Here is a 230686-nt window from a genome sequence, read left to right on the forward strand (position 1 = left end):
GTCGCCATGCTCGGCGGCTTCCTCGCGCGCAAAGGCGACGGCGAGCCTGGCGTCAAAACCATCTGGCAAGGCATGCAGCGAGTGGTGGACTTCGCTGCTGGCATCAGATACGTACGCGAGCTTGAGCATCAGACTTGTGTGTAATGGAATGCGTATAACCTGCGGTCAGGTAACACGCGCTGGCGAAATGGTTTGTTGCGGTACGCGCGGATCTCGAGGCTTGGCCCTTTGGGCCGCATTTAGTTGGATTGAAGATCTATTCCTATTCCTGAGCCGGCTTATCGTAATCACGGGGCGTCTGTCGTACCGGGAAAATGTGCACCCCCGAGATCTAAGTCGTGATGTCTTTTCCGTCCATGCGAAAAAGCACGGACGTTATCGACTTAAGTTCCGACTGATGTACCAGGGTTGCGCTTTCGCCTTCGCGAAGAGCCGATCAGCAGTGAAGCGACCATATTTCATGTCCGTTTCCGGAAACGCACCGATCTACGGTGCAGTCACTATGTTCCCGGCGGCCGGGCAGAGGCACTTCGACGGCAACATCCGTATATCTCTCCTCCGTAAAGACGGGTTTTGTACGAAACCGCATACCTTCACTCCGACGCCGTCTTTCGATGTCGTAACCGTATATCTTTGCTACTTTTTCATCATTCCGGTGCATTCGCGAACGACAGAGCTCTAATCACTACCTGTACGGTTTTGAAAATTGGGGACCTGGAAAGCCCGTCTCATCATTCTCGAGACACCCCATGCCTTCGCTCCGGCGCACTGCAGTTGCCGAGGCGCGACTGAAGCCCGGTCGTGCCGCGGAACGGCTTGGCTTGAGCGTGCGCCAGGTCGAGCGGCTCGTGATGCGCTACCGCGACGAAGGCGCCGCTGGCCTCGTTTCGCGGCGGCGTGGTACGCGCAGCAATCATCAGTTGCCGCAGGCGGTACTTGATCGGGCGCTCGGACTGATCCACGAGCGCTACGCGGACTTCGGTCCAACGCTCGCGTGCGAGAAGCTGCATGAATGCCGTGGGCTGGTGCTGTCAAAGGAAACCGTGCGTCACCTGATGACGGACGCGGGTGTGTGGGTGCCGCGCAAACAGCGACCGCCGAAGGTCTATCAGCCGCGTGCACGACGGGCCTGTGTTGGCGAACTGGTGCAGATCGACGGCAGCGACCATCGCTGGTTTGACGACCGGGCGCCGGCCTGTACGTTGCTGGGGTATGTGGATGATGCTACGCGCCGGCTGATGACCCTGCACTTCACCGGGAGCGAATCGACCTTCAGCTACTTTGAGGCGACGCGCGCGTACCTGGAGCACTTCGGCAAGCCAGTCGCTCTTTACAGCGACCGCGCGAGTGTGTTCCGCGGCACGCGTGCGGCAACCACTGGGAACGGCGTCACGCAGTTTGGCCGCGCGATGTACGAGCTCAACGTTGACACGTGGTGCGCGAACAGCAGTCCGGCGAAGGGCCGCGTCGAGCGCGCCAACCTGACCTTGCAGGACCGGTTCGTGAAGGAGCTGCGACTGCGCAAGATCGACACGAAAGAGGCCGCCAACGCTTACGCGCCCCACTTCATCGCTGACTTCTATGGCCGCTTTGGTAAGGAGCCGAGGAGCATATAACGCGCATCGGCCGCTCAGGGACGATGAGGATCTGGATTTGATTCCGACGTGCCGGGTCTCGCGCTGCGTGCCGAACACCTTGACGGTGCAATACGACCGGGTGATTTATCCGCTGGACGACACGGCGGTGAACCGCTCCCTCGCCCATCATTATCTGGACGTGGTCGAATATCCCGATGGGCGTCGTCGCCGGCCTGATGGCCGTAGGTGTTGTTGTAGGCCTTGAATCGATCGATATCGACAAACAACGGTAACAGGACACTAAGCTATCCTATAAAAATCAACTTCCTCGATTATTTCCGCTAATTCACCAGAGCCATGCGCAGCGTCCCCGAGCGCAGCTGCAATGATCTGCGAGCCGCAATTTAGCGAGTCGGGATACGAAACTCAAGGTTACATTCGTCACAACGCCGTCTGCGACCTCACCGGACCTGGATCGCTAGTGCTGGGACGCCCCGTCTCCAAATGACCCGCGTAACGCCATAAAGCATCGAAAGGATCCGTTGCCGTCACGTTGAAGTCGTACCATCCTGAGTGCGCAGACACGCGCCGGCGTTCCTCGAAAGTTGCGGCCGCCTTTAACCGGCGCACGACCGCATTCTCCCTATCGTAGGCATCCTTGATGCGCAGGCTGCATGCACATGCCCCGGCGTTGGTCAACAGCAGCGAGACAGTTTCCGTTGCCGCATCGGCACTGAAGATAACCCGTGGTCGCACCCTCTTGCCGTCAGCAATGCCGCGAAATTCGCCCATCCAGCCGTTCGGTCCATAGACAGCCAGTTCGTAGCGCCCTTGCTTGTCGAGTGTCTCCCACAAATCGAACAGCGCGTCTCCGGCGACGACCGTATAGCGCCGTGGCGAACGCTCAGGGCTCAGGCGGTCATAGACGTAGAACGCCGCGCCCGCACGGCCATTGTTCATGAAGTCCATCCTGAGCTTGGCGCCCTCCGGGCGAACATTCACGGCGAACCCATACGGAACCGCGCGAGCCGGCCGTGTGCCGGGCTCGCCTTCAGGCAGCCTTTGATATGCGGGCACGATAAGCGGCGCGCCCAGCGAAGCAACGCGCGGCGAGGTGCCAAAGCGCAAGCCTGCGGGGTTCGGGTCGCGATCTGGAGGCACGGAGAAATCGAACGCCGATGTCAGGTCGCCGCACACGGCCCTGCGCCACTTGCTGATATTGGGCTCCGCCACACCGAAGCGTGCTTCGAGAAACTGCAGCACAGAGGTGTGATCGAACACCTGCGAACACACCCAGCCGCCCTTGGTCCACGGCGACACGACGATCATTGGCACGCGCGGTCCGAGGCCCATGGGCTGCCGGCCGCCCCGATCAGCGCCGGGAATGAGCGGAGTCCTGTGACGGGGGTAGTGATCGAGGTCGACGATCTCGTCGTCCAGACTGTCGGCGAGCGACGCCGATACCATGCCCGCACCTTCGCGGCCGCTCGCGAGCGAAGGCACCGGCGGCACGACATGATCGAAGAAACCGTCGTTTTCATCGTAGTTCACGAACAGCGCAGTCTTGCCCCAGACCTCGGGATTCGACGTCAGCGCGCCCAGGATGAGATCGATATAGTACGCGCCGTCCGTCGGAGATGCGCTGGGATGCTCGCAATACTTCTGAGGTGCAACGATCCACGACACCTGAGGCAAGCAGCCAGCCGCCACGTCGCGGCCGAACTGCGCGAGCGTATGCTGCGCCACCCCGCGGTTCAAGAGCGCCGCTGGTGCGCCAGACCCGCGCTGGAATCGGCTGAAGAATTCAAGCGAATTGTTGCTGTAATTATCGGTTTGATCGCCCGGCAGCCCCGTGCCGCCCTGATAGACCCGCCAGTCGATCCCGGCTGTTTCGAGCCGCTCCGGGTAGGTCGTCCAGGTGTAGGCATCCGTTGCGTCGCGCTCGCTCAGGCCAGGCCCGTTCGGCGTCGTGCCACGAGTATTGCACGCATCGAGGGTGCCGCTGAACAGCATGATGCGGTTGGGCGCCGTGTCTGCGTGCACCGAGCAGAAATACGCGTCGCACACGGTGAACGCATCCGCCAGCGCGTAGTGATAACGCAGGTCTGCGCGCTTCAGATAGCCCATCGTCAGCGTGTCCTGTTTCTGATTGACCCACTCATCGTAGTGGCCGTCGTTCCACGCAAGGTGACCCGTGCTCCAGCTATGGTCCGTGCCAGGCATGAACTCGGTCGTCGCCTGTAAATCGAGGTGAAACGGCATCACGAAGCGGACATCGTCGGCCAAGCCACGGCCGTTGTACGCATCGGTACGCACCGACGCGGCCGGCTGATGCCATACCGGCTCCCCGCTTCGTAACCGCAGCGGACGTGGATCGTTGAACCCGCGGACACCTCGCAGGCTGCCGAAATAATGGTCGAATGAACGATTCTCCTGCATGAAGATCACGACGTGGCCTACGTCCATGATCGAGCCGGTTCGCGCGGCGGCGGGCAGCGCGAGCGCATCGCGGATCGCCCATGGGATCGCCCCCGTAAGCCAGCCGGACCCGGCAGCCGCGCTCGCGCATGCCGACATCATTCGCAGGAAGTCCCTTCGGGTTCTTGTGCGCATGGCCGTCATCCGCCGTGAGGGACGTTGTTGACATTGTTGACGTTAGTCGCACTGGCCGCGCAGGCCCGTTTGCCGACACCGCATGCATCCGGCAGTCCGAGCAGGCGCGCGAGCGCTGGGCAACGCACCAGCGCCGCCTCGTAGGCACGCTGGCGCTGTTCGTCGTAGTACGCGTCGGGGTCCAGTCCAGGGAGCCGCTGTGCGAGTCCGTGGAGATCGTTGACGGGCCAGTTGTCGTGCTCGCTCATTGCTCGTCCACCCATAGTCCGTCGGGGGTCTTCACGGCAAATCCGGTTGCGGTCAGCATGGTCACGGTGTCGCCGTTTTCGCCGACCATCGACGTGCGAGGAAGATTCGCTGCGTAGTTGGCCAGCCTCACGCCAGGCTGAAACGGGCTGTTTGCGACCATGTTGGCCAGCAATTGCGCCACAGCCAGAAAACTCGACGGCGTATCGATCACGGTGGTCGAATGGGACTGCTGTGGGAAATTGACCAGGCGCACCCCAACGGGTCCATGCACGATATGCGGCGTTGGCAGCTCACGTATTCCGTCAAGCTGACTGGCCTCGGCGCGCAGCGCTGCTCCATGCTCCGGCACGAATACGATCACCGCGCGCCGGCCGGAACTCGCGATGAGGTCCGCAAAACGGTCGAAGTCACTCATCAGTTTGTTCACGCGCTGCCCATACGAATCCCTGCTTTTCAAGCTGCTGCCGACAATCCGGTTGCCGTCGTGCAAGCTAATCGTGTTGTAGTACAGCGCCACCGGCCCTGGCACCTGCTCTCGGCGCGTGTACCAGTTCGCGAGAACGCCATAGTCTTCGCGGATCGGAGAGTCGTCGAATGCGTGCATCGCGATCGGCGCATCCGTATTCGGGATCAGCGGCACGCCGGGCACGCCGGTGTTGTGGTTTACCAGATTCAGGAAGTCGTCGAAATGGCCGTCATGGTTAAGGAGCGTCTGCGGCACGAAACCTGCCTTCGCGAGCGCGGCCAGCAGATAGCAGCCGGAGGGAGCCGGAGCGTAGAGGTCCTTGTGCGCCGGCTGTCCGCACGTCGCGCGCAGCACGCGGATCGCGGCCGGTCCGCTATAGCTCGCCGCCGTGCTGAACTGGGTGAACAGAAAGTCGAAATGGCTGAGCATCGGATGATTGCGGGCCTTCACGGCGTCGAGGTCATCCCATGAAAGCGAACAGATGTGCAGCACGATGATGTCGAACTGCGCGGACGGATCGTCAGTCAGGTGCGTGAAGCTCACCTTGCGATTCGCCTCCTTCGTTCTGAACGCGGCCAGCGCGGCGTCATGGCCCGGGGTGCCCGCTGGGCCACCCGCAGACGCTAGCGCCACCTGCGCGCCACTGGACGCCGCGGGTGTTGCGGGTATTGCGTGCAGCAGGACGGTATGCCCTGCCTGCCAGAGCGGCGCGACGATGAGCGCAACGATCACGAGCGTCGACACGCGCGCCCACCGGTTGACTACGAGGTAAAGCAGTACGACTATGCCAGCCGCTCCGAGCATGAAAGGCGGCACAAAGCGCGGCGCCAGCTCGAGCCAGTACTGAATGCTGAAATGTGCCATGGCGCCCAGCTCTTCTACCAAGCGGGCAAACGGCGGCACGACTGCCTCGCGATACATGAGCGGCAGTCCGACGGCCAGCCCAATCAACGTGCGCAACAGCCGCCATTGGCGGCCGCGTACGAACGCTGTCACGGCCAGCGCCAGCGCGAAGGCGATGTTGGTGACCCATAGCGGCTCCAGGCGGCCGCTAAGCCACAGGTAAAGCTTCAGCATGAAGTACAGGTTCCACAGCATCATTGCGGTGCTCCTTGAATCCCTGAATCCTTGGACTACCCGTCAATATCGCGTGCGATCCGCCGCGAGCCTGCCGCGTACCGCGCGCAGCGCACTGCCGCATAACCGCGCATATCCCTGAACGCCCACCTGCAGGACTTCTCTCAGCCCGCGCAGCGGCATGTCCGCCACTTCGGTGTCGTGCCAGGTGACCCATGCGTCGGCTCGCCCGAAGGTGCATTGCACGAGCCGCCGCTCGGCGTCCAGATCGAGTCTCTCGAACTGCACGCCGAGCCGGTCTCCGGCCACGCGCACGGCGCGGACCGGGAAGCTGAACTCCCGCTCTCCGCGGCTCACGCATACGTGCATCGGCTGATTGACGTCGATCGCAAGGCCGGCGGGCAGCGCGAGCCCGAACCCGCCCATCGAGAAGTCAGTTGTCCTGCAGGCGATCGTGCGGCCGTCGCCGAGCAAAAGCATCGCGGGAACACGCATGTCGATACGGTGCGTGACGCGCAGCTGTTTCGCCTCTCGCGCCACGCAAACCGCGGCGCCCAGCATCACCAGGTTGTAAGTCGTCCAGAACATGTTAATCAGCACGGTCGGCGCTTCGTTCGGATCCGCGAGCAGGAGCCTGTACACGCCGGCCGCGAATGCGAGCGCGTTCAGCGCCACCAGCACGATGTAGGGACGCGACACCGCCCAGTCGAGATAACCTTCGTCGATGCGGCCTCCCTTGTCGGTCACGTTGAATTTGCCATGCCTGGGGCTGAGCACCGCAATCGTCGTCGGCCATGCTACGTACCAGGCGAGCACCGATTCGTACACTTCAGCCCAGAACGAGTGGCGAAAACCGCCCTGCATCTGCGAGTTAGCTATGTTCGCGACCGCGATATAGGGCAGCACATAGCAGGCGATAGTCGACGCCGGCGCGTGGATGAAGTGCATCTGAAAGAACAGGTACGCCATCGGCATCGTCAGGAAGACGAGACGCGGAACGCCATAGAAGAAATGCAGCATCGCGTTGGCGTAGCACAGGCGCTGGACGAGGCTCAGGCCGCGCCCGAAAAACGGGTTGTCGATGCGAAAGATCTGCGCCATGCCGCGCGCCCAGCGGGTCCGCTGCTTGATGTGCCCCGCGAGGCTTTCGGTCGCGAGACCGGCCGCCTGGACGGTCGATAGATACGCGGTGGTATAGCCCCGGCGATGCAGTTTCAGGGCGGTGTGCGCGTCCTCCGTGACGGTCTCGACCGCCACGCCGCCCACCTCCTCTAGCGCGCTTCGCTTGATGACGGCGCAAGAGCCGCAAAAGAACGACGCATTCCAGAGGTCATTGCCAGCCTGTACAAGCCCATAGAAAAGGTAGCCTTCATTGGGCACGCGATGAAAGGTCGACAGGTTCCGCTCGAACGGATCAGGCGAGAAGAAGTGGTGAGGCGTCTGCACCATTGCACATTTCGGATCCTTGATGAACGTGCCCATCGTGGTCTGCAAAAACGAGCGCGCGGGAATATGGTCGCAATCGAAGATCGCGACGTACTCGCCACCGGTGCGCTCCAGCGCGCGATTGATATTGCCCGCCTTCGCGTGCCGGTTGTCATCGCGCGTGAGGTATTCAACGCCGGCTTCACGGGCGAAGTTGCAAAATTCCGGGCGCTGGCCGTCATCGAGAAGGTAGATGCGCAGCTTGTCACCGGGCCAGTCGATGCCCTGCGCCGCGAACACGGTCGGGCGCACGACCGAGAGCGGTTCGTTGTAGGTCGGAATGAACACGTCGACCGTTGGCCAGGTGCGTGAATCCGGCGGCAGAGGCACGATCTTGCGCTTGAGCGGCCAAGCGGTCTGCACCAGGCCGAGCAGTTGCACCAGCCAGGTGTATGCCTCGGCAGCAAATAGCGCATAGCCGACAGCCATGTCGCCGCCCGTGCGGAAATCGAGTGTGGCGGTGGCGCGCCACCATGCGTAACGCGTCATTGTCAGCAGGGCAAGGAAGGCGATCAACAGCACCGGCAGCCGTCCAGGCAGGCGCCGGATCAGCAGCGAAGCGCCGATGGTGACAGCGCCGAACTGGAGTTGGGACATTGTGGAAAGCGGCGCGGTGCCGGCCACCAGAAAGAGCATGGCGCCCCCGAGCAACGCGAGCGGTAGCGGCCAACGCAGCGTGCCCAGGGCAGTCGCGCCAGATTCGAGCCGCGTACTCCAGCGTGTCCATGGCAGACGCGCGATCGCGGCGTCCATGCGCCTCTGGCCACAGCCCACGAGCAAGCCAAGCGATCGCAGTGCCCGCGCTGCGGCGGCGGCAAAGGCGCGCGCCGTCGCGAGCACACCGGTGCGGCTTCCTGGCGAGGCCTTTTTCACAAACGCGCGCCACAGCCAGACGCGCAACGGCGCACCTTCGGCCATGCCCCACTCTGCAGCCAGGCGCTCTGCGAGCTTGTCGAGCAGTTGCGCCGCGACGTCGCGACGTCCGGGCGGCGGTGCACGAAATACGAGGCGCAAGAGCCAGTCCGTGCGCCTGCGGGCCGGCGCCACTTCAAAGCCGCGCGCAAGCGTGTCGATGATCCAGGCGATCAGGCACTGCACGCTCGGGCGTTCGAGCGGCGCCATGTCAGTTCCCTCCCGCGCGCGCGACGAGCCACTCGTCGAGCCATTTTGCAAGACCGTGCAGATCGTGTGACATCTGGGACGACGGGGCATCGTCGAACACCCATGCGCCTCTGGCGAACGCATCGGGCACCGCCGCATCGAGATGAAGCCGCTGAGGCAACAGCGTCGCTTCTCCCACCTTGACACGCAAGAGGGCAAGCACATCGGCCTGCATGGGGTGAGCCGGGTTGACACGGTTCACAACAACGTGCAGCGCGGCGGCGCAACGCCTGAGCGGCGCCAGCACGGCCCCGAGCGATACCGCCGCAGCCGGGTCGGGCGTGCTCACGTACAGCACCAGATCCGCACAGCGCACCGCCTGCATGGTCAGCGCCGACGGATAGCGCGCAGTGTCCAGCATCACCACGCCGTCACCCTGTACGTCGATATCGGCAAGTACGCTGCGAAGCCAGCATGGCATCGTGGCCAGCCGGGCATCGCAGGCGCTAGCCTGTTCGCCGTCGAGCGCCCCATGCGGCACGAACAGCACGCCCTCTGCGCTGCGAAACGTCTGCGCATGCCAGGCGCTGCGCCCATCGAGGAGCGCCTGGACGAGTCCGCGCCCAGGCAACGCGTCGAGTCCCAGGTAGACGCTCAGGACATTCTGATTGTCCAGTTCGAGTGCGACCACTTCGTGCCGCCGCCGTGCAAGCAGGACAGCGAGCGAGCCGCACACCGTGGTGCGCCCGGCGCCGCCTGTCGCCGACACGACGGCGATCACGTTCATGAGGAGACCTCGTCGGACGCATGGCGCACGAGGCGGGCATCGAGCGCGACCGGATCGAACCTGAATGCGGGTGACCGGTTGCGTGCGCTGCCGCCGCGGCGCCGCCCGATGAGTCGCCATGCCAGGCATACGGGAAGCGCGGCGATAAGACCGGCTCCGAAGCACAAGAGAAAAATTGTCATCACGCGCTCTCCCGATGGTTCAAAGGCATCGTGCACGGCTCGGCGCGATGCGTTGGGCCGTGTGCGTTAGGTGGCGCTGGCCTGGCCGCCTGAGCGGGAACGGCAGCCGGCCCGATGGCGGCGGCAACACCCGCATCCACGATCGACAGCGTCGAGGCTGGCGGCAGCTCCCACGAAGGCAGCAGGTCACTGTAATCCGGCGCGCACGCGTGCAACTGGCGATCGCGCAGCATCTCGACGTGACAGGAGATCGCGTGCCCGGAATGGAGGGTCACGGTGTCGAACAGCTCGTGTATCCGCGCGCAGAAAATGTCTGCGAGCGCGGCGTCGGCGTCCGGCGGCCGGCAAGCAAACAGGAACACATAGACCTGAGTGGAGAACACCGTCACGAACTGGCCGGGCTGTCGAAGACGGCATGCGCGCAACGCGTCGAGGTGCCCCACGTCCGGGCGCAGGCTCAACTCCGCGAGCACATGCGGCAGCAGCAAGGGCCTGCTGCGCTGCAAAGCGGCCTCGATGTGCTCGCAGAAACGCGGCACCGGCAGGTAACCGGCACCTGCATCGGGTTGCGCGGCGGCAAGCGCGCCGCGCCAGTCTTCTACGGTTGGGCGGGTATGGAACTGCCCCTGCAATGACTGCAGCGCCGACGGCACACGTGTGAACGGCAGGTCGCGCTCAAGTACGAGGTCAGCACCGACGGCTAGCAGAAGCAGTTCGTGCTGGAGCCCCATCGTTTCGCTGCACGCAGCCGTCACGATCTTCAGCGAGCCGCCACCGCTGCGCCTCAACGTGTGGATCATCGCGCACAAGTCATCGAGTCTCGCGTTCGCACCGAACGTGAATACGATGGTCGCCGCCTGCGCGCTGGCGCTGGCGGCATACACCGCGTCGTTGTCCGGCTGGATCTCCCAGTCCGGCGGGACCCAGCCCTCTCCCGAGATCAACGCGCTGCTCGCGATCAGGCGGCGTTCGTCTTGCAGGAGCAGGGTTGCCTGCGCGGTCGCGCAGCCCGCGCTGTCGGCGGGGTTGCGCAAGGCGACGAGGTGACCGGCTGTATCGAAGCGCAACGGACAATCTTCGTTCGCCACGAGCGCCTCGCCGGCGCGCCAGACATCGGCATGCCAGCGCAGTTCGCCCGCGCTCCGCTCCAGTCGGGCGACTCCGGAAAAGCGCTGGTGAAACGCATGCAGCGCCTCGTGACTGCGCGCTGTCGCCTGCTCTTTCCGGGTGAGACGCGACGCCAGGATCAGCACCATCGCGACATGGCGCCGGCTGCACCAGCGCGCGAGGAGTTCCACTTCCCGGTGCAGCGCCAAAGGGTCGTCCCAGCTGAACCAGCGCTGCGCATCGTCGATGATGCACAGCGAATCGCGCCGCAAGCCGCTGCGCAGCAAGGACCGCAGCAAGGTGCCAAGGCGCAGCAGAGGACAGGTGCCACCAGGTTCGGGGTCGACTGCGGCAGGCGGCAGCGATAAGACATTGAGATGGCGCGGCCAGCCTCGGGCAGGCTGTGCGTTGACAAAACCGAGCGCACGCAGTTGCGCGGCGACCTGCGCGTGCGGCAGGCCCCGTACGACCGTCACATTGGCTATACCCGCGGCGCGCGCCGTATTCCAGATAAGTGCGTCGCACGCCGGCGTACCAGGCGCCGCGTAGACCGCATGCATGCCGCCGCGGGCAAGCACCGACCAGGTGTCGGGCAACTGGTCGATCGCAAGGCGCAACGAGGCACGCTCGCGGGCGTGCCGCATGGCGTGGCGCAGGCCCGTCAGCCATCCTGACGTGGTTGGACGTGGCGCGGGAATCGCGGCATCGGACGTATCGCTCATCGAACGACTCCTCCTCATCAATAGCTCGAATAAAGACGCACGGGCTTGGGCGCAAAATTGTCGTCCGAGCGGTGTGCATCGAAGGCGTAGCGCACGTACACCATCGCTGCGCTCGGCGCGTAGTCATGCGAATGTTCGACATCGATCCGTATCCCGGCGACCAGTTTCGGATTCAGGCGATATTGAACCGAGGCGCGCACTGCGTAGGAGAACCCGCCCCCAGCCCCCCCTCGTCAATCTTTCCTACGGTGTCCTGCACGTTTGGCGACGCGGGCAGGCCTTTAGGAAAATAGGGGGAATCCCGCTCGTAGGTCCAGGACATGCCGACGACCGTCTCAAGGTCCCAACTGAGCGCATTGCGACGCCCGGCCCACTCCAGCGGCACGCCCAGCGACAGATAGCGTTGCGGGCTGTAATAGCCGCCCTGCCCGTAGGTGTAGAAGCGCAGATTGTCCGTGTAGTGCCACGCGTTGCCGATCAGGCCGCTGCTCACGCGCGTGTCCTGGTGTTCGTAGATCGGCACGTCGACGCCGGCGCGCAGCGTGACGTCTTCGTTGGTCGGCACATTGCGCCCAGTGAACACGCCGGCGCCAAGCGTGGCGAACAGGTTGATCTTGCCGACGTCCACCGAGCCGCGCACGTCGACGCCGTCGCGCCGCACGCCACCCCAGACAGCGCCCGTCACCGGATCGCGTGCACCCGCGTACGAGAGCAGGCTGCCGGTTTCGGGCCGGCGCGACGCAGCAATAGTCAGGCTCGCGTTGTCGGTTTCGAAGCGATAACGCGCCCCCCCGACCACATATTGGATCGGAAAGCCGAGCGGTGTGGTGCCGACGTCGAAACGCCAGGCGTCGGACTCGTAGCCGACGCCCACCGCGACACCCAGCGCGCGCTGATGCAACGATGCCGCCAGCGGCGTACCGTCGACCCGCGCCGCGAACGTGCCGAAGGTGTCGCGCGTATAGGAATCGACATCCGGATTGCTCAGCGTGCCGGCATCCAGGTCGACCGTATCGAGATGCGCGAAAAAGTGTCCGTCGTAGTGATACGGTACCTGCACGTAAATCGGGACCTGTTGCGCGTGATACTCGGAAATGCCGGCATCGCCCGATTTGTAGGCGGGCATCCATGCCGCCTCGATCTCCGGCTCGCGCCGTTCGTTGAGGCTGTCGAGCGCGCGCTGCGCCGGTGTAGTCCCATCGGCTTGCGCGCCGAGGCCGGAAGCGGCTTCCTCAGTCAGCGCCGTGCGATAAAGCGACGCCGCGTCCTCGAAGCGTTCCTCGCGGACGGCGAGCCTGCCAGCCTGCACGGTCACGTCCGAGCGCTCGGGATACGAGGCGCGCAATTGCGCTGTCACGGCGCCTGCTTCGTCGAACTGGCGCAACGCCGCCAGTCTGCGCACCACCGAGAGCCGCGTATCGACATCGTCCTCGGGTGTTTGCCGCAACACTCGCTCGGCCAGTGCAAGTGCACGCGCCCTTTTACCGCTCGCCTCGTACACCCGAGCAAGCGAGAGCTGCGCGTCGGCGTCGTCCGGCGTGCTCGCGAGCACCGGCGCGAGCACCGCATGTGCAGCCTCATAGTTGCCCTGCATGCGCTCAAGGTCTGCGACTTCAAGGGCGTAGCGCTTGTCTGCCTTGCCCGCTTCGCTCGCCGTCGCCAAGATCGCCCTCGCCAGGTCGTAGTCGTGCTTGTCAAGCGCGTCGTCCGTTTCGCGCAGGACCAGCCGCAGCGACTGGTCCTCCAGACGCACCTGTTGAGGCGCGGTGAGACCGGGCCGCTCGCGCAGCGCGACCAGCCACGCTTGCAGTTCGCGATCACGCCGCGCGCCGCCGAGCAGGTCGCCATAGCGCAGGCGGATGTCCGCATCGGCTTGATCCGGATGCGTGTCGATCCAGTCGCGCAACAGCAGCACCCCCTGGTCCGCCATGCCCCGGTCGATGTACGCAGCGCCTACCGTGGCGAGCAAGTACGGCTCGTCGGCGGCCATCGTGCGGGCACGCGCGAGTTGCGCGTCCGCCTCGCCATGCTCGCCTTGTGACGCGGCGGCCCGCGCGTTCGCGAGCGAGCGGTAGACGTCGAGCTTGCGCGCGAGGTTGCGCATGCCGTTGGAGCGCGCGTCGTCCGGCACGGCCGCGAGCTGCTCCTCGGCACCGGACAGGTCGTCAATCGAATTTGCATATAACGCGGCCGCGTAGTGCATGTCGGGCGTCGGACTGGCGGCGACGCCGTCGTCCATCACCTGGCGTCCTTGTTTCGGCGCACCCATGTCCCGATACAGCCCGGCCAGTGAAAAGCGCGTCCAGGCGGCGTCAGGGACGAGCCGCAGTGACGCTTCGTAGTGCTCGGCCGCCTGCGCGTCGCGGCCATCGGCATGCAGTTGCCCGGCCTCTTCTGCCAGCGCATCGGCACGCAGCGATGTCAGGGCCTGACGGTCTTCGTCGGCCGTGAGATGCGGCTGCAGCGACTCGAGCAACGGCTCGAATTGCGCCATGCGCCCCGTGTGCGCGTACACCGCCTGCAAGCCCGGCACCGCGCCCAGATTCGGCCGCCGCGCATCGAGCAGCGGACGCAGCAACGGTTCGGCATCCGCCCATCTTTGTCGCGCTACCAGCACCTTCGCAAGCAGCAGGCGGGCGTCCTCGCTGGCGGGTTCGAGGCGCAGCGCCTCGCGTGCAGCGTGTTCGGCACGCTCTGGATCGCCCGCGGCGAGCGCACCCCGGGCCGTCGCGAGCAAGTCCCAGAATTGGGCGGTACGCGCGAGCGCGAGCCATTTGCTTCGGTTATCCGGGGCCAGCGCGGCCGCACGCAAAAATAGCGTGTGCGCCTCTTGCCGCTTGCCGGTTAGCATCCGCAGCCGGCCGAGGCCACCCACGGCGTCAGGGTCATCGGGCCGCGCGCGCGCCGCGCGTTCGAGCAGCGCCTCGGCGCCGCTCAGATCGCCACGCTCGAGCGCGGCCAGCCCACGCTGCCGGGCAAGGAAGGATGGATCGCTCTCGAGATTTTGCTGCTCCTGGATTTGCGCCTCGAGTCCAGTAAGACGGTCGCGCATCTGGGTGTCGTCCGGCACCATCGCGACATAGGTCTGCAGCGACGTCAAAAAGGCCGGATCGTCGGAGCCCGCCTTGAGCACGCTGCGCCATGCTTCCATCGCGGGGAGATGGTCTGCGTCAGGGCGGGTCGCGAGATCGTGCGCGAGGCGCTCCGCCTCGGCGCGCGTCGCCCGCTCGTTCAGCAGGCGGGCAAGCACGAGCGCAGAGCTCAAGTCCGCGGGATCGGCCGCGAGCGTGCTGCGCAGCGCCGCGATGGCCTGCGTGCGCCCCGCCGCCGTATTGCCAAGTATCTGCTCGTACTCGGCCCCGAGCGAACCAGCCGGCGCGCCGTGCGGAAACAGCGCCTGGATGCGCCGGCTTGCCTCATCGGCGCGGCCGCTGCGCGCCATCAAGCGGATGTTTGCCAGCTCTCCCCGGCCGGTCGTCGCCACGCGATATTCGTCATCGATGCGCTGCGTCTCGGGCGCATCCGGCGCTTGCGCCTGCAAGCGCGCGAGTCCCTCCCTGGCCGCCTCCGCCTGTCCGAGGCGCAACTGAATGCGCACTTGTTCCGCCAGCAGCGCGGGGGCGTTCGGAGCAAGCAGCAGCGCCTTCTGGATTTGCTCGAGGGCGAGATCGTCGCGATGTTTGGCACCCCACATCCGCGAGGCGTCGTAGTACTGCTTCGCGTCGTCGGACAACACGGCCGCGTATGGCGGCATACCATACGCTAGCAGCAGCGCCGCGACCGCGCCGCGGCATGAACGCTGTCTCATGGCGCGGCGCATGTCTTTTCGGTCCAGTGCAGGAGTTTGTCAAATCTCGTGCGTTGATTCGCCCCGAGTGTCGCTACGCGGAGCAACGCCACCGCACAAACCACGAGCGCCTGCGGCTGTGCCAGGTGACGGCGCAAGGAGAGCCTGGAACTTGCCTGAGTCGGCATCGCTCACACCTCTTGGCGGCGCTCGGCCAGCCGATGCAGGAAGTTGAATACTCCGGCTGCGAGCAGCAGGCCTGCCAGCACGCTGATCAGGCCGAGCAGAACGGGATGCCGCGTGGCTAGACCCAGGATCCGCGCATGCCAGGGAATTCTGCCGACGAAATACGGTTCGCCGATCTGCGCGCTTTGGACGCTGCCGCTTCGCACCACTACCACGTCACCATGTATCTGAGCGGAGAGCCGCGGGGTATCGAACGCATCCAGCAGGATCCTCATACTTTTCGCATCGCTCGATACCAGGGCGATCGCGGTGCGGCCCGTCTTGACCGGAGACTGAAAACCATAGATCGCTGCTAGCGGGCTCGCCTGACTCAATGTGAGCGGCGTCCCTGCTGCGGGGGGTCTCATACCTTCGTTGCGCGCGAGCGCCGCGCGCCGCATGCCGCCGGTCGCCGCGCCGGCAATGAGCGGAACAGAGGTGCCCCAGTCGGCGACGAGGGGCGCTGACAGCGACCCGCCGATCAACAGCACGTCCTTATCCGCGTACCGGGCGGGTGATTGCACGAGCTCATTGGGACGCGCGATCGTCACGCGCAGTGCCGGGTAGCCGGTCCACTTGCCCATGTGCCCAAGCATGATGAGCAAAGCCTCGAGTTCCTGAGGCGCCGGCTTCGCGCGCACTACGACGACGGTCTGCGAGAGGTCGGCGAGCCTCGTATAGGGGAAACCACTGCCTGAAAAGAAAGCCAGGTTCGGCATGGCCGCGTAATGCACGAAGCGGCTGAAGTCGACGCTCGAATCCGAATCGACCGCAGCGCGTGCAGGATTGCTTGATGCGCCAGAGCACAGCGTGCTTTTTTGGGAATCGAGATTGAAACGAATACCAAGTCGATTTGTACTACCAATTAAAAATGACGGAATTTCGAATTCGGTGGTCGAGCGCTGTGCCGCATCCGCCGAGTCGCCAGTAGCCAGCATCCCACCCCTGGTGTCTGCCGGGGTCAAGCGGTAAGACTTGATCATCTGCTGGTTCATCTCGATCGACAGTGCCGAGTTGTTTTGCACACTCGGCGCGGTGTAGCGATACCGGAGGTCCACCGGCACGCCCACGTCATTCCACGACACCAGGTCGGCGGGCACACGCAGGTCCAGCTCAATTGTCTCCGGCGTTCCGCCGACCGTCTGCAACTGATTTGGATGGTCGGTGAGTTCGGTGAAGCGCACCGGGCGATCGACGGGGATCCAGCGTGGCGCATCGTAGGGCTTGCGCACCGCGTCGGGCTCGACGTGCGAAAGCCGCGCAAGGGATCCCGACACGCCAGGCTTTTTCAGTACCAGCGCATAGACTGCGCTATCCACGTCCTCGGCACTTTTTCCCGTGACGATCAGAAGCTTGCGCATGGGCGCGGCAGGATTATCCATGACGAGCAGAGCCGGCCCGTCGATCTTGACCGCCAACAAGCCGCGCGGCAGTTCGTCGGCTCGGCCGACTATGACCGCGCTTGCGTCGGAGGGGAGCGCGGACGATACCGGGAAACTTGCCCGCCGGTAGTCGGCCAGCACGCCGAACCAGGACGCGACAATACCGGCCGCACGCAGTGTCTCGTTACTCGCTGTCTGAGCCAGCACGAACGGCAGACGCAACGGATCCACATCGTGGCTGTCGAAGAAAGGCGCCGGCAGCAGCGAGAGCTCGTTGGGCAACGGAATCGGCTCCTCGTCGAGCACGATCTCGCTGCTCGGACTGACATCGGCCCACAGTGCCGAGTTCGACGGATCCTCGCAGTGGTCCAGCGAATAATGCGCGATCAGACGCAGTTGCAATTGACTGTAGTCGGTCAGGAGGCGCGGATCGATGTCGATCTCTTGCGTGACCGGGCGCCCCGCATGTTCGGCGTTGAACGCCAGTGTCGTGATGACCTCGTCGTTGATCGACACTTTGAGATGCGACATCGAAAATAGCAACGCGGGCGAATAGGAGTACGTAAGGCGCAGGTGCGCGGACTTGACTTTTCTATCGAGGCGCACGCCAACATTTACCGAGCGAATATCTTCAAGGCCTCGCAAGTTGAGGGTACGGTACGCACCCAGCGACGAAAACGGGATGTGCACGATGCCGGACCCGTCGGCGCGTTTTACCGCCTCGGCTTTGGCGTCTGCATTGGCGGGCAAGCCAGCGACTTCGACGGGGGTTGAGTCAGCACTACCGGCCTGATCGGCGGACGCCGTGGAAAACAGTACCGGTTCCTTGACCGCTGTCGCGCGAACCGTTGAGCCGCAGGAGAGCGCGGCGAACATGATTGTGCGTATGAAGCACGCCACTGGCAGGCGGAGGTTCGAACGAAGGCTAAGGAGACATCGTTGCCACACAGCGCGCGGACATACCAGGTCACATCGCTGTTCCGGCGGAGCAATTCCTCCGCGCTCGCCTAGACGGGCATGCACCGAGCGCACTTTTGTCATCTCCGGTTCTTGTCTTGTTTTGTGCCGCAACAAGCTTTTTGTACTGGATCGCCGAGGTTTTTTTAATTTTTCGATGGCCAATTTTCTCGACGACCATGTCACTTTAGTGACACAAAGTACCGTCCTATGTGCGCTAGGCAACACAGGGACCCCGATCGATACGAAACTATCGTGGTGCGGACCAGGGCGTTCCCGGCCGCTCTTTTTCCTTGAGTGAAGCGCTCCGGCAGCACACTTCACTGACCAGATCCCAAGCATGGCGTCGGTCGCGCCGGCACCGTGCGAAGGTGTGAACCGGGCATGAATTGTCATGACAATCAAGACCGCGTCGGAGCACAGGATGCACAAGCGCGCGGGACTCATGCGCGCTTTTTTTGCGCTGCGGAACTCTTCCGATGGTTTTCGCACCGCATGGCGCGAGGAAAGCTCCTTCAGGCAAGAATTGATCGTCTTCGCCGTACTTGCGCCGTGTGCGTTCATGCTGCGGGTATCCCCGATCGAGCGCGTCATACTCCTGATCACGGTGCTCCTTGTGTTGCTGGTCGAACTGATTAATTCGAGCATCGAAGCTGCGATCGATCGGATCTCGCTTGAACAACACGAACTGTCCAAGCGAGCGAAGGATTGCGGCAGCGCAGCTGTTACCCTCGCACTGCTGATCTGCATGGTGGCGTGGGGAGGCATATGTATTCCACTGATCATGCATTGGGTTGGTACCCGGTAGAAAGCCGGGTAGTTCGAGCGTGCGGTCCCGGCACTGCTGCGCACCACCGCCGACGAGCTTCATCTTCAGGTTCTGGGAGAATCTCTCCATCACCGAGTATCCCAGCATGGGTCGCGTGCGCCGCTTGATCGCTCGATAGTCCTGCTCGACCAAGTTGTTAATATATTTGGACTTGCGGATCTCGATTGGCGTCTCACGATCATCGTTGATGGCTTCGGATACGGCGAGATCGGCGCCGTGCAGGACACTTGGTCGTCGTTTGCCCAGCGGTAGCCAGCCGGCGGCCCTGGCTGCGAGCCGCGAAGGATTAACCCTGAGCTGGATCAGTACGTCGGCAGATCGACGCATGCCGATACTGATGCCGGATATTCATCGTGTGCCAGCCACGGAACCGGTCATGAAAACGCCGGGCGTTCTCACTGATCAAGAGTTTTTCGATAAAGCCGCGCGTCGCATCTTCCGCCCTGGCCATGCCGGACTGCTACCGCGTGGAGGCCGCACATGCGTGGATGCTGTGGCAAATGCGCGTTAGATATCTCAAGAGTGCGAACTGCACTCGGTCACCAGCAAGCTTAAGCCCGCCGGGTTTGCAATCATCCAGCGTTCGAACTCTTCCGGCGCGAGCGGGTGACTGAAGCGGTAGCCCTGCCCGGTGACACATCCATGCGAGACCAGCCAGCGGGCTTGAGCCCACGTCTCGACGCCTTCCGCAACAATGTCGAGTGTCATCGCATTCGCCATGGCAATCACCGCGCTGACAATAGACTGGCCGGTCGTGGTGGTGAATAGCTCCCTGATGAAGGACTGGTCAATTTTGATCCGGTCAATCCTCAGCGCGTGCAAGTAAGACAGATTTGAATAGCCCGTTCCAAAATCGTCAACGGCAACACGCACGCCGAGTTGCGCCAATCGTTCGAATGTGGATCGAGCCTCGCCAACGTTGTCCAGTAACGCACTCTCGGTCACTTCCAGCTCCAACTGCGAAGGTTCAATCTTGAATTGCGCAATCAATTCGCATACGTCATCTAAAAATTCGGGGCGACGCAGTTGAAGTACAGAGACGTTAATCGACATTTTCACGCTGGTGTCATAGATAGCACGCCAGCGCGCCACGTCTGCGCAGGCGATGCGCATCACGGCCATGCCGAGCTCGCCAATCAATCCCATTTCTTCTGCAATCGGAATAAACAGACCAGGCGGGACGTGGCCAAGCTCGGTGTCATACCATCGTGCGAGAGCCTCGACTCCAATGAGCCGCCCGCTCACCATATCTACCTGCGGTTGATAGTGCACCTTCAGGTCCTTCTGAATCGCTGCGCGCAGACGGCGGGCGATTCGATACTTTATCGCCGACGCATGCTCCATGTGCTCGTCATAAAAAGTGGTGGTGCCCTTTCCTCGGTGTTTCGCCCGATACATTGCCGCGTCGGCACGACTAATCAGTGATGCCGCATCTGACGAGTGCTCCGGAAACACGCTAATGCCAACGCTCGCGCCGAGCTTAAGCCGCGTTCCGTCGATCGACACGTCGCGCGACATATCGCGAATGATCCTGGCCGCAATAATCGAGAGGTCGTTGATTGATGCCACTTGCACAGCCGCGACGAATTCGTCACCGCCATACCGGCAAATTAATCCTCCCTGCTCCGAAATCTGCATCAACCGACCCGACAGACGGGTGAGAACCCGGTCGCCGGCTTTATGACCCAGCGAATCATTGATTGTTTTGAAATTATCCAGGTCAACAAAAATGACGCCGACGTTGGTCGTCTCGCCATCACAGGCGCGCAGCAAACGATCGAGGCGTGCAATAAACGTAGTTCGATTCAATAATCCGGTTAGCGCATCAAGCTCGGACAGGACCTTCAATTGGCGGGTCTTTTCCGCAAGCCGTTCGGACGCCATGTGGGCAAACCTCGCGATGAGCAGTGGGTAGAGCACCATCAGCGGGAGCATCACCAAGGTCGAATAGGGCTCGTTTGCGTTTGTGATGTGACTGCCAAATAAACCGATTCCAACCAGCACGCCCAAAGCGTTCGCGATACAACAGAAGAGCATCGGTCGCATGCCGCCAACGGCGATGCTATTCATTGCTACGGAGAGCAGAACGATCGTAGAAGGAACCAGGCGAAAATTTAACAACGCGACGATGACGCCTGCGAACATCGAGTCAATGAAAAGATGACGGCGCTCGGCGTTGACGGGATGCATGGAGCGCCGTGCAATCACGTAAGCGAGATGCGGCCAAGCCAACAAGGCCGCCGCAAACGTCATTAACAGGAAAGTAACCGCGCGGTCGGACAACATGATCGGCGTGGTACAGACCAGCCCAGCGGTTGCCCCAAACACCCGAACGCGATATATTCCCGCAGCGAAGCGCAGCCCTGACCGATGCACGACCGCCGTCGACATAGCTATTCCAAACGGCCCGACCCTCAATTTCGCCACTATCCCGCTCCTTGGCCTAGCCGAACACTCGTTCGCTAAGGCGTGAATGTGCGATTCCTGCACTTCACCAGTAAACGGTAGTTTTTAGAAAAACTTTAATTTCTCCCCTTCGCGTCGCGTTTCAGCGCCCGCCATCAAGCGGCTATCGCTTACCCTTCTTGCCCATAGAGAGCTGCAATGTCTGGGGATCGCTGTGTCGTCTGCGTGTCGTCTATTCCGCTCAACCCGATATCCGCGTCAACGCATTGTGATATTGGCGCCCACTTTTGCGAGCAGACAGAAAGGTGCGATCTGCCGACTGACGCCGTAGCGCCTGAAGTAGCGTTGACGCTAAGCCGTCATCGACCTCAGCACCAATTCGGCGATGTGCAATGACTCGCAGCTTGTGCCTTGTTCAATCCGTTCTCGACAACCGAAGCCATTCGTCACGCGCCGTCCGCCCTCGGCTCCATCAAAGTGACAGAGGTCTTCATCCGGTCGAACGGACGGCTAAGCTAGTTGCGGGTAGCTAGCTATCACCACACACTCACGAATCCCGATCGGCAACGAAGCCACGGCAAGGTGTGTCAGATGCCGGTTTATGATGGAATTTACGCTTCACCAGCGTGCTCTCCGTATGGAACGCATCGGGACATTCAGTCTTCAATTTTACGATCGTCATTTCAACATGCTCGATGCCAAACTTTGATGCGTTCATCAATTCTACTTGATTAGGATAGCTTATCTTCATGGTATATCGTCCTAAAGGAAAAGGCCCAACAAAATATCGGATTTAAAACTGGCGTGGGGACGCTCAGCTGTGCCTGAACAGCGCGATTCGACCGCTCTTGTACAGATCTCGGACTTTACTCGCGAACGGTGCCTGCGGTGTCTGCGTGCACTCGCCGACGATCGTGGCTACCGGAGTTGCGACATCGACGACTGTCGTCACGGTTTCGCTTACGCCCAACTTGTCGACGCCTGAGACCCAATACACAAGCGCTGGCTTGTAAGCGTCTTCCACGGCAAGGAAATCTGAGCAGCTCATCTGTGCGGGCGTGACTGGCTTTGCGGCTTGCGCTAGAGCGAACGGGGATACACATAGACCCGCCAACACGGCGGTCCCAACTGCAAAGTGTTTCATGGCATTCTCCAGATGGTGTTGCGGATCTTTCCACCTTCGCGGCGGTAGAGTTCCGCTCGTTGATAAATCAATACTCCCGGCTTCGAGGATGAATCCCGGGGCACTGATAATGCGTAGCCTCTCGAATCAAGCACGCGTACTACGCAATAGAACTTCCAGGCGTTGTTCACCGCAAGCGCCGGTGCGCATCGCACTGAATACATCGTATAAGCGGAAAGTTAGGGGAAAATTATCTTGCCGCCGTCGACCGGGTGGGTCGTCAGTACTACCAGTAGCCGAAAGTCTGCGGGTAGCCATAGACGACCGGCGCAGGGGCCAAGACAGGCGGCGGTGCATACACTGGCACGGTCGAATAGACGGCCGGGTGTGTGATTTGATTTCCCTTGGATGCCATGCACTGCGAATAGGCGGCGTCGTAGCGAGCTTGCAGACTGGCCGAAGTCGCCTGAGCGCCGTTGGCACCCACAGCGCTGCCGAGCAGCAAACCGGCGCCGGCGCCGATCGCCGCGCCGATACCGGCATCGCCTTCTGCCGCGCCAAAAAGCGCGCCTGCTGCCGCACCGCCTGCGGTGCCGATCGCCCCGGTGCGTAGACCGTCGTCAGCTGCCGACACAGTTGGTTGCGAGGCATTGTCCGAGCGGAACGCATAGTCCCTGCAGGCGTAATCTTCCTGCTGGAATTTGCTCAGCGGCTCTCCTTCGGGTGGCAACGCGACCACGGTCGGGCCGGTAGGAGGAATGACGGCGCACCCGGTCAAGGAAAGGGCGATCAAGCATAAAGGTGTTGCCACGCACACGAGTTTTAAACGTTTCATGATGTTGTATATCCGGTGAGTACACAGATGTCATGGTGACGTCGAAGAATTAGCGCTGAATTACTTCGCGCTGAGTGAGGGCTCTGTGATCCCGGAACCTAGCGAATCAATTGTCGGTCAATTTTTCACACTATAAAAATAAGGATAACTAGGCGTATTGATATTGTCGATCCTGATTCCTTACTGTTACACCCAGCAATCCTATTGGGGACTATCGCTCGTCGCGCTCGACGACGCAAATCATAGAAAAGCGCCGACCACGCTTCTCTGTCGACGCGATTCCGTATCGAATTCGATACGACTCGTTCTATTGCGCCGCTCATCCTACATGCAGCGTTCAGTTGAAGGCTGGGCAAGGCGGCATATCATGGCGAGATGTATTGCACTAGTGGAATAAATCGGCGTAACCGCCGTGCCATCCCCCGCAACGCAGAAATGAGACGAAAAGGCGTACGAGAAAACGACCTCACCCCTTGCCGGAATCGCCCAGCAAGACGGTCCAGCCGAGGCCGCGCACGTTGCGGATAACCGACTGCCCGAACTTCTTGCGCACTGAATGAATCAGCACGTCGACCGCATTGCTCTCTACTTCCTTACCCCAGCCGTACAGCTTGTCCTCGATCTGCGCACGCGAGAGGATCGTTCCCGGATGTTCAAGCAGCGCGTGCATCAGCGCGAACTCACGTGCGGACAACACACCTGCCTTGTCGCCGAACGTCAACGTGCGCTGGTCGAGATTCAGGCTGAGGGTGTCATCGCCGAGCCGGGACACGGCGTAACCCGCCTTGCGCCGCAGCACCGCCCGCATCCGGGCCAGCAGTTCGCCGACTTCGAAGGGCTTGAGCAGATAATCGTCCGCGCCAATATCGAGTCCCTCTATGCGCGAATCGAGATCGTCACGCGCAGTCAGGATCAACACCGGCACCGGATTGCCCCCCGCGCGCGCGGCGCGCAACAGTTCGATGCCTGACATTCCCGGCAAGCCGATGTCGAGCAGCACGACTGTGTAGTCGGCCGCGCTCATTGCCTCGCGTCCAGTGACGCCGTCACGCACCCAGTCCACGGCGTAATCCGCGTCCTTCAGTGCACGCATCAGGCTTTGCCCGATCTGGAGATCGTCTTCAACCAGCAGGACTCTCATGCCCCTCTCCCTATACCGACGGGAGCATGCGCTTCAGCGCTTACTCCGGTCCCATGCGCGGCTGCGTTCGGCCAGCACACGATTTCAACGACGCTTTTGCCAACGCTCTTGCCAACGCTTTTCACACGCTTTTCACACGCTTGCCAGCGGAAAACTGACCGCCGCGACAATGCCCGATCGGCCGTCGTGACGGTTTCGGATGACCGCCTGGCCGCCATATTTCGCCGTGATCGCCTTCACGATCGACAGGCCGAGACCGGTCCCTTCCACGTCCACCTGTGTGCTCGAGTTCGCTCGAAAGAACCGGTCGAAGACACGCGGCAAAGACTCCTCTGCAATGCCCGGACCCGTATCCGTAACCTCGATCCAAAGTGCGTTCGCCTCGCGGCGCATTTGCAGGTCGATCGTGCCGCCATCCGGCGTGTAGCGCACCGCGTTGCTCACCAGATTCTTGACGGCAATCGCGACATCCGCGCGCGAAGCGACGACCTTGTCGGCGAGCATGGCGTCTGCGCCAATGTCGATGCCCCGCGCCGCCGCGATCGGCAGCACGCCGGAGACGGCATCGACCACGATTGAGGAAACGTCCGCAGGCTCGATCGCGGCATCGAGCGGCGCGTCCGCGCGCGCGAGTCGCAGCAACTGCCCAATCAGCATGCCGCTGCGCGCAATGCCGTTGCGCAGTTCCTGAAAACGCTCCTGGTTGCCGGCCACAATATGCGGCTGCAGATTGTCCGCCTGCAATTGGAGCGCAGTGAGTGGCGTGCGCAGTTCGTGGGCGGCGTCGGCAATGAACTCGCGCTCGGATTCGATCACCTGTGCGAGCCGCTCGATCATGCGATTAATCGATTCGACGAACGGCAGCACTTCGCCCGGCACGCCCGTGACGGGCAGCGGGTTCAGATGCGCGGCGTCGATGGATTGCGCTGCCTGCCCGAGTGGCGTCAGCCGCCGAAGCGTGCGATGCACAATCACGACGACAGCAAGAAGCACGAGTGGTAACAGGATCAGCGTGGGCCAGAGCGTGGTCAGCGCGGTTTCGCGAACGAGCTCGTTGCGCACCGACGAGCGCTGCGCTACCTGGATCACGCTCGCGTCCCGGCGCAACGTATAGATGCGCCAGCGTTCGCCATTCACCATCTCCGATGAAAATCCCGCCGGCGCGCTTGCGGGCAGCGACAGTGACGGTTCGGTAGAGCGCAGCGGGACATTGGCGCCGGGCTTGCGGATGGTGATCACAATATCGCGCGAGGGTTGCGAGCCGCGCGCGGGCGCGCTCGGAATCGCATCGGCAAGATCGCCGCGCATTCGCATGGCGACCTGCTCCAGGCGCAGGTCGAGCAGCGCGCTCATGCCGGTGCGGCAGAGCTGATAAGTGCTGACACTCTGCGCGATGGCGACGACACTGACCAGCACGGCCAGCGCAATGATGAGATTGTTGCGAAGCGAGGGTCTCATGGAATAGCGGGCAAAAGCGGATGAAAACGACGGGTTCATCAGGCGCGGCGTGAGACTCTCCGCGCGCTCATTTTCTGCTCATTCTTGGCTGCGAACATGTAGTCATTCGAAGCAGCGGTTCGCTTCATGACCCAACGGGAGACGACCCATGTTCCAGCTTTTCAGTCACCATTCGAGCGCCAGCAACCGCGATCAGACCGCCTTGCGCATGAACGAGAACGTACTGCACAAGGAAGTCGCGCTGTCAGGTGAACGCCCTGCTACGTATGACGAAATACTGCCCTGGCTGCTGGCGCCGTGCTCGGCGTCTGATCCACCCGATCCACCTCGCTCATTTCCCGCTCATTCTGCATCATTAGAATCCTGTTTATCGCAGCGCGCCCCGACGCGTCTGCAGCACAGGATGAAGGAAACCCTCATGATCACCTCGTTTGAAGCCCTGTTCGACATTTCGCTTGCCGTTGCCAGCGCCGCCCTCACCGTCGCGGTCTTCGCGATCCTGGTTGAACTCGTCGCCATGGTTCGCCAGCGCGCGATGGTCCTGTTGCAGCGGCCGCAGGATTCAGTGCGGATGCAATGAATTGAGCAGTTCTGACAGTCCGAGCCAAAGGATCTGCATGCCGATGCAGAAGATCGCGAATGCGAAGAGCCGCATGGCGATCTGCGTGCCGGACGGCCCGAGCAACCGCTGGACCTTCGCCACGAAACGCACGCACAAGTAAATGGTGATGCACAGCAGCGCGAGCGCCACGCCCACGCCAATGAAATGAACCGGCTGCAGGCCGCTGCGCGGCGTACCGGTGCCAAGCGCGATGGCCACCGAGATCGCCCCGGGACCAACCGTCACCGGCAGCGTCAGTGGATAGAACGCCTTCGATCTCAGCGAACCATGCCGATGAGACGCCGGCTCGGGTAGCGTTTCTTCCTCGGAGTCATCGTCGGAGGACTGGAGCAGGTTCCAGCCCGCCATGGCGATGATGAGCCCGCCCGCCACGCGCAGCACCGGAATCGAGATCCCGAGAAACGACAGCAGGTACGCCCCCACCGAAAGCGACGCCAGCAGGATCACGAAGCTGTTCACCGCGATGCGCCGCGCCAGGTCCGCGCGCTCGGTCTCCGTCGCGTGCGGCGTGAGACTCAGGATGATGAACGCTGCCGCCGGCGGGTTGATGATCGGGAACAACGCCGCGACAATCAACAGGATCGTCTTGGTCATTTCGTGGATCACGGTGTCCATCCATTTCCAGGTGGGCAGAACGGCAGGGCCAGCCCGCGCGGGGAAGCGTGCCTGCGTGTTGCATGCAAGATTACCTAATAATGTGGCGGGTCGACTACGATTGTTGGCAGGATTTTCGCGCTTTGTTGCTCGGATGGGTTTTTTCATCGCGCTTTGCTGGAGTCACACACCATCGGAGTGTGACTTGAAGCGTTTGCAGGCTGTCGTCGTTGTAATTGCGTGCGCGTTGGAGCTGCTCTCAGTATCTGCCCTTGCCCGAGATGTCCATCTCCCCGCTGAAAATGCCTGCCCCGACATGGCGCACCGGCCGGAGCGCGACCCCGCCTTGCGCCGGCAGATCGTGCACACGGCGAGCGGCGATATCGCGTATCACCGCTTCGGGCTGCCGAGCGCCGGTTGACCTCGATGGCGGCATTTTCGGCTGGTGATGTCACGCCCAACGGCGGCAACCCACGGGAGAACAAAAATCGCCGTCTTCACAAGTTCCTGCTCGATTGACGACCACGAGGTCCGAGGCGCCTTAAATCCCCTGGCGTGGGTCGTTGAGTTCGTCCATCGCGCAAGGCCTGCGCAGCCTCTTGTATGAGAAATCAAGCAACACGTCGTCGGGCAATTCATCTCCGGACGCAAACACTACGTGGAGATCGGGATCAGCCGCGCCGGCCTGTTGTGCCAGCTCGATTCCAGACGCCCACGGCGGGTTTAGATCCCTCAGCGTTTCCGCACTCAGGCAGGTTCGTTCGCCTCCAGCCCTCGCAGAATCTCGCGTACCTGTGGCCGCTCATGACTCGCGTGCCGCCCTGTCTCGAACAGTTCCGAGAGCCAGTTCACGAAGGCAACCACACGCGACGGAGCACGGCGATGACGCAGGTACGCGATCGATATCGCCAGGGGCGCGGGCCTGCAATGCGGCAGAACCTCACGCAGCCGCCCGGAGTCAAGGTAGGGCTGTGCGAGCGCCAGTGGCGGCTGTATCAGTCCGAGCCCGCGTAGTCCGCAGTCGAGATAGGCATGCTCGTCGCTGACCTGCAGGAAACCTTCAAGCGGCAGGTTGAGCATGTCGCCCTCAACCTGAAATTCAAAATCCGCCGGACGACCGGTCTGCGGGCACGTGCAATTGACGGCGACGTGGTCAGTGAGCTCGTCGAACCTCTGCGGCGCGCCATACCGCGCGAGATAAAGCGGGCTCGCACAGGTGACACGCTCGAGCGTGCCGAGCCTGCGCGCGGCGAGGCCCGAATCCGGCAATTGTCCAATCACGACGCAGCAGTCGATCGCTTCACCGACCAGGTCGACCTGCCGATTGCTCACGCCGAAGGCGAGCTGAATATGCTCGTAGCGCGCGTGGAAATCATCTAGCGCAGGCAACAAGATCGCGTTCGCGACCACCGCGGGCATTTCGACGCGCAGCCGGCCCCGTGGCCGGTCATCGGGATGCCGCAGATTTGCCTCGATGTCATCGATGTCGGCGAGGATCTGCACGCAACGTTCGTAGTACGCGGTCCCTTCGATAGTCAGATTGAGGCGGCGAGTGGTGCGCGCGAGCAGTTGCACACCAAGCATTGCCTCGAGACTCTGCACGAGCGTCGTCGCGGTCGCGCGCGGAATCCCGAGCGACTGCGCGGCGCGGGTAAAGCTGTTGGCGTCGACAATGCGAACAAAGGTCTGCATCGCCATGATGCGATCTATCACGGTTGCTTCTCCTATAGATTTTCATTTCGCCCTTTGGAATAGCTTAATGCCGGGACCCGGACGGTGTGAGTGACAAGTGCGTCGGGATTTACTAAGACCATGGGCTTGCTGCCGGGTGCTGGCCGCGTGTACGCTCGAATGTTGCGGGGCCAGCGACAGCGCCAGGTCTCGCAACCGGCTGCGCACCACGGCTGTCATTCGACATGCCGATGCTCATCGCCTCAACCGACAATGAACTGCATCGTAGCCCAGGCCTTCGCGTGTTCCCACGCAGTGGATGCCCTCGGGCGCCCAGAGCGCAAGATCGTTTCTCTACATCTTTGTGGGTCGGTCTCGTTCCAGACCGCGACATAACGCTCAACCAACTCTTCAGCTTCGTTCATGACAAGCTCTTATTGATAGTGGCTCTGCGCCGGGACCGGCAGCACCATGAACTCGACTGTGCACTCAAGACGTACCGCGGTCGATGACCTCCGAGGTAATGAAGTGTTAGCGCCGTCATCACTGTTCGGGCTGCGCCTAGGGGGCTACGTTCTGTAATCCGTAACGCCCGCCCTGAAACACGCCGGATCTCATGATCCCGTGCCCTGTTCTGTGTGACTATCCGGCAATCGCGTCATGAAGTCTCCGTAAGTCCAACCGCGCGCGGAGCGTGCACCACGAGGCCCCTTCGTGGGATGGCGATGCTGGAACCGAAATTGCTGCATTGGGAGGGTGTCGTCTAGCTGCGTCATCGTCCGGGTCGCGACGCACAAATCCTTCCGTATCCGACGGACCAAGCCAACCTCGGATGCGGTTGCTGTTCGCTTCGGTGGCAAAACCGAAGACCGTTTTGTAATCGGGGACGACGTCGCCGCCACATTTTTTCAGGAGCTCGCCATGCCTAAGGTATCCAAAGGTGACAAGGTGCAATGGGAAACGTCGCAGGGCCGCACGGAAGGTGAGGTCACGCGTAAGGTGACCGGCCCAACAAAGGCCGGCGGCTACGTTGCGAAGGCGTCTCCTCGCAATCCCCAATACGAAGTCAAAAGCTCAAAGAGCGGCAAAACGGCCATTCACAAAGCCAGTGCGCTGAAAAAAGTCCGCTGACAAACGACAGCATGCCTCGTGGCGCTGTTGAAGCAGCGTTGAGACAACTGAGCTCCGGCTCGCCGGCGCGGTCTTCTCGCACTAGGTGGAGTACTCATGAGTTCAGGTTGTCCACCTGGGCGGGAGACGCATTCCCCGACGAACTGACACGCATCGCCACTCGTAGACCACAATAAGGTTGTCGCCGATTTCGAAACGGAAGCCTAGAGACAATGCTAGCCGCTGAACCTCGCACGCTCCCTCCAGGTAGTACATGTCATCCCAAGCGCTCGCAATGCTGTTGCCCAAAATCATGACGCCATGATCTTTGTCCCGCCGCCATCTCACCCACATTTTTCGTGAGTCGACGGGCGAAAGTATCGGCGACTACCAAACGCGGCAGCGTGTGGCGCGTGCAGCAAAACTTCTAAGCGGCTCAGGCACCACGGTGCTGGCTGCATCGATGGCGGTAGGTGTCAAAATCCCCTCCTATCTGGCCCGGCTTTTTATCAAGCATGGCCAGCCGCTTCCGAAAAGGTTCAAGCCTTAGCGCCCAGCCCGTATTACGCCAGGTGCACCAGCGCTGCAAATCCCTTTAATGCGTGGTCCCACGGGAGCATTGGCCAAACGACCATTCATGCTTTTCTCCGGGTCACCTAGCTTAGGCATTCGCTTCGTCTCCACCCTACGCATTGTCCAGGTGCAATTCACAACGGCAGGATGCTTACGCATTAACGGGTGAAACATATAAAAACGCAGATCTTGAACGTCGCGTTTGTGTGACCGCCACGCGCTCGGTGAGCGATGCAGACAATCAGCACTTGCCGACTGCTTGCGCTCCATGTCGGTTTTCAGCGTAACGCGGGCACGCGATGCGGATTGACGGGATCGTAAATGATCTTAGCGCGTTATGAAACAAATCATCATATTTATCGAAAATTATAATGCTGCCTGTCCCGCAATCTTAGCGTCAGGACGCGGCTGTCGAAGGCAGGCTCTTGCCCATTCATATAGTGGTCCGTCGCGGGGTTGCGACGTCGCTAAGCTTGGAAAGAATAGTTCGCTGGCAGTGGCCCGCGATGCTATAGCGCATCTGCTTAATGCGGTTTCCTCATTACACGCATTTTATTGAGTTGCCGACTACGCCGGTGAGCGGCTCGCTAAGACGAAATCGCTCTACCCGTACGCTCTATTCGGAAATACTTTCGAAGTGCATGCGCTCTAATATGAACTCGATAGAAGGGCCAAGCGTACCTCGCAACATCTGTCGAGTCAGCGCAGAAAAAAGTCGCCGGGAAATGACTAGACGGAGGCACCGCTCGTGCCTCCGTAATGGTCCATATGGCTCCTTAGACCGGGCACTATCGGTTAACCACCTTCGCCGAGATCAGGATGACAACGGCCATGCCGGCCACTGCAATCATTGCGGCGACCAGGAACAATCCTGAGCTAAGCGAGTGGGTCTGGTTCTTGAGCCATCCAATGACCGAAGGACTGACGAACCCCGCCAGGTTGCCGGTGCAATTGATCAAGGCGATGCCGGCTGCCGCACCTGCGCCGCCAAGAAAGCCGGTTGGCAAGGCCCAGAACATGGGCAACGCGGTGATGACACCGACGGCCGCGAGCGTCATGCCGGTCATGGCCGGATAAAGGTGCGAGCCGCTTAGCGCGCAAACGCTGAAACCAACAGAGGCAATGAGCGCTGGAACGGCGAGATGCCACCGGCGCTCGCGGGTACGGTCCGCGTGACGTGCTGTCAGCAGCATGGAGAGCAACGCTGCAGTATAGGGAATCATCGACAACATCCCGATCGTCAGCGGATCTTCAATGCCCGCCAGTCGAATCAATGTGGGTTGCCAGAAGCCGATTGCATAGGAACCCATGACAATGCCAAACAGGATAAAGCACAGCAGCCAGACCCTTGCCGACACAAGCACGCTGCGTATTGATCCGTGAGTGTGTGCGCGGTTCTCTCGTTCTATCTCGGCGCTAATCAGGGCTTTTTGATCCGCGCGCAACCAGCGCGCGTCGCCGACCTTATCGTCCAGGACCATGTAGACGACGATACCCATGACGATCGCCGGAAACGCTTCGATAATAAACAGCCACTGCCACCCCGACAGCCCGAGCGAGCCGGCAAGTAACTTCATGACCAGCCCTGAGAGTGGGCCGCCGATGATGCCCGAGATCGGATTCCCCGCCATGAACCAGGCCGTCACCCGGCCTCGGCGATGCGATGGAAACCAGTAGGTCAGGTAAAGAATCACTCCGGGAAAAAAACCGGCCTCCGCAATGCCGAGCAGAAAACGGATCACGTAAAAAGCCGCGGGTGTGGTGACCCAAGCTGTGGCCATGGATAGAACCGCCCAGGTGATCATGATGCGGGCAATCCAGCGGCGTGCGCCGAACCGATGAAGCAGCAGGTTGCTGGGCACTTCGAACAAGAAATAGCCGAGGAAGAAGAACCCGGCGCCGAGACCATAGATGGTGTCGCTAAAGCCAAGATCGGCAAGCATCTGCAGTTTGGCGAAGCCGACGTTCACGCGATCCATGTACGCCACGATGTAGCAGACGAATAACAAAGGAACGATTCGCCACGCCACGCGCTTATAGGTTGCTTCCACGCTATCGTCGGCAAATGCGCCAGTTACGCTCGGACTTTCACTCAACATTGCATGTCTCCCTCTGAAATTCGGCAAAGGTATCGGCCTGCGCTACACGCAGGCGGCCTTCACTCGTTATATGGTTTCACGAACGCTGTTCGTGAGGACTGGCGCAACCCGCGGCTGTTAATTCGGATAGCAGAGCATCTTGCTGGCCGGCGTCTAATTCGATAAGCGGAGCGCGCACCTGTGCCCAGGTCGCGTCGCCCAGTCGATCGGCGATCGCGGTCTTCATGGCGGCGATCATCGGGAATTTTGAGAACGCCGCGCGCAGGTGATTGGCGGCTGCCTGTTCGGCGGGCGCAGCGGGAGTATTCCATTCGTTGCAAAGACGCGCGATGGCCGCTCCGTTAACATTCGCGGTCGCGGAAATAACGCCGGCAGCGCCCGCTGCCATGACATCGACTAGATGCGTTTCGTTGCCAGCAAAGACATCGAAATTATGGCCACGAAACTCGCTGATCAGGTCAAGCGTATGGATGGGGTCGCCGGAACTGTCCTTGATTCCCGCAATTGCGCCCGGATAAGCGTTTAGCAGGCGGGCGATCAATGACACGCTGAACGGTACCTGGCTCACGGCGGGAATGTGATAGAGGTAGATCCGCAGACGTGTGTCGCCAATTGACTCGATCACTTGCGCGACCGAGCGGAACAATCCTTCGTCGCTGACGCCCTTAAAGAAATACGGCGGTAACGTCAACACGTTGTAGCAGCCACTGTCCAGCGCCGCTCGCGTCAGCTCCACCGTCTCCGCCAGGGCGCAGGAGCCAACGCCTACCATCATTCTGCGAGGCGGCCCTGATGCTTCCCGCAGTGCATCAAGCAGCATTCGCTTCTCGTGCACGGTCATGGAAGCCGCTTCGGAATTGGTGCCGAACAGGACAATACCGACGTCCTGCTCAAGCAGGCGCTCACAATGTTCAATGAATCGGCGGGTACACGGGGACCCGTCGGGCTTGAACGGTGTCAACGCTGGCGCAAGCGTGCCGGCCAGTCGATCCTCGATGGTCGTCATAACAGGGGAGTCTCCTTTAGGCCCTTTCGATCAAGGGCGTAGTCGTGTAACGCGGCACTAGTATTACGCCGCTCTCCCCGCGGAACTACTTGGCTTTCCTTGCTTGAGTCGATAAAAATTCTTTACGGTTTGCCATCCCAGTCCTGAGCGAGTTGAAGGAAACTTTCGACCAGGCGAATACGCGCCGACGCGCGCGACCACACCATGCCTACCACCCGCTTCGCGCGCGAGCCGCGCAGCGGCCAACGGGCCAGCGGGACGTTGTATCCGGGTGCGCTCAGCCAATGCGGGACCAGTGACACACCGAGCCCCCGGCTGACCAGCGCCGCGAGCGCGTCAAGGCCGTCAAGTTCGCACCGCTGGTGCGTCTTGATGCCCTGCTGCCGCAAGTAATCGTCGGCAATCCGGCCGCCCACGGTCGTGCGGTCATAGCGGAGAAATGGCTCGGTTTCGAGCGTGACACGTACGTCGGAGACCTGCATGGACTCGGGAGTAAGCAGCACGAGTGGCTCCTCGCGCATCGTATGCCAGCCGCAGCTCTTGGGCAGGTCGAATAGCGGCCGGATGATCAGCGCAGCGTCGAGTTCGCCATCAAGCACTTTGCTGTACAGCGCGACTGAATTGCCTGGCTCCAGATAGATGTCGACCTGCGGGTGCTCGCCAAGCAGCGTTGAAACGAGTCGCGGGATCAGCGCGGTCATCAACGTGGGCGTGGCGCCAAGCCGAAGCTCACCAGAGAGGCTGGCGTCGTCCACCACATCTGCCCGGAGGTCGCGGATGTCCCTCAGCACCTTGCGGCCACGCTCGAGAATGCGTGCGCCCGCGGGCGTTGCAGAAACCGTCCTGCCCGAGCGCTGGATCAACCGCATACCGAGTTCCTCTTCGAGCAGCTTGACACGCTGTCCAACCGCCGCCGGCGTCAGATCGAGACGACGAGCCGCTTCAGCTATCGAACCGAGTTCAGCGACATAAACGAAGCTTTGCAAATAACGGGAGTCCATCGATAGAAATTTTATCGTTTGAATAAACCGCAAATTACTGGCTCTGTCGAATGGAGTCAATGAGAATGCGACTGAACCGGGCGTCACCGGTCTGATTAACTGAAAACAGGAGACAGAATCTTGCCTACGATCGAATCCATATCCGTGTGCGCAGCTGTGGTCCCGCTCGACCGTGTCACTTCATTCGCGACTCGCACCGTATCCGCGCGGCACTATGGCCTGGTTAAAGTACGTTCAAGCGACGGCGTCGAGGGAATCGGCTTTTGTTACGTCGGAAGCGCGGGCGGTGCATTGTTGACGGCGGCGGTCGAGCAGTTGCTCGCGCCAGTTCTGATCGGTAAGGATTCCTATTCGACAGAAGGACTGTGGCAAGCGATGTATCAGGAATCTTTACTGCAGGGACGCGCGGGTACCGTCATGCGTGCGATCAGTATCCTGGACACCGCGCTGTGGGATCTCAATGCCCGCACGCACGGAGTCCCTCTGCATAAGTATCTGGGGGCGAGCCAGCTCGATCAGGTCCCGGCGTACGCGAGCGGCGGATATTACCTCGACGGCAAAACGCCGCCAATGCTGGGCGAGGAGATGGCCAGCTACGTAGACATGGGATTCAAGGCGGTAAAGATGAAATCGGGCCGCTTGTCGCCGCGCGAGGAAGAGGCACGCGTGCGTGCCGCGCGGGAGGCCATTGGTCCGGACATTGAATTGATGCTCGATATCAACAACGGCTGGAGCGACGCAACCGAAGCCATGCGCTACGTCCGGCTGATGGAACAATACGATCCCTATTTCATAGAAGAGCCGTTTTCCCCTGACGATGTCGCCAATCATGCGCGACTGGCGAAGCTGACGCGGGTGCCTATTGCTACTGGAGAGATCGGCTACGGACGCTGGTACCACAAGGAGGTCCTGGATCAAGGCGCTGCCGCCATCCTCCAAACCGACGCGCTTGTCTGCGGCGGCATCACCGAGTGGCGGCGCATTGCCGCGACCGCCTCGAGTTACGGCGTGACAATGTGCCCGCACTGGTTCCACGACGTCCACGCACCGCTGGTCGCCGCCACGCCGAACGCGCGCTATGTCGAATTTTTCCGGGACGATCAGGTACTCAATTTCAGGCGTCTTATCGACCGGCAACTGGAGCACCGCAATGGTCACGTGCTATTGCATCAGACGCCCGGACTGGGATTCAACTTCGACGAGAAAATGATCAAGCGTTATGGAAACTGGCTGGAGGTGCGCTAGAGAAGCGTCCCTCGCTCCATCCGCTGATTCAGTCGGAATCAATCGCGCGTTTTGCCGACCTGAGCCGGCCACACGATCTCGAGTTCCAACGCAATCGAACGCGCCAGTCCTTCGAGGTCCGGGAAAAGGGATGCGTTCGTGATGTTCATCCTGTACAACGAACGCATGGCTTCGTCCCGTAAATTCGACGGTAACACGATCTTGCGCAGCAATTCGTCGCTGCACGTGTATTGATCGAGGATCATGTCGAGCGGCTGATGCAGCAAGCCCGGCAACACGAACGTGCCGGCTTGCGCGATCAGCCGCTGATCCATTTCGGCGGGTTCCCCAAACCACATCACCGGGTTTTCGTCGCTCAGATAAAACTTTTCGAAATTTCCGGGCAAGCGTGGGTCGATCATCTCGCGTATAAGATGCGGCGCCGAAACAGGGACTGCGCGATCCGTCCACAGCGCCGGGGTGTTCACCGCGAAAACGGCTGCGTCAGTCACAGCACGCTCAAGCGCAAAGAACGCGGCAACAAATGGCGACTTGGTGAAATCCAGCAGTCTGGTCGGCGCACCGTGATGCTGCATCAGACCGAGGCAACGCAGGTCGTCGGACAGCGCGCGGACATCGGAAAGATAGTTATGGGCCTTTCGCCTGAAGATGCGAATGGCGCGCTGCTCCTGAATCCGCCACGCCGAGCGCTCAGGTACGAACGCGGACAGGTAGCGCGATAACGAACTTTGCAACGGCCATCGCGCGTCTTGCTGCCCGCGAAATGCCCAGCCGTCGAGTTCTATGATGAGACGCATGAACTCCTGCCAGTTCGACACAATAATGGTTTGCATTGTCACTTATCCAGAGTAGCACTCGCTGGTTCCCGCCCGATCGCAAGTCCGGCGCGGCAGAAGCAGCCGACGCGGCATCCTATACGAAGAGATGCGCCGCAGGACTGATGATCCAACTTTTGAGCCCGGCGCGCTGTCCAGACCGCCAAACGCTCAGATCAGACCCCTGCTCGAAAAGCTTTACCGCGATGTCATATCATGATCACTTCGTGACCATCAATACCCCACAGGCGGATCGACATGACCGACAACGGTAACCCGCTGCTACAGGACTGGCAAACGCCCTATCAATTGCCGCCCTTCCAGCAGATCCAGTGCGAACACTTCGCGCCTGCATTCGCGGTGCTTTTCGAGCAGCATCTGGCAGAAATTGATGCCCTTGCTGAAAATCAGGCCACGCCCACATTCGCCAACACCGTGGCCGCGTTCGATGCGGCCGGCGCCACGATTGATCGCGTACGGCTGACTTTCGAAAACCTGTGCGCCTCAGAGTCGCCGGCCGCGCTGCAGGCCGTGGAGCGCGAGATGGCACCGCTGCTGGCCGCACACGACAGCAAGGTGGCCATGCACGCCGGCTTCTTCGCGAGGCTCGACGCGGTCCACCAGCAAGCTGCCGTGCTAGATCTTAGCGAAGAGCAGCAGCGTTTGCTGCAACGCATGCACACCGATTTTGTCCGTACGGGCGCCAAGCTGCAAGGATTCGACCGCGAGCGGTTCGCGGCTATTGCCTCGCGGCTCGCGGATCTGCAGACGCAGTTCGCGCAAAACATACTCGCGGACGAATCCAGCTACCAGTTGCCGCTGACATCGGAAGTGGACTTAGCTGGGTTGCCCGATTTTCTGCGCCAATCGGCACGCAGCGCCGCAAAAGAACGCGGTCTGGAGGGTTACGTGATCACGCTCTCGCGTTCGCTGGTGCAGCCGTTTCTTACATGGTCCACCCGCCGTGATTTGCGGGAGACGGCATGGTGCGCCTGGACCAGTCGCGGAGAAAACCCGGCACGCGATAACCGGCCGATCGCTCGCGAGATACTGATGCTGCGGCAAGAACAAGCACATTTGCTCGGTTACGAAAACTTTGCCGATTACGCCCTTGCCGATCGCATGGCGGGCAGCGCGTCCGCGGTCCACGCGCTGCTTAGCCAGGTATGGGAGCCGGCTAAGGCCAGCGTTGAACAGGAGAGGCAGGCACTGGCCGCGCAGGCTGCTGCGCTGGGTGAACCTGCCGACATTGAACCGTGGGACTGGTATTACCTCGCCGAGAAGGTGCGGGTTGCCCGTTATGAACTCGACGATGCACAAGTGAAACCGTACTTCAGCCTGGACGCGATGCTCGCAGCCATGTTCGATTGCGCGGAACGCCTGTTCAAACTGCAGTTCGTTGAACAAACCAGCGTGTCGCTGTACCACCCGGACGTGCGCCTGTGGGAAGTGCGCCGCGGAGCTGAACAAGTGGGTATCTTCCTTGGCGACAACTATGCCCGGCCCAATAAACAAGGCGGCGCGTGGATGCACGTTTATCGCAAGCAAAGGCGTCATGGCGGCAAGGTGACGCCGATCGTGGTGAACAACAACAACTTCGCCCGCACTGACGATGGTCCGACACTACTGAGTTTCGACGACGTACGCACGCTGTTTCATGAGTTCGGCCACGGCCTGCATGGCTTGCTGTCCGATGTGAACTATGGTCGTCTGTCGGGGACCAATGTCCCGCAAGACTATGTGGAACTTCCTTCTCAGTTGATGGAAAACTGGGCCACGGTGCCGGAAGTGCTCGCGAAGCACGCGCGTCATGTGAGCACTGGCGAGCCAATCCCGGCCGAGCTGATCGAGCGCATCAGGGCCTCCCAGACTTTCAACCAGGGGTTTCAGACGGTCGCCTACACATCGTCAGCTCTGATCGATATGGCGCTGCATCTGCGCAACGATCTGGATGGAATCGACATCGCCCGGTTCGAGGTAGCTGAGCGGGAGCGGCTTGGCGTACCGCGCGAGGTGGGCATGCGCCATCGGCTGCCCCACTTTGGCCATATCTTCAGCGGCGGATATTACGCGGCCGGGTATTACGTCTACATGTGGGCGGAGGTGCTGGAAGCCGACGCATTCGACGCATTCGAAGAAGCCGGCAACGCATTCGATCCCGCGCTAGCGGACAAGCTGCATCGGTATGTGTACAGCGCAGGCGATAGCCGCGAACAGGGCTCGGCGTTCCGCGCTTTTCGTGGCCGCGACCCGCGTGCCGAGCCCATGTTGCGAAAACGCGGATTGCTGCGAACTGAGTGAAGCGGCTTTATCGACAGGCCGTGCCTTTCGCTTCGACTGCCTCAGGCACGGGTCGGTTCGTGAGGAGCGGTTAAAGTAAATGCTGCCGGCATTAAAGGGCGTCATGTTTGCGGTAGTCCAATGCAAGATTCGAAGATGGCCAAGCCTTCCAGAACATCACTTTTTGCCGCGGCCACCCTGTGGGATGCCGCCTCGGTCGCAGCGAACCTGGCCTCGGCGCCTGAGCTTGTCAAGGCAGGCGATCCCCAGGGCCGTACGGCCCTGCATCGAGCTTGTGCAGTCAAGCCCTCCTCTACTCCTCAACTCGCCGAGCCGAACGGGATCAGGACCGTTACAACGCTTCTGGAAGCCGGTGCGGAGCTTGAACGTGAAGTGCCTATGAACGAGGACGAAGGCGATTTCCGGGCAACGCCGCTTTGGTATGCCGTCGCCCGTGGCGAAAACCTGCCGCTGGTCAGGTTCCTTTTGCAGCGTGGCGCGAACGCAAGCTATTCGCTTTGGGCGGCAGTATGGCGCGACGACGATCTTCTATGTCGCGCCCTCTTGAAATCCAAACCGGAGCTTGATCTCAGGGCACATGGTGAGACGCCCATCTTCTATGCCGCCCGGCTTAAGCGGCTCAAGACGCTGGATCTCCTGATCGAAGCGGGTGCGGATCCGTCAATAGCGGATTGCGCAGGCCGCGACGCGGTGGACATTGCGCGCGCAAGACGCTTGCCCAAGGAAATGATTGATCGGCTGGAACATCTGAAGAACGGTATGCAATCCAGCCGCGCGTGATGACATGGAAACAGCTGCACTGGCCGGTTCATCCTCACCTATCTGTATAGGGCGCCTTGACGGTCCGTGAAGCAATAATGGCGGCTCGTCATTGGTCAGCACTATCAAACCAGGGAGGCACTCATGAACCGTCGCTATGTCACAGCAGATGTATTCACCGACGAAAAATTCAAAGGTAATCCGGTCGCTGTCGTGTTGGACGCTGAAGGTTTGTCGACAAACCAGATGCAAGCGATCGCAGTCGAATTCGGGTATAGCGAAACTACATTTGTATTGCCACCCCGTGATCCTGCCAACTCGGCCTGGGTAAGGATCTTTACACCGAGCCGCGAAATTCCTTTCGCCGGACATCCGAACATCGGTACCGCGTTTGTACTGGCTGCGAGAGCGGCATCGGGTCCGGCGCCTCTGCGGGATCAACTTGTGTTCGAGGAGGCCGCGGGCCTGGTTCCGGTCACCCAACTGAAAGAAAACGGGAAGCTGGTCGGAGCGGAACTGATTGCACCAGAGCCGCTAGCCCGGCTGTCGCAAGTGCCGCAAGACCGCGTAGCCGAGTGTCTTTCCCTGGATTGCTCCGATATCCTGGTCGACGCTCACCCACCGCAGGTCGCCTCGGTCGGCCTCCCGTTCGTCGTTGTTGAGCTTGCGTCCCGAGACGCACTGCGCCGATGTACACCTAACCTCGTCGCTTACAAAGGCTTGCTGCCCGTTGACGGCGCTACGTCTATCTACGCCTATACACGGGACAGGGTTGACTCTGACTGCGATCTGCAAGCCCGCATGTTCACGCCTCGCATGACAGAAGACCCGGCGACGGGCAGCGCAACCGGCGCTATGGCCGCGCTCGTCGCCCAGGTCCGGGGGGCGTCGGATCTGGTGCTGCGCGTGGGTCAAGGCGTAGACATGGGGCGGCCGAGCGTCTTGATCGCCAGCGTGGATGCTGACAACGGCAAGACAAGGATCCGCATAGGCGGTAAATGTGTCAGCGTGATGGAAGGATCGTTTTGGCTCGCTTCTTCTGACCAGACCTGAGCGTGAGCAGCAGCGCGGCGACCTGCCAGGCGGATACATAGAGCTTCGTAGCCGGCTTCTGCAATGCTCTATGCGCCGCGCAAGCCTACGCTGCCTCAGCGCAGCATGAATGACATCGCCGACAAGCAGTTCAACATACGCACCACATGTTCGACGGACGTTGCGTCAAAGCGCAGCGTCACGCCATCTACTCGCGTAAGCAACGGCCACTGACAAAACAGATCGGCAAGCGCAGTAGTCTGCACACGTAGTTCGCATTCAACCGGTGCGGCTGATACGCGCACGGAATCCCGGATCGTGCCGGCCGTCAAGTGACGTTCAACAATCGCACGTGCCGCACGCTCGACCGCCGTGCACGCGCTTTCTGGCGTCTGTGTCACGCCGCTCGCGTGACCGGACGCGGTCTTGGTAACGACGAACCTGGCATCGGGAAATTGCGCTCGCGTTTCCTCGGCGAAAACATCGTCGCCTGAAAGCAGCACGACATGCGCGCCGTATTGCGCAGCCAGTGCGCCGTACAACCCCGCTTTACCGAGCTCCACGCCGTTCAGCAACACCCGCGCAAACGCGAAGCTGTTGATGGTGTGGGCGAGAATGCCGCGGCTCTGCGACATCGCGTGGTAGCCGATCATAAATACAAGCACGGCTCCGTATTCCAGTCCTGCCATCATGCCGAGCGTGCGCGGTTTGCCGAGTACGACTTGCGCGCGGGCATCGAGAAGATCCGGCAGCAAGTTGCGGAACCCTCCGTGCGAATCGTTGACCCAGACGTGGGTTGCGCCGCCCGCGAATGCCCCTTGTATCGCTGCGTTTGCCTCAAGCGTCATCCAGCGGCGAGCGCGTTCATATTCGACGTTGCCCGCACGCGTTTGCTCGGTCGCGGCGCAATGCCTGCAGGGCGGGTCCGCTCAGCGAACTGATCTCGTTGCCGTCGAACTCGATCGAACCGCTCTGGCTTTCAACGAGTCGCAGCAGCGAGCGGCCCGTGGTGGATTTGCCGCAGCCCGATTCACCCACTAGCGCAAGCGTTTCGCCGGGACGCAAGTCGAAGCTCACGCGTTCAACGGCATGCACGCGGCCCGTCACGCGGCCGAAGAGACCGGTCCTGACCGGGAAGCGCGTGACCAGATCACGCACGCGAAGGATCGGCGGCGTGGTGTCGGCGATACTCGGCTGCGCTTCGTGCGCGACCGCTGGCGCTGGAACCAGCGTCTCATCGGCGCCGGCCTGTTCGACGGTGAGAATCGGAAACTTGGCCGGCAAGTCGGTGCCTGACATCGCGCCAAGACGCGGAACAGCGGCCAGCAACGCCTTCGTATAAGGATGCACGGGCGCCGCGAACAGGGGTCCGGCCGCGCCCTCCTCCACCTTCTCGCCGTGATACATCACCAGGACACGGTCAGCCACTTCCGCGACCACGCCCATGTCATGCGTGATAAAGATCACGCCCATGTTCATCTCGTCCTGCAAGCCGCGGATCAGTTGCAGGATCTGCGCCTGGATGGTGACGTCGAGCGCGGTGGTCGGTTCATCGGCGATCAGCAGCGCGGGCTTGCATGACAGCGCCATTGCGATCATCACGCGCTGGCGCATACCGCCGGACAACTGATGCGGAAATCGGGCCGCCACCCGGCGTGCTTCGGGAATACGCACGAGTTCAAGCAGACGCAAAGTTTCCGCGCGGGCTGCACTGCGGCTTTTATGCTGATGCAGCGCGATCGCTTCGCCGATCTGATCGCCCACGGTGAACACCGGGTTCAGCGATGTCATGGGCTCCTGGAAGATCATCGCAATGTCGGCGCCGCGGATTGCACGCATCGTGCTGGATGACGCGCGCGCGAGATCGAGCACCTGGCCGTCACGCCGCCGGAACGCAATGGCGCCGCTGGCAATGCGGCCACCGCCATGCTCGATCAGGCGCATCAGCGCGAGCGAGGTCACCGACTTGCCCGACCCGGACTCACCGACGATCGCCAGTGTTTCGCCACGATCGACCGTCAGCGACAGGTTGCGCACTGCGTTGAATGCCTTGTCGCCCTGGCGAAACGCGATCGAGAGATCGTCAACGGCGAGCACGCATTGGGGTGGCAAGGTGTCGAGACGCGAACGTGCAATGTGCAGTGAAATCGGCACGATGTTTTCCTCAAGGAATGAACGCGGCTCGGGCGATGATTCGCGCAGTGCCAGGCGTGGGGCCAGACAGATGAACTACCCTCAGCGATAGATCGCCGTTACGGGTGCAACGCCTACCCGCGCAAAGCCGCGGTACATGCCCTCGGTGTTGAACGGCAACGTGACGTTGCCGAGTGCGTCGACGGCGATCAATCCACCGCGGCCATTTATGCGCGGCAGGCGGTTCATCACGACATCGCCCGCAGCTTCTTCCAGCGATACCCCGCGATACGCCATTTGCGCAGCAACGTCGTAAGCGGCGACCATCCGCATGAACATCTCGCCGGAACCCGTGGTGGACACGGCACAGGTTGCGTCGTCCGCGTAGCAGCCCGCGCCGATCAACGGGGCATCGCCCACCCGCCCGGCCTGCTTGTTGGTCACACCGCCTGTCGACGTGGCGGCAGCAACGTGTCCGTGTTGATCGAGCGCAACCGCGCCAACCGTACCGAACTTGCGATTCGGGTCGATGGGTTCGTGTGGCGTGGGCTCTTCTGCATCGCCACCCGGCGATGGGGCTGAAAACGTCGCGCCGTCGTGATCGAGCATCACACGTTGCTGGCCGCGTACAAGCAGCCATTGCTTGTGACGGGCATCAGTATGGAAGTACGAAGAGTCGACCGGTTCAAACCCCTGTGCCACGGCAAATGCTTCCGCGCCAGCGCCCGTGAACATCACATGTTCGCTTGCCTCAAGCACGCGGCGCGCGACCAGGATTGGATTGCGCACGCGGGTCACGCAGCAGATCGCACCGGCTTCGAGCGTGCTGCCGTCCATGATTGAAGCGTCGAGTTCATGCGTGCCGTCGGCAGTGAACACCGCGCCGCGTCCCGCGTTGAACAGCGGGTTGTCTTCGAGAAGACGCACGGCTTCGCTCACGGCGTCGAGTGCACTGCCGCCTGTAGCAAGCACTTTCTGGCCTGCCGTCAGAACGTCGGTCAGGCTCGCGTGGTAGCGCTGCTCTGCGTTTGGGTCCATCAGCGTGCGCAGGATCGTGCCTGCGCCGCCGTGAATGGCAATGACTGCGGTCGGATTCATCGTTTCGGCTTTTTGTGGTTGCGTGTAGTACTGGACGCCCGCGCCTTGCTCGCGGGACGATTCGGCGAACCCGGGGTTGACGGGTTGCTTTCACCGGACGGGGTCTTGGTCAGCCACGGCAACACGAATTCGGTCATGTCCGCGGCGGCTTTGGCCGAGCGTTTGGTGCGATACGCAACGGCGTCGCAGACTGCTTCGATCACGGCCAGCACCGCCGCGTCCGAGTTTGCCGCGAGCCGCCTTTCTGAGCGCACGCACAGCGTCAGGTCGGCGAACTGCCCGAGCGGTGAGTTCACGCTGTCGGTCAAGGCGAGGACGCGGGCCCCCAGGCTCGCGGCACGGCGCGCGAGCTGGATCGTGTCGTCGACATAACGAGGAAACGCAATGCCGATCACGAGATCGCCCTCGCCTGCGCTGAAGAGGCGGCGCGCTGCGTGCGTCGGTCCGCCAACGAACGCTAGCGACTGCACGTTGTTGTGATAGGGCATCAGGCCGTGCTCCATCAGTCCGGCCAGAAACGCGCTCGAGCCGGCACCAAGCACGAACACGCGGCGCGCGGCAAGAATGGCTTCGACCGCTGCATCCGCTGCGGCGCCATCGATGTCACTGCGTGTCAAACGTAAATTGACTTCTGCCTGTTCAAGCGACGCGCCGAGCAACGCGTCACCGCCCGCGGGCGATTCCTGCGCTGAACGCAAACGCTCAACCGGCGCAAGCGTTGCTTCGAAACCGCGTACCAGCGCGCCGCGAAATGCCGGGTAACCGTCGAAGCCGAGTGCACGTGCGAAGCGGTTTGCGGTCGCCACGGAGGCGCCCACGGCATCTGCAAGTTCATCTATGCGCATGGTCGCCGCACGGAACAAATTGGCCTGCACATAGGCCCCCATGCGGCGATGAATGGGCGTCAGGCCCGGCATTGCAGCCACGATAAGTGCAGCGATACTCAGTCCCGATTGACCGGAGGCAGCGGGCGGATGCTCAGCCATGAAGAAGAATCAGCGCAAAGGCTGAGAAGTGACGATGAAAGTATATTTACACAAAATATTTGTGGAAAAAAATTCATTTTCATTCGGAGGGTTTCCCCTGAGCGAGTCCGGGAGCGTGATAACACGGCCTATGCAGGCCCCTATATACGGCTCTGCTAGCCGTGAACTAGGCAATTCGGAGCATGCTGAGTCGCCGCTACTTCGTTGGTTGAAAACCTTCATGCCTAGGAAACAGACATTTAGTGCGATAGAAATTATCGATGCAAACAATAGGTATCCTTACTATTGTTCCGAACGCCCTCAGCTGCCGGAAACGGCAACTGCGGCCTACTCAGTGCCGATGATGCATCCACCAATGGCGGGGGTGATCATCCGCGCGTTCGCGCTTTTGACCGGGCCATTTCGACTCGTTAATTAACAGGATAATGGCGACCAGGGCTAAGCCGCCGAGGCCAACCAGTACGTTGATTAAATCGATGGCAGAACTGTGCAAGGTTAATCGTGACGCGGTGCCAAGAAGGTCCATTACAGTGTTTACAAATTCGTCCATGATGCCCTCCCACGTCCTCTGCACTTACCTATACATGATAGGTAAACAGAGGCTTAAGAGTAAGCGGTCCGCCTTCAAATTTCTAAGGATTTTCCCGGGTGGATTCTAGTGTTTCCGCTGAACATCTACACGCAGGTTGGGCTTCTCACGTTGATGTGGCTCGTCAGCAAGCGCAGTATCCTGATCGTGCAGTTCGCGAATGAATTGCAGCGCGCCGGCAGGTCATCACGCGAGGCGCTGGAGAAAGCGGCCGGCGTGCGGCTGCGTCCCATCCTGGTGACCACGGCGACAATGGTGCTCGGCGTCTTGCCGCTCGTGATCGCGTCGGGGAGCCGGCGCTGCGGGCCGCAATGCGATGAAACTCCTGATCTTCACGGAGCTGTCAATTGGCACGCTGTTCATGCTGTACGTCGTGCCCGCGATGTACATGTTCCTGGCGGCGGATCACGAAATGAGGCGATCGCAGTTTATTCAGGCAATCGCTCTATCCGGCACCCCTCAGCAAAGAACCACGAACCTCCCGTCAAACCACTGGACTGGTTTGCTGCACTCGTTCCCTCGGACCGAACATCACGAAGCTGGCCACGGCCAGCACCCAGGCGCCAATACAGCCGTACAGCATCACGAGGCCAAATCCCTGCACGAGCGCTGCATGAACGGCGGTTCCTGAAGAATCCAGGGAACCTAATCCCGGAAACCCCTGTTTTAGAGCAACAACATCGCCTGCGGCTATTCGCTCCGCCAGGGATCGCAGTTGTCCGGCATCGAGAGACCCGGAAAACGTGCTTCTCAAAGACGACAAGATCCCTTCCATCAAGATGTACCCCATCAAGGCGATATTGATGGCCAGCGAGATCAGCCTGGCACTCATGTCAATGCCCGAAGCCATGCCTGCGCGCGAGCTCGGAACCGAACTGGTCGTCGTGTTGGTAACCGGCGTATTGGTCAGTCCCAATCCGATGCCGGCCAACAGGCACCCCGGCAGCATGGTCAACCAACTGGCATGCTCCGCGCCACTGCCGGCGCGCATCAGGATAAAACCCGCACCAATCGTGAACAGTCCGAGCGGAATGACGACACCCGGGTGATATCGAAGCGAAAGACGTTCGGCCAGCGGCGGGATCACCAGCGTGGGAAGCGTATAAGCCAGAAGTGCTGATCCGGCAGTCACGCTGTTGTAGCCCAGACTGCTTTGAAAATAAATCGGCAGATAAATCATGAACGGCCAAAAGCTGAAATTCATGCCCATTGATCCAAAAAGCGCACCCGAAAAATTACGTATTTTGAACACGGAAAAATCGAACATCGGATGAGCATTGATCTTTTCCGCGAATATAAACAGGATTAAGCTGATCGCCGCTGCGGTAATGATGCCGATGCCTGTGATACTGGTAAAACCAAGGTCGGACCCTTGCGTAATGAAATATGCCAGGCCGAAAACCGACAGCGAAAGCGTGACCATTCCCAGCAGGTCCAGCTTTTTTGCCTGTGGATCGCTGGACTCCTGAACCCCGTTAAAAACAAGAAGCAACGTTACTATCGCGATCAGAACGTGGATTAGAAACACCCACTGCCAATCCGATACCGCGACGATTACCCCTCCGACAATCGGCCCAAAACCCAAGCCAATCCCAAAGATGATCCCCCAGGCGCCAAAGGCTCTGGTACGGGCCTGCCCCTCCTGGAACTGATGCGAAAGGACTGCCACCTGGCAGATCAGCATCGCCCCGCCGGCTATGCCTTGAAGAAAGCGGCTCGCGATTAATACGGACACGCTGTGTGCCATCCCGCAAATCAGTGATGTGATTCCGAACAGGACAATAGCGATCGTAAAGATACGCTTCCTGCCAAACCGGTCCGCGAGCGTTCCGGTTGCCATCAAAACCGTCGTGCACGCAATGGTGTACGCGTTCATGATCCATTGCATTTCCTTGAAATCACCCTGCAGTACTTTTTCGAGGGTTGGCAATATCACTGGGACGCTGGAGATTTCCAGGCCGAACATGAGCGATGCCAGGCAAATGCCAGCTAATGCGACTGAGTTCTTTGCGGGATTGAAAAGTGTCATGAATATCACGGGGTTGCCAGATGCTCCGGCTACCCGCGCCTCCCGAATATCGGCGTGAAACATTGACGCGCTGACGCGCAATACACACTGGATAGAACACTGAATTCGATTCGATATCTCTTCATGTTGGATTTACACCGGAAGATTGAAGGGACCCGCTCGCTACAGGCAATACAGGTGACGCAGACAACACAAGTAATGCGCGTGGCGTACAACGCTAGGCGGCGCCTGCGGGTGAAAAGGTAATATAGAGGGAATCGAAGTCGTCATTGATTCATTGATTTCCTATCAATGAATCTTTACTGGAACCAATAGGATGCAGGCATGAGCGACAAGCTCCACGGCGTGACAACCTTCGTCCAGGTGGTCGAATCCGGCAGTTTCGCGCTGGCCGCCGAGCGCATGAACCTGACGCGCTCGGCCGTCGGCAAGGTGATCGCCCGGCTCGAATCACGTCTCGGTGTGCGCCTGCTTCATCGCACCACACGGAGCCAGAGCCTGACCGAAGACGGGCAGACTTACTACGATCGCTGCGTGCGGGCGCTGGCGGAACTGGACGCGGCTGAAGCCGATCTGGAAAGCGGCCGGCGCGAACCGCGCGGCCGCTTGCGCGTCAGCGTGCCAATCGCCTTCGGCCATCTCTGCGTCGCGCCGGTCCTGTTGCGCCTTGCATCCAGGCATCCGCAATTGCAGATTGATATTTCGTTCAGCGATCGCGCGGTGGATCTGGTGGAAGAAGGTTTCGACCTCGCCATTCGCATCGGCGAGTTACGCGATAGCGTGAGCCTCGCGGCGCGTCGTCTAGGCATGCAGTACTCGAGCATCGGCGCTGCACCGTCGTATGTTGCACGGCACGGGCTGCCTGCAAGACCCGAAGAGCTGGACGGACACGCGGGTATTGCTTACTCGCGCGCCGGCGCATCGTCGCCCTGGCAGGTGCGGGATATCGACGGCCAAGTGAGGCAGGTGCACATCCAACGGCAGGTGAGCCTGGACGATGTGCAGGCGATAGCCGCGGCGGCCATCGAAGGCTTCGGGTTGGCGTGGCTGCCTAGCTGGCTATTGTCGCGATACGAGAAGACCGGAGAACTGGTGGTTGTCATGAATAGCTGTGGAATGCTGCCGCAGGATATTCACGCCGTGTGGCCGCAAACCCGCTACCTGCCCTTGAAGACACGGCGTGCTATTGACGCCCTGGTCGCCGAGATTCCCGGGATGATCGCGGGTTGAATCAGCCAAGGTTGGCGCCTTTTACCAGTGGGCGACTTTCGGCAACTGCCAGCCATACGTGACAGACGCCACGCGCAAGGTGAAACACGCGGCTGCGCCGAGGAGCGCGGCGGCCATCGGCGAAAGACCCAACCGGCGGCTGACGACCGGAACGACCCCGCCCACGAACGCGGCGCTCGCATAGATATCGGCGACCAGGACCATGGGCACGCGGGCAAGCAGGATGTCGCGTATCACACCACCGCCCACGCCGGTGATCGTACCCATCAGCGTCGATATAAAAGGTCCGATTCCGTAGCTCAGCGCCTTTTGCGTGCCCGCCACGGCGAATAGCGCAAGCCCAGCCGCGTCCAGTGCCATGAGCACGGGTGCCGACAGATTGCGGGCCTCGGTGTGAAAGATGAAGGTAAGCAAGCCCGTGATGAACGCAAGCGCCGGGTAGCGCCAATCGCGCACGGCATTGGGAGGCGTCGCGCCGATCAGCAGGTCGCGAATCACGCCGCCGCCAAGCGCCACGACAAACGACAGGACCATGACTCCGAGCAGATCAAGTCCACTCTGCATGGCAGAGATCGCGCCCTCGGCGGCAAACACGGCCGTGCCCGCAAGATCGGCCACCAGGACTATCGTTTCTATTTTCTTCATCGTTCAGGTCTGCGATGGCTATTTTTGGTATTGCGCGAGTATCGGGGAGCACGCGGCATTCCATCAAGCAGCACGGTCAAGATAACGCTTCACCTCGGCGCCGATCCATTCCATGAAATGCGTCTGCTTCACGCTCAGCACTTCACGCTGCTGCCAGACGAGCCAATACGGATACGGGTATGGCACGTGTATATCGGTAATCTGAACGAGCTCGCCGCGAGCGATGGCATCTGCAACGAGCGTGCGTCGTTCAAGCGCGATGCCCTGCCCCAATAACACGGCTCCCAGCACGATATTCGAATCGTTCGCGAACAGGCCACTCACATTCTCGGGTTCGCGCACGTTGGCGGCACGGCACCAGTCGGTCCAAGGGGCATCGGTGCTTCTGATCAATGGACACGCCATGACCTCCTCAGCGGAGCGAGGAAACTGACCTTCGTTGAAATGCGGAGCGGCCACGATCAACAGTTCGTCGCTGAACAACTCTTTCTGAGCGAGACCGGGCCAGTGCCCTTGTCCCATTCGAATGCTGATGTCGGCAAGACCGTGCCGCATGTCCTGTATCTCGAGACTCGTTTGCAGCCGAACCCGGTAATACGGATGGCGCTCCCGGAAACTCGATAAGCGAGGCAGCAGCCAATGCAAGGCAAACGACGGCAGCGTGGCGATGACCAGTTCGCTTTCTTGAGGGCGGGTCTGGGCCAGAAGCGTCGCGTTTGCAATGTCGCGAAGCGCCGAGCGTATTTCGAGCGCATAGAGACGTCCCTCTTCCGTCAGGCGCAATCCTCTCGCTTCACGCACGAAGAGTGCAACGCCCATGGTGTCTTCGAGAATCCTGATCTGCTGACTGACCGCCGAGTGCGTGACGTGTAGTTCGCGCGCAGCGAGCGTGACGCCGCCGAGCCTGGCAGCCGCTTCGAAACACCGGAGCGCGGTTAAGGGCGGGATGTTGTTCATGTAAGTTTTTCTTACGGAAGACGTCTGTTTATGTCGCTTTTCACGCGTCGACTAACTGTTTAACCTGATGAGGCTGGCTGTCTCACATCACTCGTGCAAGCGAGTTCGGCGATATGCATAAAGACGGCGACATGATAGATATTCTAACGGGAAGCGTATGAAACTGATCGGAATGCTGGACTCGCCTTATGTCCGCCGGGTGGCAATTTGCCTCAAGCTGCTTAAGCTTGATTTCGGGCATCGGCCGGTTTCTGTATTCAGGGACTTCGAGGAATTCCGCAAGCTCAACCCGGTCGTGAAGGCACCGACCTTGATCCTCGACGACGGTCAAAGCCTGATGGATTCAACACTCATCCTGGACTATGTGACGGCCATCGCTGGGTCAGCGGTCACTTCGATACCAGATCGCGCGGACGATCGTTTGCGCGCAACGAGGCTCACTGGACTCGCGTTGGCAGCGTGTGACAAGACGGTCCAGATTGTCTATGAACGCAACTTGCGTCCCGTCGAAAAACAGCACGAGCCGTGGATCGATCGCGTCAGTGTTCAGTTGCTCGCGGCGTACGCGGAACTCGAAGCTGAAGTGGGGTTGGCTACTTTGCCCCTGGACGCGGGACGGCTTGGACAGGCAGGCGTGACCGTCGCGGTCGCCTGGAGATTCACCCAGATGATGGTGCCGAAAATTGTTGTCGCCGCGGAGTATCCCAACCTGCAATCGTTCTCGGCTTTCGCCGAGCAACAGCCTGCTTTCGAAAGCACGCCGCCTGAATGAGCGACGTCGAAGGATAGCCGCCGTCTAGTCCACGATAACCAGCTTGGCGCCGGTTGCAGATGACGACCTATGCACCTCGGCGTCATCGGCGACCGGGTAGCTCATGCACGCAACGCTTGCCTAGTCAGCGTCGGAGCCAGACTCAGCGTCCAGCGCCAGCACGGTCACCCCCACATCGATCCGATGCGACCCGCCCCCGAGAATCATCCCGCGCAGCAGCGACACATCGCTATAGTCCCGCCCCGTGGCAAGCGTCACGTGCTCCAGGTCGGCGAGCACATCGTTCGTCGGATCAAGATCGATCCATCCGCTGCCGGGACAAAACACCGACACCCACGCATGCGACGCATCCGCGCCGATCAACTTCTCCTGCCCCGGCGCGGGGTCATTGCGCAAATATCCGCTGACGTACCGGGCCGGCAACCCGAGCGAGCGCATGCAGCCGATCATCACCTGCGCAAAATCCTGGCAGACGCCCCGGCGCATTTCAAACGCGCGATGGGCAGGCGTGTCATACGACGTCGCCAAAGGCTTGTACTTGAAGTCGCCATGAATCCGGTGCATCAGGTCGATCGCCCCCTCTGCCAATGGCGTGCCCGCAGGAAAACTTTCCAGCGCGTAGTCGCGCAGGTCCTGACCGAGACTGATATTGGGCGACGCGAAGCAAAACTCCGTCTCAGAGCGAAACGGCGCACTGGCGCTAAAACGCATACCCTTCGCGACTTCGTCCCACGCCGGCGTGGTCGCTGGATCGAGCGAAGCCCAGCGCGGCGTGAGTTCAACGGTCGTTTCGCTGACCATCTGCAATGACCGGTGTGGTGACTCGAGCGAAAAATACAGCACGTCGTTACCGAACGTATCAACGCGACTATTGATGTACGGCGGCTTCGGCTCAATGCTTTCGGTGTGTGAGATCACCCGCTGCCACGCGCAGTTTTGCGGCCGGATGGTCGCGAGATGCTGAGCCGTTTCCACGTACGTTGAATAGCGGTAGGTCGTCCGGTGCGACACCCACAACACGGTTTTCGGAATCTTCACGACGACACCTGCAATGCCTGCGTATTCGCGTGGCTGAAGTAACGTGCGCTGATTTCATGCGCAGCGGCGCTCACGTGATCGCCAAGTGTCTCGCAGGCCTGGATGAGTTCGCCATAGTTGCCTTCCTCGTCGGTCGTGCACAGTTGCTCGAGTCCCCGCAGCGACTTCAGCAACAGCGTTGCGTCGCTGAACGCGCCGTGGTTCGTATTGCCTGCCGCAATCGAAATCTCATTGAGCTTCGTGCATAAGCGCGAGTACACGCCGTACAGGCCGCGCGGGTTGGTCGGCTCGACCACCAGCAGGTCGATCAGCGCGGGCACTTCGAAACGCCCCGGATAAAGCGATCGATACGTGAGCGTACTGTCGAACAATTGCAGCAGCAGGTCGAATCCGGCCGGCGTCGTCATCTGGCCATGCTCCGCGGCTACGCGCAGGAAGGTGGTCATCGTCCATACCCGTTCGATGTGCCGTCCCGCGAACACCAGCTTCCACGCTTCGTCGCGCGTCATGCGGTCGCCCTGCGCGCCGCTGATCGCGAGCAGTTGCGTTGACAGTGTTTCAAGCGTTCGCGTAAGTTTCACGCGGTCATAACGTTCCACGCCCGGTCCCGGCTTGAACTGCTGGATGGCGTCGCGGAAATCGTTTCGCGCGGCCAGGATCGTGCGCCAGTGATCGGTCGAAAGACGTCCGCGAATCTCGCTGCTCGCGCGCACCTGGCTCGCCAGGTTCTGGCCAATACTTGCCGCCGTGCCGTTCTCGCCAATATTGGCGATCAGCAAACGTTCGAGCCCGCGCGCCGTGTGCCCCTGGATCGGCGTGCCCGGCGGCAGAAGGCCGCTCTGCCACGCGAGGTCCACCAGGGTCTCCAGCATGCCCTCGGAGTCGTTGCTGTCGATAGACGAGAGGATCACACGCAGCAGCCGCACGTTGTTCTCGGCGCGTTCTCCGTATCGTCCGGCCCAGAAGAGGTTTTCTGCAGCGCGACTCGATACCGTCCGATGCTTGCGCGCAAGGTCAGCCGGTTTGATCGGCGTGGGGAGCAGCGAGAAGCTCGAACCCGGCTTGCTCGACAGCACCCAGGTGTCGACGCTGCTGCTGCCGTATTGCATCGATACCGACGGTTGGCGCTCCGCCCCAAGCCGCGTGAATCCGCCCGGCATCACGGACCAGCCGCCATCAATATTCGCGATCGCATAAACACGCAACACCGACGGCCGTCCCGTCAGCGTGTTGTCTTCATAACGCGGCGCGTGTGAACTCGGGAACAGGTTCTGGATGGTGAACGCGTCCGGCATCGCGTCGATCCGCGCGCGCCAGCCGGCGAGGGGTTGCAGGCCGTCGCCGAAACCGCGCGGGCCGCCGCCGTTGAGCGGCAAACCCGGCCAGGTAGGAATCACAAAAGCCTTGTCCAGACGGGCCAGCACCGCTTCACGCGCCGCTTCTTCACCGCACCACCAGGTCGGCACGCTGGCGAGTTCCAGAGGCTCGTTCAGCAGCGCCCGCGAGATGGCCGGCAGGAAACCATGCAGGGCCGGCGATTCGACAAAACCCGAGCCCGGCACGTTGGACACCATCACGTTGCCGGCCCGCATCACCTGCAACAGGCCCGGCACGCCGATGGTGGAGTCGGCGCGCAATTCGACCGGATCGCAGAACGCGTCGTCCAGGCGGCGCATCAGTACGTGAACCCGTTCCAGACCGGCGAATGTCTTCAGGAACAGCATGTCGTCGCGCACTGTCAGGTCCTTGCCTTCGACCAGCGTGACGCCGAGGTAGCGAGCCAGGAACGCATGCTCGAAGAAGGTTTCGCTGAAAGGCCCGGGCGTCAGCAGCGCGATGTGCGGCGAACCTTCGCCCGACATCATCGCCCGGCCGCCCTGGACCAGCGCGGCGATCAGTTGCGAGTAGAACGGGGCGAGCCTCTGGACCTTCATCGAACGGAACGGCTCGGTGAATACGTCGGAGACGATGAGGCGGTTTTCGAGCGCATAGCCGAGTCCGGACGGCGCTTCAGTCCGATGCGCCATCACGGTCCATGTGCCGTTGGGAGCACGCGTCAGGTCCACGGCAACAAGCTGCAGATACTGCGCGCCGGGAGGCATGAAGCCCTTCACCGAGCGCAGGTACCCTGGGTGTCCGAACACCAGCGCGGGAGGCAGCAGGCCGTCATGCAGCAGCGTCTGCGGCCCGTAGATATCGGCGACGATGGCATTGAGCAACTTCGCGCGCTGCGTCACCGCGCGCTCGATCACCGACCACTCGCCTTCATCGATCAGAAACGGCAGCAGGTCCAGCGACCACGGACGAGGCTCGCCCTTGTCCGCGTAGACGTTGTAACTGATGTCGTTATCGCGGACCTGCTGCGCGATGGAGGCGGTCGCCCGGTCGAGGTTGGCGATGCCGTCATCACCAAGCAAGTCGAAGAACTGCTGCCAGGAAGCGCGCAACTGGCCCGACGCGTCGCGCAGTTCGTCCCAATGACCCTCCCGGGCCGGTACCGCGCGAAGGTGTGACGACACACTCGCGCGGTTCGTGATTGCTTCAAACGGAAGCGTGGATTGGAAGGCCAAATTGAGCAGTTATCGTTGATGAGGCTACCGTCGGCGCAAATCGAGCGTGAACGGAAACTCCAGGCTGCGCTTCGGTTCCTCCACGTCCATCCGTCCGGGCGTATGGCCGATTCTGAAAAAGCGCGCGCGCCGCCGGCTTTCCGCCTCGTATGCGTTGACCGGATAGGTCACATAGTTGCGGCCACCCGGATGGGCTACATGATACCGGCATCCGCCTATGGACCGGTTGCTCCAGGTGTCAACGATGTCAAAGGTCAGCGGTGCATCCACGCCAATCGACGGATGCAGCGCCGTCGGCTGGGACCATGCCCTGAAGCGCACGCCGGCCACATGCTCGCTCACCCGCCCGGTGGGTTGCAACGGCAGCGGCACGCCGTTGACCGTCACCACGTGGCGGTTGTCGTTGAGCCCGAGCACGCGCACTTCGAGCCGTTCCACCGACGAATCCACATAGCGCACCGTACCGCCCGGCGACCCCTGCTCGCCCATTACGTGCCACGGCTCCAGCGCGCTGCGTACCGTCAGTTCAATACCGTTTGTCTGGACCGCTCCCACCAGCGGGAAACGGAACTCGAAATGCGGCGCGAACCACGCGGCATCGAACGCATAGCCGGCTTCGTTGAGGTCCGCGATGACATCGTGGAAATCCATTTCGATGAACGTGCCGAGCAGGAAACGATCATGCAGTTCCGTGCCCCAGCGCGTGAGGCGCGTGGTGTAAGGCTTGTCCCAGAACCGCGCGACCAGCGCGCGCAGCAGCAACTGCTGGACGAGGCTCATGCGGGCGTGCGGCGGCATTTCGAAGCCCCGCAGTTCGAGCAGGCCGAGGCGGCCGGTCGGACCATCGGGGGAATACAGCTTGTCGATGCAGAATTCCGCGCGGTGCGTATTGCCGGTCACATCGATCAGCAGGTTGCGCAACGTCCGGTCGATCAGCCACGGCGGCAGCAATGCGCTGTCGCGACCGCCCAGGCGTTCGAGCTGATGTTCGATCTCCTTGAAGGCTATCTCCAGCTCATACAATTGGTCGTTGCGTGCTTCGTCAACGCGCGGCGCCTGGCTGGTCGGTCCGAGAAACAATCCCGAGAACAGGTACGACATCGACGGATGGTTGATGAAGTACGCAATCAGGCTTGCAAGCAGGTCGGGACGCCGCAGGAACGGGCTGTCGGCAGGCGTTGCACCGCCGAGCACGAAATGATTGCCGCCGCCCGTGCCGGTGTGACGCCCATCGGTCATGAACTTCTCGGTGCTGAGATAACTTTCGTGCGCCGATTGATACAGGAACTCGGTGTGATCGACGAGTTGATCCCAGCTCGACGCCGGATGGATGTTCACCTCGATCACGCCCGGATCCGGCGTGACTTGCAGCATCTTGAGGCGGGCATCGCGTGGCGGCGGATACCCTTCTATCACCACTTTCATGTGCAGATCGGCGGCTGTTGCCTCAATGGCCGCGAGCAGGTCGAGGTAGTCATCGAGTTCGGTCAGCGGCGGCATGAACACATGCAGCAGGCTCTTGCCGCTTCCAAACGATTTCTCTTCGACGTCAGGTCCCGCCGCACGCGCCGGATCTCGCGCTTCAACACATAGCGCAGTACGCCGGATCCACGATGCAGACTCTCCGCGCGACGGCTCGCGGGTTGAGGTTGCGGGTCGTGATAATCCAGTGCCCGGTGTTGCGCCAGTGCCAGTTCCCGCACCAGTTCCCGCACCACTTCCCGCACCTTCGCCCGCTTTTCCTTCCATACTTTCGCCAACCAGGGCTTCGCCGCGATATTGCATGCGCAATTCCATCGCCTGGCGCAACGGTGCAGGCGGCCCGAACGGATCGTGCGGGTGTTGATACGGAAAGTCCCCCGCACTCACCCACGGTAGCGATTCGAGCGGCAACCGATATCCCATCGGCGAGTCGCCGGGAATCAGGTACATGCGGCCATCGCGGAAAAACCAGGGACCGCTGACCCATGTCGGCGCTTGCATCGGAACATCGCGCTCGCGCGCTATAGGCAGCACATAACCCGTCACCTGCGACAAGCCTGCATCGAATACACGACGCAGGCGCATGCGCTCCATCTCGTCTTCGAGTTCGGATTCGAACGGGTCCACGTTCACCGGCAGGCGACGCTCACGCCACAGGTAGTAGAACGTGTCTTCGTAACCGGGCTGGATATACGACGGATCCAGCGAAACCTTGTCCGCCAGATGTTCGATAAAGCGCCTTGCATCCTCGGCCGTGTAGTTGCCGGGATCGCGTTCATCGGCAAATAGCTTGGGGTCTTCCCAGATCGGCTCGCCATCTGCGCGCCAGAACAGCGACATGGCCCAGCGGGGCAACTGTTCACCCGGATACCACTTGCCTTGTCCGAGATGCAGAAAACCACCTACGCCATAACGTGCACGCAGTTTGTCCATCAGCGAGACGGCATAACCGCGCTTCGTCGGCCCGAGTGCATCCGTGTTCCATTCAGCTGCATCGCGGTCGCTCACGGCGACGAACGTAGGCTCGCCGCCCATCGTCAGGCGCACGTCCATGTCGGTCAGTTCCTGGTCGACTTGCGCGCCCATCTTCTGCACCGCGGTCCACACTTCTTCTGTATATGGCTTCGTCACGCGTGGCGTTTCGAGTACGCGCTGCACCTGCATGATGTGCTCGAACTCGACTTCGCTTTCATCGACAGCGCCCGAGATAGGCGCGGCGCTGCCCGGTTCAGGCGTGCAGGCGACGGGGATATGCCCCTCGCCAGCCAGCAGTCCCGAAGTCGGATCGAGGCCGATCCAGCCCGCGCCGGGCAGGAAGACTTCGCACCACGCGTGCAGGTCGGTGAAGTCGACTTCGGTGCCGCTCGGGCCATCGAGGGACTTTTGGTCGGGGGTGAGCTGGATCAGATAACCGGAAACGAAACGCGCCGCCAGCCCGAGCTGGCGTAAAGCCTCGACGAGCAGCCAACCAGTGTCGCGGCACGATCCCAGCGCTTTTTCGAGCGTTTCCTCCGGCGTCTGGACGCCGGGTTCCATGCGAATCACGTAGCCAATGTCGTGCTGCAGCCGCTGGTTCAGTTCGACCAGGAAATCGGCCGTTACCTTGGGCGTCTTGTCGATACTTTCAACAAACTTGGCCAGCAACGGCGTGGGCTCGCGTTTGATCAGGTACGGAGCCAACTCGGCCGCGAGTTCCGGTTCATACGCGAACGGGAATTTTTCGGCGTAGGGCTCAAGGAAGAAGTCGAAGGGGTTGTACACCGCCATCTCGGCGACCAGATCGACCGTGATCTTGAATTCCCGCGTTTTCTCGGGAAAGACGAGCCGCGCCTGATAGTTGGCGAACGCGTCCTGCTGCCAGTTGATGAAGTGTTCGGATGGCTCGACCCGCATCGAATACGAAACGATCGGGGTACGGCAATGCGGCGCAGGCCGCAGGCGCACGACCTGCGGTGAAAGGCCGACGAGGCGGTCATAACGGTAGTGCGTGACATGGTTCAACGCGACACGGATTGACACACCTGACTCCTGGACGAATTTTGGCAATCTTCAAAAGCAAACTCCATGCCGTTTGGCCAAACGCACCATCGGGCAAGGCTTCTGGGCACTTCCATGCACTCAATACTGCTTTGAACCCATTTCCAGCGCCCCTTGATGCACCAAACTGGCGCGTAAAACGCCCTTTGCGTCTGGACCGGAGCGTTCCTGCGGCGGCACGTGGCTTGCTTGATAGCCACCATTAAGCCACCACGCCCTGTATTCCAGCCTATCTCTTCAATATGAAAACATTCCACTGCGGCCGTTGCCAGCATCACGTTTTTTTCGAGAATGTGAAATGCGAATCCTGTGCGGCGTTGCTGGGCTTCGTGCCTGAATTATCAGAAGTTTGCGCGTTCGAGCCAGCCGGCGACACGTTGTGGCGCGCGTTGAACCCATCGGCGAACGGTGCGCTGTTCCGGCAGTGCAACAACTACGCGCTCGAGAACGTCTGCAACTGGATGATCCCGGCCGATTCGCCGGACGTGTTGTGCCCGGCGTGCAGCCTGACGCGGACTATCCCCAACCTCTCCCGCCCGGAAAATCGCGTCTACTGGTACAAGCTGGAGACGGCCAAGCGGCGCCTGTTGTTCGCGCTCTCGGCACTCGGCCTGAACACCGATTCGCGACGGATCAACCCGGAAACCGGTTTGCAGTTCGAGTTTCTCGAGGACGGAGCCATGGGGCCGAAGGTCCTGACCGGTCACGACAACGGCCTCATTACGATGAACATAGCCGAAGCCGATGACGCCTTGCGTGAACGCATGCGCGCGGACATGCACGAGCCGTACCGGACTTTGCTGGGACATTTTCGGCATGAGATAGGCCACTACTACTTCGACCGTCTCGTGGCGAATACAAGCTGGGAAGAACCGTTTCGCGAGATCTTCGGCGATGAGCGCGCGGACTATGCCCAATCACTCCAGGCCCATTACGACAATGGACCACCAGCCGACTGGGACCAGTCTTATGTGAGCGCCTACGCCACCACGCATCCGTGGGAAGACTGGGCCGAGACGTGGGCACATTACCTGCATATCGTCGATACAGTCGACACCGCCGCCGCATGCGGATTCAAGCTCGATCCAAAGTCCGACAATGAACCGTCGCTTACCGAGATAGAGCCGGTCGAGAACACCAGTTTCGATAAGCTCATGAAGCAATGGTTTCCGCTCATGTACGCGTTGAACAGCTTGAATCGAAGCCTGGGACTAGCCGATGCGTATCCGTTCACGCTCTCGCCGAAGGTCGTCGCCAAGCTACGTTTCGTGCACAAGGTGATTGCGGGCGCGAGTGCGCAGAAACACGCAAACGATGCGAGTGCTGACGCTCAACAAGCAAATAAACAGGAAAATCAGCAAGACATGAAGCAAGACCTGCAAGACCAGCAAGACCAGCCGGCGGCAGCGTCCGGTTGATCATAAATTAATCACGAGTTCAACCTGTTGAACTCCGGTTTGATCATCGTCCCTGGTGAAACGGGCGATGTCGATGCCAGCAACTCCCTGGCCGCGGCCATTTACGCACCTCAACCTACGCACCTCAACCGAAAAAGGTCAGTCCGATGAAGCTCCGCGTTGGTTACGAACTGGTCTATGAATGCGTGCAGCCGACACCGATGCTGCTGATGCTGAACATGCACGCTTCGCGGGCGCAGAACATCCTTGTCCCGGACATCCTGAGGGTCAGCCCGACGGTGCCCTACACGCAGTATCACGACTCATTCGGCAATCTGTGCAGCCGGCTGGTTGCGCCGCAAGGCTGGCTCACGCTGTCCACGGAAGGATTGATCGACGTGCCGCCTTACATGGAGTTGCAGGAGCCGAACGGTTATCAGCATGCCGTTGAAGAACTGCCCGACGAGTGCATGCAGTTCCTGCTCGGCAGCCGCTACTGCGAGACCGATCTGCTGTCCGATGCCGCCTGGCAGATGTTCGGGCATACGCCGCTCGGACGCGCCCGGGTCCAGGCTATTTGCGATTTTGTTCATCGGCACATACGGTTCGACTACAACTGCGCGCGTCCGACCAAGACGGCGTTCGAAGCGTATCGGGAAGGCGTGGGCGTATGCCGGGACTTTGCGCATCTGGCCGTCGCGTTATGCCGCGCGATGAACATTCCGGCGCGTTACTGCACGGGGTATATCAGCGACATCGGTTTGCCGCCGCCCTATGCGCCCATGGATTTCTGCGCCTGGATGGAGGTGTATCTGGGCAATACGTGGCAGACATTCGATCCGCGCAACAATGCGCCGCGTACCGGCCGTGTATTGATGGCAAGAGGCCGCGACGCCGCCGACGTCGCGTTGAGCAACACCTTCGGCACCACCACGCTGGTCAGGTTCAGCGTGGTTTGCGAGCCTCAATAAGTCCTCACTAACTCCTCAGTGACTCGCGCGGCCGGCTCGACGATAGCCGATCGAGAACGGCCACGCAGCGTCAGCCGGATGACCTGGCTGACGCTGCCGTTCAGTGCATGAGTTCCCTACGTGCGCAAATGGCTGCCGGCGTTACTTCGCAAACAGCGAAGCGATGTTCGCAAACGCCTTGATCTCGAGCGCATTGCCCGACGGGTCCAGGAAGAACATAGTGGCCTGCTCGCCGACTTCACCCTTGAAGCGCACATGCGGCTCGATGATGAATTCCACCCCGGCCGCCGTGAGTTTGTCCGATGCCGCTTGCCACTGGTCCATCGGCAACACCACGCCGAAGTGCCGGACCGGGACTGCATCACCGTCCACCTCGCTCGTCTTCCGATGACCGATTTCGTCCGGTGCGAGATGGGCCACGATCTGGTGCCCATAGAAATTGAAGTCCACCCAGTCGGCAGAGCTGCGGCCTTCCGGGCAGCCGAGCAGGTCGCCATAAAACTCGCGGGCGGCTGCAAGGTCATGGACTGGAAAGGCGAGATGGAAAGGGGAGATGGCAGCAGTGGCGTCGCTCATGGCAGGGCTCGGATATCGGTTGAGTGATACGTATTCGACGACGCGGACAAGGTCTGTCCGCACCGCCGTCATGGTGCGCGAAAAATGGATCTCACGCCATGGGAAGACAGTTTAGGGGCAACGAGAATAGTTGAATAACCATAGTTTTTTTAGCTCAGTATCAATAAAATCGATCAATCAAAGCCTTTAATACCGGTCGATAAAACCATGATGCGAGAGCTGAAAACCTTTCTGGCGGTCGTGCGTTTCGGGACATTCGCGAGTGCCGGGGCGCATATTGGACTGACCCAGTCGGCTGTCAGCGCGCAGATCCAGCGGCTGGAGGAAGACCTGGGTTTTCCGCTATTCGACCGGACAGGGCGTTCGGCCACGCTCAACGCCGCGGGCAAGCAGACTGTCGAGTCTGCCGAAGAATTATTGTCGGTCTACGCCCGCCTGGCCGCGCGAGGCGGCACGGCGCAACAGTCGGGCCTGCTGCGGGTGGGGGCTATCGCGTCGGCGCAGGCTTCGTTTCTCGTCAACGCCATTGAACTGTTCCGGCAGACGTCGCCAGGGTGGCGAATTCGCGTGGTTCCCGGCGTGTCGCTCAACTTGCTCGCTCAGGTGGACTCCGGTGAAGTCGACGTCGCGGTGATCATCAAACCCCCTTTCGCATTGCCGGCCGAACTGCACTGGCGCACGCTGCTCACCGAAACCTTCGTGCTGCTGGTCCCGCGCGAGCTTGCGGACCGGCCGTGGCGCGCGCTGCTCAAGTCAGAGCCTTTTATTCGATACGACCGGAGTTCTTTTGGAGGGCGCCTCGTCGACCGCTTTCTCAGAAGGATTCGCGTGACGGTTCAGGATGTCGTCGAACTGGACGAATTGCAAGGAATCGTCGGGCTCGTGGCACATGGGGTAGGCATTGCGCTCATCCCCCAATCGTCGGCGCTGCATGTGCCCGACACCGTAAGCGCGTTGTCTCTTGGAGACGAGACCTTCACGCGCGAAATCGGCCTCGTCCAGCGGCATACGAGAAATGAGCAAACCGTCACCGTGCAATTCGCCGGGTCCGTCTGTGCAGTTCTGCCGCGATGAGGAACCGGCGTCATTGAAGTCCAAACCGCAGTAGAACGGAGAACCGGGTCAAGCGGCGCTCTTGCAAGAGCGCCGGGATCTACCTGGTCTCGGCCGCTCTCCTGAATGTGTCGCGCTAGGCCCAGTGGCGGGTCAGGAACGCAGCCACCTCGTCGAGCGCGCGGCGCGCGGTCGGCAAGTCTCTCGTCGCGCTCTGGAAGACGTGGTGCAGCCCTTCGAAGATATCGAGCCGCACCTCGCCGCCTTTGTCCGCGGCCGCCTGCGCATAGCGCCGTGCGTCGTCGAGCAGGATCTCGTCTGCGCCCACCTGGATGAGCAATGGCGGCAGGACCTCGGGCACGGCGTAGAGCGGGGACGCCCGGCCGTCCTTCGGATCGGCGCCGGCAAGATAGGCTCCTGCAGGCCCGCGAAGCATTTCCGGCTGGAAGATGGGGTCGTGGATGTCGGGACTGACGAACGAGGCGCCGGTCATCGCCAGATCGAGCCATGGCGAAAAAACCGAGATGGACGCTATTGCCGGCGCGGTCGTCGCCGTATCGCCCAGCACGCTGAGCGCCAGTCCGCCACCCGCGGAGTCGCCGACCAGCGCGACTTGCGAGACGCCTTGGCGGCCCAACCAGCGGCGAAGCGCGGCGGCGGCCCCGGGCGCGGCCGGGAACACATGCTCCGGCGCCAGTGGATAGTCGGCGACGAACGCCGCGACCCCGGCGCGAACCGCCACCTGGCTGGCCAGTCCGCGATAGGCCTTGGCCGAGCCCAGCATGTAGGCGCCGCCGTGCAGGAAAAGGATCGCCCGGCCAGCCGGCGCGCCGGTCGGCCGCACCCACCAGCCGCTGACTCCGTCGCGGTCGACGGCTTCCAGGGTCACGCCATCGGCGATCGGCGTCCTGGCGATCAGCGTGTCATAGGTCTCGCGCTGATTGCCGGTCGGGTTCGAGAATAGACCGTGGATCTCGGCGAGCACAGCTTGCTCAATCTGGCGCTCGTCGGCGGACAGAACGTGCCGGGTCTCAACGGAGGTCGTCTTGGTGGCGGTAGTCATGTAATTCACCTTTGATTTATGGGGCTGGAACTGTCCAGCCCCCTCTGACGTCAGGATCATCCATTTCCATCTGGCGCGGAAGCCGGGTTCCTGGAATACAATCCATTCCTGACAGGAAGTATTGGGAACCCTCAATGGACCGGCTTGACGCGATTCGCCTCTTCGTTCGTGTGATCGAACGCGGCAGCTTCTCGGCGGTCGCCCGGGAGACCGGGGTCGGCCAGTCGGCGGTCAGCAAACAGATCGCCGCCCTCGAAGCACACCTGGGTGCGCAACTGATGCGCCGCACCTCGCGGAGCATGACCCTCACCGACGCCGGCCAGGTTTTCTACGAATCCGCCTTGCGGCTGGTCGACGAATTCGACGCGGCGAAATCCCTGGTCGGACGCGGCCAGTCCGCGCCTTCTGGCCTGATCCGAGTAACCGTCGCCCCGGTGTTCGGGCGGCTCTACATCGTGCCGCGCCTTCCCGAGTTCTTCGCTCGCTATCCGGACATCTCCATCGAGGTCACCGGCTCCGGGCGCAACATCAACCTGATCGAGGAAGGCGTCGACCTGGCGATTCGCAACGGAGAGCTCGCCGATTCGAGCATGATCGTGCGCCGCATCGCCACGACGCCTTTCGCAACCGTCGCCACGCCGGCCTATCTCGCAGTCCGCGGCACGCCGCGGACTCCCACCGACCTCGACACCCACGCCTGCCTGATTTTTGCCCCGCTCCACGAACCGCTGCCGTGGGAGTTCCGGGACGGATCGAGGCCCGTTCTGCATCACCCACGGTCGAACTTCCGCACGGCCGACGCGGAACAGATCCGCGCCGCGGTGCTCGCCGACCTCGGCCTCGCCCACGGCCCGCTCTGGGCGTTCTCGCCCGAGATCGCCTCGGGCGCGCTGCGCGTCGTACTGGCGGATTACGCCCCCGGTCCGCTCGCGATCAGCGCCGTCCACCCCGCCGGCCGCCGCCTGCCCACCAAGGTCAGGGTGTTCATCGACTTCCTGGTGGAGACTCTGGCGGCCAATCCGGCGCTGACGGGACACTTGAGCCGAGTCGACATTTAACGGCGTCGGCATTTCCGGTTCACGGTTCACCAAGGAACGCGCGGTGCCATGGCTTATCCCGTGATCTCGTCCCGTGCGCACAAGCCGTTTTCAACGCTACCTTGATTTATTGAACGATGGGTCATAATATCCACTCATGATAAAAACCTCCTCCCTGCCACAGCCTGCCGACCGCTCTCAGGAGCGTGGACGACCCCGTGAGTTCGATCTCGACGAAGTCATCGATTCCGCCGGGCGGGTGTTCTGGGAGGGCGGTTATCACGCGACCTCGGTCGGAACCTTATGCGATGCAACCGGGCTGCTGCGCGGCAGCCTGTACGGCGCATTCGGCGACAAGCACGGGCTTCTGATCGTTGCGTTCGAGCGTTATGCCGACGGTGCGGTTGCCCGGCTCAAAGAGCGTCTGGAAGCCGATCTGCCGCCGCGTGAATGCCTGCGCCAAGCGTTGCTTCATTACACCCGGCTCAGTGCCGACCTGTCCGGCCGCCATGGATGTTTCATCACGAACGCGGCGCTCGAACTGCTTCCGGCGGACGAAGTATTGCGGCCATACATCGAAACCACACTCCAGCGCATTGGTGCCCAGTTGACCGCGGCGGTGATCCGCGGCCAGCAAGCGGGAGACTTCAACGCCGATCTCGACGAAAACGCCGTTGGCATTTTCTTGCTATGTATCGTGCAAGGACTGCGGGTACTGGGCAAAGTCGAGATAAGCGAAAAGAAGCTGACTGGCATCGTCGATATGACCCTGCGTGCGCTGCTCTAAAAAATTTTCCCTAATTATTGAACGATAGGTCATGAATAAACTAGTCGAGGATCGAGCGACGGTCGCGGGGTACCCGGCCGCTGCGCACAACACATCCCTTGTTACTGTGCGCCGCGGATACATGACAGGTGTAGCGCTCTGCGTGTGCGCAACAGTTTTGATGGGCATCATGTTTCCCGTCATGACAAGCGCACTCCGGCATGTCGATCCATTCACCTTTACGTCACTGCGTTACGTGATCGCCGGCAGCGCGTTTCTGGTCCTGATGCGGGTGAAGGAAGGCCCAAGCGCGTTCCGGTTCAAAGGCGAACCTATCGCGCTTGCCTGGCTGCTGGGGTCAATCGGCTTTTGTGGATTCGGTTCTTTTGTTTTTCTGGGCCAACAATTGGCCGGACGCGACGGCGCGCTCACTGCATCGATCATGATGGCAACCCAGCCGATGATGGGTCTGATCGTGAATTCGATCGTGCGCAAGATGCTGCCGCCGTTGTATTCGTTTCTTTTTATCCTGATGTCGTTTGCCGGGGTCGCGCTGGTCGTGACAAAAGGCAATATCGCGGCGCTCCTGAGCGAGCCTCAGCACTACTCGGCGAACGCGTTGATTGTGGTGGGCGCGCTCTGCTGGGTGATCTACACGTTCAGTGCGTCATACTTCAAAAGCTGGTCCGCGCTCAAATACACAACGATGACAACCCTGCTGGGCCTGACCACGATCATTGGGCTGAACGTGCTGTTATTCGCGCTTCATGTCGTGCCGGTACCGACCACGGCAATGCTGATCGCCATCGTCCCTCACCTGCTTTATATGGGACCCGTTGCGGGTTTTACGGCCATTCTGTTCTGGAACATGGGGAACAGGATCCTTACTCCACTCAATGGCGTGCTGTTCATGGATGTGCTGCCCGTGACAACATTCGTGGTGTCGGCGATGAGCGGATTAATCCCGACCCATATGCAGATTGCAGGCGCGTGCATGACAGGCGCGGCGCTGATTCTCAATAACCTTTATTTACGCCGTCGCACGCGGCGCGTTGCTGCCGGTTCATAAAACCGGGCCGGTACCCGAATGACACCGGCCCGCGTCGTCAAACAACCTGGAACGGCGCTCGCGGCACTGTATCTCCGTCCAGACTGGCTATCGCCCAGACGACCGCGAAATTCGTCGCGGCATTATGCGAAGCGAAACGGCCAAGGGTGCCGTGCGAGCGTTGATTCCCATGCTCGTCCCGGATGATCACGAATGAATCGAAGGCGCCTTGGGCGGGGGCAACCATGGGTCGTATAGTCGATCCTCGGTATTGCATTTCCATATTCAGCCCTCTCTCTTTAGGTTGATGCAATGAACGCCGGAGTAAAAAACCAGAAACGATTTCGTTGTCGATGCATCTATGCGCAGCGCCTAATATTCAATATGCCAAAGCGTGAAACCAAAACCCGGATAATTGAATGTTGCATGCGACGGCCCTTTCAATTCAACTTACCGCGCCACGCTGCGCGCCGTGATCAAACAACCGTGTTCACGCATTCGAGCATTCTTTGCACAGTGGCATGCTGGGTTGGCGTCAGTTCCGGATAACGCGCCAGATCGATTACACGCTTGCGCCAATAAGCCTGACCGAGTAACGAACCCCTTCGCTCGTCGCTCCAGCGCGGAACGATCCGTTCCAGATGCGCGATCTCTTGCTCAACCAATAATGGATGTCGAGGGGCTGTTTGAAAGGTCTGGTCAAAGCTCACGGCTCATGCTCCAGTAACAAAGCAGCCGACATTACCGTGACTTCGCCGACAGCGAATCCTCAATTCTGAGGATTCACGCTAGGCGGTAACGTCTAGTAATCACCTTCGGGCAAAAGTCATGAATATGAAGGCATAGGCGCACCGGGCCAGTGCGGCAAATGACCGTTATTGGGCAGAGGGGAATAGTGCCAAGAGTTCGCGATAACCAGACCGAATTCAATTCAGCTGGCATGCCAAGCTTACATTTTCGCCGCACGTCTGTTGCAGCGGATACTCAACCGTGTTCGACCGTCTTCGCTCCGATTCGAACAGCACATTGGCCGGCCGCAGCGTTCACCAAACGATTATTTCCGCCTGGCGGGTATTCATATAAATACTTTTCGCCCGCGCACCGCTTTACTACTGCCCATTTGTCTGTACCGCGCGAATCAGTTTGGAGCGGCTTCCAACACCGAGTTTATGGAAAGAACGGTCAATGTGCGTTCGGACCGTCGTATAAGAAATGCCCAGCCGGAATGCAATTTCCTTGTCGAGCAGCCCCTCCACCACCAGCCCGACCACATCCCGCTCACGGGCCGTCAGGTTCTTCAGGACGTCCTCTGAAATCAGCTTGGCGTGCGGTCCAGACGGCTTCGCCATACCCGCTGCAGCCCGCGCTCGCGCGAGTGCTGCGGTAAAAGCCGGGCGAACGAACTCGGCCATGGCGAGGTCGTGATCGGAGAAATCTTCCCGATGTTTGCCGCGCCAGATGCGCAGGTCGCCTATGTTCGAATCGCCCGCCCACGCATACATGTTCATGCCCCAGTGCAAACCGTCACGACGCAGAAAGTCGTTGAACAGTTCAGTGCGCACCAGTTCGCCCTGCGGAATCTTGTCGGTCACACGAACCGCCTCGCGGCAATTTTGCAACCGCGGCGTCACGGTATCGCGGTACTGGTAGTACTTCTCGTACTCGGACAGGTTGTCTTCCGACATGTTGAACGAGACCCGATTGACGAATTCCTTCTTCGTCTCGTCCCATACATACGACCCGAGATGGTCCGCGCGCAGCAAGCTGAGCATGCGCACGCCCACTTCCTGCCGCATCAACTGCTCAGGAAGTGAATCGGCAAGCACGGCGAAGATGTCGGAAACCAGGCCGGTTTCTCGGCTCGTCAAATACATAGGCTGGTTGATGCCCGGGTCAATGGCTCACGCACGTTTTCTCCACACGCAAGCCTTCACATTTTGAGATGCCGCCCCGCAGACTACACGGACGATATTGGCGATTCAAGTCTGTTTCGTCCGTGCCGTTAAATAGTTCGCCGTCATTTCAACTGACCGGCCAGTCGTTTGAACGCATCGCGAGGCGGCGGCGGCGCAACAGAATCAGGCCGCCGGCGCCCAATCCCGACTTCTATAAATCCGGAAGTATTTCTACCAGACAGGGAAATGCATGGCCTTCATTCCAAATCTACGTCGCCGCAAACCCATTACTGCAGCCGGTGAAACCGCTCCGGCTTCGCAACCCAGCTTTGGTTATATCGATACCCTGTTCGACTACGGCGCATTGCTCGCTTCATCGCCGGATTCGCTTGGCAAACTGCCGGCAGCCGGAAACCCGACGATTGCGATTATCGGCGCGGGCATGAGCGGCCTCGTGTCGGCCTATGAACTTCTGCGTGCCGGCGCGTCGAACGTCGTGCTGTACGAAGCGTCCGGGCGCATTGGGGGGCGCGCCTACAGTATTCCCTTTACGAATCAGGCGCCGGCATTCCTTGCCGAACTCGGCGCCATGCGTTTCCCTCCCAGCGAATACAGTCTGTTCCATTACCTCGAGCGCTTCGGCATCCAGGCAAACTCGAGTTTCCCCGATCCCGGCGAAGTGCTGACCAATCTCGGTTATCAAGGACAGACCTACACGTGGCCGGCGCAAGGCAACCCGCCCGATATGTTCGCGACTGTCCATGCAGGCTGGAGCGCGTTCATCAGCGATGGTTTCACGCCCTCCTCCGGACCGGCCTTGCTCGCACCGGTTGCCATTACCGAGTTGCTGCGCAACGGAAATCTAGGGGCGGCGCGCAATGCGTGGCAGGCGTATATCGACATGTTCGGTAACCAGAGCTTTTATAGCGCGCTGCAGACGCTGTTCAGCGGCGCGAACCCTCCCGGAGGCAAGCAATGGCGCAACCCGGACGACTACGAGCTGTTTGGCGCGCTCGGCGTTGGATCGGGCGGACTCGGGCCTATGTACCCGGTCGCTTTCCTCGAGATCGTGCGCCTGATGGTCGATGAACTCGAAACTGACCAGTTGTTCATTCCGGCGGGCATTGAATCGCTGGCAGACGCATTTAGCGCACAAGTATTTGGCGGTCTCTCGATTGCGCAGCGTGTCGTCAACAAGCCGGTGTCGCGCGTCACCCGTAATGGCGAAGGTGTGATGCTCACGCTGGCGGACGGATCGGTCCAGTTCGCCGATCGTGTCATCGTGACGGCCAGCACGCGGGCGATGCAGATCGACATGGCGTTGACCGCCCCCGCGTCGGCGCTCTCCGCGCAGCAGTGCTCGGCGGTCAATGACGTGCACCTGACCAGTTCGTCGAAAGTGTTCGTGATGACGCAGCGCAAATTCTGGCTCGACCAGAACCTGCCCGCGAATATCCAGACCGATACGCTGGTACGAGGCGTGTATTGCCTCGATTACGCACCCACGGACCCCAATGCGCCGGGCGTCGTATTGCTCAGTTATGCGTGGGAAGACGACGCCATCAAGCAACTTGCGCTCGGCAGCAATCAGCAGCGCGTGCAGCGACTGGTCGCCGACCTGGCACAGACCAATGCCGCGTTTGCGCAGTATGTCGTGCCGATCAATAACGACTACCAGACCTATGTGAAGACCGTCGACTGGGACTTGCAGCAGGGTTATTACGGCGCATTCAAGCTGAATTTTGCCGGCGGCGATGCCCAGAGCCAGCAGTTGTTCTTCCAGTTCCAGGACAGCCTGCAACCCGCGACGGATCCCTTCATCTATCTGGCCGGAGACAGTTGCTCATTTACCGGCGGATGGGTGGAAGGTGCGCTGCAAACGGGGATCAATGCGGTGTGCGCAGTGATTCGGAGCCTGGGCGGCAGCGTTGTGCCGAATAACCCGCTGGATAATATGTCGCCTCCGTACGATTACAGCGGTGTATCGACCAGTGAGGAACGGGAGGCAAGCGGCTGGCGTTAGGACGCTCGATCGCGGAGCACGGACCGCGCAACCGCCAAAAAAAGACCCGCACAAGGCGGGTCTTAGTCTCTCAGTTTCGTATGGCTGAACGCGCAGGCTTTCTTTGGCACGTTCGCTTTGCCATCGGAGTTCGGTGTAGACGTCAATCCCCCCGGCTCGGTTACAACTTAACTGATTAGAGTGGGCTGCGCATCCTCATTTCTGAGGATGCGCAACGGCCGACACACGCGGATTGAAAGGCTAGGGTTCCAGGTCTCGCGCCAAGTCCAGCCGGGTTTCGACCGAGTTTCGATCATACTCAGGCGGCTTCCTTCAACGACGCCATGTCGATCACGAAGCGATATTTCACATCGCTTTTGACCATGCGCTCGTATGCCTTGTCGATCTCGTCCATGCGGATCATCTCGATGTCCGACGTGATGCCATGCTTGCCGCAGAAATCGAGCATCTCCTGCGTTTCTGCAATGCCACCGATCAACGAACCAGCCAACGTACGGCGCTTGAAAATCAGGTTGCCGACAGACGGTGACGGATGTGCATGCTCCGGCACGCCGACGAGCGTCATCGTCCCGTCGCGCTTGAGCAGCGCGGTGAACTGATCGAGGTCGTGCGAGGCGGCAACGGTGTTGAGGATGAAGTCGAACGAGTTGACGTGTTTCGCCATCTGTTCCGGATCTTTCGAAATCACGACCTCATGCGCGCCAAGCCGCTTCGCGTCCTCGATCTTGCTGGCCGACGTGGTGAACAGCACCACATGCGCGCCGAACGCCGCCGCAAGCTTGACGCCCATATGACCAAGGCCGCCCAGCCCGACAATCCCGACCTTCTGTCCGGCCTGAACATTCCAGTGACGCAGTGGCGAGTACGTAGTGATCCCTGCGCACAACAACGGCGCCACGGCGGCGAGTTCAAGGTTCTCGGGAACAAGCAGCGTGAAGGCTTCGTCCACCACGATCGACTTGGAATAACCGCCGTACGTCACGCCGCCAATGTGTTTGTCGGGCGCATTGTAGGTGCCGACAAAACCGCTGCCTTCGCAATACTGCTCGAGGCCTTCCTGACAAGACGGGCAAGTGCGGCACGAATCCACCATGCAACCGACACCCGCCAGCGAGCCCACCTTGAACTTCGTGACTTCAGAGCCGACCTCGGTCACCCGGCCGACAATTTCGTGTCCCGGGACGTTCGGGTACACGGTACCCGCCCATTCGCTGCGCGCGGTGTGCAAGTCCGAATGGCACACCCCGCAATACAGGATTTCGATGCGGACATCGTGCGGACCCGTATCCCGGCGATCGAAGGCGAAAGGAGCAAACGGCGTATCGGCGGAGTGCGCGGCATAGCCATAGGTCTTGTACATGGTGTGGTCCTTGAAATGATTTGTTGATTCGTTGTGTGCGTTGCTTGTTTGTCGATACCGGGGTGCGCTGTCCGTTCAAAAACCGTGAACATCCGCATCGGCAGTCGACCCCGGCACCCTGTGTCACAACGGCCGGATCGATAGGCAATCAGCTTGATGAGAAGGCTTCTTGGGCTTGACGGCGTCTGGAACCGCGCCAAACCTGATTCAATGTCACTTGCATCGACATCGCCCGATTGTGCGGTCGCACAATCGCAGATGCGCTTGATTGAGCGCCGCCGGGCTTCGTTTCCAGATCTGAATCTGAATCCGAACGCCCGGAAGTTGCGAGCCTCCCTTCACAGAACAGTATGCGAATTCTGGACCAACCGCTCAATGGAAATATTGCGATTTCACAATTCCAATTAATGGAATGTCGTGTTGCAGCAATTCGGAGATTGATATCAGGACGTTATTTGCAGAAGCGGAGTGCCCAGCGTGCGCGTCGCCTGATCGCGACCAAACCGGATCATGCATCATCCTGCCTGGATCAATGCGACGCAACGTAGACGGAGTCGGGGCCGGCTTGAGGAACAGCGAAAGTCTTTTTCATCCGGTCTGCTTCTTCTATCGGACTACGCCCGAATAGCCGCTTGAATTCGCGGCTGAACTGGGACGAACTTTCATACCCCACCTGAGCACACGCCACGGCCGCGGTTACGTCGTTTCTCACCATTAAAAGGCGCGCCTGATGAAGCCGCGTCGACTTCAGATATTGCATTGGCGAGGTATTGGTCACCGCTTTGAAGTGCGAATGAAATGACGGCACGCTCATGCTCGCCTCCAAAGCAAGCCGCTCGACGTCCAGTGGCTCGCGGAACGACATATGGATCTTTCGGAGCGCCTTCGCGATCTTGCCGAAATGCCCTTGTCGCGTGAGTGCTGCGCGCATCGACCCGCCCTGCTCGCCTGTCAGCACGCGATAGTAGATTTCACGCACAAGCCCGGGGCCGAGAATCTCAGCCTCCGAAGGCAAACTCATCGTCTCCAGAAAGCGCAGTACCGATACACCCAGCCTGGCGTCAAGCGGTGTCGACATCATCCCTTTGGGCTTCGCTGGAGCACCGCCCGCCCGTTCGTCGAGTTGCAGCATCAAGTCTGCCGCCACGTTGAAGTCGAGCCGAAAATAGATGGCCAGCATGGGCTCGGCTTCGCTTGCCTCGGTTTCCATGGAAAACGGCACCGGCACCGATACCGCAAGATAGTGCTGCGCGTCATAAACATAAACGTCGTCGCCCAGAAATCCGCGCTTTCGCCCCTGGCAGACAATCACGATACCCGGGTCATACAGCACGGGGGTCCGGCTCAGCGGACGGTTCGAGCGCAGGAACCGTACGTCGGGCAGCGCTGTCAGGTTGTACCCCTCCACAGGCGCCAACACCTTCAGCAACGCAACCATGCGTTGCTGCGCGGTTGTCCGGTCATCGTGTTCATCGCGTTCAGGGGTCACGTCGGTCTCGTCAGTTTTTGCAGCCAGCTTGCAATGTGCCACTTGCCTGAACCGAAATCCACCGGCTCATAGGATTAGGCAAACACAACAGATGAACCGGCATTCGCGTTCTGACGCAGCGCTCCTATCATGCAAACGTTGCTGAGGTCTCATGTGTCATCGGAGATGCATCCCGACGCTCAGCCTGTCCACCGCTACCGGCAAGGAGTGCAGCACCATGAACCCCATCCAGGGCAAGAAGACTTTCCTGATTACCGGCGTGAGCTCGGGTTTCGGCCGCGCGTTCGCGCAAGCCGCGTTGAATGCCGGCCACGTGGTGGCGGGAACAGTGCGCCGCGAAGCCGACGTGCAAACATTCGAGGCGCTCGCAGCCGGTCGTGCGCACGCGATTGCGCTGGACGTCACCGATTTCGCGGCTATCGGTCCGGCTGTTGCGACAATAACGGAAAAAATCGGACCTATCGACGTGCTGGTCAACAATGCAGGATACGGCCATGAGGGCGTGCTGGAGGAGTCGCCGATGGAAGATCTGCGCCGGCAGTTCGATGTCAACGTGTTCGGCGCCGTCGCGATGATCAAAGCTGTGCTTCCCGCCATGCGCGAACGCCGGTCGGGCCACATCATCAACATCACGTCGATGGGCGGCTTCGTCACCATGCCGGGGATTTCTTACTACTGCGGCAGCAAGTTCGCTCTCGAAGGCATCTCTGAATCGCTGGCGAAAGAAGTCGCGGGTTTCGGCATCAAGGTAACCGCGGTTGCACCCGGCTCTTTCCGCACGGATTGGGCTGGCCGCTCGATGGTGCGCGCGGGTCGCAGCATCGCGGACTACGACGCACTGTTCACCCCGATCCGACTGGCGCGAGAGGCGAAAAGCGGCAAGCAGGCGGGCGACCCGGTCAAGGCGGCCCGCGTGCTGCTGGAGATGATTGCGGAAGAAAATCCGCCGGTACATCTGCTGCTTGGCACCGATGCGCTCAGCCTGGTCAGGGACAAACTGGCGGCTCTCAGTAACGAGATTGAAACGTGGGAAAAGGTATCGCGCTCGACGGACTTCTCGTGACGCCTTCAGGATTCGCCTTCATGACCCGATAGCCACGAAAACCCCTACAGCAGCCCGTCGCGATTCTGAAAACCGGGCTGCCGCTCTCGTGTACGATGGCTTCACATCGAGCCCGCGGCCAAGCCGAGCGTGACAGACAACGCCATGCTGCGAGCGCGCTGCAATAGCCCGCGCGCTTGAGCCGGATTTGCGCGCCGATCCGCTGTTAGCCGTCACCGGGTGGGGATTTCCATGCCACGTTCAGACTGGACCCGTGAAGCGATTCGCAAGATTGAAGCGGACTTCAACCGCTCCGCCGACACCCACCTGATTCCCCTGGACCTGCCCGGTTATCCGGCTATCCGTTTCTATTTCAAGGACGAATCGAGTCACCCGACCGGCAGCCTGAAACATCGTCTGGCGCGATCCTTGTTCCTCTATGCGCTTTGCAATGGCTGGCTGCGCGAGCAAAGCACGATTGTTGAAGCGTCCAGCGGATCAACTGCCATTTCCGAAGCGTATTTCGCGAGACTGCTTGGCCTGCCCTTTGTCGCGGTGATTCCGGCGGGCACATCGCGGATGAAAATCGAGGCGATCGAGTTCTACGGCGGACGCTGCCATCTTGTCGCCAAGCCTGCGGACATCTATACGGAATCGCATAGGCTCGCGGCGGAAACCGGCGGGCATTTCATGGACCAGTTCACCTACGCCGAACGTGCGACCGATTGGCGGGCCAACAACAATATCGCCGAGTCGATCTTCAAGCAGATGGACGACGAGGAGTACCCTGTACCGGCGTGGCTCGTTTCCAGCGGCGGCACCGGCGGCACGATCGCCACGTTGGGCCGCTACGTGGCGTACCGGCGGCACACCACGCGCATTCTTTGCACAGATCCCGAGAATTCGGTATTTTTCGATTACTTCAAAAGCACGCTCGCGGGCACGCCGGACAGCAGCTTGACGCTCGATGTCGGATCGAAGATTGAAGGCATCGGCCGTCCGCGTGTTGAACGCTCCTTTGTTCCGACATGTATCGATGCCATGCTCAAGGTGCCCGACGCGTTGTCCTTTGCTGCCATGCGCTATCTGGCCGGGCGCTTCGGGCGCCGCGTAGGCGGCTCGACGGGGACCAATTTTGTCGGTGTCCTGTATCTGGCCGAGCGCATGAAGCAGGCGAGCGAACACGGTTCCATCGTCAGCCTGCTGTGCGATAGCGGCGAACGCTATAGCAACACCTACTATGACGATGCCTGGTACCAGGCGCAGGGAATTCCGGTCGCGCAGCCCGATGCGCTGATTACTCGCGCGGTAGCGGGCGAAGCGGTGCTGACCCAGCAGAACATAGCGGGGTTGGAGGCTGCGGGAGTGGGAATTTAGAGTGTAGAGTGCGGTGCGTTTGGGATCACGTGCGAGCATGGCAAGTGCAGCGAGCGTCGTGCTGGATCTGACCCGCCCTTATGAGATTGCTTATCAACCTTTTTGCTTCCGTAACCATGTCCGCAACGACGCGGTCCCCGGTAGATGAATCAGGACTCTACCCGCACCCAAAGCTGCTTGAGCGGACTCGCATCTGCAACCCGATCTGATCGCCCACTATTTCGCCCAAACACGATGAGGTTCCGATGACCCGTACTGTCGCCGAAAAACGCGCTGCCTTTCGCGCGCTTCACCAGCAAGGTTGTTTCGTGCTGCCCAACCCATGGGATGCAGGCAGCGCACGGATGCTGCAGCATCTTGGCTTTGCCGCGCTCGCATCGACCAGTTCAGGCTTCGCATGGTCCACAGGTCGCCCCGACTATGCGGTGACCTGCTCGGATGTCCTGCAACATCTGGGCACCCTCTGCGAGGCTGTGGACCTGCCGGTGAACGCCGATTTCGAGTCCGGTTTCGCTTCCGACCCGGCCACGCTCGCGGCGAACGTCAGCCTTGCGATCCAGACGGGCGTGGCGGGTTTATCGATTGAAGATCGCGATGTGCAAGCACCGTTCGGTCTCTACGAAACCGCTCTTGCGCTCGAGCGCGTACGCGCGGCCCGTGCAGCAATCGACCGGTCGGGCGACGGCGTCGTCCTGGTCGCGCGCACCGAAATCCTGCTGAGTGATCCGAGTGCGCTCAGCCAGTCCATCGACAAACTTGTGGCCTTTGCCGCCGAGGGTGCGGACTGTTTGTACGCGCCGGGCGTCGTCGACAAAGCCGATATAGCGGTCATGGTTCGCGCCGTGGCGCCCAAGCCGCTCAACGTATTGATGATGCGGCCCGGCCTGAGCGTCGCCGAACTGGCCGACCTTGGCGTGCGGCGAATCAGTATTGGCGGAGGGTTGGCGCGGGTTGCGTGGCAGGCCATGCTGACGGCCGCCGAACAAATGAAAGCGGGGTCGTTCGATGGCCTCGCCAGCGCCGCACCAAGCAAGCAATTGAACGATGTCTTCGGTGGATTCGCCTGAGCCTGAGCGCTCGGCGCGAGCCCGGTCTTTTCACCAATGTCCCTGTAGCGCGGGGACATTCATGCATCGCGGGCCGATCGTGCAGCGGTATCAAGCGTTATGTAGCAGTCGCTCGCGCTGTATCGCCCGGACAACATGTGCGTGGCCGAAAGGGGTTGGCAAGCGCTATAAGTGCCTGATAATATTGAGACGTGGATAGCCGCCCGGCCCCACGTCACTCAGGTTCCATTTCTCAAAGGGAGGCGAAAAGATGCTCACATCCAATAGCGCCGTCCCTTGCCCGATGCGCCGGCCAACTTAGGTCGCCGCCAGCGCGGGCACAGCAGCTCGCGCAATTTCCAGACAGTCCGTTGTTAGTTCGCCCGCTCATGCAGGCGCGCTCCGTCTGTCGCTCTCATTATCTCTCGACAGGAAAAGCCTCGTCGCGCTTGGCGCTACGGGCTGTGGCAAATGGCTTACACAAAAAAACTCGACTTCGGCGGACGGGCGTTCAAAGACGTTCTCGGTTTCACCGTGGTTCACTGGGGCAAACAACCGTGGCGCATCGTAGCCATTGTTGTGCTCGCGCTGCTGTCGGCACTGGCAGATGTCCTCACGCCGCTCTTCGCAGGCCGGCTCGTGGATGCGCTCGCCGCCGGCGCGGCCGGCAAGGAGCTGGCGTGGCGTGCAGCCACAACCGCGTTCAGCATCCTGGCGTGCCTTGGGCTGGCAGGCACGCTGCTGCGTCAACTCGTGTTCATGAACATCATCGTATTGACACTCAAGATGATGAGCGAAATTGCCGCCAACGCATTTCATCGCGTGCAACGGTTTTCGGCTGACTGGCACGGCAACAGCTTCGCCGGTTCGACCGTGCGCAAGATCACGCGCGGCATGTGGGCGCTCGACCTGCTCAACGACACGTTGCTTATCGCCCTGCTCCCGTCACTGGTGATGCTGGTCGGCGCAACCGTGCTGCTCGGCATGCACTGGAGCGTCATGGGCGTGGTCGTGGGCCTCGGGTCGCTGCTCTATATCGGGGTGACGGTCGCCCTGTCACTCGGCTTCGTGGCGCCGGCTGCGCGCCTGGGCAACGCCTGGGATACCCGCATGGGCGGTGCGCTGGCGGATGCGGTGAGCTGCAACACCGTGGTCAAGGCATTCGGTGCGGAAACGCGCGAGGAAGCTCGGCTTGCCCGCGTGATCGGCAAGTGGCGTCACCGGACGCGGCGCACGTGGGCACGCGGCACGATCAACGGCGGTGTGCAGGGCGGCATGCTGGTGGTCATGCAGGCGGCAATCCTGGGTGCGGCGCTGTTGCTGTGGGAAGCCGACAAGGCCAGTGTTGGCGACATCACGTTCACGCTGACCATGTTCTTCATGTTGCAGGGTTATCTGCGCGAAGTCGGTATGCACGTGCGCAATCTGCAGCGCTCGGTCAACGACATGGAAGAACTGGTATCGCTTGAAGCACAGCCTCTCGGCGTGGAAGATAAACCCGACGCCGGGCCGATCACGATCCGTGAAGGCGAGATCCGCTTCGAGCATGTGACCTTCAGCTACGACGGCCACACGAAGCCGCTCTATGACGACTTCTCGGTGCGGATTGCGCCGGGAGAGCGCGTAGGGTTGATCGGGCACTCGGGGTCCGGCAAGACGACGTTGATCAAGCTTATCCAGCGGCTGTATGACATCTCGGGCGGCAGGATCACGATCGACGGGCAGAATATTGCCGATGTCCGCCAGGCGTCGCTGCGCGGCCAGATCGCGATCGTCCAGCAAGAGCCGGTACTGTTTCACCGCTCGCTCGCGGAGAACATTGCGTACGCCCGGCCAGGCGCAACCCGTGCGGAAATCGAACGGGCCGCAAGGCAGGCCAGCGCCCACGATTTCATCGCGGCGTTGCCCCAGGGTTATGAAACGCTCGTGGGTGAGCGCGGCATCAAGTTGTCAGGCGGCGAACGCCAGCGTGTGGCGATTGCCCGGGCGTTCCTCGCGGACGCGCCCATCCTGATCCTGGACGAAGCAACGTCGAGCCTCGACAGCGAGAGCGAAGTGCTGATCCAGCAGGCAATGGAACGGCTGATGGTCGGCCGCACGACGCTGGTGGTTGCTCACCGGCTTTCGACGGTGCGGGCGCTGGACCGGCTGCTGGTGCTCGACAAAGGCAGGATTGCGGAGGAAGGCAGCCACGAGAACCTGATCCAGCTCCACAACGGCTTGTACCGGCGGTTGTTCGAACGGCAGGCGCTCGGTTTGACGACCGATCGTGCAGAGCCGGCGAGCGCGGCAAAAACCGGCCACGCGGCAAGCGGTTATGCCAGCGATCCTACGATGACGACCGGGAGATGATGCGGCGGTCCGGGTAGACCCGGGACCGCCGCGTTGTATCGAAGTCCGGGGGGGAGGGCAAACTTGTGATCCCGTACTTTCAAACAACGCGAGGCCTTCGCAGAATCCAGCGCGATGCGCCTCACGTTCCTCAAGCACCAAAACCCTTTTGCGCGAACCTGAAGCGGTGCCGGCGAGTGAATCGACGCGTGCAGTCCGGTGTCTGGTCCGGTGTCTGGCCCGGGAAGATAATTGGTGTGCGGTTGCTTCGACTCATCAGCTTGCCTGAGTAGATTGGCAGCGCACGCATCGATAGCATCGGTCAGTGGTTTCGGATAACTACTCACCCATTCGGTGTCCGGCTAGCGGCCAGCAGCGAAGGCCGGAGAGCCCGCGATCCGGTCAAATCTAAAAAAAACTTCATTCTCCGATAGCGTTGTTTCAGATTTCGCAAGTCACGAAATTCCATAATGAATGGACCGATTACACATTGGGAGTTTCGCGATGTACCAAACACTATTGGTCGAGGCGGTCCACGATTCCGGGCGTCAGGCAGTACGCTTCGATATTGGATCGAACGCGGCAATCCTCGATGTCAAAGACATCGACCTGTTGATTGAACGTCTCGGGCAGATCCGTTCGGGGCTGTCGCCAGCGTTGCCGCACGAACCGTCGCGCACGCATAACTATGTGATCGAGATTGATCCGTGCTGGTATCTGGACAAGAATCCGCTGTTCAACGGGGTCGTCCTGCTGTTGCGTCATACCGGGCTGGGTTGGGCCGGGTTTGCGATTCCGCAATCAAGCCTCGAGCGCCTGCAGGACGCTATTGTCAAGCCTGTGCCACAGTCGTTTGAAGTGAGCCAGATACCGAGTTGAACATGCGTGCCGCCGGCACGTTTGTCGTGCGTGTGCTGAGCCGCCCCACTGCCGACACGTTGACGGTGATGTGGCGCGAACCAGCCCGCTGCTGCTATCAAGAACAGAAATGGATCCGGGCGCGCGCCGAAGCTCCAGGGCAATGCGCCCTTTCGTTCGCATCCTTCAAGGCAGGTGCCTGAGTCTTCAGGCCCCCAGGCTCATCACTCCCGCTGAACCGGGAATGCCGCATTGGCGAGACATCGCTAGCTGCATGGCCGAACGATCGCGAATCTTTAAGCTGCGTCTTTAAACCGCGAGACGACAAACCGCCAGGAACCTTAAGGCCAGCCGATTTCCTTGTCGGCTGGCCTTAAGGTTTTTTATCCGCCTCGCACACTCATTCGCAAGCAAAAAATCGACGCCGCGTGAAAACCCGCGGCATCGATCATTTACCAACTCAAACTCCGCAACTTAGAACCGGTGACGCATGCCAACCGTCACAGCCACTTGCTTGTCCGTCGTTGACGGGCTCAGGCCGTTGATGGCTGCGTCGCCGAACACCGTACCGTCGCCGCCCGACGCGTGTTGAAACACCCCTTCCGCATATACGTCCGTGCGTTTGCTCAGGCTATAGTCAGCGAGCAGCGAGAACTGGTGATACTTCGGCTTGGCATCGCCGGCGGCCGTATTGAACGAACCGTTCGTGAACGTGTAAGCGCCTTCGAGACTCATCGCCGGTGTCAACGCGTAACGCGTATTCACTTCGTAGTTATCCAGACGCAGGCTGTTACCCGACAAGGCCGTATAACCGTCGTTCATGTTGATCGCATCGAGACCGTCGAGTTTCGTGTGGGTGTACACGAATCCAACCGTGGCCGGGCCGAAAGCGTAGTTGACACCACCACCGAACGTGCGTTGACGCGCAGCGACGAACGTTGCCGTGTTATTCGCTCCCGACACTGCGCCATTGGCGTTGTCGCCCTGGCCGGGATTGTTGATCTGCAAATACGACGCAGCGAAGCTCAACGGGCCATTGGAGTAAGACGCGCCTGCGCTATACGCACGATTGTCCGAGAACGCGCCCGCCTTGTTCGAAAAGCCGTACAAGCCGCCGAACTTGAAACCGGCGTAATCAATGCTCGCGAACTTCACCGAGTTGCTTATGCTGAAGCTGTTGTCCAGATTGTCGTTGTCGAACGGGTGGGCGGCAAGGTTGTTGCCCAGGCCCTGGCCGGCTTCCGACAGCGGCGCCAGATAATCAACCGTGGAATCGTATTGCTTGCCGAGCGTCACCGTACCGTACTGGTTCGATTGCAAACCCACATACGCCTGACGGCCGAAGATCTCGTTCGACTGCGAGAACGCGCCGTTGTTCACATTGAAGCCGTCTTCCAACTTGAAGATGGCGTGCATGCCGCCACCCAGGTCCTCGCTGCCCTTCAGGCCCCACAGCGTGTCGCTGACGTTGCCGCTACCCACACCCCACGACTGACCCGACGAGGCCGTTCCCGGCGTGTGCGAGTTGTTCGCGTACACCACGCCGGCATCGATCACGCCATACAGCGTGACGCTGCTTTGTGCGTGGGCGGCTACTGCGAACAGGCTGGAAATGGTTGCAGCCAACAGAACTTTCTTCATCATGAACTCCACTTAGATAACGGGTTCCGGGTCAGGAGGCAGCTTGCAACGCTGCGTGACTTGGGCGTGCGCCCAAGCGAAGCGGACAATGCTTCAAGCGGGAGGACATGCAGCGTTAAGTGCGGCCTTGACCTCAGAGCATCGAAGTCTACGGAGCGAGTGGCTCCAAAGGGCGTGGCCGAACTGAATGACAGATTTTCAATTTCTGCAAGTGAGACCAGTAGGATCAGCGCGAGCCCAGACGTACGCTAGGTTTAAGCGATATTCTTGTTCTGCGGCATTTTCATTATCAAGGGTTTGCGTGTATCGAATGCGCCACGCCGTTGATTTATGGTTGCCTTAAGAACGGCCGACAAAGTTAAAAAAGACTTAATAAAGCAGGCGCGTCCTTGTTACGTCACGTAGCAGATCATGCTGGCAGTCAAATCGATACGGGCTGCCCATCATGAATCAGCTACAAGCAATGCGCGTGTTCACCCGCGTGGTCGATCTCACCAGCTTCAGCCTGGCCGCCAAGCAACTTGGCATGTCGGCCGCCGCAGTCACCCGTAGCATCAGCATGCTGGAGGCGCACCTGAACATGCGCCTTCTGAATCGCTCCACGCGTCGGCTCTCCTTGACCGAAGCAGGACAAGCCTACGTGGATGGCTGCCGCACGATCATCCAGCAACTCGATACGATTGAAGAGAGTCTCGTCCGCTCGACCCGCGATCTCAGCGGAACACTGCGCGTAGCGGCGTCGACCACGTACGCCGCATGCGGCCTGAGTAATCTGCTCGCGGCGTATCGTGCATCGTATCCGCGCATCGGCTTTGACGTGACGACTTATGACTCGCCGATAGAGTTAATAGAAGGCGGTTTCGATGTTGGTTTTTCTGCGGATCGCAACCTGCCCAACTCGTCACTGGTGTGCCGTCACCTGACCGCGTTCAAGGAGGTCGCCGTCGCCTCGCCCGGCTATCTCTCTCAGAACGGCACGCCCGTGAATCCCGCGGCGCTCGCGCATCATCATCTGCTCTCGATCTCCGACGGCTGCGCGCGCAATTGGGAATTCTCGGATCAGAACGGCGTGTATCGCGTGGCGACCGGCAACGCGCTGCATGCAACCAGCAGCGCCACGGTTCGTTCCGCGGCGCTGGCGGACATGGGGATCGCGTTGCTGCCGGCACCGCTGGTCAAGGACGATCTGGCGAAAGGCTTCTTGCTTCCCATCCTCGGCCAGTTCCAGATAGCGGGTGGCGTACGTCAGGTTTCCATTCTCTACACGGGCCGCAACTATCTCTCCGCGAAGGTCCGGCATTTCATCGACTTCTCGGTGAGCCAGTACCGAGCCCCTGACAACGCGGTAAAACTTCGTGCCGCGGCGTAACGTGCATTCCGAGCATCCCCCACTCTGGAGTGCGTTGTAATGCCGAAAGTACTTGCCATAGAAGACGACGAACTGATGGCGCAGGAAGTGTCGCGCGCATTGTCCGCGCCGGGCTATACGGTCCAGGTTGCCCGCACTGGCCGCGACGGTATTGCGAAAGCGATTGGCGGCGGTTATGACATCGTCACGCTTGATCGCATGTTGCCGGACCTGGATGGCCTCACCATTGTGACGACCATGCGAGGCGTCGGCATAGACACGCCCGTGCTGATTGTCAGTTCAATGAGCCATGTGGATGACCGCGTGCGCGGACTGCGGGCCGGCGGTGACGACTATCTCACCAAGCCCTTCTCTCACGATGAAATGCGCGCCCGCGTGGAAGCCTTGCTTCGACGCAAGGCCGGACCAGCATCCGACGAAACGGTCTTGCGCGTGCATGGCCTCGAACTCAATCTCGTGCGCCGCCGCGCCACGCTTCACGGCCGCGTGCTCGACCTGCAGCCCACCGAGTTTCGCGTGCTCGAATTCATGATGCGTCATGTGGGCCAGGTGCTTACGCGCACGATGATTTTCGAAGGCGTGTGGGGCTGCCGTTTCGATCCAGGCACCAACCTGATCGACGTCCATGTTGGCCGCCTGAGAAAGAAAGTGGATGACTCCAGTGGCCGGCCGTCGATCCGCACCATTCGCGGCTCCGGCTATTTGCTGGACTAATACCTTCATCATCGAGCGCAGTCACAAGGTGCGGAACGCCTTATGGCTACGCTCGATTTTCGTCATGCCCCTGCCCTCCGAAAACTAAAACTAGTTTCATTTTTCCTGCGCGTGGGTGATAACCCAATCCTTCCAGAATGACTGACACCGGCGCTGTCATTGCGCAATAAGTCCGATGCTTGGTCCGGTGCCTCGATGTCCCTATGTCTTCACATCATTAAGTCAGCGCGAGCCATGCGCACCCTGAACGGAGCCGTTCTCAATGTTGAAAATTGTCCGATTAGCTTTGACTCGGCCCTATACGTTCATCGTGCTGGCGATGCTGATCGTGTTGATCGGTCCGCTCGCGGCACTGCGTACGCCGACGGACATCTTCCCCGATATCCGCATTCCCGTCATCAGTGTCATCTGGAACTATGCAGGGCTTCAGCCGGACGACATGTCGGGCCGGATTGTCACGTACTACGAACGTACGCTCGGTACGACCGTCAATGATGTCCAGCATATTGAATCGCAGTCGTTTCGCGGTTACGGCATCGTCAAGATATTCTTCCAGCCGAACGTCGACATAAGGACGGCAACCGCGCAGGTCACCTCGGCTTCGCAAACGGTGCTCAAGCAGATGCCTCCTGGCATTACGCCCCCGCAGATCCTGAACTACAACGCATCGACGGTTCCGATCCTGCAGATCGCGCTCACCAGCGATACGATCGACGAACAGAAGCTCGACGATTACGCGACCAACTTCATTCGTCCCGCACTGGTAAGCGTACCGGGCGTGGCCATCCCGACGCCTTCCGGCGGCAAGATACGCGAAGTGCAAATCGACCTGGACCCGCACGCGTTGCAGGCCGACCGGCTGTCCGCCACAGACGTTGCGAACGCGCTGGCGCAGCAAAATCAGATCGTGCCGGCGGGGACCGAGAAGATCGGCAACTTCGAATACAACATCAAACTGAACAACAGCCCGCTTGCGCTCGACGAACTCAACAACCTGCCTATCAAGACGGTCAACGGCGCGACGATCTATATCCGCGACGTAGCGCATGTTCGCGACGGCAATCCGCCGCAAGGGAACATCGTGCGCCTGGACGGGCATCGCGCCGTGCTGATGAGTATCATGAAGAACGGGTCGGCCTCCACGCTCGACATCATCGCGGGCGTCAAGGCGAAGTTGCCGCTGATCCGGCAGACCCTACCGTCCAGTCTCAAGATCGTAACGCTGGGCGATCAGTCCGTGTTCGTGAAGGGCGCCGTCAGCGGCGTAGCGAGCGAAGGCATCATTGCCGCCGCGCTGACCTCGCTCATGATCCTGTTGTTCCTGGGAAGCTGGCGCTCCACACTGATCATCGCTTCTTCCATCCCGCTCGCGGTGCTGGCCGCCATCGCCGCGCTCTCGGCCCTGGGCGAGACGCTCAACGTGATGACGCTTGGCGGACTCGCGCTTGCGGTCGGGATTCTCGTCGACGATGCAACCGTCACCATTGAAAATATCAACTGGCATCTGGAACAGGGCAAGCCCGTCAAGGACGCGATTCTCGACGGCGCCGCGCAGATCGTGGGGCCCGCTCTGATCTCACTGCTGTGTATCTGCATTGTGTTCGTGCCGATGCTTCTGCTCAACGGCATCGCGCGTTTCCTGTTCGTGCCGATGGCTGAGGCCGTGATCTTCGCAATGATCGCCTCATTCGTGCTCTCTCGCACCTTCGTGCCGATGATGGCGCAATACCTGCTGCGCCCGCATGCATCGGGCGGTCACGCGTCGGGCGAGCTTGCCGCCAGCATGGACCCGCACGGCACGACCCACCACGCTCCTTCGCAGAATCCGCTGGTGCGATTCCAGCGCAGCTTCGAGCACTCGTTCGGGCGCTTGCGAGGGGTGTACCGCATCCTGCTCGGGATGGCGCTCAGCAACCGCAAGCGGTTCATCATCGGGTTTCTCGCCGTGGTCGCGGGCTCCTTCTTGCTGTCGCCGTATCTTGGCCGCAACTTCTTTCCGAGCATAGACTCGGGTGAGATCGCCCTGCACGTGCGCGCACCGATCGGCCAACGGATCGAACAGACCGCCAACCTATTCGATCACGTCGAGAACACCGTTCGCCGGACCATTCCGCCGAACCAGTTACGTGCCATCATCGACAACATCGGCTTGCCAAAAAGCGGCATCAATCTGACCTACAACAACAGCGGCACAATGGGTCCATCCGACGGCGACATCCTGATCTCACTGGGTAAAGATCACGCGCCAACGGCCAAGTACGTCAAGAAACTGCGCCAACTGCTGCCGCGCGACTATCCGGGCGTGACGTTCTCATTCCTGCCGGCTGACATGATCTCTCAGATTCTCAACTTCGGCTCACCGGCGCCGATCGACATCCAGGTCAACGGTCCGAACCAGGACGGCAACTATGCGTATGCGCAGCAGTTGCTGCGCAAGGTGAAAATGATTCCAGGGATTGCCGACACGCGTATTCAACAGGCCACCACCTATCCGCAATTCACCGTCTCGGTGGACCGGACCCGCGCCAATGAACTAGGCATCACCGAGAGCGACGTGACGAACTCCGTGGTGGCCAATCTCTCCGGCACGAGCCAGGTCGCCCCGACTTACTGGCTCAATCCGAAGAATGGGGTGTCCTATGCGGTCGTCGCGGAAACGCCCCAGTACCGCATGACGTCGCTCAACGACCTCGGCAACCTGATGGTCACCGGCAAGACGGGCGAAGCGCAGATTCTCGGCGGCATCGCGACCATCAAGCGCGGTGTGGGCAACGCGATCGTCTCGCACTACAACATCGAACCGCTGTACGACATTTTCGCCACCACGCAAGACCGCGACCTTGGCGCCGTTGCCGCACAGATCAACACGATCGTGCACCAGAGCGCCAAGGACGTACCGAAGGGCTCGGTAGTGACGGTGCGAGGTCAGGTTCAAACAATGAATAGCGCGTTCATGGGACTGGGCCTCGGCCTGATCGCGGCGATCGTGCTGATCTACTTGCTGATCGTCGTGAACTTTCATTCGTGGAGCGATGCGTTCGTGATCGTGACGGCGTTGCCGGCAGCACTCGCAGGCATCGTCTGGATGCTGTTCATCACGCACACACCGCTGTCCGTGCCGGCGTTGACTGGCGCCATCCTCTGCATGGGCGTGGCCACGGCCAACTCCATCCTGGTCGTGAGTTTCGCTCGCGAACGGCTCGCCATTACCGGCAATGCACTGGTCGCCGCCATGGAAGCGGGATTCACACGTTTTCGCCCGGTGCTGATGACCGCACTCGCCATGATCATTGGCATGTTGCCGATGGCACTGGGTCTTGGCGACGGCGGCGAACAAAACGCGCCGCTCGGGCGTGCTGTGATCGGCGGCCTGATGTGCGCCACCATCGCCACGCTGTTGTTCGTACCTATCGTGTTCAGCCTCGTGCATCGCAACGACAAGGCTCAAGAGGATCACAACCTTTCCGGATCGGGAGAATCACATGTCCACTGAAATTGAAATCAATTCCCCTAAGCGCTTGCGTCATCTGAAGCTGGTCAGCGTGATCATCGCGTTGATTGCCGCGGGGGTGGTGACCAACGGCATCATCAGCCGCTCGCGTGCCGAACGTGAGCTGACGACCTGGACGGACGCGCAAGCGGTGCCGACGGTGGCCACCGTCACCCCCAAGTTGCCAGCGGCAGAGCAGTCGCTGGAACTGCCGGGGCAGCTCGCGGCCTTCGTCAATGCACCGATCTATGCCCGAGTGTCCGGCTATCTGCAAACGTGGTACGCCGACATCGGCACGCACGTGAAGGCAGGTCAGTTGCTAGGCCTGATCGATACGCCTGATCTCGATCAGCAACTGCAACAGGCACGGGCCGACCTCGCCAATACGGTTGCGAACGAAAAGCTTGCGGCCACCACGGCGCAACGCTGGACCCAGATGCTGAAGCAGGACTCGGTCTCGCAACAGGACGCCGACGAAAAGACCAGCGACCTGGTCGCGAAGCAGGCCACGGTCGACGCCAGCCGCGCCAACGTCGCGCGCCTCGAGGCGCTTGAATCGTTCAAGCGCATCACGGCGCCGTTCGACGGTATTGTCACTGCGCGCAAAACCGATATCGGCGCGTTGATCGATGCGGGCGGCGGCACCGGCCCCGAGTTGTTCGCCGTCTCCGACGCGCGCCGCCTCCGCCTCTATGTGAACGTGCCGCAAAGCGACGCCGCAGCGATCAAGCCTGGACTCACCGCCAAACTGACTGTCCCGGAGCGTCCGGGCATGACCTTCGACGCGAAACTTGTCGACACGGACGACGCCATCACGCCCGCATCCGGCACGTTGCTGGTGCAGTTGTCGGTGGACAATGCATCGGGCTTGTTGCTGCCCGGTGAATACACGCAGGTTCACTTCGCGCTGCCGAACACCGGCAGCGCGTTGCTCGTGCCGGCGAGCACGCTGATCTTCCGTACTAGCAACATGCAGGTTGCGGTCATCGATCCAAACAACCATGTGCATCTGAAAGACGTGAAGATCGCGACTGACCTCGGCACCCATGTCCTGATTGCATCGGGATTGTCGGCGAGCGACCGGATCATCGACAACCCGCCGGATTCGCTCGCCGAAGGCGAACTCGTACGCCACGCTGCCACCGCCGTGGCCACGGCGGCGACCGGACAGCCGGAGCGTGAGCATGGTTAAGCGTCGTGTCCTGGTAGCGGCAGCCTGCGCTGTCGCGCTGAACGCGTGTTCGTTCGCGCCCACCTACAAGGTGCCGGCCACGGCGATTCCCGCCACCTTCAAGGAAGCCGGTCCGTGGCAACCGGCCAAACCCGCCGACCGCATCCCGCGTGATGGCTGGTGGACCATGTATCGCGATCCGGTATTGACCGGGCTCGAAGCGAAGATCGCCACGGCCAATCCCAATGTGGCAGCAGCGGTTGCGCGGCATGACGAAGCCGGTGCTTACCTTCAGGAAGCACGTTCAGGGCTTTTCCCCACCATAGGCGCCGAATCAGACGTTTCGCGGCAACGGCAGTCGGATAACCGGCCGTTGCGCGGCACGGGTCAGCCGTCGACTTACAATTCGGCGACGGCCGATGTCGGTATAGGTTATGACCTTGATTTGTGGGGCAAGGTGCACAATCAGGTCAGCGCGGGTCACTCGCAAGAAGAAGCCAGCGCCGACGATCTCGAGTCGCTGCGCCTCAGCCTGCAGTCGAGTCTCGCGTCAACCTATTTCGAACTGCGCGGCCTCGATCAGCGTGCAAAACTGCTCAACGACACCATCGACACGTATAAACGGGCGTTGAAGCTGACCGTGAGCCGTCACGACGGCGGCCTGGCCTCCGGCATGGATGTGTCGCGAGCGCAAACGCAACTCGCTTCCGCGCGTGCCGCCGCCGACGATACCCAGGCGAGCCGCGCGTTGCTCGAACATGCAATTGCAACGCTCACCGGAACGCCGGCATCGTCGTTTTCCTTGCCGCCGGACGTTGCATTCAACTATCTGCCCCACGTGCCCCTCGGGTTGCCCTCGACACTCTTGCAACGCAGGCCCGATGTTGCTGCGGCAGAGCGGCGTGTGGCTGCAGCCAACGCAAATATCGGCGTGGCGAAGGCCGCGTTCTACCCCGATATCTCACTCGGCCTGGATGGCGGATATCAAAGCGATACATTCTCGCCCTGGCTCGCGGCACCCAACGAAATCTGGTCGGTAGGACCGCAGTTGCTGTTCACGATCTTCGATGGCGGCAAGCGCAGCGCAGCCGTGGCGAACTCGCGGGCGGAACTCGCCGAGAACGGCGCGAAGTACCGGCAGACCGTGCTCGTGGCATTCCAGCAGGTCGAGGACGGCCTTGCGCTGTTGCATCATCTCGGCGACGAATCGGTCAACGAAGATCAGGCGTTGAGCGCAGCGCAACAGACGCTCGCGCTGGCGACGTCGCAGTATCGGGACGGCGTGGTGAGCTATCTGGACGTGGTGACGGCGCAGACCACGGAGCTGACTGCACAAATTTCGTCGCTGGACCTGCGTACGCGACAGCTGACGGCTTCGGTGTCCCTGATCCGGGCGCTGGGCGGCGGATGGACCGGGAAGCCTGCCTGAGGCTTATTACAGTCGCAGAAGTAGAAACGCCGCCGGGTGCTTCATGGCCTCGGCGGCGTATTTACGTCAAACCCTCGTCGGGCAGGATCAGAAGTGCAGACGGATACCCGCTGCGACCACTTCCTGCTTGCCGTTCGACGACGCAGCGAGGTTATAGATCGAAGCGTTGCCCAACGCATTTCCCCCCGTTGCGCCAGTCGCGTGCTGGTAGACGCCTTCGAGGTAGACATCAGTACGGCGGCTCAGCGCGTAGTCCGCTTGCAGCATGAACGCGTTCCACTTCGGCGAGAGGCTCGACGTGGCGGTGTCGAACTTGCCATAGGTGAACGTGTACGAGCCGCCCAGGGTCAATGCCGGCGTCAGTGCATAGCGGGCGTTCAGTTCATAGTTGTTGAACGTGAGCTTGTTGCCCGAAAGCGCCGTGTATGAGCTACCCTGCGAGATCTCGCTCGGGTCGTCGAGTGTCGTGCGCGTGAACACCGCGCCGATGGTCGCCGCACCAATGACGTAACGCGCGCCAGCGCCCATGATGCGCTGGCGGCCGCCGACCAAGGTTGCGTCGCCGTCGCCGCTCGAAAGCGCGCCACCTGTGTTGGCCGGCGCCGTGACACCGCCTGGATTGTTCGCCTGGAAGTACGCTGCAGCAAGACTCAAAGGACCGTTGTTATACGACGCGCCCGCCGTATACGCGTTGTTGTTGCTAAAGCCATTCGATGAATTGCTGAACGCGTACGCACCGCCGAACACGAGCCCGCCGTAGTTCGCGCTACGAAACTTCACCGCATTGTTCATGCGGAAGTCGTTGTTCAGGTTGTCGTTGTCGAACGGGTGATCGGCTATGTTGCCGCCGAAGCCCGAACCGGTTGCCGACAACGGCGCCACGAAGTCCACCATGGAGTCGTACTGGCGTCCCAGCGTAACGGTTCCATAAGCGGAGCTTGAAATACCGACCCACGCCTGACGGCCGAACTCGTCGCCGCCGTTCGAGAACTTGCCGCTGTCGATGTTAAAACCATTCTCGAGATCGAACACGGCCGCGAGACCGCCGCCAAGATCCTCCGTGCCTTTCAGGCCCCATCGATCCGTGCTCACGTTACCGCTCTGCATGCCCCACGCGGCATTGCCACCGGTTGAGGATTTCTGGTTGGAAATATAGTCGATACCCGTATCAAGTGTGCCGTACAGGGTAACGCTGCTTTGTGCGTTCGCGGCTTGAGAGACCGCGGCTGCGATCAGGCTCAAGGAGGCGATCAACGCTTTGTTCATGTGTGCAATTCCAGGATGATGCGGCTGCTGTTGCGCTCCCCGGCACGGCGGAGACAAGATGGCGAAGTGCAGCCGCCCGACTCGCCATGCGGACCGGGGAAAATTTAGGCGCTTGGCATGACGCGGACGTGTCGGAATCGCACTGCTTCATGAAGAATAATTTATAAATCCGACATCAAATATTTAACTTAGTTATCCGATGTTATTTGGCCGGATTTTTTGCATTTTATGAACTGCCCTACATGAACAACTCTTCACGTTTGAGTGTCTTTCCCGACAGGGCTGACTCGTTAATCTGCTTTCACCGGACACCGATCAAACCACTGCATCGAAGCCCGGTCATTCGTTAAACGGACTCTTAGGAAAGCACCATGAAGACCATGATGATCGCCCTCGCTTTTGCCGGCCTCGCCACCACGGGCTCGGCCTTTGCCCAGAGCACGACGCCGACTCAGTCACCCGCTCAGTCACCTGCTCAGTCACCCGCCCAAGCACCCGCCCCCGTGACCGTCGCACAAGCAGGGCAATGGGTTCCACCGGATGGACAGACTATTGCGCCTAAAACACGCGCGCAGGTGTATCAGGATCTGGTGAAGTCCGAGCAGGATGGCCAACTCGATTACCTGAACCGCACCTTGTACTGGCATCACTAGGCATGAAGCGTCGATTGCCGCTTGCCGTAACGGATGGGACGCGATTGTGTGTGACGAACAGGCTCGGTCCCGCCGCCGCGGCTGCACGCCTTGCGTCGCGCACTCCCGGCGCACTGCCTGATTCGCCGCAATGCGAACGTTCAAACCATAGATTCAATTTACAGGCGTGTTCGCCAAGGTGATGCCATGAGCCGGTTAAGACGCATGCTCTCAGCCTTACGATTGACGCTGTGCGCGCTAGCGTTGGGTGTTTCGCTGGCCGGTTGCGCGTCGATGCAAGGCGCGTCGACTGATCCGAATGCTTGTGTGGGCCCGGTGGATTACTGTCAGCCCTTTTTCGGATCCTGATCTCGCCTGATACCTGCGTAGCGAGAGCGCGAACTCCCTGCACGGAGGCGTCGTGCTTTACGCATTTCCACCAATCGATCGAGAAACGGAAAAGGCGAGCGCGGGTGGCAATTGTGTCGTGATGATCTGATAACCGAAGCGGCTGACAGTTTCAAGACGGGCACCGAAGGTATGCAACTCAAGCTTACGGCGCAGCCGCGAGACAACCAGATTCACGCTCGATGGATCCACGACGTCCTTGTCAGGCCACGCATACCGAATCAACTGGTCGCGCGCGACGGGAGCATCAGGCTGGCGCAGCAGCGACTCAACCAACAGGAACTCGCGCTTGGTCAGGGGGAAACGCTTGTCGCCTTCCACCAGTTCCCGCGTAAGCGGATTTAGCTTCAGCGAAAGATCAAGCGTAGGGTCGCCGAGGCCTTGCACCGACGACCGATACAACGCCAGCATGCGTTCCTGCATTTCGATAAACGAATAGGGCTGCACGAAGCACGCGTCCGCGCCCGCACGCAGCATGCGCGCTCTCTCGACAGGCGTCGCGCGTCCGAGCACGACGAGGATGGCGGGTGAACCCGGCAAATGCGCGAACTCGGACAACAGCGTAGCCAGGTTACAGATGGATTCAGTATCGACAGCCACGGTCAGCACCGCGTCGAAAGTGTCTTGCGACGCGAGATGGAGCCCGTCGCGCAGGTCGTCGGTCATTTGCAAGCTGTGCGCGCTTTCACGTAAAGCCTTTTGCAGATAAGCGCCTTCAGTGCAGACGGTCGAAATGAGCAGAACGCGCATAGGGGTGGCTCTTACTCGGTTAATTGGTTGATCGGTTGATCGGTTGAACGGTTGATCAGGGGCAAGCAGAAGGAAGCCCGGCAATCAGCAGGCGCATCATTCGAGCGCGTGAGGCCAGCATTCGACCGTCATCGTCGTGCCGGGGCTGGTACCGGTACCATCGGCGCCGACACGAAGGGAGAAGTCGTGCAGCCGCATCACGGCTGACACAATGCTGAGGCCGAGTCCCGAGCCTGCCAGATGACGCGTCTGATCGGCTCTGTAGAAGCGCTGCAACACTGCCTCCCGCTCGCGCTCCGGAATACCCGGGCCGTTATCCGAAATAACCAGTAGCGCCCCCTGGGGATGATCCGTCAGTTCGATACGGACGGCCCCGTTATCCGGCGCGAACTTGATCGCGTTGTCGAGCAAGTTACTGAATGCCTCGAATAGCAACGCCCGATCGCCATGCACCGCGGGGACCTGTTCGACTGTCACCGCCCAGCTAATGTCCCGGTCCTCGGCGAGCGGTTCATACAGTTCGCTTAATTCATGAACCAGCGTAGTGAGATCCACCGACGAGAACCCGCCACGCCGCTTCAAGGCGCCAATCTCCGAGATGCGGAGCATCGCACCAAAACGGTCGAGCAGCATATCGGCTTCGACTCGCGCACGGTCGAGCATTTGCGCGACGCCGTCGTCCTGGATCACGTGCATGCGTTCGGCCACGTTGGCAAGCAAGGTGCGAATATGCGCAGCCGGAGTACGCAAGTCATGCGCTATTCCGTCGCATGCGCTCTTGACCTCCGTCATCAGCCGTTCGATCTCCTCAAGCATGTGATTCACCAGATGCGCGAGCATATCCAGCTCGTCTCGCCCACCGATAGGCAAACGCCGGTTCAGGTCACCCTCGGCGATCCGCAAGGTCACATTGCGAATATCGCGCACACGCCGCATCTGCCGCAGGTTCAGCAACAAACCACTGGCTATGCTCACCAACAAGCAGAACAAGCCCCCGCCAACCAACGCGTTAATCATTGTCTCGCGAACAGCCAGCACGTGCGTGAGGTCGCGGGCCACCACGATCTGTTCGCCGCTGCGTCGACGCACGCCCATGGCCCGGACGACTGGCGATCTCGCCTGGTTGGCGACGATCAGGCTATCGTTGAGCGTATGACCTTGACGGTCGAGCGGCAGATCCGGAGGCAACACGCGGATATCGCCGGCGAGATGGGTGCCGTCGGCGGCAAACAGGCCGAAGTAATTGGTATTCAGGTGTTCGCCTTCCGTGCGCCGGAAAATGGTCGCCGGAAGTGCCTGATCCTCGATGGACCCGAAGTAGAAGATCTGCCAGTGCAACACCGAGTCCGCATCGAACTCCATGCGGGTGGTTGCGGACCAGCCGATAAATCCGATCAGCACCATGACTGACAGCGCGAAGATGACGGCGTAGACGGAAAGCCATCTGAAGGTCGTGTTATGCCAGCGGCGCCCCATTTCTACGGGATGCGTTCGATTCGTTGAGTCAGCCAAGGTGTACTTATAGGAGATGGATCACGTCAGGATGTAGCCCGAACCGCGCACGGTCTGAATCGTTGCTTTGGCACCGGGAGGATCGATCTTCTTGCGCAAGCGTCCCATGTGAACGTCGATCAGATTGGTGCCGGGGTCGAAGTGATAGCCCCACACCGCTTCGAACAGCATGGTACGAGTGATGGTTTGACCGGCGTGCCGCATCATGAACTCCAGGATCCGATACTCGGTTGGCAGCAGCGACACTTCAATGCCCTCGCGCGTCACCTTGCGCGAAATCAGATCGATGAGGAGCGGTCCTGCGTTCAGCGTTGTTTCATTGCGTGCGGGAGTTTCGCGCCGGCGTCGCAGCAGTACTTCGAGACGTGCTGTGAGTTCGTCTGAATTAAATGGCTTGGTCAGGTAATCGTCACCGCCTGCACGCAGGCCGCGAATACGTTCATCTACGTCGCCAAGCGCGCTTAGCATCAATACCGGCGCCTGTATGCCAACCGTTCGCAAGGTGGTGAGGATAGTCAGGCCGTCGAGTCCCGGCAGCATGCGGTCGAGCATGATCACGTCATACTCTCCGCTCATCGCACGGGCGAGACCGTCGGGTCCGTTATTTACCCAGTCCACCTCGAACCCGCATTTTTCAAGCTCTGCCACGATCTCATTCGCTGCTAGCGGATCGTCCTCTACCGTGAGCACTCGTGTCGTCATTGTTCCCAATCCCAAGTCGGCACCGGCGAAAAACCGGGTACCGTCTGCACTACCAGAGGGTAAATGATGCCACAACCGACTCGATGAGATCGGCGAATGGAATTGACGGACAGGCATCAGAAAGCTGCCCGACCTTAGTGGCCGCCGCGATAAACCACCGAATCGAGGTAATTGAGCTGACCGTCTTTTTCAGCGTGAACAAGCGAGCGCTCAACCTGCGCGCGGGTGAGCGTCGAGACCGGCGGCTTCCAAGATTGGTCTTGAGCGGGTTTTGCCGGTGACTGGGCGAATGCCGAAGAACACACGGCGCATGAGAGAAGGCTTGCTGCGAAAAAAAGTTTTTTCATGTCGCGACTCCTGGGGAACCTGGTGAATTAAGCGTCGCTGTCCGCGAATGGCGTTGCGACGGTGCTGAGGATGTTGAGACTACGCGGTGACCCTTAACGGTCCGTCATCTGCTTCATGAAAAGATATTTACTGAAACGTGCTTAGGACAAAGCCTCTGAGACAACATCGAAATTTTTGTGAACCATTGGTTGACACAGCATGTCGAATTGCCGGTTTGCTTCGTCCACGGGCAAGGCTGCGGACTTAGTTCGCGGAAGGACTGGCCGGATCGCCTGCAACCTGCGCCGGCATGCAATCGTGACGGAACTCCTGATGCAGCTTGGCTTCGGCGATTTGCAGATCGTCCGGATATTCGTTGTCGTCGGAGGTCGGCTGATATCCCACCGATTCCAGCTCGCTTAACTCCTGCATCAGTTGCTTATGCGTAACGGTGTGCTTGAGTTGTGTGAACGGATAGTCATGACACTCGGCCTGCGTCAGGCTCGGGGCGGCAAAGGCCGATGCGCTGGTAAGAGCGAGTGAAAAGGTAATCAATGCAGCGGAAAGGCGTTTCATGGGTGTTCTCCGTAAAGATATCGGTCTTGAGTCGTCGCCTGCGCCCGACTGGTTCTGTTTAGTGACGGGTGACGAGATTCAGGATAGCGAACTGATTGCAACGGAAAGTCCGCTGTAACATGAAGAGTAATTTAAGGTTCGTTAAGATAAGCGCCGAGGCTCCGATGCAGGATCGGGCCTGACGTCATGATCGTCTGCTGCCGGGTGCGCATTGAACGAACCGGCAAGCGCGCACGCTATAGAGCGCTTGTTTCAGAAGCACAGGGCGTTCGAATGATGGCGTGAAGTTGACACGCCGCTTGCGTAAAGCTCGTTTCGATTACAAATCACATTCACACACACGCTGCCCTGCCCGTCTGAGGAGGCTGTCCTTTCACGCCGCCCCTTTTTGCGGTGCGTGTGCGCACTCCGCGAAGCGTTGGGCAAGGTCCCAATACATCAATTCGAATTGTTTGGTAGTTGGCTGTATCGGATTCACGACACGCATCGTTCTTGTCCCTCTTTTCCCAGTGCTTCGCGCGATATGCCGCTGCCTCCCCAGCAAGCCGCAACGCCGTTTAGCGCGACTTCTTCCGGCGCCTGAAAGTCTGAATTTCAGTTAGTCGTCGCAGCTATGAATAACGGCTCATTAACCTTCGTGGGCGCTTTCATGAAGTCTTAAATTCGTCATTACGTTCGCGCTGCAGGAAACGACATCAAGCGACAAACACACGCGTCTGAATCTATATACATTGGGATTGGAAAATCATGAAGAAAACCTTGCTAGCCGCTGCGATTCCGGCAATTTTCCTGAGCACCGTCGCGCATGCGCAAAGCAGCGTCACGCTCTATGGCCTGATCGACGAAGGGTTTGACTTTACGAGTAATGGTCAAGGCCATCGCGGCTACGAAATGGTCAGCGGCGACACCGTGGGTAGCCGCTGGGGCTTGAAAGGCAGTGAGGACCTCGGCAATGGACTGAAGGGAATCTTCTTGTTGGAGAATGGCTTCAACACGAACAATGGGCAACTGGGTCAAGGGGGTCTTGAGTTTGGCCGTCAGGCTTACGTTGGCTTGTCGTCCGTTCAATACGGTACGTTCACCATGGGTCGTCAGTACGATCCCACCATCGACATGTGGAGCGGGTTCACGGCTGCGGGCAACACCATTGGCGATCTGGCGGCGCATCCGTTCGACAACGATAACTCGGACTGGGATTATCGTATCCAGAACTCGGTCAAGTATGTGTCACCGACCTTTAGCGGCTTTACTGGCGAAGCCATGTATGGCTTCAGCAACCAGGCGGGCGGGTTCGCGACGAACCGCATGTACAGTGCCGCTGGTACCTACAAGATGGGAGGCTTTGCCGCGGCGCTCGCGTACATGAAGACCAACAGTGGCGGAGCCAATGCTTCAGGCGCCGTCTCGAACGATACAACGGTCTTTACGGCCGACTCGCAGCAGAACATTGACGCTGGCGTGTCGTACACGTTCTCGAACAAGGCGATGTTGGCGTTCGCGTATTCGCATGTGGATGTCTACAACCCGACTGGCAATGCGTACTTTACGAATCAGCCGGTGGCGGGCACGCAGAACTCGTGGAAGTTCGACAACTTCGAAGTTAATGGACAGTATTTCTTCAAGCCTGATTTCTGGATGGCGGCTGCTTACACTTATACGTTCGCTCACATTTCCGCTACGACCGGACGCTCAATGCCTAAGTACAATCAATTCTCCTTGATGCTTGACTATGACCTCAGCACGCGTACATCGGTCTATATTCAAGGGGCATATCAACACGTGAACGGCAGCACGGGAACGCAGTTCGACAATGCGGATATTCCGGGTTCGTCGGGGATTTCTTCAACCGGCAATCAGATGATGGCCCGGTTGGCGATGACGCACAGGTTCTGATCGTTCGCACTGAAGGGCGCGGCGCTTGCGTGCCGCTGCCCGCTTCGGCGGTCTGATTGAGCCGGATTCTCTCTTGATCACCTAATCGACAAGAGCGGCGCCAATCTCACTGCGCTCAAGGTCATTGATGCCGAGCGCGAAACGCCCCTCAATATCCGTCAACCGGAATATCTCAACACCCCCGTCGACCAGGACCAGGCGATCAAGTCGCCGGCCACGTCACGCGTCGTTCGGCCAATCCAGCGAAAAATTTCACCAAATCGTCATTATTTCCTTGAAAACAATAATTTTTTGGCAGAAACTTCATCACAGTGTAATTTTCCATGCATTGCCCCTATAAAACGAAACCGTGTCCGAAGACTCCTTGCCATTGATGGACGCACCTGCCCACGAGCAGGACGTGGTCATAGGCGGCCGCTTGCGCGCCATGCGCAAGGCGCAGGACCTGCGCCTCAAGCACGTGGCTGAGCAGGCCGGCCTGTCCGTCAGCATGCTCAGCCAGATCGAGCGCGGCATCAGTTCGCCATCCATCCGTGTGCTTCGCAACATCTGCCATGCGCTGGGCGTAGATGGCGCTGCGTTGTTCGACGAGCGCAACGCGCCTGCTCCGCAAGACGTCGCAGGCGCAGACTTTGTCGTGCGGCTCGCGGACCGCAAGCCGGTGAGCGTCGGCGGCGTCACTAAATATCGGGTGACACCTGCGGGCTGCTCGGTCATGGAAGGGTTCCTCATGGAGATCGGCGCAGGCGCTGTGTCCGACGTGAACTTTGTCCTGCAGACCGGCGACAAGATTGGTTACGTGGTGCGCGGCAAGCTGCGCTTGTTCGTCGACGACCAGGAAATGCTGCTGGAAGCCGGGGACATATATGGGTTTCCGTCAGGCCACCGCTATAGATGGGAGAACGGCTGGGAGTCGCCCACCACCATTCTTGTCATCAACAGCAATCATTTCTACGTTTAGGTTTTCGCCCGGGCGCGGCCAGTCTTGTGCGCCTACTTAGCTGTACTGGACACACCGAGCCCTGAGACCGGCCGGTGCTCACTACACAGGACGCAAGATGAAACAGGCGATCGGCAGTATCGACTCGGGCGGCATTCCATCGTCCAGGCAAGCATCCACACACAAGATTCGTGACGTGGTGGCAGCGAACGTGGGCACGTTCTTCGAGTGGTTCGACCTGCTCGTCTACGCCATGTTCGCGATCACCATTTCTCGCCTGTTCTTCCCCACCGGCAATCCGCAGTCGGCCTTGTTATACAGTCTGCTGACCTTCGCAAGTGCCTACGTCATACGGCCCGTTGGCGCGGTCGTGCTGGGCATCTACGCCGATAAGCGCGGCCGCCGCGCCGCGTTGACCATCGCGGCGTTCCTGATGCTGTGCGGCACCTTCCTGATGGCGGTGATTCCGACGTATCGGATGATTGGTGCGTGGGCGCCGGCCCTGCTCGTGTTCGGGCGCCTGCTGCAGGGGTTCTCGGTCGGCGGTGAATTCGGCTGCGCAAACTCTTACCTGACCGAGCAAAACGCTCGCACAAAAGCGTTCTTCGCCAGTCTGCAGTTCTCGACCTCGGGCCTCGCCGTGCTGACCGCCTCGCTGTTTGCTTACCTGATCAATCATTATCTTTCGCAGGAGCAGGTCGATTCGTGGGGATGGCGCACCCCGTTCATCTTCGGCTGCCTGATCGGTCCGGTAGGGCTTTATATCCGCACCAAGATCAACGAGACGCACGAGTTCGAGGAAGTCGCTGACAAACCGCATCGGCCGCTTGCGGAGGTCTTTACCTTTCACAAGCGCTTCCTGCTAATCGGCGCGGCAGTCGTGGCTGCGGGCAACGTGGCAAGTTTTCTTAACATCTACATGCCGACGTTCGCCATCAACAACCTTGGGATAGCTAAGGACTCTGCGTTCATCGCATCAATCTTCAGCGGTCTCGTGAGCACGATCTTCCCGATCTTCGGCGGGCTGGCTGCGGACCGCTTCGGCACCATCAAGGTCATGCGGATTGCGTTGATCGCCGGTTTGATCATGATCTTCCCCATGTTCTTCATGCTGACGCATACGCCCTCGTTCCAATCACTGATCTTGTTTCAATGCGCGATGTCGCTGGTGTTCTACAGCTTCTATTACGCGCCGGTCGGTTCGCTGCTGGCACAGCTATTTCCAACGTCATGCCGCACAACCGGCGTGTCGATCGCGTACGTTGCATCGCAGACATTTTTCGGTGGCGTCACGCCGCTCGTGATCGGCTTCCTTGTTGCACAGACCGGCAGCGTCATGTCGCCGGCTTATTACGTGATCGTGATCGGCGTGGTTGCGCTGGTCGGCTTGTCGGCAAGCCGAAGCCGTGCTCACTGACATCAACGACCGCTTTTCTTCAAGGACATAGCATGCGTTCGACATTGCCTGCGGAGGTCGACGTTGCGATCGTCGGGGGCGGCATCATTGGCATCAGCACTGCACTCGCGCTGGCGCGCAAGGGCATACGTGTAGCCGTATTCGAAAAAGGCACGGTTGCGGGTGAACAGTCGTCGCGCAACTGGGGATGGATTCGCACGGTCGGGCGCGATCCAAGGGAGTTGCCGCTATCTGCCATAGCGAACGACATGTGGACGGACATCCAGGCGCGCGTCAACGTGGGTTACCGGCGCACCGGCCTCGCCTATCTGGCGGAAACGGACAAGGAGATGGCCCGTCATCAGGCGTGGCTAAACTCGGCCAAAGACACGGGCACAGAAGGAAGCCTGCTGGGACGCGACGAACTGGCGCGCCTTATTCCGACCTCGAACCGGCCGTGGATCGGCGCTTTGTACAGTGCGGGCGATGGCGTTGCCGAACCCTCGCTAGCCACGGCCGCAATCGCCAGACTGGCGGCCGAAGCCGGTGCGATGGTGTTTGAACGGTGCGCGGTTCGCGGGCTGGAATCCAGCGCGGGGAGAACGTCGGCGGTCGTCACCGAGCTTGGTGTTGTGAAGTGTGCGTCAGTGGTACTGGCAGGCGGCGCCTGGTCGCGCCTTTTTTGCGGTAACAACGCCGTTGATTTTCCGCAGTTGAAGGTACATGCGTCAGTGCTGCGGACGGGACCTTTGGAGACCGGTCTGGAGATGGCGATCAACGGGTCGGACTTTACATGCCGCAAGCGCGCTGACGGCGGTTATACGGTGTCGCAACTCGGCGCGTCAATAGCAGACGTTACGCCGGACAGCATCCGCTTGTGCCGTCAATTCCTGCCGGCGTGGATGGCGGAGCGCAAGTATCTAAAGCTTCGTGTAGGCAGGCGTTTTGTAGAGGAAATGAAAATCCCGCGCCACTTTCCCCTCGATGCCCCCACGCCGTTCGAAGCATGCCGGACGCTCGATCCACCGCCGACCATGAAGATGGTCGACGGCGCACTTGGCAAGCTGAAGCATGCGTTCCCGGCATTCAAGAATGCGACGGTTGCACAAGCGTGGGCCGGGTTTATCGATGTAACGCCAGATGCGGTCCCGGTCATCTCGGAGGTCGGCAAGATTCCAGGGTTCTTCCTGGCAGCGGGATTTTCAGGGCATGGTTTTGGCATTGGCCCGGCAGCCGGCGCATTGATGGCGGACCTGGTGACCGGAGACACCCCAGGAGTGGACCCGAAGGCGTTCCGGCTGGACAGGTTTAATGCTTGAAACTTGAGCGGATACCCGGCCTGCCGGTACGAGCTGGCATCGCCGAAATGCATCGATCAGAATTCCTGCAGGGTCGGACGAAGCACGATCTCGTTGATATCGACGTCGGCCGGTTGCTCGATCGCGTAGGCAATCGCGCGCGCCACCGAATCCGCGGAAATCGCTTGCTGATAAAACTGTCCCACCACCTTCGCGCTCTCTTCATGCGAGCTGCCGAGTTTCAGTTCGGAGTCGACCGCGCCCGGCAAGATGATCGTCGTGCGGATCGACGCGCCGACTTCATGGCGCAGCCCTTCGGAGATCGCGCATACGGCAAATTTGGTGCCGCTATAGACGGTGCCGCCGGGGCTGAAAACCTTGATTCCCGCCACCGACGAAATGTTGATGAAGTGGCCGCTGTCCTGCTTCTGGAACACCGGTAACGCGGCGGCGATTCCATACAGCACGCCCTTGATGTTGATGTCGATCATGCGTTCCCACTCGTCGACTTTCATTTCCGACATTGGCGCGATCGCCATGAAGCCTGCGTTATTGATCACTACATCCACGCGTCCGTAGGTGCTCACTGCCTGATCGACCAGCGCCTGGACATCTGCCCGGCGCGTGACATCCGCAGCCAATACTTCGACCTTGCCGCCCGCTTCGCGCAACTCTGCAGCGATGCGCTCAAGCCGGTCCAGACGACGCGCGCCCAATAAAAGCGCTGCCCCTTTCGCCGACAAATGACGCGCAGTGGCTTCACCAAGCCCGCTGCTCGCGCCGGTGATGACAACGACCTTGCCTTCGATTCCATTGCTGACGTTATTAACCATTGTTGACAGGCTCCTGTGTTCCTGAGGGGGCGAAGGCCCCGCGACAGAAGACAGTATGAGAATCGCAACCCAACCATTCAATGGAAATGATACGATTTCATAATTCCGTTTTATGGAAGCAAAATCGAGAATCCCGAGAACCCCATTATGCAGAATCGCCTTGAGATGTTGCGCATCTATTGCGCGGCCGTTGAAGCGCAGAGCTTTAAAGAAGCGGCTACCCGCCTGGGCACCTCGCCTCAGGCCATTACGCGCGCCGTTCAGGAAGCGGAGGCGCTGGTAGGCGAAATCCTCTTCCACCGCAACACCCGGCGCGTGCGCGCCACGGAAGCAGGAGAAGCATTCGCGCAGCGCGCACGCAAACTCGTGCAGCAGATGGATGATCTCTTAAGGCCGAAGGACAGCGAGATCGATGCCGAGATTGCCGGCCTGGTCCGCCTGACCACACCCAAGTCCATCGGCGAGCGTTTTCTCATGCCCGCGCTTGTGCGTCTCGCCGAGAAGCATCCCCGCGTCACGCTCGACCTGCGTTTATCCGATGCAATCAGCGACCCCATCGCGGAGCAGATCGACATTGGCGTGCGGATCGGTTTCATGCGAGATAGTCGTTTCGTGGTGCGCCCTGCATCGCACGTCGGCTTCTCCGTCGTTGCCAGTCCGAAGCTGATAGCACGCGTGGGCCGTCCCGCGGACCTGGCTGAGCTTGCGCTGCTGCCGTCGACCGGATTCATCGACAGGAACACCGGGCGGGTGTGGCCCTGGCAGTTTTCCAACGGGCAGCAAATGACGCCGGCCAACCTTGCGTTCCAGACCGACGACGGCGAGTGTGAGTGCCGCGCCGTCGTTGCGGGACTTGGGTTCGGGCAGATCGTGAGTTATCTCGCACTGCCCCTGCTGCGCGCGGGCAAGGTGATAAGCGTACTGGACGAAGTTGCGCCGGAGCCATGGCCGGTCTACGTCTATAGGCCGCAGAGAGGACCGGTCCCTGCACGCATCCGGCTCGTGTTCGACGCCGTGTTGGCAGCGCTGGAAAAATCAGAACTGCAGCATGGGCCCTATGTGTCGGGTTGACTTCGCACTCCGGGCGATCCTCCCAACAGCATGCAAGCGGACGGTCAATCCGGCACGACGAAAGACCGGCCGCACCTGCTACGACCCAGGTTATTGACCGGCCGCGTTAAAACGCCTCCCACTCCGCATTCGACGTGCTACCGCTGGTTGCAGGCTTTGCCGAGGCTCGCACCGCGCGCGGCCCGTTCACGACCTTCTCCTCAGGCACCGGACGCGGTTTGACTTGCGTCCTCGGCGGGGCTTTCGCGCTTGTAACCGGCGTTGCATATCCCATTGAATGTTCGGTGCCCAGCCGGAACGAAGACACCGCCTGAGTGAGTTTGCGCCCCTGATCCTCGAGCGATTGCGAAGCCGCTGTCGCTTGCTCGACCAGCGCGGCATTTTGCTGCGTCACTTCATCCATTTGCGTGATCGCGGTGTTGACTTGCTCAATGCCGCGACTTTGCTCGCCCGATGCCGCAGCGATCTCTCCCATGATGTCGTTCACGCGAGCGACCGCGTTCGTGACTTCCGACATGGTACGGCCCGCTTCGCTTGCGAGCCCCGAACCGGTCTGGATCTTCTGCACCGACGACGAGATCAGGTCCTTGATTTCCTTCGCTGCACTAGAGGAACGTTGCGCGAGGCTGCGCACTTCGCTCGCCACAACGGCAAATCCCCTGCCCTGTTCGCCGGCGGGAGCGGCTTCGACCGCTGCATTCAACGCGAGGATATTAGTCTGGAACGCGATCCCTTCGATGATCCCGGTGATATCCGCGATCTTCGTAGAGCTCTCGCTGATGTCGGCCATGGTCTCTACAACCTGTCCTACGACGCTGCTGCCCTTCGCCGCCACTTCCGATGCATTCGATGCCAGCGAACTGGCCTGAGCCGCACTTTCTGCGTTTTGTTTGACCGTCGAGGTCAGCTCTTCCATGCTTGCCGCGGTTTCCTGCAATGACGACGCCTGCTGCTCGGTGCGCGACGACAAGTCGATATTGCCCGATGCAATCTCGCTGGAGCCGGTGGCAATACTGTCGGCGGCAGTCCTGACGTCGCCGATCAACTTGACCAGGCTTCCTTGCATTGCACCCATCAGCGCAAGCACGCTTCCGGCCGGTGCCAGATCGGCCCCACGAACCAGGCTCAGGTCGCCGTTTGCCACCCGTTGCGTCACTTCGCCAAGCGCGACAGGTTCGGCCCCCAAGGCTTGGGTCAGCCCGCGAATAATCAGCGTGGCTGCGCCGATCGCCATGGCGAGAGCGATCAGACACGTCGCGATAAGCAGCGTGCGCTTGTTTGAATAATCAAGCGCCGACTGCTCCTCCATTGCCTTGGCGCGCCCGGCGGTGTAATCGGAATAGTCATTGGTCGCCTTGATCAACTGAGCGAGAAGCGGGCGACACTGGTCATCGATCATGGTGATGGCTTCGTCGCGCCTGTTAGTGAGTGCCGCGTTGACAATGTTCAAGGCGACCGGACCATAGAGACTCTCTACGCGGCTGATTTCGGCCACGAGACTGCGTGCCTTGTCGGAGACGCTGGGGTCTTTGACCTGTTCGCTCAGCTGGCGCAACGCGTTTTGTACGTCCTCGTGGGCCTTGGTCACCTCGGTTTTTTCCGCGTCGAGGTCAGCGGGTTTAGTCACCAGGACAAGATCGCGGGCCGCGATCGCACGCCGATCTACTGACGTGCGCACTGTCTCTGCAAGACGCGCGCGTACTTCTATGCCGGAAACGTAGTTGGAGAATTGACTATTCGCGTCGCTAAGCGCCTTGAGTGAGAAGATCGAGATGGCGACAAGCATGAAGATCAACACACCAAAGCTCCATGAGAGCTTGGCTTTGACGGAAAGCGATTTGAAGTTCATTTTGATAATTCCCCTTGTTGACAATAATGTGAAACGCTCAAGCGAGCTCGACTCAGGCTTTGCCGCGAGCAATCGGCCAAACATTGATCCTTGGAAAATGCAGGACGCGGCACAGCTTTTCTCTGTCTGTACTACGGCGGGGCGGGCGCAATCTGGAGAGAGCTTTTGACGGACAAACGTTTGCTGAGAAAATAAATAATCGCTAAGCAGATTTGTCTTATGCTTGTCCACCTCGATTAACTTGGAATTCTAAGTTTCTATAAAAACAAGGCATATTTACCTGCAATGGATTCGCTCTAGCAAATGACAAAACATAACGTTTGTCCTGCCGTTGTCCACTATCGACGGTTCGGCCGAACATGGAATAGCGGGTGTATTCATACCGCGTGTTAGACGAACGCGTTCGAAAATAGTCTATCCGGCAACCGTTGGTACGATCATCGCTGAAGACGAAAAAAAAGGCGTCGTGCGAACACGACGCCTGAAATTCTAGCTCCGAGGGGAGGGCTAGAACTGAGAGCCAGCTTACATCTCAACCTCCCGGCATATGGGCCGCTGAAGGTTTTACAAACTCGCCGCATACACCGTTCGTGGCGGCGTGAGCGTCAGTGCATCACACCGAAAAAAGCGTGGACGGCATCGCCTGGCGTCAGGCCCACATCGAAATAACCTTGAAGACGGTCCGCGGTCGTATCGTCAAGAACGAACGGTGGATTGATGAACCGCGCAGCGACCGCCTGGTCGTACCAGACGCTGATCCAGCCCCTAAGCTCACACACATCTTCCTGTAGTTGCAGCCCGGATTTGCTATCCATGGGATCTCCGTAAAACTCACCAGGGTCGTCAAGCTTCCACCCGGACACGCTCCATCAAAGCCTTCCCGCCGTGGGAATCCTTGCCAAAAACCATCGTGATGAAAGAACACTGAGAGCCGGGCTGCGCACGGATGCGTGTGACCAAGCACATTCGCAACCGCTGCACCCCGCCATGAAATATGAAAATACCAAACAAACAGACTAGTACTTGAATCACGACGATCTTTGGCGACCACCATGAGCCCTTGCTAAAGACCTAAGGTTTGGCCGATGTTTGGCCGATACCGGCGTCCTCCTCGTACCGTTTCGCATGACACCATGCTATCCGCTTCAAATCTATTTTCCAGTCGGCAGAAGCGGAATTTGATCTAGGAATATCCTGCAATGACTATAAGGATTTCCTGACAGAGCAATCATGTCGATTGGGATGGTTAGCGAGCCTGGTGAACCGTCCATCCGCGTCAGTGAAAACAGATCATCGCAATGGCGTCCAAATTCATCACTCCGTCACTAGGCCGTGCCGTACAGCATAGCGAATCACTTCCGAATTGTTATTGAGCCCAAGCTTTTGCATGAGCCGCATCTTATGCGTGCTGATCGTCTTTGCGCTCAGCGACAACGCATCGGCAATATCATTGATGCTATTACCGGCGGCCAGCATTTGCAGCACCTGGAACTCGCGGTCAGAGAGAATCTCATGCGGTGGTCCATCGCTGGAAGGTGAGTCGAAAACGATTGCGTCGACCAGCTTCGGATCAATGAAGCGCCCACCCGCGGCTAGCTTGCGGATCGCAGCGAGGAGCACCTCAAGGTCGCTGTCCTTGGTGACATAGCCCGTCGCGCCCGCGCGTAACGCCCGCGATACCACCTGCCCCTCGTTGTGAATGCTCAGCACCAGGATCGGCAACGTGGGCTGCTCAGCCCGCACGCGCCGGATCAGATCCACGCCGCTAATGCCCGGCATGGTCATATCGAGCAACAGCAGGTCCACGCGGCAAGCACGCAGCTTGTCCACGACTTCAGACCCGTGCGCGGCTTCACCGACCACGGCAATATCGGTCGTCGTGGCCACGATCTGCTTGAGCCCGCTTCTTACGATTGCGTGGTCATCCGCTATAAAAATACTAATCATCGTTCCCGTCCGCTATCCAGCGGCAAATTGATTGAAACCATGGTTCCTGCACCCGGCGCGCTGTCGACCTGCAGCGTCCCGCCGATGAGGCGCGCACGCTCGCTCATGCCCAGCAAACCATATGAATAGCCGCTTTGCGCCGACTCCAGGTCGAAACCCTGACCGTCGTCGCTCACCCGAAGATCGAGCGCCAGGTCAGTGCTGACGAGCGTCACCGCCACGCGCGACGCGCCGGCATGCCGCGATACGTTCGTGAGCGACTCCTGGACAATACGGAACACGGCCGTTGCATGGGCGTCCGCAAGGGTCGGTTCGCCGCCCCGCACTACCAGTTGACAAGGCATGCCGTTACGCCTGCTGAAGTCTTCCGCAAGCCACTCCAAGGCCGACACAATACCGAAGTTGAGCGCGGCCGGTCTCAAATGGCTCGCCACGTTACGTACCATCCAGATGGTTTTCTCTACCAGCTCGCGGATGTCATCTATCTTCCGGGTAGCTTCCGCGTCGGCGACTACTCGCATCTTGAGCAGCGCAACATCCATTTTCAGCGCGGTGAGCAACTGACCCAGTTCGTCGTGAATTTCCAATGCTATACGACGCCGCTCCTCTTCCCGGATTGCCTCCAGGTATGCCGACAACTCGCGCAATTGCTCGCGCGACGCCAGCAGTTCCTCCTCGGTACGCTTCCTCTCGGTGATGTCCTGGACGGTGCCGACAATACCCCACGACTGCCCCTCTCGCGCATCCACGAGCTCTGCCTGAAGCCGGACGATGCGTGTCGTCCCGTCCGGACTCGTGATGCTATGGTCAATGCCGAAGGGTTGCCCCTTGGAGAGCAGTACACGTACTGCGCGCCTGACAGTGGCATGGTCGTCGGGATGAACCAGCGCAAGGTAGGCGCTATAACAAGGCTTCACGGCCAAGGGCTCCAGCCCGAGAATGCGGTAGAGCTCAGTCGACCAGTGCGTGAGCCCGCTATCGCGATCCCATGCCCAGTCGCCGAGCCGCGCCAGGCGCTGCGCGTTGGCGAGGCTAGCTTCGCTCGCACGCAGTTTCTCGTCGGCCTTCCTGCGCGCCGTGATGTCGTAGAGTCCTACATAAATAGCCGGAACGTCGCCGTAGGTCGCCACCCGTGCGTTCGCCACGGCCCAGAACGAGGTGCCGTCGGGCCGCCTGAAACTCAGCTCGACGTTGCGCAGCCCCCCCTCGTCGCGCAGATGGCACACCAGTTCGTCGCGCTCCCTGGGCGAAGCATACAAGTCGATAATGTTGCCGAATGCCGGTTGCGTCGTATCGAGCGCAAAGAGTTCGCGCAGCGGCTGATTCATGTAGAGAATGTCGCCTTCGGGCATGGACGTGATGCACAGCGGAACCGGGCTCGTCTCCACGATCGCGCGAAACCGCGCCTCGCTCTCCTTCAGCCGCGCCTCCACGCCACGGCGTTCGACAATCTCCAGGTTGAGGCTGACGTTGGCCCGTGCCAACTCCTCGGTGCGTTGCGCCACTCGCGCTTCGAGTTCGTCGCGCGCATCGCATAGCGCTTTTTGCGTCTTTTCGCGTGCGGCAATTTCATGCTGCAACTGCATGTTCCGCGTCACGAGTTGCTGCTGCAGCGTGCGCAATGCCAGATGCGTGCCAATACGCGCCACTACCTCGTCAACCCGGATCGGCTTGGTCACGTAGTCAACGCCGCCCGCTGCCAGCCCTTCGATCACGTCGGCAGTCGCGGACATCGACGTCATGAAGATCACCGGGATATCGCGGGTTTCGCTATTCGATTTAAGCCGCCTGCAGGTCTCGTAGCCGTCTATGCCGGGCATCTTGACGTCGAGCAGGATGAGATCCGGTTGTGAGAACGCCGCGCGTTCCAGCGCTTCCAGACCATCCAGTGCCACGAGCACGCGAAAGCCCTGCCCCTCGAGACTTTCCACCACGACGCTCAGGTTGGCGGGCATGTCGTCCACGATCAGGACCGCAGGCGGTTCCAGCGTCGCAAGTGCAAGGTCGATAGTCGTGTCATTCATGACGCGTGCCCCCCTTCAAGATGTCGCTCGACGAATTGCACGATCGCCTTGGTCCGGTAGTTCTTCGCAAGCGAGCGCAATTCAGTCGCGAACGCGCTGTAACGCTCGTCGAGGGTTGCAATGCGTTCGGCCCACAAGACGATCTCGCGCATGTTGCCCTGGCGTGCAAGCCGGTGCAGGTCCTGCATTTCCTGCGAAGGCACCGCCGGGCACGGCATCATCGCAATGGATTGGACCAGCGGCTCGCCGAGCGACGCATAAGTCCAGGTGAGCGAGAGCAGCGCGGCAATTTTCGTCAGTAGCGTGTCGAGATGGATGGGTTTCGCCACGAACGCGTCGGCGCCGGCGCCCAGGCTGCGCTTTTCGTCGCCACCCGTCGGGCTGGCGGAGATCGCGATGATCGGCACACCGGCAAAGTCCGGCAGAAGCCGCAAGCGGCGCATGGTTTCAAGTCCGTCCATCTCACGCATCACGATGTCGGTCAGGACAAGCGACGGGCGCTTCACCTGAGCTTTTTCCAGCGCTTCCTGACCGCTGGCCGCTTCAATCATGTCGAAGCCGATCTGCCCCAGCATGTCGGCGACCACCGCACGGTTGGTGGCAACGTCGTCGATGACCAGCACGCTCCTGCGCACTCCTGTGTAACCGGTGACCACCCACGCGGCATGCGACTCTGCCGACACGGACGGTGCCGGTTGCGCTTCGAGGTCGAACCAGAAGGTACTGCCCTCGCCTTTGCGGCTTTCGACCAGGATATCGCTTCCCATCGAGCGCATGAGTTGCCGGCTGATGCCGAGACCGAGCCCGGCCCCTCCACGATGCCGTTGCTCGTCGCCAGTTTGCTCGAAGGGTTCGAAGATCAGCTCACGTTGCATGTCGCCAATGCCGATCCCGGTATCTTCCACCGTGAAGCGGACCCGGCCATCCAGCAAAAGCGCCACGCGCAAGCTCACGTAGCCTCTGTCGGTGAACTTCACTGCGTTTGCCAGCAGGTTGAGCAGTACCTGGCGCAGCCGCCGTTCATCGGCACGCACGGCGTTAGGCACGTCGCGCGCTGCCTCGCACACGAAGACGAGCTGCTTTTGCTCAGCCTTCACGCGAATGATTTCCTCGACGTCACCTAGCAGTCCGGCGAGTGGCACCGCAACAATATCGAACGGCATTTTGCCGGCCTCGATCTTGGCGATATCAAGAATGTCGTTGATCAACGCAAGCAGGTGTTCGCCGCTGCGTTGAATCACGCCGAGTCCGTCCCGCTGCCGCTCACTGAGCGTGCGGTCCCGGCCCAGGACTTGTGCGTACCCCAGGATGCCGTTCAGCGGCGTGCGTAATTCGTGGCTCATGTTGGCGAGGAATTCGGATTTAGCCCGATTGGCCGCCTCGGCGGTGCGCCGGGCTTCGCGCCCCTCGGCAGCCTCCCGCTCGTCGATATAAGCGCGGTGCAGGCGTGCGCACATGGAGTCGAACGCGGCCACTACCCGTTCGAGTTCGTCCGGACGGCGCGGCCGGCGGCGCTGCAGCGTGAAGGTTTGCGGCGCCTGCCGGAAGTCGTAACTTTCGACGCGTCGCGCCACCGCGGCGAGATGGCGCGTGACGAGCCGCGAGAAAATGTAGATGGTGAACAGCGACACGAGAAACGTATTGGCGCCCTGGCTCAGCAAGATCACCAATGCTGTCCTGAACAGTTCGTTGTACAGGTTGGCGAGGGTTGCCTCGACGCGCAGCGTGCCGATCGATTCCTCGTGACCCTGGATGCGATACACGATCGGAAAACTGCGCACCATGACCGGACCGCGTGAATGGGTTCCGGCGGCGACCACCATGGAGCTGTCGCTGGCGATCACCTCGGTGACTTCGGCCAGCCGTATGTCCGGCAGATGGAGAATGCCTTCGAGCTGGAGTTCGAGTTGCGGCCGGTCGAGCCGCCAGAGCGCTTCGCCCAGGCTACCGCGATAACTGCCATCAATCTCCGCAAGCCGGCTTTCGATCAGCATCACCCCGCGGTGATAGTCGCGATACAGTTGAAGCGCCGTGAGCGTGAGTGTGACCGTGCAACTGAACAGGAACACTGTAGCGAGTAGCCGCATCACGACACTGCTGCGGTGGCGACCGACCAGGTCGCACAGTCCACCGAACGTATTGAGCGCCATAGTTCTTCCTCAAACCCGCCTTTCGTTCTTGATCCACCTATTCTGCACGCTCTGGCGGCGGTGGTCTAACGATGGCATAACACCAAGGGTTTGCTTGGCTATCGTGTCGCGCTGATTTCGAAGGGCGGCCACGCAAAAATTGCCCAAGTCCAGATGCTGGATCAAATCCGCACGCTCTCGGTCGGCCAGGGCGCGTCATGGGGCGATGTACGCGTATACGAGTACAACAACGTCCCGGTGGAGACCGCCGAGACCTATGAGTCGTTGTTTCTCATGCTGACACATGGACGCTTCGACATGTTTCCTCGCGGCGTCACTGAGGCGACTGAAGAGCTTGCCGCCTGTCGCATGCGTTATCCCGATCTCGCGATCGAGCAGCATCGGCTGATCAAGTACGCATTCGCGCAATGCTTCTACATCGGCAAATCCGATCCACGTCTGGCAGCCCGCATCAACGACGGGCTGGAACAAATGGAACGCGACGATCGTTTTGACGCTTTTTTCGACCGCGATTTCGCCAAGCAGTTAGCAGAACTCAAGCTGGAGACGCGAACTGTCATCGAGCTCAAGAATCCGTTTCTGCCCTCGTGGATACCCTATGGATGCAAGGGGCTATGGTTCGATCCTGCAAAGCCGCAATAACTTCGACGTGGCCCATGCGCGATCGCGGCTCTGGCGAATAATCGCGCGATCTTCCGGCGCATGCACCTGCAGGTCATCAATACATTGGTTTAGTTCGGCCAGCAGTTCCGCCTGCTTCTCATCCAGTACGTTGCCATTTGATTCCCGAAGCTCGCCCAGGGTATTGCAAAGTCGTCTGAGCGAAGCCGCGTCCATGCTGATCAACGGCCAGCAACGCAGCAGGAAGGTTAAAGAGATAACGTTTCTGCTATCGCACCACGAATCGAACAGGCGCAGGCAGATAGCGTCTATTTGCTCGGCGGCAGGCTTGGGGTCGAAAGAATCGGCGCTCATCGCAGAATGTGGAGAGCAAGGAGTCCGGGATTGCTCGATCGTAAAACAGGACCCAGAGTTTCGAAATCGGGAAACCCCCGAAAATCGCTAAGAAAGCGCTGCTCGCGGCTTAAGGGAATTCTGACTTGAGCGCCGCACCCCACGCCGACCATTACTCCATGTTATGGATACTCAAACAAGTGCGGCATTTCGTCCTCAAAAATGGCCCCCTGAATTTTCCCCATGCCAGCCGTGCGCATCTTGCCTTGCATTGCAACAGCGGTCGCTTGAGCAGACGAGTCCGGATGGACAGCATGGCAAGAAGAAGACATTACATTGATCGCGCGAGAAGTTTTGTATCAACGGGCAAGCCGCATGCGACTCCGTGACCGCCAACCGAATCGCTCGACCATCAGGACCGCCTTCGATGAGAACCCTGTCGCTTCGCCCCGTCGCACTGTCGCTGCTAAATGGTCTTGCTTCGGGCGGACGCGTTTTCGCCGCGAGACAGATCAGATCGAAGCGCGCGCAACCGGGGTGGAGTCGGTGACGTTATCGGTATTGACCGCATTCACCACGCACTGGCAGATGCCGCGCATGAACCGGCTCAACCAGGCATTTCCCTCCGTCGACCTGCGCTTTCAGCTGATTTCCGGGCGCATTGGCGAGCCGCTTGTCGACGTCGATCCTGGCATGCGCTTCATGACACAAGACGAGATAGGTGCGAACAGTGTGCTGGTGATGCCTGGAGTGCTGCTGCCGGTGTGCAACCGCCGGTACCACGAACAGGCGCTGCTGGACGAGGCCGGCACGCATGGAGACACCGTGATCGTCATGGACGATGGCGAGCGTGGCTGGCATGACCGCTTCAGTGCGGTTGGCCCGCATAAGCGGCGTGCGGCCAGCATGCTGAACTTCGACGACTACACCACCGTCGTGCAAGCCGCGTTGCCTGTGCAAGGGATCGCGCTTGGCTGGCTCAACGTGGTTTCGCACTGGCTGGCGGAAGGTGCGTTGCTGCCGGCCGAGCAGGAGTTGCTTGTGACGAGCAGGCGGTGTTGTCCGGTATCGCCGGAAAGCCGGCCGATGCGTCCGGTTGTAGAAGCGATCCACGACTGGATTGTCGAGGAGACGCATGCGGATATGCGCACCGTCGACCAAGCCTATCCCGCACTTGGAATTCGCGACATGCTCAAGGGTGCGGGAAAGATGTTGGGATGATGCTGGCTAGGGGTAACCCGATAGGCGGCAACCTGAGCCCAGGCCGCGCCGCGACTGGGATCTTATATGTTCATACAAATAATTGAGCCAAAGCGCTGTTTTCAGCCTAAATTAGTATTTGCCTCCAATGCCGAGCGCGAGGCCGCGACCACGAAGCCCCTTGTCCGGCACCGGATTTGAACTCGCCGCACGTGTGTTCTCATAACAATCGAGCCTGGTCGCTACCTGTAAATGGGCGAACGTCAAATAACGTGAAATAATTAGTTTTGGCGGCAAAAAGCAAGCCGACTGGCCACATGCGAAGAAAACATGTGCTATTAAGAGCTATAAAAACTTATTGCCGAAAAAAATCCTTGCCGGTGAGGACAAGAGACGTGTGACCTGTTTTTTGCTTGATGCTCACCCGAAAACGGAACGCGAACTTCAAACGGGGCTTTACGGCATGACCAAGAGACAGCCGATCTACCTCGATTCCTTCAAGTTTCCGCGTACTGAGTCGTTATAAACAAAGCGCGTGCAGTTTTCGTGAGGCCGGCAACTGCAACTTATCGCCACGTGCCCAAAATGTGCTGACCCCGCAGCGTCTTGATAGCGGTGTTCGCTATAACTAACCGGTATGACTTTCATGGCTGCTTCGTCACCGCTTCCCAGGCATCTGTTTTACGTTGGCGATCCTTTGACGCTCGAACTTCGCTCGCTCCTGGATACGCGCGGCTGGACAGTCAAATCCCTGGAACTGGACCGTGAGCCGGGAAATTTTTCATCAAAGCCCAGCGGGGGGTTACTCGATTTCTCGGCGCGAAACGTTCTGGCCAATCTGCGGCTGGCCGAAAACTGGCTATCGGTAAAAACAGTGGGCTGGTTAGCGCTCTTGTCACCGGCGCAACTTGAAGATTCAACCATCCGGCGTCTCGTCCGGGATTTTTGCTTTGATTATGTAACGCTCCCCGCGTCTGGCGAGCGCATTCTGAATGCGCTGGGCCATGCTTACGGAATCGCTGCCTTGCATGACGGAGGGACACGCGACCCCGTGAGCGCGAAGAGCGATAGCAACGCCGAAGGCGACATGATCGGCTCTTGCGACGCCATGCTTGCGCTCTTCCGCGCGATCCGCAAAGTGGCCATGACCGACGCGCCCGTGTTTATCTCCGGCGAATCGGGAACGGGTAAGGAACTGACGGCGGTGGCCATTCACGCGCGGTCGGTGCGCCGCAACGAGCCGTTTGTCCCGATCAACTGCGGGGCCATTCCCGCGCATCTTTTGCAATCCGAGTTGTTCGGTTATGAACGCGGCGCGTTCACCGGCGCGAATCAGCGCAAGATCGGGCGCGTTGAAGCCGCGAACGGCGGCACGCTGTTCCTCGATGAGATAGGTGACCTGCCGCTGGAGAGCCAGGCGAGCCTGTTGCGTTTCCTTCAGGAACGCAAGATCGAGCGCCTGGGCGGTCACGAGTCCACCTCCGTTGACGTGCGCATTGTCTCGGCCACGCACGTGGACATGCAGACTGCCATGATTGAAGGCCGGTTTCGCTCTGACCTTTACCACCGCTTGTGCGTGCTGCAGATCGAGGAGCCGCCGTTACGGGCGCGTGGCAAGGACATTGAATTGCTCGCCCGGCACATGCTGGATCGATTCGAGAAAGACGCTAGCCGGCGTATTCGCGGTTTCGCCCCTGACGCCATCGCCGCGATCCATAACTATGGCTGGCCCGGTAATGTGCGGGAACTGATCAACCGTGTGCGGCGCGCGATCGTGATGGCCGAAGGCCGGTTGATCGGCGCGCATGATCTCGAACTCGGCGAGTTTGCGGAATGCGTGCCCATGTCGCTTGCGCAGGCGCGCGAAGTGGGAGAACGACAGGCTATCGAAATGGCCTTGCTGAGGAATCGCGGGCGCGTAGGCGACGCGGCGCGCGAACTCGGTGTGTCCCGTGTAACCCTGTACCGGATCCTGTCCGCCTACAACATGCGAGATGCAGAGACGCCGTCGAGTCTTGGCCTGGACTAGCTGCTGCCTTCGGCTACGGCTGCCGGAACGGCCGCGGCGCCAGCGCTTCGGCCCAACCCGGCCCAACCCGGCCCGAGTGCCAGACACGGGCCGTCGCGCGAGCTGTTTAGCCCGCCGACAGGCTCTATTTCTCGCCCGCCTTGTTATCCTGCTGAAGACTTTCGCTCTGCAGGAAATCGAAATCCACTCCTTCATCCGCCTGCGTCACCGTCTGCAAGAACAACTTCCGGTAACCCCGTCCTGCGGTCGGACGAACCACGGGGTTGTCGAGCGCACGCTGATGCAATTCAGCTTGCGGAACAAGCAGCGCAATCTCCCGGTTGATCACGCTCAAACGAATCCGGTCTCCATTGCGGACATGGGCAAGCGGGCCGCCAATGGCTGCTTCCGGCGTGACGTGCAGAACGATTGTGCCGAACGCGGTGCCGCTCATCCGGCCATCGGAGATCCGCACCATGTCCTTGACACCCGTTCGCGCGAGCTTTCGCGGAATGGGGATATACCCCGCCTCGGGCATCCCCGGTGCACCGACCGGGCCAATGTTCTTCAGCACAAGAACGTCTTGGGCGGTCACGTCCAGCGCTTCGTCGTCGATCCGGCTAGTCATGTCCTCGAGATCGTCGAATACAACCGCCCGCCCCTCATGCTCCATCAACGCCGGATCGGCAGCGGATTGCTTGATGATCGCGCCGCCCGGTGCGAGATTGCCGCGCAATACCGCGAGCCCGCCTTGCGGATAGATCGGATGACTAAATGATCGTACAACGTCCTGCTGATATCCGGGTCCGCTAAGCTCGATCTCTTCCCCAAGCGTGCGCCCGGTGACGCTCAGCGCGTCCAGATGGAGCAACGGCTTGAGTTCGCGCAGCAGTGTCGCCATGCCGCCCGCCTTGTGGAAATCTTCCATGTAGTGCTGGCCGGTGGGTTTCAGGTCCAGCAGCACCGGCGTTTCCTTGCCCATCCGGTCGAGCGTGTCCAGATCGACCCGATGTCCCAGTCGTCCGGCAATAGCAGTCAGATGAACAATCGCATTGGTCGAGCCGCCAATGGCCAGCAGCACGCGCATCGCGTTTTCGAAGGCTTTCACGGTAAGAATCTTGTCGATGGTGAGACCGTCGAGCGCCATCTGAACCGCGCGTGCGCCCGTTTCTTCCGCCACGCGGATCCGGTCGGCAGTAACCGCTGGCGGCGACGCGCCGCCCGGGACCGTCATGCCCAACGCTTCCGCGACACAGGCCATGGTGCTCGCAGTGCCCATCACCGAACACGTTCCCACGCTCGCGACCAACTGGTTGTTGACGTCGGCGACCTCTTCCTCATCGATCTCGGTCGCGCGAAACCTGGCCCAATAGCGCCGGCAATCGGTGCATGCACCCACTCGTTCACCACGGTGCGAGCCGGTCAGCATGGACCCGGTGATGAGCTGGATGGCAGGCGTTCCCGCGGACGCCGCACCCATCAGTTGCGCGGGCACGGTCTTGTCGCAACCGCCTATGAGAACGACCGCATCCATGGGCTGCGCGCGAATCATTTCCTCGGTATCCATCGACATCAGATTGCGCAGGTACATTGAAGTAGGCGACGCAAAGCTTTCGTGAATGGAGATGGTCGGGAAGTCCATCGGCAAGCCGCCCCCGAGCATCACGCCGCGCTTCACCGCTTCAATCAGTTGCGGCATGTTGCCGTGGCAAGGGTTATACGCACTCCCCGTATTGACGATACCGATGACCGGCCGGTTCAAGGCCTTGTCGGTATAGCCGGCGCCCTTGATGAACGCCTTGCGCAAGAACAGTGAAAAGTCCTGGTCGCCGTACGACGTGAGTCCTCGCTTCATGCCGGTCGCGCGGGCGGGTGCTTGCTTGTCATTCTGCTTGTCATCCGGCGTGTCATCCCGCTTGTCATCCCGCTTGTCATCCCGCTTGTCAGATCGATCGGCCATTGGGGAATTCCCTATTCAGTAAATGATGTATCGCGCCTTGGCGTCGGTTGGACTCGAGTTTGCGCAGGTGGAGCGTGTGTCCACGCAGTTGATTGCGACGCTCCCGACAGAGTGAAGCCGACTGCCGTCAACTGTTAGAGCAAGTTTGCCACCATCACCGGCTCCTGGCGCTCGAGCGGTGGACGTACTGTGCGCCATCGATCGTCGCTTAGCCAATGAGCAATCGCAGGTTTCATGGCGGCGATCATCGGCAAGGCCTGGAATATCTTGCGGATCGCCGTGGCACTTTCTTACAATGCGCAAGCGTCGGCCTCTATTCATCCGGCAGTGAACGACAGCGCGGTCCTCAAACGAAGTATGGCAAGCGCGGAACCACCGGGAAAGCATGCATTCCGTTCTTCACTCAATAAAAATTTTTTGTTCTGGTTCTGGAATAGGCCTCTGACTGGCCGCGGGTGGCGCTGCGAGGAGAGATGCGTTGTAAGCTTTCCATCAGCCTCTTAGCGCGGAGCGAAGTGGCCCACGAGCATCGCGCGTTTCCAGCCAAAGCCTGCCACTTTCCGGTATTCAAAACCCGCTTGCAGCAGCGCGCGTTTCACATCGCCGGCGCTGGTATAGGTGGAAAACGTCGCGTCGTCGACTGCTTGGGCGGCGAGTGAGTTGAAGATCGCAGGCGTCCAGAGTTCAGGATTTTTCGCCGGCGCAAAGCCATCGAGATAAAACGCATCCGCGCGCAACCGCAGCGTAGGCAAGATATCCACCGCGTCGCCGAATATGAGCGTCAGCGTGACGCTGGCATCGTCGAAATCGAACTGGTGCGTGCCGGGTTCCAGCGCCGGCCACGCCGCGGCGAGCGTATCGGCCAGTGCGAGGACCGAGGCATCGTCCACGGTCACCGCGTAGGCGCGACGCAGATCATCGGCCGAAAACGGGTGCTTTTCGATAGACACAAAATGCAGCCGTTCGCTGCGCGCGGGATCGGCTCGCCACGCAGCCCATGTCGTCAGGAAATTGATACCCATGCCGAAACCGGTTTCAAGCACGGTGAACGCTTGACGCCCCTGCCATCGTCCGGGCAAGCCGTTGCCTTGCAAGAATACATAGTGCGACTGGGCAAGACTGCCCACGATGCTGTGATAGATATCGCCATATTCAGGCGAATACGGCGACCCGTTGGGGCGGAACGCAAGCGTGGCGGGAATCAGCGGATCGGTCATGCAAGTCGGTTATCAGGGAAGGACTGCGGGGAGTCATGGTTGACGGGCCACGGCCGCGTCATTGTCGCGTGGTCCGGTAAAGGATCAGCACGTTAGCAAAAACGGCTGGCGTTGGGCGAAAAATACGCTGATCCAAACCGTCCCCACGTTCGATGCTCAATCGCGATTTATCCGGCAAGCGGCAAAGTATCTCCGTTCTGCCATGAAGACAAGCTAAGATAAATCGAGTGGTTCCGGTTGGACCGGGCCGCGTTCGCACGTGATTTTCTTTGACAGGAGAACAAGATGGCAGCCAAGAAGATCCTATTTCTGACCGGCGATTTTGCGGAAGATTATGAAACGATGGTGCCTTTCCAGGCGCTGCAAATGGTCGGTCATACGGTGCACGCCGTATGCCCTGGAAAGAAAAGCGGAGACAAGATCAAGACTGCGATTCACGACTTCGAGGGCGACCAGACCTACACCGAAAAACCGGGTCATCTGTTCGCGCTGAATGCAAATTTCGACGACGTCGATGTCACCCACTACGACGCGCTGATGATCGCCGGTGGCCGTGCGCCGGAATACCTGCGGCTCAACAAGCGGGTAATCGAAATCGTACGGCAGTTCGCTGCTGCCGAAAAACCGATCGCGGCAGTCTGTCACGGCGCGCAGTTGCTGGCTGCCGCCGACGTCATTCGCGGCAAGCGGATTTCCGCTTACCCTGCTTGCGCGCCGGAAGTCCGGCTGGCCGGCGCCGACTATGCGGACATTGAAGTGGACAGCGCGGTCACTGACGGCAATTTCGTCACGGCCCCCGCGTGGCCTGCTCATCCGCAATGGCTGGGTCAGTTCCTCGCACGGCTTGGAACCGAAATCTCGCTGTGAGCGATTGAGGAGGTTGCGGCAGTCGACGCTCCCAGGGCTCGATTAGAGGGCTTTGAGTGCGTCCGTGGAGGGCAGATGCCGTCTTGGCTCCTCCATACTGTTGATCGGCCTCCGACTGCTGTTTTATTGCGGTTGTCGGCGTCGACCGATGCCGCGATTGGCTGAAGATTGTCCCGCCCGCCCGAGCCTGCAGAACGCCGGGACCGGCGGGCTGCTAGAATCGATGTTTTACTTGCCTGGTCATGTGCTATGGGCTTTGAACAGCTCGCTGTATTGAAACAACAATTCGAGAAAGAGAAACAGGCGAAACGCGCGCAGTCAAAGCCCGTGGCGAAGCCTGAGCATAAGCCTGCCTCCGCGCAGGCCGCTAAGCCAGCTTCTGAGCCAGCTTCTAAGCCAGCTTCTAAGCGCACCTCCACTCCGGTCTCGAAGCCCGTCGCCAAGCCGCCACGCCCCCCTCGGCCAGCGCGGCCTGCTGCGGCGCCTGTTGCGGTCAGGTCGAAACCCGTGGACCCTGTGGTGTTGACCATCGGGAAGCTGCAAAAGCGGTTTCCTAAAGCGTTCCCGAAAAATCCGTCGCCCAAGCTGCCGCTGAAGATCGGAATTTTCGAAGATCTCCTCGCGCACGCTACCGAGTTGGCGCTGACCGAGACCGAGTTGCGCGCGGCGATCAAGATCTGGTGCCGCGGCAGCCGTTACTGGACATCGATGGTTGAAGGCGCAATTCGGGTCGACCTCTCCGGCGAGGAAGGCGGACGGGTATCGCCTGAAGACGGCGTCCGCGCGACGAAGCTCGAAGAAGGCCGTCTGGCCAGAGTCGCGTCGAAGGCCGCAGCTCCTGAAAAAGCGGCGGTTGCTGAGAACGCAGCGGTTCCAGAGGCCGCAGAAGTTGCTGAAAGGGCAGCCGTTCCGGATTCCGAGAACGTTGCCGATTAACAGCATGTGAGAGCAGGAGGCTTGCGGCGCTCCCGCAGCCTTCCCCGCACCGTCTACGCTCTAGATAGCTGGGTTGGCACAGCACGAACATCTCGGCCGAGCCAGCACGGAAATAGAGGCGTTGCGACAACGGCACAGGCAATGCGGTTGGTCCGTGCGTACCTCCATATTGTCCAGGTAACCTGGTTACGGCGAGTCCGAGCGCCCATTGCTTGGCTAGCCCTATCGCCGCTCGGACGGCCTCCTTGAGGCTGAAGATTGCCCCTTCGTGCGCCGACGTATCCACGCCCGCGCCTTCTCCGCCATGGGCAATACCGCGGACCCAATCCCTACGATCACCGGTCCCGTTTCGGCTGGAACAACAGTCCGCTTGCACCATCGCGCAAATATCCTGACCAATCCCTCCGCGCGCGGCCAAATCCGTCCGCTGTCAGATACCGGCACGTACCACAACCATTCCCGTCAAAATTTGTCGCGACCATCACGGATCCGCAGTGGGCGTCAAACGCACGATGCTCTACTTTCGCAAGCACTTCGCAGGAAACCTCCGACACCCTCCATTCGACGATTCCCAAAGTCTTGACATCCTTATTTTGTTGAACAATATTAAATACATTGTTCAACAATCTGGATCGCCGAGAGCGGTCCTTTCTACAGAAAGGGAACGTCCATGCACGCGTATCGTCTGTCCTTCTCGCCGCGCCGCGCTCTGGTTGCCGGGGTTACCGGTCTGATGCTGCTGGTCCTGCAGGGTGCGGCCAATGCCGCTACGCAGGCACCGCCCACCATCGCCTCGGGCACGCTGACCATCGGTTCAGACCTGACCTATCCGCCGTACGCGTTCATGGACGGCGACACGCCCGCCGGACTCGATCCTGAGTTCATGAAGACTCTCTCGTCGCACTTGCAACTCAAGCCGCAGTTCGTCGACACGCGTTTCGCCAACCTGATCCTGGGGATCAACGCGAAGCGCATCGACATCATTGCGTCCGCGCTCTATGTCACGCCCGAGCGCGCGAAACAGATCGATTTCGTGCCCTACTTCAAGACCGGCGGCTCGCTCCTCGCCCTGACCGGCAGCGGTTTCAAGCCCGCGACGCCCGAAGCCCTGTGCGGCAAACGCGTCAGTTCGATCAAGGGCGCCTCGTGGATCCCCAAGCTGGCCAAGGTCAGTCAGGACACCTGTGCAATGAAGGGCCTCCCAGCGATCGATGTACGCGAGTTCGAGACCTCGCCGCAAGCTTCCCAGGCGCTGCTGGCTCATGCTGTCGATGCGCAGTTCGAGGACTCGGCCGTGGCGAAAATGACCGTCGACAAGATGGGCGGGCGCCTTGCCATCACATCGACTACACCGCTTTTCCCGGTGGTTGTCGGCCTGGGGGTCGCCAAGAGCGACCCGGCGCTGCTCGCGGCGGTAAAGGGCGCGCTCGACACGATGAAGCATGACGGCGAGTACGCAACGCTGCTCAAGCGCTACAACGTTGCCGAACCGACCGGCGAGGAAATCGCGCAAGCACTCGGCGCGGCTAACTGAGCGTCATAGTCCAGTCTCACACCGGTCCCATACCCATCACCGACCACGCGGCGCGTTCGAGTCACCGCGTCGCCTTGCGGAGAAAGATGAATGATTTTTGACTGGCACTACGCCCTGTCGTTGCTCGCCGACAAGGCGTTCTGGGGCGCGTCCTGGCGCGTGGTCGAACTCAGCATAGCGACGTGGGTGATGGGTATTGTGGCCGGGTTCCTGCTGGCGCTCGGCAAGCAGTCTCGCATCGCACCATTGCGCGTGGCGTGCTCGGCGTACATCTGGCTGTTTCGCAGCTTGCCTTTGCTCGTGCTGCTGATCTTCGTGTACAACCTGCCACAGGTGTTCCCGGCATCGAGCGTGGTGCTCGCCGATCCGTTCTGGGCGGGCCTGATTGCATTGTCGATCAGTGAAGCCGCTTATATAGCGGAGATCCACCGGGGCGGGCTGCTATCCATCGGCCGGGGACAGTTCGAGGCGGGTCGCGCGCTTGGGCTGAGGTATCTCGGCCTGCAGCGGCTGGTGGTGGTGCCGCAGGCGTTTCGCGTAGCCTTGCCGTCGCTCGTCAACGAGTACATCACGATCGTCAAACTCACCTCGCTCGTGTCCGTGATCTCGCTCGCCGAAATATTGCTGGTGGGCGAGCGCCTCTACACACAGAACTTCAAGGTCCTGGAGACGATGCTCGCCGTATCGTTCTACTACGTGTTGATCGTCACCGTGGTCGGATACGCGCTGAAACTGCTCGAACAGCGACTGGACGTTGCGCGCAGAGAGCCCGCGGCGTTCAATCCCGCAGAGCCGGTCGCGCCCGCCTCCGCACCAGCGCCGCAGGTCGAAAAGACGGGCCGCGTGGCGCTTGAAGCGGTTGGCTTGCGCAAGCGTTACGGTGCGCACGAAGTGCTGAAAGGCGTCGATCTCAAGGTGCAGGCGGGTGAAGTCATCTCGGTGATCGGGCCGTCGGGGTCGGGCAAGACTTCACTGATTCGTACACTCAATGGCCTGGAGGCACTCGACGACGGCGAGATCGTGCTCCACGGCAAGCCATTCCAATGGGGCGCAACCAAGGCGCGGCGAGTTGTGTCGCATCGCGAGCACATGCGTGGCATTGTCGATATCGGCATGGTGTTCCAGAGCTTCAATCTCTTCCCGCATCGCAGCGTGCTCGACAACGTGACGCTGGCCCCGCGCTATCACGATCGTGGCTCGAAGGCAGCGCTGCGCGCGCTCGGCATGGAGATGCTTGCAAAGGTCGGAATGGCGTCTCATGCGCACAAGTATCCGCACCAGCTCTCGGGGGGCCAGCAACAGCGGGTGGCGATTGCGCGGGCGCTGGCCATGAAACCATCGATTGTCCTCTTCGACGAACCGACCTCCGCGCTCGACCCTGAGCTGGTGGCCGAGGTCCTTAAGGTCATCGAGCAGCTTGCGCGTGAGGGGATGACCCTGGTGATCGTCACGCACGAGATCAATTTTGCATTCCGCATCTCGGATCGGATAATCTTCCTGGAGAATGGCTCGATCGTGGCGGACGCCGCGCCTCGCGTCATGACCGCGTTCGACAAGGATTCCCGCGTCGCGCACTTTCTTAAAGACCTCCAGATCGCATGACCCGATCCGCTTCAGTGTCTGTTATCAACCCAGCCGTGACCAAGAACAAGATCGTGACCGAGCACATTGAAGAAGAGTCCGTGACCGAACGCATCGTCACGCAGATTCGCGACAAGATCATCTGCGGCGACCTGCCTCCCGGCACCCCCCTCACCGAAGCCGATCTCACGAAGGCGTACGACGTCTCGCGCAATACGCTTCGCGAGGCGCTGCGGCAAATTTGCCGCGAGGGATTGGCCATGCACTACCGGCATCGCGGCGTGGTGGTGCGAACACTGACACGCACCGACGTGCGCGACATTTTCCGGGTCCGCCGCACGCTGGAACTGCAGGCGATTGCGCTGCCGGGAAAGACCGACCCGCCCGGCCCGGCGGTGCTGCACGCGATGGCTGCTGCCTGCGATGCCGCTGCGCAAGCCGCGTCACAAGAAGACTGGCGAAGCGTGGGCACGCATAGCCTGCGCTTTCATCAGCACATTGTGGAGATGATCGGCAGCGCGCTGCTCGATCAGTTCTTCCGAACGATTCTCGCGCAGTTGCGCTTGCTGTTCTCCGCCGCTCCCGATGAACGGCGTTTCCAGTTGCCGTGGATCGAGCGTGACCGGGAACTCTACGACCTGATCGTGGCCGGGGAACACAAACGGGCAAGCAAGAAACTTTCCGACTACCTGGACCGTTCCGAAGAAGCGCTGATCGACCTTCTCTGAACCGCTTCTTTCCAGGGTCCTTTTCTCGAACGAGGCCTGGCGCCTCGCATCGATTCATTGAGGAGATCCAAAACCATGTTGAACTACCCTGCCGCTTATCAGGTAACACAGGGTTCCGCACTCGAAGTCGACCGGGACTTTTATTCGCACGTTGCCTCCGCGCATGAAACGCGCACGCTGGTCGATTCGGCGGTAGTGCCGATCCGATCCGGCTATGCGTGGAAGGTACCGGCTGGACATGTGTTCCGGATCGTGACCATTGAAGGCCCGCAGGTCGCGGACCTCAACATCTGGAACCTGCATAATCCGCGTGAGCGTTTCTGGGCATCCCGCACGCGCCAGTTGCAGCAGGCGCATGTCAGCACATTCGACCGGCTGTGGTCGACCCTGCCCTATCTCCGGCCGCTCGTAACAATCACCGACGACAGCCTTGCCGACTACGGAGTCGATGAACACGGCGGTCGCGTTCACGACCTGCTGGGCACGCGATGCGATCCGTATGTGAACCGGATGCTCACCGGCGAGGATTTCAACTTCCATTGCCATTCGAACCTGACACGCGCGATCGCGCCGCACGGTCTCACCGAATTCGATGTGCATGACGTACTGAACGTGTTCCAGTGCACCGGCCTCAATCTGAACGATCAGTATTTCATGAAGGCCTGTCCGGCGAAGAAAGGCGACTACCTGGAGTTCTTCGCGGAGATCGATCTGTTGTGCGCGCTGTCCACCTGCCCGGGCGGAGATTTGTCCTTGCCGATGTGGGGCCCGGACGCGCGCGATCCGCTCGAAGTTTGCCGGCCGCTGGGTGTGGAGGTATATCGGCTTGCCCCCCAGATGCTCGATGGATGGAGTTCGCCGGAGGCGCCGCCTTATCGCGGCCTGCACGGCATGAGGCTGGATACGTCGGGTCGCGGCGGCTGTTGCTGACAGCGGTATCGCGGATGTCGCCTGCATAGATGACGCCATCGGGCAAGCCGCTCGATGGCGCCCGTCGTCGCTGTAATCGCGATCCGCAAATGCCACAACCGACACCATTCACGATGACGCGACGTGCGGCGCAACTTGTCGCAGCAGCGCGGCCGGATTGCCGCACGACTCGCTCATTCGCTGTCAACGTCCGTCTTGGTACTGCTCGGCACGCCACCCGGTCCGGCAGGATCGGGGTTGCCAAAACGTGGCAGTGACCCGTCCATACGGGCGCGATCCAGTTCGGCGCGCACCTGCGCACGTGTCTTCGGACCTTGAGCGGATTGCACTAGAGGCGGCTTTGGCGCTACACGCTGGGCTGGCGGTAGCGCTTGTTCGGTCGGCGGCGTCGCGGGAGATAGCGCGGGACGTGCCTGTGTGCTGGCAACGGTTGGCGCCATGGTTGGGGCGACGGTTTGCGCTACAGTCGGCGCTGCCGTCGGCGAACCCGAGTCCGTCCTTCCGGTTCCCAACACCGGGCTTGTCGCTTCGGTGTTTATAGCGCTGTTCGATGCGGTTCTGATCTGACGAGCATCCGTGATCCGTGACCGATGCGACGTGCTTGTCGCATGTTCGCGAACTGGGAATGCGCTCTCATGCGAACGTCCTGCTCTCACGGGCGAACGCATTGTAGTCCGGGTCGACTGCGCTGTACTGCGCGGGTTGTCAGGTGGCGAAACCGGAGGTACGGGGTCAGCCTTTTCCTCACGCGCCTGTAATTCTTTCTGGAGTGACACCGCGCGACTGTCGTCCTTGTTAAGCGTTTGCACCGCCCCCAACAGCACCTTGGCGGAAGCAAGGTCGTTACGTTTCAGGCTGTCCCGAATCGCCTGAAGAATGTGGGAGATGTCGTCAGAATGGCCGCTCGCAGAAGCCAGGTTTGATCTCCGGGTTTCGACCGGGCCATTGTCCAGTTCGCCGGCGGTGGAAGCGCCATTGCGCCCCGAGCCTGATTGCGCTCCCGACAGTTTGTCCTCGCCTGACCGCATTACAGATGCACCGATCACCAGGGCACCGAAAAGGAGGCCCGCGAGGAGTGTCCTTTTGGGGTTGCTCATCATATGGTCTATCCCATAGCTTGAAATGCGCATGCGACACGCGGGTGAGGCCTGCCTGACCGACTTTCACTCGGCAAGGGGGGTGGCATGCATAGACTCAGCATAAAAAGTACCGCGCATGAAATGCGGCTTTACCATCAGTAAGCTACGCGCTCGGAGGGAAGATTGGATGCGCCAATCCCTAGCCGATATCCGCCAAAATCGAGGTTTTTGTAGGCTCTCCAACGGTGCCGTTTGTCACACGGTTGGGTCCATCCAAGCACGCCTGCGGGCGCTGCTACACTTGCCGCCGTGTCAATTGCCGCATAACCCTTGACGCCCGCACGATGCCAATCGGTATCCGCCACCGTCGCGCGGCCATTCCTCTTCTGACAAAGTCTGCAACCCATGCTTCGATTCGAGAACCTCTGCAAGCGTTACGATGAGCGCGTTATTTTCCAAGGGCTGCGCTATAGCGCCGGCACCGGATGCGTGGCGCTGAACGATGAAACCGGCAGCGGCAAATCCACCTTGCTCGGTATCCTTGCCGGTGAGATCAAACCCGACCAGGGCGACGTTTGGATAAACGGGCACGCGCTGCGAAGCACCCCGCTCGAGTCCAAGTCCATACTCGCCTACATCCCGGACGACTGCATCCCGTACTCGCTGCAGACCGGCCGCGAGTATCTGGAGTTGGTGGCATCGAACAGGAAAACAGTCGTCGGCAGCATGACGCTCGACTTGGCGAACCGCTTTGGCTTGACACCACATCTCGAGAAGCGTTTCGAGCAAATGTCGTTTGGTACCCGCAAGAAAATTTTTCTGACGGCGGCGGCGCTGGGCAATGTGAAGGTCGTTATAGCGGATGAACCAGGCGCTGGCCTCGATGCCCCCGCGCGCGCTGTTCTGATTGATTTGTTCAAGACGTTGAGTAAAGACCGCGCGGTTTTCTTTTCGAGTTATGACGCGGATTTTACGCAGGCTTGTAGCGCGAAAATGATCAGTTTTGCTGAGCTTGGCATGGGGGTATAAGCGGATGCTGGGGGCGTCGGCGTGTGTCGAGATCCATCGCCCTCGAACGTACATGTCCCCACGATGCCCGAGAATGCGCGATGCTTCATCCAGTTCTCATCGCTCGCACGATCAGGACCAACCCCACCACGACGACGACGGCTCCAATAACTCTCGCCACGCGCTCGCCGACCGGCGCAAGACGTTCGACGGTGATGGCTGCCGTGACGGCAACCATCACGCGCAGATCCATGACACCCATCGCGAGAAGGATCGCCGTCAGGCCGGCACAGCAGGTGCTGCAGTGAAGACCCAGGCGCAGGCCATGTCGCCAGGCTGTGCGGGCGTCCGCCGGCAAAGCCTGCAACATGCAACCGCGCCCCGGCGTAGCCCGGCAGCAGGCAAGGTGATGCGCTTTCCAAGCGGTGAACTGAAGCGCGCCGGCGATCAGGACGACCACCGCGGACGCGATCGGAACGGCGCGCGCGAGTGCTGGCAACTGCATCTCGAGCGCCGCCAGCGTGACGCCTAGCGCAAAGGCGGCCACTCCAAGCAGGGCCCACACGAAGAAGTACCCGGCGCCCACCAGCGCGGTCAGCCGATCCAGTCCTGTCTCGACTGTCTCGCCTGTCCTGCCAACGGCCTGACGGTAGCGCCACAGCATGGGCGTGAAGGATGGCAGCATCATCGCCACCATCATCGCAACCCACATGCCGATGAACGACGCCGCAGCGCCGGTCCACGTTTGTCCGCACATCCGCATCCACGCCATCGACATCGTCCAGCCGCCGGGCATCGGCATCTCGCCCATCGCCGACATGGACGCGCACCAGACGATCGTCACCGCCGCGCTGGCGGCGAAGAGCAGCGCCGAGACGCCGAAGAAGGCCCGCTGGGAAGCTCGATCCGACACCATGCTTTGCGACATATTCTGCCTCCCGTTCGCGCGAACGACGCCCGCAATCTGGCTCAGCGCTTGCTGTATTCGTCGTGACGCTTCCACCAGACACCTGTCTCGTTGCGCCCCTTGGACGCGCGGTCAAGCCACTGGTACATGCCCCAGACGCCGTCCACGCCACGGGAATAGGCGGAATAGGTGTGATAGACAACGCCGTCCTCAAGAACGAACGCACTGATGCCCGGCCTCTCGCGTGCGTACGTCGCCGTGTCGGTTCCGGACATGGCCGCGAACGTGGTGGCCCCGTCGGGTGTCGTGCGCGAGGGTATGTCGACCACAGGCGCCTCGCGTACATAGTTGTATTCAACCGTACCCTCGCGCTGTTGCTGCTCGGTGAGCGAGATGTTGAAGTCGAAGTTGAAGTCGCTGCCGAACGAGGACGCCCAGGGAAAAGTCCATCCCATCCGGCGCTGGTAAGTCTGCAACTTCGCGAGCGGCGCCCTCGACACCGCCGAAAGCGTGACGTCGTGGTTCGCAAGGTGCACCACGACGCCGTCGAAGCCATCCGCGATCGACGAGCAGGATGGGCATCCCGCCGTGTAGTCGGGTCCGAACATGAAGTGATAGACGAGCAGTTGGGAGCGCCCTCGGAAGAGATCTGCCAGCGAGGCACTCCCTTCATTGGTTTCGAATCGGTAGTCCTTGCCAACGCGGACCCACGGCAGCGCCTGACGCTGCCGCGCCAGTTCGTCGCCGCGCCGGGTGAATTCCTTTTCCGCATCGAGCAACTCCAGCCGCGCTGCCAACCATTCTTGACGTGTCCCGGTTACATGTGTCGTCATCGTCCTTCCCTCCGTCAGGTGTTCGTCGTCGTTCGTTCAACTTCCGATCCGACATGCGTGTTGGTGATAGATTAGTACGAGGCATCGAACGGAGGGAGTGACAAGTGTGGCGGGATTCGGATAGACCATGGACTCACTAATCGCGCTCGCGGCGCGTGCGCTCGCCGCGGGCGACCCGCTCGGCGCACTGAAGCGGATCGCCTTGCGCGACGACGCGCCTGCGCTCGCGCTTCGAGGCATCGCGATGGCGCAACTCGGCGATCTCGTTCGAGCGAAGGCGCTCATGCGAAGTGCGGCGCGCGCGTTCGGTCCGAAAGAAGCCGTGGCGCGCGCGCGGTGTGTCGTCGCCGAGGCGGAGATCGCGCTCGCCTCAAGAGACCTGGGCTGGACCGCGAAGACGCTCGACGCAGCGCGCGCGACACTGGAAGCACACGGCGACCGCGCAAACGCCGCGCATGCACGGTATCTCGTAGTCCGGCGCCTCCTCCTCATCGGACGTCTCGATGAGGCCGAGCGGGCGCTCGCCGGGCTTGATCCCACGCCCTTCCCGCCCGCGTTGAGGGTCGCCCACGAGCTTGTCGTGGCAGGAATCGCCATGCGGCGCCTACAGGCGAAGACAGCGCGCGCTGCGCTTGCCCGGGCCGAACGCGCCGCGCGTCATGCGGGTATTCCTGCGCTTACGGCAGAGGTTGCAAACGCATCCCTCATACTGGATACGCCCTCCGCGCGCTTGATTGCGAGTGGTGAGGACAGACTCCTCCTGCTCGATGAGGTCGAAACGTTACTGGCGTCGAAGGCGCTTGTCGTGGACGCGTGCCGCCAGCTCGTGCGCGACCCGGGCACGGTGGTTTCGCTCGCCAGGCGTCCGGTCTTGTTCGCGCTCGCACGCGCGCTGGGCGAAGCGTGGCCCGAAGACGTGCCCAGGGACACGCTCGTCGCCCGGGCATTCCGGGCGAAACACGCCGATGAATCGCATCGCGCGCGCTTGCGTGTTGAAATGGGACGGCTTCGCACGGTGCTCGGGACGCTGGGCAGCGTGAGCGCGACGAAGCGCGGGTTTGTGCTGGTGCCGCGTGCCGCGCGCGAGGTCTTCGTGCTGGCGCGGCCCGTTGAAGACAAACATGCGGCGGTGCTTGTCTTCCTTGCCGACGGTGAGTCGTGGACGAGCTCAGCTCTCGCGCTTGTGCTTGGAGCCAGCCAGCGCACCGTGCAGCGCTCACTGGACTCGCTTGCGGCCGCCGGTAAGGTGCAGTCGTTTGGCCGCGGGCGGGCACGTCGCTGGTTGACCCCGCCAGTGCCGGGATTCGCGACAAGCTTGTTACTCCCCGCTCCACTTACCCAATGATTAGGATGCCACTATGAAACGATCAGAGGCGCAAATCATCCGTGAATATGGGCCCTTCCCGGGTGTCGATAACGTGGCTGGCGTCACGTATGACGGTGAGCACGTCTGGTTTGGATCCGGAGACAAGCTGAACGCCTTCGATCCGGCGAGTGGCAACCCTCCTCTGCGCTCACTCGATGTCGCTGCCGATGCAGGAACAGCCTTCGACGGCCAGCACCTGTTTCAGATAGCCGGAGATCGTATCCAGAAGATCGATCCGGCCACCGGCCGGGTGCTCGCCACGATCCCGGCGCCCGCTGGCGGCGCTAACTCGGGGCTCGCGTGGGCGGAAGGAACGCTCTGGGTGGGGCAGTATCAGAGCCGGAAGATCCATCAAGTCGATCCTCAAACAGGGGCGGTTCTTCGCGCCATAGAATCCAACCGCTTCGTCACCGGTGTCACCTGGGTTGACGGAGAGCTCTGGCACGGCACCTGGGAAGATGACGCGAGCGAGCTGAGACATATCGATCCGCAAACGGGAGAGGTCCTGGAGAGCCTCCAGATGCCGTCCGGTGCAGGGGTGTCGGGGCTCGAGTCGGATGGCGGCGAGCAATTCTTCTGCGGTGGCGGAAACAGTGGAAAGGTAAGAGCTGTTCGCCGGCCCCGGCGAGACTCCGCGTCCGGCAGCGACGCCGGGATTCCCGTCGACTCTGAAAGCGAGTAGTTCGCGCAACCCAGCGCGCTTAATGCGCAAGCTCAGTATCGCGAAGCACCATTCCGTGGCGCTGCCGGGCGATGTCGCGGGACGATCCAATCTCCCGCTGCATGCGGGTCGAGTCCCATCCCAACACACGCGCCGCGATTGCCGCAATTTCATCCAGCACGGCACCGGTCAATTGCCCGGAGATCGCGATCGTTGTCCGGCGGAAAAGCAGATCCGCAAGATGCGTCACGGCTTCGTGCTCACACAGGTACTGAATCTCTCGCGCTGTGTAACTCGGCCCGCTTGCGAGCGGTTTGTCATGGAACCTGTCGTGCACCGGCGAGCAGAATGCCGCGATGGCGGATGCACTCGTACCGTAACGCGTGAGCAAGGTTTCAGCTCGTTCGACCGGAACACCGCAACGCGCGGAAAACTCGTTGATCCATGCAGCCCTATCCGCAGAGGTGCGTGGAAAATCATGCCCGCCACCAATGGCTTCGTCTCGAGTGCTGACCCGACGCGTGCGCCCGAGGCGCTTGAGCGTATCGTCGGCGACGGATTCGGCAAATCCCCGGAAGGTTGTCCATTTGCCGCCGACCAGCGAGAGCACGGGGATCTCGGTATCGGGCAGATGATCGACGTGCACCACATGATCGCGACTTACGTCGCCAGGATTCGCGGCATCGGAATAGGGTAACGGGCGCACGCCGCTGTAGCGAAACGTGATGTTCGATGCATCCAGTTCCAGGCGGGGGAAGATTTCCCGCAATACGCCGAGCATATAGTCGACCTCACTGTCCTCGCAGCGAACCTGGTCGGGATCGCTCACGCGGATATCCGTCGAACCGACCAGAAGCCGGTCCATGAAAGGATAGACAAGACAAATGCGACCGTCCTTCGAGCCGAAGTACACCATGCGGCCTTGCAGTTGCGCATGGAGCTCACGATGGGTCACGATCAGGTGCGACCCCTTCGCTCCGCCAATGTACTTTCGCTTGATACCGAGCGACTGGTTCACGGTGTCGATCCACGCGCCACCAGCGTTGACGATGACGGTCGGCGTGACAGGCAACAGCCGCTCCGACACGAGATCACGCAGCCAGACCGTGTTGCCTTCCACGTGGTCAACCGTCACGTAGTTTGCAGCCGCGGCTTCCTCGCAGGCGGCCAGTCCGTCTGCTACCAGTTCGTAGTTCAGTCGTTCGGCCTGAGTGACTTGTGCATCGAAATACGTGGCGGTTGCCTTGATGGCGGGATCGAGCAACGGCAGATTTTGAAGAGAACGTCTTCTGAGCGCGACGTGATGGCGCGGCATCGTCCGGTGATGGCGGCCAAGAAAATCGTAGATCGTGAGACCGATTTTTGAAATGATCGCACCGCGATCGGCGAGCTTCGACTTGACACCGAAAAATCGCAGCGTAGACGCGACGATGCCGCCAAAATACGAATGAATCGGCAATACGGTCTCTAGCGGCAGCACGAAGTGCGGCGCGTTTTTCAGCAAAAGATTGCGCTCGAGCGTGGATTCGGCGACGAGGCCAAATTCCCCGGTTTCAAGATACTTCAGGCCGCCGTGAATGAGCCTCGACGGCGCCGAGCTTGCGCCTGAGGCGAAGTCCGCCTTATCGATCAGCAAGCAGTCGACGTGTTGCAACGACAGGTCGCGGAACAGCCCTGCACCATTAATCCCGCCACCAATAATGAGCACGCTGACTCGGCGCTGTTGTGCCAGCCGGTCGAGAAAAAATTCGCGGGATCGTTCGGTCATCGCTTGTCTCGTCATCAATGCGCCGTGGCGGCGCGATCGAGCGCCGGCCACAACGGGGTCATGCCTGAAATAAGTTCCATGTAGCGCTTGTACACCTCGGTGAGCTGGGCGTGACGTTCCGGGTCCGGCTGATGCGTCCGCTGGATGCGGCATGCGCGCGTAGCCGCCTCCGCTAGCGATGCGAACGCTCCTGCGCTCACGCCAGCACAGAGCGCCGCGCCAAGCGCACTGGCCTCCTGATTCTCCGGAATATCGACAGGAATCCCGAGGGTGTCGGCAAACAACTGGGCAAGCATGGGACTTGATGATCCTCCACCGGTCAGACCCGCCCGCCGCGCGGGAAGAGCGCTGGTCAGTGCTTCGACGTGGTATCGGTGATTGAAGACCATGCCTTCGAGCACCGCCCGCGCCAGATGGGCGCGACGGTGCCAGCCACGGATACCGAAGAATGAAGCGCTCGCGGGCTGCTCGAAGGGGGAACCGAACAGGAACGGATGGAACATGACGGAACTCGGCTCGGCAAATGCAGCCTGCAATTCGTCTCCGATCAGGTCGAACAACGAGCATCCGCGTTGCGAAGCCTGTTGCGCTTCGTGCGCAAAAAATTCACGCAGGAACCAGTCGACGTTGCTCGACGATGCCGGCGAAATCGACATGTTCATCCATTGGCCGGGACGCGTGCCGTTGCGGCACGACCAGCGCGGATCCAGTTGCGGACGGTCCGACAGGATCTCATTGATGCTGAATGTGCCTGCCGTGATCGACAAGATACCCGGCTCCGTGTTGCCCATGCCGACTGCACTGGACGTAACATCGTGCAACCCGCAAGCGACGGGCGTTCCCTCCTTCAGACCGGTTTGCGCGGCAGCTTGTGCGGTGACATGTCCTGCTATGGCCGTGGAAGACACGATCTCAGGTAACGCGTGGCCAATAGACGCGAGACCGTATAAATCCAGGACATCGGCGCTGTATTGTTGCGTTCGGACATCGGTAAAGGATGAACTGGCTTCCGTTGGATCGGTTGCCGGGACGCCGGTCAGACAGAGTCGAAGCCAGTCCTTGCAAAAGAGCACATGGCCGATCTTTGCGTACCGCTCGGGTTCATTGACCTGGATCCATTTGAGCAGGCTGACAGCGGCATAGGGATAAGGCTGCTGGCCGGTCAGTTCCAGCGCGCGTTGCAGCACGCCGGCTTCGCGCCATTGCTCGCGGACGTCAAAGGCCCGGCTGTCGAGCGACAGCATCCCGGGGCCCAGCGGAGCACCATCATGATCAACCAGATATAAGCCATCGCCGTGGCCGGTTACGCCGACCGCTGCGATCGCGTCGGCGGACACCTTGCCACGCTCGAGCGCATCGCGAATGGCGCCGCTTGCCGCTCCCCAGGTTTCCTGCATGTCCCGTTCGACGTGACGGGGACGCGGCTGCCGCTGCTCCACACGCCGGGAGCCTACGGCCACGGTGCGACCTGTGGTGTCGAAGATAACGGCCTTGGTCGCGGTCGAACCGCTGTCGAGGCCCAGAAGATATGTCGGCATCGTGTATCCGGTTTCGTTCGCACTCGGGGTTGGGTGGTGTTAGTGCCGAGGGTGGGTTCTGGGGTTGGTGGTCGGGGTTGGTGGTCGGGGTTGGTGCTGGGTTGCTAGGGTCCTGCGTTAGCGGTCGGAGTCAGTGCCGGGTTGCTGCTTTCAGTGTTAGTGGTCTGCTTGAGTCGGATATTCTCTTTATCACTATTAGCCACTGTGCGTGGCGGCACGTCATTTCATGGTCCTTAGCGACAAAGAAAAGAAGCAAAGAAAACGCTTTTAACCACGCTACCCTAAGTGTCCACAGCGTGCAGTTTTCATTCATAGGTGCCCCAAAAGCACGGTGCTCGCCAGAGCCACGGATGTGTGAACCCCTCCTTCTCCGAACACGGGTTCTGACACGCTTCGCCACCAGTGACTGAACCTGCCCAAGGTTCACCCCGCGCTATCCGCGAACAACCTTCCTCCGCATCGGCACGCATGACGAAGCACATCGCCAACCATTTCGGAAATGAGCTCGCCCGGGCGCAAGAGCCCTTCCCGCAAAAACGCCCGCCGATGCTTAACCGTGGTATTTGGAATCAACCTCGTTGATCGCCGCCACATTACCCGCACTTCGGCCGTTCTCATCGAAGGTCTGTGCCAGAAAAGCATCAGCAATCGTTTTGGCCACTTCCGTCCCGATCACTCGCGAACCCATCGTGATGATCTGCGCATTGTTCGACAGCGCCGCGCGTTCCGCGGAATAGGTATCGTGGCACAGCGCGGCGCGGATTCCAGGCACCTTGTTGGCCGAGATGCTGACGCCGATCCCCGTGCCGCAGACCAGAATCGCACGATCGTAATCGCCGCGCAGCAAGCCCGAAGCCACACGGTCAGACAGATTTGCATAGAACTCCTGTGGATCTGACTCGTTGGTCGAGACCTCGAAAACCTCGAAGCGGTCCTTGAGGTGTTCAGCCAGCACATGGGCCAGTCCCGCCCCAGCACTATCTCCGGCAACTGCAAGTTTCATGATGATCTCCTTCAGGTTGAAGTTTTCACGCGTGCAGACAGGTCAGAGCACAGCCCCGACTCGCTCCAGGATGTCCAGATATCCGGTTACGTCCCAGGCAGAGCGCCCAATGAACAAGCCGTCAATATGTGCACATGCGGCGAGTTCGGCGCAGTTGTGTGGATTGACGGAGCCGCCGTAAAGGCACGGTACACGCCGGCCGAGCATGTCTTGCGCGACCTCGATGATCTCGGCCTGGCGAGCATCCGCATAGTCGGCGCTGGCCGGTATGCCGTGCTCGCCGATGGCCCAAACCGGTTCGTACGCGAGCAGGATCGGCGCAGTGTGTTGTTCAGGCTTTAATCGGCCCAGCGCGCCGCGTACTTCAACAGCCAGTACGTCGGCCGCCCGCCCGCCTTCGCGATCGGCGAGCGTCTCGCCGATGCAGATCAGCGGCGTCAGGCCATGGCGCACCGCCGCCTCGACCTTCAGTCCCACCATTTCATCGGCCTCGCCAAAATGTTCGCGCCGCTCGGAGTGGCCGAGTTCGACCAGATCCATTGCGCAATCGACCAGCATCGACGGTGAAATTTCACCGGTCCAGGCGCCATGATCGGCCCAGTGCATGTTCTGCGCGCCGACCTTCACCGTGGTATCCGCAAGTATTGCCTTGACCTCGCGAATCGCGGTGAAGGGCGGAATCACGAAGCGCTGCATCCGCGGGTCGGCGGTGCTGGTAAGCAGACCCTCGGCAAAAGCGCGCGCCTCCGCCAAGGTCTTGTTCATCTTCCAGCTGGTACCGATCCAGAAAGGGGAATGGGTCATGATGATGTCGTCAATCGGATGCGCGAAATGGCGCTGCTGCGCGTCGCGCCGGGGTGGATCGTGCTACCCCGGCGCGCAGCGTGAAAAACCGCAGGTGCCAGATGGCGCCCTGCGGATTCGAGCGGTAGCATTACTTCGAAAGGGTAAATGCGGAGGTGTACTTGTCCACGTTAGCCTTGGTGATCAGGACGCAATCGAAGAGCTGCTTTTCAGTCTTGGCACCCGTCTTGCCGGTCTTCAGGAACTGATCGGCTTCCTGCACCGCCTTCACTGAAAACGTAGCAACCGGTTGCAGCACCGTGTACTGCAACTCCCCAGCCTTGACCGCGGCAACCGCCGTTGGCGAACCGTCAAATCCACCCACCTTGATGCTCGAGAGTTTGCCCGCCTGCTTGAGCGCGGCAATCCCGCCGAGCGCCATTTCGTCATTGCCGCTGATCACGCCAATGATGTCCGGATGCGCTTGCAACAGGCTCTGCATTGCGTTGAAACCCTTGGTACGATCCCAGTCGGCCACTTGCGATCCGACCTTCTTCAGATCCGGATATTGGCTAAGCACTGACGTATAGCCATTGGAACGCGTGGCGGCGTTGTTGTCGGACGGAGAACCGAGCAGTTCGACATAGTTACCCTTCGATCCGACGTCCTTCACCCATTGCTGCGCACCCAGTGCCGCACCCTGTGCGTTGTTGGAAACGAGCTGCGCCTTGGCCAGGCCCTCCTGGTTGATCTCGGCATTGACGAGGAAAACCGGAATGTTGGCCGCAACCGCTTTTTTCACCGCACCGACCGACCCGCTGGCATTCGCGGGATCGAGAATGATCGCGACCGATTTGTTGGTGATGGCGGTGTCGATCAGCTGGCTCTCGGCGTTGGTGTCGCCCTTCGAAGCCGCGACGTTGGCGGTGTATCCCAGCCGTTTCGCCTCGGCAGCGGCAACGTTGCCTTCTGTCAGCCAGTAGGGGTTCGAGGGATCGTTGACGATGATGGTCACGAGTCCACCCGCCGCATGAGCTTGCCCTGCGAATAGAGGCGCGGCGATAGCGACGGCGGCGAGTGACAGGGTCCTCAGGGTTCTTCTCTTGGTTGTCATGGTAAGTCTCCTTTTTTGATTGGTGATGGCGTCGGTAAAAAAACAAGCAAGGACAAATGAGACATTCTTCTCAAGGTCCGGTGGCGCGGCTCAAGCCTTGCCGCCTTGTGGAGAAGTGGGTTGGCCGGCGGCCGGCGCAGGGCGCTTGACACGGCGGCGATATTGAATGGCGTTGAGCAACACCGCGAGCACGATCACCGCGCCGGTGAACACCGTTTGCCAATAGGAAGAGATGCCGATGATCACCAGACCGTCGGACAGGAAACCGATCACGAAGGCCCCGAGCAGGGTTCCGCGAATATTGCCGGTGCCGCCCATCAGTGACGCGCCTCCGATCACCACAGCGGCAATAGCCGTCAGTTCATAGGTCGTCCCGGCCGTTGGACCGGCGGAAGTGAGCTGCGAGGACAGGATCAACCCGGCGATGGCGGCACAGACCCCCGAGAGCATGTACACGCTGATCTGCACTCTCTTCACCGGAACGCCGGAGAGCTGGGCCGCGCGCTCGTTGCCGCCGGAAGCATAGAGCCAGCGACCGAAGGCCGTGCGGCTGAGCATGATGCTGCCCAGCACCCCGATGACCGCCAGGATCAGGACGCCAACCGGGACATTGAACAGGCGATCGAAGCCGAGCCCGTTGAATCCGACGTTGCCCAGATCCGCGTGGCCGCCCAGGTTGTTGTAGGTCAGGCCGTTGGTCATCAGGAGAGCCAGTCCGCGCACCACGTACATCACCCCGAGCGTAGCAACGAAGGCAGGCACTTTGAACCGCGCGATGAGCACGCCGTTGACCAGGCCGATGAACGCGCCGAGCAGACAGCACAGCACCACCACGACCCAGACCGCCGGATACAACACGACGCCAAACGGGTTCAGCGTCACACCCTGCAGGAAGAATCCCGCGACCACCCCGGACAGGCCGAGGGTGGATCCCACCGACAGGTCGATGCCGCCATTGATGATCACCAGCAGCATGCCGATCGCAAGGATCCCGTAGATAGCCACGTGCGAAGCCATCGTCAGGAAGTTTTCGACCGCGAAGTAATACGGCGAGAGAAACGAAAATACGATGATGATCACGATCAGCGCAAAGAATGCACGTCCTTCGAGCAGCATCTTGCCGAGGTCGAAACCGTCGCCGAACCGGCCGGCGCGGGTTGACGTGGAAGGTTTGGCGGAGTCGTTCATGTTCAAGTCTCCATGCATTTCTATGATCAGATCACCACGGCTTCGCCGGAGGCGGCCATGATCTGGTCTTTGGTGGCATCGGTGCCGAATTCTGCAGATATCTTGCCCCGGCGCATGACGACAATGCGATGCGCGATGCTCAGGCATTCACCCACTTCAGATGTGGAAAACACCACGGCCAAGCCTTTGGTGGCGCTCTCGCTGAGCAGGCGAAAGACCTCGGCCTTCGCGCCGATGTCAATCCCGCGGCTGGGCTCGTCAAGCAGGATGACCTTGGGGCGGGTGGCGAGCATTTTGCCGATGACGACTTTTTGCTGGTTGCCCCCGGACAAGGAACCAATAGGCGCGCCCGGCCCCGCCGTCTTGACGTGAACGTTGCGGATCGACTGATCGACGAGCGCACGCTCGCGGGGAAATGACAGCAGCAACCCTCTGACGAAGGTGCCGATGCTCGCGAGCGACAGGTTGGCGCCGACGTTCATGGTCGGCACCAGGCCATCGCGCTGGCGATCTTCCGGCACGAGCACAAGGCCACGGCCAATACGCCCGGCGATGCTGAGGGACGCTATGTCCTCGCCTTCGAGAAGGACCTTCCCACCGGTTACCGGAGCGCGCCCGGCGACGGCCTCAAGCAGTTCCGTGCGCCCCGCTCCCATCAGACCGTAGATGCACACGATCTCGCCCGCGCGCACCTCGAGCGACAGATGATCGACCACGGAAATGCCGGATCCGGCATCGTCGGCAACGCTGACATCTTCGATCGCCAATGCGACGTCGCCGAACGCGTAGCCTGTCGGCGGCGAGCCGAGGTCAAAGTTCTCTCCCACCATGTTGCGCACGATCCACGCGAGGTCGATATCCTTGGCTTCGGCCGTGGCTGTCATCCTGCCGTCACGCAACACCACGGCGTAATCGGTGATCTGCAGCGCCTCTTCGAGATGATGCGAGATGTAGACAATCGACACGCCGCGGCTGGTCAGGTCGCGGATCACCTTGAACAGCACCTCGACCTCGGAAGCGCTCAGCGCCGAAGTCGGTTCATCCATGATGAGGATGCGCGATTGAACCGAGAGCGCGCGAGCAATTTCGACGACCTGCTGCTGACCCAGGCGCAAGTCCTGCACCCTTGTCAACGGGTCGATTTCCTCCTCCAGATCGGCCATCAAGGCCCGCGCCTGCCGCGCTTCTTCGGCGAAGTTGACGCCCGTCGCGCTGCGCAATTCGCGGCCCATGAAGATGTTGTCGCGCACGCTGAGGTTGGGCGCCAGGCTCAACTCCTGATGGATGATCGAGATACCGTGGTCGCGCGCCTCGTTTGACGAAGCAAAGGCGACGCGCTGACCATCGAGTTCGATATGTCCTGATGTGGGCGTCTCCACCCCGGCGAGAATCTTCATCAAGGTCGATTTGCCCGCGCCGTTTTCGCCGAACAGGGTCGTGACCTTGCCGCGATGGATGTCGAAGTTCACGCCCTTCAGCGCATGCACGCCGCCGTACGACTTCACGATGTCGCGGGCCGACAGCAGTACTTCGCCGGCCGCGGATTGGGTTTGGCGGGTTTGGTTCGGGGTGCTCATTTCGCGTCCAGCTTCACCGGCGTCACAAGCCAGCCGTTCGGATTGATCAACTGGAAGACACCGACAACCGAAATGGTCTTGCCCGTCAGTTTGGCCGTGTCGACCTTCGACAGGACCGCTTTTTTCATCGCCGTATTGATCGCGTATCCGGCGTTCTGGTAGTCGATCTGGTTGGTGAATTGCTCAAAGCTGATGGTGCCGGTGGCGTCGCGCAGGTCGGTGCCGTTGATCGCCGGCCCGGTCTGCACACGGATGATCACCGAGTCAGGCACGTTCGGCACTTTCACGGTATAGATCCCGGCATCCTCACTACCTGCAACGCCGGTGAACTTGACCGAGATTTCGGGACCGATGCCGCCGCCTGCCACGCCATACTGCTTGCCGGCCGCGTCCTGGTCCTTGGCGATGGCCGTGGCCAGCGTGTCGGCGCTGACCGCGCGTCCCTCGATCGCTGCCTGCGTTTTCGGAAATTGCGCCTCCCCGTAGACAGCGGGATCGAACGCCTTCACTTGCGTATCGCCGGCAGACCCGATCTTCACGGCCTTGGTGCTCAAGGCCATCGCAACGATCAAGACCACCGCCAGCCCTGCGGCGATTGCTGCGCGAACGCCGCGCCGGGAGCGACGATTTATTGTTGGGGCAACTGTGCTCATACGGACACCTCCTGTACTCCTGAACCACGTAAATTCAACGCGGGCGTGCTGAATACGGTCGCTTCGACCGGCAGCTTCACCGCGTACACTGCGCGCAGGGAATTACCGTCCCAATCGCGCGTATCGCCTGTCATTTCATGCTTTGACACGTTGCCCCCAGTCGTCAGCGATCACGTTGAGCACCATCGCCGCGGACGCCGCCCCCGGATCGATATGTCCGAGACTGCGCGCGCCGAGACGCGCCGATCGGCCCTTGGTCGCGACCATCGATTTGGTGGACTCGGCGCCCACTGTCGCGGCATCCCGTATCCGCGCCATGATCTCGGGCAGTGTCAGCCCACTCGCCATGCCTTGCTCCGCCGCTGCCGCGGCAGGCGTCCAGACGTCGACCATGGTTTTCTCGCCCTGCTCTGCCTTGCCGCGCGAGCGGATGCCCTCGGCCATGGCGACGATCAGCATCGGCGCTTCGGTCAGCGGCATTTCCGCGCGCGCCCCGGCAGCCTTGGCCGCACGCATGAGCGCGGTGGCATACAGCGGCCCCGATGACGCGCCAACCGCGTTCAGGAAACCCTTTGCCGCGGCGTTCAGTTGATCGGCGAGCGAAGCTTCCCCAGGCAGCACATCGATCGCACGGGATGCCGCCGCAAATCCGTCCGCCATCGCGATACCGTGGTCGGCATCGCCGATCACACCGTCGAGCCGGCACAACTCATCTCGGGCCGCGCCGATGGTGTCGGCGAGTTGGCGGAACACCCGCGCAATGTCACCGGTCGTCAGCATCACCTGGCCTCCTCTGTTGGTACATCGCGCACTCACATGGGTGGTCCAGCAGGCGCTGCAATTCGTCGTCGAGATGCATCAGGGTGATCGAGGCGCCGGCCATTTCGAGCGAGGTACACAGCGGCCCGACCAGGGTGCGATGCACGATCAAACCCGCCTCGGCCAATCGCTGCGCAACACGGCGGTTCATGATGTACAACTCCATCAACGGCGTTGCGCCGAGCGAATTCACCAGCACCGCCACGCGGTCTCCCTTGGCCGCGCCCATCTCAGCCAGGATCGCGTCCATGATCTCGTCGACCACGGCGTCGGCTGGACGTAGCGCTTCACGGCGCATCCCCGGTTCGCCATGGATTCCCATGCCGATTTCCATCTCGCCCGCTGCGATGTCGAAATTCGCGCGCCGCGTTTGCGGCAACGAACAGGGCGCGAGCGCTACACCCAACGTGAAGGTGCGCGCGTTGGCGTGACGCGCGAGCCGCTCCACCTCGTCCAGCGACATCATCAAATCGGCAGCGGCACCCGCAGCCTTGAAAATGAACACATTGCCTGCCACGCCCCGCCGTCGTTCGCGTTGATCGCGCGGGGCGGACGCAATGTCGTCGGTGGTCAGTACCGTGCGCGCCTCGACACCCTCCAGTTCGAGCAGTTCAGTGGCCATGTCGAAATTCATCACGTCGCCGGCATAGTTGCCGTACATGAACAACACGCCGGCGCCTCCGTACGTGGCCAGCGCCGCATCGACCGCCGGTTGCGGCGGGGGTGAGGCGAAGACATTGCCGATCGCCGCTGCATCGGCCAATCCCTTGCCGACAAAGCCCAGGAAAGTCGGCTCGTGCCCCGACCCGCCGCCGATCACCAGCGCCACCTTTCCAGGGCGCGGTCCGTGGCGCGCGACGATCGCACGCGGCGCACGCTCGTGTCGCTGCAGCAAGTCGCCGTGTGCAGCCATCACGCCGTCCAGCATCTCGTCGACGGCGGCATTGCCGTCGTTGATCAGTTTCTGTGTCATAGCGCCTTGCATCGCAGTCTTGCCCCCTCAGATATTCAGGTCGGAAACACCGGTATCGAAATGCGGCGCCCAGAACGCCACCGATTCGGCGATCTGCTCGACTACCTGTCGATCCTTCGGTTCGCGTTCCTTGAACGACAACTCCAGGCATATTTCGTTATCCTCTCCACCGCCTTCTTGAATGGCGGCGATCAGCGGAGCAGGCTGGATGCGGCCGCGCGCGTTGAACTCGGCAGTGAACGGATGGTGGCCCCCCTTGTCCATCAGCGACTGCTTGATATGGATGATGGGCGAGACCCGTGGCACCGCACGGGCCCAGGCATAGGGGTCGAAGTCGTCGGGGTTCGCGCTGGTAATATCGCCGTGATCGATGTCCGCCATCATCCACATTGGCACTGCCATGTTTGCAGCGCTCAGCCGTTTTTGCAGCGCCATGCACGCGGCGATCGTCTCGCCGAACTCGCGCCCGACTGACATCGGCTCCCAGAACACGTATTGCAACCCGGCGCGCTTGGCGTGTTCAGCGACCTCGGCCCAACAGTCGATCGCGGTCTGAAGCAGTGCCTCGCGCCGGTCAGCGTCGTCGTAGTCGCGATAGGTAAAGATGGCGAATTGCGTGCCGATTGAATTGCCACCCAGATCGGCGGTGATGTCGGCGAAAGTCTTGAACCAGTCGACGTAGTAGCGCCGCACGTCGGCATCCGGATGGCCGAAGTGGTTGAGCCGCCCGTAGGGGCCGGTCATGCCCGACGTGATCCGCACCCCGGTTCGCGCCATCGCCGCGCGCATCTGGCGCGTTAGACGTCGCGTGACTGCTGCGGGCCACGAGGGGTTGATGAACTCGTGCGTGAGCTGCACGTCGCGGATCTTCATCTTGTGCGCAATAGCGTCAATGAGATCATCCGGCTCGGCGAAGCGATTCACCAGTGGATTGGTGTTGAGGGCGAGCGTGAAAGCCATTTTCGTCTCGTGTTGTCTCGTGTTGTATGCGGATCGATCGTGGCCCGGTTCAGGCGGATTTTCTGTCGAGGCCGTCGAACCAGGCACCGAACGCAGCCGTTTGCTCGGCACTCATGTGCAGTCCGTGCTTGGTGCGCCGCGTCAGGATGTCCTGCGGCGTCTCGGCCCACTCCTGTGCAATGAGGTAGCGCACCTCTGCCTCGTAAAAATACGGTCCGAACTGTCGGCCGAGATCGGCAACCGAACTAGCGGAGGCGATTACCTGCGCCGTGCGCGCACCGTAGGTCCGTGCGTAATGAAGCATCAAATCCCGCGGCAGCCAGACAAACTCGCGCTGCAAACGCGCAATGAATTGCGGCACGTCGGCGTTCTCGATCTCCCCCCCGGGCAGCGTCGCCGTGGCCGTCCAGTCTTTCCCCATGTCGGGAAAGGTCGGCCGCAGGTGTTGCAGCGCGTGCTCGGAGAGCTTGCGAAAGGTCGTGATCTTGCCGCCGAAGACATTGAGCAAAGGCGCGCCGCCGCTGGTGTCGAGGTCGAACACGTAGTCGCGCGTCACGGCAGAAGGATTGCCTTTGCCGTCGTCGTAAAGCGGACGCACACCCGAGAATGTCTGCACCACGTCCTGTCGCCGCAGCGGCTGCTTGAAGTAACGGTTCACCGCAGCCAGCAGGTATTCGACTTCCGTTTCGTCAATCGACACGTTTTCGGGGGCGCCGTCCCAGGGGATGTCCGTGGTCCCGATGAGCGCCTTGTCGCCTTCATAGGGGTTGATGAAAATCACCCGCTTGTCATGGTTCTGCACCAGGTAGGAATGCGGGCCGTCCCAGAACTTGGGGGTGACGATGTGGCTGCCCTTGACCAGCCGCACCTTGCGTGTCGAATGACTGCCTGCCACGCGCTCGATGACGTCGGCCACCCAAGGCCCGGCGGCATTGACCAGCGTCCGGGCGGTAACAACGCGAGTGGCACCGTTGCGCGTATTGCGCAACTCGATGCGCCACACGCCGCCTTCGCGCCGCGCCGAGGTACAGGCGGTGCGCGTGAGCACTTGTGCACCGCGATGCGCTGCGTCCAGAGCGTTGAGCACCACGAGGCGTGCGTCATCGACCCAGCAGTCGGAATATTCAAAACCCCTGCGGTACTCGTCCTTGATCGGTGCGCCTTCGGGACTGCGCAACAGATCTAGCGTCCGCGTTCCCGGCAGCTTCTTGCGCCCGCCGAGGTGATCGTATAAAAACAGCCCCAGCCTGACCAGCCACGCCGGGCGATCATCCGGGCTGTGCGGCAGCACAAACCGCATTGGCCAGATGATGTGGGGAGCCGCATTGAGCAGCACTTCGCGCTCGATCAACGCCTCACGCACGAGCCTGAATTCGTAGTACTCGAGGTAGCGCAGGCCGCCATGCACCAGCTTGCCCGAACGCGACGAGGTGCCCTGCGCCAGATCGTCCTTCTCGCACAGGATCACTGACAGGCCGCGGCCCGCGGCATCGCGCGCAATGCCCGCGCCGTTGATGCCACCGCCAATGACGAACAGGTCGACCCTCTGGCTGTCGCTCATCTCACCGCCCTCCGTTCGACTTTCGTGTCCGCAGACAGGGCTTCAGGATGAGCCCTGCCTTCCATCTGCCGTGCCTGCCGTGCCATCGCGTCCCACACAGGTTCCAAAGCGCGTCGCGCCTCCTGGTACACGGGGAACGCCTGCGAGTAGGTCTGCACCCGATGCGGATCGGGCGTCTCGACCGGTCCCAACAGTGGCGTGACCCAGTCGGCGATGCACGCCTGCATGTCGGGATAAACGCCGAGCGCGACTGCCGCCATCATGGCGGCCCCGGCAGCGCCCGCCTCTTCGCGCGTGGACGTTCGCACCGGAGCGCCGACCACCGCGCCGAGCACCGCACGCAACGCACGCGACCGGGTCGCACCGCCGGTCAGGCGCAACTCTGCCGGCATCGCCCCGCCCATTGCCGCATAGCAGTCGCGCGCGGCCATCCCGAGCCCCTCGACCACGGCAAGCAACAAATCCGGGAAACGGCTCTCGCTTGTAAGTCCCGTGAAATTGGCGCGTGCGTTGGCGTTCACGAACGGGCCACGCTCGCCCGCATCGGAGATATAGGGGTGGTAAAGGTGCGCGCCTGGCCGGCCCGATTGCAGCCATCCGTCGATGCGTTGCACACGGTCACTTTGCGAGAGCTTCGTGCCGAACTCCGCAAGCAGGTCGCACGCCAGATTGAGGATCCAGTCGACGTTCAGGGTCGCAGCCATGTTCGACTGAACCTGCGCCGACATGCCAGGTATTGGCAGCGCGATGACGTACCCCGTACCCTCTGCGCTCAGATAGACATCGGCGTTGTGCACCGCACGCATATGCATTCCCGTCGACCCGATGATCGAGCAGGTGGCGCCGGCGGAACCGGCCGTGTGAATACCGGCGCCCAACGCCGTCAGCACGATGTCGACGAACCCAAGGCACACCGGCGTTCCGGCCAACAGGCCCGTTGCCGCCGCGGCTTCGGGTGACAGTGCGTGGGTGAGCTCGGTGCCGTCGACGATCTCGGGCAACAAACCACGCCGCGCCGTCAGTCCGAGGGCCTCGATCACCGAGTCGTCATAGCGCCGGGTGCGGAAGTCGCCATAGGTAAAGCTCGCCTCCGACGGATCCGTTGCGCGCACCCCGGTGAGGTTGAGATACAGCCAGTCCTTGCAATGCAACGCAACTTCGGAGCGATCGAGCACCTCGGGCGTTGTTGCTGCCATATGCGCGATCTGCGCGCCCTGACTGCACGCCGCCAGTCCGGTGCCGGTAGCCTCGAATCGGGCACGGCTTGCCGGGTTGCCCTGCAGTCGCAGCACGGTATCCGCGGCGCGCGCGTCCAGCCAGAGCCAGGCGTCGCTCGCGGGCTTGTTGCCCGCGCCGACCAGCCAGGTACCGTCGCCCTGCCCCGTCACCGCCACCGCCGCCGTGCGCCGCGCCAGGCCCTCGACCTTGGTGCCGAGATCACGTAGCGTCTGCGCGCAGTCTGCCCAGGTCCGGTCGAGCGACTGAAAGGCCGCGCCATCGGCACTCGTGGTGTATCGATTGGGAACCGATGCAACGGCGATCTGCCGCCCTGCCAGATCGAAGGCCACCGCCTTGATGACCGAGGTGCCGGCGTCGATACCGACCAGAAGATCGCGTCCTGCGCCGTCGCTGGATGAGGGAACCATCACGCGGCCTCCGCGCTGAGTGTTCCGTCATTCAGCGCGAGCGCCGTGGCTTCATCCGTGATCAAGCCGCTCAGGAGACCGCTGTTCAGGACAGCACGGATCGCGTCTACCTTTTCGGCGCCGCCGGCAATGGCAACGATTCGCCGCCCGGTCAGATCAGCGAGATTGGGGGCCACCGTGCGCGCAGCCAGCGATGTTTCAACGGATTTGCCGGCATGATCGAAAAAGTGACCCAGCACCTCGCCCTGGCCACCCATATCGCGCACCTCGAGAATTTCTGCTGGCTCGATCATCTGCGATGCAACGAGTTGCGCATCCAGCTGTGCGGTGCCGATACCGACGATCATCAGGTCCGCATGCGCTGCCAGATCGAACACCTCGCGCACGCCGCGCTGCGACAGCAATACCTCCCGGTCTTCGGCGGTGTTGGCGAAAAACGGCAGCGGCAGCACATAAGACACGGCGCCGGTTTTTTCCGCCAGACGGTGGATCACGTCGTACGGATTCGCCGTGTAGTTGCGCGTGACTCCGCCCAGCAGCGATACAAAACGCACCTTGCCGGCATCCATGCGCGGCATGTCGGCCACGACCGCCGCCAGCGTCCGGCCATGCCCCATGCCAATCACGCCGCCTTGACGAGCCGCGATCTCGCGTTGCAGAAAGTGCGCCCCGGCCACGCCCAAGGCACGCAGCGGCAGGCCAACCTCGTGCAGATCCGGAACCACCTCGCAATAGGCAAGCCCGTAGCGCTCGGCAATTTCCGCTTCCAGCACGACGCATTCCGCCACGTCGCCATCGATCGTGACCTTCACCGCGCCACTCTGGTTGGCGCGCGTAATAAGCCGATGCGCCTTGACGTTGCTTACCCCGAGACGCATGGCGACATCGGCCTGCGTCTGCCCTGCGGCGTAATGCAACCACGCCGCCCTGATCGCGAGACTGTCTTCGGCATCACGCCTGTCGGCGGATTTCGTCATGTCTTCTCCACGTGCAAACTGAAAAATGAATTTTTTTTCGTCTGCTGTAATTTATTTCATCTGCGCCAAGGATAGCAAGCAAATCCTCTGTTGCCATCCGCTAAAACCCTTACAGGAGAACCGTCATGCTCCCGAAAGGTGGGCGCCCCGGTCGAGGGTTTGGCTACGGTCGGATGGTGGAGGGATTTTTCCGATAACCGTCTGAACTGGCCGGCTGCGTGGGATGATTCGCGATTGGCACTGGGGAGGGACGAGCGATGAACATCGAACCTTTGAGCGACGGCAAGATAATCGAGGCATGGAAGCGGAACGCTTCGCCCTGGACGAATGCGGTACGTGCCGGCGAAATCGAGAGCCGGCGATTGGTGACCGATCGCGCCATCCTGGACGCGGTCCTGGCGTGCAGGCCGCAGACCGTCATGGATCTGGGTTGTGGCGAAGGCTGGCTTGCCCTTGCGCTCCAGCAGAACGGCATCGAGGTAACGGCGGTAGATGGTGTGCCGGCACTGGCCCTTGCCGCGAAGCAGGCGGGCGTAATCGACAGCCGCGTGATGTCCTACGAAGAGATTGCCGGAGGGCGGCTCAAACTGAGCGCCGATGTCGTGGTCTGCAATTTCTCATTGCTTGGAAAGGAATCGGTAGACGGTCTGCTGCAAGCCATTCCCATGTTGCTCAAGCCGGATGGGACCTTGATCGTGCAAACGCTCCATCCCCTTGTTGCATGTGGTGACCTGCCTTACGTCGACGGCTGGCGGGCAGGTTCATGGGCAGGATTTAGTCCACAATTCAGCGATGCTCCGCCGTGGTACTTCAGGACATTGGGCACGTGGCTCGAACTTTTAAGGACGAGCGGACTGACACTTCGCGCGCTGCAGGAACCAATAGACCCGCGAACCCGCAGGCCGGTATCCGTCCTGTTTCGTGCGCATCGGACTGGATGACTGACCGCAACTACGAGCTACACCAACTGCAACGCCAATACGAGCATTGTCACCAGCGACACGACGAAGATCGAAGCGCCGATCGTTCGCGCAAAATAATTCGCATGATGCTGAAGGAAGACTTCCGCACACCGATAACAGTACTGAAATACCCAACATTTCCGACAACCCGAGTCTAGCCTTCCGACCGCCAATCCATGCTTTCAACTTCGAGTGCCTCACTGATGACGTTAGGTAGCGTTGTCGTGCTGGTCATGCCGGGTCCGACAAACACGCTGCTCGCTACCGCCGGTCTGAGATCGGGCATAAGGGACTCGGCTCATCTCACTGGCGCAGAATTCGCCGGCTATCTCGTATCTATTTCAGGCTGGGGATATTTCCTTTCGCATGCGGCAAGCTCGCTAACCTGGCTACCGACGCTCTTGCGTATTGCTAGCGCCCTCTATCTTGCATACCTCTCGGTGCGCATGTGGCTCACAGCGAACTCGTTTCCTTCGACGGCGCAAGGGACGATCGGCTTGCGTGTGTTATTTACCGCGACATTGCTCAATCCAAAAGCAATCCTGTTCGCCGGCACGATTTTTCCGGTGGCTGCATTCGAGAGCTTGGCCGGCTATGTGGAAGCGATGGCAATTTTCACTAGCCTGCTGGTCCCAATCGGGCTGGCGTGGATTGCATTTGGCGCTGAACTCGGTCGCGGCCGCCTCATGCGGGTCAGTCCGGCGCGCATGCAGCGTTGTGCGTCGATCATCCTGGCTGCCTTTTCTTTGTCTCTTGCGTGGGCGGTATTGCACTAGGCAGGCATCAGCCTCGACCGACGCGGCTGGAAGCCTATCCTGCTGTCCACCCCTCGCCCTCCTCGCGTTCTGTTCCAGTTTTTCGAATCTGACTTCTGGCGATTGATGCCGATCGTGCTTGGCGAAAGCTCGCGCGCGATCACGCACGTTCGCGGAAAAGCTTTCACGCTTGTCGACGACCCTCGCGGCCTTTGGCCAGGTTCCAACCGATCACGCTATGACAAAAACAAAGCTTGATCGACTTGCATCGCCGTTTTCCCGATCAACATTCGCTACCCACGAGAGATCCGGGACTCGGTCGACAACCTGCGTCAGTTGCTAGTGGTCACCGACCGGGGGCGCAGATCACGCTAGGAGACGTAGCCACCATCAAGATCTCCGATGGGCCACCCATGATCCGTAGCGAGAACGCGCGCTTGTCGGGTTACGTCTACGTCGACATTCGCGATGTGGACTTGCAATCGGCCGTGAAGGCAATGCAGCTGGCGGTGGCGCGGCAGGTTGTACTGCCGCCCGGCTATTCCATCGCCTGGTTTCGGTGTAGTGATGCTGCTGTATCTAAACGGAGCGCTCAACCGTCGACTCGAGGAAGGCGCGCCCTTTACCGAAACAACGCTTGTCGATGCAATCCGCGAGGGCGCGGTCCTACGCGTGAGACCCAAGGCAATGACCGCCGCGGTCGTGCTGGCTGGCCTCATCCCGATCATGCTCGGCCATGGCGCCGGATCGGAGGTCATGCAGCGAATCGCCGCGCCAATGGTTGGTGGCATGGTGACCGCACCGCTCCTGTCGATGCTGATCATCCCGGCCGCGTGGTTGCTGCTGCAACGCCGGAAGATTGCGCGTACCGAAACGAAAACTGACGAACCGCTTCGCCCTCACGCAGTACCCACTGGCACGCTCGTGCTGCAATCCCACTCTGGAGAAAACCAATGAAGAAGTTCGTGACCGTAACCGCCGTATTCTGTGCCGCTCTCACGCTAGCCAGCGTCGCGGTAGCTGCGGACGAAATGGCCGGCATGAAGATGGACAATGGCGCCATGAGCACAGCCAAGCCGGGCAAATCGCAACTGACCGACGCGGTGGTCAAGAAGGTGGACCCATCGACTGGCATGGTGACGCTTCAGCACGGCGCGCTGACCAACATCGGCATGTCGGCGATGACGATGGCATACAAGGCCGAGGACGCGGCGATGATTGCCCACGTCAAGGAAGGCGACAAGGTCAAGGTCCGCGTCGAAGATGTCAACGGCACGCTGACTATTGTGAAGCTGGAGAAGCCCTAACCATCGGTAGTTGCCAAGGACGTAGGGACGGCTGCAACGGTAAGCGCCGACGCTCGTGGGACCGAATCGGATAGTGGCGCATCAAGCCCGCGTCCTCGTGCTCCAGTCGTCCGTTCACAATTGACAAGGAAACGATCATCTCCTAATATGGGAAGTGATCGTTTCCTATTAAAGTCAAATATGACATCTCTCCAGTCGCCAAAACAACCCCGTAGCCCAGGCCGCCCACGCGAGTTCGACATGGAGAAAGCGTTAGACGGGGCGCTCTTGACGTTCCGGGAACGAGGCTTTCACGCGGCATCCATCTCCGATCTCAGCGCCGCGATGGACCTCACTGCCGGCAGCATTTATAAAGCGTTCAGCGACAAGCGTGCGATTTTTCTCGCCGCCTTTGACCGCTACACCAGTCGGCGCAACGCTCGCCTGCAGCAATTGGTCGAAGTCGAAGTGACCGGCTTCAACAAGATAAGGGCCATGCTCGCCTTCTACGCAGAGTCGTCGCATGGCGTTGAAGGCCGGCGCGGCTGCCTTGTGGCAGGCAGCGCAACGGAGCTTGCAACCTTCGACTCGGAGATGGCTTCGCGGGTGACAACGGCCTTGCGGCGCGTCGAAACGTCGTTACGCACGCTCATCCAGCTTGGCCAATCCGACGGCTCGATCCCTTCCGGCATCGATGTTGAAGCTACTGCCCGTGTCTTGCTCTCCCTGCTACAAGGTTTTCGCGTTATCGGCAAGACCGGGCGCACCCGCGTCGAGATGATCGCCGCAGTCGATCAAGCCATGCGGCTGCTTTCTTAAAAAAATTTTCCTGTTTAGGAAGTGATCATTTCCATAATTAAGCAATGACCAACGTTCTATGGGCCATCGCGGCCGCGGCGACCGGTCCCACATTGAAATGGAGCATCAATCATGACGCAAGCGCAACCAGAATTGGCAGTGCAACCTACCCTCCGCACGAGCGGCGCTTTACCGGCGTCCCGGCCCGATACCAGGTTGACCGGCTTCGCGCATCGCTTCGAAACCGTCAACGGCGTGAGATTGCATTATGTTACCGGTGACAAAATCGACGGGGACACCGTCGTCCTGCTCGCAGGTTTTCCGGAGAGTTGGTACGCATGGCGCAAGGTCATGCCACTGCTTGCCGAGCGTTACAAGATCGTTGCACTGGACCTCCCCGGACAGGGCGACTCAGACCGCCCGGCGGATGGATACGACACGCAGAGTCTTGCTGTCATGGTTCACGGCCTGCTTCAGCAGCTTGGCATCGGCGAGTATTTCCTCGCCGCCCACGACGTAGGCGCATGGGTCGCCTATCCCTACGCAGCGCTCTTTGGCAATGAGGTCCGGCGGCTCGCGTTGCTCGATGCCGGAATTCCAGGCATCACCTTGCCGGACGCTTTGCCTGTCGCCCCGGAGCGGGCATGGCGCACCTGGCACTTCGCGTTTCATGCCATACCCGAGCTTCCCGAGATGCTGATAACCGGCCGGGAGCGAGAGTATCTCGACTGGTTTCTACGCCGAAAGACCGCCAACCCTGAGTCGTTCCCGGACGCCGACGTGGAGGAATACCTTCGCATCTTCAAGAAAGAGGGTGGCTTACGTGCGGGTCTTGCTTATTACCGGGCCGCGGCCTTGTCTGCGCAACAAAACCGCGCACTATGCGCCAAGGGGAAATTGAAAATGCCCGTATTGGCGTTAGGCTCTGACCAAGGATCCATTCCGGATATGGCAGCGCCGCTCAGGGCTTTTGCCGAAGACGTTCACGGCAGCACGATCGCGTTCTGCGGCCACTTTCTTCCGGAAGAGCAACCGGCAGCGGTCGCCGCGGAGCTGACTGCTTTCTTTAGCTGATCTCAGCCGATCACTCAACCCTCGTTTAAAGACCGTACGCGATGAAACCGGTAAAGAGCCAAGCGGCCGGCGTCGCATTCTCGGCTTCGCTGCCCGCAAAAGGTTTCAAGGCAGTGACCGGAGTCAAGAACTGGAGTTCAAAACGGCGCGCGGCACGCGTGCGCCTGGACGTTGTCGACACCTCCTGAATTCACGGTCACTCCACAGCCTCCGACGAGCGCCTCAATACGGGAAGCACGGCCTGTCGCCCTCCGGCAATCATGATGAACACCGCGGACAGCAAGGCACAGGCCGCGCTGAACATGATGGACAAGCCGTAGTTTTGGTAAATATCAAACAGCAATCCGCCGATGCTGCCGCCTGCGATAGCGGCGATCCCAACAGCAATATAGAGAGCGCCGAGAATCGCACCGAGGTTCGCTGTACCGAACCAGCTAGCGGCGACAGCCGGATAGAGGGAGATGCAACCGCCATTCGCCACGCCGAACAAGATCGCGAATATCACAAGCGACGCAAAGCTGTGAGAACAGAACCAAAAACCGTTAAGGACCGCAAGCGCGACCGTTAGACAAGCGAGGAGCCGGCGTGCCCCCATCCGGTCGCCGAGGCGCCCGAGAAAGAGTCGCCCTGCCACGTTGCCGGCGCCGATCAGTCCGATCAGGAGGTTCGATTCCGTTGCCGATACACCGAGTTGCCGGGCGTAGGGATTGATATGCACCAGCGCCAGAAAAAGGCCTACGGAACCGAGAAATATCGCACCGAAGTACCACCAGAATCGACTCGAACGGATTGCTTCGGCCAGCCCGATGGTGCGGGTCGGCGTCGGCGGGATCGGCCTGTGTTCGCTCGGGTCCAGGCTACGGCGGCGCTCTCCGTCCGCAAGCAATCCCAGCTCATGCGGACTACCTCGAATCAGCATGGCAGCTGAGATACCGACCGTAGCGATCACCGCGGCGAAGATGCGCATGGTGGTCTCCCAGGACATATGGTGCATCAGTAACCCGGCCGCCATCGGCCCGACGAACGTACCCACTCCCGTCCCCGCGAGCGCGAGCCCCGACGCCTTGCTGCGGTTCGTCACGAACCAGCGCTGGACCGCGGTCACCGCCGGAATATAGACAAGGCCAATGCCCAGTCCGACAAGCGAACAAAACGATGCAATGAATAGCGCCAGGGAGTGAGTCGCCTCACTGCTGACAAGGAAACCGAGCGATAGCAGCACGATGCCGGCAATGACCACCACTCTTGTTGATACCCGGTCCGCGAGCGCGCCGGAAACCACGCCGACCGTGTAATAAATGAATGCCGTTAGCGAGAACACCGACGCCACCGAGAAACTTCCGGCATCGAAGTGAGCCTGAATCTGCGAAAAGAACGCCCCGAAAGAATATGCCGCACCGAAACTTAGCGCGAGCAGCACATGCGCTGCGAATACCACATACCAGCCTCGGAACACTTTGCGTTTCATAAGCACGTTTCCCTAGCGAAGAGCGGCACGGATTAACTTGTCTATACAAGTTTGCCTGCGTGCAATCTGAGGGTCAAGCTCCATGCTCCAATCAGGGGGTTAACGCGAATTCATGAACCTCCGTGCCCATTAATCGAACGCGCGATTACATCGATGTCCTGGTCGTCGGAAATCCCAGAAATAGGAAGAAGTTAAACAGTAAGAGGCGATGCGACGGGAGTTGCTGGCGAATAAGACTTTCGCTACGATTGCCAACAGGCCGATACAGCCTGCCGCTCGCATCCGAAAGGAAACGGTGAATGTATCTCTCAAAGCTTTCGCACCCAATCCATCGTGATAGCGAATGCGTCAGTAATGCGAGCGCTGAATGTTTTTCGCTGAAACGAGGATCGATATGCGCAGCTATCTCGACGCCAAAAACATGGCTAAGGCCGCTAGAAAAAGCCTTGCTGACTTGAATCTCCACATCACTCACGGCCAAGCGCTGGAACTAGTCGCGACGCAATTCGGCTTTGAAAACTGGAATATTCTGGCCGCAAAAATCGGCAACAATACGGCCGGCGAGGCCGTAAGCTTCCATCAAAATTCTCCGATATTTCGTGTGTTCGATGAAGAGAAAGCCAAGGATTTTTACCTGGGCTTTCTGGGCTTCCGGCTCGACTGGGAGCATCGCTTTGAAGCGAATCTACCTCTTTACATGCAGGTATCGCGCGCCGGACTTGTGGTGCATCTCAGCGAACATCACGGCGACGCCAGTCCAGGCTCAACGGCGTTTGTGACGTTAAGCGGCGTCGAAGCGTATCAGGAAGAGCTGAGTTCAAAAGGATATCGCTATTTGAGGCCAAACACGGAGAGCCTTCCCTGGGGGAAAGTCATGACGGTAACTGATCCCTTCAGCAACCGCATCCGCTTTTGCGAGCCTCCTGACCTGGCGCCACGAAAAGTCGACTGACGGCAATCGCCAAGGTCTCGCGCGGCAACCAGTTCGCTGATTCGCTACGGTTGCCGCCCTGAATGAGGTCAGTCCAGCACGTCGTTCCCAACTCAGGCCGGTGCCTTCTCCTTATCTCCGAGCACCGCTCGCGGGAAGCGCCGCGATGTGCGCCCTACGCTTGGCTGACCTGTGAAAGCGCCGCAATCAAGTCACCAAAGCGTTCACCTTGAACCACAATGTGCCCACGCAACGCGACAGCGGCTGCTTCGCCGTCGCCTTTGGCCAGAGCGTCCACCACCGTCTGATGCTCGTCGAAGGACGAGATCATGCGTCCCTTCACCCGTAGCTGAAGCCGTCTATACGGCCTTAGCAGCTTATGCAATGCCTTCGCCTGATCGTGGAGGAAGCTGTTATGGCTGCCTTCATAGATCAGGCAATGGAAGCGCTCGTTCAAATGATAGTAGTCGTCGGGGTCGGCCGAATCGCGCGCCTCCTGACAGGCGAGATGCGCCGCACGAAGCGTCTCGAGTTGCCCGGCGCTCATCCGCCTTGCGGCAAGCCGACCACACATTGCTTCAAGCTCGGCCATCACTTCGAACATTTCGATCAGCCGATGCAGGCTGATCTTTGCCACCACGGCGCCATGCCGTGGCCGCATCTCTACCATGCCCGCTGCAACAAGCTGCAAAAGCGCTTCGCGCACTGGCGTACGAGACACCTGGAAGCGCGCAGTCAGTTCGGCTTCATCCAGCGAGGCGCCTGGCGGAAGGACCCCGGTCGCGATGTCTTCCTCTATGGATTCGCGAAGCTGATCAGCGCGAGTGAGCTTGTTCGTCATGATCGACCTTTACGGTTGCGGGTTGGCCAGAGCGCTCAGGCCAGACAGTACGCGTAAACGATAGTTGAGAATGCGGTCCAGCGAATTATAAATACACAAGGGTTCTTTAAATATATTTCCAAACGTCACACAGCTTACAAAGCTTTTGCGACGTATTCAATGGTCCTCTTCCCGGGGTCCATGCGTCCTTCACGGTTGCTCGCGCTTGGCCAGAAACGAGCGCCCGTTTGCCTATGCGAAACCGGCGGCGCTTGTCTCTTCCTGTCTGCGGGCATGAGGCGTCCTTAAGCGCAATCCGATTCAAGATCCTTGCCCCATGATGCTGGCGATGTTCGGAGAAACTGATCATGAAAGTCAAATCAGTAGGTGTACTACTGGGATTGAGTGCGAGCGCAGTGTTGATCGGTGGATGCGGGCACAGCGACAATGGTTCGGCGAACACCAACAAGGGAGCCGGTTTTATCAACAGCTTCCAGATCATCTCCAGCGCGCCAGCTTTCGGGGGCGCCACGCCTGCCGGGGCGGCCGGTCCTTATCAGGTGATTACGGCCGTCGTGCACGGCGAGCTTGATCCGAACAATCCGCTCAATGCGGGTATCGTGAACATCAAGAACGCGCCGGTCGGCTCCGACGGATATGTGGCCTACGCTACCGATGTCGTGATCCTGCGGCCCCAGAGCGCATCGACGGCGAAGCGCGTTCTGTTCTATGACGTGGTCAATCGCGGCAGCAAAATTGGCGACGCCTCGTTCGTCGGCGGTGGCGCGCTCGATACCGGCGCCGCCCCCACGTCAAGTTTCCCCTCGCTATTGCGCAATAACTACACAGTCCTTTGGAGCGGCTGGCAAGGCGATGTTCCCCTCACCGGCAACAGCACGCTCGCCGGCGCCGGGCTCCTTGGCACCAGCTTTCCCGTTGCAACCAACAAGGATGGCACGCCAATGACGGCGCTGAGCCGCGAGGAGTTTATCCCTGACTACGCGGGCGGCCCGGCCACCACGATCCCGTTGACCTATGCACCCGCCAATCTGAACGACAAGACTTCGGTCACGTTTACGGCGCGGCAGTCGTGGCTGACGGCTTACGGCAGCATTCCCGGTGGAGTCCAGACCTACACGGCGCCATCGGTATCGGTACCCACGTGGAGTTATATCAGCACACCAAATAATGTTTATGAAGGCAATTACTCGGTGACATTTACGCCACCGACCACCGTGCCCGGACCCAACGGCTCGAGTGTCGCGCCCGACGCAGGCACCATCTACAGCTTTGTCTATATGGCGGCCGCTCCCACTGTCGACGGAATTGGCTTTGCAGCATTGCGCGACCTGGTGTCGTTCCTTCGATACGACGCAACGGATGCTCAGGGTGTCGCCAATCCCCTCAACGATCTCAAGAGTGCCCCTTGTGCGGCAGCCTCCTGCTCGCAGAACACCAACTTCGATGTCGCTATCGGAGAAGGCATTTCGCAATCGGGCCGGTTCATGAAAGACTTCTTGTACCAGGGCTTCAATGTGGACAAGAACGGCAAGATCGTATTCGACGGCATGTTCCCGATCATCTCCGCTGCCCGCCGTACGTGGACCAACGCGGCATTCGCGCAGCCCGGCCGCTGGTCGAAGCAGCATGAGGACCATTTCATGCCAGGCTTCCAGTTTCCGTTCACTTACGCGACGCTCACCGACCCCGTCAGCGGCGCGACGGATGGCCTGCTCAAGCAATGCTCGGCAACCAACACCTGCCCGAAGATCATGCAACTCGACGGCGCGTTCGAATGGTGGGGTGGCGCGGCGTCGCTGGTGGTGACCGACGGGCGCGGCAACGACATCCAGCTCCCGCCCAATGTTCGTTACTACCTCGTGCCCGGAACGCAACACGGTGGCGGCAGCGGGGTAACCACAGGCAACTTTGTCGTGCCGGCGGCCGGCAGTCTGTGCCAATTGCCGGGTTCACCGGTCGAAGAAACGCCGGTCGAGCGAGCGCTTATCCCCGCGCTCGTGAACTGGGTCGCCAATGGCACCCAGCCGCCGGCGTCGCAGTATCCGACGGTCGCAGCCGGCACGCTTGTCGCGCCTACCCAGACCGCTACCGGTTTTCCGAGCCTGACGAACGTCTTCGTGCCGAGCGGACCAGCGGGCACGCCTGTCCAGTTGCAACTGACCTTCAATGGTGAGTACAACCAGCTGTTCGTGACGGACTACAGCAACGCCGTGCCGGTGGTCAATACGGCGCAGCAGTACACCATTCTTGTGCCGAAAGTCGACGCCAACGGCAACGAGACAGCCGGCGTCCTCGTACCCGATGTCAGCGTGCCGCTCGCCACATACACCGGCTGGAATTACCGCGGGTCGGGCCACGCAGTAGGCGACGGCTGCATCTCGAACGGCGCGGCAATTCCGTTAGCCTTGAACGCTGCCGCACAAGCTGGCGGGACGGATTCCCGAGCCACACTCACGACGCTCTATGGCGCCAGCAGGTCTAAGTACCAGGCAGCCGTGTCGGCAGCGGCGGACGCACTCGTGAGCCAGGGCTATTTGTTGCAGGCGGATGCCGACAACGTCTTCGTCGCCAACGCTGCAAGCATTTCGCCTACCTTGTTGCCCTTGCCCTGAAATGAAAACGAGGGAGCGGATCGTGGCGCCGCACGGTGTCACGGCCGACTCTTCATGCCGATTCCTGACTTGCTGACCACGATGAACAGGATGGAGCGATGACCGGAACGAGAAGACGCACTGCCGCCGGGTTTGTCGCTGCCACGATGGTGGCGCTCAGTGGTTGCGGTGGGGGTGGAGGCGGTTCAGACAACGGGAGCCCTGGCACACCCGCAGCAGCCACGCCGAGTGCAATCGTCTATCAAGATAGTTTGCTGCTCGGCAGCGTCACTCCGCAATCATTGTCTTTCGTTGCGGCAACAATGACCGCGAACGCCATGATCGTGAGTCCCGTCGCAGCACCGCTTGTCGTACCCGGCAACAATCCGCTTGTATCGAGCTATTTTCAGGGCACTGTCCCAGGCGCGGGCATCGCCTGTGTCTCCTCGCCGACAAATAGTATTGGTACGGTGACAGGCGTCAACGCCGGCGTGAACATCAAGAGTGTTGCTGTGATGCTGGATGCGTCCTGGACACTATCAACGGCCCCCGATGCGAACTGGAGTGCTCTGGCCGCTAGCGCCGCAGCGTTTGATGGCTGGGAAAATTGCGGAGCCAAAGCCGAAGGCAGTCCGTCGCCGTCGTCCACCTTGACGATCAATGCGGATGGCAGCTTCTCCGATAACATATTCGACGGCAATCCCTCCACCACGGTTACCATCGTCGATCAAAGCTTCAGTTCGACACAGGCCGCGTCAATGCTGTCAGACGCCGGTTATCTCGATGCGAGCCAGGCCGGTAATCCGCAGACCCTTCGCCTGAAGGTGTATCAGAACGCAGCAAAACAAACGCTTCTCGTTGAGCAAGGCATTCCGGCCAGCGGAGCGAGTAGCGAAAATCCTGGTTTTGTTGCAATCTATTTTCAGCGGTAAGACCGGTCGACATGGGACTCGCGGTGCGCATCGGAGGCGCCCGGGCGCGGTGATGCTCTCGCGGTAGACGAATGTAAAGGTCCGACGCAAATAGGTGGACCTTTTATCGTGCTACGGTCGATTTCGGCTCCGACGCCACGCCCTACAACCCTTCCCGTCTTTTATCCGAAAGCATCACGTCTGGCAGTGGGTGCGTTTTGACACCGCTCTCTACCAAGCACCTCCTTTATATCTCATCGAAGGCCTCGCTTTAACGATAAAATACGGTATGTAAAGCATTACTTATTATATTTGACAGACAATACGTGAGACCAGCGGCAGCCGGGGGTAGCTCCTGTCGATTGACGGTCAGCCGGTCCTGATCGCCACATTGTTCAGAGGTTTTCCGGTTTGTTATTCGTCTGACATTCACTCCGCAACTACTTCTGCATCAGCAGTTCTAAACAAACCTGCTTGATGCAACAGAGCAAGGATAAGATTCCATTCCTCAGGCTCTTTTCTTGCTGCTGCAAGACGCTGTACCTCGCGTAGTAACGCTGGGCTCCAGTGCGCAATTCGCGCTTGAACGCCGTGGGTAGACGTGTGGTGGGCCGCTCGTCGGACCAGGAGAATTGCCATGAAATCTCTGCACCCCAAATTTGCTTTGCGCGCGGCGTACCAGCATCACCTGTTCAAAATATCTATGCGATTGCTGGTGGCAATGTGCCTCGGTTCGTGCGGCGGTTCAAACAACAGCCCGACCACCACTACGGGTGGCGCCGGCGGTACGTCCGCTAGCCCGAGTACGACACCCGCGCCGTCTACCACCTCGCCGACCAACACGACTCCCAGGCCGGCCCCTACCGCCTCCGGCACGACCACTGCACCGGGCACGACCACGCCCGGCGGAACGAGTACCGGCTCGACGCCGACGACGGTGCAAGCCTACGCCACAGACGTGCTGATGCACCACAACGACCTCGCACGAACCGGTCAGATGCTTTCGGAAACGACTCTCACGCTGGCCAATGTCAACTCGACAGCGTTTGGAAAGCTGCGCTTCCTTCCTGCTGACGGCAAAGTCGACGGGCAACCGCTATTCGTGACGAGTCTTACGATAGGCACGGCGGTACATAATGTCGTCTATGTTGTAACAGAGCACGACAGCATCTACGCCTACGACGCCGACAGCGGTGCCGCGTTGTGGCAAATATCGCTGGCGGGTGTGGGTGAAACGTCGAGCGCTGACGTCGGCTGCACGGACATCACGCCAGAAATAGGTATCACGTCGACACCGGTCATCGACCGCTCGCGCGGCCCGCATGGCGTGCTGTATGCCGTGGCCATGACCACCGACGGCAGCGGGAATGTGCATCACCGCCTGCACGCGATCGATCTTGCGACAGGCGCTGAACTGTTCGGCGGCCCGACCGAAATTGCCGCGACCTATCCAGGTAGCGGATCGGAAGGTGCGAATGGCCTCCTTACCTTCAATCCGGCTCTGCACACCGTGCGCGCCGCGTTGACGCTGGTCAACGGCACCATCTACATGGGCTGGACCGCCCACTGCATGTCCGGCAACTATAACGGCTGGCTGATGGCCTACAGCGCTGATACGTTGAAGCAAACCGGCGCACTTCCGGTTACCCCGAACGGCACCAAGGGATCGATCTGGATGGCGGGTTCGGGCATGGCATCGGATGGGACATCGATCTATTTTGTGGACGGCAACGGCACCTTCGGCACGACGCTCAACGCGCAGGGATTTCCAGTGGACGGCGATTTGGGCGACACGTTCGTCAAGCTCTCTGCTCTGCCGACGCCGGTCGTAACCGACTACTTCGCCATGTATAACACCGTAGCCGAATCCGATGTGGATGGCGATTTCGGCTCTGGCGGACCGATGCTGCTGCCTGATCAAACCGCGTCGAATGGCACGGTCAAGCATCTGGCTTTAGGGGCAGGCAAGGACACCAATATCTACGTCGTCGATCGCGACAACATGGGCAAGTTCAGCCCGACGTCCAACAACATCTGGCAGGAGCTGATTGGCGTCCTGGCTGACGGAATCTGGGGCTCGCCGGCGTACTTTAATCATGTCGTCTATTACGGAGGTCAGACCGACACGCTCAAGGCAATCCCTATCACCAACGCACTGCTCGCCACCGCACCCTCTTCGCAGAGCGCGTTACAGTTTCCTTATCCGGGCGCCACGCCGGCCATTTCGGCGAACGGCACGAGTAACGGCATTGTGTGGGCGGCAGAAAACGGCACAACCGGCGCGCTTCACGCCTACGACGCCACCAATCTCGCGCACGAGTTGTATAACAGCAATCAGGCCGGTACCCGGGATCAGTTCGGCGCGGGCAACAAGTTCATCACGCCGATGATTTCAGAGGGGAAGGTATTCGTGGGAGCGACGAACGGCGTCGCGGTGTTCGGTTTGCTGAATTGATGCGGGAAAACGAGGCGTGCATCCTGCCTCGTTTCACAAGAGCGCCGGACTAGGCCACCGCTTTTAGCGCTTTTACAAGTTCAGCCAGGCGATAGGGCTTGTTGACGAAGGCAAAATCCTCGATACGCCCATACTGCTCGCGTAATGCCGGAATTGGATATCCCGAGGCGACTATCACCCTGAGACCGGGTCGAAGCTCGCGCGCTGAGCGCGCCAGTTGAATACCGTTCATGCCCTTCGGCATGACTACGTCGGTGAACAGGAGATCGATGTCGGTCCGCCGCTCCAGAATGCCCATCGCTTCAATCCCGTTGGTTGCCGTTGTGACCTCGTAGCCTATGCTGCGAAAAAGCTGCCCCGCCACGTCCAGCACGTCCGGTTCATCTTCCACGATAAGAACCGTATCTACACCATCGTTCGACGCGACAATCCTGTCGTCCGGCACGCCTTCAACCACGGGCAAGTACATGCTGACGGTCGAGCCTGTGCCCTCTTCGCTGTCGATCACGACGTCGCCGCCGGACTGCGCGATGAATCCATAGACCTGGCTCAAGCCAAGTCCAGTGCCCTTGCCCACCTCCTTGGTCGTGAAGAACGGCTCGAACGCGCGTGCAACCACCGCCGGCGGCATGCCTGAGCCTGTATCGGAGACGGAGACCCGGACGTAAGCACCCGGCGCCAGATTCCCAACCTCCACAGCACCTAACTCGACGTTCTCGACGACAACTGCCAGTTTCCCGCCACCGGGCATGGCATCGCGAGCGTTGACGACCAGGTTCAGCAACGCCGCTTCGAATCGCGCGACATCAAGCGAAACGGTCTTGGCGTGGGGACCCAGCCGTATATCCATCTCGATAGCAGAGTTTCCAGCGCGGCGCAGCACCGGTTCGAAACTGCTGATCGCAGAGTTCAGGTCGTACTTTTCAACCTTAAGCGGTTGCTGACGGGCGAACGAAAGCAATTGCTGGGTCATGAGCGCACCGCGCTCGACGGCGCGCCGCATGGCGTCCAGCACCTTGGTATCGGCGTGCTTCTGCGCTCGCGTGCTCAGCACATCCAGACTGCTTGAGATGACCGCCAGCAGGTTATTGAAGTCATGGGCAATCCCCCCAGTGAGCTGGCCGATCGCTTCCATCTTCTGCGATTGGAAAAGCGCCGCATTGGCTCGCTCAAGCGCCTCTGCTGCCTGCTTTCGTTCTGTTATATCTCGTGTGACTTTCGCAAATCCCAGCAATTTCCCCGCTTCGTCGCGGATCGCATCGACAACGACGTGCGCCCAAAATCGCGTTCCGTCCCGGCGCACACGCCAGCTCTCCTGTTCAAACCGGCCTTCGGTTGCGGCCGTTGCCAGCGTCTGGGCAGGCATGTCTTTAGCACGGTCTTCTTCGGTGTAGAAGACCGCGACATTCGAACCGACAATTTCGTCTCGCTTGTAACCCTTGATGCGTTCGGCGCCAGCGTTCCAGTTCGTGATCACACCCGTCGGGGAGATCATGTAGATCGCATAGTCCGTCACGCCCTGAACGAGCAGACGGAACCTGTCCTCGCTTTCGCGCAGCGCCTCTTCATTCGCTTTACGCTCGGTAATGTCGCGCGTGATTTTGGCAAAGCCGAGCAGTTTTCCTGATGAATCGCGGATCGGATCGACCACGACGCTTGCCCAGAATCGCGTGCCGTCTCTTCGCACCCGCCAGCCTTCATCTTCGAACTTTCCTTGTTCGCGGGCGGTTTGTAATGCCCGGGCCGGCTTGCCTGAGCGCCGATCCTCGTCCGTATAAAAAACGGAAAAATGCTGGCCGATGATCTCTTGGGCGGAATAACCCTTGAACCGTTCCGCTCCGGCGTTCCAGCTGTTGATAACCCCCTCAGGGTTCAGCATGTAGATGGCGTAATCCCTGATGCTCGTAACAAGCATTTCGAAGCGGTTTTCTTCGCCCACACCACACAACTGCGCGCCGTCTTCGGTTTTCATTATTCAGACTTCCACGAGTCGTTATTTATTTGTGGTCTAAGAAGGATGCTACGCATCACGCGATGCTTGTTCACCAATGATAGTCTGAATTGATTCATGGATAGACGCCCCCTTCGCTGAAGCGTATCGGCAAGAGACGAACGATGCGCAAGGGGCGAGGGGCGAGGGGCGAGGGGCGAGGCGCGCTCCGATTAGCCGGTCTGCATCGCGTGGACATCGCTGAACAAGAAAACTTGATGCCTCGGCTTTTTAGCGGGGAGCTGCCCTTGCATGAGAACACCTTAAAGCCATGCGTCGAAGCCGTACCTCGACTGCGATCCATCCGGCACAGTTTGGCGCGTCAGGTGATGTCAAGTTTTTCCGGCGAGCCAATGCGAGCTGGCGGCTCAGAAGGCTTGCAGCACATTGATAATGCGGCTAGCGAGCAACGGCTTGGTGTTGCGCCCATATTCAGCCATATGTGCAGAGGCGCCATGCGCCTTTAACGCTTCGGCGCTTTCCCAGCGTTCGATCACCGCAAATGTGTCATTGCCGAGCGGTGTTTGAATCGCTCCGAAGTCAGGGACATCGACCACCGCTTCGTAGCTGATGCAGCCATTTTCCGCCAGCACTGCTGGACGGTTCCTGGCGAATAGTTCAAGCACCGCGTCGCGTGACCCGGGCAGTGCGGTGATAGTGGCAATGACGTGAATCATCCGGACATTCTCCTTTCGTGGTTCGGCATGGATTGCCGCTGCAATCATAGCCGCGTCCGGCAACGTGTGCTGCCAGCGGCCGGGTATGAACCGAAATCCCGGCATCGTGAGTGGCACGTCGAACACCCTGAAATTCCACACTCGCGTGCCCCGCTGATCAAGACACGGCGGCGACCACCGCGTCCGCGTGTAAACTAGCGAACTTTTTGGACTCTGGTGGTATGGTGCAAGCCCCTCAGCGCACAGCTTTCAGCGGCCCGACGCTCATTCGCTTACTGGCTCGCCTTGCGGATGTCGAAGTTACCGAATCCAGGCAATCGCTCTCGGACAGGCTGAGCCAATGGGTCCACTGGACAGACGCCATCGCACTGTCCACGGCGCTCAACGGCAATCTGCCTTGCGCACCTCCCGGAGGGCATGCCCTCGGCAGCGTGGAGGAAATAGAGTGCGCCCGCGTGCGCAGCGCGTTGGTGAATGCCATCGCCGGCGGCAGTGCGTCCGCCGCCGCCAAGCGCCACGGGCCTGCCCAAACGTCCTCTCAAGGAGACTCCATGGACGCTGCGCTCGACTATCCGGCATTTCGTCAGATCTATCTGTCCATGCAGCAGACGATGGAAACGGGCATCGGTAACCTGCGAGGCCGCCTGCGGGCAAAGCTGGCCGCCAGGACGCCCGACATGAGCCGGCTCGCGGAGGTGGATGCCGTCATGGAGCGTGCGCTTAGCCCGCGCGAGCGCAGTCTGCTGGCCACCGTGCCCGGGTTGCTCGGCGGGCACTTCGAGCGCTTGCGCAAGGCCGATCGGGAGACACGGGCCGACGCCCAGGCTTTGGAGGACGCCTCCGTGATCGCGCCGGGCGCGTGGCTGACCGTGTTCCGCAAGGATATGCGGAGCGTTTTGCTAGCCGAACTGGATCTTCGTTTTCAACCGGTCGAAGGGTTGCTCGCGGCCCTTCGCACCCGCTAACTGGGACGCTATGTCCAGATATCTGAATCTTGTCGTTTTTTTGGTAGGTCTGGCCGCTGTGTGCTGGATCGGCGCCGGTTACGTCGGCTCGAACCCGCTGGCGCTGGCCGTCACCATGCTGGTGGGTGCGTGCTATCTGGCGGGCGCGCTTGAGCTCCAGCGCTACAGCCAAGCGACTTCAACCCTGGCGCGGGCCGTCACGGACCTGTCCGGACCGCCTCCCGGTCTCAGCGCCTGGCTTGACCGATTGCATCCCAGCTTGCGCCACGCGGTGCGCCTGCGCGTCGAAGGCGAGCGCGTAGCCTTGCCCGGCCCGGCGCTTGCGCCCTATCTGGTCGGCTTGCTCGTATTGCTGGGCATGCTGGGCACGCTCCTGGGCATGGTGGCGACCCTGAGAGGGACAGGCATGGCGCTGGAAAGCGCGACGGACCTGCCGGCTATCCGCGACTCGCTCGCTGCACCGGTCAAGGGCTTGGGATTTGCGTTCGGCACCTCCATTGCAGGCGTGGCCACATCCGCCATGCTCGGGCTGCTTTCTGCACTGTGCCGGCGCGAGCGGATCGAGGCCGGGCAGATGCTCGACGTGAAGATCGCGACCACATTGCGCATTTACTCGCAGACCCATCAGCGCGAGGAAGCCTTCAAGCTCCTGCAGCGGCAGGCCGAGGGGATGCCTGAGCTGGTCGATCGGTTGCAGAGGATGATGGCGACCATCGAACAACAGAACCTCGCCGTCAACGCGCGCCAGATCGCCAGCCAGGAGGCCTTCCACGGCAAGGCCGAGGCAACTTACGCCCGCCTCGCTTCCTCGGTGGAGCGGTCGCTGAAGGAGAGCATTGCCGACAGCACCCGCGCCGCGGGCGCGGCGCTGCAGCCGGTCATGGAGGCCACGATGGCGGGCCTTGCCCGCGAGACGGCTTCCTTGCACACCACGGTCACGCATGCCGTGCAGCAGCAACTGGAGGGACTGTCGAGCGGTTTCGAGGCGAGCACCACCACCGTGGCCGGTATCTGGAACCGGGCACTTGAGGGACACCAGCGGTCGAGCGAGGCGCTGATCCAGCAACTGCGCACATCGCAGGATCGATTCACCGACACCTTCGAGCAACGTTCGGCCGGGCTGCTGGAAGGTCTCTCCGCGCGCCTGGACGCTACGGCCGGCAGTGTGTCTGCGGCGTGGAACGAAGCGCTGTCAAGGCAAGAACGCGCTGGCGAGAAGCTGGCGAGTCACAATCAGCAGGCCTTGGCCGATGCCGCAGCGACCTTCGAGCAGCATTCGGCTGCGCTGCTGCGCACCGTGGGCCAGTCTCAGGCGGACTTGCAGGGCGAATTGGCATCGCGGGACGAGCAACGGCTCACGGTCTGGACCGAGACGCTCGGCTCGATGGCCGCTACGTTGAGCCGCGAGTGGGAGCAGGCGGGCACGCGCACCGCCAGCCGGCAGCAGGAGATGTGCGACGCGCTGGCGCAAACCGCACGCGACATCTCGGCCCAGACGCAGGCGCACGCCAGCAACACGATCGCCGAAATCGACCGGCTCGTACAAGCTGCATCGGAAGCCCCCAAGGCCGCCGCGAACTTGCAGGCGGAATTGGCATCGAGGGATCAGCAGCGGCTGGCGGCCTGGACCGAAACGCTGGGTTCGATGGCCGCTACGCTGAGCCGCGAATGGGAGCAAGTCGGCACGCGCACCGCGAGCCGGCAGCAGGAAATTTGCGACACGCTGGAGCGGACCGCGCGCGATATATCGGCCCAGACGCAAACGCACGCGAGCGACACGATCGCCGAGATCTCCCGGCTCGTGCAGGCGGCATCGGAAGCCCCCAAGGCGGCCGCCGAAGTCGTTGCCGAACTGCGTCAGAAACTCTCCGACAGCATGGTCCGCGACACCGCGATGCTGGAGGAGCGCAGCCGTCTGCTGGCGACGCTGGAAACCCTGCTCGATGCCGTGAACCATGCGTCCACCGAGCAGCGCTCAGCCGTTGACGCGCTGGTCACGACGTCGGCGGGTCTGCTCGAGCGTGTGGGCACCCAGTTCGCCGACAAGGTCGAAACGGAAACCGGCAAGCTCGGCGCCATTGCCGCGCAAGTCACCGGCAGCGCGGTCGAGGTGGCGAGTCTCGGCGAAGCATTCGGCATGGCCGTACAGGTGTTCGGCGATTCGAACGAAAAGCTGGTGACTCATCTCCAGCGTATTGAAGCCGCGCTGGACAAGTCACTCGCGCGCAGTGACGAACAGCTTGCCTATTACGTGGCGCAGGCTCGGGAAGTCATCGACCTGAGCATGATGTCGCAGAAGCAGATTGTCGAAGATCTGCAAGAGCTCGCCGGCCGGCGTGCGTCCGCCGGAGCTGGGGTTGGAGCCACAGTCGCATGAGCGAGGATATCGACGGCGGCTTGGAGACGACCGCGCCGATATGGCCCGTCTTCGCCGACTTGATGTCGGTGCTGCTGGGCGCCTTCATGCTGATCATGGTGGGCGTCATCGGCGTGCAACTGGAGCTGTCTTCCAAGCTTGAACAAGAGGTCAAGCAGCGGCAGATGGAAACACAGCGCCGCAAGACCCTGGAACAGGCGCTGGCCGGGCCGCTGGCAGCAGGCCGGGTGACGCTGGTCAACGGGCGTATTGGCATCAACGGCAGCGTGTTGTTCGCACTCAACTCCGATCAACTACAGCCCGAAGGCCGGGACGTACTGAAGAGCCTCGCCGGGCCGCTGACCGCTTATCTCCAGGCCAACGACCAGATCCTGATGGTGAGCGGTTTTACCGACGACCGGCAGTTGCGGGAGAGTAACCGTCGCTTTGCCGACAACTGGGAGCTGTCGGCCCAGCGCGCGTTGACGGTCACCCGTGCGTTGATCGACGCGGGCATCCCCTCCTCCTCGGTATTCGCGGCCGCATTCGGCTCACAGCAGCCCGTGAGCTCGAATGCCGACAACGAGGGACGGGCGAAGAATCGGCGAGTGGAAATAGCACCTGTTCCAAGGCCGTCGAGCGCAACGGTGAAGCCCGGTGAATAGCGACGTTAGTGGTGTGACCAAAAGCGTCCGCGCGACGCTCGATGCGTGGCGCGAGCGCGGTGCCGATCGGCTGGATCCCATCCGATTTTATTTTATCGAAGCGCTGGATCGGCGAGCAGCCAGCCACAGCGGCGAGTCGCGGCGCATCCTGGATGACAGGCTGTCCAAACTGCTCGAGGCTTACGCTCACGATTACGCCAACGATCTTGAGAACGCCGCGTCGGAAACTGCCAATGCCGGCGAACCCGCTCGTGGCAAACTTGCCGGACTGATCGAGTACATGAGCCTCAGTGCGCCGGTAGATAGCGACGGTCCCACAGCCGGTCACACCTTGCCCCGACCCTCCTCCTATCCGGACATGGAGGTGCTCGATTACTTCAGGAAAACCTGGACCACGGTCAGTACCGAAAGACAGTTTCGGCAGTCGCTTGCACAAGTGCCCGGGAATGCGGGCCCGCTCAACTCGAGTAGCCTCGTGCATCGTTCGCTCTCGCTGATGCGCGAGTTGTCGCCAGGGTATCTGGAGCAGTTCTTGTCGTACATCGACGTGTTGTCGTGGATGGAGCAAATGAACGGCGGCGGCGCCTTGCCGGACAAAGATGCGGCTCGCTCCGTGAGCCCCCGGAAAAGTACGCGCGGCAAACCGCGCTAGCGCTAGCGTCACGTGCACCACGTGCACCACGTGCACCTTGTGCGTTATGGGTGTCACACTTGCATTACCAGCTTCCGGTTTGACTGTATCGCCAATACAGTTAGTCCAGAAAATCGGCACGGATCGAACCGCCTGACTCAGTCCTTGCCGGGTGTTGAGGTAATGAGCCTGATCCAAGCGAACAACGGGTGAACTCGAGATGTAGAAGGAGGCATCGCACAAAAGGCGACCATGACTGAGCAGGCCTGCGAACCGTGTCACCCACGCGAACTACGCCTACGGTATAACGGCCCCCGCTAAGCGGGATCTCGGAAGTGGGTTTGTCGGCTTGATCATCCATGTTTCAGTCCAAGTCGCCCTTCTGCTCAAAGAAAACGAGAACGACAATGCGTGATTTGCATCGCACGAGACAGAGTCGACTTCCATGCTGATTGATAGTTTCGAGGCGTCGCACCGAGCGGCTTCAATCATTGACTGGACCGTGTTAGCCAAATTCGTCGTGCTGTGGCAGTTCGTCGGTTATGGCATACCACGGCGCCTTGGACCCGACAAAAATGTGTGCGGTTGGGCGAATAGTCGGAGTGTCGCTGAGCGTTCCTAAAGTGACGTGAACGAACTCGCCCTCACGAACGACCGAAAACATAAGGCTTCCGCAGATCTTGCAATGAACATCGTGAGCCCCGGTCTCATCACCGAAAATCAACAGGTCGGCTTGCCCTTGCGTGATGCCCAACTTGTTACGCTCGATCCCCGCGAATGATTTGAATGCTGAACCGGTTGCGCGCCGGCAGTTTGAACAATGACAGTTCATTGCATAGACAAACTCATCCTTCACGGCGTAATGGACTGCGCCGCAAAGGCATCTGCCTGCAAGCAACGAATTCACGTTTGTCTCGATGAAAGAAGTCACGCTAACGAACTGGATATCAAATTCTGATTGGTTGGATCGCACCAACTTTCGCTCACGCTGGTAAATGATAGCGTCGGCTGTCATTTTAGTGCCTTTTCCGCGACGTTCATCGTGGCGTTTCGCGGACCAGGTCGATCTGCTGCCATTACCGGTGGAAGTACGATGTTTCGAACTGTCCGCCGCATGGCATCCGCGCCTGCGGGCCGATCCGGCACACGCGTGGCTGCACCAGCAACTGTTCGCCGTCGCCAAGCACCGCACGGCCGTGCCAGAACGAACGATCCGGTCAAGGCGCACGGCGTGAAGCACCTTGGGCCGGTGCCGCGGGAATCGGGATCGCAGAGGAGCCGAAGTTTGAATGGAGAATGGAAGCGCCGGTCGAGGGCCGCAATTGGATCGACAGCGACCTTCGCCGATGGCACGCAGTGGCGTTTCGCCGGCATGAGCCAGCGGCGATCTGCTCAGGGCACCCTGCCTGTGACACAATCACTGCATGTGGGCTAGCTCATCGCTCCTGCGATTGGAATTAGCCGCTGCCATGAGACGTCAATGAGACGATCCAATTGAAAATCCCGAATGTAACGCGTCTTTTTATGCATTCGGCCGCCCCTCACTTCGCTGCGCCATGCCAGAAAATAAACAAAAATCTGAATCCGACACGCCGCCGAACCCGGAGCGGATCAGCGTCGCCCCAAAAAAGCGGCGGCGCTGGCAGCCGTCCAATGCGCTGCGCAGCATCCTGATGGTGTTTGTCGGTTTTGTCGCCTTCGTTATCGTATCGGGCATTGTTCTGTACAAACCGGTCATGTACGGCGACATGATCGAGAACTTCGGCATAGTCATGATGCTGACCGTTCCGGTGATTGCGGCTGTCGCCTTTCGCGTGGGTCTCGATTCCTGGCTGGATGTGGAGTAAACCGAGCCGGGAAGTCCCCTCGCTCAGGCCAGTTCATCCGCCTCCATGCCACGCAAAATGGGACGCATGCCTGACAGCTCATGTGGCAACTTGTGCGGCAGCGCGTGACCCACGTGCCGCGCCGTCTCGAACAGTTCCGCGAGCCAGTTGCCGAACGCGCGCACGCGCGGTGGAACGAGGCGATGACGCAGATAGGCGACCGATACCGGCACGGCTGCGGGCCGGTAGTGCGGCAGCACTTCGCTCAGCCGCGCAGCCGCCCGCGCGGAATCCCGAGTGATCTCGCAGCACGGGTAAAACTGTTGGTGTCGACAATGCGCACGAATGTCCGCATCGCCATGATGCGGTCCATCACGGGCGTTTCTCCTATGGATTTAGAGGCACCGCACGCGCTGTTGGCCCGCGGTGCCCTATGCCGGCAAGCAGTTTTTTGATCTGCCGCGCCCGGCTAATGGCAACAGCGTCCGGCTTCGTGCTGCGAAGCCGGGTCGGCTGCAGCCGTCGCGGTATCTGTACCACGACGAACCTCGTCATAACGATCGTGATGACGCAACCAGTCCATCATGTTGTGCTCTTCGTCTCGTCCCTTCGGGGTGAGGTCGAGCAAGTTGTAGGTGCCGATGAGCGGCTCGCCGCCGCGTCCATATGCCGAAAACGTATGGAACACATCACCGGTATCGTCCTTGTAGAACACACTGAGCCCGGGTAACTCGTCGCTGTCGAAGCCACCGGCCGTGACGTCATTCATCTCGAAGTTGTAGTACACCTTACCTTTTTCCCGCTGTTCAGATGTAAACGACACATGATAGTCGTAGTTGAAATCGCTGCCGAACGACGAGACCCAACGGAAATGCCAACCCATGCGCTTTTTGAATGCTTCGATTATCTCGAGCGGCGCACGCGACACCGCGATGTACGCGACATCGCGCTGCTCGACGTGCTGCAACGCACCGTCGATATGATCGGACAGGAACGAGCAGCCCGGGCACCCTTCTTCCCAGTCCGGCCCTAACATGAAGTGATAAACGATCAACTGGCTGCGTCCGTTGAACAGTTCAGCCAGCGTCTTGCGGCCCTGCGGAGTGTCGAACATGTAGGTCGTGTCGACCTTCACCCAAGGCAACGCGCGACGTTTTTCGGCGAGCGCGTCGCGCGCATGCGTCACCGCTTTTTCCTCGGCCAGATGCGCCTTGTGCGTTGCAAGCCATTCTTCCCTCGAAACAATTCGATGCGATTCCATGTTTGAATCCTCCTGTCCTGAAGTGATCAGGCAAACTGCCGTGAAAGCTCATCGAGGACATGGTTCCAGCCACCCTCGTGATCATCGCGCGCTGCTTCATCCGCAAACTGCTCATGCTTCAGCGTGAGTAACGTGCGCTCGCCGCCATGCTCGCCGTGCAGCATGAACGTAACGAGTGATTCGCGCTCCGGTGTGCTGCGCCACGCCCAGGTATAGACGAGCTTTTCGTCTGGGACGACTTCTTGGAACACGCCGCTTACGTCATGCTCCTCGCCCTCGGGCGTGCGCATGATGATCCGAAAGCGTCCGCCGACCCGCACGTCCATCTCCGCGTGAATCACGTCGTTATTGTTGGGATGCATCCACTTCACGATTTGCGACGGCTCCGTCCACGCGGCGTAGATTTTGGCGGGTTTCGCGTTGATTCGGCGCTGGAGCGTGAGACTGGGTTGGGCGGGCATGAGTCCTCCTCCACAAAGGCAGCAAGGCGATCAAGGGTATCGGTCCAGAAGCGCTGGTAGCGATTGAGCCATTCCATTGCTTCCTCCATCGGTCCGGCGGCAAGACGGCACGCGACAGTGCGACCCGTCTTGGCACGCGCGATCAGACCGGCATCCGACAACACATCCAGATGCTTCATCACGGCCGGCAACGACATCGCAAACGGCTGCGCAAGTTCGCTGACGGACAACTCCGCACTCGCGGACAGGCGTGCAAGGAGCGCACGCCGCGTTGGGTCGGCCAACGCGGCGAATGTACGGTCCAATGCGTTTTCCTGAAACTTAACCATGAAGTTAACTATAGAGAGGGATGGCGCGATGTCAAGGCGCTCTTCGAGATTTTTTTGGAGATCGTGCCGGCAGTTGCGGCGGCGTCAAACGGAGGCAGTTCAGCGTCGATTGCTACACGTCAAACTTTGCGGCCACCCTGTAAAACCCCGCGCAAGCTTCAGCGACGAACGTCGGAATGGTATCCATGCCGTTCGCTGGCCATTCATGAATCCAGCTCATATGAGCTTGCCGATTCTACCGTCTAGTCACATGCTGACACAGCCGGTAAATTTAGCGCTGCAGGGAATCGAACCGGCATAGGCGAGAAGCGTCCGTGCAATAGACCCTGGCCCAGACCCAAAGTTGGAGATGACTTGATGACTAACGAGCCCACCGCTGCACGCAAGGCGTTCGGCGACCTCGCGCCCGCACTCGCGGATCACACCGACAAGGTCCTGTTCGGCGACATCTGGGAGCGCCCAGGGCTTTCGCCGCGTGATCGCAGTCTGATCACGGTCGCCAGCCTCGTCGCTCTTTATCGCACCAACGAGCTTCCGTTTCATATCGGCCGAGCGTTGGACAACGGCGTGACTCGCGACGAACTGATCGAGCTGATCACTCACCTTGCTTTCTACTCAGGCTGGCCGACGGCAATGACGGCCCTCCCCATTGCAAGGCAGGTCTTCGACAGTCGCGAGGCTTAACCAGCCGAACCGGATGTTTTTTACTTCGCAGGCTTAGCCTGAATGGAGCATACAGAATGGACTATCAGTATCTGGGCCGCAGCGCGCTCAAGGTCTCGCCCTTGTGTCTGGGGGCGATGATGTTCGGCGGCGAGACGGACGAGGCGACGTCAAAGCGCATCGTCGACAAGGCGTTCGATCAAGGCGTTAATTTCATCGACACCGCTGACGTTTATCACGCGGGTCGTTCGGAAGAAATCGTTGGACGAGCAATCGCTGATCGTCGGGACAACTGGGTCGTCGCCACCAAGTTCGGCTATCCGACCACGCAAGGCCCAAACGAACAGGGTCAGTCGCGCAAGTGGATCATCCAGTCTGTTGAAGCGAGCCTGAAGCGTCTGGGTACGGACTACATCGACATCCTGTACTTTCACCGGGCGCTCGTTGACGCACCGCTGGAAGAAGCCGTACGTGCGATCGGCGATCTGATTCGTCAGGGCAAGATCCGTTACTTCGGTTTGTCCAATTTCCGTGGCTGGCGCATTGCCGAAATCGCGCGTCTCGCCGACCACATGGGAATTGACCGGCCGGTCGCGAGCGAACCGCTCTATAACATTGTGGACCGTACCGCGGAAGTCGAACAACTGCCAGCAGCGGCGCACTACGGTATGGGCGTGGTCCCATACAGCCCACTCGCGCGTGGCGTCCTCAGCGGCAAATATGCGGTGGATACCCCGCCGCCGGCCGACTCGCGCGCAGGCCGCGGCGACAAGCGAATCCAGCAGACCGAGTGGCGCCCGGAATCGCTCAGGATCGCACAAACCATCGCTGATCATGCAGCGAAGCGTGGAACAACTTCCATTGCCTTCGCTCTCGCATGGGTGCTCAAGAACCGCATTGTCAGCAGCACGATCGCGGGTCCGCGTACCGAAGCGCAGTGGGACAGCTACGTCGACGCACTGAAGTTGCAACTCGGACCCGAGGACGAAAAGCTTGTCGACAGCCTCGTTGCACCGGGGCATGCGTCGACACCTGGCTATACCGATCCCGGATACCCCATCGAAGGGCGACGCGTCGCTTGAGGTATTAGCGGGAATTCGCTTGTATATCAGACCCCAGCGTGCAACGCATTAATGCAAGCCAGGAGTAAGGTTGTTGCTTTGCCTATGCCCACAAGGTCGTACGCCAAGCAACAACCGCCCTGCCAACTGTCCACGCCGATCCGCTTGACAATAGTCTTATATGCCCATAATAATGACGACAAATATCCTTGTGGTTTGATCCAACATGACTGCGTCTAACTTGCCCATCAACCCGGGCATCTGTAACAACACCGCTCTGCGTAAAGCCGCGCGGCGGCTCACACGTTTCTACGATGCCTGCATGGCGGAAACGGGTTTGCGTGCCACCCAGTACGCCATCCTGAACCTGCTTGCAACCCGGGGGCCCACTAACATGGCCGTGCTTGCCGACTTGTTGTCGATGGATCGCGCAACCATGGGGCACAACCTGCGTCCGCTGGAACGCGACGGACTGGTCATCATTCAAATCGGTCGCGAAGACCGCCGCGAGCGAGAAGTGGTTTTGTCCAGCGTGGGCGTGAATATAGAGGCGCGAAGCAAACCCTCATGGCTCAAGGCGCAAGCAAGCTTTGAAAAGGAATTCGGCAAGCAAGACGCGTTGGCAATGCGGCGAATGATGGCTCGAGTCACGCAACTCGAACTCGACCCCGAGGAAGCAATCTCCTGATTTTTTACCCGCGTAGTATGTGACACCATCACCCCACGGCATTCAGCGAGACAATCCCGTTCTCTCGCTGAAAAAAATTCCTGATACGGGCATATAAGTCTATTTCCATGAAACCACATCGCAGTCGGAAAACCGTCGCTTCACTCATCGCCGCCGTGATCCTCGGCGCTGCGCACCTATCGGCCCACGCCGCAGCAACGCATGAATTCACTGACAAGGACAGGCAAGAGGTCAAGGACGTTTTTCTCCGTCAGGCGGCTGCCGCCACTGCCCACGACATAGTGGCGTTCGAAAGCGTATTCGCATCGGCGCCGGCTGGTCAGCCCGATCCCGTCGTCTTAATCGCCCGCCCGTACCGATTCTGGGGAAAGGCGGCGCTCATCGCGCACTTCAAGGAAACATTCAAAGGCGTGTGGAAGTTCGATCCCGACGTCGACAGCATAAAGATCATTCCCCTGACGCCGGATGTTGCCCAGCTGTATGCGGAGACGCAGATCACGGGCGGTCCCCTGGACGTGGCGGCCAAGCCCGCCCCCTACCTCGTGTATGAGGTTGCTGTGCGGACCGCCGAAGGCTGGCGCATTGCGGCGATCGTGCCTCAAGCTGCGCAGCCGAAGTAAACGCCGTTTTTTGACCTGAAGTCTTCCGCTATGAAGATAGCGGCACTGCGGACATCGCTGCGCCGGCCCTTTCGGAACGCGTTCATCGACGTCATGTCGATCGCTAGCTTAATCGGTCTGCGCGTCCCTCCACGCGCAGACATCGCCGGTTGCAAGCTCTCGCTGCCCGAGCACGAACGTCGCATTGACCGATGCAGGAACTTCTACTTGCTGTTCGCCGAAGTTGAACGCGAAGGTCAGGTCGCCGCGCCGGCGAATGCGCAACCCGTCGGCTAGCAATTGAGTTTCAATTCCGGCCTCGTTCGCCGCCTGCGCAAGCACCGCGCGATGCAATCCGTGCGATAGCCACGCCGCCACATATAGAACCTTTCCGCGACTCAGCACAGCCGGCCACGCATCGTCGAATTGCGCATCGACTCGCGTGTCGCCATTGGCGCGAACATGCTCACGCCAATGCATCGCCACACCTTCTATGTCGCCGAAAGAAAGCGCGGGCGTGAGCGTCGGGCGCAGGGTCTCGACTTCCAGGACTTGCATTGGCAATACCTTTTGCAGCGCGCCGGGCGGGAGGCTTGAAGGAATCGCAAATGCTGTCGTCTTCGAACCGCTTCTCGGACCGAACACCCATTGCGCAGAACTCTTTTCTATCTGGCCGACGAGCGTTTCGTCGATGACGGCAATGCTTGGAACGACCACCAGCCGGTATTGCGACAGATCGGCCTTGCTCGAAACGATATCAACGTCCAGGCCGAGTTCACGCAGCGCCTCGTAGTAGTCGAACACCAACATCTGGTAGTCGAAGGTCTTGCCGTGACGCTGAATCTCGAACATCCATTGCGTCTCATAGTCGAACACAATCGCGGTGGCAGCACGCTTTGGCGCGCCGAGTCCCGAGAGCGCTGCCGATGCCGCAATCTCGCGGGCTGCCTGCTGCACCTCAAGGCCGCCCGGCGACAGTTCGTTGTTAGGCAGATTAAGTCCGGAGTGCATCTGTTCCTGCGCAAACGGACACTGACGCCAGCGGAAATACGACACCAGTTCCGCGCCGTGCGCGAAAGCCTCATAAGCCCAAAGCCTGACCATCCCTTTGGCCGGAACCGGGTTCCACGACGCCCAGTTCACTGGTCCCGCCTGCTGCTCCATCACCCAGAATCGTCCGCCACCTATCGTCCGATAACGATCGTGATCGAACGCCGAGACGTCGGGATGTGCGGTCCGTGCGTAACGCGCTTTCTGTTCTTCCGGCAGCGCGATCGACTCGGTACGTGCGATCGGATAGCTGTCCCACGCAGCCACGTCGATCGCGTTATCTTCAGCAAAACGGTAATGATCGAATGTCGTGAAAAAGCCCATGAAGTTATGCAGCAGGTCGGCATTGGGCGCATGCTGACGCAGCACCTCGATCTGTTCGCGATGAAAACTCCCTACCTCCTCCGACATGAATCGGCGGAAGTCGAGCAGATGGATCGGATTCGCATCGGTGGGCGTCAAGTTCGGCAAACCGATTGCATCGAAAGACGGATACTCCATGCTCCAGAAGACATTGCCCCACACTTCGTTGAGCGCATTGACGCTCTCATAGCGAAGCTGCAACCATGCCTGAAAGCGCTTCAGTGCGGCGGGGGAATAACTCGGCACGGTATCGTGACAGCCGAGTTCGTTATCGGTCTGCCAAGCGACAATCGACGGATGCCGCCCATAACGCCCCGCCATCGCAGTGACAAAGCGCACGCATTCGCGCCGATAGATTTCGCTGGAAATATCATAGTGACGACGCGAGCCGAAGTTCCAGCGTACGCCATCCGCCCGCACCGGCAACACCTCCGGATGCGCGTCGATCAGCCATTTCGGCGGTGATGCCGTTGGTGTGCCCAGCACGAGCTTCAGCCCCGCAGCCGCGAGCGTCTCGATGGCTTCGTCAAGCCATTCCCAGACGAATTCACCGGGGCGCGGCTCCATCCGGCTCCACGCGAATTCAGCAATCCGCACATGCGTGATGCCGAGTTCCGCCATCCGCTTTGCATCGTCGGCCCACATAGAACGAGGCCATTGTTCCGGGTAATAACACACACCAAGTTGCATGAGATAGTCTCTTTAATGGATGACGGCAAACAAGCATTCAACCCTTGCTTGCGCCAAAAGTCAGGCCGGCGACGAAATGCTTTTGCATGGCGAAGAACATCAGCACGGAGGGCAACGCCGCCAACACTGAACCGGCGGCGACCAGGTTCCAGGCAGTCGTCCACTGCCCCTTGAGCGCGGCGACGCCCACGGTGATCGGCGCGGCCTCATCGCCTTGCGTGAGGCATAGCGCCCAGAAGTAGTCGTTCCAGACAAACGTGAACACCAGTATGCCGAGCGCGGCGAGCGCGGGCCGAATCAGCGGCAGCACGATGCGCAGGTAGATTGCCCATTCGCTCGCCCCTTCCACGCGCGCGGCCTCGATCATCTCGAACGGCAACTGCTTGATGAAGTTGCGCAGAAACAGCGTGCAAAAACCGGTCTGAAACGACACATGGAAAATCACCAACGCCCACACGGTATTGAACAGCCCGACTTTCAGCGCCATGTCGCGTACCGGGATCATCAGGATCTGGATGGGCACGAAGTTGCCGGCAACGAACGCGAACAGCACAGCGGTGTTACCCGGGAACTTGTAGGTCGCCAAGGCAAAACCCGCCATGGACGCCAGCACGATCGCGCCGATCACCGACGGCACCGTGATCAGCACGCTATTGGCGAAGTAATGCAACATCGGCGTTTGCGTGAGCGCCGTGCCGTAGTTTTCGATCAGCGCAAAATGCTTGGGCCAGCCCCAATAGTCGCCTTGCGCCAGTTCATCCGAAGAGCGGATGGAGGTGACGAGCACGGCCAGCATCGGCAGCAGCCATATCAGCAGCGCGATTGGCAGCGAGGCTTTGTAAAGCCTGCGGTTGAGCGGTTTCCAGCGTTCGACGGGAAGTGGATACATGGCACGTGACTCCTGAAAATCAGCGTTCTTCGCGCAGCATGCGGCGCAAATGGAACACGATATAGACGAGCATGATCGCGAACAGCACGACTGCAATCGCTGCGGAATACCCTTCGCGGTAGTACTTGATCGCCTGGTCGTACATGTAATAGGCGAGCACGGTGGAACTGTCGAACGGCCCTCCGCCGCTCATCACGGCGATCAGGTCGAAGCTGCGCAGCGCGCCGATCACGGTGAGCACCACGGCCATGAAGGTCGCGGGCCGCAATTGCGGAAGGATCACGTGCCATAGCAGCGCCACGCCCTTTGCTCCTTCCATGCGCGCTGCCTCGACCACTTCCGGATTGATGGCCGTGAGACCGGTGAGGTACAGCACCATGCAGAACGGCGTTTGCGGCCACAACGCGGCGAAGATGATGCCAAGCGTTACCGTATGCGGATCGCCGAGTACAGGAATGCCGTGGCCGACAATCAGGCGCAACAAACCAAAGCTCGGGTCATAAAACCAGCTGAACACGAGACCCACCACCACGCCTGACAGCACGAACGGCGCGAAGAACAGCGACTTCACGATGCGCATGCCACGGATATGCTGGTTCAGATACAACGCGAACAGCAGGCCGAACGGCGGCGCAAACAGGAACAGAGCGAGCCAGATCAGGTTGTTCTTGAGCGCCGTGTAGAACGTGTCCGAGTGGAACAGTTCGATGTAGTTATCGAAGCCGGCGAACGTCTTCGGCGTCATTCCGTCCCAGTTATAAAAGCTGAGGGAAATGCTGCTGATGATCGGATAAACCACGCACAGGCAAAACAAAGCGCAACCCGGCAGCAGAAAGAAAAACGCGGCGCGGTGCTGATGACGGCGTGTAGTAGAGACGTGCCGGCGCCGAGCCGCGGGTAAGCGGCGCGCTACGGAATCAGACATGATCGGGCCTCGTCGGGATCGTTGGCAAGCGCCAGCCGTTGATGCAGCATGCAACCGCTGGCGCTACCGGATTTACTTCTTGTAGATACGCTTGCGGGTCGCTTCGAGACGAACGAGCACGGCGTCGAGTTGCGACGGATCGCTATAGAACTGCTGCATCGCCTTCATCCCTTCGTCGGCCATTTCCTTCGTCATGTCGCGGTCGTAGAACTGCGCAATGCCGCCCTTCGTATTCGCAAGCGTCTGGAAGCCGACCTTCGAAATTTCGTCTTCGGGTTCAGCAGCCTGGCTGTTCGACGGCAGTTGCCCCCAGCCCTTGGCGAGATCGGCGTTGATCTGCGGCTGCTCCATGAACGCCAGCAGCTTGTGGGCATCAGCCTTGTTTTTTGCCTTCGCCGGAATCAGCAGGACGTTGACCGGCCCGTCCTCAGCCGTCGGCACATTCGCGTCGATCACCGGGAAACGGAAGAAGCCGGTTTGCGGACGAATGGAAGCCGGAATGCTCGCCGAGAAGAACGTGCCCATCAGCATCATCGACGCTTTGCCGTTCGCGAGAAAAGGCGCGATGGAATCGAGATCGTAGGACAACGCGTTGTCGATGAAGTAGTGGTCGTCGATCAGCGTTTTCCACGCGGCATAGACTTTTTTAACACGCGGATCGGTGTACGGAATTTCGCCCGCCATCAATTGCTGATGAAACGCGTTGCCGTTGATGCGCAGGTCCAGATAGTCGAACCACGCAGCAAGCGTCCAGCTATCGCGTGCGGCCACGGCGATCGGTGCAACTCCGCTTGCCTTCAACTTCTTGCAGGCATCGAGAAATTCATCCCACGTTTTCGGCTCACCCTTGATGCCGGCCTTCTCGAACAGATCCTTGCGATAGAAGAATCCGTAAGCGTCGTAGCCGAGTGGCGCCGCGTACTGCTTGCCCTTGTACGTGGACGCTTCTTTCACCGACGCATATTGCTGCGACCAGCCGTTCTTGCTCCAGTCCGGCGACAGGTCCTCCAGCAGGCCGCGCTCTGCGTAATACGCCATGCGCTCACCGTCATGCCACGAAACTACGTCGGGCGGATCGGTGGCGAGCCATCCGCCCATTTGCACCTTGTACGCCTCTTCGGTGACATAGGTCACCTTGAGGTCGACGTCAGGATTGGCTTTCTTGAATTTGTCGAACGCGTCCTGCCAGGTCGAACGCTGGTTACCGCGCGCCGATACGTTGACGCTCAGCGTGGCGGCGTCGGCCACGGTGCAACAGAAAACGCCGGCTACCAGCGCGGCCGCCACTGATGCATGAGCCAGACTGCGAAGGCGATGAGTAATCATCTTTGTCTCCTTGACTACCTTGTTGGCTGACAGCGATTCACTGCCAGACGATATAACCCGCTCTGTGGCGGATTGGGATTTTGAATCCATGCGTTTGTGCTTTAAGCCGCGGCTCGTTCGGGCTCGGGCTTGGGCTCGAACATGCTGCGCCGAAACGCAAGCCCATCCGCGTCGAACAGGTGGCACGCCGAAGCCGGAACATGAACGCGGATGCGCTCGCCCGGATCAATCGATGTATCGCCGGGCGCCTTCGCGACGAGCGTGCCGGTCGCGTGATCCGCGTGAATGTAGCTATGCTCGCCGAGCTCCTCCGACAGCACCGCGACGCACTGAATGGACTGCTCGTCGCCATCAAGCCGCAGGTGTTCCGGACGCACGCCGAGCGTGACCGGCTGGCCGCGCTGCAGGCGCTGGCCATCGACATGGGCAACCAGCCGTTCGCCGCTTTGCGCCAGCGTGACCGTCACGCTTCCGGCACCGGTCGAATCGACCACGGCATCGATAAAATTCATTCTTGGTGAGCCGATGAAACCCGCCACGAAGCGCGACTTCGGATGGTGATACAACTCGAGCGGCGCACCGGTCTGCGCGACGCTGCCGAAGCGCTCCGCGTCCGCGCCTGCATGCAGCAGCACGATCCTGTCGGCAAGCGTCATCGCCTCGACCTGATCGTGGGTCACATAGACCACGCTCGCGTTTGCAAAGCGCTGGTGCAGCCTGGCGATTTCAACGCGTGTCTGGCCGCGCAACGCAGCATCGAGATTCGACAGGGGCTCATCGAACAGGAACACGCCAGGTTCGCGCACGATGGCCCGGCCAATCGCGACACGCTGCCGTTGGCCACCAGACAGTGCCTTGGGAAACCGGTCGAGGTAGTCGTCCAGTTGCAGGATGCGCGCGGCTTCGCGCACTTTCCGCTCGATCACGTCCTTGGGCTGTTTCGCGAGTTTCAGGCCAAACGCCATGTTGTCGAACACGGTCATGTGCGGAAATAGCGCGTAGCTCTGGAACACCATCGCGACGCCACGCGCCGCGGCAGGCACATCGTTCACGAGACGCCCGCCAATATGCAGCTCGCCTTCGCTCAGGTCTTCGAGGCCGGCGATCATTCTCAGCAGGGTGGACTTCCCGCAACCCGATGGCCCGAGAAAAACGCAGAACTCATGCTGCGCAATATCCAGGTTCACTCGCCGGATCACCGGCGCGTTGGCTCCGTATGACTTCTGCACGTCCACAAGACGAATTGCCGCCATGTCATCTCCCGGATTTAATCGCTTAAATTTTTGCGTAAAATAAACGGCACGCCCTTGCGCAGCGTGTATTTAACCGCTTAAATTCGGGTACGATAGAAGAAGTCATGATGGGTGTCTCCGTTGTGTTTTCCAGAAGTTATCAACGTCACCAATCGCTTGCAACATTTGAATCGCATTCCCTGAATGTGGGATAACTCGAAAAATGGTCACTCTGTCCGAAGTTGCGAAGCGCGCGCATGTCACCGCGGCAACCGTGTCCAACGTGCTGCGCAATCGCGAAAAAGTCCGCCCGGAAACCGCCGACCGCGTGCTGAAAGCCATCGACGATCTTGGCTATCGGCCCAACCTGAACGCGCGAGCGTTGGCCGAAGGCCGCTCCTCGACGCTCGCCTTGATGCTCTCCAATATCTCGAACCCGTTCTACCCCGAGTTCGTGCTCGCGGCCGAGCGCGCGGCCCGCAAGGCAGGCCACTTCCTGATGGTATGCAATACCGATGACGACGCCGAGATTGGCCGCGCCTATCTGAATCAGATCGCGGGAACTCTGGCGGATGGCGTACTCGTGATGAACACGGACATTGCCATCAACGACCTGTGCGCGTCGGCCATGCACAGCGCGCCAATTCTGCTGGCCATGTGGGAACATCCCGAAACGCCGCCCGCCCTGCCCTGCATCGCCGTTGATTTTGCCCAGGCGGGCGCGCTGGCCGCCGGGCATCTGCTCGAACTCGGCCACCGTGAGATCGGCCTGTTGATCGGCGATGGGTGCGGCGGTTTGCAGGATGCCCGTTCCAACGGGTTTCGCGCCGCCATGCGCGAAGCCGGGATTGAGGCAGACTCCGCGGCTGTGCTGCAGATCCGCGACTCGATCGACGCAGGGTATGCCGCCTGCATGCAGTTGATGGCGAACCGGCCGCACCTCACCGCCATTTTCGCGACCAATGATCTGTTAGCGATCGGCGCGGCGCAGGCGTTGATCACGCTTGGCCGCAAGGTGCCGGATGACGTGTCGGTGATCGGCATCACGGACATCCAGCTCGCCCATCAAGTACATCCGGCTTTGACGACAGTCGCGATCCAGACCGCGGCCATTGCGGAGTTGTCCGTCGAACGGCTTATCCAGCTGATCCAGGTTCCGGAGATGCAACCATCGATGGTCATCGCTCCACCACCGAAACTTGTTGTGCGTGCATCAACGGGCCCACGGCGCGCGGGATGAACCTAAGCTTTGGCAGACGGCATCGACAATGCGCCGCGCGATAATTTAGTTAGGAATGCACAGGCTAATTGTAAGTTTGGTCAATTCGACCCGCCCTTTCTATGATCACTCATCGCATTCCTTTCTATTTACTTTCTATAATCTAACAATAGCCGGTACTGCCCCATATCGATAATATTTGCGGTACTTTCTTGAGAAAGTCCAGCTTTGTATTACGCGATGTTACGCACGCTCCTATCGTAATGGTTCGGAATGCTTCTCCCCACACGATCGTTCAATAATCAGCGTCCGGTTCGCTACACTGCGATACGGTCCTATTCGTTAGTTGCGCAGCGTCATTGCATCCAATCCGATGAACTTGTGTGCACTCGTTCGATCACAAGGGACTCAATACTTTCGATGCCACGCCGTGTCCGCTTACGGGTGAATGAGACCTGAAGAGCGGCCGCCATGCGAATTCAGAAGCACGCCCACGTAGTTGCCGGGTTTTGCCCAAGGGTTTCGCTAACGAATAAACACGCAGAATGCCCGGCTGACCCAGCGAGCTTTTCGCGGACCATGACGGAGCTTGCGTCAACCCCCGGCCGAGCCGGGGACAAGAGACATGCGGCACTCGCCGGGCTGGGTTCTTCAACGGGCCACCCGGTTATCCAGGGCACAGTTTGTTTTCGGAGGGCGTAGGTATGAGCGGTTTGAGCGACACCGGTTCCACGCAGGTAAAGCGCCCGAGGCGCTGGCGTGCCTTGCTGTTGTTGGTAGTGGTGCTGGTGCTGATAGGAGTCGTGGTCGTGCATTTGCTGGGGGCCAAGAAGCCGCCGCGCGCGACTCCGCCGCAAGTGGTGACGGTTGCTACCGCGACCCTTGGCTCAATGCCTGAGATCCTGAGTGAACTGGGCACGGTGACCCCCACCGCCACCGTGACCGTGCTGCCGCAACTGAGCGGATACCTGACGGCGGTCGGTTATCGCGAAGGCCAGGACGTGCAGAAAGGGCAATTCCTTGCCCAGATCGATCCGCGCCAGTATGAAATCGACAAGCAGCAGGCCGAGGCGACCCTCGCCAAGGACCGGGCTGCACTTGCGCAAGCGCACGCCGACCTCGCCCGCTATACACAACTGAACGAGCGCAAGTCTATTGCCGAGCAGACCTTTGCCGACCAGCAATTCCTCGTGCAGCAAGACGAGGCCGCCGTAAAGGTCGACTTGGCCAACATTGCGCAGTTCGACCTCGACCTGGCTTATTGCCGCATCACCGCACCGGTTTCCGGGCGCGTCGGCCTGCGTCTTGTCGATCCGGGCAACTACGTTACCGCTTCGTCGTCGCCGGGTATCGTGGTCATTACCACCATGAAGCCGACCACCGTGCAATTCACGGTGCCGCAAGACTCGCTCGCGAGCGTGCTGCAGCGCATGAACGGGGGCGCGAGCCTGCCGGTCACCGCTTACAGCAGCGACAACTCGAAGGAGATCGCCACCGGCACGCTCTACGCGGTCAGCAACCAGATGGCGACGAGCACGGGGACGATTACCCTCCGGGCGACGTTCCCCAACGACGACGAGGCACTGTTCCCGAGCGAGTTCGTCAACGTCAAGCTACTCGTCGATACCTTGCAAAATGCCGTGCTGGTGCCTACGCCTGCGGTACAAACGGGCGCGCCGGGCGACTATGTCTACCTCGTGAACGCGAACAACACCGTGTCCGTACATAAGGTCACGCTCGGCCCGAGCGACGGCAAGAACACGGTCATTACGTCCGGCCTTGCCGCGGGCAACATGGTCGTGACCGACGGCACCGACCGCTTGAGCGATGGCGTGAAGATCCAGGCCGCAGCAGCGCGGCCCGCATCCGCCAGCGCAGCAGCCGCCGCGCCGGCGTCCGGAGCGGGCGCGGGCGCGGCAAGCGGCGCTCAGGGTCAGCACAAGCATGCCCACGGCGGCGCCTCGGGCACGGCTGCGGCCGCGGCCGACGCAGCCTCGTAGAAGCCGAACTCGCCCCCGATGAATATCTCCCGCCTGTTTATTCTTAGACCGGTAGCCACGCTGCTGCTGATGATCGCCCTTGTATTAGTGGGCCTCGTCGCGGTGCGCGTGCTGCCCGTCTCCTCGCTGCCTAACGTCGACTATCCGACCATCCAGGTGCAAACCTTCTATCCGGGCGCGAGCCCGGACGTGATGGCCACCACGGTGACCGCGCCGCTGGAAGTGCAACTGGGCGAGATCCCCGGCTTGCAGCAGATGACCTCGTACAGTTCGGATGGCGCCTCGGTCATCACGTTGCAGTTCGACCTGTCGCTGAACCTCGACATCGCCCAGCAGAACGTCCAGCAGGCCATCAACGCGGCCAACAGCTTCCTGCCGACCGGCCTGCCCGGACCGCCGACCTATGCGAAGGTGAATCCGGCGGACCAGCCGATCCTGACGCTGGCGGTTACCTCGACATCGATGTCGCTCACGCAGCTGGAAGACGCCGCCAATAACCGCCTCGGAACGAAGATTTCGGAAGTGTCGGGTGTGGGTGTGGTCACCACCAGCGGCGGCAATGTACCCGCTATCCGCGTTGAAGCGGACCCGCACAAGCTGGCGGCCTATGGCCTGAATATCGACGATCTGCGAACGTTGCTGAGCTACGTCAACGTCAGCCAGCCTAAGGGCAACTTCGACGGTCCCGACCTTGATTACACGATCAACGGCAACGACCAGATCAGCGATCCGAAGGATTACCTGAACACCGTGGTCGCTTATCAGAATGGCGCGCCGGTGTTCATGCGCGACGTCGCCAATGTGACCTCGGCGCCCCAGGACATCGAACGAGGCGCCTGGTACAACGGCACGCCCGCGATCGTACTGAACGTCCAGCGCCAGCCGGGCGCGAACGTGATCGCCACCGTGAACCAGATCATGAAGCAGCTGCCGCAGCTCGAATCAACGCTGCCGGCCGGCATGAAGGTCACGGTCGTCTCGGACAGCACGGGCGTGATCCGCTCGTCGGTCTCCGACGCCGCGCTCGAACTCGGCCTGGCGATCGTGTTGGTGGTCGCGGTGATCTTCGTGTTCCTGCGCAACGTGCCGGCCACGATCATCCCGAGCATCTCGGTGCCGGTGTCGCTGATCGGCACGCTGGCCGTGATGTACCAGTTGAACTATTCAATCGACAACCTCTCGCTGATGGCGCTGATCATTGCCACCGGCTTCGTGGTCGACGACTCGATCGTGATGATCGAGAACATCGTGCGTTATCTGGAGGAGGGCAAGACGCCGCTCGAGGCCGCACTCGAAGGCGCCGGGCAGATCGGCTTCACCATTCTGTCGCTGACCATCTCGCTGATTGCGGTTTTGATCCCGCTGCTCTTCATGGGCGGCGTGATCGGGCGCCTCTTCAGCGAATTCGCAGTGACGCTCGCGGTCACCATCGTGCTGTCCGCCGTGGTCTCGCTGACCGTCGTGCCCATGCTCTGCGCGCGCCTCTTGAAGGCTCAGGTCGACCGCCATCCGAGCCGCTTCGAGCGCATCAGCGAAGGCATCTTCGACAAGACGCTCGCCGGCTACGAGCGGGGCTTGCGCTGGGTGCTGGATCACCAGATCCTGACCCTGATGGTGGCAATCGGCACCGTCGTGCTGACCGCCGTCCTGTACATCGTGATCCCGAAGGGGCTGTTCCCGGTGCAGGACGTGGGCGTGATCGAAGGGATCAGCGTGGCCGACAACTCGGTTTCCTACAAGGCGATGGTGACGCGCCAGCGTGCGCTCGCCGACGCGATCCTGAAAGATCCCGATGTCGTCTCGCTCACCTCCTACGTGGGGATCGACGGCACCAACCCCACGCTGAACAACGGCCGCTTCCTGATCAACCTGCGCGAGCACGACAAGCGCTCGGACACCGCGCAGGAGATCGCACGACGCTTGCAGGACGAGGTCGCGAATGTGTCTGGAATCAAGCTCTATATGCAGCCGGAGCAGGACCTGACGCTCGACACCACGGTCTCGCCGAACCAGTACAGCTTCGTGCTGCGTGGACCGAACCAGCAGGCGTTCCAGAAGTACGTGCCGGAACTGATCACGCGCCTGAAGGCGATTCCATCGCTCGCCGATGTGCAAAGCGATATGAACACCGACGGCTTGAGCGTGAACGTTGAGGTAAACCGGCAGCTCGCCGCGCGTTTCGGCATCACCCCGGCCACGGTCGACAACGCGCTCTACGACGCTTTGGGCCAGCGTATTGTCTCGACCATCTTCCAGCAGTCCGACCAGTACCGGGTGATCCTCGTGGCCAAGCCCGAGTCGCTGCCCAACGTGGAGTCGATCGGCAATATCTATCTGCCGAGCCAGACGAGCAGCACGGGTCAGGTACCGCTGTCGGGCATCGCGAAGATTCAGATCGTCAAATCGCCGCTCGTGATCAGCCATCTGGCGCAGTTCCCGGCCGTCACCATCTCGTTCAACCTCGCGAAAGATGCGTCGTTGAGCACCGCGGTGGCGCGTATTCACGAGGCCGAACAGGCGGTCAACCTGCCGCCGTCGATCACCTCCTCGCTGCAGGGCGCGGCACAAGCGTTCCAGGACTCGCTCTCGAGCGAGGTGTACCTGCTGATCGCCGCGCTGGTGGCGGTGTATATCGTGCTGGGCGTGCTGTATGAGAGCTTCATCCATCCGGTAACGATTCTCTCCACGCTGCCCTCGGCGGGGATCGGCGCCCTGCTCGCGCTGATGATCGCCGGCAGCGACCTCGACGTGATCGGGATCATCGGCATCGTGCTGCTGATCGGCATCGTCAAGAAGAACGCCATCATGATGGTGGACTTCGCGCTCGATGCCGAGCGCAACCACGGCAAGCCCGCGCGCGAGGCGATCTTCGAGGCGTCGCTGCTGCGCTTCAGGCCGATCCTGATGACGACGCTCGCAGCCATGCTCGGCGCCCTGCCCATGTTGCTCGGCAGCGGCACGGGCTCGGAGTTGCGCCGCCCGCTCGGTCTGGCGATTATCGGCGGCCTGACCTTGAGCCAGATACTCACGCTCTTCACCACGCCGGTCATCTACCTGTTCTTCGACCGGATGGCGGAGCGCACGAGGCGCTGGCGCAATCGCAACAAACCTGAAGCGCCGGCCGTTCCGGAGGAGGGTGCGCCGTGAACATATCGGCGTTATTCATCCGGCGCCCGGTTGCGACTACCCTTCTGGCGATCGCGATCCTGATCTCGGGCGCCCTGTCCTATTTCCAGTTGCCTGTCGCGCCGCTGCCGAATATCGCCTTCCCGGTGATCGTGGTGCAGGCCCAAATGGCGGGCGCGAGCCCGAACATCATGGCGTCCACCGTGGCCGAACCGCTCGAGCGGCGGCTGGGCACGATTGCCGACGTGGAAGAGCTGACTTCGATCAGCTATGTCGGCTCGTCGATGATCGTGGTCGAGTTCGGGCTGAGCCGCGATATCAACGGCGCCGCCCGCGACGTCGAGGCGGCCATCCAGGCGGCACGCGCCGACTTACCGACCACCCTGCGCAGCAATCCGACCTATCGGCAGTACAACCCGGCGGATTCGCCAATCATGGTGCTCGCGCTGACCTCGGACACGCTCACCAAGGCGCAACTCTACGACTCCGCGGATTCGGTGATCCAGCAGCAACTCTCGCAAGTCAACGGCGTGGGCCAGATCACGCTGGGCGGCGGTGCGTTGCCCTCGGTGCGTGTCGAGTTGCAGCCGGGCAAACTGAACAGCTACGGCCTCGGCCTCGAGGACGTCCGCGCAGCGATCAGCGCGGCCAATGCGAACAGCGCGAAGGGCCACCTCGACCAGGGCGACCAGCGCTATGTAGTCTTGTCGAACGACCAGATCAACAAGGCGGCGCCTTACCGCGACCTGGTCGTCGCCTACCGCAATGGAGCGCCCGTGCTGCTGCGCGATGTCGCGCAGGTCCGGGACTCCAACGAAAATATCCGCAACGCCGGGCTCTATAACGGCAAGTCGGCCGTGCTGGTGATCGTCTATCCGATGCCCGGCAGCAATGTTGTCAGTACGGTCAAACAGATCAGGAACGTCCTCCCCGCGATCGAGGCAACCCTGCCGCACAGCGTCCATGTCAACGTCGCGATCGATCGCTCGGAATCGGTCCGGGCCTCGGTGGGAGATACCGAGCGGACGTTATTCATTGCCGTGCTGCTGGTGGTCGGCGTCGTGTTTATCTTTCTCCAGTCGCCGCGCGCCACGCTCGTGCCGGCCGTGGCGTTGCCGCTGTCGATCGTGGGCACCTTCGGGCCGATGTACCTGCTCGGCTACAGCATCGACAACCTCTCGCTGATGGCGCTTACTATCGGCACCGGCTTCGTGGTCGACGATGCGGTGGTGGTGCTAGAAAACATCACGCGCCACCTGGAAATGGGCCTGAGTCCGAAAGAAGCTGCGCTCAAAGGCAGCGGCGAAGTGGGCTTCACGGTGATCTCGATGAGCCTCTCGCTGATCGCGGTGTTCCTGCCCATCTTGCTGATGCCGGGCATCGTCGGCCTGCTGTTCCACGAGTTCGCGGTGACGTTGTCCATTGCGATCCTGATCTCGCTCGTGATCTCGCTCACGGTCACGCCGGCCATGTGCGCCTACGTGCTGAGCCGCGATCACGCCGGCCATTCCAAAGCCCGTTGGGCGACCTGGGTCGAGGCGCAGTTCGAGCGTTTCAAAAACGCCTACTCGCGCTCGCTCACCACCGTGCTGGACCATTCGCTGCTGGTGATCCTGTTGCTGATCGGCCTGCTGGTCGCGAACGTCTTCCTGTTCAAGCTGCTGCCCGCAACCTTCTTTCCGGAGCAGGACACGGGCATCCTGATCGGGCAGATCATTGCCGACCAGAGCATTTCCTTCCCGGCGATGGAAAAGAAACTCGCCCAGTTGCAGGCGATCGTGCAGAAGGATCCGGCGGTCCAATCAGTGGCGGGTTTTACCGGCGGCCGCGCGCTGAACACCGCGAACGTGTTTATTGAACTCAAGCCGCTGGCCCAGCGCCACGCGACCGCGACCGAAGTGGTCAACCGCCTGCGGCCCAAGCTGAACGGGGTCTCCGGCGCGCGGCTTTTCCTGCAGGCGCAGCAGGATCTGCGAATTGGTGGACGGCAGTCGGCGGCGGAGTACCAGTACACATTGACGAGCGATGACTCCGCGGCGCTGTTCGAGTGGACGCCCAAGCTCGTGACTGCGCTCAACAAGGATCGCAGCCAGCTGATCGACGTCAACTCGGACCTGCAGCAAAACGGTCTGCAAACCTACGTCAATTTCAACCGCGCCACGGCGGCTCGCTACGGCTTTGCGCCGAACCAGATCGACAACGTGCTGTATGACGCGTTCGGCCAGCGGACCGTATCGACCATCTACAACCCGCTTAACCAGTACTTCGTCGTAATGGAGGTGGCGCCGGAGTACTGGCAATATCCGCAGACGCTCAACCAGATTTTCATGAGCACGGCGGCGGGCAATCCGACCGGCTCGCAGCAGACGCAAATGCCGGGCGCAACCGTCACCGGCGTGACCGGTGCGAGCGCAGTCAGCACCGGATCGAGCGCATCGTCGAGCACCAATTCGCTGAATTCGAATGCGCAAGCCAACGCGACCAATAACAGCATCTCCAACAGCAAGGGCGGCAGTTCGAGCGGCAGCGCGGACAGCACCTCGGCCGAGACGATGGTGCCGTTGCCGGTGCTCGCCAGCTACGTCAACAACCATACGTCGACCCAGGTGAACCATCAGAGTGGGCTGGTGGCCGCGACGATCTCCTTCAACCTCCCCGCCGGCGGGTCGCTCAGCAAGGCCCAGGTGGCGCTCGAGAACGCGGAACGCGAAATCGGCATGCCGGCCAGCGTCCACGGTGCGTTCGCGGGCGCGGCGCAAGCGTACGCGCAGTCGATGGGCACCATCCCCCTGCTGATCCTCGCGGCTCTGGGCGTGGTCTACATCGTCCTGGGCGTACTCTATGAGAGCTCGATTCACCCGCTCACGATCCTCTCGACGCTGCCCTCGGCCGGTATCGGCGCCACCCTCGCGCTGCTGATTTTCGGCACGCCGTTCTCCGTGATCGCGCTGATCGGCATCATCTTGCTGATCGGTATTGTCAAGAAGAACGGCATCATGATGGTGGACGTGGCGATCCAGTTGCAACGCAACGAAGGCATGCCGGCCAAGGAGGCGATTCATGCCGCCGCCGTCGTGCGTCTGCGGCCGATCATGATGACCACGTTCGCCGCCGTGCTCGGCGCGGTGCCGCTGGCAATCGGTATCGGCCAGGGCGCGTCGCTGCGCCAGCCGCTCGGTATTACCGTGATGGGCGGCCTGATACTGAGCCAGGTCTTTACGCTGTACACGACACCGGTGATCTACCTGTACCTGGACCGGTTGCGCTTCAAGCTCGTCAAGTGGTCTTCCGGACTGCCGCTGAACCAGCGAGCGGAACAAATGGGGCCGCCGGATCGATCGGGGCAAACGGATACGAAGGCATGAAGATGAAGATTTCCTCCAAACCCCTGGCCGCCGCGGCGGCCCTCCTGCTCGGCGGCTGCATGGTCGGTCCCGACTATCACCGGCCGCAGGTCAGCGTGCCCGCGACCTTCCGCGAATTGCCCGGCTGGGCCCAGGCCGAGCCCAATGCGAGCGGGCCCAAGGGCGCGTGGTGGACCGGCTTCAATGATCCGCTGCTCGACGAACTCGAACCGCTGGTGGTGGTCTCCAACCAGACCGTGGCCCAGGACTATGCCAATTACCAGGAGGCCCTCGCCGAGGTGAAGGTTGCACGCTCCGGCCTGTTCCCGACGATTGGCGTGACAGGGTCGGGCACCCGGCAACGCAGCGCAACCGGCACGACGAGCACCAGCGCGAGCCGCAGTTTCGGCAACCTGCAGACGGTGAACAACTCGGGCTCGCTCGAGGGCAATGTCAGTTGGGCGCCGGACCTGTGGGGCTCGGTGCGCCGCACGATTGAACAGAATGCCGCGACCGCCCAGGCCAGCGAAGCAACGCTCGCGAATGCAACGCTCTCCGAACAGATTGCGCTCGCGACCGCCGTGATCCAATTGCGCACCAGCGACGCCAATATCGACCTGCTCACGCAAACGGTCAAAGCCTTCCAGCACTACCTCGACGTGGTGGCTGATCAGGACAAGTTCGGCACCATCGCGCCTTCCGACGTGATCACCGCGCGCACCCAGCTCGAAAGCGCGCAGTCGAGCCTGATTGCGCTCGGCGTCGCACGCGCCCAAAACGAACATGCGATCGCGGTGCTGGTCGGCAAGAACCCCGAGGACCTGGTCATCCCGCACAGCACCGCGATGCCCACGTTGCCGGCGATTCCCGTTGGCGTTCCTTCGACCCTGTTGCAGCGCCGGCCCGATATAGCAACGGCCGAGCGCCAGATGGCGTCCGAGAATGCCGCGATCGGGGTCGCGGTTGCGGCGTACTACCCGACGGTGTCGCTGTCCGCGCTGGACGGCTTCACGCAGTCGCCGTTGGGCGGCTTGCTGCACGTGGCCAATTACGTCTGGTCACTGGGTGGCAGCGCCACCGAAACGCTATTCGACGGCGGCGAGCGCAGCGGCGAAGTCGCGGCAGCCAAGGCGGCCTACCAGGCAGCCGTCGCCAATTATCGCGGCACCGTGCTGACCGCGTTCGAAGATGTTGAGAACGACCTGTCCGGCTTACGCATCCTGTCGGAGCAGTCCGACACCCTGGATGCCGCCGTGCGCGATGCAACGCACGGTGCCGAGATTGCCTTCAACGAGTATCAGGCCGGCACAGTCGACTACACCACCGTGGCGACCGCCCAGGCGACCCAGTTGAACAATCAGCAAACCGCGTTGAACGTGCAGGAGTCGCGGCTGCTTGATGCCGCCTCGCTGATCGGCGACCTGGGCGGCGGCTGGTCGGACAGCGCGCTGCACGATCCGCGGCATCCGGTGGAAGCAGCAAGCGCTGCGAGTGCTGCAAGCCCGGCAACCCAGGCAACCCAGGCGGGTCAGTAGCGCGAAAAGATGGGCCCCGCGGGGTCCATTGGCGACAATTCCTACCGATGCGTATGTCCAAACTCCGGCTGCGACGGCGCATTGCCGCTGGGGGCTTGTCCCGTCGCGGGCTTGGCTCCCGTGGCGGGAAAGACTATCAGCATCAACACGACGCCCGCCATCAATACGACTGCGAGCCCGATCAGCCCGAACTCCGCGCTTCCCGTCTGCATCTTGGTCCAGCCCACGAATGCCGGACTCACGAACCCGCCCGTTCCACCGAGACTCGTGATCATCGCAATGCCGCCCGCCGCCGACGAGCGTGGCAGGAACGTCTGGGGTATCGTCCAGAACACGACGAAACAACCGTACGACGCCGCTGCCGCCAGTGCAAGCAGACACACGCCGATCGTGACGTTGTGGCCGGCTGCAGGCAACAGCGCAAAGGCAGCTGCTGTCGCTGCAGCGCTGCCCGCCACATGCCAGCGGCGCTCCATCATCCGGTCGGAACTCGCTCCAACAACGTATGTCCCGATCGCCGCCGCGATGAACACGAGCGCCGACAGCAACCCGACATCCAGCACGTTGGCAACGCCCAGATCACGAATAATCGTCGGTGCCCAGAAGCCGATCGCATTGAACGGCATCATCACGGCGAAGTAGACGATAGCAGCGAGATAGACGCGCGGATTGGCGAGCGCGCCACGCAGTCCGTCGAGGTGGCCGGAGTGCTTCGACTGTTCGTCGGCAAGGAGTTCACGCGATATCAACGCTTTCTCGCGGTCGCTGAGCCAGCGAACCTCCGCGGGCGAATCGCCGAGATAGAAGAAAGCGAAGATGCCTAGCGTGACAGCGGGCACGCCTTCCAGCAGGAAGAGCCACTGCCAGCCGGGCAAACCACCGACGCCGGCTAGCCGCGTCATGATGAAACCCGACATCGGGCCCCCGATAATTCCCGCCACGGCGGTGGCCATCATCAGGAACGCGGTTACGCGTGCGCGCCGGGCGCCGGGAAACCAGCAGCTCAGGTAGAAGATGATCCCCGGGAAAAAGCCCGCTTCGGTGACGCCCAGCAGAAACCGCATGGCGTAGAACTGCGTCGGTGTGCGAACGAACATCATCAGGCTTGACGCGAGTCCCCACGCAAACATGATGCGCACAAGCGTGCGGCGCGCGCCGACGCGTTGCATCCAGAGATTGCTCGGCACCTCGAAAAGCACGTAGCCGATAAAGAAGAGGCCGGCGCCCAGGCCGTACGTCGACTCGGAAAAACCGAGGTCGTGCATGAACTGCAGCTTGGCGAAGCTGATGTTCACACGGTCGATATAGCTGATCACGTAGCAGAGAAACAGCAGCGGAATCAGCCGGAAAAACACCTTGCGATAAGTGCGATCGACTTCGTCAGGCGTAGTGTCGCCCGAGGTCGCTGCGCCGGTTTGCGGATGGCTGTGCATGAGGGTCTCGCGAAGAATGCGAACTGACATGGGCGTCGCGGTGTGCCTTCGACGCCCGGTTTCAAAGCGGCCGTGCAAGCTCAGCGACACTATCCGTCGACGACAGCCTGAGCGCAATGCTCGCTTTCATGTGCCTCGCTGCTTGCCGCCGCGAGTTGCGGCAGGCGGCGCGCAAGCGCATCGCCCGCGCGCACGCCCTTGCCTGCAGGCAGAACGAACAGTGGATTGATGTCGAACTCCTTCAGACCCGGCGCAAGGTCGAGTGCCATCGCGGACATGGCAACAATTGCGTCCGCAAGCGCGTCGATATCGCCCGGTGGCTTGCCGCGCGCGCCGTTGAGTATTGCGTACGCACGCAGTTCGCGGATCATCGCATGCGCGTCGGCGTGCGAGACCGGCGCGAGGCGCCACGCCACGTCCTTCAGCGCCTCGGCGTAGATCCCGCCGAGTCCGCACATCACGGCGGGTCCGAACGACGGATCGTTCTCGACGCCGACGATCATCTCCACCGCGTGGCGAATCTCTTCCTGCACGAGCACGCCGTCGATCCTCGCGCCGGGAACATGGCTCCGCGCGTTCGCGACGACTTCATCGAACGCGTCCGCCAGCATCGCCTCATCGCGAATGCCGACGCGCACCGCGCCCGCTTCGGTCTTGTGCGGGATATCGGGCGACTGGACCTTGATGACAAGCGGAAAGCCGATCGACCGCGCGATCGATCGCGCTTCATCGCGGTTCTGCGCGAGCGCGCCCTTCGGAGTATCGATGCCATAGTGCGCGAGGAGCGCCTGCGCCGCGTGCTCAGTGAGATCGCCCGGATTCTCGGCGAGCAACGCATGCGCTTGCCTGACATGACGACGCAAAGGCGCCGGTGCGAGTCGTGCCATCTCCCGCGCGCGGCGTGCCTGTGCATAGTTCGACAGCACAGCGAAAGCGCGCCCACAGCGCACGGGCGTTGCATAGAGCGGCACGCCGCTCTGCTCGATCACGTCGTACGCTTTGCTCGCCATGTCGCGGCGTGCATTCCAGGCGAGCATCATCGGTTTGTCGGTCGAACGATAGACACGCACGATCGCCTCGGCCATCGCGAGCGCGACATCGCCGCTCGCAGCCGCCGCCATGATCGCGATCGAGTCGATGCCCGGATCGTCAGCGATGATCTGCAAGGCATCGGCAAATATCTTTGGCTCGGCGAGGATGCCGGCGGTCAGGTCAACGGGATTATTCAGCGACGCGAACGACGGCACGATCGGCTCGAGCGCGGCGAGCGTCTGCGCAGACAACGGCGCAAGCGTCATGCCCCGTTCGCTGCACGTATCGGTGATCAGGATGCCGGCGCCGCCCGAGAGCGTGACGACGGCGATCCGGTTGCCGCCGGGCAAGCGTTTCGCCTCGAACGCCTTCGCGTAGTCGCCGAGATCGGCCACGTCGGTTACTTCGATCACGCCCGTCTGACGGAATGCCGTGCGATACAGCGTCGAAGCGCCGCCGAGATTCGCCGTGTGCGACGCGGCCGCCTTGGCGCCATCGGTGGTATTGCCGACCTTCCACGCTAACAGCGGCTTGCCGGCATCGAGCGCCCGGGTCGCGACATCGACGAGCCGCCGTGCATCCTTCAACCCTTCGATGTACGTAGCGATCAGCGACGTTTGCGCGTCGTCGATGCAGGCGTCGACGAGGTCGAGCAGGCTCACGTCGGCTTCGTTGCCGGTCGTGATGAAATGCCGCAAGCCGATGCCGAGCTCGTCGGCCATGAGCAATAGCGCGCAGCCGAACCCGCCGCTCTGCGAGATCAGTGAGAGCCCCCCGGGCCGGTAATTGACGCCGAACGGCGCGCCGAAGCCTGCATAGACGCCAGTGTTCGTGCTGACGAGACCCTGGCAATTCGGTCCGATGATGCGAAGGCCAAAAGCGTTCGCAATCGCCGCGCATTCACGCTGCAGCGCAGCCCCGGCAACGCCCGCTTCCGCGAAGCCCGAGCTGTAGACGATTGCATAGCGGATACCCTTCTCGCCGCACTGGCGCAACATGTCCGGCACGCGCCGCGCGGCGACGAGGATCAGCGCGAGATCGGGCTTCGTGGGCAGGCTTTCGATGCTTGCGTAGCACGCAACCCCTGCGATTTCAGCGTATTTGGGGTTCACCGGATACAGCGCGCCTTGATAGCCGTGTTGCATGAGAAAGCGCATCGGTTGGCCGCTGATCGATTTAGAATCGTTCGATGCACCGATGATCGCGATCGAACGCGGACTGACCAGCCGGTCGATGTCGAGCGCGCGAGGTAACTTCATGGCGGCGCTCATGCGGCACGCGCAGCGGTCGTGCCGACGCTGTCCTTCGCCTGCGCTTTTTCAGCCAGTGCTTCTTTCGCCTGTGCCGCGCGCCGCAACGTAATCTTCGCGATGTTCAACTGATGGATCTGCGTGGTGCCTTCGTAGATGCGAAATGCGCGGACATCGCGATAGAACCGTTCCACGGCATTGCCTGCGAGATAGCCTCGTCCGCCGAGCATCTGCACGGCCCGGTCCGCGACCCGCCCGCACATTTCGGAGGCGAACATCTTGCACATCGACGCCTCCAGCGCGACGTCCTCGCCGGCATCGCGTTTGCGTGCGGTGTCGAGAATCATCGAGCGAGCGGCGTAGATCTCCGTCTGGCATTCGGCGATCAAAGCCTGCACGAGCTGGAAGTCCGAGACTGGCTTGCCGAACTGCTCGCGAGTGGACGTATAAGCAACCGCTTCGTCGAGCATGCGAATAGCGGGCCCTGTGCACAGGGCGGCCAAGTGGATGCGCTGCTTGTTCAGCACCTTCATCGTCGTGCGAAATCCCTGCCCTTCCTTTGCTCCGATCAGGTTCGCCACCGGCACCCGGCACGCGTTGAAATGCACGTCGCCGACGGGAGAGCCGGCCTGCCCCATCTTCTGATACGGCTCGCCCGTCGAGAGGCCGGGCATGCCGCGCTCGACCAGGAACGCAGAGATGCCAGCCGCCCCCGGGATCGACGCATCGGTGCGGGCCATGACCGTAAAGAGGTCGGCAATGGGCGCGTTGGTGATGAAGCACTTGCTGCCGTCGAGTACATAGTGGTCGCCGTCGCGCCGAGCGGTTGTCTGTAGCGCGGTCGCGTCCGACCCGGCGTCCGGCTCGGTCAGCGCGAACGCGCCGGTCATCGCGCCCGATGCGAGGAGCGGCAGGTAACGCAGCTTCTGGTCGTCCGTGCCGTCCGCGACAAGCGCTTCGGAACCGATGCCCGTGTTCGTTCCGACGCGCGCTCGAAACGCTACCGACGCTTGTGAGAGCACGAACGCTCCGCGAACAAGTTGTTCCGTCGAAAGGCCCGCGCCGCCGAAATCGCGCGGAATGCTCCAGCCAAAGTAGCCGAGTCCGCGCATCCGATCGACAAGATCTGCGGGGACCTGGTCCGCCTGCTCGATCTCGTTCTCGCGTGGAATCGCCTCCTCCCGTACGAAACGCGTTACGTCGGCGAGTAGTGCATCGAACTCAGCGTCGAATTCAAGGATTTGTCTGCTCATTGCTGTCTCCGTCATGTGTCCGGTTTATGGCTTTACTATCGAACTTTCCGAACGAAAAGGCGCTAAGTGTTCGACTATGCTGAACAGAGTTTGGATATGCGGAACACGGGGAGCAAAATGGGGTTATTAGAGGAGGCGCAATGGAACGCAAGAACACGCCGGAAACGGCAACGATCGCGAGCGATTATCTGGATTCGAAGGCGCGCTATGTTCCCGATGAATTCGACGGCGACCGGCAATTCGCCACTACGCTGGCGCGCGACCTCGACATATTGCATACCTTCACGCCGCGCGATTCGCAGCTCGGCAACGCTGAGCTCGCCGCGCGCACCGGCATGACCAAGGCCGCGATTTCGCGGTTCACGTACACGTTGACGAGGCTCGGCTACCTGCGCGTGAACCGGATGAACAACAAGTTCCAGCTCGGCTCGGCCGTGTTGTCGCTTGGCTATCCGCTGCTCGCGAGTCTCGCCGTGCGGCAGATCGCGCGACCCTCAATGAAAGAACTGGCGGACCATATCCGCGGGTCGGTGTCGCTCGGCATGCGCGACCGGCTGAATGTGGTGTATCTGGAAAGTAGCCGCAGCAGCACGCCGCTTGGATTGCCCGCGGACATCGGCTTGAGCTATCCGATTGTTCGCACCGCCATGGGCCGTGCCCTTCTCGCGGCGCTGCCGGGCGAACGGCGCGAGGCGCTATTGAATGAGATCTCGGTCAAGACGCCCGATGAATGGAACACCTTCGGGAAACGCGTGCTGCAGAGCATCGACTATTTTCACGAGCGCGGCTTTTGCGTGTCGTACGGCGATCTGCGTCGCGAAGTGCACGCCGTGGCGGTGCCAATGAGGCCAGCGGCCGACGGCGAGATTCTCGTGTTCAACTGCGGCGTGCCTTCTTACCTGCTCAAGGACGGACAGTTGGAGCGCGACGTCGGGCCGCGCCTGTTGTCCATGGTGCGTAGTGTCGAAGGAGCGATGGGGATTTTTTAGGCCCAAAGCCCTCCACAAAGTCTGCCCCCGCCTGCGACAAAATCCCCCGCGTTACACTACGCTCCACTCCAGCGGGGACCCCTCAAGTGGCAAAAGTACCCACGATTCGCGATGTCGCCGAACTGGCGGATGTATCGAAGGCAACCGTTTCGCGTTACCTGAACGGTAGCCTCGCGCTGCCGCCCGACACGGCCAAGCGCGTGGACGACGCCGTCGTCGCACTCAACTACCGCCAGAACAGTCTGGCCAGGCGCCTGAGTCTCGGCAGCAGCGAGACCATTGGCCTCGCCATGCCGGAGGTCGCCAATCCGTTCTTCGCGGAGCTCGCGGATGCCGTGGAGGAAGCCGCCTCCGCAAGCGGCTATGGCCTCGCGCTCTGCATCACGCGCAACAAGCTTGAACGTGAGACGTTGTATCTGCGCTGGCTCGATACCCGCCACCTCGACGGCCTGATCTTCGCGACCAATCGCCCGGACGACGGCTCGCTGCGCAGCCTGATCGGCGAGCGCGCCAACATCGTGCTGGTCGACGAGGACGTGCCGGGTACCGACGTGCCGAAGGTGTTCGTCGACAATGTGGAAGGAAGCTATCTGGCGACTCGCCATCTGCTTGACGCGGGGCATCGGCGGATCGCGCACGTGACCGGTCCCGAAACGCTGTTCACCGTGCAGGAAAGGCTGGAAGGTTACCGCCGCGCGCTGGCCGAAGCACAAGTGCCCTTCGATGCCGACCTCGTCCGTTACGGCTCCTACGACCGCCGCTTCGGACGTGCCGTGGGTGCCGACCTGATCGCGTGCGCGCAACCGCCCACCGCCCTGTTTGCCACAAGCGACTACATCGCGGTCGGCTTGCTCGATGCTTTGCGCGAGCGCGCGCTGGACGTGCCCGGCTACATGTCGATCGTCGGCTTCGACGACATGGAATTCGCCAGCCTCCTGATGCCTCCGATCACGACAGTGCGCCAGTCGGCCGCCGAGCTTGGCCGGACCGGCGTCGCCTTGCTGGTCGCGATGCTGAGCGGGCAAGCCACGGCCCCGCCCACCGTACGCCGTCTGCCGGTCAAGTTGATCGAACGCGCGTCAGTCGGTCCGCCGCGCTCCGTTTAGCAGCCGCTTCTGTCCGGCTTCCCCTCCGTATTTACCCGTATCTTTTTTGAAACGATTGACAGCCCAATACTCGCGGATTAATTTTTATAAACCGGTTTACAAGCGGGCGGCGCAATGTCGGTTGCGCCCATGAAGTCCTTCTTTAATCATCGGCCGCGGGGGCGCTCATGGAGCGCGCGAGCCGCGTCCGGATCAACCAGGAAAGGGATTCCAATGAGCGCAGAAGTTAAATTTCGCCGCATGACCGCCGTCTTGTTGAGCGCCGCTTTGCTTACCATTGCAGGCAGTGCAGTGGCGGCAGGCAAGAAGATCGCCATGGTGCAGATCAACCAGGAAGCGCTGTTCTTCACCCAGATGGATCAGGGAGCCCAGGCAGCGGCAAAAGCGGCGGGCGTCGAACTGGAGATCTTCAACTCGAACAACGACCCGAGCGCGCAGAACAACGCGATCGAAACCTATATCCAGCAGAAAGTGGATGCCATTCTCGTGGTCGCCATTGATGTGAACGGCATCAAGCCCGCCATCACGGAGGCCAAGAAAGCCGGCATTCCGGTGGTGACCATCGACGCTATCGTCGACGGTGACAACTCGGTGCAAGTCGGCGTGGACAACAAGAAAGTCGGCGAAGACATCGGCAAGTACACGGCGAATTACATCAAGACAAATCTTGGCGGCAACGCGAACATTGGCGTGGTGGGTGCGCTGAATTCGTTCATTCAGAATGTGCGCCTCGATGGCTTCAAGGCGGGCATCGCGACGGTGCCGGGGGCGAAGATCGTCTCTACCGTCGATGGGCAAAACGTCCAGGATCAAGCGCAAACTGCCGCTGAAAACCTCATTTCCGCCAATCCAAATCTGCAGATCGTCTATGCAACCGGTGAGCCTGCATTGATCGGTCTCGTTGCGGCGACTTCGGCACAGGACGCAACCGGCCGCGTGAAGATTGTTGGTTGGGACTTGAGCGCGCAGGCTATCAAAGGCATTGATGCGGGCTTCGTGACAGCAGTGGTTCAGCAGGACCCGGAAGGCGAAGGCCACGCCGCAGTAAATGCCGCAATGAAGCTCATCAACAAGCAGCCGGTCCAGAAAAACATCTCGGTACCGGTGACGATCGTGACCAAGGCGAACGTAGGTAAATACCGGGCCATCTTCAAGTAAGCCCTTTCACTGAGCCCGCTTTCGCCTTCCTCGGAGAACGTTATGCAAACCGATGCTGCAACGCCGCGCGTGCGCATGGAGAACATCACCAAGAGTTATGGCGCCGTGCAGTCGCTGCGCGGCGTCGACCTGCACGTGATGCCCGGTGAAGTGCTCGGGCTCGTTGGCGACAACGGCGCGGGCAAGTCGACCGTCTCGAAGGTGCTCTCGGGTGCGGTGATACCGGACAGCGGCAGTATCGAAATCGACGGCAAGCGGGTCAGCTTCTCGGACCCGGGCGATGCTCGCACGCATCACATCGAAATGGTTTATCAGGATTTGTCGCTGTGCAATACCGTCGATGTAGCCGGTAACCTGTTCCTCGGCCGGGAACCGATGCGCCGCATCTGCGGTGTGCCGGTGCTTGATCATCGAAAGATGCATCACGACGCTCGCGAGATGCTGAACAACCTCGGCATCCGCATCCCGAGCACGAAACTGGACGTGGAAAATCTGTCGGGCGGTCAGCGTCAGGCCATTGCGATTTCGCGGGCAGTATCGTTCGATCCGAAAGTGTTGATCATGGATGAACCCACGGCTGCGCTTGCCGTGGCCGAAGTCGAAGCGGTGCTGGAACTCGTGCACACGATCAGCGAGCGCGGTGTCAGCGTGATCTTGATCAGTCACCGCCTGCAGGACCTGTTCCTGGTGTGCGACCGTATCAGCGTGATGTACGAAGGCCAGAACGTCGCGGACCGCAAGATCGGCGAGACAAATCTGGAGGAAATCGTCGATCTTATCGTGGGCCATAAGTTCAGCGCACGCTCGGCCCGTGCGCTTGCGGAGAATTGACATGGAACTCGCCATGCACGACAACAAGTCCAAGGCGCCGCGCCTGTCGCTCAAGCACTTGCTCGGCCGCAATGCAGGCGTAGCGAGCATTGCAGCATTCTTCATTGTCTGCGCCCTCGCCTTTACGCTTACGACGCACACGTTCCTCACCGCCGGCAACCTGCTTAACGTACTCCGTCAAAGCGCGCCACTGCTGATCGTCGCCACGACGATGACGCTTGTCATCACGACGGGGGGGATCGACCTGTCGATCGGCTCCACGCTCGCGCTGGTCGGCGCGCTCTCGGCTATCGCGTTGCGAGCCGGCGCGCCGGGTATCGTCGTGCTGCTCGGTGGCCTCACGCTTGGCGCGCTGATCGGTGCAATCAATGGCTACTTCATCGCGTTTGCGGGAATGCCGGCGTTCATTGTGACTTTGGGAACACTGTCGGTCGTGCGCGGTATCGCGTTGTTGATCACGCAAGGTTATTCAGTGCCGATCGAAAACAACGGATGGTTCGTCGAACTGGGCCGCGGGCGTTTGCTGGGCGTGCCAACGCCCGCGGTCATCGCGATCGCCACGCTGCTTGCGGGATGGGTCACGCTACGGCATACGCGGTTCGGACGCTATGTGACCGGCATAGGCACCAACTCGGAAGGTGTACGCCGCGCGGGCGTCGATGTGCGCGCCGTCACGCTGAAGGTCTATGTCCTCAGCGGCGCGGCAGCGGGTCTCGCCGGACTGATCACGACGGCGCGGCTCGGCAGCGGATCGTCGAATCAGGGTGTTGGTTTTGAACTCGCCGTGATCGCTGCGGTCGTGCTCGGTAGTACTGACCTCTTTGGCGGCAGGGGAACCATTCTCGGCACCTTGCTGGGTGCGCTGACCATCGCGGTGCTCGGCAACGGACTGATCCTGATCAACGTTTCGCCGTTCTATACGCAGATCATCCAGGGCGCGATCATGCTGCTTGCGATCTGGCTCAATACGCGCATCTTCTCCGCGCAACGGCGCAAGAAAGGCTAAGCGATGAGTTCGATCTTCCGCCGCGACGCGCCGTTGCCAATAGGCATTGGCAGCGGCCATGTGATGACCGTCCTCGGACCGCTCCCCGTCGGGCAGATGGGGGTAACGCTGATGCACGAGCATATCCTGCTGGATGCATCGGGAAAATGGGTGCCGCCCAGTTGCTGCAGCGACCGGTTCATCGGCGAGCAGAAGGTTCATATCGGCATTCTAGGTGCGCTGCGGATGAATCCGCTGATGAACCGTGACAACTGCCAGTTGTTCGACGCCGACGTAGCCGTTGAAGAGCTGATGCGCTTTCGCGAACTGGGCGGCAATACGGTGGTCGATCCGACCAATCTCGGCATTGGACGAGATCCTGCCGCGCTGCAACGGATCTCACGCCGTACCGGCTTGAACATTGTGATGTCGACGGGGTTTTATCTCGAAGCGTCGCATCCGGACTATGTGAAACACAAGTCGATCGACGAACTGGCGGCTCAACTGATTGCCGACGTTGGAGGCGCCATCGAAAAGCCCGACGTGGTTGCCGGAATGATCGGCGAGATAGGCGTCTCGGCCGCTTTCACGGCCAACGAGGAAAAGTCGCTCCGCGCTGCCGCGCGAGCGAGTGCGGCAACGCATGTGCCAATCTCGGTGCATCTGCCCGGCTGGGTCCGGCACGGGCATCGCGTGCTCGATATCGTGGCGCAAGAAGGCGCCGACCTGAACCACACCGTGCTGTGCCACATGAACCCGAGCCATATGGACGTGGAGTACCAGCATTCACTCGCTGAACGCGGCGCTTGGCTCGAGTACGACATGATCGGCATGGAGTATTTCTACGCCGACGAAAACGCGCAATCGCCCTCTGATGAAGAGAACGCCCGCGCAATCAAGGCACTGGTCGATGCCGGATTTATCGACAGGATCCTCATGTCGCAGGACGTGTTCATGAAGATCATGCTGACGCGTTTTGGCGGCCACGGGTACGGCTACATCCTTAAATATTTCGTGCCTCGACTGCGGCGCCATGGCGTGACGAACGAGCAGATTGAAACAATGATGATTGCGAACCCGGCGCGAGTGTTCTCGGGCAGATAACGGGTGTTTGCGTAAGACGATGTGAACCGGTTCCACCCTGCGCCGCGTGCCGCCGACACGGCTCGCCGCGCGCTTGAGGAGCACATGCATGACCAAATCTGTTTTGCTTGCCGGAGAGAGCTGGACGAGCATGTCGACGCACATCAAGGGCTTCGACCAGTTTCCAACCGTGACCTATCAAAACGGCGCGACGATATTCCTGAATATCTTCAAGGACAGCGACTATGCGATCACGCATATGCCAAGCCACGAAGCGCAGGAAGCCTTTCCCTCCACGCTTGACGGATTGCTCGCTTATGACGCGATCATCCTCTCGGACATCGGCGCGAATACGTTGCTGCTGCATCCTGATACGTGGGTCAAGAGCCAGCGCACGCCGAACCGTCTCAAGTTGTTGCGAGAGTACGTCGAGGCCGGACGAGGCCTGATGATGATCGGCGGCTATTTGAGTTTCCAGGGCATCAACGGCAGCGCGCGGTTTCGCAATACGCCGGTCGAGGACGTGTTGCCGGTCACCTGCCTGCCTTACGACGATCGGGTAGAAGTTCCGGAAGGGTTCACCGCGAACGTAGTCGCTTCGCACCCGGTCGTCGAGGGGCTTGGAACGCAGTGGCCTCACTTGCTGGGCTATAACGAAGTGCAGTTGAAAGCGGGCGCAACGCTGATCGCGACGGTTCCCGAGACCGGCCACCCGCTGTTAGTCGCGGGTACGCACGGCCGCGGACGCACGCTTGCGTGGACCAGCGACATGTCGAGCCACTGGCTGCCGCCGGAGTTCTCCGAATGGGAAGGCAACGCGCGGTTATGGACCAACTGTCTTGACTGGTTGACCGCTGATGAATGAAGCGCGTGTTTGCATTATCGGCAATGCGGCGATCGACCTTGTGTTTCGGGTCGATCACTTGCCGCTTGCCGGTGAGACTTCGCTTGCTATCACTACATTGCATGACTTCGGCGGCAAGGGTGCGAATCAGGCGGTGATGGCACAACGCGCGGGCGCCCAGGTGCAATTGTTTGCTGCGCTCGGCAACGACGCCGACGGCGACCGTTTCCTGGCGAGGCTCGTGGAAGAAGGTATCGACACAAGTCATATCGCTCGCTTACCGTGCATGACGGATATGTCAATCGTGACGGTCGACCAGCGAGGCGAGAATACGATCGTGACTCGCAACGATGCAGCGGCTCACTATGTACCTTCGCCGGGCGCGGTACTCGACGCAACCCGTAGCGGCGACTGGATCGCCATGCAGGGCAACCTGAGCGAGACCGTCACAACCGAGCTCTTGCATCACGCGCATGCTGGCGGGCGCCGTACCCTGCTCAATCCCGGACCGGTTTGCTTCGATTGCCGCCCGTTGCTGATTCATGTCGACGTTCTCGTGGTCAATCGCGTAGAGGCCGCGACGCTGACCCGGCTGGAAAGCCCGGAGGACGCCGCGCGTTCGCTGAGGGAATCGGGCGCGGGCGAGGTCATCGTCACGCTGGGTTCCGAGGGCGTCCTCTGGTGCCGCCCGGGACGCACGGCGCTGATACCGGCGACGCGAGCCAACGCCATCGACACCGTGGGTGCCGGCGACGCTTTCTGCGGTGTCCTCCTCGCGGCGCTTGCGCAGCATCTCCCCATGACAGTTTCCTTGCAGCGGGCGCAAGCCGCCGCTGCGTTCGCCGTCGCAAGGAGCGGTACGCAGGCTGCTTTCCCGAGCCGCGCCGAGTTGCCCGGACTATTCAACTCTCTAACCTGAACTCAATCGATATGGAAACTTCATCTGGAGTGGGACGCGGACGCACCGATTGCGTCGAACAGATATTTGGGCGCCCGCGCGGCGTTGTGATCGGTGTGATTCACTGTCCGGCGTTCCCCGGTTCGCCGCGTTATCAGGGTGCATCGAGCGAGGCGATCTACAGCGCCGCGCTCGCCGATGCCGTGGCATACGCGAAAGGCGGCGTCGACGGGCTGATCGTCGAGAATCACGGTGACGTGCCGTTTTCGAAGCCGGACGATATCGGTCCGGAGACATCGGCGTTCATGTCTGTGACCGCCGATAGAATCGCGCGGGAAACCGGTTTGCCGATCGGTATCAACGTGCTTGCTAACGCGGCGCTCCCGGCGCTTGCGATCGCGGCCGCCAGCAACGCGGCTTTCGTGCGCGTGAACCAGTGGGCGAATGCGTATGTCGCGAACGAAGGCCTGATAGAAGGCGCGGCGGCGCTCGCATTGCGCTACCGTGCAAAGCTGCGCGCCGACGGCATCCGCGTTTTCGCTGATGCCCACGTCAAGCACGGTGCGCATGCGATCGTGTCGGACCGTTCGCTTGAAGAGCTGGTACGCGACGTGGAGTTCTTCGATGCCGATGCGATCATCGCCACGGGCCAACGCACGGGCGACGCTGCCAGTACCGACTATTTGCGGCAGATCAGGAATGCGACGACATTGCCGCTGCTCGTTGGCAGTGGTTGCACGGAACGCAACATTGCGGAAATTCTGTCGGTGGTTGACGGTGTGATCGTCGCCAGTTCATTGAAGGTCGGAGGCGTGTGGTGGAATCCCGTCGATGAAAGCAAGGTTCGCGGTTTTATGCAGGCAGCACGGTAATGGCATCATTCGTCTACGGTTACCCCAATCCGCAACGATCCAGCGAGCCTGCGAATGTCCTTTCATACCTGGTTTCTCTTCGCCACAGCGTATCTGGTCACCACTATTTCCCCCGGACCCAACGTCCTGCTCGTCATCCGCAATACCGTGCGATTCGGCGGCCGTGGCACGGCGGCGACCATCGCCGGAAATCTGCTGGCTCAGTTGGTCGTGGTGGTGCTTGTGGCATTGGGTGTGGGTGCGGTCCTCGCAGCCATGCCACCGTTGTTTCTCGCCATGAAGGTCTTGGGAGCCGTTTACCTTATGGTCCTTGGCGTGAAGCAATTGAGAAGCCGGAAGCCCATGGCAACGGCATCCGTCGACGCCCTCTCGGCGCAGCCTCTCGACAAGCGCAAAATTTTTCGGGAAGCGTTATTGGTTTCAGGAAGTAATCCCAAGACGTTGATTTTTCTTTCTGCTTTCATGCCGCAATTCATCGTGCATGATCAGCCGCTGCCGGCTCAGTTCATCGTGATGTACCTGAGCGTGGCGTGCATCGTGGCGCTGGTTCACACCATTTACTCGCTCGGGGTTCGCAGGATTCATAGCGGACTTGGTACAAGCCGCTGGATGAAAGCCGTCAAGCGTTGCAGTGGCCTGATCTTCTTCGGTCTGGGTATCAAGCTTTTAACCGCGAAGCAGGCTTGATGATCCGGTGCAGGCCGCAGATGCGGTACGGATGGCTTGGCGTCATTGCTTGGCGGTCCCATGCAGCCTGGCGCCCGCAAGATCGAGATCTCGTCGTAAAACAGCACCTACAGGACGCTCTTCTGCTTGTGAAAAGGGCCCCTGCCAGGCCAAGGGGCACAGCGTCGACCACTCAACTCACCGGCCTCGTTCTCGCCCATCGATTCAACGCAGCACACACGAGCAACAAGGACGCCGTCACGAAGAACACGGCGCGCAAGCCGACGTGCGCGCCGATCTGGCCGCCGATCAACGGGCCTATAACCTGCCCGCTGAACTGGGCGGACTGCAGATAGCCAAGCGTCTTGCCGGAATTGTGGTCGGCGACCGTGTGGCGGATCTCCTTCGCTATCGATGGAAGCAGCCCCGCGAGCGTCATGCCCATCAAGCCGCGAAGAATGGCCAACTGCCACCATTGGTGAACAAACGCCTGCGGCACCAGGACCACGCTGGTCGCAATCAGACACCCGATGATGACTTTCGAACTACCGATACGATCAGCCAGCGCGCCGAAACGGGCGGCCGTCAACATGCTGCCGAATGCCGATGCCGCCATCACTATGCCGGCCATGCGGGCGACATGGTCGCCTGGCACACCAAGTTGCCCGATATAAACGGTGATGATCGGCTCGATCGACATGTTGGCGAGCAGCACCATCATGGCCGTCACCAGCAGCGCGACGATCACCCGCTGGTCCATTGCCGGTGGCAAAGCCGCGCCAACATCGACACGCTTTTTCGCGTCAGTCGCACGATCGAAATCCTCGCGCACGAACACAACGGTCAGCAGCGCCGCCACGGCGATGATCGCGCCGCCCACAAAGAAAGTGCCGCGGATGCCGACGTATGTCGGCAGGAAACCGCCGACCAGCGGCCCCACGAGATTGCCCGCGAGCGCACCCGTCGACAGTACGCCCAGCGCCCATCCTGCGCGCTCACGTGGCGCCTGTGTGCCGACCATGACGATCGATGCGGAGGCGTAACCGCCGATCAATCCCGCGATCAACCGCAGCACCACAAGTTCGGTCAGGTTATGCGCGAGGCCGATCATCGACATCACGATGGCCATGCCGACCGCCGCACGGATCAACATGGGCTTGCGGCCATAACGGTCCGCGAGACGTCCCCAGAGTGGCGCGGTAATCGCGGTGCCGAAGAAGGTCGCGCCGAAGGCGACACCCGACCATTGCACGACCGCCGCCGGAGAACTCACGCCCAACTGCTGCACGTACAGGGGCAGGAACGGCAGCAACATGCTGAGACTCAGCAGCGTCGTAAAAGACCCGAATACGCAGACAAAAAGGTTGCGCCGCCAGTACGGCGCATTGCGTTCGGCATAGCTGAGCCGCTGGGGAGGGCCGTCCAGCGGCATAAGGGAACGGGTTGCTTGCGGAGTCATGTCGGGCCTCGATTGTTCTATCAGGCGTTGAGCGATGGCCGGGCGCATGTGCGTCGATCCGGGTCACCATCGCAAAAGAAGTAGACGGCTTGCATATTATCTCAATTTAGGAATATTATGTTTACATCGTTCTCTAATTGAGATTTTCATGGACCACACCAGTCTCGACATTTTTCGCGTCGTCGCCGCCGAACTCAGCGTGACCCGGGCGGCCAAGCGGCTTGGCCGCGTGCAATCGAACGTGACCACGCGAATCCAGCAGCTCGAGGAGGAACTGGGGGTGGCACTATTTCGGCGCGACGGCAACCGTCTTACGCTGAGCACGGAAGGCGAACGTTTTCTCGGCTACGCCAACCGCATGCTCGCGCTGGCCGACGAAGCGCGACAAGTGCTAAGCCCGCAAGCGCCCTCCGGCACGCTGAGAATTGGCAGTATGGAAAGCACCGCTGCGGCTCGTCTTCCGGGACCACTTGCCGCCCTTCACGTCCAGTACCCCGACGTCCAGCTCAGAATTTCAACCGCACCCTCGCGACAACTGATCGAACAAGTTCGCAGCGGCCTGCTCGATTGCGCATTTGCTGCGCTGCCGCCATGTGGCGAGATGGCGTCGGCAGCGGATCTTGAAGCAGCCGGGCTACATGGCGAACCGGTCTTTCGCGAGGAAATCCTGCTCGTGCTGCCGCCCGGACATGCCGCTGTCCGCCAGGGCGCGGATATCGCCGTGCGTTCGCTGGCCGCGTTTGCACAAGGCTGCAGCTACCGCGTGCTCGCCGAGGAGTGGCTCGGCCAGGACACGTCACCGCTCGACATACAGGAGGTCGGGTCCTACCACAGCATGCTTGCGTGCGTGGCAGCTGGCGGCTGCGTATCCCTCGTACCGCGCAGCGTGCTCGAGTTGCTGCGCGAAGCGCCCGAGTTCCGCACTCAGGTCGTGGCGAAGGTGGATACATGGCTCGTGCATCGAAACGGATACGAAACGGCGGCGTTCAAGGCGCTACGCGAAGCGCTTACGCCATTCGTGTCGAAGCAACTCGCAGCGAAGAGGAAATCATCATGAGCACGATTCGTCAGGCTTCGTCGACAGCAAGTCAAGGCACCGCCGCGTTGATCGCCGCTCTTGTCATGGCGGTGGGAATGGGGTTCGGACGCTTTGCGTTCACGGGCATCTACCCGGTCATGGTGAGCGATGCCGTGCTGACCGTGCATCAGGGCACGCTCGCCGCATCGGCCAACTATGCCGGTTATCTGGCCGGGGCTCTGCTGAGCGCCGCCGTGCATCCGCGACACTCGCGCAGGCTGTGCATGCTTGCGCTCGCGGGCATCGTGCTATGTCTCGGGGTGACTGCGCTATTGAATGCTCCCTGGCTGATCATCGCCATGCGCGGCATCACAGGCGCCGTCAGCGCGGTCACCATGGTGGCGGCTTCGCTCTGGTTGCTGCAACATCGCGGCCACACGAGCGGTGCCCCGCTGCTTTATGCCGGTGTCGGCATCGGCATTGTGCTGTCGTCGGAAATGCTGATCGTGGGACGTGCGTTCGACCTGCATAGCGCCGGGCTTTGGTGGGTATTGGCAGCGGGCGCATTGATCCTCGGTGCAATTGCGCTGCCGAGTCTCGATGCACGCCCGGTTGAAAACCCCGGCAAGCGTGCGACCGTGCATGGACACGAGTCCTTCCCTGCACTCGGCGCAGGACGACTGATTGCGCTCTACGGTCTGGCGGGTTTCGGCTACATCATCACCGCGACCTATCTGCCGTTCTTCGTCAGGAACGCAATTGGTTCAATCGATCCCATCCAGGTCTGGGCATTGTTTGGCCTGGGCGCGGCTCCGTCATGCTTCATCTGGCACGCGCTCCATATGCGCCTCGGCACACGACGCGCGCTGTTCCTGAATCTCGCTCTGCAAGCGATCGGCGTCATCTTGCCTGTCGTTGCGCCGAACCCGGCCGGGTACCTTGGCAGTGCATTGATCGTAGGCGGTACATTCATGGGCACCACGACTATCGCGATGCTCGCGGGCCGTCGGGTTGCACACACGATGCGCGTGAGCATTCTTGCCGTGATGACCGCATGCTTTGGCGTCGGGCAGATCGTGGGACCGCTCGTTGCCAATGCGATGTACGCACCGCATCATTCGTTCTCCGGATCGTTGGAGACGGCCGCGGCGGCGCTGGCTGTGGCAGCGCTGCTTTGCGTCCGTCTGAGCGGGTCTGCTCAGGCATCAGCCATTGTCCAGCACCGGCTTTAGTGCTCGCCGATATCCGCAAAAATCCATTCCTGGACTTCTCCGAAAAAACTCGCACATCTGGACCTCGCACGACCAGACCTGGACGACTGAAAATGGCGACATACCGAGGTATTCCGGATGGCCGACGAAATAGTGAACGAGAGAACTCAGCCGACGCTACAAACGCGCGATCTGTTTTAATCGGCTTACTGTACAAAGCCATGTAGATGAAATGGCAATAGAATGCCTGGATGACTACTTACGTCGCTCTCTTGCGGGCCGTGAATGTTGGCGGCACCGGCAAACTTCCCATGTCCGAACTTCGCGCGATGTGCGCCTCCGTCGGCTTTTCCAATGCGCGCACGTATATCGCCAGCGGCAACGTTGTATTCGAAAGCAAGCTTTCGGAGTCATCGGTGAAAGCGAAACTGGAGCGTTGTCTTGAGACTTATGCGGGAAAACCGGTAGGGATTCTGGTGCGCACGGGCGCTGAGCTAGCGGCGGTCCTTGCCAACAATCCCTTTAGTTCTGCGGCGCCGAATCGAACCGTCGCAATATTTCTCGACGCCCCCCCTCCCGCAGATGTGCTGGACAATGTGAGTGGTCAGCAAACTGAAGAAATCGCACTCGGTACACGTGAGATTTACGTGCACTACAAAGACGGAATAGCCCGTTCAAAACTGAAAATCCCGGCCGCCGGGACTGGAACCGCTCGCAACATGAATACCGTGGCCAAGCTCGCCGAGTGGACGGCCGCGTAGTCGGCCTCAGGCAAGAACGAAGACAAAGACGAAGACAAAAGACAGGATCTAAAGTCATGAACGACAGGCCAGATGCAGCGCCAGACAGCACAGCAGCGCGCGTCGCCTTGTGGCGCGCTCTCCATGTCGAGGCTGACTCTGCGCCGCATGTACTGGAAGATGAAGTCGGCCTTAAGCTGCTGGCCCCGGACGATGACTGGCGCAGTCGCGGGGACATGGACCCGCAGTTCACGCGGCCCTTTCGCGCCTCAATCGTGGCTCGTGCCCGCTTCATCGAAGATCTGGTCGTGGAACAGGCCAGCCACGGGCTTGCTCAATACGTCATCCTCGGCGCCGGCCTCGACAGTTTCGTACAGCGCAGGCCGGAGATCGCGTCCCGCCTCAGGGTGTTCGAGATCGACCAGGCAGGTCCTCAGGCATGGAAGCGTCAGCGCCTGATCGAGCTCGGCTTCGGCGTCCCGGACTGGCTGCGCTTCGTGCCGGTCGATTTCGAGGCGGGAGAGGCCTGGCACGACAAGCTCGTGACTGCCGGCTTCGATGACAGCAAGCCGGCAATCGTGGTCTCCACGGGCGTCAGCATGTATCTGACCAAGGAGGCAAACGCGGCCACGCTGCGCCAGGTCTCGGGCCTCGCCCCAGGATCGATCCTCGCCATGACGTTCCTGTTCCCGCTGGAGCTGGCGGACCCCGAGGTACGTCCCGGGCTTGAGATGGCGGAAAAGGGAGCGCGAGCAAGCGGGACCCCGTTTCTTAGCTTCTTCACCCCGTCGGAGATCCAGGCGCTGGCCCTCGAAGCGGGCTTCAAGGAAGCACGACACGTCCCGGCGGCCGATCTTGCTCGGCGATACTTCGCGGGCAGGACCGATGGTCTGCGCCCGCCAAACAATGCTGAGGAACTGCTGGTAGCAAGTACCTAGCTGCGCGCACACTCTCCGACGAAAGCCGGTCAGCCGATAGCTGTCTATCGTCTTGATGAAAAGCCAGCCCGACATTACGCTTGAAGCGTTATTCGAACCAAGACCATCAATGATGTTATGGAGAGGGCATGAGCGCAAAGGCCGATGAACTTGCCAGGAAGCTCGTACGAAATTTTCACGAAGTTGAGAAGACGGCGGAAGTTCGTTTGCCTCTATACGAGACGCTCAGCGCGCGGCTTGGAACCGATACCGCGGCGAGACACCTTGGCGCGTCGATTGATATTGTCGCTGCGGGAAAGCGCTCGTGTCCGTATCACTTTCACCATGCGCAAGAGGAAATGTTCGTCATCCTCGAAGGAGATGGAACGCTCCGTGTTGCGGACGAACTGATTCCGATCAAAGCCGGCGATGTAATTTTCATTCCTCCGGGCCCTGAGTATCCGCATCAGATCATTAACTCATCGGAAGCCCCGCTCAAATATCTTTCGATTGGCACACGACACGATCCGGAAGTCGTCGAATACCCGGACTCGGGGAAGTACCAGGCGATCGTTCGCGGCAGGGAGGAAGTACCCCTTCGCGTTATTCAGCGAAAAGGCAATTCACTTGATTACTGGGATGAAGAACCGTAAGTCTGCGGTGGCCGGCCCAACCGCCGGTGATATCCTTGCGTAATCTTTGCATGAGACAGCCGCATGTCAAACACCCTGCTTGCCCTCGCGTCAATGATGGAACCGTTGCGTGGCTTTGTCGCGGTAGGGCGTCGCATGAGTATCACCGTCGCCGCCAACGACCTCTGCCTGACACAATCCGCTTTGAGCCGGCAGGTGCAAGCGCTGGAAGACCGCATAGGGGCGAAATTGCTCGTGCGCGGACATCGCTCCATTGCATTTACGGCGGAGGGCGAACGACTGTTTCGAAGCGCCAACGGCGCCGTCCAGCAGTTGCAAGACGCGTTTGGTGCGCTTCGCGCTGGCGCCCGCCGTCTACCCGTTACCTTGAGTGCCAGCATTGGCGTGACCGGACTATGGGTATTGCCAAGGCTTGGGCGCTTTCAACGCCTGCATCCAGGCATCGACTTGCGCGTCGCCGCGAACAATCGTTTGGTGGATCTCGCCAGCGAGGGCATTGATATCGCCATCAGGTACGGCCCTCGCTCAGCGGTCGGGAATGACGCGACCCTGTTGTTCCGCGAGACAATCAGTCCGGTCGCGCATCCCTCTCTCGGCCTTGAGCACGTTTTATCGCCCAAGGACGTTGCGGGACAGGTGTTGCTCGAATTCGACGACCCCGGGCGCCCGTGGCTGCACTGGGACGATTGGTTCGCGAGCGTTGGCTGGAAAGGAGTGAAGCCCAAAGGTTTTCTGCGATTCAATCAATATGATCAGGTCGTGCAATCGGCAATGGCCGGTCAGGGAATCGCGCTGGGCAGGATCGAACTGATTCGACCGATGCTGACTGATAAACGGCTCGTGCTTCTCTCGGCGCCCCATCCTGGTCCGACGAACGACCACGCTTACTGGTTGATGGCTGCAGAAGCGGTGCCGCGGACCGACGCGCGCGCAGTGATAGAGTGGATCGTGAGTGAAGCGCAGCAGTGATCTCGCATGCCTCACATGTGCTACGCGCATGTGAGGCATGCGAGATCCGCGCTTGAGCAAGCCAACGTCGGTGGGTTTCAATGGGTGTGTGGCCAGCGCGATCGCGCCGGCACTCATGGAGCCTACTATGAACGTCGATCCGACCTACGATCCGTCTGCGCCGCAGCGCCGCCCTTGCGCCGATGCCAAGACGGGCGACGTCACACCAAGTGAGATGACACGCCGGTATTCACCGGCGGTCTTTCCTGCGCCTTCAGTGCAGGCAGTCCTTAGCTACCTGCAGCCGACGCAAGAACGTCCGTATAACTATGCTTATCAGCCGCCGCCTGGAACACCTTGGGAAAACTATCGGCACGATGAGCGCACAGTCTCCATAAGTGACGGTCGCGCCGCGTCAACGCGGAGTTCCATTCATGTTGAGGGCTTCGCGCTTTGGGACGCGCCATCGACGGTGCAGGATTTCCTCGATAGAGATACGATCGTTGAGGCCTATTACCCGGAGGTCGAAGAACTTGCACGTATGGCGACCGGAGCAACCCGTGCGTACGTGTTCGACCATCTTGTACGCCGGCGCGAAGCAGACCGCAGGCCTCTCGGCTTCGGGCGCCCGGATCAAGGCGCGATAGCGGCCGCGAACGGTCAAGTCCACAACGATTACACCGAGGAATCGGGCCGCACGCGGTTGTCACTGGTGCTCGGTGAGAATGCTGCGAAATTGGGTGTGACGCGATACAGCATCGTCAACGTGTGGCGCTCAATTAAAGCACCGGTTCTGGATACGCCCCTGGCGGTTTGTGATGCCAGGACCATCGGCGTCGCCGATCTTGTCAACGCCGAGGTGCGGTATGCGCGACGTATCGGAGAGATCTATCTTGCATTGCACTCTCCGCGGCATCGATGGTCCTACTTTTCCGCAATGAACCGGCAAGAAGCGCTGGTGTTCAAGCAATACGACTCGCTGATCAGTGGCGTTGCGAGATACACGCCGCACGCGGCGTTCGATCATCCGGACGTGCCTGATGGCACGCTGCCGCGAGAGAGCATTGAGGCTCGATGCCTCGTCGTCTATGAATGAACCTCGGAGATCGCAATGACAACGCTGGATCCAGGCATCCCCGCCAAGCTTGAATTCTGGTTTGACCTTGGGAGTAACTATAGCTATCTGAGCATGATGCGGATCGAAGCATTGGCCGAACGACACGACGTCGCCATTTCCTGGAAACCTTTTCTGCTCGGTGCGATCTTCAAGTCTTTCGGTTGGGAAAGTTCACCATTCGTATTGCAGAAGGAAAAAGGCGTTTATACATGGCGCGACATGGCTCGCCAGTGCGAGAAGTACGGTCTGCCATGGACCCAACCAAGCCATTTCCCCCGCAGCGCGCTGCTTCCAATGCGAGTCGCCTTGATCGGAGCGGAGCAACCCTGGATAAGTGCCTTCTGCAAACGGCTGATGCAAATCAACTTTGTCGAAGATCAAGATATCAACCATTCCGCCGTAGTCGACGTGACTTTGACGAAGCTCGGGCTACCTGCACAAGAGATCATTGTCGCGGCTCAATCTGAGGATAATAGACGTGACATGCGCGCTCAGACGGATGAGGCACTGCGCCGCGGCATCTTCGGCGCTCCTACGTTCTTTGCGGGAACCGACATGTTTTGGGGCAACGATCGCTTGGAGGACGCGTTGTTGCTGGCCGCAAGAAAAGCAAAATAGCAGGCACCGGCACCGCTGCAAACTACGTTCAGTTCCAGGCGGTAGTCTTTCGAATACTCGCGCGAGAGCACCAGACATGAGCGGCTTTTTCTTCGCGACGACTGTTCAAAAACGGAGATATGAGTGATGGCCTCGAAAAGCATCCGCAGAGCAACCGTAGAGGACGTACGGGTGCTGACACAGATCCGCAACGATGCGCACACAACCAAGCTTGCGCACGGCGATTACGTGTGGGGCAAGGAAGGAGACGGATTTAGCGAAACATGGGTACTCAATAGTCTCTCGCGAAGAGACGTGTATGTTGTCGAGCAGGATGGCACACCCATGGGAACGTTTTCGCTCGATTGGGACGATGGAGGGCACTGGGGGCCACAAGACCCGATCGCTGGTTATGTGCACGGGCTTTCCGTAAGGAAGGGTTATCGCGGCCTTGGATTTGGCAGATTCACCATGGATTGGTGCGCGAATAAGGTAAGCGCCTTGAATCGAAATTTTCTCAGGCTTGATTGTGACCTGAGAAACACGAAGCTATGTGCCTACTATGAGTCGCTTGGTTTTACACGAGTAGAGATCAAGCCAATTCCAGAGTCTGGCGGCTACATCGCGTCACTGTATGAGAAATTGGCTCAGTAGCGTTCAATTCGGCGAGAGTTGGGCGCATGTCCTCAAAGGTTACGGACTTTGTATTGATGACGAACGGCGACAATGCGTGGCCTGTTATCAACGAGATCGAAGCACATGTGGCCTGCGCCTACGGGTGGGATTCGCGCACCGGGTTGGTTTCTGCCCTGCCGTACGGGTACACGGTGCTGATCAGGATGATGTTCTTGACTCCGGCGGCGAGCGCGCCATCAATCGTCTTGCGCATCAACTCGGGATGCAGTTCGAACTGCCAGTCGTTCAGCCGACCACATAGATCAGCGTTTCGATGCCCTTTGCGGCAGCCACCACCGACGCGGGCGAATCCGGGTTCCGTGTGACGATCTCCGCGAGCCGATCCGCGCCGAACGCGTTGCGCATGGCAGCTTCCGTACGGCCGACGACACGATAGGGGGCGGCCCTTGCCGCTGAGCGAGGATCCAATGCTTTGACCGATGACGCCTGCGGCGCCGAACAGGGCTACTTTGGACATGGCGATTCTCCTAAAGGTGAAAGTTCAGAACGAGAGGTGGCGAAAGATCGCAGCAGAGATTGACGACGCGCGGGAAAGCATCGTCCCCAGATAGGCGTCGAGAACGGGCTGGACCGGGGCTCGCAGCCAGGCTTCGAGCCCGGCGACGCAAAGCCTGAACACCGCGCTGGCGGCCCGCTTCGTCCACACGGCGGCGATACAGGGCTCCCGAAGGAGAGAGGTGCGGGCGTCGATGGCTGCGATGTTCATGGTCGGCTCCTGAGGGTTCGGTCTGGCTGCTGGAGACCCCAGTTTGCTCAATAGAAGACCAAACGAAAATTGCCTAGAGGCGCATAACATCTATACAAAAATGCATACTGTGGTTCAACGCGAACCGAACTGGAGTGGTGGCGCACTTTTCTGGTGCTCTTGGAGACCGGTTCACTGCCGGCGGCCCGGCGCGCGTTGCCTATGACTCAACCGACGACTTCCGCAGCATTGCCTCGAGTGGGCAGGAGCCACGGGGCAGGAGTTCGTGGCACGGTGCGATTGACCGCAAGCGAGGTAAGTGGCGTTGAGGTGCTGACGCCTACGCGGGCTTCGACATCGAAGCGTGCCAATCGGCGTTGGCCGCGCAGGACCAGGCGTTGTGCGGTGACGTTTGCGGCGATCGCCGCAGGATTGAAGGCTTACATACGGTTTTTGCGAAACACCTGGGCATCACGACAGATCTATCACTGCGGCGCCAGGAACCGCTCGGCGAGTTTCACCCAATACGTCGCGGCGATCGGCAAACACGCGTCGTTGAAGTCGTAGCCTGGATTGTGCAACATGCAATCGCCGCTGTTGTGCGCGGGTCCGGTTCCGTTGCCCACAATGAAGTAGCTGCCGGGAACGGCCTGCAGCATGAAGGAAAAATCCTCCGCCCCCGCTGTGGGACGCATGTCGGATATCAGCCCCTGCTCCCCCAACCAGTCGTGTGCGACCTGCCGGGCGAACTCGGTGGCCGCCGGGTCGTTGACGACCGCCGGACATCCCCACTGATAATCAACCTTTGCCGTACAGCCCAACGTCGACGCCTGAGACTCCGCGACTTCGATAATGCGGTCGTGCAAAAATTGCTGCACCTCGGGCCGCAATGCGCGAACTGAAAGCGTCATCGTCACGACCTCCGGAATAACGTTGGAGACGGTCCCGCCGTGAATCTCGCCAATGGTGATCACCGCGGTATCAAGCGGGTCCGTATTGCGTGAGACGATGGTTTGTAGCGCGATCACAATGTGCGCCGCCGCGACAATCGGATCGGCGGCGAGATGCGGTCTTGCGCCATGGCCACCCTTGCCATGGATGCTGATGTACACGGTATCGGACGACGCCATGAAGCATCCCGGCAGGAAGCCGAACTTCCCAACCGGCTCGCCGGGCCGGTTATGCAAACCAAAGACCATATCGCAAGGAAATTTCTCGAACAAACCCTCGTCGACCATGATTTTCGCGCCGCAATACCGTTCTTCGGCGGGTTGAAAGATCAGGTTCAACGTACCGGAAAACTGACGGGTTTCCGACAGATAACGGGCAGCCGCGAGCAAGATGGCGGTATGGCCGTCGTGGCCGCAAGCATGCATCACGCCTTTGCGCTGACTGGCATAGGGCAGGCCCGTCGACTCCTGGATCGGCAGCGCGTCCATGTCTGCACGCAAGCCGAGACGACGGGTGCCGGTCCCGACTTTCAGCGTGCCAACCACGCCTGTTTTCGCCAGACCCCGATGCACTTCATAACCCCATGCGTGAAGACGCTCCGCGACAAGATTGCTGGTCTCGTGCTCCTCGAGCGAAAGTTCCGGATGAGCGTGAATGCGTTGGCGCAGAGCGACAATTTCTTCACTCATATCGAGAATGCGAGCTAGCACGTCTGTCATGGTTTATTCCTCGGTATTGGGATTGTTCGCGAACAGGGATTGGTCGAGAACGCCGTTGATTCAATGTCGGCAGCCTGTTCGCAGTGTTCGCCAAGGCCGCGCAGACACCTGGAATCCGCCGCACGAAATCGGCGCGCTCAATGTGCGGCGCGTGCCGTGGCGACCCACTGGTCGAACTGCGGTTTATTCGTTGCGAGCCATTGATCGGCAAGCCGGCCGAACAACCCGGGCGAGCTGGGCTCCTTGCTGATGGCCAACTCCCAGTCAGCCCAGAGCGCAGGCGAAAACTTGATCTGCTGGATCAACGCCTTGATGCCCGGATTGGCAGCAATGAACGCCCTGCTTGCCACCGAACCGGCGATCCAGGATGCCATGGCCATATGGCACGGATCAGCACCACCTGCACAGCCGACAACTCCCTTCACGAGGGCCGAACCGGTGTTGGGCATTTTGGGCGGTAATGCATCTTCGGGCACGGGAAGCCATACCACGTCCTTGCCCGGAACCAGGCCGCTCGTGACCCACGACGGACTCCAGGCGTAAAAAAACGCCGGCGAGCCGGATTTGATACGCGATACGGCATCGATCATCAACGCTTCGTATTTGCCGCTCACCACATGAACATTTTGCGTAAGTCCGAATTTTTTCAATTGGTAGTTCACGACCTCGGCGCAGCTCCAGCCCGGGTCGCAACTGATGAGTTGCGCCTTCCCGTCCTCGCCGAAAAGACTGGCGATCTTCGGGTCCTTCATCTGCTCGAGGCTTGTGATGTTGTGGGCAAGTGCTGTCTTCCTGTCGATCAGGTAGCCATTCACACCGCCCCCGGCAATGAACCCGGTGCCGATGATTTCCGCCTGCTTTTCGACGGCCCGGAACTCCGGCTCGCGTTGCGGCAGATTGACGTCGGTCGACAGATCGACGTCTCCCTGTGCGACCGCCGCAAAAAACAGCGTGATGTTCATCGTGCTGAGCTTGATGTCGTAACCGAGCGCCTTCATTGCCCGCGCCACGATCTGGTCCGCGATATAGTTCGCGCCGAGGCTATCGGCCTGCACGTAGCGCACCGTCTTGCCTGAGCCTGGAAGCGTATCGGCGAATGCCGGCGTGGTTGCCATCGATAAGATGAACGTCGCTGCAACAACCGCCGCCACGACGCCCCACTTGAAAGTCTTCATTAGCGTTCCTGCCCGTTAGCGCATGGCTGCAGTGTTCAGCGTCCGGATTCAATCAGATCAGCTCACATGCTAGTTGGCGCAAAACATCGGGTCTTCCTACGTACAGAGGGAAAGATGGCGCCCTCGCCTCTCCGGTTCAAGTGAAGCCTGGCGAGGCTGACAGGGTCAAAACAAATAGACGGGGCCTGTCGCGCAGGTCACCTCTGAGCCGGCGGCACCGCACCCTTCTGGATCGGAAACGGTCGATCCATTGGTTTCATCGATCGCCATGCCCTCCACCAGCCAATCGACAGCTTGGAACTATACTGAGGCACTTGGAGGTTTCAATGGCCGAACACGACCGACTGCATCCACTCCGTCCGCTCCTCAAGAATTGGGTTTGGGAGCATGGTCGGATTGGGACTCGCTATCTCGACTGCGTCGATGGCGAAATCAAGTTTGATGAAGGTAAGAAATCGCATTTCGCAGCCGAAAAATATATCTACGTGCCTCTGGATAAGGACGCTCAAGACGATGTAACCGCGGAGGGTCCGGCGATCCAGGACGCGGGACTTGCCCGGTTTTTGCGGGCTGCGCAATTAGGCACGCCAGAGGATGCCGGTTCTGTAGGGGAGGTTCAGCGCGCCGTGCAGGATTGCGTGGAACTCGGCCTGTTCAGCGCCTATCAACGGGAGGCTCGCGAAGCGTTGGCCCGCTATGCGCAAGAGGCCATGTTCGACGACGAGATCCGCGCAGCGGTCGTTGTTGACATCCGGCGTATTTACACCGGCATGCGGGAGCAACTGGCGCTGTACGATTTCAGTGTGCTTTACGGCTTGCCCACGCCGCTGCTGATCAGCGAGACGCCTTTCATCGACTGGCGCGTGCGTGTCAGTCCGGGACTTCCGTTCGTATCGCTTCCGTTGGGACCTTACTGCCTGCTGGTCGGCGCGGTGTCGGGCAGGAAAAGCCGAATCGGCCCGGTGGTCTGGAAGGCCGCCAGTGCGATGGGCCCATTGAAGGACCACAACCGCCTGATCGCGGAGCAAGCACGTCTGTGGCTTGTGTCAACCACCGACGACCAGCTTGTTGCGCCACAAAGCCGCCTTCCGGTGGTCATCGCGTCGAAGCAGGAAGATACGAAATCCTGATTGCCGCCGGCATGCAGGTCCCCGCCAATATCAACCTGGGGGCGGCGCTGCGGCTCCGTTCCCCCGAAGCTGTTACTCTTCCCCATTCTCGACCGCAGCCTGGTCGCACGTGACGGGGCCAAGCGCTTGCCGTCGCGCAACACAGGATTTTGAATGTTCGGTTTTCTGCGCAGTTATTTTTCCAACGACCTGGCGATTGATCTCGGCACCTCAAATACGCTGATCTACATGCGTGGCAAGGGTATCGTCCTCGACGAACCATCGGTCGTGTCGATTCGTCAGGAAGGCGGCCCGAATGGCAAAAAAACTATTCTGGCCGTGGGTAAGGAAGCCAAGCAAATGCTCGGCAAGGTGCCAGGCAATATTGAAGCTATCCGCCCGATGAAGGACGGTGTGATCGCCGACTTCAGCATTACCGAGCAAATGATCAAACACTTCATTCGCATGGCCCACGAACCCCGCATGTTGGCGCCGTCGCCGCGGATCGTCGTCTGCGTGCCGTGCGGCTCCACTCAAGTGGAACGACGTGCGATCAAGGAAGCCGCGCATAGCGCCGGAGCGTCGCAGGTGTACCTGATCGAAGAACCCATGGCGGCGGCAACCGGTGCCGGTCTGCCCGTGTCCGAGGCGACCGGCTCGATGGTGGTCGACATTGGCGGCGGCACCACCGAGGTAGGCGTCATTTCACTCGGCGGCATTGTGTACAAGGGTTCAGTGCGCGTCGGTGGGGATAAATTCGACGACGCGATCGTCAACTATATCCGTCGCAACTACGGCATGCTGATCGGTGAGCAGACTGCTGAAGCCATCAAGAAGGAAATAGGCTCCGCGTTCCCTGGCTCGGAAGTCAGGGAAATGGACGTGAGGGGCCGCAACATGTCCGAAGGCATACCGCGTAGCTTCACGGTATCCAGCAACGAGATCCTCGAAGCGCTCTCCGATCCGCTGAACCAGATCATTTCGGCGGTCAAGATCGCGCTCGAAAACACGCCGCCTGAGCTTGGCGCCGACATCGCCGAGCGCGGCATCATGCTCGCGGGCGGTGGTGCGCTACTTCGTGACCTCGACCGTCTGCTTGCCGAGGAGACCGGCCTGCCGGTGCTTGTAGCTGAAGCGCCCCTGACTTGCGTTGTGCGCGGTTCGGGCATGGCCCTCGAACGCATGGACAAATTCGGCAGCGTTTTTTCCTACGATTGAAGGCGGCGGCGCAGTCGCTCTTGCGGTTGCTGGTTGTGAATCTTCAGACGGTTCCGGGCAGGCAGAATGCGTGAAGGCCAGGTACCGTCTATACCGTTTATACCTTGTTATCGCGCCTTGCTCGCGGTCCCAACCCACTGTTCAAATTGCGGCTTATTGCTCGCAAGCCAATCATCGGCTAGCTTCGTAATCTGCGTGGAAGAACCACCATTCTTGCTGATCGCATATTCCCACTGCGACCACGTCGCGACAGAGAATTTGACCTGCTCGATCAGCGACTTGATTGCCGGATTAGCAGCGATGAACGCCTTGTTCGCCACGGAATCGAAGTTCCATGACGACATCGCCATGCGGCACGGGTCAGCGCCGCCAGCACAGCCGTCCACTCCTTTCACAAGCGCCGTGCCCTTGTTCGGTACGTTGGGCGGCAGCGCATCCGCGGGCGTAGGCAGCCATACCACGTCCTTTCCCGGAACCAGCGCGTTGGTGGCCCACGACGGACTCCAGGCGTAGAACAACGCAGGTTTGCCTTCCTTCACGCGCGTAACCGCATCTACCATCAATGCCTCGTATTTGCCGCGCACCGCATGGACGGTTTGCTTGAGCCCGAATTTATCGAGTTGGTAATCCACTACGTCACCGCAACTCCAACCCGGGTCGCAACTGATCAGTTCCGCCTTTCCGTCGCTGCCGAAGAGCCCCGCTATCTTGGGATCCTTCAGTTGCTCCAGACTGGTGATGTTGTACGCAAGCGCAGTCTTCCTGTCGATGACATAGCCGTTGATGCCGCCGCCCACAATCATGCCGCTGCCGACTATTGCCGCCTGCTTCTCAACGGCTCGAAAACCTGGCTCGCGCTGCGGGAAATTGACGTCGGTCGCCAGATCCTCGTCGCCCTGGGCCGCAGCCTGGAAGAACAGCGTGGTGTTCATCGTGCTCAGCTTCACGTCGTAGCCGAGCGCCTTCATCGCTTTCATCACGATCTGTGCCGCGACATAGTTCCCGCCGAGGCTGTCACCCTGCGCGTAGCGAATCGTCTTGCCGTCGCCGGGGAGCGCCTGCGTGGCTGCAACCACGCTCGCCGATGTCAGGCCGACAACTGCAACGGCAGCGAGTGCGCTTACTGCCCGGACAAATGCTCTCATCAATGCTCCTCTTTCGTGATCGTTCGATCGTCTGGTATTCATACCAGACGCGCTTTGGGTACGCTTAGCTGGCTACGCTTGAGTCGACTCGTTCTTTCAACCGTCATCAGAGCGCTTTTTCAGCATCGTGTGCCGGGTCTGCGGCCGTCGCCGTGCCCCTGGGAATTCGTCCGCCCCGGATGAACCTCGCCAGCACCGGCAGAAGCGCGCTCCGGGTTCCGCCTTTCGACTGAGCCAGCTTCTGGGTGATGCGATCGAGCATCATCGCGAGCAGCACGATGGCGATACCGCCTATGGCAGCCTGTCCGACATCGAGACGTCCCAGCCCCTGAAGCACCACAAGCCCCAAGCCTTCCGCGCCGATCATCGCGATCACGACCGACATCACCATGGCGGTCAGCACGGTCTGGTTGAGACCGCCGAGGATCGTCGGGATAGCCAGCGGCAACTGAACCTCCCAAAGAAGCTGGCGCTTGTCTGCTCCGAAAGCGAGACCCGCTTCGACGATCTCATGGTCGACCATGCGAATTCCGAGGTGGGTGAAGCGGATGAGCGGCGGCATGGCCGTGATGACGACCGCAACCTCGCCCGGTACCGTACCGACGCCGAAGAGCATCACCACGGGCACGAGATACACAAACGTCGGCGTGGTCTGCATGATGTCCAGCACCGGACGGACGATCCGCCAGACGCGGTCGCTGCGCGCGCACCAGATGCCGATCGGGATGCCGATTACCGCGCAAAACACGATGGCGGTTGCGATCAGCGAGAGCGTAGTGATGGCTTGATCCCAGACGCCAAGCATCGCGATAACAATGAGCCCCACTAAGGTGAACGCAGCGACCCCGAGGCTCGCCAACCGCCACGCGAGCAGGAACATCAACAACAGCATCACCGGAAACGGGATAGCGTGAAGCACGCTGTCATTGAAGTTCAACAGCCGTTCCACGGGCCATTTGATGAGCAGAAAGAAGGGCCTCAAATTGAGCGCGATCCATTGCACACCGTGCTGGATCCAGTCGCCTACCGGCAGGCCTGCGAGATCATCGGCTTTAAGCAACATGGCGTACTCCCGCGGCGCTCGGAGCGCCAATGCCGGCAAGAATTTGACCGGCTTCCAGACGGCCGATCAACCGGCCCGTGTCGTCCGTGACGCCGATCGCGCCGCCGGCGCGATAACTGCCGGCGACATCGACGAGCTTGGTATGGGCCGGCACGCACGTAAAGCGAGTGTCCGGCCGGGGCATCGCGCCGCCGCGCGCCAGTTCAATCTCGGACGCCGTCACGGTGCCCAGGATGCGTTCATCGGCATCGAGCATGAAACCCGGTCCCGGTACGCCGGAAGCGTCGCCCAGGACGATCCCGTCCGGGCCACGCAGGATGGTCACGAGCGAGGTCATGACCGAACCTGCATCGAACAGTCTTCCGCGGTCGACTTCCCGGGTGAAGGCGGCGACGTAATCGCTGCCGGGTTCAAGCACGATCGACTGCGGCGTGCCTTCGCGCACGAGCCGCCCCTCCGACATGATGGCGATGCGCGAGCCGAGCTTGAGCGCCTCCTGGAAATCGTGCGTGATGAACAGGATGGTTTTGCTCAACGTGCGCTGGAGGCGCAGCAACTCGTCCTGCATCTCGGTGCGGATGAGCGGGTCCAGCGCGCTGAACGCTTCGTCCATGATGAGGACGTCGGCATCGGTGGCGAGCGCACGCGCCAAGCCCACGCGTTGACGCATCCCGCCGCTCAGTTCATGCGGCATGTGATAAGCCCAGCGCGCGAGACCCACGACGCTCAGCACTTCCTCGGCGCGCTTGCGCCGCTGCGGGGCCGACATGCCGCGCAGTTTCAACCCGAACTCGACGTTTTCGATCACACGCCGATTAGGCAGCAACGCGAAATGCTGAAAGACCATGGAGATGCGATTGCGCCGCACGTCGCGCAAACCGGCTTCGTCGAGCGTGCAGATGTCCTCGTCGTCCAGCAGGATCTTTCCGGCGCTCGGTTCGTTGAGACGATTGATGCAGCGTGCAAGCGTGGACTTGCCCGAACCCGACAGTCCCATGATCATGTACATCGAACCCGACGGCACGCTCAAGGAAACGTCGTCGAGCCCGACGACCTGCCCCAGCGTCTCCTGAACCTCCGACTTGTTCTTCCCGGCGCTCAGCATTGCCAGCGCTTTCTCCGGCTTGTCCGTGAACACCTTGTACAAGTGCTCGATCTTCAAGCGCTCGGTCATAGCCTCTTCTCCTCTTGAAAGCCCGCGGGATGGGACAGATGCCGCAACGGTGAAAAGTCCGTCGGCACGAGAATCCTGTTTTCCGCCTGCTCGATGTTCTCTGACAGCTTGGGCAGGAACGCCTGCCATCTGGGATCGTCCGCCAGTTGCTGACGGCGGCGCGCCCGGTCCTGAAGGTCTGCATAAGCCCACAAATGCGTCACCTCGCTCAAGGGGCCGATATCAGTAGTGAAATACCCTATGAGACCGCCGAGGATGGGCTGCTGGATCGCCAGTCCCTCCTCCCGCCCAAGTTGAAGATAACGGCCCATTCGGCCGTTCCTGATCCGGTAGATCCGCTCTTCGACAATCATCGGCCCGTCTCCTCGCGCATGCCCTCACGCTTCTCTTCATCATCGCCCGCCAGAAAGCGGCGCATCAGCGTTGCGACGAGATCCGGTGCCTCGATCAGGATCGAATGCCGCAAGCCCGGCAGGATCTCGAGTTGCGAGCCAGGGATGCACTGGTGCATGAAGTGCGCCATGCGCGGATTGGAGCCTTGGTCCTCCTCTCCGGTCGCGATCAGAGTCGGTACGCTGATCTGATCGATAAAACCGCCGAAGTCCGTTTGCGCCAGCACGCGGTAAGCGGACGCATAGCAGTCGGGATCGTTCTCCGCATTGCGCTGACGCAAGCGCGCAACCAGCTCGGGATTGCGCTGCTGAAACCCTTCGGTGAGCCAGCGCGACAAGGACGCATCGTAGTGCGAGCCCCGGTCACCGGATTGCAGCGCAGCAAGCCGCGCTGCGACCCGTTCACGCTCCTCGGGCGTACGGCCCGCGACGCTCGCCAGTAACACGAGCTTCCTCAGTCGAGGCTCATGCGTGAGCGCCAGCCGCTGAGCAATCAAGCCGCCGAGCGAGAAGCCGGCGAGGTCGAATTGGTCAAAGCCTACATGGTCGGCAAGCGCCAGCACGTCACCCACGAAATCATCGATCTCATAGCGGCCTTTAATCAGCGATGAGCGTCCGTGACCCCGCAGATCCAGCGTCAGGATGCGGAAGGTGTCGCCCAGTTTTGCTGCGACGCCTTCCCACGCATCGAGACTCGAACCCACGCCGTGAATGCAGACCAGCGGGCGCGAACCCTCACCCTGAAGCCGATAATTCAGCACTACGCCGCGGCCGGTGAACGTGCGCTCGCCGGCCGTTTGCGTCGTTGAAGTCCTGGCGGCGTCCATGGTTCAGTACCCCGCGGCCGCGACGCTTGGCTCGCCCTGCGAATCCCCTGCATGGGAACCATCGCGGGCAGCAAAATGCGGCATCACTTCATCGATAAAGAGGCGCAGCGTCTTGACCTGCAACTCGAACGGCAGATTGAACGAAAGGCCCAGGCAGTATTGATCGACGCCCTGATCTTCGTAAATCTGCAGCTTCCGGATCACTTCGTCCGGCGTGCCGAACATCAGGTTGTCGCGAATGTTGGCCGCGTCGTAGTTCGCACGATTTGCGACCGTCTCGTAAGGCACGGGCTCCGGGAAACCGTCCGTGACAGTGCCGATGTTCTGCATCAGGTTCTCGAAGGTGCGGCCATAATCCACGCTGTGGCGCACAGCGGTTTGCCAGTCATCGGCGCGATCGTATACGCATGTGCGTCGCTGCATCATGAAGCGCGGGCGCGCCCGCTCGGGATGGTCGGCCACCGCCTTGCGGAACTTCTCGCCCAGCACCGCGACTTCGGAGGGCGGCGAGGACAGCGGGGTCGACAAGATGTTCGCACCGATACCCACCGCCCAGTCGAAACTGCCGGGGTCGCGCGTGGCAACCCAAACAGGCGGATGCGGCTGCTGCAACGGCTTGGGCACCGAGGTCGCGAGCGGAAACTTCCAGTAGTGTCCGTCATGGGCATAATCGCCTGCCCAAAGCTTCTGGACAGCCGGTACGAGCTCCTTCATGTACCCCACGCCCTCCTGCTGAGGAATGCCGCCGGCCATGCGATCGAACTCGTACTGATACGCCCCGCGGGCAATCCCGAATTCGAGGCGTCCACCGGTCAGGTGGTCGCACATGGCGGCCTCGCCTGCGAGGCGGATCGGCGACCAGTACGGCGCGACCAGCGTCGCCGTTCCGAGCCTGATGCGCTGCGTGTGCTGGGACAACCACGTCAGGATAGTGAACGGATTAGGCGAAACGGTGCACTCAATGGTGTGATGCTCGGCGGTCCAGAGCGTCTCGAACCCGCCTTCATCGGCTATGCGAGCCAGCGCCAGCATATTGGACATGGCGGTCGACATTGAATCCGTCGGCGAAAACCGCTCCATGCTGATTGAGATGGCAAATTTCATGATGGGTCTCTATATTTGGTTTTTTGGCAAGGCGCACGGCTTAGCGCAAACGAATGACGAACGGGTCTTGCATGGCGCCCGAGTAGTCGATCACGACGTTCTTCAAGCGGGAGAACTCACGCATCACTTCGAAGCCGCCGCGACGGCCGTAACCGCTTCGCTTGGTACCGCCGTTCGCGGACATATAAGCCGCCGAGCGATAGGTGTTGACCCAGACCGTGCCCGCTTCTATATCGCGCGCAAAGCGCAGGGCGCGGTCGATGTTCTGGGTCCAGATGCCAGCGGCCAAGCCGTATTCGGTATCGTTGGCGAGCGCGATCAGTTCCTCTTCCGTGTTGAACGGAACCACGCCCACGACCGGCCCGAAAATCTCCTCTTGCATGAAGCGCATCTCGTTGCGAGCCTGCGTCATGACGGTTGGCTCGAAGTACCATCCACGCGACAAAGCCGAGTCTTTTGGCTGCCCCCCGCCTACCGCGATTTTCGCGCCTTCGCTTACACCGGACGCTACGTAACCCACTACTTTGTCGAGCTGGCTAGCGAGCGCGAGCGGCCCGATATCGGTGTCGTCGGCCATTGGATGTCCGACCTTGACACGGCGCGTACGCTCGACCAACGCCTCAACAAAACGCTCATAGACGGGTGCTTCGACAAAGCAGCGTGAACCCGCCACGCAGGTCTGCCCAGCCGCCGCGAAGATGCCCGAAACGACGCCGTTCACAGCCCTGTCCACGTCGACATCCGAGAACACGACGTGGGGCGACTTGCCTCCCAGTTCCATCTGGCAGGGCACGAGATTTTCTGCTGCGTTGCCAGCGATCTTTCGACCGGTCACCGTGCTCCCGGTGAAGACGAATTTGGCGATGCCGGGATGACGCGTGAGCGCATCGCCGGTTGTCACGCCGTCGCCGGTGACCACGTTGAACACGCCCGGCGGAAAGCCCGCCTCGATAGCCAGTTCAGCGAGCGCGAGCGTCGAAGCGCTCGCGTGTTCCGAGGGTTTCACGACTACCGTATTGCCTATCGCAAGACACGGCGCGAGCGTACCCGTGAGCATCATCAGGGGCGAATTCCACGGGATGATCATCCCCACCACGCCGATCGGTTCACGCAAATTGAAGTTCAGCGTGTCGAGCTTGTTGACGGGAATCGTGTCGCCCTGAAGCTTGTCGGCCATCCCGGCGAAATACAGATACGAATCAGGGATAGCCCGCATCTGGGCCCGCATTTCCTTGATGAGCTTGCCGTTGTCGCGGCATTCGATCAGCGCCAGTTCGTCCGCGTTAGCGAGAACCAGGTCGGCGAGACGGCGTACCAGTTTGCCGCGATCGGTTTGCGTGATCCGGCGCCACGCCGGGTTCTTTAGCGCCGCTTGCGCCGAACGCACAGCGGCATCCACATCATCGGCATTCGCCTGGGCAAACTGATACCAGGGCGCAGCCGTCGTGGGGTCATAACTCGATACATACTGGCCGCTGCGTGGAGGCGTGAACTCTCCGTGGATGAATAGATCCTGTCTCGATCCTTGCAAACTTTCGACTGTCGTTTTCATCATGTCCTTTCCAATTTCAAGGTTGCGGATGCTGCGTGTGCAGCTGCGCTGCGCTCACCATCGCGACACGGCCGCCATCGTGTGAATCCATGTAAATGCCGAACCGTCCGCCGGCGCTCTCGGTCACGAAACGCCGCAGCATTCCGCGTATTTCCATCGTTGGAATGTCGTCGTACGGAAGCTGGTCGAGCGGGAAGAAACGGAAGTTCTCGGGGATCTCGCAGGCTGCACGCGGCAGCGCCAGCCGGGCGCGGTAGATCAGGTAACCGGAATCGCTGCCGGCTGCGTCGAAGACGGAATAGAGGAACGTGTCGTCGGGCAGCAATTCCAGGTCGTCTCCTCCGGCAATAGGAAGCCGGCCATTGACGAGCCGGTGCGGAGCGCTAGGCAGCGTCCAGCCGTTCTTGCCATCGCTTGCCAGCAGCAGCGATCCCTCCGCCTCGATGAGATAACCGACAATCATGTTGTGCGATGAGAGCCAGCCCGGCGGCAACGGATTCTTGACCTGCGCGTAGCGGCCGCGGCAAAAACCCAGCGGCGCAGAGGGACTGGTTCCAAAGGCCTGGACACGGCCGATGAGGATCGTGTGATCGCCTGCATCGACCCGGTCATGGACCGTGCAGTCGAACCACGTCAGGCATTCCGTCAGGACCGGGGCGCCGGTATGCACTCCGTCGTGACTGACGGCAGCGAATTTATCAGCGGATTTGGAGGCGAACAGATTGGAGACGTCGGTCTGCGCTTCGTGCAGCAGGTTGACCGCGAAGTGATCGGTATCCTGGAAGACCGGAAAACTCGAGGCACCCTTTCCTACGCATACGAGGAGAAGCGGCGGATCGAGCGACACCGACGTGAACGAGTTTGCCGTCATCCCGCGCGGACGGCCTTCGGCGTCGCGGGTGGTGATGACCGTCACCCCTG

At 60.7% G+C, this 230686-nt stretch carries 192 protein-coding genes and 11 pseudogenes (1 of these 203 cut by a window edge); 97 read left to right on the forward strand and 106 right to left on the reverse strand.

Annotation, left to right across the window (positions count from 1 at the left end; genetic code table 11):
- The coding region (locus tag BSU04_RS33830) for an IS4 family transposase (protein ID WP_306299672.1) at positions 1-144 on the forward strand (144 nt) is incomplete at its 5' end.
- Between the two features lie 605 nt (positions 145-749).
- Positions 750-1800: pseudogene (locus BSU04_RS33835) on the forward strand (ISNCY family transposase); the annotation flags it as partial.
- On the opposite strand, the pseudogene BSU04_RS33840 reads toward BSU04_RS33835, so the two are convergent.
- The 18 genes and pseudogenes from BSU04_RS33840 to BSU04_RS33930 all read right to left on the reverse strand — a co-directional run.
- Positions 1796-1879, reverse strand: a pseudogene (locus BSU04_RS33840) (diguanylate cyclase domain-containing protein); the annotation flags it as partial. The pseudogenes BSU04_RS33835 and BSU04_RS33840 sit on opposite strands and share 5 nt — an antisense overlap.
- Positions 1880-2018: 139 nt before the next feature.
- Complete coding sequence (locus BSU04_RS33845) at positions 2019-4190, reverse strand: phosphocholine-specific phospholipase C (protein ID WP_089164810.1); 2172 nt, start codon at positions 4188-4190, stop codon at positions 2019-2021.
- A gap of 5 nt (positions 4191-4195) precedes the next feature.
- The gene (locus tag BSU04_RS33850; RefSeq protein WP_179258529.1) at positions 4196-4438 is read right to left on the reverse strand and encodes a hypothetical protein; all 243 of its coding nucleotides are present in this window, start codon (positions 4436-4438) and stop codon (positions 4196-4198) included.
- Complete coding sequence (gene bcsG, locus BSU04_RS33855; RefSeq protein WP_089164627.1) at positions 4435-6006, reverse strand: cellulose biosynthesis protein BcsG; 1572 nt, start codon at positions 6004-6006, stop codon at positions 4435-4437. Before bcsG ends, BSU04_RS33850 begins: the two co-directional genes overlap by 4 nt.
- A gap of 39 nt (positions 6007-6045) precedes the next feature.
- Positions 6046-8589 carry a UDP-forming cellulose synthase catalytic subunit gene (bcsA, locus tag BSU04_RS33860; RefSeq protein WP_089164628.1) on the reverse strand — a complete coding sequence of 848 codons (2544 nt, stop codon included), beginning with the start codon at positions 8587-8589 and terminating at the stop codon, positions 6046-6048.
- A 1-nt stretch (position 8590) separates the two neighbouring features.
- Positions 8591-9355 carry a cellulose biosynthesis protein BcsQ gene (gene bcsQ / locus BSU04_RS33865; RefSeq protein ID WP_089164629.1) on the reverse strand — a complete coding sequence of 255 codons (765 nt, stop codon included), beginning with the start codon at positions 9353-9355 and terminating at the stop codon, positions 8591-8593.
- Complete coding sequence (locus BSU04_RS33870) at positions 9352-9537, reverse strand: hypothetical protein (RefSeq protein WP_089164630.1); 186 nt, start codon at positions 9535-9537, stop codon at positions 9352-9354. The genes bcsQ and BSU04_RS33870 overlap by 4 nt, the downstream gene beginning before the upstream one ends.
- On the reverse strand, positions 9537-11366 hold the full coding sequence (gene bcsE, locus BSU04_RS33875) for a cellulose biosynthesis protein BcsE (RefSeq protein ID WP_179258531.1): 1830 nt from the start codon (positions 11364-11366) through the stop codon (positions 9537-9539). The genes BSU04_RS33870 and bcsE overlap by 1 nt, the downstream gene beginning before the upstream one ends.
- Positions 11367-11383: 17 nt before the next feature.
- The gene (locus tag BSU04_RS48165) at positions 11384-11566 is read right to left on the reverse strand and encodes a cellulose synthase subunit BcsC-related outer membrane protein (RefSeq protein WP_256983668.1); all 183 of its coding nucleotides are present in this window, start codon (positions 11564-11566) and stop codon (positions 11384-11386) included.
- Positions 11539-15174, reverse strand: a complete 3636-nt coding sequence (locus BSU04_RS33880; protein ID WP_256983670.1) for a cellulose synthase subunit BcsC-related outer membrane protein — start codon at positions 15172-15174, stop codon at positions 11539-11541. Before BSU04_RS33880 ends, BSU04_RS48165 begins: the two co-directional genes overlap by 28 nt.
- Positions 15175-15344: 170 nt before the next feature.
- Positions 15345-17636: a cellulose biosynthesis cyclic di-GMP-binding regulatory protein BcsB gene (bcsB, locus tag BSU04_RS33885; RefSeq protein ID WP_179258532.1), complete on the reverse strand. Its 2292-nt coding sequence runs from the start codon at positions 17634-17636 to the stop codon at positions 15345-15347.
- Between the two features lie 985 nt (positions 17637-18621).
- Positions 18622-18762: pseudogene (locus BSU04_RS45905) on the reverse strand (IS6 family transposase); the annotation flags it as partial.
- 300 nt (positions 18763-19062) lie between these two features.
- Positions 19063-20937, reverse strand: coding sequence for a putative bifunctional diguanylate cyclase/phosphodiesterase (locus tag BSU04_RS33905; protein ID WP_089164635.1), 1875 nt, complete (start codon positions 20935-20937; stop codon positions 19063-19065).
- 562 nt (positions 20938-21499) lie between these two features.
- The gene (locus BSU04_RS33910) at positions 21500-21703 is read right to left on the reverse strand and encodes a hypothetical protein (RefSeq protein WP_089164636.1); all 204 of its coding nucleotides are present in this window, start codon (positions 21701-21703) and stop codon (positions 21500-21502) included.
- Between the two features lie 63 nt (positions 21704-21766).
- A complete protein-coding gene (locus BSU04_RS33915) occupies positions 21767-22096 on the reverse strand; it encodes an HdeA/HdeB family chaperone (RefSeq protein ID WP_089164637.1) in 330 nt (109 codons plus the stop codon).
- A 265-nt stretch (positions 22097-22361) separates the two neighbouring features.
- Positions 22362-22910, reverse strand: coding sequence for a glycine zipper family protein (locus tag BSU04_RS33920; protein WP_089164638.1), 549 nt, complete (start codon positions 22908-22910; stop codon positions 22362-22364).
- A gap of 466 nt (positions 22911-23376) precedes the next feature.
- Positions 23377-24051: a response regulator transcription factor gene (locus BSU04_RS33925; protein ID WP_089164639.1), complete on the reverse strand. Its 675-nt coding sequence runs from the start codon at positions 24049-24051 to the stop codon at positions 23377-23379.
- A gap of 132 nt (positions 24052-24183) precedes the next feature.
- Positions 24184-25509 carry a sensor histidine kinase gene (locus BSU04_RS33930; protein ID WP_089164811.1) on the reverse strand — a complete coding sequence of 442 codons (1326 nt, stop codon included), beginning with the start codon at positions 25507-25509 and terminating at the stop codon, positions 24184-24186.
- Positions 25510-25927: 418 nt separating this feature from the next.
- On the opposite strand from BSU04_RS33930, the gene BSU04_RS46790 reads away from it, so the two are divergent.
- Complete coding sequence (locus BSU04_RS46790) at positions 25928-26089, forward strand: hypothetical protein (protein WP_179258533.1); 162 nt, start codon at positions 25928-25930, stop codon at positions 26087-26089.
- On the opposite strand, the gene BSU04_RS33940 is transcribed toward BSU04_RS46790, so the two are convergent.
- Positions 26072-26746 carry a MarC family protein gene (locus tag BSU04_RS33940; protein ID WP_256983671.1) on the reverse strand — a complete coding sequence of 225 codons (675 nt, stop codon included), beginning with the start codon at positions 26744-26746 and terminating at the stop codon, positions 26072-26074. The genes BSU04_RS46790 and BSU04_RS33940 overlap by 18 nt on opposite strands.
- A 184-nt stretch (positions 26747-26930) precedes the next feature.
- Here BSU04_RS33940 and BSU04_RS33945 point away from each other — a divergent pair, with 184 nt between their 5' ends.
- Positions 26931-27146 (forward strand): hypothetical protein, encoded by a 216-nt coding sequence (locus BSU04_RS33945; protein WP_144021436.1) that lies wholly within the window; start codon positions 26931-26933, stop codon positions 27144-27146.
- A 326-nt stretch (positions 27147-27472) separates the two neighbouring features.
- Here the strand turns inward: BSU04_RS33945 and BSU04_RS33955 are convergent, their stop codons facing one another.
- The gene (locus BSU04_RS33955) at positions 27473-28438 is read right to left on the reverse strand and encodes a LysR family transcriptional regulator (protein ID WP_089164642.1); all 966 of its coding nucleotides are present in this window, start codon (positions 28436-28438) and stop codon (positions 27473-27475) included.
- Positions 28439-29317: 879 nt separating this feature from the next.
- Between BSU04_RS33955 and BSU04_RS33960 the strand changes: the two genes are divergently transcribed.
- The gene (locus BSU04_RS33960; RefSeq protein ID WP_089164813.1) at positions 29318-29527 is read left to right on the forward strand and encodes a DUF2945 domain-containing protein; all 210 of its coding nucleotides are present in this window, start codon (positions 29318-29320) and stop codon (positions 29525-29527) included.
- A gap of 207 nt (positions 29528-29734) precedes the next feature.
- On the opposite strand, the pseudogene BSU04_RS49200 reads toward BSU04_RS33960, so the two are convergent.
- Positions 29735-29836: pseudogene (locus BSU04_RS49200) on the reverse strand (aldolase); the annotation flags it as partial.
- Between BSU04_RS49200 and BSU04_RS33970 the strand changes: the two are divergent.
- On the forward strand, positions 29835-30056 hold the full coding sequence (locus BSU04_RS33970) for a helix-turn-helix domain-containing protein (protein ID WP_089164644.1): 222 nt from the start codon (positions 29835-29837) through the stop codon (positions 30054-30056). The pseudogene BSU04_RS49200 and the gene BSU04_RS33970 overlap by 2 nt on opposite strands.
- A gap of 811 nt (positions 30057-30867) precedes the next feature.
- On the opposite strand, the gene BSU04_RS33975 is transcribed toward BSU04_RS33970, so the two are convergent.
- The 3 genes from BSU04_RS33975 to BSU04_RS33985 all read right to left on the reverse strand — a co-directional run bounded on the left by BSU04_RS33975 (position 30868) and on the right by BSU04_RS33985 (position 34185).
- On the reverse strand, positions 30868-32178 hold the full coding sequence (locus BSU04_RS33975; RefSeq protein ID WP_089164645.1) for an MFS transporter: 1311 nt from the start codon (positions 32176-32178) through the stop codon (positions 30868-30870).
- A 76-nt stretch (positions 32179-32254) separates the two neighbouring features.
- A complete protein-coding gene (locus BSU04_RS33980) occupies positions 32255-33184 on the reverse strand; it encodes a dihydrodipicolinate synthase family protein (RefSeq protein WP_089164646.1) in 930 nt (309 codons plus the stop codon).
- A gap of 122 nt (positions 33185-33306) precedes the next feature.
- Positions 33307-34185 (reverse strand): LysR family transcriptional regulator, encoded by an 879-nt coding sequence (locus BSU04_RS33985; RefSeq protein ID WP_089164647.1) that lies wholly within the window; start codon positions 34183-34185, stop codon positions 33307-33309.
- Between the two features lie 120 nt (positions 34186-34305).
- Between BSU04_RS33985 and BSU04_RS33990 the strand changes: the two genes are divergently transcribed.
- Positions 34306-35430: a mandelate racemase/muconate lactonizing enzyme family protein gene (locus tag BSU04_RS33990; protein WP_089164648.1), complete on the forward strand. Its 1125-nt coding sequence runs from the start codon at positions 34306-34308 to the stop codon at positions 35428-35430.
- A gap of 38 nt (positions 35431-35468) precedes the next feature.
- Here the strand turns inward: BSU04_RS33990 and BSU04_RS33995 are convergent, their stop codons facing one another.
- A complete protein-coding gene (locus BSU04_RS33995; protein ID WP_089164649.1) occupies positions 35469-36263 on the reverse strand; it encodes an FRG domain-containing protein in 795 nt (264 codons plus the stop codon).
- A gap of 240 nt (positions 36264-36503) precedes the next feature.
- Between BSU04_RS33995 and BSU04_RS34000 the strand changes: the two genes are divergently transcribed.
- The 3 genes from BSU04_RS34000 to BSU04_RS34010 all read left to right on the forward strand — a co-directional run bounded on the left by BSU04_RS34000 (position 36504) and on the right by BSU04_RS34010 (position 40358).
- Positions 36504-38546, forward strand: a complete 2043-nt coding sequence (locus BSU04_RS34000) for a M3 family metallopeptidase (RefSeq protein ID WP_089164650.1) — start codon at positions 36504-36506, stop codon at positions 38544-38546.
- A 135-nt stretch (positions 38547-38681) separates the two neighbouring features.
- The gene (locus tag BSU04_RS34005) at positions 38682-39326 is read left to right on the forward strand and encodes an ankyrin repeat domain-containing protein (RefSeq protein ID WP_179258534.1); all 645 of its coding nucleotides are present in this window, start codon (positions 38682-38684) and stop codon (positions 39324-39326) included.
- A gap of 123 nt (positions 39327-39449) precedes the next feature.
- The gene (locus BSU04_RS34010) at positions 39450-40358 is read left to right on the forward strand and encodes a PhzF family phenazine biosynthesis protein (RefSeq protein WP_089164652.1); all 909 of its coding nucleotides are present in this window, start codon (positions 39450-39452) and stop codon (positions 40356-40358) included.
- Positions 40359-40453: 95 nt separating this feature from the next.
- On the opposite strand, the pseudogene BSU04_RS34015 reads toward BSU04_RS34010, so the two are convergent.
- From BSU04_RS34015 to BSU04_RS34035, 5 genes and pseudogenes are all read right to left on the reverse strand, one after another.
- Positions 40454-41236 (reverse strand): annotated as a pseudogene (locus tag BSU04_RS34015) (M55 family metallopeptidase); the annotation flags it as partial.
- Positions 41235-42491 (reverse strand): annotated as a pseudogene (locus BSU04_RS48640) (ATP-binding cassette domain-containing protein); the annotation flags it as partial. The pseudogenes BSU04_RS34015 and BSU04_RS48640, both read right to left, overlap by 2 nt.
- 81 nt (positions 42492-42572) lie before the next feature.
- A complete protein-coding gene (locus tag BSU04_RS34025) occupies positions 42573-43568 on the reverse strand; it encodes an isoaspartyl peptidase/L-asparaginase family protein (RefSeq protein WP_089164653.1) in 996 nt (331 codons plus the stop codon).
- A complete protein-coding gene (locus BSU04_RS34030; RefSeq protein WP_089164654.1) occupies positions 43565-44554 on the reverse strand; it encodes a MurR/RpiR family transcriptional regulator in 990 nt (329 codons plus the stop codon). Before BSU04_RS34030 ends, BSU04_RS34025 begins: the two co-directional genes overlap by 4 nt.
- Before the next feature lie 331 nt (positions 44555-44885).
- Entirely contained in the window at positions 44886-45104 is a 219-nt protein-coding gene (locus BSU04_RS34035; protein WP_089164655.1) for a hypothetical protein, read from the reverse strand.
- 117 nt (positions 45105-45221) lie between these two features.
- On the opposite strand from BSU04_RS34035, the pseudogene BSU04_RS34040 reads away from it, so the two are divergent.
- Positions 45222-45555 (forward strand): annotated as a pseudogene (locus BSU04_RS34040) (efflux RND transporter permease subunit); the annotation flags it as partial.
- Between the two features lie 72 nt (positions 45556-45627).
- Here the strand turns inward: BSU04_RS34040 and BSU04_RS34045 are convergent.
- Positions 45628-47172, reverse strand: a complete 1545-nt coding sequence (locus BSU04_RS34045) for an MFS transporter (RefSeq protein ID WP_089164656.1) — start codon at positions 47170-47172, stop codon at positions 45628-45630.
- Positions 47173-47496: 324 nt separating this feature from the next.
- Here BSU04_RS34045 and BSU04_RS34050 point away from each other — a divergent pair, with 324 nt between their 5' ends.
- On the forward strand, positions 47497-48402 hold the full coding sequence (locus BSU04_RS34050) for a LysR family transcriptional regulator (RefSeq protein WP_089164657.1): 906 nt from the start codon (positions 47497-47499) through the stop codon (positions 48400-48402).
- 21 nt (positions 48403-48423) lie between these two features.
- Here BSU04_RS34050 and BSU04_RS34055 read toward each other — a convergent pair whose 3' ends face one another.
- Together BSU04_RS34055 and BSU04_RS34060 are read right to left on the reverse strand one after the other, a co-directional pair.
- Positions 48424-49047, reverse strand: a complete 624-nt coding sequence (locus BSU04_RS34055) for a trimeric intracellular cation channel family protein (protein ID WP_089164658.1) — start codon at positions 49045-49047, stop codon at positions 48424-48426.
- A 63-nt stretch (positions 49048-49110) separates the two neighbouring features.
- Entirely contained in the window at positions 49111-50004 is an 894-nt protein-coding gene (locus BSU04_RS34060; RefSeq protein WP_089164659.1) for a LysR substrate-binding domain-containing protein, read from the reverse strand.
- 157 nt (positions 50005-50161) lie between these two features.
- Between BSU04_RS34060 and BSU04_RS34065 the strand changes: the two genes are divergently transcribed.
- The gene (locus tag BSU04_RS34065; protein ID WP_089164660.1) at positions 50162-50776 is read left to right on the forward strand and encodes a glutathione S-transferase; all 615 of its coding nucleotides are present in this window, start codon (positions 50162-50164) and stop codon (positions 50774-50776) included.
- Positions 50777-50896: 120 nt separating this feature from the next.
- Here the strand turns inward: BSU04_RS34065 and BSU04_RS34070 are convergent, their stop codons facing one another.
- Genes BSU04_RS34070 through BSU04_RS34080 form a run of 3 tightly spaced genes read right to left on the reverse strand, consistent with a single transcriptional unit; the run spans position 50897 to position 57885 of the window.
- On the reverse strand, positions 50897-51814 hold the full coding sequence (locus BSU04_RS34070; RefSeq protein ID WP_089164661.1) for a transglutaminase family protein: 918 nt from the start codon (positions 51812-51814) through the stop codon (positions 50897-50899).
- Positions 51811-54384, reverse strand: coding sequence for a circularly permuted type 2 ATP-grasp protein (locus BSU04_RS34075; protein WP_089164662.1), 2574 nt, complete (start codon positions 54382-54384; stop codon positions 51811-51813). Before BSU04_RS34075 ends, BSU04_RS34070 begins: the two co-directional genes overlap by 4 nt.
- Positions 54385-54408: 24 nt before the next feature.
- Positions 54409-57885 (reverse strand): transglutaminase family protein, encoded by a 3477-nt coding sequence (locus tag BSU04_RS34080; RefSeq protein WP_089164663.1) that lies wholly within the window; start codon positions 57883-57885, stop codon positions 54409-54411.
- Positions 57886-58145: 260 nt separating this feature from the next.
- Here BSU04_RS34080 and BSU04_RS34085 point away from each other — a divergent pair, with 260 nt between their 5' ends.
- On the forward strand, positions 58146-59321 hold the full coding sequence (locus BSU04_RS34085) for a zinc-binding metallopeptidase family protein (protein WP_089164664.1): 1176 nt from the start codon (positions 58146-58148) through the stop codon (positions 59319-59321).
- 146 nt (positions 59322-59467) lie between these two features.
- On the forward strand, positions 59468-60271 hold the full coding sequence (locus BSU04_RS34090) for a transglutaminase-like domain-containing protein (protein WP_089164665.1): 804 nt from the start codon (positions 59468-59470) through the stop codon (positions 60269-60271).
- Between the two features lie 141 nt (positions 60272-60412).
- Here BSU04_RS34090 and BSU04_RS34095 read toward each other — a convergent pair whose 3' ends face one another.
- On the reverse strand, positions 60413-60847 hold the full coding sequence (locus tag BSU04_RS34095; RefSeq protein WP_089164814.1) for a VOC family protein: 435 nt from the start codon (positions 60845-60847) through the stop codon (positions 60413-60415).
- Positions 60848-61054: 207 nt separating this feature from the next.
- Between BSU04_RS34095 and BSU04_RS34100 the strand changes: the two genes are divergently transcribed.
- Positions 61055-61921, forward strand: coding sequence for a LysR family transcriptional regulator (locus tag BSU04_RS34100; RefSeq protein WP_089164666.1), 867 nt, complete (start codon positions 61055-61057; stop codon positions 61919-61921).
- A 115-nt stretch (positions 61922-62036) separates the two neighbouring features.
- On the opposite strand, the gene BSU04_RS34105 is transcribed toward BSU04_RS34100, so the two are convergent.
- Positions 62037-62963 (reverse strand): alpha/beta hydrolase, encoded by a 927-nt coding sequence (locus BSU04_RS34105; RefSeq protein ID WP_089164815.1) that lies wholly within the window; start codon positions 62961-62963, stop codon positions 62037-62039.
- A gap of 134 nt (positions 62964-63097) precedes the next feature.
- Between BSU04_RS34105 and BSU04_RS34110 the strand changes: the two genes are divergently transcribed.
- From BSU04_RS34110 to BSU04_RS34120, 3 genes are all read left to right on the forward strand, one after another.
- Complete coding sequence (locus BSU04_RS34110) at positions 63098-64021, forward strand: LysR family transcriptional regulator (RefSeq protein WP_089164667.1); 924 nt, start codon at positions 63098-63100, stop codon at positions 64019-64021.
- Between the two features lie 136 nt (positions 64022-64157).
- Complete coding sequence (locus tag BSU04_RS34115) at positions 64158-64787, forward strand: TetR/AcrR family transcriptional regulator (RefSeq protein WP_089164668.1); 630 nt, start codon at positions 64158-64160, stop codon at positions 64785-64787.
- 31 nt (positions 64788-64818) lie between these two features.
- Positions 64819-65835: a DMT family transporter gene (locus BSU04_RS34120; protein ID WP_256983672.1), complete on the forward strand. Its 1017-nt coding sequence runs from the start codon at positions 64819-64821 to the stop codon at positions 65833-65835.
- Between the two features lie 455 nt (positions 65836-66290).
- On the opposite strand, the gene BSU04_RS34130 is transcribed toward BSU04_RS34120, so the two are convergent.
- Positions 66291-66524: a hypothetical protein gene (locus BSU04_RS34130; protein ID WP_144021437.1), complete on the reverse strand. Its 234-nt coding sequence runs from the start codon at positions 66522-66524 to the stop codon at positions 66291-66293.
- A 399-nt stretch (positions 66525-66923) separates the two neighbouring features.
- The gene (locus tag BSU04_RS34135) at positions 66924-67682 is read right to left on the reverse strand and encodes a response regulator transcription factor (protein WP_179258535.1); all 759 of its coding nucleotides are present in this window, start codon (positions 67680-67682) and stop codon (positions 66924-66926) included.
- A gap of 277 nt (positions 67683-67959) precedes the next feature.
- On the opposite strand from BSU04_RS34135, the gene BSU04_RS34140 reads away from it, so the two are divergent.
- Complete coding sequence (locus BSU04_RS34140) at positions 67960-69732, forward strand: NAD(P)/FAD-dependent oxidoreductase (RefSeq protein WP_089164672.1); 1773 nt, start codon at positions 67960-67962, stop codon at positions 69730-69732.
- Between the two features lie 298 nt (positions 69733-70030).
- Here the strand turns inward: BSU04_RS34140 and BSU04_RS34145 are convergent, their stop codons facing one another.
- Both BSU04_RS34145 and BSU04_RS34150 read right to left on the reverse strand, forming a co-directional pair.
- On the reverse strand, positions 70031-71092 hold the full coding sequence (locus tag BSU04_RS34145) for an NAD(P)-dependent alcohol dehydrogenase (protein WP_089164673.1): 1062 nt from the start codon (positions 71090-71092) through the stop codon (positions 70031-70033).
- Positions 71093-71621: 529 nt separating this feature from the next.
- The gene (locus tag BSU04_RS34150; protein ID WP_089164817.1) at positions 71622-72530 is read right to left on the reverse strand and encodes an AraC family transcriptional regulator; all 909 of its coding nucleotides are present in this window, start codon (positions 72528-72530) and stop codon (positions 71622-71624) included.
- 268 nt (positions 72531-72798) lie between these two features.
- Here BSU04_RS34150 and BSU04_RS34155 point away from each other — a divergent pair, with 268 nt between their 5' ends.
- The 6 genes from BSU04_RS34155 (at position 72799) to BSU04_RS48985 (ending at position 79438) form a co-directional block, all read left to right on the forward strand.
- Positions 72799-73644 (forward strand): oxidoreductase, encoded by an 846-nt coding sequence (locus tag BSU04_RS34155; protein WP_089164674.1) that lies wholly within the window; start codon positions 72799-72801, stop codon positions 73642-73644.
- Between the two features lie 231 nt (positions 73645-73875).
- Entirely contained in the window at positions 73876-75000 is a 1125-nt protein-coding gene (locus tag BSU04_RS34160; RefSeq protein WP_089164675.1) for a PLP-dependent cysteine synthase family protein, read from the forward strand.
- A gap of 245 nt (positions 75001-75245) precedes the next feature.
- Positions 75246-76067, forward strand: a complete 822-nt coding sequence (locus BSU04_RS34165) for an isocitrate lyase/PEP mutase family protein (RefSeq protein ID WP_089164676.1) — start codon at positions 75246-75248, stop codon at positions 76065-76067.
- Positions 76068-76517: 450 nt separating this feature from the next.
- On the forward strand, positions 76518-78398 hold the full coding sequence (locus BSU04_RS34170; RefSeq protein ID WP_089164677.1) for an ABC transporter ATP-binding protein: 1881 nt from the start codon (positions 76518-76520) through the stop codon (positions 78396-78398).
- A gap of 483 nt (positions 78399-78881) precedes the next feature.
- Positions 78882-79256: a hypothetical protein gene (locus BSU04_RS34175; RefSeq protein WP_089164678.1), complete on the forward strand. Its 375-nt coding sequence runs from the start codon at positions 78882-78884 to the stop codon at positions 79254-79256.
- A gap of 2 nt (positions 79257-79258) precedes the next feature.
- Entirely contained in the window at positions 79259-79438 is a 180-nt protein-coding gene (locus BSU04_RS48985; RefSeq protein WP_089164679.1) for a DUF3331 domain-containing protein, read from the forward strand.
- Between the two features lie 271 nt (positions 79439-79709).
- On the opposite strand, the gene BSU04_RS34185 is transcribed toward BSU04_RS48985, so the two are convergent.
- A complete protein-coding gene (locus BSU04_RS34185; protein ID WP_089164680.1) occupies positions 79710-80876 on the reverse strand; it encodes a porin in 1167 nt (388 codons plus the stop codon).
- Positions 80877-81321: 445 nt separating this feature from the next.
- Between BSU04_RS34185 and BSU04_RS34190 the strand changes: the two genes are divergently transcribed.
- From BSU04_RS34190 to BSU04_RS34210, 5 genes are all read left to right on the forward strand, one after another.
- Complete coding sequence (locus tag BSU04_RS34190) at positions 81322-82245, forward strand: LysR family transcriptional regulator (protein ID WP_089164681.1); 924 nt, start codon at positions 81322-81324, stop codon at positions 82243-82245.
- 39 nt (positions 82246-82284) lie between these two features.
- The gene (locus BSU04_RS34195; RefSeq protein ID WP_089164682.1) at positions 82285-82959 is read left to right on the forward strand and encodes a response regulator transcription factor; all 675 of its coding nucleotides are present in this window, start codon (positions 82285-82287) and stop codon (positions 82957-82959) included.
- A gap of 262 nt (positions 82960-83221) precedes the next feature.
- Positions 83222-86452 carry an efflux RND transporter permease subunit gene (locus tag BSU04_RS34200; protein ID WP_089164683.1) on the forward strand — a complete coding sequence of 1077 codons (3231 nt, stop codon included), beginning with the start codon at positions 83222-83224 and terminating at the stop codon, positions 86450-86452.
- The gene (locus BSU04_RS34205; RefSeq protein ID WP_089164684.1) at positions 86442-87641 is read left to right on the forward strand and encodes an efflux RND transporter periplasmic adaptor subunit; all 1200 of its coding nucleotides are present in this window, start codon (positions 86442-86444) and stop codon (positions 87639-87641) included. The genes BSU04_RS34200 and BSU04_RS34205 overlap by 11 nt, the downstream gene beginning before the upstream one ends.
- On the forward strand, positions 87634-89049 hold the full coding sequence (locus tag BSU04_RS34210; RefSeq protein WP_089164685.1) for an efflux transporter outer membrane subunit: 1416 nt from the start codon (positions 87634-87636) through the stop codon (positions 89047-89049). Before BSU04_RS34205 ends, BSU04_RS34210 begins: the two co-directional genes overlap by 8 nt.
- A gap of 87 nt (positions 89050-89136) precedes the next feature.
- On the opposite strand, the gene BSU04_RS34215 is transcribed toward BSU04_RS34210, so the two are convergent.
- On the reverse strand, positions 89137-90315 hold the full coding sequence (locus tag BSU04_RS34215) for a porin (RefSeq protein ID WP_089164686.1): 1179 nt from the start codon (positions 90313-90315) through the stop codon (positions 89137-89139).
- Between the two features lie 371 nt (positions 90316-90686).
- Here BSU04_RS34215 and BSU04_RS34220 point away from each other — a divergent pair, with 371 nt between their 5' ends.
- Positions 90687-90968, forward strand: coding sequence for a DUF4148 domain-containing protein (locus BSU04_RS34220; RefSeq protein ID WP_089164687.1), 282 nt, complete (start codon positions 90687-90689; stop codon positions 90966-90968).
- A 405-nt stretch (positions 90969-91373) separates the two neighbouring features.
- On the opposite strand, the gene BSU04_RS34225 is transcribed toward BSU04_RS34220, so the two are convergent.
- The 5 genes from BSU04_RS34225 to BSU04_RS34245 all read right to left on the reverse strand — a co-directional run bounded on the left by BSU04_RS34225 (position 91374) and on the right by BSU04_RS34245 (position 95222).
- Positions 91374-92105 (reverse strand): response regulator transcription factor, encoded by a 732-nt coding sequence (locus BSU04_RS34225; protein ID WP_089164688.1) that lies wholly within the window; start codon positions 92103-92105, stop codon positions 91374-91376.
- Positions 92106-92201: 96 nt separating this feature from the next.
- Positions 92202-93581 (reverse strand): sensor histidine kinase, encoded by a 1380-nt coding sequence (locus tag BSU04_RS34230; protein ID WP_089164689.1) that lies wholly within the window; start codon positions 93579-93581, stop codon positions 92202-92204.
- Positions 93582-93638: 57 nt separating this feature from the next.
- Positions 93639-94319 (reverse strand): response regulator transcription factor, encoded by a 681-nt coding sequence (locus BSU04_RS34235; protein ID WP_089164690.1) that lies wholly within the window; start codon positions 94317-94319, stop codon positions 93639-93641.
- Positions 94320-94453: 134 nt separating this feature from the next.
- Entirely contained in the window at positions 94454-94666 is a 213-nt protein-coding gene (locus BSU04_RS34240; RefSeq protein WP_089164691.1) for a DUF4148 domain-containing protein, read from the reverse strand.
- A 244-nt stretch (positions 94667-94910) separates the two neighbouring features.
- Positions 94911-95222, reverse strand: a complete 312-nt coding sequence (locus BSU04_RS34245; RefSeq protein WP_089164692.1) for a DUF4148 domain-containing protein — start codon at positions 95220-95222, stop codon at positions 94911-94913.
- Between the two features lie 747 nt (positions 95223-95969).
- Between BSU04_RS34245 and BSU04_RS34250 the strand changes: the two genes are divergently transcribed.
- The 4 genes from BSU04_RS34250 to BSU04_RS34265 all read left to right on the forward strand — a co-directional run bounded on the left by BSU04_RS34250 (position 95970) and on the right by BSU04_RS34265 (position 100770).
- Entirely contained in the window at positions 95970-97115 is a 1146-nt protein-coding gene (locus BSU04_RS34250; protein WP_089164693.1) for a porin, read from the forward strand.
- A gap of 349 nt (positions 97116-97464) precedes the next feature.
- On the forward strand, positions 97465-98076 hold the full coding sequence (locus BSU04_RS34255) for a helix-turn-helix domain-containing protein (protein WP_144021438.1): 612 nt from the start codon (positions 97465-97467) through the stop codon (positions 98074-98076).
- A gap of 97 nt (positions 98077-98173) precedes the next feature.
- Entirely contained in the window at positions 98174-99472 is a 1299-nt protein-coding gene (locus BSU04_RS34260; protein WP_089164695.1) for an MFS transporter, read from the forward strand.
- Positions 99473-99504: 32 nt separating this feature from the next.
- A complete protein-coding gene (locus BSU04_RS34265; RefSeq protein ID WP_089164696.1) occupies positions 99505-100770 on the forward strand; it encodes an NAD(P)/FAD-dependent oxidoreductase in 1266 nt (421 codons plus the stop codon).
- 56 nt (positions 100771-100826) lie between these two features.
- Here BSU04_RS34265 and BSU04_RS34270 read toward each other — a convergent pair whose 3' ends face one another.
- Entirely contained in the window at positions 100827-101582 is a 756-nt protein-coding gene (locus BSU04_RS34270; protein ID WP_089164697.1) for an SDR family oxidoreductase, read from the reverse strand.
- Positions 101583-101729: 147 nt separating this feature from the next.
- On the opposite strand from BSU04_RS34270, the gene BSU04_RS34275 reads away from it, so the two are divergent.
- Entirely contained in the window at positions 101730-102653 is a 924-nt protein-coding gene (locus BSU04_RS34275; RefSeq protein WP_089164698.1) for a LysR family transcriptional regulator, read from the forward strand.
- 106 nt (positions 102654-102759) lie between these two features.
- Here the strand turns inward: BSU04_RS34275 and BSU04_RS34280 are convergent, their stop codons facing one another.
- Complete coding sequence (locus tag BSU04_RS34280; RefSeq protein ID WP_089164818.1) at positions 102760-104502, reverse strand: methyl-accepting chemotaxis protein; 1743 nt, start codon at positions 104500-104502, stop codon at positions 102760-102762.
- On the opposite strand from BSU04_RS34280, the gene BSU04_RS46795 reads away from it, so the two are divergent.
- Positions 104438-104671 carry a hypothetical protein gene (locus BSU04_RS46795; protein WP_179258530.1) on the forward strand — a complete coding sequence of 78 codons (234 nt, stop codon included), beginning with the start codon at positions 104438-104440 and terminating at the stop codon, positions 104669-104671. The two genes, BSU04_RS34280 and BSU04_RS46795, sit on opposite strands and share 65 nt — an antisense overlap.
- A 436-nt stretch (positions 104672-105107) precedes the next feature.
- Here the strand turns inward: BSU04_RS46795 and BSU04_RS34285 are convergent, their stop codons facing one another.
- The 4 genes from BSU04_RS34285 to BSU04_RS34300 all read right to left on the reverse strand — a co-directional run bounded on the left by BSU04_RS34285 (position 105108) and on the right by BSU04_RS34300 (position 110623).
- Positions 105108-105317, reverse strand: a complete 210-nt coding sequence (locus tag BSU04_RS34285; RefSeq protein ID WP_089164699.1) for a hypothetical protein — start codon at positions 105315-105317, stop codon at positions 105108-105110.
- Positions 105318-105816: 499 nt separating this feature from the next.
- Positions 105817-106449, reverse strand: coding sequence for a response regulator (locus BSU04_RS34290; protein ID WP_062092530.1), 633 nt, complete (start codon positions 106447-106449; stop codon positions 105817-105819).
- The gene (locus tag BSU04_RS34295) at positions 106446-108473 is read right to left on the reverse strand and encodes a hybrid sensor histidine kinase/response regulator (protein WP_089164700.1); all 2028 of its coding nucleotides are present in this window, start codon (positions 108471-108473) and stop codon (positions 106446-106448) included. Before BSU04_RS34295 ends, BSU04_RS34290 begins: the two co-directional genes overlap by 4 nt.
- Entirely contained in the window at positions 108470-110623 is a 2154-nt protein-coding gene (locus BSU04_RS34300) for an ATP-binding protein (RefSeq protein WP_089164701.1), read from the reverse strand. Before BSU04_RS34300 ends, BSU04_RS34295 begins: the two co-directional genes overlap by 4 nt.
- Positions 110624-110776: 153 nt before the next feature.
- Between BSU04_RS34300 and BSU04_RS34305 the strand changes: the two genes are divergently transcribed.
- The gene (locus BSU04_RS34305; RefSeq protein ID WP_144021439.1) at positions 110777-111265 is read left to right on the forward strand and encodes an amino acid ABC transporter substrate-binding protein; all 489 of its coding nucleotides are present in this window, start codon (positions 110777-110779) and stop codon (positions 111263-111265) included.
- Here BSU04_RS34305 and BSU04_RS34310 read toward each other — a convergent pair.
- The gene (locus tag BSU04_RS34310) at positions 111236-111598 is read right to left on the reverse strand and encodes a hypothetical protein (protein ID WP_179258536.1); all 363 of its coding nucleotides are present in this window, start codon (positions 111596-111598) and stop codon (positions 111236-111238) included. The genes BSU04_RS34305 and BSU04_RS34310 overlap by 30 nt on opposite strands.
- 354 nt (positions 111599-111952) lie before the next feature.
- Between BSU04_RS34310 and BSU04_RS34315 the strand changes: the two genes are divergently transcribed.
- A complete protein-coding gene (locus BSU04_RS34315) occupies positions 111953-112798 on the forward strand; it encodes a LysR substrate-binding domain-containing protein (RefSeq protein WP_089164703.1) in 846 nt (281 codons plus the stop codon).
- Between the two features lie 625 nt (positions 112799-113423).
- Positions 113424-114806 (forward strand): sigma-54 dependent transcriptional regulator, encoded by a 1383-nt coding sequence (locus BSU04_RS34320; protein WP_089164819.1) that lies wholly within the window; start codon positions 113424-113426, stop codon positions 114804-114806.
- Between the two features lie 124 nt (positions 114807-114930).
- Here BSU04_RS34320 and BSU04_RS34325 read toward each other — a convergent pair whose 3' ends face one another.
- Together BSU04_RS34325 and mnmD are read right to left on the reverse strand one after the other, a co-directional pair.
- Positions 114931-116640 carry an IlvD/Edd family dehydratase gene (locus BSU04_RS34325; protein ID WP_256983686.1) on the reverse strand — a complete coding sequence of 570 codons (1710 nt, stop codon included), beginning with the start codon at positions 116638-116640 and terminating at the stop codon, positions 114931-114933.
- A gap of 608 nt (positions 116641-117248) precedes the next feature.
- Positions 117249-117962, reverse strand: a pseudogene (gene mnmD, locus BSU04_RS34335) (tRNA (5-methylaminomethyl-2-thiouridine)(34)-methyltransferase MnmD); the annotation flags it as partial.
- A 285-nt stretch (positions 117963-118247) separates the two neighbouring features.
- Between mnmD and BSU04_RS34340 the strand changes: the two are divergent.
- The 6 genes from BSU04_RS34340 (at position 118248) to BSU04_RS34365 (ending at position 124538) form a co-directional block, all read left to right on the forward strand.
- Complete coding sequence (locus tag BSU04_RS34340; RefSeq protein WP_089164707.1) at positions 118248-118829, forward strand: DJ-1/PfpI family protein; 582 nt, start codon at positions 118248-118250, stop codon at positions 118827-118829.
- Positions 118830-119348: 519 nt separating this feature from the next.
- Positions 119349-119765, forward strand: coding sequence for a ProQ/FinO family protein (locus BSU04_RS48185; RefSeq protein WP_256983673.1), 417 nt, complete (start codon positions 119349-119351; stop codon positions 119763-119765).
- Between the two features lie 733 nt (positions 119766-120498).
- A complete protein-coding gene (locus tag BSU04_RS34350; RefSeq protein WP_179258542.1) occupies positions 120499-121299 on the forward strand; it encodes an ABC transporter substrate-binding protein in 801 nt (266 codons plus the stop codon).
- A gap of 90 nt (positions 121300-121389) precedes the next feature.
- Positions 121390-122901, forward strand: a complete 1512-nt coding sequence (locus BSU04_RS34355; protein ID WP_089164710.1) for an amino acid ABC transporter permease/ATP-binding protein — start codon at positions 121390-121392, stop codon at positions 122899-122901.
- On the forward strand, positions 122898-123608 hold the full coding sequence (locus BSU04_RS34360) for a GntR family transcriptional regulator (RefSeq protein ID WP_089164711.1): 711 nt from the start codon (positions 122898-122900) through the stop codon (positions 123606-123608). The genes BSU04_RS34355 and BSU04_RS34360 overlap by 4 nt, the downstream gene beginning before the upstream one ends.
- 75 nt (positions 123609-123683) lie before the next feature.
- The gene (locus BSU04_RS34365; RefSeq protein WP_089164712.1) at positions 123684-124538 is read left to right on the forward strand and encodes an urea carboxylase-associated family protein; all 855 of its coding nucleotides are present in this window, start codon (positions 123684-123686) and stop codon (positions 124536-124538) included.
- Positions 124539-124711: 173 nt separating this feature from the next.
- On the opposite strand, the gene BSU04_RS47215 is transcribed toward BSU04_RS34365, so the two are convergent.
- Positions 124712-125635, reverse strand: a complete 924-nt coding sequence (locus tag BSU04_RS47215) for a DUF4148 domain-containing protein (protein WP_218827383.1) — start codon at positions 125633-125635, stop codon at positions 124712-124714.
- 387 nt (positions 125636-126022) lie between these two features.
- Between BSU04_RS47215 and BSU04_RS34375 the strand changes: the two genes are divergently transcribed.
- Positions 126023-126646, forward strand: a complete 624-nt coding sequence (locus BSU04_RS34375) for an ABC transporter ATP-binding protein (protein ID WP_089164714.1) — start codon at positions 126023-126025, stop codon at positions 126644-126646.
- A gap of 85 nt (positions 126647-126731) precedes the next feature.
- On the opposite strand, the gene BSU04_RS34380 is transcribed toward BSU04_RS34375, so the two are convergent.
- Both BSU04_RS34380 and BSU04_RS34385 read right to left on the reverse strand, forming a co-directional pair.
- A complete protein-coding gene (locus BSU04_RS34380; RefSeq protein WP_089164715.1) occupies positions 126732-127553 on the reverse strand; it encodes a DUF2182 domain-containing protein in 822 nt (273 codons plus the stop codon).
- 41 nt (positions 127554-127594) lie between these two features.
- Positions 127595-128365, reverse strand: coding sequence for a DUF899 domain-containing protein (locus BSU04_RS34385; protein ID WP_089164716.1), 771 nt, complete (start codon positions 128363-128365; stop codon positions 127595-127597).
- 127 nt (positions 128366-128492) lie between these two features.
- On the opposite strand from BSU04_RS34385, the gene BSU04_RS34390 reads away from it, so the two are divergent.
- Together BSU04_RS34390 and BSU04_RS34395 are read left to right on the forward strand one after the other, a co-directional pair.
- Positions 128493-129710, forward strand: a complete 1218-nt coding sequence (locus BSU04_RS34390) for a helix-turn-helix domain-containing protein (RefSeq protein ID WP_089164717.1) — start codon at positions 128493-128495, stop codon at positions 129708-129710.
- A gap of 13 nt (positions 129711-129723) precedes the next feature.
- Positions 129724-130413, forward strand: coding sequence for a Vgb family protein (locus tag BSU04_RS34395; protein WP_089164718.1), 690 nt, complete (start codon positions 129724-129726; stop codon positions 130411-130413).
- A gap of 19 nt (positions 130414-130432) precedes the next feature.
- Here the strand turns inward: BSU04_RS34395 and BSU04_RS34400 are convergent, their stop codons facing one another.
- The 14 genes from BSU04_RS34400 to BSU04_RS34465 all read right to left on the reverse strand — a co-directional run bounded on the left by BSU04_RS34400 (position 130433) and on the right by BSU04_RS34465 (position 146952).
- The gene (locus BSU04_RS34400) at positions 130433-132160 is read right to left on the reverse strand and encodes a glycerol-3-phosphate dehydrogenase/oxidase (protein ID WP_089164820.1); all 1728 of its coding nucleotides are present in this window, start codon (positions 132158-132160) and stop codon (positions 130433-130435) included.
- Between the two features lie 14 nt (positions 132161-132174).
- Positions 132175-133698, reverse strand: a complete 1524-nt coding sequence (locus tag BSU04_RS34405) for an FGGY-family carbohydrate kinase (RefSeq protein ID WP_089164719.1) — start codon at positions 133696-133698, stop codon at positions 132175-132177.
- A gap of 550 nt (positions 133699-134248) precedes the next feature.
- Positions 134249-134701: a D-erythrulose-4-phosphate isomerase gene (derI, locus tag BSU04_RS34410; protein ID WP_089164720.1), complete on the reverse strand. Its 453-nt coding sequence runs from the start codon at positions 134699-134701 to the stop codon at positions 134249-134251.
- Between the two features lie 42 nt (positions 134702-134743).
- Complete coding sequence (locus tag BSU04_RS34415) at positions 134744-135505, reverse strand: triose-phosphate isomerase (protein WP_089164721.1); 762 nt, start codon at positions 135503-135505, stop codon at positions 134744-134746.
- A 130-nt stretch (positions 135506-135635) separates the two neighbouring features.
- Positions 135636-136598 carry a D-ribose ABC transporter substrate-binding protein gene (locus BSU04_RS34420; RefSeq protein WP_062086677.1) on the reverse strand — a complete coding sequence of 321 codons (963 nt, stop codon included), beginning with the start codon at positions 136596-136598 and terminating at the stop codon, positions 135636-135638.
- 90 nt (positions 136599-136688) lie between these two features.
- Positions 136689-137786: an ABC transporter permease gene (locus tag BSU04_RS34425; RefSeq protein ID WP_089164722.1), complete on the reverse strand. Its 1098-nt coding sequence runs from the start codon at positions 137784-137786 to the stop codon at positions 136689-136691.
- A gap of 26 nt (positions 137787-137812) precedes the next feature.
- Positions 137813-139363 carry a sugar ABC transporter ATP-binding protein gene (locus tag BSU04_RS34430; RefSeq protein WP_089164723.1) on the reverse strand — a complete coding sequence of 517 codons (1551 nt, stop codon included), beginning with the start codon at positions 139361-139363 and terminating at the stop codon, positions 137813-137815.
- Positions 139360-140016 carry a DUF2291 family protein gene (locus BSU04_RS34435; RefSeq protein ID WP_089164724.1) on the reverse strand — a complete coding sequence of 219 codons (657 nt, stop codon included), beginning with the start codon at positions 140014-140016 and terminating at the stop codon, positions 139360-139362. Before BSU04_RS34435 ends, BSU04_RS34430 begins: the two co-directional genes overlap by 4 nt.
- A 135-nt stretch (positions 140017-140151) precedes the next feature.
- Positions 140152-140796, reverse strand: a complete 645-nt coding sequence (gene dhaL / locus BSU04_RS34440) for a dihydroxyacetone kinase subunit DhaL (protein WP_089164725.1) — start codon at positions 140794-140796, stop codon at positions 140152-140154.
- Positions 140780-141808, reverse strand: a complete 1029-nt coding sequence (locus tag BSU04_RS34445; RefSeq protein WP_089164726.1) for a dihydroxyacetone kinase subunit DhaK — start codon at positions 141806-141808, stop codon at positions 140780-140782. The genes dhaL and BSU04_RS34445 overlap by 17 nt, the downstream gene beginning before the upstream one ends.
- Positions 141809-141835: 27 nt before the next feature.
- Complete coding sequence (locus BSU04_RS34450; protein WP_089164727.1) at positions 141836-142768, reverse strand: sugar phosphate isomerase/epimerase family protein; 933 nt, start codon at positions 142766-142768, stop codon at positions 141836-141838.
- Positions 142769-142817: 49 nt separating this feature from the next.
- Positions 142818-144329 carry a glycerol-3-phosphate dehydrogenase gene (locus BSU04_RS34455; protein WP_089164728.1) on the reverse strand — a complete coding sequence of 504 codons (1512 nt, stop codon included), beginning with the start codon at positions 144327-144329 and terminating at the stop codon, positions 142818-142820.
- The gene (locus tag BSU04_RS34460) at positions 144326-145975 is read right to left on the reverse strand and encodes an FGGY-family carbohydrate kinase (protein WP_089164729.1); all 1650 of its coding nucleotides are present in this window, start codon (positions 145973-145975) and stop codon (positions 144326-144328) included. Before BSU04_RS34460 ends, BSU04_RS34455 begins: the two co-directional genes overlap by 4 nt.
- Positions 145975-146952: a sugar-binding transcriptional regulator gene (locus BSU04_RS34465; protein WP_089164730.1), complete on the reverse strand. Its 978-nt coding sequence runs from the start codon at positions 146950-146952 to the stop codon at positions 145975-145977. The genes BSU04_RS34460 and BSU04_RS34465 overlap by 1 nt, the downstream gene beginning before the upstream one ends.
- 257 nt (positions 146953-147209) lie before the next feature.
- Between BSU04_RS34465 and BSU04_RS34470 the strand changes: the two genes are divergently transcribed.
- The 7 genes and pseudogenes from BSU04_RS34470 (at position 147210) to BSU04_RS46805 (ending at position 152015) form a co-directional block, all read left to right on the forward strand.
- Positions 147210-147893 carry a class I SAM-dependent methyltransferase gene (locus BSU04_RS34470; RefSeq protein ID WP_179258538.1) on the forward strand — a complete coding sequence of 228 codons (684 nt, stop codon included), beginning with the start codon at positions 147210-147212 and terminating at the stop codon, positions 147891-147893.
- Positions 147894-148090: 197 nt separating this feature from the next.
- Complete coding sequence (locus BSU04_RS34475) at positions 148091-148690, forward strand: LysE family translocator (RefSeq protein WP_089164731.1); 600 nt, start codon at positions 148091-148093, stop codon at positions 148688-148690.
- Positions 148691-148945: 255 nt separating this feature from the next.
- Positions 148946-149626 (forward strand): annotated as a pseudogene (locus BSU04_RS34480) (efflux RND transporter permease subunit); the annotation flags it as partial.
- Positions 149623-149976 carry a copper-binding protein gene (locus BSU04_RS34485; RefSeq protein ID WP_089164732.1) on the forward strand — a complete coding sequence of 118 codons (354 nt, stop codon included), beginning with the start codon at positions 149623-149625 and terminating at the stop codon, positions 149974-149976. The pseudogene BSU04_RS34480 and the gene BSU04_RS34485, both read left to right, overlap by 4 nt.
- 240 nt (positions 149977-150216) lie before the next feature.
- Complete coding sequence (locus BSU04_RS34490; protein WP_089164733.1) at positions 150217-150774, forward strand: TetR/AcrR family transcriptional regulator; 558 nt, start codon at positions 150217-150219, stop codon at positions 150772-150774.
- 111 nt (positions 150775-150885) lie between these two features.
- Positions 150886-151827: an alpha/beta fold hydrolase gene (locus BSU04_RS34495; RefSeq protein WP_089164734.1), complete on the forward strand. Its 942-nt coding sequence runs from the start codon at positions 150886-150888 to the stop codon at positions 151825-151827.
- A 41-nt stretch (positions 151828-151868) separates the two neighbouring features.
- On the forward strand, positions 151869-152015 hold the full coding sequence (locus BSU04_RS46805) for a hypothetical protein (protein ID WP_179258539.1): 147 nt from the start codon (positions 151869-151871) through the stop codon (positions 152013-152015).
- Positions 152016-152023: 8 nt separating this feature from the next.
- Here the strand turns inward: BSU04_RS46805 and BSU04_RS34500 are convergent, their stop codons facing one another.
- A complete protein-coding gene (locus BSU04_RS34500) occupies positions 152024-153295 on the reverse strand; it encodes an MFS transporter (protein WP_089164735.1) in 1272 nt (423 codons plus the stop codon).
- Positions 153296-153689: 394 nt separating this feature from the next.
- Here BSU04_RS34500 and BSU04_RS34505 point away from each other — a divergent pair, with 394 nt between their 5' ends.
- Positions 153690-154247: a glyoxalase superfamily protein gene (locus BSU04_RS34505; protein WP_089164823.1), complete on the forward strand. Its 558-nt coding sequence runs from the start codon at positions 153690-153692 to the stop codon at positions 154245-154247.
- 154 nt (positions 154248-154401) lie between these two features.
- On the opposite strand, the gene BSU04_RS34510 is transcribed toward BSU04_RS34505, so the two are convergent.
- Entirely contained in the window at positions 154402-155067 is a 666-nt protein-coding gene (locus BSU04_RS34510) for a GntR family transcriptional regulator (RefSeq protein ID WP_089164736.1), read from the reverse strand.
- Positions 155068-155414: 347 nt separating this feature from the next.
- On the opposite strand from BSU04_RS34510, the gene BSU04_RS34515 reads away from it, so the two are divergent.
- The 3 genes from BSU04_RS34515 to BSU04_RS34525 all read left to right on the forward strand — a co-directional run bounded on the left by BSU04_RS34515 (position 155415) and on the right by BSU04_RS34525 (position 161024).
- Complete coding sequence (locus BSU04_RS34515; RefSeq protein ID WP_089164737.1) at positions 155415-157679, forward strand: alpha/beta hydrolase domain-containing protein; 2265 nt, start codon at positions 155415-155417, stop codon at positions 157677-157679.
- A gap of 98 nt (positions 157680-157777) precedes the next feature.
- The gene (locus tag BSU04_RS34520; protein ID WP_089164738.1) at positions 157778-158590 is read left to right on the forward strand and encodes a hypothetical protein; all 813 of its coding nucleotides are present in this window, start codon (positions 157778-157780) and stop codon (positions 158588-158590) included.
- Positions 158591-159290: 700 nt separating this feature from the next.
- A complete protein-coding gene (locus BSU04_RS34525) occupies positions 159291-161024 on the forward strand; it encodes a pyrrolo-quinoline quinone (protein ID WP_256983688.1) in 1734 nt (577 codons plus the stop codon).
- A gap of 49 nt (positions 161025-161073) precedes the next feature.
- Here the strand turns inward: BSU04_RS34525 and BSU04_RS34530 are convergent, their stop codons facing one another.
- Positions 161074-162996, reverse strand: a complete 1923-nt coding sequence (locus BSU04_RS34530) for a hybrid sensor histidine kinase/response regulator (RefSeq protein WP_089164739.1) — start codon at positions 162994-162996, stop codon at positions 161074-161076.
- Positions 162997-163382: 386 nt separating this feature from the next.
- Positions 163383-163739 (reverse strand): putative quinol monooxygenase, encoded by a 357-nt coding sequence (locus tag BSU04_RS34535; protein WP_256983674.1) that lies wholly within the window; start codon positions 163737-163739, stop codon positions 163383-163385.
- 173 nt (positions 163740-163912) lie between these two features.
- Between BSU04_RS34535 and BSU04_RS34540 the strand changes: the two genes are divergently transcribed.
- The 4 genes from BSU04_RS34540 to BSU04_RS34555 are packed head-to-tail and all read left to right on the forward strand — an operon-like array spanning position 163913 to position 168329.
- Complete coding sequence (locus BSU04_RS34540; protein ID WP_089164740.1) at positions 163913-164656, forward strand: DUF3348 domain-containing protein; 744 nt, start codon at positions 163913-163915, stop codon at positions 164654-164656.
- A gap of 10 nt (positions 164657-164666) precedes the next feature.
- On the forward strand, positions 164667-167033 hold the full coding sequence (locus tag BSU04_RS34545) for a DUF802 domain-containing protein (RefSeq protein ID WP_089164741.1): 2367 nt from the start codon (positions 164667-164669) through the stop codon (positions 167031-167033).
- Complete coding sequence (locus BSU04_RS34550) at positions 167030-167677, forward strand: OmpA family protein (RefSeq protein ID WP_089164742.1); 648 nt, start codon at positions 167030-167032, stop codon at positions 167675-167677. The genes BSU04_RS34545 and BSU04_RS34550 overlap by 4 nt, the downstream gene beginning before the upstream one ends.
- Positions 167670-168329, forward strand: coding sequence for a DUF2894 domain-containing protein (locus BSU04_RS34555; protein WP_089164743.1), 660 nt, complete (start codon positions 167670-167672; stop codon positions 168327-168329). Before BSU04_RS34550 ends, BSU04_RS34555 begins: the two co-directional genes overlap by 8 nt.
- 484 nt (positions 168330-168813) lie before the next feature.
- Here the strand turns inward: BSU04_RS34555 and BSU04_RS34565 are convergent, their stop codons facing one another.
- Positions 168814-169215, reverse strand: a complete 402-nt coding sequence (locus BSU04_RS34565; protein ID WP_373452903.1) for a GFA family protein — start codon at positions 169213-169215, stop codon at positions 168814-168816.
- Positions 169216-169864: 649 nt separating this feature from the next.
- Between BSU04_RS34565 and BSU04_RS34575 the strand changes: the two genes are divergently transcribed.
- Positions 169865-170155: a hypothetical protein gene (locus BSU04_RS34575; protein ID WP_089164746.1), complete on the forward strand. Its 291-nt coding sequence runs from the start codon at positions 169865-169867 to the stop codon at positions 170153-170155.
- 23 nt (positions 170156-170178) lie between these two features.
- On the opposite strand, the gene BSU04_RS34580 is transcribed toward BSU04_RS34575, so the two are convergent.
- The 5 genes from BSU04_RS34580 to BSU04_RS34595 form a co-directional block, all read right to left on the reverse strand.
- Positions 170179-170394: a hypothetical protein gene (locus BSU04_RS34580; protein ID WP_089164747.1), complete on the reverse strand. Its 216-nt coding sequence runs from the start codon at positions 170392-170394 to the stop codon at positions 170179-170181.
- A 5-nt stretch (positions 170395-170399) separates the two neighbouring features.
- Positions 170400-170507 carry a helix-turn-helix domain-containing protein gene (locus BSU04_RS45910; RefSeq protein WP_373452900.1) on the reverse strand — a complete coding sequence of 36 codons (108 nt, stop codon included), beginning with the start codon at positions 170505-170507 and terminating at the stop codon, positions 170400-170402.
- 96 nt (positions 170508-170603) lie between these two features.
- On the reverse strand, positions 170604-171395 hold the full coding sequence (locus BSU04_RS34585; protein ID WP_089164748.1) for a DUF899 domain-containing protein: 792 nt from the start codon (positions 171393-171395) through the stop codon (positions 170604-170606).
- 26 nt (positions 171396-171421) lie between these two features.
- Positions 171422-171757 (reverse strand): SRPBCC family protein, encoded by a 336-nt coding sequence (locus BSU04_RS34590; RefSeq protein WP_306427248.1) that lies wholly within the window; start codon positions 171755-171757, stop codon positions 171422-171424.
- Between the two features lie 5 nt (positions 171758-171762).
- Positions 171763-172161, reverse strand: a complete 399-nt coding sequence (locus BSU04_RS34595) for an ArsR/SmtB family transcription factor (RefSeq protein WP_256983675.1) — start codon at positions 172159-172161, stop codon at positions 171763-171765.
- A 381-nt stretch (positions 172162-172542) separates the two neighbouring features.
- Here BSU04_RS34595 and BSU04_RS34600 point away from each other — a divergent pair, with 381 nt between their 5' ends.
- From BSU04_RS34600 to BSU04_RS34615, 4 genes are all read left to right on the forward strand, one after another.
- Positions 172543-172869, forward strand: a complete 327-nt coding sequence (locus BSU04_RS34600) for a carboxymuconolactone decarboxylase family protein (protein ID WP_089164751.1) — start codon at positions 172543-172545, stop codon at positions 172867-172869.
- A 56-nt stretch (positions 172870-172925) separates the two neighbouring features.
- Positions 172926-173930 (forward strand): aldo/keto reductase, encoded by a 1005-nt coding sequence (locus BSU04_RS34605; RefSeq protein ID WP_089164752.1) that lies wholly within the window; start codon positions 172926-172928, stop codon positions 173928-173930.
- Positions 173931-174135: 205 nt separating this feature from the next.
- The gene (locus BSU04_RS34610) at positions 174136-174597 is read left to right on the forward strand and encodes a MarR family winged helix-turn-helix transcriptional regulator (RefSeq protein ID WP_089164753.1); all 462 of its coding nucleotides are present in this window, start codon (positions 174136-174138) and stop codon (positions 174595-174597) included.
- Positions 174598-174704: 107 nt separating this feature from the next.
- Positions 174705-175217: a YybH family protein gene (locus tag BSU04_RS34615; RefSeq protein WP_089164754.1), complete on the forward strand. Its 513-nt coding sequence runs from the start codon at positions 174705-174707 to the stop codon at positions 175215-175217.
- Positions 175218-175325: 108 nt separating this feature from the next.
- On the opposite strand, the gene BSU04_RS34620 is transcribed toward BSU04_RS34615, so the two are convergent.
- From BSU04_RS34620 to BSU04_RS34640, 5 genes are all read right to left on the reverse strand, one after another.
- Entirely contained in the window at positions 175326-177299 is a 1974-nt protein-coding gene (locus BSU04_RS34620) for a beta-galactosidase (RefSeq protein WP_089164755.1), read from the reverse strand.
- Between the two features lie 37 nt (positions 177300-177336).
- Positions 177337-178188, reverse strand: coding sequence for a carbohydrate ABC transporter permease (locus BSU04_RS34625; protein ID WP_089164756.1), 852 nt, complete (start codon positions 178186-178188; stop codon positions 177337-177339).
- Between the two features lie 19 nt (positions 178189-178207).
- On the reverse strand, positions 178208-179113 hold the full coding sequence (locus tag BSU04_RS34630; RefSeq protein WP_089164757.1) for a carbohydrate ABC transporter permease: 906 nt from the start codon (positions 179111-179113) through the stop codon (positions 178208-178210).
- A gap of 72 nt (positions 179114-179185) precedes the next feature.
- Entirely contained in the window at positions 179186-180439 is a 1254-nt protein-coding gene (locus tag BSU04_RS34635; protein ID WP_089164758.1) for an ABC transporter substrate-binding protein, read from the reverse strand.
- Between the two features lie 101 nt (positions 180440-180540).
- Entirely contained in the window at positions 180541-181692 is a 1152-nt protein-coding gene (locus BSU04_RS34640; protein ID WP_089164759.1) for an ABC transporter ATP-binding protein, read from the reverse strand.
- A 202-nt stretch (positions 181693-181894) separates the two neighbouring features.
- Here BSU04_RS34640 and BSU04_RS34645 point away from each other — a divergent pair, with 202 nt between their 5' ends.
- From BSU04_RS34645 to BSU04_RS34665, 5 genes are all read left to right on the forward strand, one after another.
- Complete coding sequence (locus BSU04_RS34645; RefSeq protein ID WP_089164760.1) at positions 181895-182911, forward strand: LacI family DNA-binding transcriptional regulator; 1017 nt, start codon at positions 181895-181897, stop codon at positions 182909-182911.
- Positions 182912-183594: 683 nt separating this feature from the next.
- Positions 183595-184890, forward strand: a complete 1296-nt coding sequence (locus BSU04_RS34650; protein WP_373452901.1) for an efflux RND transporter periplasmic adaptor subunit — start codon at positions 183595-183597, stop codon at positions 184888-184890.
- An 18-nt stretch (positions 184891-184908) separates the two neighbouring features.
- Positions 184909-188037, forward strand: coding sequence for an efflux RND transporter permease subunit (locus tag BSU04_RS34655; protein WP_089164761.1), 3129 nt, complete (start codon positions 184909-184911; stop codon positions 188035-188037).
- On the forward strand, positions 188034-191381 hold the full coding sequence (locus tag BSU04_RS34660) for an efflux RND transporter permease subunit (protein WP_089164762.1): 3348 nt from the start codon (positions 188034-188036) through the stop codon (positions 191379-191381). The genes BSU04_RS34655 and BSU04_RS34660 overlap by 4 nt, the downstream gene beginning before the upstream one ends.
- Positions 191378-192895 (forward strand): efflux transporter outer membrane subunit, encoded by a 1518-nt coding sequence (locus BSU04_RS34665; RefSeq protein WP_373452902.1) that lies wholly within the window; start codon positions 191378-191380, stop codon positions 192893-192895. The genes BSU04_RS34660 and BSU04_RS34665 overlap by 4 nt, the downstream gene beginning before the upstream one ends.
- 41 nt (positions 192896-192936) lie before the next feature.
- On the opposite strand, the gene BSU04_RS34670 is transcribed toward BSU04_RS34665, so the two are convergent.
- The 3 genes from BSU04_RS34670 to BSU04_RS34680 are packed head-to-tail and all read right to left on the reverse strand — an operon-like array spanning position 192937 to position 197863.
- On the reverse strand, positions 192937-194358 hold the full coding sequence (locus BSU04_RS34670; RefSeq protein ID WP_256983677.1) for an MFS transporter: 1422 nt from the start codon (positions 194356-194358) through the stop codon (positions 192937-192939).
- Between the two features lie 59 nt (positions 194359-194417).
- Complete coding sequence (locus BSU04_RS34675; RefSeq protein WP_256983678.1) at positions 194418-196619, reverse strand: acetate--CoA ligase family protein; 2202 nt, start codon at positions 196617-196619, stop codon at positions 194418-194420.
- A gap of 8 nt (positions 196620-196627) precedes the next feature.
- Entirely contained in the window at positions 196628-197863 is a 1236-nt protein-coding gene (locus BSU04_RS34680; RefSeq protein WP_089164764.1) for an acyl-CoA dehydrogenase family protein, read from the reverse strand.
- 140 nt (positions 197864-198003) lie between these two features.
- On the opposite strand from BSU04_RS34680, the gene BSU04_RS34685 reads away from it, so the two are divergent.
- From BSU04_RS34685 to BSU04_RS34730, 10 genes are all read left to right on the forward strand, one after another.
- Entirely contained in the window at positions 198004-198852 is an 849-nt protein-coding gene (locus BSU04_RS34685; RefSeq protein ID WP_089164765.1) for an IclR family transcriptional regulator, read from the forward strand.
- 86 nt (positions 198853-198938) lie between these two features.
- Entirely contained in the window at positions 198939-199958 is a 1020-nt protein-coding gene (locus BSU04_RS34690; RefSeq protein WP_089164766.1) for a LacI family DNA-binding transcriptional regulator, read from the forward strand.
- A 213-nt stretch (positions 199959-200171) separates the two neighbouring features.
- Positions 200172-201116: a substrate-binding domain-containing protein gene (locus tag BSU04_RS34695; protein WP_089164767.1), complete on the forward strand. Its 945-nt coding sequence runs from the start codon at positions 200172-200174 to the stop codon at positions 201114-201116.
- 42 nt (positions 201117-201158) lie between these two features.
- Positions 201159-201947: an ATP-binding cassette domain-containing protein gene (locus BSU04_RS34700; protein WP_089164768.1), complete on the forward strand. Its 789-nt coding sequence runs from the start codon at positions 201159-201161 to the stop codon at positions 201945-201947.
- Between the two features lies 1 nt (position 201948).
- Positions 201949-202953: an ABC transporter permease gene (locus tag BSU04_RS34705; RefSeq protein ID WP_089164769.1), complete on the forward strand. Its 1005-nt coding sequence runs from the start codon at positions 201949-201951 to the stop codon at positions 202951-202953.
- Positions 202954-202956: 3 nt separating this feature from the next.
- The gene (locus BSU04_RS34710; protein ID WP_089164770.1) at positions 202957-204036 is read left to right on the forward strand and encodes a phosphotriesterase family protein; all 1080 of its coding nucleotides are present in this window, start codon (positions 202957-202959) and stop codon (positions 204034-204036) included.
- Positions 204037-204124: 88 nt separating this feature from the next.
- Positions 204125-204880, forward strand: coding sequence for a glutamine amidotransferase (locus tag BSU04_RS34715; RefSeq protein WP_089164771.1), 756 nt, complete (start codon positions 204125-204127; stop codon positions 204878-204880).
- The gene (locus BSU04_RS34720) at positions 204873-205778 is read left to right on the forward strand and encodes a ribokinase (RefSeq protein ID WP_089164772.1); all 906 of its coding nucleotides are present in this window, start codon (positions 204873-204875) and stop codon (positions 205776-205778) included. The genes BSU04_RS34715 and BSU04_RS34720 overlap by 8 nt, the downstream gene beginning before the upstream one ends.
- 11 nt (positions 205779-205789) lie before the next feature.
- On the forward strand, positions 205790-206629 hold the full coding sequence (locus BSU04_RS34725) for a BtpA/SgcQ family protein (protein ID WP_089164773.1): 840 nt from the start codon (positions 205790-205792) through the stop codon (positions 206627-206629).
- A gap of 54 nt (positions 206630-206683) precedes the next feature.
- Entirely contained in the window at positions 206684-207316 is a 633-nt protein-coding gene (locus BSU04_RS34730; RefSeq protein ID WP_089164774.1) for a LysE family translocator, read from the forward strand.
- Positions 207317-207488: 172 nt separating this feature from the next.
- On the opposite strand, the gene BSU04_RS34735 is transcribed toward BSU04_RS34730, so the two are convergent.
- Positions 207489-208754 carry an MFS transporter gene (locus BSU04_RS34735; protein WP_089164775.1) on the reverse strand — a complete coding sequence of 422 codons (1266 nt, stop codon included), beginning with the start codon at positions 208752-208754 and terminating at the stop codon, positions 207489-207491.
- Between the two features lie 148 nt (positions 208755-208902).
- On the opposite strand from BSU04_RS34735, the gene BSU04_RS34740 reads away from it, so the two are divergent.
- The 9 genes from BSU04_RS34740 (at position 208903) to BSU04_RS34780 (ending at position 216609) form a co-directional block, all read left to right on the forward strand.
- A complete protein-coding gene (locus BSU04_RS34740; protein ID WP_089164776.1) occupies positions 208903-209811 on the forward strand; it encodes a LysR family transcriptional regulator in 909 nt (302 codons plus the stop codon).
- Complete coding sequence (locus tag BSU04_RS34745) at positions 209808-211004, forward strand: YbfB/YjiJ family MFS transporter (protein ID WP_089164777.1); 1197 nt, start codon at positions 209808-209810, stop codon at positions 211002-211004. The genes BSU04_RS34740 and BSU04_RS34745 overlap by 4 nt, the downstream gene beginning before the upstream one ends.
- A gap of 230 nt (positions 211005-211234) precedes the next feature.
- On the forward strand, positions 211235-211744 hold the full coding sequence (locus tag BSU04_RS34750; protein WP_089164778.1) for a DUF1697 domain-containing protein: 510 nt from the start codon (positions 211235-211237) through the stop codon (positions 211742-211744).
- A 56-nt stretch (positions 211745-211800) separates the two neighbouring features.
- Positions 211801-212661, forward strand: a complete 861-nt coding sequence (locus BSU04_RS34755; protein WP_089164779.1) for a class I SAM-dependent methyltransferase — start codon at positions 211801-211803, stop codon at positions 212659-212661.
- A 128-nt stretch (positions 212662-212789) separates the two neighbouring features.
- Entirely contained in the window at positions 212790-213293 is a 504-nt protein-coding gene (locus tag BSU04_RS34760; RefSeq protein WP_089164780.1) for a cupin domain-containing protein, read from the forward strand.
- Positions 213294-213356: 63 nt separating this feature from the next.
- Positions 213357-214262, forward strand: a complete 906-nt coding sequence (locus BSU04_RS34765) for a LysR substrate-binding domain-containing protein (protein WP_089164781.1) — start codon at positions 213357-213359, stop codon at positions 214260-214262.
- Between the two features lie 127 nt (positions 214263-214389).
- Positions 214390-215337: a CmcJ/NvfI family oxidoreductase gene (locus tag BSU04_RS34770; protein ID WP_256983679.1), complete on the forward strand. Its 948-nt coding sequence runs from the start codon at positions 214390-214392 to the stop codon at positions 215335-215337.
- A gap of 15 nt (positions 215338-215352) precedes the next feature.
- A complete protein-coding gene (locus BSU04_RS34775; RefSeq protein WP_179258540.1) occupies positions 215353-215976 on the forward strand; it encodes a 2-hydroxychromene-2-carboxylate isomerase in 624 nt (207 codons plus the stop codon).
- 126 nt (positions 215977-216102) lie between these two features.
- Positions 216103-216609, forward strand: coding sequence for a GNAT family N-acetyltransferase (locus BSU04_RS34780; protein ID WP_089164783.1), 507 nt, complete (start codon positions 216103-216105; stop codon positions 216607-216609).
- 121 nt (positions 216610-216730) lie between these two features.
- Here the strand turns inward: BSU04_RS34780 and BSU04_RS34785 are convergent.
- Together BSU04_RS34785 and BSU04_RS34790 are read right to left on the reverse strand one after the other, a co-directional pair.
- Positions 216731-217108 (reverse strand): annotated as a pseudogene (locus tag BSU04_RS34785) (NAD(P)H-binding protein); the annotation flags it as partial.
- 24 nt (positions 217109-217132) lie between these two features.
- Entirely contained in the window at positions 217133-217357 is a 225-nt protein-coding gene (locus BSU04_RS34790; RefSeq protein WP_089164784.1) for a hypothetical protein, read from the reverse strand.
- A 100-nt stretch (positions 217358-217457) separates the two neighbouring features.
- Between BSU04_RS34790 and BSU04_RS48990 the strand changes: the two are divergent.
- Positions 217458-217690, forward strand: a pseudogene (locus BSU04_RS48990) (helix-turn-helix domain-containing protein); the annotation flags it as partial.
- 131 nt (positions 217691-217821) lie between these two features.
- Here BSU04_RS48990 and BSU04_RS34800 read toward each other — a convergent pair.
- Together BSU04_RS34800 and proX (BSU04_RS34805) are read right to left on the reverse strand one after the other, a co-directional pair.
- Positions 217822-219006 carry a M20 aminoacylase family protein gene (locus BSU04_RS34800; protein WP_089164785.1) on the reverse strand — a complete coding sequence of 395 codons (1185 nt, stop codon included), beginning with the start codon at positions 219004-219006 and terminating at the stop codon, positions 217822-217824.
- Between the two features lie 137 nt (positions 219007-219143).
- The gene (proX, locus tag BSU04_RS34805) at positions 219144-220181 is read right to left on the reverse strand and encodes a glycine betaine/L-proline ABC transporter substrate-binding protein ProX (RefSeq protein WP_089164786.1); all 1038 of its coding nucleotides are present in this window, start codon (positions 220179-220181) and stop codon (positions 219144-219146) included.
- Between the two features lie 326 nt (positions 220182-220507).
- Here proX (BSU04_RS34805) and BSU04_RS34810 point away from each other — a divergent pair, with 326 nt between their 5' ends.
- Together BSU04_RS34810 and BSU04_RS34815 are read left to right on the forward strand one after the other, a co-directional pair.
- The gene (locus tag BSU04_RS34810; RefSeq protein WP_089164787.1) at positions 220508-221311 is read left to right on the forward strand and encodes a hypothetical protein; all 804 of its coding nucleotides are present in this window, start codon (positions 220508-220510) and stop codon (positions 221309-221311) included.
- 153 nt (positions 221312-221464) lie between these two features.
- Positions 221465-222508, forward strand: a complete 1044-nt coding sequence (locus tag BSU04_RS34815; protein ID WP_089164788.1) for a rod shape-determining protein — start codon at positions 221465-221467, stop codon at positions 222506-222508.
- 107 nt (positions 222509-222615) lie between these two features.
- Here the strand turns inward: BSU04_RS34815 and proX (BSU04_RS34820) are convergent, their stop codons facing one another.
- The 8 genes from proX (BSU04_RS34820) to BSU04_RS34855 all read right to left on the reverse strand — a co-directional run.
- Positions 222616-223653 carry a glycine betaine/L-proline ABC transporter substrate-binding protein ProX gene (gene proX, locus BSU04_RS34820; protein WP_089164789.1) on the reverse strand — a complete coding sequence of 346 codons (1038 nt, stop codon included), beginning with the start codon at positions 223651-223653 and terminating at the stop codon, positions 222616-222618.
- Between the two features lie 106 nt (positions 223654-223759).
- A complete protein-coding gene (locus BSU04_RS34825; protein WP_089164830.1) occupies positions 223760-224713 on the reverse strand; it encodes an ABC transporter permease in 954 nt (317 codons plus the stop codon).
- Positions 224706-225890, reverse strand: coding sequence for a quaternary amine ABC transporter ATP-binding protein (locus BSU04_RS34830; protein ID WP_089164790.1), 1185 nt, complete (start codon positions 225888-225890; stop codon positions 224706-224708). Before BSU04_RS34830 ends, BSU04_RS34825 begins: the two co-directional genes overlap by 8 nt.
- Entirely contained in the window at positions 225887-226243 is a 357-nt protein-coding gene (locus BSU04_RS34835; RefSeq protein WP_089164791.1) for an NIPSNAP family protein, read from the reverse strand. The genes BSU04_RS34830 and BSU04_RS34835 overlap by 4 nt, the downstream gene beginning before the upstream one ends.
- Positions 226240-227109, reverse strand: coding sequence for an alpha/beta fold hydrolase (locus BSU04_RS34840; protein WP_089164792.1), 870 nt, complete (start codon positions 227107-227109; stop codon positions 226240-226242). Before BSU04_RS34840 ends, BSU04_RS34835 begins: the two co-directional genes overlap by 4 nt.
- A gap of 3 nt (positions 227110-227112) precedes the next feature.
- The gene (locus BSU04_RS34845; protein ID WP_089164793.1) at positions 227113-228213 is read right to left on the reverse strand and encodes an LLM class flavin-dependent oxidoreductase; all 1101 of its coding nucleotides are present in this window, start codon (positions 228211-228213) and stop codon (positions 227113-227115) included.
- 40 nt (positions 228214-228253) lie between these two features.
- Positions 228254-229765 (reverse strand): aldehyde dehydrogenase, encoded by a 1512-nt coding sequence (locus BSU04_RS34850; protein ID WP_089164831.1) that lies wholly within the window; start codon positions 229763-229765, stop codon positions 228254-228256.
- Positions 229766-229781: 16 nt separating this feature from the next.
- A protein-coding gene (locus tag BSU04_RS34855) for a flavin reductase family protein (RefSeq protein ID WP_089164794.1) crosses the window boundary here: on the reverse strand, positions 229782-230686 show its 3' portion. It continues 76 nt past the right edge of the window; 905 of the gene's 981 nt are visible here — the last part of the coding sequence; the start codon falls outside the window, past its right edge; the stop codon is at positions 229782-229784.

The sequence above is a fragment of the Caballeronia sordidicola genome, from assembly GCF_002220365.1.
GTDB lineage: Bacteria > Pseudomonadota > Gammaproteobacteria > Burkholderiales > Burkholderiaceae > Caballeronia > Caballeronia sordidicola_C.

Excerpts from the sequence above, each read along its gene's own strand:
- BSU04_RS33845 (WP_089164810.1), bottom strand. The coding sequence starts at position 4,190 with ATGCGCACAAGAACCCGAAGGGACTTCCTGCGAATGATGTCGGCATGC.
- BSU04_RS33850 (WP_179258529.1), bottom strand. The coding sequence starts at position 4,438 with ATGAGCGAGCACGACAACTGGCCCGTCAACGATCTCCACGGACTCGCA.
- bcsG (WP_089164627.1), bottom strand. The coding sequence starts at position 6,006 with ATGATGCTGTGGAACCTGTACTTCATGCTGAAGCTTTACCTGTGGCTT.
- bcsA (WP_089164628.1), bottom strand. The coding sequence starts at position 8,589 with ATGGCGCCGCTCGAACGCCCGAGCGTGCAGTGCCTGATCGCCTGGATC.
- bcsQ (WP_089164629.1), bottom strand. The coding sequence starts at position 9,355 with ATGAACGTGATCGCCGTCGTGTCGGCGACAGGCGGCGCCGGGCGCACC.
- BSU04_RS33870 (WP_089164630.1), bottom strand. The coding sequence starts at position 9,537 with ATGACAATTTTTCTCTTGTGCTTCGGAGCCGGTCTTATCGCCGCGCTT.
- bcsE (WP_179258531.1), bottom strand. The coding sequence starts at position 11,366 with ATGAGCGATACGTCCGATGCCGCGATTCCCGCGCCACGTCCAACCACG.
- BSU04_RS33880 (WP_256983670.1), bottom strand. The coding sequence starts at position 15,174 with ATGAGACAGCGTTCATGCCGCGGCGCGGTCGCGGCGCTGCTGCTAGCG.
- bcsB (WP_179258532.1), bottom strand. The coding sequence starts at position 17,636 with ATGTTCGCCGCGCTCTCCTGCGGCTCAACGGTTCGCGCGACAGCGGTC.
- BSU04_RS33905 (WP_089164635.1), bottom strand. The coding sequence starts at position 20,937 with ATGTCGACGGCGGTCGTGCATCGGTCAGGGCTGCGCTTCGCTGCGGGA.
- BSU04_RS33910 (WP_089164636.1), bottom strand. The coding sequence starts at position 21,703 with ATGAAGATAAGCTATCCTAATCAAGTAGAATTGATGAACGCATCAAAG.
- BSU04_RS33915 (WP_089164637.1), bottom strand. The coding sequence starts at position 22,096 with ATGAAACACTTTGCAGTTGGGACCGCCGTGTTGGCGGGTCTATGTGTA.
- BSU04_RS33920 (WP_089164638.1), bottom strand. The coding sequence starts at position 22,910 with ATGAAACGTTTAAAACTCGTGTGCGTGGCAACACCTTTATGCTTGATC.
- BSU04_RS33925 (WP_089164639.1), bottom strand. The coding sequence starts at position 24,051 with ATGAGAGTCCTGCTGGTTGAAGACGATCTCCAGATCGGGCAAAGCCTG.
- BSU04_RS33930 (WP_089164811.1), bottom strand. The coding sequence starts at position 25,509 with ATGAGACCCTCGCTTCGCAACAATCTCATCATTGCGCTGGCCGTGCTG.
- BSU04_RS46790 (WP_179258533.1), top strand. The coding sequence starts at position 25,928 with ATGATCACCTCGTTTGAAGCCCTGTTCGACATTTCGCTTGCCGTTGCC.
- BSU04_RS33940 (WP_256983671.1), bottom strand. The coding sequence starts at position 26,746 with ATGGACACCGTGATCCACGAAATGACCAAGACGATCCTGTTGATTGTC.
- BSU04_RS33960 (WP_089164813.1), top strand. The coding sequence starts at position 29,318 with ATGCCTAAGGTATCCAAAGGTGACAAGGTGCAATGGGAAACGTCGCAG.
- BSU04_RS33975 (WP_089164645.1), bottom strand. The coding sequence starts at position 32,178 with ATGTTGAGTGAAAGTCCGAGCGTAACTGGCGCATTTGCCGACGATAGC.
- BSU04_RS33980 (WP_089164646.1), bottom strand. The coding sequence starts at position 33,184 with ATGACGACCATCGAGGATCGACTGGCCGGCACGCTTGCGCCAGCGTTG.
- BSU04_RS33985 (WP_089164647.1), bottom strand. The coding sequence starts at position 34,185 with ATGGACTCCCGTTATTTGCAAAGCTTCGTTTATGTCGCTGAACTCGGT.
- BSU04_RS33995 (WP_089164649.1), bottom strand. The coding sequence starts at position 36,263 with ATGCAAACCATTATTGTGTCGAACTGGCAGGAGTTCATGCGTCTCATC.
- BSU04_RS34000 (WP_089164650.1), top strand. The coding sequence starts at position 36,504 with ATGACCGACAACGGTAACCCGCTGCTACAGGACTGGCAAACGCCCTAT.
- BSU04_RS34005 (WP_179258534.1), top strand. The coding sequence starts at position 38,682 with ATGGCCAAGCCTTCCAGAACATCACTTTTTGCCGCGGCCACCCTGTGG.
- BSU04_RS34010 (WP_089164652.1), top strand. The coding sequence starts at position 39,450 with ATGAACCGTCGCTATGTCACAGCAGATGTATTCACCGACGAAAAATTC.
- BSU04_RS34025 (WP_089164653.1), bottom strand. The coding sequence starts at position 43,568 with ATGAATCCGACCGCAGTCATTGCCATTCACGGCGGCGCAGGCACGATC.
- BSU04_RS34030 (WP_089164654.1), bottom strand. The coding sequence starts at position 44,554 with ATGGCTGAGCATCCGCCCGCTGCCTCCGGTCAATCGGGACTGAGTATC.
- BSU04_RS34035 (WP_089164655.1), bottom strand. The coding sequence starts at position 45,104 with ATGGACGAATTTGTAAACACTGTAATGGACCTTCTTGGCACCGCGTCA.
- BSU04_RS34045 (WP_089164656.1), bottom strand. The coding sequence starts at position 47,172 with ATGACACTTTTCAATCCCGCAAAGAACTCAGTCGCATTAGCTGGCATT.
- BSU04_RS34050 (WP_089164657.1), top strand. The coding sequence starts at position 47,497 with ATGAGCGACAAGCTCCACGGCGTGACAACCTTCGTCCAGGTGGTCGAA.
- BSU04_RS34055 (WP_089164658.1), bottom strand. The coding sequence starts at position 49,047 with ATGAAGAAAATAGAAACGATAGTCCTGGTGGCCGATCTTGCGGGCACG.
- BSU04_RS34060 (WP_089164659.1), bottom strand. The coding sequence starts at position 50,004 with ATGAACAACATCCCGCCCTTAACCGCGCTCCGGTGTTTCGAAGCGGCT.
- BSU04_RS34065 (WP_089164660.1), top strand. The coding sequence starts at position 50,162 with ATGAAACTGATCGGAATGCTGGACTCGCCTTATGTCCGCCGGGTGGCA.
- BSU04_RS34085 (WP_089164664.1), top strand. The coding sequence starts at position 58,146 with ATGAAAACATTCCACTGCGGCCGTTGCCAGCATCACGTTTTTTTCGAG.
- BSU04_RS34090 (WP_089164665.1), top strand. The coding sequence starts at position 59,468 with ATGAAGCTCCGCGTTGGTTACGAACTGGTCTATGAATGCGTGCAGCCG.
- BSU04_RS34095 (WP_089164814.1), bottom strand. The coding sequence starts at position 60,847 with ATGAGCGACGCCACTGCTGCCATCTCCCCTTTCCATCTCGCCTTTCCA.
- BSU04_RS34100 (WP_089164666.1), top strand. The coding sequence starts at position 61,055 with ATGATGCGAGAGCTGAAAACCTTTCTGGCGGTCGTGCGTTTCGGGACA.
- BSU04_RS34105 (WP_089164815.1), bottom strand. The coding sequence starts at position 62,963 with ATGACTACCGCCACCAAGACGACCTCCGTTGAGACCCGGCACGTTCTG.
- BSU04_RS34110 (WP_089164667.1), top strand. The coding sequence starts at position 63,098 with ATGGACCGGCTTGACGCGATTCGCCTCTTCGTTCGTGTGATCGAACGC.
- BSU04_RS34115 (WP_089164668.1), top strand. The coding sequence starts at position 64,158 with ATGATAAAAACCTCCTCCCTGCCACAGCCTGCCGACCGCTCTCAGGAG.
- BSU04_RS34120 (WP_256983672.1), top strand. The coding sequence starts at position 64,819 with ATGAATAAACTAGTCGAGGATCGAGCGACGGTCGCGGGGTACCCGGCC.
- BSU04_RS34140 (WP_089164672.1), top strand. The coding sequence starts at position 67,960 with ATGGCCTTCATTCCAAATCTACGTCGCCGCAAACCCATTACTGCAGCC.
- BSU04_RS34145 (WP_089164673.1), bottom strand. The coding sequence starts at position 71,092 with ATGTACAAGACCTATGGCTATGCCGCGCACTCCGCCGATACGCCGTTT.
- BSU04_RS34150 (WP_089164817.1), bottom strand. The coding sequence starts at position 72,530 with ATGGTTGCGTTGCTGAAGGTGTTGGCGCCTGTGGAGGGGTACAACCTG.
- BSU04_RS34155 (WP_089164674.1), top strand. The coding sequence starts at position 72,799 with ATGAACCCCATCCAGGGCAAGAAGACTTTCCTGATTACCGGCGTGAGC.
- BSU04_RS34160 (WP_089164675.1), top strand. The coding sequence starts at position 73,876 with ATGCCACGTTCAGACTGGACCCGTGAAGCGATTCGCAAGATTGAAGCG.
- BSU04_RS34165 (WP_089164676.1), top strand. The coding sequence starts at position 75,246 with ATGACCCGTACTGTCGCCGAAAAACGCGCTGCCTTTCGCGCGCTTCAC.
- BSU04_RS34170 (WP_089164677.1), top strand. The coding sequence starts at position 76,518 with ATGGCTTACACAAAAAAACTCGACTTCGGCGGACGGGCGTTCAAAGAC.
- BSU04_RS34175 (WP_089164678.1), top strand. The coding sequence starts at position 78,882 with ATGTACCAAACACTATTGGTCGAGGCGGTCCACGATTCCGGGCGTCAG.
- BSU04_RS48985 (WP_089164679.1), top strand. The coding sequence starts at position 79,259 with ATGCGTGCCGCCGGCACGTTTGTCGTGCGTGTGCTGAGCCGCCCCACT.
- BSU04_RS34185 (WP_089164680.1), bottom strand. The coding sequence starts at position 80,876 with ATGAAGAAAGTTCTGTTGGCTGCAACCATTTCCAGCCTGTTCGCAGTA.
- BSU04_RS34190 (WP_089164681.1), top strand. The coding sequence starts at position 81,322 with ATGAATCAGCTACAAGCAATGCGCGTGTTCACCCGCGTGGTCGATCTC.
- BSU04_RS34195 (WP_089164682.1), top strand. The coding sequence starts at position 82,285 with ATGCCGAAAGTACTTGCCATAGAAGACGACGAACTGATGGCGCAGGAA.
- BSU04_RS34200 (WP_089164683.1), top strand. The coding sequence starts at position 83,222 with ATGTTGAAAATTGTCCGATTAGCTTTGACTCGGCCCTATACGTTCATC.
- BSU04_RS34205 (WP_089164684.1), top strand. The coding sequence starts at position 86,442 with ATGTCCACTGAAATTGAAATCAATTCCCCTAAGCGCTTGCGTCATCTG.
- BSU04_RS34210 (WP_089164685.1), top strand. The coding sequence starts at position 87,634 with ATGGTTAAGCGTCGTGTCCTGGTAGCGGCAGCCTGCGCTGTCGCGCTG.
- BSU04_RS34215 (WP_089164686.1), bottom strand. The coding sequence starts at position 90,315 with ATGAACAAAGCGTTGATCGCCTCCTTGAGCCTGATCGCAGCCGCGGTC.
- BSU04_RS34220 (WP_089164687.1), top strand. The coding sequence starts at position 90,687 with ATGAAGACCATGATGATCGCCCTCGCTTTTGCCGGCCTCGCCACCACG.
- BSU04_RS34225 (WP_089164688.1), bottom strand. The coding sequence starts at position 92,105 with ATGCGCGTTCTGCTCATTTCGACCGTCTGCACTGAAGGCGCTTATCTG.
- BSU04_RS34230 (WP_089164689.1), bottom strand. The coding sequence starts at position 93,581 with ATGGGGCGCCGCTGGCATAACACGACCTTCAGATGGCTTTCCGTCTAC.
- BSU04_RS34235 (WP_089164690.1), bottom strand. The coding sequence starts at position 94,319 with ATGACGACACGAGTGCTCACGGTAGAGGACGATCCGCTAGCAGCGAAT.
- BSU04_RS34240 (WP_089164691.1), bottom strand. The coding sequence starts at position 94,666 with ATGAAAAAACTTTTTTTCGCAGCAAGCCTTCTCTCATGCGCCGTGTGT.
- BSU04_RS34245 (WP_089164692.1), bottom strand. The coding sequence starts at position 95,222 with ATGAAACGCCTTTCCGCTGCATTGATTACCTTTTCACTCGCTCTTACC.
- BSU04_RS34250 (WP_089164693.1), top strand. The coding sequence starts at position 95,970 with ATGAAGAAAACCTTGCTAGCCGCTGCGATTCCGGCAATTTTCCTGAGC.
- BSU04_RS34260 (WP_089164695.1), top strand. The coding sequence starts at position 98,174 with ATGAAACAGGCGATCGGCAGTATCGACTCGGGCGGCATTCCATCGTCC.
- BSU04_RS34265 (WP_089164696.1), top strand. The coding sequence starts at position 99,505 with ATGCGTTCGACATTGCCTGCGGAGGTCGACGTTGCGATCGTCGGGGGC.
- BSU04_RS34270 (WP_089164697.1), bottom strand. The coding sequence starts at position 101,582 with ATGGTTAATAACGTCAGCAATGGAATCGAAGGCAAGGTCGTTGTCATC.
- BSU04_RS34275 (WP_089164698.1), top strand. The coding sequence starts at position 101,730 with ATGCAGAATCGCCTTGAGATGTTGCGCATCTATTGCGCGGCCGTTGAA.
- BSU04_RS46795 (WP_179258530.1), top strand. The coding sequence starts at position 104,438 with ATGAAGATCAACACACCAAAGCTCCATGAGAGCTTGGCTTTGACGGAA.
- BSU04_RS34280 (WP_089164818.1), bottom strand. The coding sequence starts at position 104,502 with ATGAACTTCAAATCGCTTTCCGTCAAAGCCAAGCTCTCATGGAGCTTT.
- BSU04_RS34285 (WP_089164699.1), bottom strand. The coding sequence starts at position 105,317 with ATGGATAGCAAATCCGGGCTGCAACTACAGGAAGATGTGTGTGAGCTT.
- BSU04_RS34290 (WP_062092530.1), bottom strand. The coding sequence starts at position 106,449 with ATGATTAGTATTTTTATAGCGGATGACCACGCAATCGTAAGAAGCGGG.
- BSU04_RS34295 (WP_089164700.1), bottom strand. The coding sequence starts at position 108,473 with ATGAATGACACGACTATCGACCTTGCACTTGCGACGCTGGAACCGCCT.
- BSU04_RS34300 (WP_089164701.1), bottom strand. The coding sequence starts at position 110,623 with ATGGCGCTCAATACGTTCGGTGGACTGTGCGACCTGGTCGGTCGCCAC.
- BSU04_RS34305 (WP_144021439.1), top strand. The coding sequence starts at position 110,777 with ATGCTGGATCAAATCCGCACGCTCTCGGTCGGCCAGGGCGCGTCATGG.
- BSU04_RS34310 (WP_179258536.1), bottom strand. The coding sequence starts at position 111,598 with ATGAGCGCCGATTCTTTCGACCCCAAGCCTGCCGCCGAGCAAATAGAC.
- BSU04_RS34315 (WP_089164703.1), top strand. The coding sequence starts at position 111,953 with ATGCGACTCCGTGACCGCCAACCGAATCGCTCGACCATCAGGACCGCC.
- BSU04_RS34320 (WP_089164819.1), top strand. The coding sequence starts at position 113,424 with ATGGCTGCTTCGTCACCGCTTCCCAGGCATCTGTTTTACGTTGGCGAT.
- BSU04_RS34325 (WP_256983686.1), bottom strand. The coding sequence starts at position 116,640 with ATGAAGCGAGGACTCACGTCGTACGGCGACCAGGACTTTTCACTGTTC.
- BSU04_RS34340 (WP_089164707.1), top strand. The coding sequence starts at position 118,248 with ATGGCAGCCAAGAAGATCCTATTTCTGACCGGCGATTTTGCGGAAGAT.
- BSU04_RS34350 (WP_179258542.1), top strand. The coding sequence starts at position 120,499 with ATGCTGCTGGTCCTGCAGGGTGCGGCCAATGCCGCTACGCAGGCACCG.
- BSU04_RS34355 (WP_089164710.1), top strand. The coding sequence starts at position 121,390 with ATGATTTTTGACTGGCACTACGCCCTGTCGTTGCTCGCCGACAAGGCG.
- BSU04_RS34360 (WP_089164711.1), top strand. The coding sequence starts at position 122,898 with ATGACCCGATCCGCTTCAGTGTCTGTTATCAACCCAGCCGTGACCAAG.
- BSU04_RS34365 (WP_089164712.1), top strand. The coding sequence starts at position 123,684 with ATGTTGAACTACCCTGCCGCTTATCAGGTAACACAGGGTTCCGCACTC.
- BSU04_RS47215 (WP_218827383.1), bottom strand. The coding sequence starts at position 125,635 with ATGAGCAACCCCAAAAGGACACTCCTCGCGGGCCTCCTTTTCGGTGCC.
- BSU04_RS34375 (WP_089164714.1), top strand. The coding sequence starts at position 126,023 with ATGCTTCGATTCGAGAACCTCTGCAAGCGTTACGATGAGCGCGTTATT.
- BSU04_RS34380 (WP_089164715.1), bottom strand. The coding sequence starts at position 127,553 with ATGTCGCAAAGCATGGTGTCGGATCGAGCTTCCCAGCGGGCCTTCTTC.
- BSU04_RS34385 (WP_089164716.1), bottom strand. The coding sequence starts at position 128,365 with ATGACGACACATGTAACCGGGACACGTCAAGAATGGTTGGCAGCGCGG.
- BSU04_RS34390 (WP_089164717.1), top strand. The coding sequence starts at position 128,493 with ATGGACTCACTAATCGCGCTCGCGGCGCGTGCGCTCGCCGCGGGCGAC.
- BSU04_RS34395 (WP_089164718.1), top strand. The coding sequence starts at position 129,724 with ATGAAACGATCAGAGGCGCAAATCATCCGTGAATATGGGCCCTTCCCG.
- BSU04_RS34400 (WP_089164820.1), bottom strand. The coding sequence starts at position 132,160 with ATGACCGAACGATCCCGCGAATTTTTTCTCGACCGGCTGGCACAACAG.
- BSU04_RS34405 (WP_089164719.1), bottom strand. The coding sequence starts at position 133,698 with ATGCCGACATATCTTCTGGGCCTCGACAGCGGTTCGACCGCGACCAAG.
- derI (WP_089164720.1), bottom strand. The coding sequence starts at position 134,701 with ATGAAACTTGCAGTTGCCGGAGATAGTGCTGGGGCGGGACTGGCCCAT.
- BSU04_RS34415 (WP_089164721.1), bottom strand. The coding sequence starts at position 135,505 with ATGACCCATTCCCCTTTCTGGATCGGTACCAGCTGGAAGATGAACAAG.
- BSU04_RS34420 (WP_062086677.1), bottom strand. The coding sequence starts at position 136,598 with ATGACAACCAAGAGAAGAACCCTGAGGACCCTGTCACTCGCCGCCGTC.
- BSU04_RS34425 (WP_089164722.1), bottom strand. The coding sequence starts at position 137,786 with ATGAACGACTCCGCCAAACCTTCCACGTCAACCCGCGCCGGCCGGTTC.
- BSU04_RS34430 (WP_089164723.1), bottom strand. The coding sequence starts at position 139,363 with ATGAGCACCCCGAACCAAACCCGCCAAACCCAATCCGCGGCCGGCGAA.
- BSU04_RS34435 (WP_089164724.1), bottom strand. The coding sequence starts at position 140,016 with ATGAGCACAGTTGCCCCAACAATAAATCGTCGCTCCCGGCGCGGCGTT.
- dhaL (WP_089164725.1), bottom strand. The coding sequence starts at position 140,796 with ATGCTGACGACCGGTGACATTGCGCGGGTGTTCCGCCAACTCGCCGAC.
- BSU04_RS34445 (WP_089164726.1), bottom strand. The coding sequence starts at position 141,808 with ATGACACAGAAACTGATCAACGACGGCAATGCCGCCGTCGACGAGATG.
- BSU04_RS34450 (WP_089164727.1), bottom strand. The coding sequence starts at position 142,768 with ATGGCTTTCACGCTCGCCCTCAACACCAATCCACTGGTGAATCGCTTC.
- BSU04_RS34455 (WP_089164728.1), bottom strand. The coding sequence starts at position 144,329 with ATGAGCGACAGCCAGAGGGTCGACCTGTTCGTCATTGGCGGTGGCATC.
- BSU04_RS34460 (WP_089164729.1), bottom strand. The coding sequence starts at position 145,975 with ATGGTTCCCTCATCCAGCGACGGCGCAGGACGCGATCTTCTGGTCGGT.
- BSU04_RS34465 (WP_089164730.1), bottom strand. The coding sequence starts at position 146,952 with ATGACGAAATCCGCCGACAGGCGTGATGCCGAAGACAGTCTCGCGATC.
- BSU04_RS34470 (WP_179258538.1), top strand. The coding sequence starts at position 147,210 with ATGAACATCGAACCTTTGAGCGACGGCAAGATAATCGAGGCATGGAAG.
- BSU04_RS34475 (WP_089164731.1), top strand. The coding sequence starts at position 148,091 with ATGCTTTCAACTTCGAGTGCCTCACTGATGACGTTAGGTAGCGTTGTC.
- BSU04_RS34485 (WP_089164732.1), top strand. The coding sequence starts at position 149,623 with ATGAAGAAGTTCGTGACCGTAACCGCCGTATTCTGTGCCGCTCTCACG.
- BSU04_RS34490 (WP_089164733.1), top strand. The coding sequence starts at position 150,217 with ATGGAGAAAGCGTTAGACGGGGCGCTCTTGACGTTCCGGGAACGAGGC.
- BSU04_RS34495 (WP_089164734.1), top strand. The coding sequence starts at position 150,886 with ATGACGCAAGCGCAACCAGAATTGGCAGTGCAACCTACCCTCCGCACG.
- BSU04_RS46805 (WP_179258539.1), top strand. The coding sequence starts at position 151,869 with ATGAAACCGGTAAAGAGCCAAGCGGCCGGCGTCGCATTCTCGGCTTCG.
- BSU04_RS34500 (WP_089164735.1), bottom strand. The coding sequence starts at position 153,295 with ATGAAACGCAAAGTGTTCCGAGGCTGGTATGTGGTATTCGCAGCGCAT.
- BSU04_RS34505 (WP_089164823.1), top strand. The coding sequence starts at position 153,690 with ATGCGCAGCTATCTCGACGCCAAAAACATGGCTAAGGCCGCTAGAAAA.
- BSU04_RS34510 (WP_089164736.1), bottom strand. The coding sequence starts at position 155,067 with ATGACGAACAAGCTCACTCGCGCTGATCAGCTTCGCGAATCCATAGAG.
- BSU04_RS34515 (WP_089164737.1), top strand. The coding sequence starts at position 155,415 with ATGAAAGTCAAATCAGTAGGTGTACTACTGGGATTGAGTGCGAGCGCA.
- BSU04_RS34520 (WP_089164738.1), top strand. The coding sequence starts at position 157,778 with ATGACCGGAACGAGAAGACGCACTGCCGCCGGGTTTGTCGCTGCCACG.
- BSU04_RS34525 (WP_256983688.1), top strand. The coding sequence starts at position 159,291 with ATGTGCCTCGGTTCGTGCGGCGGTTCAAACAACAGCCCGACCACCACT.
- BSU04_RS34530 (WP_089164739.1), bottom strand. The coding sequence starts at position 162,996 with ATGAAAACCGAAGACGGCGCGCAGTTGTGTGGTGTGGGCGAAGAAAAC.
- BSU04_RS34535 (WP_256983674.1), bottom strand. The coding sequence starts at position 163,739 with ATGATTGCAGCGGCAATCCATGCCGAACCACGAAAGGAGAATGTCCGG.
- BSU04_RS34540 (WP_089164740.1), top strand. The coding sequence starts at position 163,913 with ATGGTGCAAGCCCCTCAGCGCACAGCTTTCAGCGGCCCGACGCTCATT.
- BSU04_RS34545 (WP_089164741.1), top strand. The coding sequence starts at position 164,667 with ATGTCCAGATATCTGAATCTTGTCGTTTTTTTGGTAGGTCTGGCCGCT.
- BSU04_RS34550 (WP_089164742.1), top strand. The coding sequence starts at position 167,030 with ATGAGCGAGGATATCGACGGCGGCTTGGAGACGACCGCGCCGATATGG.
- BSU04_RS34575 (WP_089164746.1), top strand. The coding sequence starts at position 169,865 with ATGCCAGAAAATAAACAAAAATCTGAATCCGACACGCCGCCGAACCCG.
- BSU04_RS45910 (WP_373452900.1), bottom strand. The coding sequence starts at position 170,507 with ATGGACCGCATCATGGCGATGCGGACATTCGTGCGCATTGTCGACACC.
- BSU04_RS34585 (WP_089164748.1), bottom strand. The coding sequence starts at position 171,395 with ATGGAATCGCATCGAATTGTTTCGAGGGAAGAATGGCTTGCAACGCAC.
- BSU04_RS34590 (WP_306427248.1), bottom strand. The coding sequence starts at position 171,757 with ATGCATCCCAACAATAACGACGTGATTCACGCGGAGATGGACGTGCGG.
- BSU04_RS34600 (WP_089164751.1), top strand. The coding sequence starts at position 172,543 with ATGACTAACGAGCCCACCGCTGCACGCAAGGCGTTCGGCGACCTCGCG.
- BSU04_RS34605 (WP_089164752.1), top strand. The coding sequence starts at position 172,926 with ATGGACTATCAGTATCTGGGCCGCAGCGCGCTCAAGGTCTCGCCCTTG.
- BSU04_RS34610 (WP_089164753.1), top strand. The coding sequence starts at position 174,136 with ATGACTGCGTCTAACTTGCCCATCAACCCGGGCATCTGTAACAACACC.
- BSU04_RS34615 (WP_089164754.1), top strand. The coding sequence starts at position 174,705 with ATGAAACCACATCGCAGTCGGAAAACCGTCGCTTCACTCATCGCCGCC.
- BSU04_RS34620 (WP_089164755.1), bottom strand. The coding sequence starts at position 177,299 with ATGCAACTTGGTGTGTGTTATTACCCGGAACAATGGCCTCGTTCTATG.
- BSU04_RS34625 (WP_089164756.1), bottom strand. The coding sequence starts at position 178,188 with ATGTATCCACTTCCCGTCGAACGCTGGAAACCGCTCAACCGCAGGCTT.
- BSU04_RS34630 (WP_089164757.1), bottom strand. The coding sequence starts at position 179,113 with ATGTCTGATTCCGTAGCGCGCCGCTTACCCGCGGCTCGGCGCCGGCAC.
- BSU04_RS34635 (WP_089164758.1), bottom strand. The coding sequence starts at position 180,439 with ATGATTACTCATCGCCTTCGCAGTCTGGCTCATGCATCAGTGGCGGCC.
- BSU04_RS34640 (WP_089164759.1), bottom strand. The coding sequence starts at position 181,692 with ATGGCGGCAATTCGTCTTGTGGACGTGCAGAAGTCATACGGAGCCAAC.
- BSU04_RS34645 (WP_089164760.1), top strand. The coding sequence starts at position 181,895 with ATGGTCACTCTGTCCGAAGTTGCGAAGCGCGCGCATGTCACCGCGGCA.
- BSU04_RS34650 (WP_373452901.1), top strand. The coding sequence starts at position 183,595 with ATGAGCGGTTTGAGCGACACCGGTTCCACGCAGGTAAAGCGCCCGAGG.
- BSU04_RS34655 (WP_089164761.1), top strand. The coding sequence starts at position 184,909 with ATGAATATCTCCCGCCTGTTTATTCTTAGACCGGTAGCCACGCTGCTG.
- BSU04_RS34665 (WP_373452902.1), top strand. The coding sequence starts at position 191,378 with ATGAAGATGAAGATTTCCTCCAAACCCCTGGCCGCCGCGGCGGCCCTC.
- BSU04_RS34670 (WP_256983677.1), bottom strand. The coding sequence starts at position 194,358 with ATGTCAGTTCGCATTCTTCGCGAGACCCTCATGCACAGCCATCCGCAA.
- BSU04_RS34675 (WP_256983678.1), bottom strand. The coding sequence starts at position 196,619 with ATGAAGTTACCTCGCGCGCTCGACATCGACCGGCTGGTCAGTCCGCGT.
- BSU04_RS34680 (WP_089164764.1), bottom strand. The coding sequence starts at position 197,863 with ATGAGCAGACAAATCCTTGAATTCGACGCTGAGTTCGATGCACTACTC.
- BSU04_RS34685 (WP_089164765.1), top strand. The coding sequence starts at position 198,004 with ATGGAACGCAAGAACACGCCGGAAACGGCAACGATCGCGAGCGATTAT.
- BSU04_RS34695 (WP_089164767.1), top strand. The coding sequence starts at position 200,172 with ATGAGCGCAGAAGTTAAATTTCGCCGCATGACCGCCGTCTTGTTGAGC.
- BSU04_RS34700 (WP_089164768.1), top strand. The coding sequence starts at position 201,159 with ATGCAAACCGATGCTGCAACGCCGCGCGTGCGCATGGAGAACATCACC.
- BSU04_RS34705 (WP_089164769.1), top strand. The coding sequence starts at position 201,949 with ATGGAACTCGCCATGCACGACAACAAGTCCAAGGCGCCGCGCCTGTCG.
- BSU04_RS34710 (WP_089164770.1), top strand. The coding sequence starts at position 202,957 with ATGAGTTCGATCTTCCGCCGCGACGCGCCGTTGCCAATAGGCATTGGC.
- BSU04_RS34715 (WP_089164771.1), top strand. The coding sequence starts at position 204,125 with ATGACCAAATCTGTTTTGCTTGCCGGAGAGAGCTGGACGAGCATGTCG.
- BSU04_RS34720 (WP_089164772.1), top strand. The coding sequence starts at position 204,873 with ATGAATGAAGCGCGTGTTTGCATTATCGGCAATGCGGCGATCGACCTT.
- BSU04_RS34725 (WP_089164773.1), top strand. The coding sequence starts at position 205,790 with ATGGAAACTTCATCTGGAGTGGGACGCGGACGCACCGATTGCGTCGAA.
- BSU04_RS34730 (WP_089164774.1), top strand. The coding sequence starts at position 206,684 with ATGTCCTTTCATACCTGGTTTCTCTTCGCCACAGCGTATCTGGTCACC.
- BSU04_RS34735 (WP_089164775.1), bottom strand. The coding sequence starts at position 208,754 with ATGACTCCGCAAGCAACCCGTTCCCTTATGCCGCTGGACGGCCCTCCC.
- BSU04_RS34740 (WP_089164776.1), top strand. The coding sequence starts at position 208,903 with ATGGACCACACCAGTCTCGACATTTTTCGCGTCGTCGCCGCCGAACTC.
- BSU04_RS34745 (WP_089164777.1), top strand. The coding sequence starts at position 209,808 with ATGAGCACGATTCGTCAGGCTTCGTCGACAGCAAGTCAAGGCACCGCC.
- BSU04_RS34750 (WP_089164778.1), top strand. The coding sequence starts at position 211,235 with ATGACTACTTACGTCGCTCTCTTGCGGGCCGTGAATGTTGGCGGCACC.
- BSU04_RS34755 (WP_089164779.1), top strand. The coding sequence starts at position 211,801 with ATGAACGACAGGCCAGATGCAGCGCCAGACAGCACAGCAGCGCGCGTC.
- BSU04_RS34760 (WP_089164780.1), top strand. The coding sequence starts at position 212,790 with ATGAGCGCAAAGGCCGATGAACTTGCCAGGAAGCTCGTACGAAATTTT.
- BSU04_RS34765 (WP_089164781.1), top strand. The coding sequence starts at position 213,357 with ATGTCAAACACCCTGCTTGCCCTCGCGTCAATGATGGAACCGTTGCGT.
- BSU04_RS34770 (WP_256983679.1), top strand. The coding sequence starts at position 214,390 with ATGAACGTCGATCCGACCTACGATCCGTCTGCGCCGCAGCGCCGCCCT.
- BSU04_RS34775 (WP_179258540.1), top strand. The coding sequence starts at position 215,353 with ATGACAACGCTGGATCCAGGCATCCCCGCCAAGCTTGAATTCTGGTTT.
- BSU04_RS34780 (WP_089164783.1), top strand. The coding sequence starts at position 216,103 with ATGGCCTCGAAAAGCATCCGCAGAGCAACCGTAGAGGACGTACGGGTG.
- BSU04_RS34790 (WP_089164784.1), bottom strand. The coding sequence starts at position 217,357 with ATGAACATCGCAGCCATCGACGCCCGCACCTCTCTCCTTCGGGAGCCC.
- BSU04_RS34800 (WP_089164785.1), bottom strand. The coding sequence starts at position 219,006 with ATGACAGACGTGCTAGCTCGCATTCTCGATATGAGTGAAGAAATTGTC.
- proX (WP_089164786.1), bottom strand. The coding sequence starts at position 220,181 with ATGAAGACTTTCAAGTGGGGCGTCGTGGCGGCGGTTGTTGCAGCGACG.
- BSU04_RS34810 (WP_089164787.1), top strand. The coding sequence starts at position 220,508 with ATGGCCGAACACGACCGACTGCATCCACTCCGTCCGCTCCTCAAGAAT.
- BSU04_RS34815 (WP_089164788.1), top strand. The coding sequence starts at position 221,465 with ATGTTCGGTTTTCTGCGCAGTTATTTTTCCAACGACCTGGCGATTGAT.
- proX (WP_089164789.1), bottom strand. The coding sequence starts at position 223,653 with ATGAGAGCATTTGTCCGGGCAGTAAGCGCACTCGCTGCCGTTGCAGTT.
- BSU04_RS34830 (WP_089164790.1), bottom strand. The coding sequence starts at position 225,890 with ATGACCGAGCGCTTGAAGATCGAGCACTTGTACAAGGTGTTCACGGAC.
- BSU04_RS34835 (WP_089164791.1), bottom strand. The coding sequence starts at position 226,243 with ATGATTGTCGAAGAGCGGATCTACCGGATCAGGAACGGCCGAATGGGC.
- BSU04_RS34840 (WP_089164792.1), bottom strand. The coding sequence starts at position 227,109 with ATGGACGCCGCCAGGACTTCAACGACGCAAACGGCCGGCGAGCGCACG.
- BSU04_RS34845 (WP_089164793.1), bottom strand. The coding sequence starts at position 228,213 with ATGAAATTTGCCATCTCAATCAGCATGGAGCGGTTTTCGCCGACGGAT.
- BSU04_RS34850 (WP_089164831.1), bottom strand. The coding sequence starts at position 229,765 with ATGAAAACGACAGTCGAAAGTTTGCAAGGATCGAGACAGGATCTATTC.